This window comes from Ideonella alba (assembly GCF_018069845.1).
In the GTDB taxonomy this organism is placed as follows: Bacteria; Pseudomonadota; Gammaproteobacteria; order Burkholderiales; family Burkholderiaceae_C; genus Ideonella; species Ideonella alba.
On the sequence record NZ_JAGQDD010000002.1, the window covers coordinates 1 to 221,860 of the forward strand.

A 221,860-nucleotide genomic window follows, 5' to 3' on the forward strand; every position below is an offset into this window, starting at 1 on the left:
CCGGGGCTGGCAGCATCACATTCCGACCTGATCAGGGCATCAGCACGCCGTTCGGTGTGTTGTGCAGACCTTCCTTAATCGTCACACCACCGTCACGGAGTGGCTGCACAATGATCTCCATTGCGACAAACCCAACCGACCGCAGCAATGGGCGGAACGCCGGAACCCGTCACCGGTGTCGCAACACCCAGCCAGGGCTGAAGCCCCGGCGCGAGAGGCCACCGCAAGGTGGCCTTTTGTCCTTCCAGGGCCCCGGGCATGTCCCTACGTGGTTTCCACGGCGCTGGGCCGATCGCCTTGGCGATGATCCGGCCATGGAACACACCACCGCCTTCAACCGCCGCCACGCGCTGGCGCTGGCCGCTGCCGGCCTCCTTCCTGCCCTGTCACGGGCCCAGGCCAGCTGGCCGTCCAAGGCCGTGCGCTTCGTCGTGCCCTTTGCCCCTGGCGGCAGCTCCGAGATCGTGGCCCGTGCCAGCGCGCAGGAGCTGAGCCGGCTGCTGGGCCAGAGCGTCTTCGTCGACAACAAACCTGGTGGCGCCGGCAACGTGGCGATGGCCGAAGTGGCGCGCGCCGACGACCAGCACACCGTGATCCTGGGTCACATCGGCACGCTGGCGGTGAACCCCTTCATCTTCGACAAGCTGCCCTACGATCCGCTGAAGGACTTCAAGCCGGTCAGCCTGCTGGCCAAGGTGCCCAGCCTGTACCTGGTGCACCCCGACCTGCCGGTGAAGAACCTCAAGGAATTCATCGCGCTGGCCAGGAAGCAGCCGGGCCGGCTGAACTACGGCTCGGCCGGCAACGGCAGCGCCGGCCACCTGGCGATGGAATACCTGAAGATGGCCACCGAGACCTTCATCCTGCATGTGCCCTACCGAGGCACCGGCCCGCAGCTGACCGATCTGCTGGCCGGGCGGCTCGATGCCGCCTCGGTGGGTGCACCGGCGGTGATGCAGTTCATCAAGACCGGCAAGCTGCGCTGCATTGCCACCGGCACCACCCAGCGCCTGCCTCAGCTGCCCGATGTGCCCACCGTGGCCGAGCAGGGCTGGCCGGGCTTCGAGATGACCCAGTGGTACGGCATGCTGGCGCCCTCGTCGATGCCGCAGGCCGCGGTGGACAAGCTGGCCGCCGCCTGTGGCAAGGCGATGCGCGAGCCCGCCGCGCTGGAGCACCTGGCCAAGGACGCCGCGATCGCGGTGGGCGGCACGCCGGCCGAGTTCGCGGCCTTCATCGCCACCGAGCGCAAGCGCTGGCAGCCGGTGATCGCGCGGGCGAAGATCAAGCCCGACTGATCACGGCCTTCACTGGTCGTCGAACAGCGCCCGGTCCCAGGCCTTCACCGGCAGGCGCTGCTCGCCCAGGCCACTGATGCCCAGGCGCATCTCGTCGCCAGGCTGCAGGAAGCGCGGCAGCGGCTTCATGCCCATGCCCACGCCCGGCGGCGTGCCGGTGGCGATCAGGTCGCCCGGGTGCAGCGTGCAGTAGCGGCTGATGGTGCTGATCAAGGCGGCCACACCGAACACCATGGTGCGGGTGTTGCCGGTCTGCATGCGCTGGCCGTTGACGTCCAGCCACAGGTCCAGCGCCTGCGGGTCAGGCACCTCGTCGGCGGTCACCAGCCAGGGGCCGACCGGGCCGAAGGTGTCGCAGCCCTTGCCCTTGTCCCAGGTGCCGCCGCGCTCCAGCTGGAAGCTGCGCTCGGACACATCGTTGACCACGCAGTAGCCGGCCACATGGGCCAGCGCCTCCTCGGGCTCGATGCAGCGGGCAGTGCGGCCGATCACCACGCCCAGCTCCACCTCCCAGTCGCCCTTGGTGGCGCCCTGGGGCAGCACCACGGTGTCCTGGGCGCCCACCAGGCTGCTGAGCTGCTTGGTGAACAGGATCGGCTCGGTCGGCAGCGCCATGCCGGCTTCGGCGGCATGGTCGGCGTAGTTCAGGCCGACGCACAGGAACTTGCGGCAGCCGCGCCAGGGCAGGCCGGGGCGCAGGCCTTCGGGCAGCAGCGGCAGCGCGGCCGGATCGACGGCCCGCAGCGCGGCCAGGCCTTCGGGCGACAGGGTGCGCGGGGTGATGTCGCGCAGCAGGCCGCTCAGGTCACGGGCGTGACCCTGGGCGTCCAGCAGGGCCGGGCGTTCCTGGCCGCGGGGGCCGAGGCGAAGCAGTTTCATGGGCGCGGGTCGTTCAATGGCACGAAAGCCGATGGTACGCGGCCGCAGGATTTGAGCCAGATCGCATACCTCGTGCGGTAGAACCGCTGGCGGGGAGTGGGCTTGATCTGGCGCAACACACGGGGGTGAATGCTCGCTGACATTCGACCGCAACCCAGTGACTGCAATGCCGCGAGAGCCGCATGGACCAGCCTACCCTCAGCCCCCCCAGCCCCCCGACCGAACGCGCACCGCTGACGCGGCTGCGCGCCTCGAGCCGCGTGGCTGCCGCCCCCGCGCCGCTTGGCCCGGGCATGTCGATGCTGCCTGATGCCCGCCAGTGGGGGCAGTTGTTTGGCGGTGCCGCCTTGGGCCACGCCGAGGCCTCCGCGCTGAACGAGGCCACCCGGCCGCGCCGGGTACCGGCCGGTCTGCTGGTCTTTGCCCAGGGCGAGCGGCCCCGCGGCCTGCTGCTGGTCGTCGATGGCGATGTGGCCCTGGGCCTGCGCGGCAGCGACATGGCCTTCCGCACCGAGCGCCACCTGCACGGCCCCGCCTGGCTGGACCTGAGCGCCGGCTGGCTGGGCGAGCCCCACGCGATCGACGGCCGGGCGATGACCAGCGCCACGATCGCCGAGCTCTCGCGCGAGGCCATGGGCAGCGTGCTGGAACGCTTCCCGGTGCTGGCGCGCCGTCTGGTGACCACACTCGCGCGCGAGGTGCGCGCGCTGGCGGTCAACACCCATGACCTGATGCACAAGGATGCGCCAGCGCGCCTGGCGGCCTGGCTGAACGAGCGCTGCCAGCCCGATCCGGTGCACCCGGAGCGCGCGCTGATCCAGCTGCCCATGCGCAAGCGCGACATCGCCTCGCAGCTGGCGATCACCCCTGAGACGCTGTCACGCCTGATGCGCAGCTTCACCAGCCAGGGTGTGCTGCAGGTGGCCGGCTACACCGTCCATGTGCTGGATCCGGCCGCGCTGGCGGCCATCGCCCGCTCGCACTGAAAGACTCTCAGCCTCTGAGCGGCGGGCCCGGGCGGCTCAGGTCAGCAGCAGCTTCACCGCCACCGCGCCCAGCACCACTGCGATCGCGTAGCGGATGAAGGCCAGCGGTGCGCGGGTGCTGATCACCGAGCCGATCAGCACGCCCGGCACCGAACCGATCAGCAGGTTCAGCAGCAGCGTCCAGTTGACGTTGCCCAGCGCCAGATGGCCCAGGCCGGCGATCAGCGCCAGCGGGATGGCGTGGGCCAGGTCGGTGCCCACCAGCTTGGCGGCGTTCAGGCGCAACGGGTACAGGTAGACCAGCATCACCGTGCCCAGCGCGCCGGCGCCGATCGAGGTCAGCGTGACCATCACCCCCAGCACCACGCCACCCAGCACGGTCAGCACCGGCTGCAGGTGCTTGAACTGGTCGGCATTGCCCACGCGCAGCTTGCGGCCCAGGCCGTGCAGCCAATCCTTGGTCAGCATGCCCAGCGCGGTGATGATCAGCATCGTGGCCACCATGCTGATGATGAAGCCGTCCTTGATGCGCGAGGCCTCGGAGAAATGCATCCAGGCCAGCGTCAGCGCCGCCGCCGGCAGGCTGCCCAGCGCCAGCCGGCGCACCACCTGCCAGTCCACCGTGCCATGGCCGTGGTGCACGCCCACGCCGAACATCTTGGTGATCGACGCGTAGAGCAGGTCGGTGCCTACCGCCGTGGTGGGCGCGATGCCGAACAGCATCACCAGGATCGGTGTCATCAGCGAGCCGCCGCCCACCCCGGTGACGCCCACCATCGTGCCGACCAGCAGGCCGGCCAGTGCGGGCATGGATTCCAATTGCATGGGCAGGGGCTCCGATATGAGAAAAGCGATGAACGGTCTGGATTCTTCCATCGCGTTTTCGGCAGCGAACCCCCTAAAACAATTTCTGACTAAACTTATTCGCGGAACAAATAAGCAGTTCAGCCGGGTGCGTGCGGCCAGGCGGCCAGCAACTGCGCCACCACCGCCACCGCGATCACGCCCGGCTCCTTGCCGCTGATGCCGGGCCAGCCGATCGGGCAGTGCATGGCGGCGATGCGCTCGGCCGGGATGCCGCGCTCGGCCAGGCGGTGCTCGAAGCGGGCGCGCTTGGTGGCCGAGCCGATCAGGCCGAACCAGCCGACATCGTCGCGCCGCAGGATGGCCTGGGTCAGCGCCAGGTCCAGGTCGTGGCTGTGGGTCAGCACCAGGTAGGCGCTGCCGGGTGGGGCCAGCGCCACTTCGGCCTCGACCGGCTCGACGCAGACCCGCTGGATGTGCGGCGGCAGTGGCCCGGACGGGAATTCACTCTCGCGCTCGTCGATCCACTGCACCCGGCAGGGGATCTGCGCCAGCAGCGCGATGATCGCCCGCCCGACATGTCCGGCCCCGTAGAGCTGCAGGTGAAAGCGCGGCGCGTCCAGCGGCCAGTCGGCCAGCGTGGCCGCGTCCAGCGGCCGGAAATGCAGGGTCATCGCGCCACCGCAGCACTGGCCCAGCGACGGACCCAGGGCCACCGGCCAGTCCCAGGCCGACGGGGCGCCGGCGGCCAGCCGCTCGCGCGCCTGGGCGATGGCCTGCCACTCCAGGTGACCGCCGCCGATCGTGCCGGCCACCTCGTCCAGGGCCACCAGCATGCGGGTGCCGCGCTCGCGCGGCACCGAGCCGCGCGTCTGCCCCACCACCACCACCACCGCGGGCCTGCCGCGGCCCAGCCAATCGGCAGCGAGTGCGGCATCGGCCACCGGCAGGGCGGCAGGGGCAGGGTGGGGCGCGGTCATTGCCGCGATTGTCTCAGTCGCGCACCGCGTCAATGGCCCGCAGCAGCGCCTCGGGCGTGGCGGGGGCCAGCAGCGGCGGCTGGCAGCCGGGCGCACCGGCCGCGGCCACCGCATCGCGCAGGGCCAGCCAGACCGAGAAGGCCAGCAGCAGCGGCGGCTCGCCCACCGCCTTGCTGCGGTGGATGCTGTCGGCGACGTTGGCGTTCTCGAACAGCCGGGTGTGCAGCGCATCGGGCACGTCGTTGGCGGTCGGGATCTTGTAGGTCGACGGCGCGTGGGTCAGCAGCGCACCGGTCTGCGGGTGCCAGACCAGCTCCTCGCTGGTCAGCCAGCCCATGCCCTGGACGAAGGCACCCTCGATCTGGCCGATGTCCAGCGCCGGGTTCAGCGAGCGGCCAGCGTCATGCAGCAGGTCGGCGCACAGCAGCCGCCACTCGCCGGTCAGCGTGTCCAGCAACACCTCGGACACCGCGGCGCCATAGGCGAAGTAGTAGAAGGGCTTGCCGGACAGCGTGGCGCGGTCCCAGTGCAGGCCGGGCGTGGCGTAGAAGCCTTCGCTCCACAGCTGCACGCGGGCCACGTAGGCGCGCTGCACCAGGGCGTTGAACTCGACGCTGCGGCCATCGGGCGCGCGCAATTGGCCATCGGCGAAGACGATGTCCGACGCCGCCATCTGCCACTCGTCGGCCTGCAGCGCGGCCAGCCGCTCACGGATGCGTCGCGCCGCGTCCCGCGCGGCCTGCCCGTTCAGGTCAGCGCCGGTCGAGGCCGCCGTGGCCGAGGTGTTGGCCACCTTGCTGGTGTCGGTGGCGCTGCAGCGCACGCGGCCGATCGGCAGGCCCAGCTCATGCGCCACCACCTGCGCCACCTTGGTGTTCAGGCCCTGGCCCATCTCGGTGCCGCCATGGTTGACCAGCACCGAGCCGTCCAGGTAGACATGCACCAGCGCGCCGGCCTGGTTGTAGTGGTTGACGTTGAACGAGATGCCGAACTTCACCGGCGACAGCGCCAGGCCCTTCTTCAGCACCGGGCTGGCGGCGTTGAACAGCGCCACCTCGGCGCGGCGCCTGACGTAGTCGGCGCTGTCGCTGAGCTGGTCCACCAGCGGCGCGATCACGTTGTCCTCGACCACCTGGCCATAAGGCGTGAGGTTGCGCTCGGAGGTGCCATACCAGTTGGCCTGGTGCACCGCCAGCAGATCCAGCGCGCGGTGGCGCGCGATGTGGTCCAGGATGAGCTCGGTGATCAGCGCGCCCTGCGGGCCGCCGAAGCCGCGAAAGGCGGTGTTGCTCTGGCGGTTCGTGCGCGGCAGGTAACCGTGCAGCGCCACATTGGGCAGCCAGCAGGCGTTGTCGATGTGGCACAGCGCGCGCGTCATCACCGGCGGCGACAGGTCGGCCGAGTGGCCGGCGTCGCCCAGCAGCGTGACCTCCAGCGCCAGCACGCGGCCGGCGTCGTCAAAGCCCACCGCCCAGTCGAACTCGAAGCCATGCCGGCGGCCGGTGATCAGGAAGTCATCGTCGCGGTCCACCCGCAGCTTGACGGGTCGCTGCAGCCGCCGCGCCGCCAGCGCGGCCACGCAGGCGAACAGCGCCGACTGCGACTCCTTGCCACCGAAGCCGCCGCCCATGCGCCGGCAGCTGACCTGCACCGCGTGGCTGGGCAGCTGCAGCGCATGGCCGATCAGCGCCTGCATCTCGCTGGGGTGCTGGGTGGAGCAGTGCACCAGCAGGCCACCGTCGTCCTGCGGCAGCGCGAAGCTGATCTGGCCCTCCAGGTAGAACTGCTCCTGGCCGCCCAGCGTCCAGCGGCCGCTCAAGCGGTGAGGCGCCTCGGCCATCGCGGCGTCGACACCGCCGGGGTGCGTGGCGCGGCTGAGGTGCATCGGCGGCACCACCCAGTCGGCGGCCGCATGGGCGGCGCGCAGGTCCAGCTGCGCCGGCAGCGGCTCGATCTGCAGCACCGCCTTGGCCTGCGCGGCGGCGCGGCGCGCGGCATCGCGGCTCTCGGCCACCACCGCGAAGACCGGCTGGCCCAGGTAGCGCAGCGTGCCGTCAGCGAGGATCGGGTCGTCGTGGACGATCGGCCCGCAGTCGTTCGGGCCGGGGATGTCGGCGGCGGTGTAGACCGCCACCACACCCGGCAGCGCCTGCAGCCGCGCCAGGTCGATGCCCAGCAGCCGGCCGTGCGCCACCGGTGACAGCCCCAGCGCGGCGTGCAACGTGCCGACCGGTTCGGGGATGTCGTCGCAGTAGGCGGCACGGCCGCTGACATGGCCGCGCGCCGATTCATGGGGCAGCGGCAGACCGACGACGCCGGTGTGCAGGGACGGCTTCATGCGCAGCCCTCCCACACGCGCAGCGCGCTGGCCGGCAGCGGTGCGTCGGCCCGCGTGTCCAGCCACAGGCGGTGCAGCAGGGCACGCGCCACGCGCTGGCGGTAGGGCGCACTGGCACGCAGGTCGGTGAGCGGGGTGAAGTCGGTGTCCAGTGCGGCCTGGGCCGCCTGCAGCGTGGCCTCGGTCCAGGGGTGGCCGGTCAGCGCGGCCTCGGCGCCGGTGGCGCGTCGCACCGTGGCCGCCATGCCGCCGAAGGCCAGCCGCGCCTGGTGCACCACACCCTGCTCCACGCGCAGCACCAGCCCGGCACTGACGCCGGAGATGTCGCAGTCGAAGCGCTTGCTCTGCTTCCAGGCGCGCACCACCCACGCGGGGTCGGCGGTGGTCAGCGGCACCTCCACCGCCTCGATGAACTCGCCGGGCTGCAGCGCGTTCTTCATGTAGTCGAGGTAGAAATCCTCCAGGGCCAGGTGGCGCGTGGCCTCACCCTGGCGCAGACGCAGCCGTGCGCCCAGCGCCATCAGCACCGGCGGCGCATCGCCGATCGGCGAGCCGTTGGCCAGGTTGCCCACCAGGGTGCCGGCATGGCGCACCGGCGGTGCGGCAAAGCGGCGGTGCATCTCGGACAGCGTGGGCCAGCGCGCCACCAGCGCGCGCCAGCCGTCTTCCAGCGTCACCGCGGCGCCAATGCGCAGCGCGCCATCGGCCTCGTCGATGCGGCGCAGCTCGGCCACATCGCCCAGCCAGATCAGCTCGCCCAGCTCACGCATCTGCTTGGTGACCCACAGGCCCACGTCGGTGGCGCCGGCCAGCAGCCGCGCCTGGGGCCGGGCTGCGCGCAAGGCCGCCAATTCGGCCAGGCTGCGTGGCGCGTGCCAGCGGCCGGGCAGGCTCAGTGCCGGGGCGGCCTGCAGCCCGCGCAGCTGCTCGGCCAGGCCGTCCAGCGGCAGCCCGCGCGACAGGTCCTGGCCCATGCGCTGGCCGGCGTCCAGGATCGGCCGGTAGCCGGTGCAGCGGCACAGGTTGCCGGCGATCGCATCGGCCAGCTCGCTCCGGCTGGGAGGGGGCCCGCCGGCGCGCTGGCGCTCGTGCTCGGCGGCCAGGCTCATCGCGAAGCCCGGGGTGCAGAACCCGCACTGGTGGCCGTGGCAGTCGACCAGGGCCTGCTGGGCGGGGTGCAGCGGTGCATCGGGCGATGGGCCGGCCAGGTCCTCCACCGTCAGCAGCGCCTTGCCGTCCAGGCTGGGCAGAAAGCGGATGCAGGCATTGACCGGGCGGATCGCCAGGCCGGCGCTGCGCACCGCGGCGGTGTCGCCCAGCACCGTTTCGGCGAGTTCGGCCAGTTCAGCCACCAACACGGTGCAGGCACCGCAGTCGCCCTCGGCGCAGCCTTCCTTGGTGCCGCAGGCGCGAGCGTCCTCGCGCAGCCACTGCAGCACGCTGCGCGTGGGGGGCGCGTCGTTCACCTCCACGGTGCGGCCACGGAAGACGAAGCGCACCGGGCGGGTGGCGGCCTCGGGAGAAACCTGGGGGTGGGCGTCCATGGCGTGAACTTACCTGCGGCAGGCCGATGTTGGCATACGATATGCGACATGCAGGGAATATGCCCACGCGTATGACGAAGCCGTCCGATGCCGCCAACATCGACCTCCATCTCGTGAAGGTCCTGCACACCGTGATCACTGAACGCAGCGTTTCCCGTGCCGCGATGCGCCTGGGCAGCAGCCAGCCCCAGGTCAGCGCGCAGCTGCGCCGCCTGCGTGCGCTGACCGGTGATGCGCTGCTGGTGCGCGCCGGTGGCGGCATGGTGCCCACCGAGGCCGCGCAGGCCATGCTGGCGCCCGCCGAGAGCCTGCTGCGCGAGGCCGAAGCGCTGTTCGGCGGCGCCCGCGTGCAGCGCCGCTTCGAGCCGCAGCGCGCCGAGATGACGCTGCGCATCGCCGCCAGCGACTACCTCGACCCGCAGTTCCTGCCCGGCGTGGCTGCCGAACTGCGCCGGGCGGCGCCGGGCCTGACGCTGGAGATCCATCCGCTGTCGGCCGAGTTCGACTACCGCCGCAAGCTGGCCTCGGGCGAGGTGGACCTGGTGATCGGCAACTGGCTGCGCCCGCCCGATGAGTTGCACCTGGGCCGCCTGCTCAGCGACGAGGTGGTCTGCCTGGTGGCCGCCGACCACCCGGCGGTGAAGAACCCGCGCAGCTGGACCGAGGAGCGTTACCTGGACGCCGAGCACATCGCCCCGATGCCGCTGCATCCCGGCGCGCTGGGCGTGATCGACGAGCACCTGGCGGCCCGTGGCCTGAAGCGGCGCATCGCGGTGCGCTGCGCCCACTTCGGTCTGGCACCGCGCATGGTGGCCGACAGCCGCCTGGTGCTGACCACCGGTCGCCAGTTCTGCCAGCGCTACCTGGGCGCCCTGCCGCTGCGCATCGTGCGCTGCCCGGCCGGCTTTCCGCCGATGGCCTACTACCAGCTGTGGCACGACCGCGCCCATGCGGCGCCGGCCCAGCGCTGGCTGCGTGAGCAGGTGCGCGACGTGGCGCGTGCGCTGGCGGGGAGTGCCACATGAGCCTGCATGTGGGGCACGACCAGAAGCTGGCGCTGTTCGGCGACCTGCTCGATTTCACTGAAGCGCCGCCGCTGGCCGATCCCGGCGCCGAGCCCCGCTGGCGCCCGGCGCACTGGCTGCTGATCGAGGCCGGCCGCATCGTCGGCGTGCAGCGCCACGAGCCCGATGCCAGCTGGCCCAAGGAGCGCCACCCCGGCCGGCTGATCCTGCCCGGCTTCATCGACACCCATGTGCACAGCGCGCAGATCGATGTGCTGGGGGCCTGGGGCACCGAGCTGCTCGACTGGCTGGAGCGCCACACCTTCCCGGCCGAGGCGCGCATGGACGACCCGGAGCATGCGCGCTTCATCTCGGCGCTGTTCCTGGATGGCCTGCTGGCCACCGGCACCACCTCGGCGATGGTCTTTCCCACGGTGCACCGCGATTCGGTGGATGCACTGTTCGAGGCCGGCAGTGCGCGCGGCATGCGCCTGATCGCCGGCAAGGTGCTGATGGACCGCCACGCGCCCGAATTCCTGCGCGACGACGTGGCCCAGGCCGAGCAGGACTGCGTGGAGCTGATCGCCCGCTGGCACGGACATGGCCGCCTGGCCTACGCGGTGACGCCGCGCTTCGCACCCACCTCCACCGATGCCCAGCTGGCCATGGCCGGCGCGCTGATGGCCGCCCACCCGGGCCTGTATATGCAGACCCATGTGGCCGAGAACCGCGACGAGGTGCGCTGGGTCGGCGAGCTGTTCCCCTGGTCGCGCAGCTACCTGGACGTGTACGAGCATTTCCGCCTGCTGGGCCCGCGCAGCATGCTGGCCCACGGCATCTGGCTGGATGCCGACGACCGTGCCTGCCTGGCGGCCACCGGCGCCATGATTTCGCACTGCCCCAGCTCCAACCTGTTCCTGGGCAGCGGACTGTTCGACTGGCCGGCGGCGCGCGCCGGCGGCGCGGCGGTGACGATGGGCTGCGATGTGGGCGGCGGCACCAGCCTGTCGATGCTGCGCACGCTGGCCGATGGCTACCAGGTGCAAGCCCTGGCCGGCCGGCGCATCACCGCCTGGGCGCTGCTGCATGCGGCCACCCGTGGCGCCGCCGAGGCCCTGGGTCTGGCCCATGAAATCGGCTCGCTTGAGCCCGGTACACTGGCCGACGTGGTCGTCTGGGACACCGCCCGTTCGCCTGTCGAGCGCCGCCGCCAGTCGGTGGCCCGCGACTTGCATGATGCGATCTTTGCCTGGCTGACCCTGGCTGGCGACGACCACGTGGTGAGCACCCGCGTGGCCGGCGTCGAGCGGTACCGGCGGCCGGCCGACCACGACGAGAAGCCCACCGCATGACCTTCCTCCCCGCACGCCTCGAACTGCGCGGCATCACCAAGCAGTACCCCGCGGTCCGGGCCAACGACAGCGTGGCGCTGAGCGTGGCCCCCGGCCAGATCCATGCGGTGCTGGGCGAGAACGGTGCCGGCAAGTCCACACTGATGAAGATCATCTACGGCGCGGTCAAGCCCGACGCCGGCGAGATCCTCTGGAACGGCCAGCCGGTGCAGGTGGCCAGCCCGGCGGCGGCGCGGCAGCTGGGCATCAGCATGGTCTACCAGCACTTCTCGCTGTTCGACACCCTCACCGCCGCCGAGAACGTCTGGCTGGGCCTGGACAAGGCGATGAGCCTGGACGAGGTGACGGCCCGCATCCGCGAGGTCGCCGCCGGCTACGGCCTGGAGGTCGACCCGCTGCGCCCGGTGCACACCCTCAGCGTGGGCGAGCGCCAGCGCGTCGAGATCGTGCGCGCGCTGCTCACCAAGCCGCAGCTGCTGATCCTGGACGAGCCCACCTCGGTGCTCACCCCGCAGGCGGTGGAGAAGCTCTTCGTCACGCTGCGCCAGCTCAGCAGCGAGGGCTGCTCCATCCTCTACATCAGCCACAAGCTCGACGAGATCCGCAGCCTGTGCCACCACTGCACCGTGCTGCGCGGTGGCAAGGTGACGGGTGAGGTCGACCCCAGCCAGGAGACCAACGCCGGTCTGTCGCGCCTGATGATCGGCGCCGAGCCGCCGGCGTTGCACGCGCGCGCCGCCACGCAAGGCGCCACGGTGCTGCAGGTCCGGGGCCTGTCGCTGCCCACCACCGACCCCTTCGGCATGGCGCTCAAGGACATCGCGCTGGACGTGCGCGCCGGCGAGATCCTGGGCATCGCCGGGGTCTCGGGCAATGGCCAGCAGGAGCTGATGGCTGCGCTCTCGGGCGAGGACCCGCGGGCGCCGGCCGGCTCGGTCACGCTGTTCGGCCACGACATCGCCACCGCCTCGCCGCGCAAGCGGCGCCACCTGGGCCTGCACTTCGTGCCCGAGGAGCGCCTGGGCCGCGGCGCGGTGCCCACGCTGTCATTGGCCGCCAACACGCTGCTCACCCGCACCGAGGCCGTGGGCCGCGGCGGCTGGCTTGATCTGTCGGCCACGCGTGCGCTGGCGGCCAGCCTGATCGATCGCTTCAAGGTCAAGGCGGGCGGGCCGGATGCCGCGGCCAGGTCGCTGTCGGGCGGCAACCTGCAGAAGTTCATCGTCGGCCGCGAGATTGACGCGAATCCGAAGCTGCTGATCGTCGCCCAGCCCACCTGGGGCGTGGACGTGGGCGCGGCCGCACAGATCCGCGGCGAGCTGCTGAAGCTGCGCGACGCCGGTTGTGCACTGCTGGTGGTCAGCGAGGAACTGGACGAGCTGTTCGAGCTGAGCGACCGCCTGCAGGTGATCGCGCAAGGGCGGCTGTCGCCATCGGTGCCGGTCAAGGAGGCCACGGTGGAGATGATCGGCGAGTGGATGTCGGGCCTGTGGAACGCCGCCCCGGCCGCGCAGGGGGTGGCCGCATGATCCGCCTGATTCCGCGCCCGCAGCCCTCGAAGGCCATGTCCTTCGCCTCGCCGCTGATCGCGCTGGCGATCACCGTGCTGGTGGGTGTCGTGCTGTTCAGCGTGCTGGGCAAGGACCCGCTGAGGGCGCTGCAGGTCTTCTTCATCGAGCCGGTGAAGAACGGCTATGCGCTGTCCGAGCTGAGCGTCAAGGCGGTGCCGCTGGTGCTGATCGCGCTGGGCCTGTCGGTGTGCTACCGCTCGAATGTCTGGAACATCGGTGCCGAGGGGCAGTTCGTGCTGGGCGCGATCTTCGCCAGCGGCGTGGCCATGCAGGCCGGGCCCGACACCTCACGCTGGGTGGTGGTGCCGGTGCTGGCCGCCGGCGTGCTGGGCGGCATGGTGTGGAGCGGCATCGTCGCGCTGCTGCGCGACCGCTTCAACGCCAGCGAGATCCTGGTCAGCCTGATGATGGTCTATGTGGCCGACATGCTGCTGGCCTGGCTGGTCTACGGCCCCTGGAAGGACCCGGCCGGCTACAACTTCCCGCAGACCATCACCTTCGCCGCGGCGACCAAGATTCCGCGCCTGGTCGATGGCTGGCGCATGAACGTGGGCGTCTTCATCGCGCTGGCCGCGGTGCTGGGCCTGTGGGCCTTCCTGTTCCGCACCTACCGCGGCTTCTCGCTGCAGGTGGGCGGTCTGGCGCCCGATGCGGCGCGCTACGCCGGCTTCTCGTCGCGGCGCGCGCTGTGGATCGCGCTGCTGATCAGCGGCGGTCTGGCCGGTCTGGCCGGCGGCCTGGAAGCGGCCGGTCCGCTGGGGCAACTCACCCCATACGTGCCGGCCGGCTACGGCTTTGCCGCGATCATCGTCGCCTATGTGGGGCGGCTGCATCCGGTGGGGGCGGTGTTCTCGGCGGTGCTGATGAGCATGTTCTACATCGGCGGCGAGCTGGCGCAGTCGCGCCTGGGCCTGCCCAAGGCGCTGACCGGCGTGTTCCAGGGCCTGCTGCTGTTCGCGCTGCTGGCCTGCGACACGCTGATCCACTACAAGCCACAGTTCGGACGGAGGGGCCCGTGATGGAACAGTTCGCGCTGCTGCTGGGCGCCACCTTCAATGCCGGCACCGTGCTGGCGATCGCCGGCCTGGGCCTGCTGATCAATGAGCGTGCCGGCATCATCAACCTGGGCGCCGAGGGCATGATGCTGGTGGCGGCGATCGCCGGCTTTGCCACGGCGGCGCACACCGGCTCCGACCTGGCGGCCTTTGCCGCGGGCGCGGGCGTGGGGGCCGTGATGGCCGCCATCTTCGGCGTGCTGGTGATCTGGCTGAACACCAACCAGTACGCCACCGGGCTGGCGCTGAGCCTGTTCGGCACCGGCTTCTCGGCCTTCGTGGGCACCGCCTACACGCAGGCGCGCCTGAGCGACCGCGCCAAGTTCGACATCCCGCTGCTGGCCGACCTTCCGCTGATCGGGCCGGCGCTGTTCCGCCATCATCCGCTGGTCTATGGGGCGGTGCTGCTGGCGCTGGGCCTGGCCTGGTTCCTGTACCGCTCGCGGCCGGGCCTGGTGCTGCGCGCGGTGGGCGAGTCGCCCGAGTCGGCGCATGCGCTGGGCTACCCGGTGCGGCGCATCCGGCTGGCGGCGGTGATGACCGGTGGCGCGCTGTGCGGTCTGGCCGGCGCCTACCTGTCGGTAATCTACACGCCGCTGTGGGTGGAGGGCATGGTGGCCGGCAAGGGCTGGATCGCGCTGGCCCTGACCACCTTCGCCACCTGGCGCCCGGCGCGGGTGCTGCTGGGCGCCTACCTGTTCGGCGGCGTCACCATGCTGCAGTTCCACCTGCAGGGCGAGGGCGTGCAGATCGCCAGCCAGTGGCTCACCATGCTGCCGTATGTGGCCACCATCGTCGTGCTGGTGCTGATCTCGCGCAATCCGACCTGGATTCGTGTGAACATGCCGGCTTCGCTGGGCAAACCCTTCTTCCCGGGCGGCTGAGCCGCCCACGACCCCCGCTTTCATCCCCCCACGCACGGAGAACCCATGACCCTGCACACCAAGCGTTCGATGCTTCGCCTGTCCGGACTGGCCACGGTGGCCGCCGCTGCCGCCCTGGTCGGTTGCGGCAAGAAGGAAGAGGCCGCGCCGGCCGCTGCGTCGGCGCCGGCCTCGGCCGCCGCCCCTGCCAAGGCCGAGCCGCTGAAGGTGGCCTTCGCCTACGTCGGCCCGGTGGGCGACGGCGGCTGGACCTTCGCCCACGACAACGCCCGCAAGGCGCTGGAGAAGGAACTGGGCGACAAGATCGTCACCAGCTTCGTCGAGAAGGTGCCCGAGGCCGCCGACGCCGAGCGCGTCTTCCGCGACATGATCGGCCAGGGCAACACGCTGATCTTCGGCACCACCTTCGGCTACATGGAGCCGATGCTCAAGGTGGCCGCCGACAGCCCGAACGTCAAGTTCGAGCACGCCACCGGCTACAAGACCGCGCCCAACCTGCGCACCTATGACAGCCGCACCTACGAGGGCGCCTACATGGCGGGCGTGGTGGCGGGTGCCATGACCAAGTCGAACACGCTGGGCGTGGTCGGCTCGATCCCCATCCCCGAGGTGATCCGCAACATCAACAGCTTCACCATGGGCGCGCAGAGCGTGAACCCCAAGGTCAAGACCAAGGTGGTCTGGGTCAACGAGTGGTTCAACCCGCCCAAGGAAACCGAGGCCGCCACCGCGCTGATCAACGGCGGCGCCGACGTGCTGATGCAGAACACCGACTCGCCGGCCGTGCTCAAGACCGCGCAGGAAAAGGGCAAGCGCGCCTTCGGCTGGGACTCCGACATGACCGCCTACGGCCCCAAGGCCCACCTGGGCTCGGCCGTGATCAACTGGGGTCCGTACTACATCAAGGCCACCAAGGACGCGCTCGAAGGCAAGTGGGCCACCGGCCAGAGCTGGTGGGGCGTCAAGGAAGGCGCGATCGATTTCGTCTCGATCGCCGAGGACGTGCCGGCCGACGTGAAGGCCAAGGTCGACGCCGTCAAGGCCGGCCTGAAGGACGGCAGCTTCGCGATCTGGAAGGGCCCGATCGTCGACAACACCGGCAAGGAAGTCCTGGCCAAGGACGCCGTGGCCGATGACGCCTTCCTGGGCGGCATCAAGTTCTACGTCAAGGGCGTGGAAGGCACGGTGCCGGGCGCCAAGTAAGCACCCTCGGCCGCCAAGGGCGGCCGACTTTCGAGGGTGAGCCGCCCGCGGCGGCGCCCACCCCCACCGCAGGGCCGGTCGCCTCAGCGTCCGGCCCTGTGTCTTTGTCGGCGTCGTGGTGCCGACGCTGTGGGCAGGCCCGGGTGAGGCCGGTGGTGGCGTGGCGCGGCCCGCGCACCACCGGGGTGCGGTGGGTTGCCTCCCCGACCCGCTGCGCTGTCACCGCCGCAGTTAGGGGTGGATCCTGGTGCACCGAGGCGTCAGGATGCCCGGTCACGGCGCTGCGACGGGGCCGGCCTGAGGGGGGATGACACATGACCACGACACTGCTGGCGAGTTGCCTGCGGGTGCTGGGCCTGGCCGTGCTGCTGGTGGCCAGCGCTGGTGCCACCCCCCGGCCGCCGAACATCGTGTTCATCCTGACCGATGACATGGACGTCGAGTTGCTGCAGCACCTGCCGCGCCTGCAGTCGCTGATGGTGCAGCAGGGCATGTCGTTCAACCAGCACTTCGTCAGCCTGTCGGCCTGCTGCCCCTCCCGCTCGGCCACGCTGCGCGGACAGTTCGCGCACAACACCGGCATGTACGCCAACAAGGGCGCCAACGGCGGCTTCGACAAGTTCTTCGGCGACGGGCTGGAGCAGCAGACCCTGGCCACCTCACTGCAGGCCGCCGGCTATGTCACGGCGCTGATGGGCAAGTACCTCAACGGCTACCCGAGCCGCCATCCGGGCAACCGGTACATCCCGCCAGGGTGGTCCGAGTGGGCAGTGCCCAACCACGGCTCGCCGGCCCGGCAGTACAACTACGCGCTGAACGTCAACGGGCAGACGGTCCGCTATGACGCCTTGCCGTCCGACTACCTGGTGGACGTGCTGACCCGCCGGGCCACCCGGTTCATCCGGCAGACCACGGCGGAGCGTCCGGACGCGCCCTTCTTCCTTTACGTCTCGCCGCTGACGCCGCACTTCCCCTCGGTGCCGCCCAGGCGCTACCGCAACCTGTTTCCTGAGGCCAGGGCGCCCCGGCCGCCGTCCTTCAACGAGGCCGATGTCAGCGACAAGCCCGGCTGGCTGGCGCGCCGGGACCTGCTGCCCCGTGCGCAGGTGAACCTGATCGACGCGCTGTACCGCAAGCGCCTGCGCAGCATGATGGCGGTGGAGGACATGGTCGAGCAGGTGATGCAGACCCTCAAGGATCTGGCGATCGACGGCCGCACCTATGTCTTCTTCACCTCGGACAACGGCTACCACCTGGGCCAGCACCGACTGCCCGCCGGCAAGGGCACCGAGTTCGACGAGGACCTGAGGGTGCCCTTGCTGGTCACCGGCCCCGGCGTGCGCGCAGGTTCACAGGTGACGCAACTCACCGCCAACGTCGACTACGCGGCGACGATGGCTGAACTCGCAGGCATCGCACCGTTGCCGTTCAACGATGGCCGCTCGCTGGTCCCCCTGCTCAAGCGCCAGCCGACCGGGCCCTGGCGCGACGCATTGCTGCTGGAGCACGCCGCAGAACGAGGCGCGCCCCGCCAGACCCGGCCCTGGCTGGAGCCGCTGGACCCTGGCGACATTCCGGCACCGGCGCCGATGGTCGAGTGGCGATCGCCCTACATCGGGCTGCGTCTGGCGGACAACCGGACCTACATCGAGTACGAGAGCGGCGAGCGCGAGTACTACGACATGAACACCGACCCCCACCAGTTGACCAACGGCTACGCGCGGCTGCCGGCGGCCGAGAAGGCCCGGCTGTCGGCCTGGGCCCGGCGGCTGGCCGCGGCGGCCGGCCAGACCCTGCGCGACGCCGAGGTGGCGCCCCCGATCAGCCCCTGACCTGCCCCTGATCAGCCCGGCCCGCGCAGCCATGCCGCGGGCCGGCCTGCCTCAAAGCAGGCGCAGAGTGTGCCGGGTCTGTTCAGCCGCCGAACAGGCGCTTGAGCCAGCCCAGCAGGCCCCCGCCGCCGCTGGCGGCGGGGGCGGCAGCCACTGGTGCCGGGGCCGGGCGGACCGGCGCGGGCGCTGCTCGGGCGGCCACGGCGGGTGCCGCGGCACGGGCCGGGGCGGCTGTCGGCGCCGCGGGCTGCGACGCGCGGGCCGCCTGCGCGGCTTGCCACTGGGCGTAGTGGCGCTTGAGCACGGCGTCGGTGGGCGGCAGGCCCAGCAGGCGGTTGCGCTCGGTGATGGCATGGCGGCGCAGCACGGCGTCGGTGGGCAGGTCGTCAGATGCGGACATCAACTCGTCTCCTCGGTCGCCGGTCGGTGCCGGCTTCATGCTCACCGCGCGGCGCGCGGCCCCGTGCATCTTGCAAGTTGCAGGCCCACCGCCAACAGGGTTTTCACCACTGACCGTAGAACACGCCCGCCTTCTTGTGGTTGTCGGTGCCGCGCTCGATCTGTTCCAGGCTGACCGTGGTGCGTCGCTTGCGCGCGGCCAGCCAGGCCAGGAGCTGCCCTCGGAAGGCCTGGCGCACGCCCTCGGTCGCGGCGGATCGGCCCAGGTCGACGAACTGGTCCGGGTCGGCCTGCAGGTCGTAGAGCTGCTCGGGCGCGCTCTGCCAGTAGACATAGCGCCAGCGGGCGTTGCGCAGGCTCCAGGCCTGGCATTGGTCTGGCGCCAGGCCCAGGCGGCGGCGCGCGGCCTTGTAGGCAAAGTCCAGTTCGCTGACTGTGGTGTCGCGCCAGGACGGCAGCGTCTGGCCGCGCGTGAGCGGCAGCAGGCTGCGGCCTTCGATGCGGTGCTGGGGGATGGCCATGCCCAGCGCATCCAGGATGGTGGGCACCACATCGATGCCCTCGACGAAGCGATCATCGGTGCTGCCGCGCGTGGCGTCGGCCGCGGCACTGGGGTCGACGACGATGAAGGGCACGCGCTGCACGGTGTCGTAGAACAGCTCCTTCTCGCCCAGCCAGTGGTCGCCCAGGAAGTCGCCGTGGTCGGCGCAGAAGACGATCAGCGTGTCCTTGAAGTGGCCCTGCTGCTCCAACGCGTTGAAGAGGCGACCCAGGTGGTGGTCGAGCTGCTCGATCAGGCCCTGGTAGGCCGGACGCACGGTGCGGATGCAGTCGTCCCGGCTGAAGCTCTGGCTCTCCTCGCTCTGGCGGTAGGCGGTCAGCACCGGGTGGGCGTCGATCTTCTCGGCCTCGTTGCGCACCACCGGCAGGCACTGCTCGGGCGTGTAGCGGGCGTGGTAGGGGGCGGGTGCCATGTAGGGCCAGTGCGGCTTCACATAGCTCAGGTGCAGCACCCAGGGTTCGTCGCCCATGCGCCGGATGTAGGCCAGCGCCTGGTCGGTCATGTAGGCGGTTTCGGAATGCTCTTCGCGCACGCGGGCCGGCAGGTGCACATGGCGCATGTGCCAGCCGCTGACCACCTGGCCGTCGGCGTCGACGCCGCTGATGACGTAGTCGCTCCAGGGGTCGGCGCTGTCGTAGCCGTGCGCGCGCAGGAAGGCCGGGTAGCCGCTCTCGGCGCCGGGGGCGTGGTGGCCGTCGTAGCGGTCGATCTCCTCGAAGCCGCCGCGCGTCAGCAGCGTGTGCAGCTCGGAGCCGCCTTCAAGCTGCAGCCGCGCCAGGCCCTCGTGGTCGACCATCACATGGGTCTTGCCGGCCAGCGCCAGGTGCAGGCCCTGGCCGCGCAGGTACTCGCCCAGCGTGACCTCGCCCACCGACAGCGGCACGCGGTTCCAGGTGGCGCCGTGGCTGCTGGGCGTGCGGCCGGTGTAGTAGCTCATGCGGCTGGGGCCGCAGACACCGCTGTTGACATAGGCCTGGGTGAAGCGCACGCCGCGGCGCGCCAGCGCGTCCAGGTTGGGCGTGCGCAGATAGGGGTGGCCGGCGCAGGCCAGGTGGTCCCAGCGCAGCTGGTCGGCCATGATGAACAGCACGTTCATCGCTGTCCCCTCAATCGGCCGGCTTGTAGCCCGAGGCGCGGATCGGCGGGCCCCAGCGCTCGTAGTCGGCCTTCATGATGGCAGCCAGTTGCGCCGGGCCATGGCCGGTGGGCTCCAGGCCCATCTCGACCAGGCGCTTGTGCACGGCCGGGTCGTTGACGGCGGCCGCGGCGGCCTTGGCCAGCCGGTCGATCGCCGCCGCTGGCGTGCCGGCCGGGGCGAACAGCGCATACCAGGGCTGGGCCACCAGGTCGTAGCCCAGCTGCTTGAAGGTGGGCACCTCGGGGAAGGCCGGGTCGCGCTGCTCGCCGGCCACCGCCAGCAGGCGCGCCTTGCCGGCGGCCACCAGCGGCTTGATGTCGGCCACCACGGTGGAGGCGGCATTCACCTCGCCCGCCGCCAGCGCCTGCATCGCCGGTGCCGTGCCCTTGTAGGGCACATGGGTCATGGTGATGCCGGCCGAGCGCGCGAACATCACGCCGAAGAAGTGCGGGATGCTGCCGGCCGCGGCCGACGCGTAGAAGCCGTTCTTGTCGGGGTCGGCCCTGACCCAGGCCACATAGTCGGCCAGCGTCTTCACCGGCGCCGCCGACTGCACCGCCAGACCGACCTGGAAGTTGCTCAGGTGGGCCACCGGCACGAAGTCCTTGAACGGGTCGTAGCGCAGCTGGCCGGCATACGAGTGGGGGAAGATCGACATCGTCGCCACCGGCGTCATCAGCAGCGTCAGGCCATCGGGCGCCGCGGCCTTGACCGCCTCATTGGCGATGCGGCCGCCGGCCCCGGCCTTGTTGTCCACCACCACCGTCTGCTTGAGCGTGCGCTGCATGTGCTCGGCGACGATGCGGGTCAGCGAATCGCTGGTGGCGCCGGGCGGGTAGCCCACGATCAGCTTGATCGTGCCCTCCTGGGCGCCGGCTGGCAGCGCGCAGGCCAGCGCGGCGGCGGCCAGCCAGGTGCGGCGGGTGAAACGGTGGCTCATGGTGTCTCCTCGTGTGCGCGGTGGCGTTGGTCGCTAATCTAGGCGCGGCCGGATCAATTGTTGAAATCAACCATCACCGGGATTCACCCTGAGCCTGCGCGAGCCCACCACCCTGGACGACCTGCTGAACTACCGCCTGCTGCGCCTGTTCGCGCTGGGCGGTGCGCCGGTGGTGCGCCTGCTGGAGGGCCGCTATGGCATTGCCCGGCGCGAATGGCGGCTGCTGGCGCTGCTGGCGGCGCGCGGGCCGATGTCGCCCTCGGCGCTGGCCGAGGCCGCGCAGCTCGACCGCCCGCGCACCTCGCGCGCCGCCGGCGTGCTGGCGGCCAAGGGCCTGGTTCAGCGCCAGGCGCAATCCGGCGATGCGCGCCGCGCGGTGCTGACGCTGACCGAGTCCGGGCACCAGCTGCACGACGATCTTTTCCCGCAGATCGCCGCCATCAACGCCCGCCTGGTGGCGGTGCTCGATGATGCCCAGCTGGCCGTGCTGGACCAGGCGCTGGCGCAGCTGACCGCGCACGCGCGCCAGCTCAACACCGAGCTGGCGCAGGACGTGCGCGCCGACCGCCGCGCCGGTGGCAGCCGTCGCATCCGACCCTGAGCGCTATGCTCACCAGCCATGAATGACATGCCCTTCTCCGCCGCCCAGGCCGACATGCGCCAGGGCTATCTGGATGGTGCGCCCGGCGTGCTCGCCTCGTCCCTGGCCTGGCTGGTGGCCGCCGGCGTGGCCTGGCAGGTCTCGGCCCCGGCCGCGGTGCTGACGCTGCTGGCCGGCGGTGCGCTGATCCACCCGGTGGGCGTGCTGCTGGCCCGGGCCCTGGGCCGACGTGGCGCACACACGCCCGGCAACCCCCTGGCCAGGCTGGCGGTGGAGGGCACGCTGTGGATGCTGGCCGGCATCGCCGTGGCCTACGGCCTGCAGGTGCTGCGCATCGAGTGGTTCTTCCCGGCGATGCTGCTGGCCATCGGCGGCCGCTACCTGAGCTTCCAGACCCTGTATGGCCTGCGGGTCTACTGGGTGATGGGCGGCGTGTTGTGCGTGCTCGGTCTGGGCCTGGCCCTGGCCCGCGCGGCACCGGTGTCCGCGGCGCTGGCCGGCGGCCTGGTGGAGGCGGCCTTCGCCGCCGCCCTCCTGGCTCAGGCGCGCCGCGGCTGATCGTCCTGCGGGGCGTGGCAGGCCACGCCCAGTTTGTTGCCGTCAGGGTCGCGGAAGTAGGCGCCCCAGTAGTGCGGGTGGTAGTGCGGCCGCAGCCCCGGCGGGCCTTCGCAACGGCCGCCCAGCGCCAGCGCGGTGGCGTGGGCGCGGTTCACCTGCTCGCGGGTGGCGGCCAGCAGTGCCACCATCTGGCCGTTGCCGGGCGCGTGTTCGCCCGTGAACGGGTGGCCGATCAGCAGCAGCGGGCGCGGCCCGGGGCTGCTCTGCCAGCCGGCCCAGGGGCGGCTGCGGTCGACGAAGCGCGGTGCGATCTCCAGCACCTCGGCCAGCGCGCTGTAGAAGCCCAGCGCCCGCTCGAAATCGGTGACGCCGATGAAGACATGGGACAGCATGGCCTGGCAGTCTACGGGGTAAGCTGGGCCATGGGCCATGAACACGACTGTGCACATCCGCTGCTGCGGGTGGAGGAGCTGGGCGAGGCGCCGCAGGCGGTGCGCCTGCTGGGTGAGGACTGGGTGGTCTGGCGTGATGGCCAGGGCCAGGCCCGCGCCGCGCGCGACCAGTGCCCGCACCGCGGCGCGCGGCTGTCGCTGGGCCGCGTCTGCGCGGGGCAGCTGGAGTGCCCCTACCACGGCTGGCGTTTCGACGGCGATGGCCGCTGCGTGGCCATCCCGGCGGTGCCGGGCTTCACGCCGCCGGCCTCGCATGGCCTGGCGGTGTGGCCGCTGACGGCCTTCGCCGGCTTGTGGTGGCTGTTGCCCACCGACGCGGCGCTGCCGCCGGCCTTTGCCGCCGAGCACGAGCCACGCCTGCGCAAGCTCACCGTCGGGCCGTTTGATGTGGCCACCAGCGCGCCACGGGTGGTGGAGAACTTCCTCGACATGGCGCATTTCGGCTTTGTGCACGAGGGCTGGCTGGGCGAGCGCAGCCATGGCGAGGTGCCGCCCTACCAGGTGGACGCCACCCCCGACGGCCTGCACGCCCACGGCTGCCGCGCCTGGCAGCCGCGCAGCAACCTGCAGTCCACCGAGGGCTCCTGGGTCGACTACGAATACCGGGTGCCGGCGCCCTACACGGCGGTGCTGGAGAAGGCGCCCGATGCGCAGCAGGGCTGGCGTGAAGGCATTGCGCTGTTCATCTGCCCGCGGGACGAGGAACACAGCCGCGCCTGGTTCCGCCTGGCCGTGCCCGATTGGGATTCCAGCGACGAGCAGGTGGCGGCCTTCCAGCACACCATCTTCGCCCAGGACCAGCCGGTGCTGGAGTCGCAGCGGCCGCGCCGCCTGCCGCTGAGTGGCGAGGTGCACAGCGCCGCCGACCGGATGTCCAGCGCCTACCGGCGTTGGCTGCGCGAGCGGGGTGTGGGCTTCGGCGTCCTGCCCTGATCAGGCCAGGTCCAGCGTCGGCACGCCCTGGTAGCGGCCGTCCAGGCACTGGGCCAGCACACAGGCCAGGCCCATGTCGCCGGTCCACAGGCCGTGCCAGGGCTGGCCGTGCTGTTGCTGCAGGGCCCGCATCTGGCCGATCGCATGCATCGCGAAGGCGCGCGCCCGCTGCAGCCAGCGCGCGTCGCCCTGGCGGGCATGCAGCGCCAGCAGCGCCAGCGCGTTGCCGGCCGTGCCGTGGCAGACGCCATGGCCCTTGGCCAGCGGGCCGGCCTGCCAGATGGCTTCGCCAGCGGCCTCCAGCAGCGCCTCGAACCCGGCGTCCAGGTCCGAGGGCAGGGGGTGCATCGCGCACAGGATGCCCGGGGCGCCATGGCACCACTGCAGCAGGGCCAGCGCGCCGCCGGGGCGCGGGGTGTACAGGCCGGGCGGCCAGTTGGCCAGCGTGCCCTCGCGCCGCGCGGTGCGGCTCAGCGTGTCGATCGCCAGGGCCTGCAGCGCCGCGCGCTCGGCCTCGGGCAGCCAGGCGCTGGCCAGCAGCAGCGCATGCAGGTTGCCGGCAAAGCCGTGGCCGGCGCCCAGGTAGATCACCTCGCGGCCATGGATGGCCTGGGTCCACACCTGGCAGCCGCTGTCGTCATGGCGGTGCAGGCCTGCCAGGACGGCGCTGACATTGGCGCGCAGTTCGTCGACGGCGCGTGGGTCGTTGGCCAGGTGCGCCAGATGCCAGGCCCCGAGCATCGTGCCCGGGGCGCCCCACAGCGCCTCCTGGCTGGGGTGGTGGCGGTTGGCGGCCGCCACGGCCAGCAGGCGGCTGGCCGCGTCATCACGGCCGGTCAGCCGCCACTGCACCAGGCGCAGGCCCGCCTCGCCCAGGAACCAGGAGGGCAGGGGCTCGCCGTTGTCGGGCGCGCGCTGCCAGGCCGCGGCCAGCGCGTCAACGCGCGCGGCGGGGTCCCACCGCAGCGTGGCGTGGCCCTGGCGGCCCAGCCACCACAGCGCCCACAGCAGGCCGGCGCCGCCCAGGTAGAGGCCCTTGAAGCCGCCCTCGGGGGTGTCGCCCTCGTCGTCGCGGGGATGCACGGGCCAGGTGCCTTCGGGACGGGCTGCGGCCTCACAGCTGCTGACGATCTCCTGCACGGTGGTGCGTGCAGCGTCCGCATCCCAGGCCGGTGCGTCCAGCGGCGTGTGTCGTTCGGGGTGGAAGATCAGGCTCATCCGGGGCGCCATTCCATCAGTCGGTCGGGCGCGGCTGGCGGGCCGAAGCCAAAGGGGCGGTACAGCTCGTGGGCGTCGCGCGTGGCCAGCAGCCAGCGGCGCAGGCCCTGCAACTCGGGGTGGGTGGTGATCGCGCCCAGCAGCTGGCGGGCCAGACCGCGGCCGCGGTGCGACTCCAGCACGTAGACATCGGCCAGGTAGGCGAAGCTGCTGCGGTCAGTGACCACCCGGGCGAAGCCCACCTGGGCGCCATCGTCATAGACGCCAAAGCACATCGAGTGGGCGATGGCGCGCGCCACCTTCTCGCGGGCGATGCCGGGCGACCAGTAGGAGCGGCTGAGGAAGGCGTGCACCGCGTCCAGGTCGATGCGCGCCGGGTCGTCGCTGACCTCGATCATGGGGCGGCCACCACGCCGTCGCCGTGCGGCGCGCGCTGGAAGCTGGGCTGCTGTTCGGCCTGGGCCGACAGCGCTGCCAGCGTGGGGTAGGGCGCCGGGTCGACACCCCCCAGCGTGGCGATCAGGAAGTGCCAGACCACGGCGGTGGTGATCGCGTCCTGGGTGGGCTGCTGCCAGTCCACCGGCTGGCCCGCATGGGCAGCCTCCAGCGCCGCCAGCCCGCCATGCAGCTGCATGGTCACGCGGTCGACCCAGGGCTGGTGGCGCTTCTCCTCGGGCCGGATCGCCCGCTCGTAGACCAGCTGCACCGCCTTCTCGCAGGCCGCCAGTGCCAGGCCCAGGCGGTGCAGCGCCTGGCGGCGCTCGGGCAGCGCGCGGGGCATCAGGCTGCGTGGCGCGGCCAGGGCCTCGGCGTAGTCCAGGATCAGCGTCGAATCGGTCAGCATGGTGCCGTCGTCGCAGACCAGCGTGGGGGCCTTGACGACCGGGTTGATGCGGCGGAACTCGTCCACGTGGCGGAACACCGACAGGGGTCGGTGCTCGAAGGGCAGGCCCAGGGCCTGCAGCGAGACCGCCACGCGGCGGACATAGGGCGAATCAAGCATGCCGATGAGTTGCATCGCGGGGTTCCCGTCGTGGTGCTGTCCATAATCATCGCAAAGCACGCGGGGAGATGCATCCATGGGAGCGATGATGGGGATCAGGCAGGCACTGGCGGCCGCGTTGTTCGGGGTGCTGCAGGGCGCGATGGCGGCCACCCAGCCGGCGGTGATCGACACCCGGCCTGGCGTCGATGCGGTGCTGGAAGGCCGCGGCTGGATCGCGCTGCGCCTGGCCGCTCCGTTGGCCGAGCCGCCGCAGGCGCTGTGCGACATCTGGGGCCTGCGCTCGGCGGTGCCGGTGGAGGTGGCGCAGGGCGCCCAGCGGCTGCAACTGCTGGACGCCGCCGGCGTGCCCGCATCGCAGCGCGATGCCGGTGCGGCCAAGCCCTGGACCGTGCTGCGCTGCCAGGCCGCCTTGCCCGACGGTGCGCCGCTGTCGCTGCGCTGGCTGCGTCCGCGGCGTGACGATGCTGCGGCCGGCCTGATGCTGTGGGACAGCCAGCGCCTGGACTTCCGTGCGCGCAGCGACTGGCCGCTCAGCGTGGAGTGCTCGCGCAGCACCCAGGGCAGCGGCTGCAGTCCGCTGGAGCCGGTCAGGGTGCAGTTCCAGCAGCCGGTGCGCCTGGCCGATCTGGCCAAGGTGCGCCTGAAGGCCGCCGACGGCTCGCTGGTGGCGCCGCGCGAGCCGGTCGCCAGCGGCGACGGGATCGGCGACCAACTGGTGTTCGGACCGCTGCCGCCCAAGAGCCGCTACCAGCTGGTCTGGCCCAGCCCGCTGGCCGGGGCCGATGGCCGCGACCTGCTGGGTCGCGCGCGCACGCTGGCGCCGCTGCCGGTGCTGGTGGGCGACACGCCGCCGCTGGCCAAGTTCGGTGGCCGTTTCGGCATTGCGGAGCGGGCGATCGGCGGCGTGGTGCCGCTGACGGTGCGCCAGGTCGAAGGCAAGGGCGACACGGTGCAGGCCACGCTGCGCACGCTGCGCATCACCGACGACGCGACGATGATCCGCGCCTACCAGGAGCTGATGCGCGTCACGCAGGCTGATGACAGCCATGCCCGCCTGGGCGATGACTGGGCCGAGGGCGACCAGTCCGAACCCGACGCACCCGCTGCCGGCCAAGGGACCGCGGCCTTTCGCTACGCCTTCAAGTCCAAGCCCGATGCCGACACCCGCGCGCTGCCCTGGCTGAAGACGCTGCGCGAGGCCCGCAGCCAGGCGCTGCCGCGCCAGTTCGAGGGCCGCGCCTTCGAGGTGCTGGGCGTGCCGCTGCCGGAGCCCGGCCTGCACCTGATGGAGGTGGAAAGCCGCGCGCTGGGCCGCGGCCTGCTGGGCGGGGCGCAGACCATGTACGTGCGCGCCGGCGCGCTGGTCACCGACCTGGGCGTGCACCTGCACCTGTCCGAGCGCCAGGCCGCGGTGTGGGTGACGCGGCTGTCCAGCGGTCAGCCGGTGGCCGATGCGGCGGTCACGCTGTACGACTGCCGGGCCAAGGTGCTCGCCCGCGGGCGCGCCAACACCCAGGGCTGGCTGACCTTGGCCGCGACCCAGGGCGACGACCGCTGGTCCTGCCCGGTCTTCGCCTTCGCCCATGTGGGCGACGACACCGGCTTCGTCAGCAGCCGCTGGCAGCAGGGCATCGAGACCTGGCGTTTCGAGCAGCTGCGCGACAGCTGGGCGCCCACCTCGGACCGCATCACCCACGCGGTGCTGGCGCGCTCGCTGCTGCGCCCGGGCGAGACCCTGCATGCGCGCCTGTACTGGCGCCGCATCGGCCCGCATGGCGAGCTGCTGGCCCCCGACGCAGCGCAGCTGCCGCGCGCGATCGACCTGGTGCACCAGGGCAGTGGCGAGCGCCGCAGCCTGCCGGTGAGCTGGGACGCGCGCGGCCAGGCCGAGCTGGTCTGGCCGCTGCCCTCGGGCCTCAAGCGCGGCGCCTGGGCGCTGGCCTTTGGCGATGCCTATGGCGAGACCGTGCAGTTCCGCGTCGAGGAGTTCCGCCTGCCGCTGCTGAAGGCCGAGGTGCTGACGCCGACGGCCGCGCAGGTGCTGCCACCGATCAGCGACGGCCAGCCGGCGCGCGTGGCCGCGTCGCTGCGCCTGTCCTACCTGGCCGGTGGCGCGGCGGCGGGCGAGAGCGTCAAGCTGTCGCAGCGACTGGTGCCCCTGACGCCACGCTTCGAGCAGTTCGAGGGTTTCTGGTTCGGCTTTGATGACCGCTGGCGCAGCGAGGATGCCGGCAGCGAGGCCGCACTGGGCAGCGCGGTCGAGGGCGAGGCGGTGGGCGATGAACGCGCCCGCACGCTGGACGCCCAGGGCACGCTGAAGGCGGAGGCACTGATCCAGCGACCGCTGGACCGCCCGCGCACCCTGGTCACCGAGATGGAGTACCGCGACCCCAACGGCGAAACCTACCGCGCCCAGGGCCGCACGCCGCTGTGGCCGGCCTCACTGGCGCTGGGCATCCGCGCCGCGGCCTGGAGCAGTGAAGCGAAGCGCAGCGTCGAGCTGCTCGCGGTGGACCCCAGCGGCAAGCCGGTGCCCGACGCCGCGGTGCGGCTGGAAGGCGGCTGGGACGGCTATGTCTCGTACCGCCGCCGCTCGGTGGGCGGCTTCTACGGCTACGCGAGCGAGCGCCGCGAGTACCGGCCCGAGCCCGTCTGCGAAGGCCGCACCGACGCCCAGGGCCGGCTGCGCTGCCAGGTGGCGCCCACGATGGACGGCCTGGACGCCGGCGAGTACACACTGCGCGGCACCGCCACCGACGCCCAGGGCCGCCAGGCCCGGGTGGGCACCACGCTGTGGTTCTATGGCGGCGGCGAGCTGTGGTTCGCCCAGGGCGACCACGACCGCATCGATGTGCTGGCCGAGAAGACCCGCTTCAAGCCCGGCGAGACCGCCACGCTGCAGGTGCGCTCGCCCTTCCGCGAGGCCACTGCCTGGGTCAACGTGATGCGCGGTGGCCAGGTGGTCGACACCCTGGTGCTGCCCATCAGCGGCCAACAGCCGCAGATCAGCCTGCCGATCAAGCCCAGCTACGCGCCCAATGTGTTCGTCAACGTGCTGGTGATGCGCGGCCGCGTGGCCGAGCCGCCAGCCACCGCGCTGGTCGACCTGGCGCGCCCGGCCTTCAAGCTGGGCCTGGTGGGTCTGCAGGTGGGGGCCGACGGGCAGAAGCTGGCCGTGTCGGTGAAGACCGACAAGCCGGCCTACCAGACGCGCGAGAAGGCGCGCGTGTCCCTGCAGGTGCGCGCGGCCGACGGCGCGCTGCCGGCGCAGCGTGAGGCCACGGTCTTCGTCGTCGACGAGGCGCTGCTGGAACTGCTGCCCACCACCAGCTGGGATCTGTTCGGCGTGATGCTGGCGCGGCGCGGCTATGGCTTCGAGACCGCCAGCGCCGCGATGCAGGTGCTGGGCAAGCGCCACTACGGCCGCAAGGCGCTGCCCCCGGGCGGCGGGGGCGGGCGCAGCGCCGTGCGTGAGCTGTTCGACACCCTGCTGCTGTGGCAGGCCGCGGTGCCGCTGGATGCCGACGGCCGCGCCACGGTGGAGGTGCCGATCAACGACAGCCTGACGCGCTTCAGGGTGGTCGCGGTGGCCAACGCGGGCACCGACCGTTTCGGCACCGGCGAGGCCAGCTTCACCGTCAGCAAGGACCTGCAGCTGTTCTCCGGCCTGCCGGCCACGGTGCGCGAGGGCGACCGCTTCAGCGCCGGCTTCACGCTGCGCAACACCACCGGCGCGCCGATGAAGATCAGCGTGCAGGCCACGCTGGGCGGCCAGGCGCTGCCGGCGCGCAGCCTGAGTCTGGCCGGCGGCGAGGCGCGCGGCGTGGACTGGCCGGTCGACGTGCCGGCTGGCGCCAGCTCGCTAGAGTGGAGCGTGCAGGCGCGCGGCGAAGGGCCCGGCGGCGTGCGCGAGGACGCGCTGAAGCTGCGCCAGCCGGTGCACTCGCCACTGCAGCCGCTGCGCTACGACATCGGCCTGCTGAAGCTGCAGCCCGGCGCCGACGCGCAGACCCTGGGCGTTCAACCCCCCGCTGGCAGCCTGCCCGGCCGCGGCGAGGTGCGCGTCAGCCTGGCCCCGGCGCTGGCCGCCGATGCCTCGGGCGTGCGCGCCTACATGCGCGGCTACCCGTTTGCCTGCCTGGAGCAGCGCACCAGCAAGGCGGTGTCGCTGCGCGATCCGGCGCTGTGGCGCGTGATCAGCGAGGGCATAGACGCCTACCAGACCGCCAGCGGCCTGCTCACCTACTACCCCGGCAGCGGCAACGCCGATCAGGGCTTCGACGTGCTGACCAGCTATGTGCTGTCGGTGGCCCACGAGGCCGGCCTGAGCCTGCCCGAGGAGGCCCAGCGCCGCGCACTGGATGCGCTGGAGCAGTTCGTGCGTGGCCGGCTGACGCTGCGCTGGGACTACTGGAGCGGCGACGGCCTGGACCTGACCGAGCGCAAGCTGCTGGCGCTCGAAGCCTTGTCGCGCTGGCGCAAGCTGCCGCCCGCACTGGGTGAGAGCCTGCGCCTGGACCCGGTCAAGGACCTGCCCAGGCTGAGCCACCGGGCCGTCGTGCAATGGCTGGACCTGCTGCAGCGCACCCGCTGGCCGCGCCAGGACGAGGCCACGGCCGCGGCGCTGGCCGAGCTGGACAGGCGCCTCGTCGACGACGGCCAGGGCGGCCTGCGACTGCGCACCCGCGCCGAGGAGCGCCGCTGGTACTTCATGTACAGCGAACCCGTCAGCCAGGTCCGGCTGGCGCTGCTGGCGCTGGACCACCCGGCGCTGAAGGCCCGTGCCGACGTGCTGGCGCGCGGTGCGCTGCACCTGCAGAACCCCGGCGGCCACTGGTGGGACACCCAGGCCAATGTCTGGGGCGCGCTGATGCTGGACAAGCGCGCCCGCCAGGCCAGCGGCGAGATCACCGGCACCACCGTGCTGGGCCTGGGCACGCAGACCCGCACCCACGACTGGGCGCGACAGCCCGCCGGCGAGACCTATGTCTTCAGCGCCGAGGGCCTGGGCCCGCAGCGCCCGGGCGCGGTGGCCGCTCGCCACCTGGGCACGGGCCAGCCGGTGCTGACCGCGCAGGCCAGTGCGCTGGGCCCGCTCACCAGCGCGCAGGCCCATGGTGCCGAGCTCAGCCGCAGTGTGCGCGCCCTCAAGCAGGCCCGGCCCGGCCAATGGAGCGTGGGCGACGTGCTGGAGGTGACGCTGCGCTGGCGCCTGCAGCAGCCCGGCGGCGCGCTGGTGGTCAGCGACCCCATCCCCAGCGGTGCCACGCTGCTGGGCAGCGGCCTCAAGGGGCAGGCACCGGTGGATGCGGGCGGCGGTCGGCGCGGCTGGCGACGCGAGGACGGCAGCTGGGAGGCCTGGCCGGCCTACGTCGAGCGCGGCTTCACCCAGGTGCGCGCCTACTACGAGTACCTGTGGGGCGAGGGGCCGTTCACGATGACCTACCAGCTGCGCCTGAACAACGCCGGCCGCTTTGCGCTGCCGCCGGTGCAATTGGAGGCGATGTACGACCCCGAGGTCTGGGCCGCGCTGCCGGGCAGCACGGTGGAGGTGAAGTGAGGCGCAGGCTCGCCGCACTGCTGGTGGCCAGCGTCTGCGGCGTGGCCGCCGCGCAGACGATGCCCACCTTCGAGCAGGTGCGCGCCGCCCACCGGCCCAGCGACGCGCTGCTGCTGGACCGCCATGGCGAGCCGATCGGCGCGCGGCGCGTGGACGCCACGGTGCGGCGGCTGGCGTGGGTCAGCCTGGAGGAGGTCTCGCCCGCGCTGCCGGAAGCCCTGTTGTGGGCCGAGGACCAGCGCTTCTGGCAGCACGGCGGCGTGGACTGGGCGGCCGCCGCGGCGGCGCTGTGGCAACGCGCCGGCGGCGGCGCGGCGCGTGGCGCCAGCACGATCAGCATGCAGGTGGCGGCGATGCTCGATCCGGCGCTGGCCCGGGGTGGCGCGCCGCGCGACCTGTCGCGCAAATGGAGCCAGGCCGAGGCCGCCTGGGCGCTGGAGCGGGCCTGGAGCAAGCCGCAGATCCTGGAGGCCTACCTCAACGGCCTGGGCTTTCGCGGTGAGCTGCAAGGCCTGCGCGCCGCCAGCCAGGGCCTGTTCGGCAAGGCGCCCGATGGTCTGGACAAGCAGGACAGCGCGCTGCTGGCTGCACTGGTGCGCGCGCCCGGCGCCCCGGCCACCACCGTGGCCCGCCGCGCCTGCCAGATCCTGGCCCACACCCGGCCGGGCGAGCCCTGCGACGCGCCGGCGCTGGCCAGCCTGCTGAATGCCGCGCAGCCGCCGCAGCCGGCCGAGCCGCTGGCGCCGCATGCGGCGCGGCGCCTGCTGGCGGATGGCCAGACACGGCGCAGCAGCCTGGACGCCGCCCTGCAGCGCACCGCGCGCCAGGTGCTGGCGGCCCAGGTGGCGCAGCTGGCGCCACGCGGCGTGGAGGACGCCGCCGCGGTGCTGCTGGATCGCCGCAGCGGCGAGGTGCTGGCCTATGTGGGCTCGTCCGGCGGCTTCAGCCGCGCCGCGCAGGTGGACGCGGCCGACGCGCCGCGCCAGGCGGGCTCCACGCTCAAGCCCTTCTTCTACGCGCTGGCGCTGGAGCGCGGCCTGCTGACGCCGGCCACGCTGCTGGATGACAGCCCGCTGGCGCTGGCGGGTGAGGCCGGCGTCTACGCGCCACGCAATTACGACGGCCGCTACCAGGGGCCGGTGTCGGTGCGGCGGGCCTTGGCCTCGTCGCTGAACGTGCCGGCGGTGCGCACCGTCGGTCTGGTCGGCGTGCCGGCGGCGCATGCGCTGCTGCGCGCGCTGGCGTTGCCGCTGCTGCCCGAGCCGGCGCACTACGGCGACTCACTGGCGCTGGGCAGTGCCGACGTGACGCTGCTGTCGCTGACCAACGCCTACCGTGCGCTGGCCAACGGCGGCGTCTGGAGCCCGGTGCGCTGGAGCGCAGACGACCCCATGGCGCCGGGCCGTCGCGTGCTGGGCGCCCCGGCCGCCTGGCTGGTCGGTCACATGCTGTCGGACAACGCCGCGCGCGAGACCACCTTCGGTTTCGACAGCGTGCTGGCCACGCCGGTGTGGAGCGCCGCCAAGACCGGCACCAGCAAGGACATGCGCGACAACTGGTGCATCGGATTCACCGAACACTATGTCCTGGGCGTCTGGGTGGGCAATGCCAGCGGCGCACCGATGCGCGATGTCTCGGGCGTCAGCGGCGCCGCACCGGCCTGGGCCGAGCTGGTGCGCACCCTGCACCGCGACCTGGCCAGCCGGCCGCCGCCGCCCCCGCCTGGCCTGCGCGCCCAGGCGGTGCGCTACGAGCCGCCGGTCGAGCCGCCGCGCGACGAGTGGTTCCTGGCCGGCAGCGTGCCCGCTGGCACGGTGGTGGTGACGCTGCAGGACAGCGCCGGCCGGCCGCGCATCCTGGCGCCACAGGCGGGCGCGCTGCTGGCCTGGGACCCCGACATCCCGCCCGGCCGCCAGGCGCTGGTGGCGCGCCACTCCGACCCGCAGCGTGCGCTGCAGTGGCAGCTCGATGGCCGCGACGCCGGCCAGGGCGCCACGCTGACCGTGCCGCTGGTGCCCGGGCCGCACCGCCTGACCCTGCTGGATGCGGCCGGCAGCGTGCTCGACGAACGGCTGTTCGAGGTGCGCGGCGGCCCAGGCACGCCGCGTGCATCCCGCTGAACTATCCTCTGCCCCTGACCTGACGGAGCCCACCATGACCCCCGCGATCGCCTTCGACCGCATCCCCCGCGACCGCCTGCCGGCGCTGCTGCAGCGCATGCCCAAGGCCGAGCTGCACATCCACATCGAGGGCTCGCTCGAGCCCGAGCTGATCTTCGCGCTGGCCCAGCGCAACGGCCTGACGCTGGCCTACCCCAGCGTCGAGGCGCTGCGCGCCGCCTACGCCTTCACCGACCTGCAGAGCTTCCTGGACATCTACTACGCCGGCGCCAGCGTGCTGCTGCACGAGCAGGATTTCTTCGACATGGCCTGGGCCTACTTCCAGAAGGCGGCGGCCGATCATGTGGTGCACGCCGAGCTCTTCTTCGACCCGCAGACCCATACCGAGCGCGGCGTCGACATCGGCGTGGTGATCCGCGGCCTGCACCGCGCCTGCCAGCAGGCCCAGGCCGAGCTGGGCCTCAGCGCCACGCTGATCCTGTGCTTCCTTCGCCACCTCAGCGAGGAGGCCGCGTTCGACACGCTGGAGGCTGCGCTGCCGTACCGCGAGCACTTCATCGGCGTCGGCCTGGACAGCTCGGAGGTGGGCCACCCGCCCGAGAAATTCGCCCGCGTGTTCGCCAAGTGCCGCGCGCTGGGCCTGCACGTGGTGGCCCATGCCGGCGAGGAGGGCCCGCCAGCCTATATCCATGCGGCGCTGGACGTGCTGCAGGTGGAGCGCATCGACCACGGCGTGCGCAGCGTCGAGGACCCGGCGCTGATGCAGCGCCTGGCCGCCAGCCGCATGCCGCTGACCGTGTGCCCGCTGTCCAACGTGAAGCTGTGCGTCTACCGCACCATGGCCGAGCACCAGCTGCCGGCGCTGCTGTCGGCCGGGCTGTGCGCGATGGTCAACTCGGACGACCCGGCCTACTTCGGGGGCTACCTGAACGACAACTTCCTGGCCACCTTCGAGGCGCTGCCGCAACTGGGCGCGCGCGAGGCCTGGCAGCTGGCCGCCAACAGCTTCGAGGCCAGCTTCGTGCCGGCCGCGCAGAAGGCGGTGTGGCAGGCCGAACTGGACCGCGTCTTCGCCGACGCAGCGGCGTGATCAGACGGCGGCGGGCCGCGGCCGCGAACCGCGGATCACCGCCTGCCAGGCGGCGCCGATGGCGGCCAGCGTCAGCGCGCCCAGGGCCCACAGCGTCCACAGCAGCGGCGCCAGCCACTCGGCCAGCCACTGCAGCAGGCGCCATTCGTGCGCCGCACCCAGGCCCACGGACAGCAACAGCAGTGCATCGTCGAGCAGGTTGACCAGCGCATCGCGCGCCTGGCGCGCCCAGTCGCTCCAGCCCTCCAGCGTCGGCAGCCCATGCAGCGCCTGCTGCGCCGCCAGCACCGTGGCCTGGGGGTCGGCCAGCAGTGCGTGAAGCAGCCACAGCGCGCCGCTCCACAGCGCCAGCAGCACGCCGAGTACCATCCACATCAGAGTGATCGCCATCAGGGCTTCGACTCTACGCCACGCCCGAGTTCCCCGATGCCTTCGTCCCGCGACAGCCGCCCCGTCTACTCCACCGACACCGGCCGCCTGTGCCCCGAGTGCGCCCAGCCGGTGGCGCAGTGCCGCTGCCAGGCGCTGGCGCGCGCGGCGGCGCGGCCCGCGGGTGATGGCGTGGTGCGCGTCTCGCGTGAAGTGGCCGGCCGCGGCGGCAAGGTGGTCACCGTGGTGCGCGGCCTGCCCGGCAGCGAGACCGAGCTGGCCGCCACCGCCAAGGCGCTGAAAGCGGCCTGCGGCAGCGGCGGCACGCTGAAGGACGGCGTGCTGGAAATCCAGGGCGAGCAGCGCGACAAGGTGGTGGCCTGGCTGCAGGCCCGCGGGCTGAGCGTCAAGCGCGCTGGCGGCTGATCGACGAGAATCCGCGGCTTTCGAGGAGTCCCGCCATGCGCATCGCCGCCGATCTCGTCACCGCCCTGGTGGCTGCCCTCCATGTCTACATCCTGGTGCTGGAGATGTTCTGGTGGGACACGCCCAAGGGCCGAAAGGCCTTCGGCCTGACGCCGGAGTTCAGCGCCGCCACCAAGGTGCTGGCGGCCAACCAGGGCCTGTACAACGGCTTCCTGGCGGCCGGCCTGATCTGGGGCCTGTGGCTGGGGCCGGCGGGGGATGCCGTCAAGGTGTTCTTCCTGCTGTGCGTGGCGGTGGCGGGCCTGTACGGCGCGGCCACGGCCTCGAAGCGCATCCTGTTCGTGCAGACGGTACCGGCGGTGCTGGGGCTGGCGCTGCTGTTCCCGCTGCGGGGATGAGGCCCGGGGTCCTGACCCTCAGGGCTTGACGCGCTGCACCTTCAGCACCGTGGCATTGCGCTTGAGGGTGCGCAGCACATCGGCCAGGTGCAGGCGGTCGCGCACGCTGACCAGCAGGCGCAGCTCGGCCACCTCGCCCGGGGGTTCGTCACCCATGTCGATGTGGGTGATGTCGGCCTCGGCGGCGCTCACCGCCTGGGCCACCTGGGCCAGCACGCCCTTGCCGTTCTTCAGCAGGATCAGCACGCCGGCCTCGAAGGGCCGCACCGGCTCCTCGGCCCATTCCACCTGCATCCAGCGCTCGCGGTCGCGCTCGAACAGGCGCTTGCCGGTGGAGCACTCGGCGGTGTGGACCACCAGCCCTTCGCCGCGGCCCAGGTAGCCGACGATCGCGTCGCCCGGGATCGGCCGGCAACAGGTCGCCAGGCTGACCGAGGCGCCCTCGGTGCCGTCGATCACCACCAGGCCCTGGGTGGGGGCGGAGTCGTCGCCGCCGTAGCGGCCCAGGCTCAGCGTCAGCGCATCGGGCCGCTGGCCGGCTTCGCGCAATTGCTGCGCCATGCGCTTGGCGACGATGGTGGCAATCTTGCGGCCCAGGCCGATGTCGACCAGCAGGTCGGCCGGCGTGCGGTTGCCGCTCCAGCGCAGCACCGGCTGCCAGATCGCGGTGAGCGGCTCACCCTCGCGCGCGGGCAGCGCCAGGCCTTCGGCACGCAGTGCCTGGCCCAGCATCTTCTCGCCCAGCGCCTGCGACTCGGCGTGCTCCAGGTTCTTCAGGTAGTGACGGATCTTGGAGCGCGCACGCCCGGTGCGCACGAAGTTCAACCAGGCCGGGTTGGGTCGTGCGCCAGGCGCCGAGATGACCTCGACCACGTCGCCCGAGCGCAGCTCGGTGCGCAGCGCCGCGGCCTCGCCGTTGATCTTCACCGCCACCGTGCGGTCGCCCACGTCGGAGTGGATCGCGTAGGCGAAATCCACCGCGGTGGCGCCGCGCGGCAGCGCCAGGATCTTGCTCTTGGGCGTGAACACGTAGACCGCGTCGGGCACCAGGTCGATCTTGACGTGCTCCAGGAACTCCGACGAATCGCGCGTGTCCTGCTGGATGTCGAGCAGCGACTTCAGCCACATCGCGCCCAGGCGCTGGGCGACATCGGAGGGGCTGCCGCCGATCTTCTGGCCGGTCTTGTAGAGCCAGTGCGCGGCGATGCCGGCCTCGGCCACCGCATGCATCTCCTCGGTGCGCACCTGGAACTCCACCGCCGTGCCCAGCGGGCTGACCAGCGTGGTGTGCAGCGACTGGTAGCCGTTGGGCTTGGGGATCGCGATGTAGTCCTTGAAGCGGCCCGGCACCGGCTTGTAGAGCTGGTGCAGCACGCCCAGCGCCAGGTAGCACTCGGGCAGGGTCTGCACGACGATGCGGAAACCGAAGATGTCGTTGACCTGCGCAAAGCCGGCGTGCTTCTCGCGCATCTTGCGGTAGATCGAGAAGACGGTCTTCTCGCGGCCGGAGATCTCGGCCTTGAGCTTGTTGTGCGCGAAGGCCTTGACCACATCGTCCTGCACCTTGGAGACGATGTCGCGCCGGTAGCCGCGGGCGCGCTGCACCGCCTTCTCCAGCGCCGCATGGCGCCAGGGGTGGATGTAGCTGAAGGACAGCTCCTGCAGCTCGCGGTAGGTCTGGTTCAGGCCCAGGCGGTGGGCAATGGGCGCGTAGATGTCCAGCGTCTCGCGGGCGATGCGGGTGCGCTTGTTGGCGGCCATGGCCGCCATCGTGCGCATGTTGTGCAGGCGGTCGGCCAGCTTGACCAGGATGACGCGCACATCGCGCGACATCGCCAGCAGCATCTTGCGGAAGGACTCGGCCTGGCCCTCCTCGCGGGTGGAGAACTGCAGCTTGTCGAGCTTGGTCAGGCCGTCGACCAGCTCGGCCGTGGGCGCGCCGAAGCGCTCGATCAGCTCGGTCTTGGTGACGCCGCAGTCCTCCATGGCGTCGTGCATCAGCGCGGCCATGATGGCCTGCGCGTCCAGCCGCCAGTCGGCCACCAGGCCGGCCACCGCGATCGGGTGGGTGATGTAGGGTTCGCCGCTGGCGCGGAACTGGCCCAGGTGGGCCTCGTCGGCGAACTTGTAGGCGTCGCGCACCAGCTTCAGGTCGGCCTTGGCCAGGTAGCCCAGCTTGTCGGCCAGGCAGGCGAAGGTGGAGACCTCGGGCTCGCGCGGGGCGCCGCCGCCGGGCGCAGCCTTGGCCCGGCCGGCCAGTGCGGCGGGGATCAGCTCGGCGGCGAAGGATCGGATGCCCATCGCCCGAATCTAACCGAGAAAGCGCACCCTGAAAGTGCAACGGGCGCCAATCTGGCGCCCGTCGTCAGGGTATGCGCAGCGCGTGGGTCAGGTCGGGACCTTGCGCAGCATCTCCAGGCCCACTTCACCGGCGGCGATTTCGCGCAGCGCGGTCACGCCGGGCTTGTTCTTGGACTCGACCTTGGGCGCGTGGCCCTGGCTCAGCATGCGGGCCCGGTAGGTGGCGGCCAGCACGAGCTGGAAGCGGTTGGGGACCTTGTTCAGGCAGTCTTCAACGGTGATGCGGGCCATGGGTGTCCTTGCGGAGGTCGGCGCCCCGGGGCGCCGAGCGTTCAGGAAATGTCCAGCGCGGCAAACACCTGGGATTTGGCGCGCCGCTGGGCGGCGTACTTCAGGCGCTGGGAGTGAACCACCGTCTTCAGATCGAAGAGGGCGGTTTCGAACAAGCTGTTGATTATAACAAAGTCGAAGTGCCGGGCCTGGGCCACCTCGGTGCGGGCGTTGGCCATGCGCAGCGCGATGACGTCGGGCTGGTCCTCGCCGCGGCGCTTCAGGCGCTGCTCCAGCTCCTGCCAGCTGGGCGGCAGGATGAAGATCAGCACCGCGTGCGGGAAGATCTGCTTGATCTGCAGCGCGCCCTGCCAGTCGATCTCGAGGATCACATCCTCGCCGGCCATCAGCCGCGCCTCGATGCCCACGCGCGAGGTGCCGTAGCACCGCCCGTGCACCTCGGCCCACTCGAAGAACTCGCCGCGGTCGGCCATGGCCTGGAAGACCTCGGGCGTGACGAAGTGGTATTCCCGGCCGTCCTGCTCCTGGCCGCGTGGCGCCCGCGTGGTGTGCGAGACCGACACGCCCAGGTGCGAGTCCAGCTCCAGCAGCGCCTTGACCAGGCTGGACTTGCCGGCCCCGCTGGGGGCGGCGACGACGAACAGGTTGCCGGGGGTTTCCATGCGACGAAGCCCGGGCCGAGCGGCCCGGGTGGGGTGCGAAGCGGCCCGATTCTAGCGGCGGGCGGTCTTCGTCGTCGGGGCGGCCGGCGCCTGGCAGGACCAGTTCGCGGCCTGTTCCACATCGCCCGAGCCGTTGTAGCGCGCCACCTGCGGGAAGGGGCACAGCGGGCGGGTCCGGCTGGGCGACCAGCTGGCCGGCACGTCGGCATTGACGCCGCCCGGGTTCCCGGTGCCGCGCGCCTGGGCCACGATCGCCTGCGGCGCCTGGCCCTGCTCGACCCAGGCCACCAGCGGGCTCAGGAAGTCGGCCTGGTCGGTGGCCGGGCCGCCCGAGCAATGGCCCATGCCGGGGACGCGGTAGAGGCGGGCGAAGTCGCTGCGCTTGCCCTTCGAGTTGGCCAGCAGGTGGCGGTACCAGTCCACGGTGTCGTCGACCGAGAAGATCGGGTCGCTGACGCCGTGGTAGACCATGATCTTGCCGCCGCGGCGGTAGACGTCGCCGAAGTCGCTGTCGCCAGGCGTCATGAAGGACATGGACGACTCGGTGTAGGTGGCGTCGGTGGCATAGAGCTCGACCAGCGCCTGGTCGATGTCCAGCCCCATCGAGAACGCCGGGCCGTTGGTCAGGGCGGCCGTGCTGGGCGGTACCTTGAAGATCACGCCCACGGCGCCCGAGTCGCGGTCCAGTGGTGCTCCGAACTCCCAGGCGGCGACGCCGCTGCCGCCGACACCGCCGTCATACGGGAAGCTGTTGTAGAACGCCGCGCCCGCCGAGGTGGTGGCGCCTTTGAAGATGCCGTCCACCACGCTCTTCTGCGCGTCGGTCAGGCAGCTGCCGTCACGCGCGCCAGTGCAGGTGGGCACGTCGCGCTTGAGCTTGAAGGCCTTCTGGCAGGCCTTGGTGTCCTGCACCAGGCCATCGACCGCGCCATCCAGCGCGTCGCAGCGCGCCAGCACCGCGTTGGCGACCAGGGTGCGCTCGGCGGCGGTGTAGGCGGTTTCCAGGCCGGCCGGCGTGGCCGGGTCGCCGGTGGCGACCGTGGCGTAGCGCTGCGCGCCCCAGATGTTGGCCAGCGCGGCCAGCGGCAGGCGGTAGCCGGGGGCGCCGGCCAGGAAGCCGTCGTACTCCTGCGCGTAACGCGCGGCGGCCACCAGGGTGTGGCGGCCGCCGTTCGAGCAGCCGCCGAAGTAGGAGCGGTCCGGTGCGCGCTCGTAGGCGGCGGCGATCAGCTGCTTGGCCATTGGCGTCAGTGCGCCCACGGCGGCGTAGCCATAGTCCTTGCGCGCCTGCGGGTCCAGGCCGAAGGCCGGGCCGCCCTGGGCCAGGGTGTGGCCGGCGTCGGAGGACAGCACCGCGAAGCCCTGCTTCAGTGCCCCGGTCAGCGGGCCGCCGCCCAGCGCGCCCAGCGCGGTGACCACCGAGCCGTCGATGCCGCCGTTGCCCTGGTGGTAGAAGCGACCGTTCCAGGCCTTGGGCAGGCGCATCTCGAAGCCGATGGCGTAGGTCTTGCCGTCCACCGGGCTGACCCGCTCGTTCATCCGGCCGGTCACCCGGCAGTGCTCGGCGATCGGCTGGCCGCCCTGGCTGAGCGTGCCGGCCGGCACGGTGGTGCTGGCGGTGATCACGGTGTTGGCCAGTCCGCCCAGGCGGGCGGGCAGGTCCTCGCAGGTGCCGGCAAAGCTGCCCGGCTGGGCCGGGGGCAGCTGCGGTGGGGCGGCCAGGGCCGGGGCACTCAGGGCTGAGCAAGCCAGCGCGGCGATACTCGCGGCGCGCAGGCGCGGATGGGGATGTGACATGCGGTCTCCTCGGTGTACGACGCGGCGGACAGCCTGGGTGGACCACCTGGCGCCTGGCGTCTGATAGTTATTCTGCTTATCTAATTTATCGACTGACATCGGGCTTACACCGATGTCCATGGTGACAGTATGGTTCACCCATTGAACGAATCGAGGGCCTTCCCATGACCCGCAAGACCGCTGCAGTCGCAGCCGAGCGCACGCCGGTCGGCCGCCTGGCCGAGCCCGGTTTGCACGACATCATGGGCTACCAGCTGGCGCAGGCCAGCGTGGTCACCAACGCGATCTTCCGCCGCTGCGTGGCCGAGCCCGAAGGCATGGGCAAGGTCGAGTTCACCATCCTGGCGCTGGTGCAGGCCAACCCCGAGGTCAGCGCGCGCCAGCTGGCGCAGGCGCTGGCGGTGACGCCGCCGAACATCGCGATGTGGCTGGACAAGCTGGAGCAGCGCGGCTGGGTGGCCCGCACCCGCAGCACGCGCGATGCCCGCGTGCAGCACGTCAGCCTCACCGCCGAGGGCACCGACACGGTGAACCGCTGCGTGCAGGCCCTGCACGCCGCCGAGCACGAGGCCATGGCCACCCTCAGCGCCGCCGAGCAGGCGATGCTGGTGGAGCTGCTGCACAAGCTGGCCCGGGCGCGCAGCCGCGCGGCCTGAGGCCGGCTGCGATCAGCCGCGCCGCAGCAGCGCCAGCAGGGTGCTGAACAGCGTCGGTGGGTCGATCGGCTTGACCAGCACCTCGTCGATGCCGGCCTCGCGGCAGGCCCGGTGGTCCTCCGCCAGGGCGCTGGCCGTGAGTGCGACCAGCGGCGTCTGTCGATGCCCGGCCAGCTGGCGGATCTCGCGGGCCGATTCGATGCCATCCATCACCGGCATCTGCACGTCCAGCAGGATCAGGTCATAGGCGGTGTGGCCGGCCCGGGCCAGCGCCTGGCCGCCGTCGCCGACGATCTCCACCGCCAGCCCCACACTGCGCAGCAGTTCGCCGGCCACCAGCTGATTGACCTCGTTGTCCTCGGCCAGCAGCACACGGGCGCCGGCGTGCGCCGAGCGCAGCGCTGCCTCGGCCGACGGCAGCGTCGCCAAGGCCGGCGGCGTGGCGGTGTCCGCCGGCGACAGCTGCACGGTGAACCAGAACTCGCTGCCCTGCCCGGGCATGCTGTTCGCGCCCGCATCACCCCCCATCAAACGGGCCAGGCTGCGGGTGATCGCCAGCCCCAGGCCGGTGCCACCGTGCCGGCGCGTGGTGGAGGTGTCGGCCTGCTCGAAGGCGGCGAACAGGCGGCTCAGGGTGGCCGCGTCGATGCCGACACCGGTGTCACGCACGGCGAAGCGCAGCAGGGGCGGCGACTCGCCATCTGTCAACTGGGTCACCGTCACCGCAATCTGTCCGCGCTCGGTGAACTTGATCGCATTGACCAGCAGGTTCAGCAGCGCCTGGGACAGCCGCGTCGCGTCACCCAGCCAGGCGTCGGGCACGTCGCCGGTGTCGATGGTCACGCTCAGACCCTTGTCGCGCGCCTGCTGCGCCACCATGTCGGCACAGCGCTCGACCAGGGCGCGCAGGGACAGCGGAGCGCATTCCAGGTTCAGCTTGCCGGCCTCGACCTTGGACAGGTCCAGGATGTCGTTGATCACCTGCAGCAGGTGGCGGCCGGCCGCCTCGATGCGCTCCAGCCGCTCGGCGGCCTGGACGTCCGCCACGTCGCGCCGCAGCAGGTAGGTCAGGCCCAGAATGGCGTTCATCGGCGTGCGGATCTCGTGGCTCATGTTGGCCAGGAACTCGCTCTTGGCGCGCGTGGCCCCCACCGCCCGGTCGCGGGCAGCCGACAGTTCTGCATTCGCCTGCTGCAGTTGACGGGTGCGTTCGTCGACCAGTTCCAGCAGGTGCTGCCGGTGGGCCTGCAACTCGTCGTCGAGCAGCTTGCGGTCGGTGATGTCACGCGAGATGCCCCAGGTGCCGACGATCTCACCGCCGGCATCGCGCAGCGGGCCCTTGGTGGCCAGGTAGGTGCGCGGGCCATCGGGGGTGACGACCTGCTCCTCGAAGGTCTCGACCAGCGCTTCGTGCACGGTGCGCAGGTCGTTGCGGCGGATCTGCCGGGCCGTCTCGGGCGGGAAGATGGCGGCATCGTCGAGCCCGGGTATGTCGGCCGCGGGCCGGCCCATGGCATGGGCCGCCGCTTCGTTGCTCATCAGGTAGCGGCCCTCCAGGTCCTTGGCGAAGATGGCGTCCGACGAGCCGTCGGCGATGGCCTTGACCAGGGCCATTGAGCGCAGCCGCTGCTGCTGCTCCAGCTGGGCAATGCGCGCGTCCACCAGCGCCCGGCGCTGGCGCATCATCAGATGGACCAGCACGGCGCCAAGGGCTGACAGCAGGCCGATGGCGGCGATCCAGGTCTGGTGTTGCAGGACCTCGGCGCGGACCTCCCGCCGGTTGACCCGGGCCACCAGGTACCAGTCGGAGCCGTCCACCGGCAGCACCGCCCCCAGCACGGGCTCGCCACGCAGGTCCACGCCTTCGGCCGCCTGGCCGGGCGACAACTCGCCTCGGATCACCAGGGCCGGCAGCAGCCCCGGGGTGGACAGCGGCACCGGGCGTCGCCCGTACAGCCCGAGCAACTGATCACCGTTGCGGCGAACCAGCACCGAGGTTCCCGTGGTGCGGGCATCAGGCCACCCCTGGAGCGCGGGCAGCAGGTACTGCTCGGCGCCCTGCCGCAGCACCACGGCCATGCGGGTGCCTGCCACCGGCACCACGATGTCGTGCCACAGCGGGCCGCCCTCCTGGTCATCGTTGTGCACCTCCACCTGCTCGATGCGGCCCAGGCTGATGGCCCGGATGGTGGCGGCACGCAAGGTGCTGGCTGTCGCGACATGGCCGCCGCTGCGTGCGTCGATGCGCTGCCCGGCCTCGTCCACCAGGATGGCGTCGTTCAGATCGAAAGCCCCGGCCAACTGCCGCAACCTCGACTGCAAGGCCGCCAGCGTCGCCTGGTCCTCGGCCCCCTTCCAACGCTGGATGCCCTCGGCGAACAGCGGGCTGGTCGAGAGAAAGCGCGCCTGGGCCAGGCGCGCGCGCAGCCAGTTGCCCACCTGCGCGGCGCGACTCCGGGCGACCGCCTCGACCTGGTTGCGCTCCTGCCGCCAATGGGTCTGCGCATCCAGCCAAGCGGCCGTGCCGGTGCCCAGCGCCATCAAGGCCAGCACCAACGCCAGCCGCCAGACCGCGGCCCGGCCTGACGCCGCCTCCGGGAGCGTGGCCGGTTGGCGCTGGACATGCTGCAAGGCACGGTACAGCAGCAGGCTCGTGAGGGCAATGAACGCCCAGCCCTTGTAGGCACTGACCTGGGCCAGCGTGGGGGCATCGTTGATCAGCTGGCCCAGCAGCCAGTCCGAGCCCAGGATCCACAGCCCACCGCCAAAGGCGTAGGCCAGCACGATGATCGGCACCTGCGCACGGGGGGTGGCAGCGGCGGCGGGATCCTGATGGGGTGAAACCACGGTGGTCGAGAAGGACTATCCCGTGGCGATCTTCGCACGGCGCTCCCGCTGCCGGCCATCCGGTCGATCAGGCGAACAGGGTCACTCGATGTTCTGCACCTGCTCGCGCATCTGCTCGATCAGCACCTTCATCTCCACCGAGATGCCGGTGAGCTCCAGCGCCGCCGACTTGCTGCCCAGCGTGTTGGCCTCGCGGTGCAGCTCCTGGATCAGGAAGTCCAGGCGCTTGCCCAGCTCGCCACCGGCCTTCAGCAGGCGCTCGATCTCGTCGAGGTGGGCGCTCAGGCGCGACAGCTCCTCGGCCACGTCGATGCGGATCGCGAAGGCCGCGGCCTCACCCAGCGCGCGGTCGCGCGCTGATTCGGCGCTGACCTGGGCGCCGGCGCCGGCGTTGTCCAGCGCCTCGTTCCAGCGCTCCAGGAAGCGCTCCTGCTGCTTCTTCACCACGGCCGGGATCAGCGGCGCGGCCTGGGCGGCCAGCGCGCGCAGGGCGTCGATGCGCTCCATCAGGATGGCCACCAGGCGCTCGCCCTCGCGGGCGCGGGCCTCCTTGAGGCCTTCAATCGCCTGCCGGCCGGCCTGCATCGCCAGCTCGTCCAGGGATTCGCGCGGCGTGCTGACGCCGCTGCCGCGGCACCATTGCAGCGCCTCATGCACGCTCAGCGGTGCGGCCTTGGGCAGCCAGGCGCTGACCTGAGATTCCAGACGCGCCAGGCGCGACAGCTGCTCGCTGCTGGGCAAGGGCAGGGCGCCGTCGGCCGCGCGCTCGAGGTTGCCGCGCACCTCCACCTTGCCGCGGCGAAGTGCCGCGGTCAGGGCTTCGCGCAGCGCAGGCTCGATCTGGCGCAGCTCGTCCGGCAGGCGAAAGGCAATGTCCAGGAAACGGCTGTTGACCGAGCGCAGCTCAAGGTGGACGCCGTCGGTGGCAGCGCCACCCTCGGCCGACGGCTTCGCGCCCGCATGGGCGAAACCGGTCATGCTGTAGACTGGCATGGCGCTTTTCTTGCAGGAAGACAGAACGCGATTATGTCAAAGCCCAAACCCGCCCCGTTGCCTGCCGGCACCGTGGTCGGCGGCTACCAGATCATCAAGAAGCTGGCCGCTGGCGGGTTTGGCGTGGTCTACCTCGCCGAAGACGAACAGCGCCGCCTGGTGGCCTTGAAGGAGTACCTGCCGGCCTCGCTGGCCGAGCGCTCCGCGGGCGAACTGATTCCGCGTGTGCGTCCCGAGAAGCAGCCGCTGTACCGCCTGGGCCTGAAGAGCTTCTTCGAGGAAGGTCGCGCACTGGCCCAGATTTCCCACGCCAGCGTGGTCTCGGTGCTGAACTTCTTCCGCGAGAACGAGACCGTCTACATGGTGATGAACTACCTGCAGGGCGACACGCTGCAGGACTTCATCGTCACCGCGCGCGAACTCAAGCGCGAGAAGGTCTTCCGCGAGTCCACCATCCGCAGCCTGTTTGATGAGATCCTGCGCGGCCTGCGCATCGTCCACCAGCACAAGATGCTGCACCTGGACATCAAGCCGGCCAACATCTTCATCACCAACGACAACAAGGCGGTGCTGCTGGACTTCGGCGCGGCGCGCGAGGTGCTGTCCAAGGAAGGCAACTTCATCCGCCCGATGTACACGCCGGGCTTCGCCGCCCCCGAGATGTACCGCCGCGACGGCAGCCTGGGCCCCTGGACCGACATCTACGCGATCGGCGCCTGCATCTATGCCTGCATGCAGGGCTATCCGCCGGCCGACGCGCCGCAGCGCATCGAGAAGGACCGCCTGCCGATGTCGCTCTCGCGCATGCGCAACACCTACTCCGACAACCTGATCGAGGTGGCCGAGTGGTGCATGTCGCTGGACCCGTTGTCGCGGCCGCAAAGCGTGTTCGCCCTGCAGAAGGAACTCTCGCGTGAGACCGAGCGCCGCTACACCGCGCTGAGCTTCACCGAGCGCCTGAAGCTGCAGATCGAGAACCTGAAGTCCGGCGCCCGAACTTGAGAGGCTGAAGGTCTTTCACTCATGCCCGCCTTTCAGCTGAAAACGCCCCCGCTCGTCGTTGCAAATGCTCGCCATAGCCCGAGCTATGGCTGCGCTTTGCGCCTAGATCGGAGGCGTTTGCAGGCGCCTGTCGGGCACGATCGAAAAACTCTCAGCCTCTGAGCCGAGCCACCATGCGTTTCTCCGTCTACCAGATCAGCCGCAAGGGCGGCCGCGAGCTCAACGAAGACCGCATGGGCTACTGCTACACGCGCGACTCCGGCCTGTTCGCGCTGGCCGACGGCATGGGCGGCCACCCGGAAGGCGAGGTGGCCGCGCAGCTGGCGCTGCAGACCCTGGCCTCCACCTTCCAGCGCGAGGCCAAGCCGGTCCTGAAGAACCCCTCGAAGTTCCTGCAGGACGCGGTGCTCGCCGGCCACCACCAGCTGCTGCGCTACGCCACCGAGAAAGGCCTGGTCGACACGCCGCGCACCACCGTGGTCGCCTGCGTGATCCAGGGCAAGTCGGCCTACTGGGCGCACTGCGGCGACTCGCGCCTGTACCTGGTGCGCGGCGGCCAGCTGCACGCCCGCACCCGCGACCACAGCTATGCCGAGCTGCAGCAGACGCTGGCCCAGGTCGTGCCCATCGAGGCCAATTTCAACCGCTCGGTGCTGTTCACCTGCCTGGGCAGTCCGGGCAAGCCGGTGGTCGACACCGCCGGCCCCACGGTGCTCAAGCCCGGCGACCGCCTGGTGCTGTGCTCCGACGGCCTGTGGAGCGTGGTGCCCGACGACGAGATCGTCGACACCCTGACCCAGCGCCCCTTGTCGGACGCCGTGCCCGAGCTGGTCGAGCAGGCGCTGCGCAACGGCGGCAGCCATGCCGACAACGTCACCGTGCTGGTGGTCGAATGGGAGGCCGCCGAGGACACCGACTCCACCCAGGGCATCTCCACCCGAACGCTGGGCGAGGATGTGTTCGCGTCCACCATCCAGGCCAGTGTCGGCGACGGCCTGCTGGCCGACCTGGACGAGGCCGAGATCGAACGCTCGATCCGCGAGATCAACGAGGCCATCCAGCGCTCGGCCCGCAAGCCGACCTGAGCCACTGCATCCCACCCCGGCGGCCGGCGTCATGCCGGCCGCGCCACTTCGAGAGACTGTCATGAGCTACCAACGCAGCGCCGAACGCGCCGCCAACGCCCTGCGCCCGCTGCGCATCACCCGTGGCTATACCCGCCATGCCGAAGGCTCGGTGCTGATCGAGTTCGGCCAGACCCGGGTGCTGTGCACCGCGTCGGTGGAGGAACGCGTGCCGCCGCACCAGAAGGGCAGCGGCGAAGGCTGGGTCACCGCCGAGTACGGCATGCTGCCGCGCGCCACCCACACCCGCGGCGCCCGCGAGGCCGCCAAGGGCAAGCAGAGCGGCCGCACGCAGGAGATCCAGCGCCTGATCGGCCGCTCGCTGCGCGCGGTGTTCGACCTGAAGGCGCTGGGCGAGCGCACCATCACGCTGGACTGCGACGTGCTGCAGGCCGACGGCGGCACCCGCACCGCGGCCATCACCGGCGCCTTCGTCGCCGCGCGGGACGCGGTCAACGGCCTGCTGGCCAGTGGCGCGCTGAAGACCGATCCGATCCGCGACCAGGTGGCTGCAATCAGCGTGGGCATCGTCCAGGGCACACCGCTGCTGGACCTGGAGTACACCGAGGACTCGGCCTGCGACACCGACATGAACGTGGTGATGACCGGCTCCGGCGGCTTCGTCGAGGTCCAGGGCACGGCCGAAGGCGTGCCCTTCAGCCGCGCCGAGATGGACGCGCTGCTGCAACTGGCCGCTGACGGCATCGCCACCCTGGTGCAGGCCCAGCAGGCCGCGCTGGCGCAGCCCCTGGTGAAGGACTGAGTCGGTGAAGCTGGTCCTGGCCTCCAACAACGCGAAGAAGCTGAAGGAGCTCTCGGCGCTGTTCGGCGCGCTGCCGATCGAGCTGGTCACGCAGGGCAGCCTGGGGGTGGCCGAGGCCGAGGAGCCGCACATCACCTTCGTCGAGAACGCGCTGGCCAAGGCCCGCCATGCCGCGCAGGCCACCGGCCTGCCGGCGATCGCCGATGACAGCGGCCTGTGCGTGGACGCGCTGGGCGGCCACCCCGGTGTGCAGAGCGCCGTCTACGCGCCACTGCAGGCGCCCGAGGGCCTGGAGCGCGAGGCCCGCCGGGCGCTGCAGGACGAGGCCAACAACGCACTGCTGCTGCAGCGGCTGCAGGACCAGGCCGACCGCCGCGCCAGCTTCGTCTGCGCGCTGGTGGCGCTGCGCAGCGCCGACGACCCCGAGCCGCTGATCGCCTTCGGCCGCTGGGGCGGCGAGATCCTCACCGCGCGCCAGGGCCAGGGCGGTTTCGGCTACGACCCGCTGATGTTCATCCCGGCCTTCGGCCAGACCGTGGCCGAGCTGGCCGCCGAGGTCAAGAACGCCCACAGCCACCGCGCGCTGGCCGCGGCGCAGATGGTGGCGCTGATGCGCTCGGCCTGGGGCCTCTGAGCGGCGCATGGACGAGCTGCAATCGCGCTATCTGCGCCCCGGCACACTGCAGCTGGGCGCGCCGCCGCCGCTGTCGGTCTATGTGCACCTGCCCTGGTGCCTGCAGAAGTGCCCGTACTGCGACTTCAACTCGCACGCCGCACCGGCCGACGGCCTGCCCGAGGTGCGCTACCTGGACGCGCTGCGCGCCGACCTCGAGCAGAGCCTGCCGCTGGTCTGGGGCCGCAGCGTGCACAGCGTGTTCATCGGCGGCGGCACGCCCAGCCTGTTCTCGCCCGAGGGCATCGAGCGCCTGCTGGCCGACCTGCGCAGCCTGCTGCCGCTGCAGCCCGGCTGCGAGGTCACGCTGGAGGCCAACCCCGGCACCTTCGAGCAGGGGCGCTTCCGGGCCTTCCGCGCGGCCGGGGTGACCCGGCTGTCGATCGGCGTGCAGAGCTTTGACGACGCTGCGCTCAAGGCGCTGGGCCGGGTGCATGACCGGGGCCAGGCCATCGCTGCGGCCACGCTGGCCGCCGAGGTCTTCGACACCTTCAACCTCGACCTGATGTACGCGCTGCCGGGCCAGGACCTGGCGGCACTGGACCGTGACCTGGACCAGGCGCTGGCCTTTGCGCCGCCACACCTGTCGCTCTACCACCTGACGCTGGAGCCCAACACGCTGTTCGCGCGGCAGCCGCCGGTGCTGCCCGACGAGGACACCGCGGCGCTGATGCTGGACCGCCTGGCCGAGCGCACCGCGGCCGCCGGCCTGCAGCGCTACGAGGTCTCGGCCTACGCCCGGCCCGGCCACCGCTGCGCCCACAACCTGAACTACTGGCAGTTCGGCGACTACCTCGGCCTGGGCGCCGGGGCGCATGGCAAGCTGAGCTTTCCGCACCGCGTGCTGCGCACCGTCAAGTGGCGCGAGCCGGCGGCCTATCTGCGCGAGGCGCTGGCGGGACGCGCCACCTCGAACGAGGAGGAGGTGGGCCGCAAGGCGCTGCCCTTCGAGTTCATGCTCAATGCGCTGCGGCTGCGCGAGGGCTTCGAGGAAGCGCTGTTCGGCGAGCGCACCGGCCTGCCGCCGTCAGCCCTGAACGCGGGGGTGGACCAGGCGGTGCAGCGTGGCCTGCTGGAGCGGCTGGACACGCCGCAGGGCCGCTGGCTGCGGCCCACGCCCCAGGGTTTCGATTTCCTCAGCGACCTGCAGGAGATCTTCCTGTAGGCCGCTGCGGCCCGGGGTCACACCCGGTGCAGCATCGCGCCGTGGGTGGCGCGCAGGCGCTCGATCAGCTTGGGCGCGATCTGGGTGAGCGGCAGCACCTCGTTGGCGGCGCCGTGGTTGATGGCTTCGCGCGGCATGCCGAAGACCACGCAGCTGGCCTCGTCCTGGCAGTAGTTGTAGGCGCCGGCATCGCGCATCGCCTTCATGGCCTTGGCGCCATCGCCGCCCATGCCGGTCAGCATGATGCCGAAGGCATTCGGGCCGACCACGCGCGCCGCGGATTCGAACAGCACCTCGACCGAGGGCTTGTGGCGGTTCACCGGCTCGCCGTCGCGCACGCGGGCGATGTAGTTGGCGCCGGAGCGCTCCACGCTGAGATGCAGGCCGCCCGGCGCGATGTAGGCGTGGCCGGGCAGGATGCGTTCGCCGTCCACCGCTTCCTTCACCCGGATCTTGCACAGCCCGTCCAGCCGCGCCGCGTAGCTGCGCGTGAAACCGGGCGGCATGTGCTGGGTGATCACCACCGCGGGCGAGTCGGGGGGCAGGTTGACCAGCACTTCCTTGGTGGCCTCGGTGCCGCCGGTGGAGGCGCCGATGAAGATCAGCTTCTCGGTCGACACCCGGCCCAGGCTGGGCAGGGGCGCGCTGGGCGCGGCGGCGGCCGGCGCCGCGCCGGCCTGGGCCACGGTGGACGGCGGCAGGCGACGGATGTGGGCGCGGCTGGCGATGCGGATCTTGTCGGTGATCTCCTCGGCCAGTTGCTTCAGGCCATCGGAGATGCCGACCTTGGGCTTGGCGACGAAGTCCACCGCGCCCAGCTCCAGCGCCTTGAGCGTGACCTCGGCGCCGCGCTCGGTCAGCGTGGAGACCATCACCACCGGCATCGGCCGCAGGCGCATCAGGCGGGCCAGGAAATCGATGCCGTCCATGCGTGGCATCTCCACGTCCAGCGTGATGACGTCGGGGTTGATGTTGCGGATCATCTCGCGCGCCGCAAAGGGATCGGCGGCAGTGCCCACGCACTGCATGTCCGGTTGCCGGTTGATGATCTCGGCCAGCAGGTTGCGCACCAGCGCCGAGTCGTCGACCACCACGACACGTGTCTTGGCCATGTTGTTTTCCTTGGGTTCGTGGTCCTCAGAACAGATCGATCGAGCCGCCGCCGGTGCTGGCCGGCACCACCTTCTGGGCCGCGGCGCGTTCCTGCGCCACCAGGGCCTCGGCATTGGTGGGCGCCAGGCGCTTGACCATGGCCTTGCCGCTGGCCGGCAGGAAGCAGACCTTGCGCGGGTAGACGTCCATCACGTCCTTGGAGACGATGGGAATGCGCTCGGTGGCCAGGAAGTGGGTGACGAACTCGGTGTTGCGCTCGCCCACGTTGATCGAGTTCATGCCGCTGATCACCGCGCCGCCCCCGAAGATCTTGGCCTCCATCGTCAGGCGCGAGGCGCCGCGCTTCATCATCTCGTTGATCAGCAGTTCCATCGCGTAGCTGCCGTAGCGGCCGCTGTCGCCGCTGCCTTCGGGCAGCATGAAGTGGTTCATGCCGCCGATGCGCTTTTCGCGGTCCCACAGGCAGGCGGCGATGCACGAGCCCAGCGTGGTCATCACCAGCAGATCCTCGTTGTCGACGTAGTACTCGCCGGGCAGCACCTTGACCGCCTCGTTCTTGAAGTGCGCGTCGTAGAAGAAGAAGGAGGCCTCGCCGGGCTTGCGCGATGCGGCCTTGAGCCGCTCCAGGCGCGAACCGGCCGGGCTCTGGCCCGTCATCAGGCCGCTCAGGCGCGGAGGCGGCATCGCAGGCCGGGGCGAGGAGGTCGAGGGGGTCAGGGCCATGGGGTGTCCTGTGGAGCGGGTGGGTTCGGGGTCAGCTGCGCTGGTAGATGGTCTTGCCGCGCAGCTGGAACAGGTCGCGCGAATCGGTGAAGTTCTCCGAGTGGCCGACGAACAGCAGGCCGCCCGGTCGCATCACGCCGTGGATGCGCTCCAGGACCTTTCGCTGGGTGGCATGGTCGAAATAGATCATCACGTTGCGGCAGAACACCATGTCGAAGGGTTCGCCCAGCGACCAGCTGGTGGACATCAGGTTGAACTGGCGGAACTCCACCAGCCGCGCCAGCTCGGGCTTGACGCGGATGAAGCCGGCGTTCGGCCCGGTGCCGCGCATGAAGTGGCGGCGCAGCCGCTCGGGCGACAGGCCGCGCGCGTCGGCTGGGTACACCCCGCGCTGCGCGGTGGCCAGCACCTTGGTGTCGATGTCGCTGCACATCAGCTTCCAGCCGGCACCGTTGCCCAGCACCTCGGACAGCACCATGGCCAGCGAGTAGGGCTCCTCGCCGGTGGAGGCGGCGTTGCACCACAGGCGCACCGGCTTGCCGGTGGGATGGGCGCGCAGCGCTTCGGTCAGCGCGTGGAAATGGTGCTCCTCGCGGAAGAAGGAGGTCAGGTTGGTGGTCAGGCAGTTGATGAACTCCTGCCACTCCGATTCGCCGGCACCGTTCTCCAGCCAGCGCAGGTATTCGGCAAAGCTGCGGTGGCCGGTCTCGCGCAGCCGGCGCGACAGCCGGCTGTAGACCATGGCGCGCTTGCCGTCATGCAGGCTGATGCCGGCGCGCTGGTAGATCAGCTGGCGGGTGCGCTCGAAATCGGCGGTGTCGAAGGCGAACTCCTGCTCGCTCTCGTCGCCCGGGCGTTGGATTTCGGCTAGCTGGTTCATCGTGGCGCACGCGGTGGTCGTGATCGGTGGTGACAGGCCGCGCCCGGGGCGCAGACCTGCGTCATGCCCCACAGTCTTGCGGCTGGCGGCCGGCTGTGGCGGGTGGAGTTGCACCCGCTTTGGGGGCCTTTTCCGGGCCCTGGCCGGGTGGGGCCCGCTGCTAGACTGATCCGCACCACCGGGACCCTGCCCAGGCAGGCCGGACAACCGCCTTTTCGTGCCGTGACGCCACCCCTTGCCACCCGTCTGTCGGACACCACCGCGCTGCGGCTGGACTCGGCGCTGCAACTGCTGCAGCAGTCGGGCCACGCCGCGTTGCCGGGTGCGCCGGGCAGCGTGGCCTGGCTGCAGGGGGTGATCGACGCGCTGTGCGACCTCTCCAGCCGTGACGCGCTGACCGGTCTGGCCAACCGCCGCGCCTTCGAGGCGGCGCTGGGCCGCGAGATCGACCGCGTCGCCCGCTCCGGCGAGCCGGCCCTGCTGCTGCTGCTGGACATCGACCATTTCAAGCGGGTCAACGACACCTACGGCCACCAGGCCGGCGACGTCGTCATCCAGGCGGTGGCCGACATCCTGCGCGATTGCGTGCGGCCGATGGACCTGCCGGCCCGCATCGGCGGCGAGGAGTTCGCCATCGTGCTGCCCAACTGCCCGCCTGCTTTCGGCCAGACCGTGGCCGAGCGCCTGCGCGCCCGGCTCGAGAGCCAGACCATCGCGCTGGGTCCGCAGCAGCACCTGGGTGTGACGGTCAGCGTCGGTGGTGCCTATGCCCCGCAGTGGGTGCGCTCCTCGTCCACGCTGTGGATCGAGCGGGCCGACCTGCAGCTCTACCGCGCGAAGGCCGAGGGCCGCAACCGCACCTGTCTGGAACCGACTCCCGTGTCGCTGGTGAGCGCCGAGGAGAAGGGCATGCTCTTTGGCGGCCCGAGCTGGGATCAATCATGACGACCGCCTCCGCCCCCACCGACCGCCGCGCCCAGATCACCGCCATCACCAGCGGCAAGGGTGGCGTGGGCAAGACCTTTGTCTCGGCCAACCTGGCCGCCGCGCTGGCCCGCCAGGGCGAGCGGGTGCTGGTGCTGGACGCCGACCTGGGCCTGGCCAACCTGGACGTGGTGCTGAACCTCTTCCCCAAGGTCACGCTGCACGACGTCTTCACCGGCAAGAACTCGCTCGAGGACGCGATCCTGCCGGCCCCCGGCGGCTTCTCGGTGCTGCTGGCCGGCTCGGGCATGGTCGAGTACTCGCGCCTGACGCCCGAGGTGCGTGACCAGCTGACCGAGGTGATCCAGCGCGTGCGCCCGCGCTTCGACCGCATCCTGCTCGACACCGGCGCCGGCATCTCCGATGTGGTGCTCTACACCGTCTCACTGGCCGACGAGGTGCTGGTGGTGGCCACGCCCGAGCCCACCTCGCTGACCGACGCCTATGCCACCATCAAGGTCCTGGCCACCACCCAGGGCCGGCGTGACCTGCAGCTGCTGGTCAACCAGGTCGGCCGCAGCGGCGAGGGCCGCACCATCCGCGGCCAGCTGCAGCAGGTGGTCGATCGCTACGTCACGCCCGGCCTGTCCGAGCCGGTGAAGCTGGCCTTTGTGGGCGAGCTGCCGGTGGACCCCAACGTGCGCGAGGCCGTGAAGCGGCGACAATTGCTGCTCGAATGCTTCCCCGGGAGCCCCGCCGCCCAGGCCGTGGTGGCCGTGGCCACCCGCCTGGCCACGTGAGCTCTGCAGACCACCCCGACGACGCCCCCCCGCCCGGCCCCACGCCCTTTGACCGCCTCGGCGGCGAGAGCGGCGTGCGCGCCCTGGTCGACCGCTTCTACGACCTGATGGACCTGGAGCCGGCCTACGCCCGGCTGCGCGCCGTGCACGGCAGCACACTGGCCGACGCCCGCGACAAGCTGTTCTGGTTCCTGTGCGGCTGGCTGGGCGGCCCGGACCATTACATCCAGCGTTTCGGCCACCCGCGGCTGCGCGCGCGCCACCTGCCCTTCAGGATCGGCAGCGTCGAGCGCGACCAGTGGCTGGCCTGCATGTTCCAGGCGATGCAGGAACTGAACGTGGAGCGCAGCCTGGCCGAGCGGCTCGAGAAGAGCCTGTTCGACACGGCCGACTGGATGCGCAACACGCCGGGCTGACCGGATCCAGCTGGCGCCGCGACGGCGGCGTTTCGCGCCGCGCGCCGTCATTTCATCGCACGCCCCATGCGGCGCGGCGTCCCGGCCGCGACAGTCTCCCCATCGATTGATTCACCGGAGACCGCCATGACCGCCACCATCCCCACCTGGGTTCCCGTCCTGTTCGTCGCGCTGGCCTGGCTGGGCTACCGCCTGTCGCTGCCGCGCACGGTCCGCCCCGGCAAGCTGCTGCTGGTGGCGCTGGGCATGTTTGCCTTCTCGCTCTACGGCCTGGTCGGCACCCTCGGGCTGGCGCCGCTGGCGCTGGGGCTGTGGCTGCTGGGCTATGCCTTGTCGATGACCCTGGGCGCCCGGCACTTCACGGCGCGCGGCCTGACAGCCGTGGGTGAGCTGGTCCGCATGCCTGGCAGCTGGGTGCCGCTGGCGCTCCTGATGGGGATCTTCATGGCCAAGTTCGTGCTGGGCGCGGCCATGGCGGTGCGCTCGCCGATGCTGCACGACCTGGCCTTCATCGCGGGCATGAGCGGGGTGCTGGGTGTCCTGAGCGGTGGCTTCGGAGCCCGTGCGCTGGCGGCGCTGCGTTGCGTGGCCCAGACCCCGGCGGCCTGAGGCCTCCCAACCAGCGCCCGGTTCAGGACGCCGGATCGAACATGATCTCCCGCACGTCCTGGGCACAGCGGCAGGCACGGGCGATCTTCGCCGCCCAGGCCAGCGCCTCGTCGCGCGTGGCCACCTCGATCACCGAGAAGCCGCCGACCACCGCCTTGCGCTCGGGCACCGGACCGGGGGTGACGGTGCCGTCCGGCGCCACGACGGTGGCCTGCTGACGCTGCAGGCCGCCGCCAAAGATCCAGACGCCGGCGGCCTTGGCCTCACTCAGCACGGCGTGCGCGGCCTCGCCGACGGCGGGCCAGTCGGCGTCGGGGATGTGGTCCATCGCGCCGTCGTCGAAGGAAATCAGGTAGCGGGGCATGGCCGGGTTCCTTGTATCGTGGTCGGTGTCGAATTCCCGGGCGCTCAGGCGTCGTGCAGGATCCACCCCTCGTCATCGAAAGGCACCCGACCATGAGCACTGGCACCGTCCGACTGCACCGCATCCTCAAGGCGCCGCCCGAGCGTGTCTACCGGGCTTTCCTCGAGCCCGACGCGCTGGCGCGCTGGCTGCCGCCCTATGGCTTCACGTGCATCGTCCACCACCTGGACGCCCGCGTGGGCGGCACGCACCGCCTGTCCTTCCGCAACTTCGGCAGCGGGCACGCCCACTCCTTTGGCGGCGAGTACCTGGAGCTGGTGCCGAACGAGCGCCTGCGCTACACCGACCGCTTCGACGACGCGAACCTGCCGGGCGAGATGACGGTCACCGTGCAGCTGCGGGCCGTGGTTTGCGGCACCGAGCTGAGCGTGGTGCAAGAGGGCATTCCGGCCGTGATCCCCACCGAGATGTGCTATCTGGGATGGCAGGAATCGCTGGAGCAGCTGGCCCGCCTGGTCGAGCCCGAGATCCCGGGCTGAGCGGCGGGCGGCTCAGCGCTGCCGGCTGGCCAGCAGCACGATCAGTGCGCCGGCGCCGCCCTGCGGCCCGCTGGCCTGGGCGAAGGCGATGACTTCCTGGCGCTGCGCCAGCCAGCGCTGCACCTTGGCCTTGAGCACCGGCTGCTTGCCGGGCGAGCCATGGCCCTTGCCGTGGATCACGCGCACGCAGCGGTGGCTTTGCTGGTGGGCCTGGCGGATGAAGTCGGCCAGGCTCTCGCGGGCCTCGTCGCGGCGCAGGCCGTGCAGGTCCAGCTGGCGCTGGATCGCCCAGTGGCCCTTGCGCAGCTTGGCCAGCACATCGGGTGCGATGGCGGGGCGGCGAAAGCCCAGGCCGTCGTCGGTCAGCAGCAGCGACTCGACATCGACCTCGTCGGACAGCGCCTCGGCCAGCGCGGCCTGTTCGTCCAGCTCGCGCTGGCGCGGCTCGGGCGGCGGCGGCTGGTGGGCGTGCAGCACCCGCTGCGGTCCCTTGACCGGCTGCACCGGGCCCACGGCCAGCGCGAAGGCCTGCTGCTCACGCCACCGGCGCGCCTGCTCAGCGGCCTGGCGCTGGCGCTCGGCCTCGGCGGCCGCCTCGGCGCGACGCAGCTCGTCGCGCAGGGCGCCGAGATCACGCAGGTCGCGGACAGCTCGCTTGGTCATGGCCCAAGGCTAACCGATCGCAGAGCAAGCCCGGGCGGACCAGCCGCAAACCCCCTCGTCACACTGACTGGAGCCCCCCTCTCGGAGGGAGGCTGGAGGGAGCCAAACGCCGAACTGGAGCCCCCTTCTCGGAGGGGGGCTCGGGGGAGCTCAACGCAATAGCCTCAGGCTAGGAGCCCTGTGGGCTCCTAGCCTTCCCGGCGCAGCGCCGGGAACAGGATGACGTCGCGGATGCTGGGCGAGTTGGTCAGCAGCATCATCAGGCGGTCGATGCCGATGCCGCAGCCGCCGGTGGGGGGCATGCCGTACTCCAGCGCGCGGATGAAGTCGGCGTCGTAGAACATCGCCTCGTCGTCGCCGGCTTCCTTGTTGGCCACCTGGGCGTGGAAGCGCTGGGCCTGGTCCTCGGCGTCGTTCAGCTCGGAGAAGCCGTTGCCGAACTCGCGGCCGGTGATGAACAGCTCGAAGCGCTCGGTGATGGTCGGGTTGCTGTCGCTGGCGCGGGCCAGCGGCGAGACCTCCACCGGGTAGTCGATGATGAAGGTGGGCTGCCACAGCTGCTCCTCCACCACCGCCTCGAACAGACCGAACTGCAACTGCGCCAGGCCCCAGTGCTTGGGCGGCTCCTCGCCCAACTCCTTCAGCCGGGCGTGGATGGCGGCGGCATCGTCGGCCTGGGCGGCGGTCAGGCCGGCGTGGGCCACCAGCGAGTCGCGCACCGACAGGCGGGCGAAGGGCTCGTCCAGGCGCACTTCCTTGTCACCGTAGACCAGGCGGGCGGTGCCGGTGGCCGCGCGCGCGGCATGGCGCAGCAGGGCCTCGGTGAAGTCCATCAGGTCGTGGTGGTTCCAGTAGGCCGCATAGAACTCCATCATCGTGAATTCCGGGTTGTGCCGGACGCTGATGCCTTCGTTGCGGAAGTTGCGGTTGATCTCGAACACCCGCTCGAAGCCGCCCACCACCAGGCGCTTGAGGTAGAGCTCGGGCGCGATGCGCAGGAACATCTCCTGGTCCAGCGCGTTGTGGTGGGTGGTGAAGGGGCGCGCATTGGCGCCGCCCGGGATCGGGTGCAGCATCGGCGTCTCAACCTCGAGGAAGCCGTGCTCGACCATGAAGTTGCGGATCGAGGCCACGCCCTTGCTGCGGGCGATGAAACGGGTGCGCGCCTCCTCGTCGGTCATCAGGTCGACGTAGCGCTGGCGGTACTTCTGCTCCTGGTCGGTCATGCCGTGGAACTTGTCCGGCAGCGGGCGCAGGCTCTTGGTCAGCAGGCGGATGCGGCTGGCCTTGACCGAGAGTTCACCGGTCTTGGTCTTGAACAGCGTGCCCTCGCAGCCCAGGATGTCGCCCAGGTCCCAGTGCTTGAACGCGGCCAGCGCCTCGGGGCCGACCATGTCCTGGGTGATGTAGAGCTGGATGCGGCCGGTGGCGTCCTGCAGCGTGGCGAAGCAGGCCTTGCCCATCACGCGCTTGAGCATCATGCGGCCGGCCACGCTGACCTGCACCGGGGCGCCTTCGAGCGCCTCGTTGTCCTTCTCGCCATGCGCCTGGTGCAGCGCGGCGGCGCGATGGCCGGGCTTGAAGTCGTTGGGGAACACCGCCGTGCCGGCCGCCTTGGCGGCCTCGCGCAGGCCGGCCAGTTTCTCGCGGCGCTCGGCGATCAGCTGGTTGTCGTCGTCGGGCGTTAGGGGAACAGGCGTGTCGTGGCTCATGGCGGAAGACAAGAAGGGGTGAGGCCCGGAAGCTGCGGGCAAACCCCCGATTGTAGGTGGCCGGCTGAACCGGACATGACGGGCTCGGGCGGCTTCTAGAATGCGCGCAGCATGAACGCCGCCCTGCGCGCTGCGCTGGACCAGGGCTATTTCCTGGTGCTGCAGCTGATCAACGTCCTCCACGGCCTGCTGCCCTTTGCGCTGCGGCCGCTGCTGTACCGGGCCTGCGGCTACCGGGTGCACCGCAGCGCCACGCTGCAGGGCGGGGTGCGCTTCTTCCACGTGGGGCGGCTGGAGGTGGGCGAGGGCTCGCTGGTCAACCGCGGCGTGCTGCTGGACAACCGCGGCGGCATCCGCATCGGCCGGCAGGTCTCGATCGCCCACGATGCGCGCATCTACACCATGGGCCACGACCCGCATGATCCGGATTTCGTCACCAAGTCGGCGCCGGTGCAGATCGACGACCACGCGGTGGTGTTCGCCGCCGCGATGATCATGCCCGGCGTGCACCTGGGCGAGGGCTGCGTGGTGATGGCCGGCTCGGTCGTCACGCAGGACGTGCCGCCCGGCCGGATGGTCGGCGGCAACCCGGCGCGTGACCTGGGCGAGCGTCGCTGCACGCCGCGCTACCGCCTCAAGCGCCGCTTCTGGTTCGCGCATTGAGCACGGCGGCACCGCGGCGCATCGCCCTGGTCGACCCGGGCGCCTATGTGTTGCCCTACCTGTACCAGCTGGTGCGGGCGCTGGCCGCGCGCGGCGATGCGGTGAGCGTGTGGCTGTCGAGCACCCGCTACAACGCCGAGTTCGGCCAGGCCTTGCGCGCGCTGCCGGGCGTGGTGCTGCACGAGCGGGCGATCTCGTCCTCGGTGGCGCCGCGCTGGCGCGGGGCGCTGGCCTACCTGGCGCAGCTGGCCAGCGTGCTGCGCCATGCACGGCGTCAGGACCTGGTGAACCTGCAGTGGGTGGGCGCCGGGCCGTGGTGGCTGGAGGGCCTGGTGTTCGGCGTGCTGCTGCCGTGTCTGGGGGTGCCGCTGGCGCTGACCGTGCACAACGCGGTGCCGCATGGCTTTGCGGGCCGACAGCACCGGCCCACGCGCTGGCTGGCGACGCGTGCGGCGCGGCTGATCTTCGCCAGCCAGGCCTCGCTGGACGACTTCCTGGCCCGCTACGGGGAGTCCTTCCGCTCGCGCAGCACGCTGCTGCCGCACGGCCTGCTGCCACTCACCCCCGAGGCGCCCGCCCAGCCCTGCGAGCCGCTGCCGCGACCCGAGGCCCTGGTGTTCTGGGGCCGCGTCCAGCCCTACAAGGGCATCGAGCTGTTCGCCGACCTGGCGCGCCACCCTGGCTGGCGCGCGCGCGGCCTGCCGCTGGAAGTGCACGGCGCCTGGGCTGCCGAACTGCACCCGCTGCGCGACGAGCTGCGGGGGCTGGGCGTGACCGTGGTCGATGCCTACCTGGACGAGGCCGCGCTGCGGGCCCTGATGCAGCGCCCGGTGCTGTTCCTGCTGCCCTACCAGCGCGCCACGCAGTCGGGGGCGATGTATGCGCTGCTGCACCATGGCCGCTGCTTCGCCTGCAGCGACAGCGGCGACCTGGGGCAGTTCATGCGCGGCCATGGTCTGCAGGACCTGCTGCTGGGCGAGCGCAGCGCCGAGGCGGTGCTGGCGCTGCTGGACCGCCTGGCCGCGCGCGCCGAACCCCTGGCGGCGGCCTTCGCCCAGGCCCAGCAGGCGCTGGGCTGGGACCGGCTGCTGGCGGCCCACCCCGAGGCCTACGCAGCCTGGCGCTGAGCCCGTTCCCCCGGTGCGACAATGCCGGGTTCCATGAAAAGCATCGTCAAAGCCGCGCTGGCCGGGGCCGGCTGGGAACTCTCCCGCCCCGCCGAGCGTGAAGACCAGGCCCTGGCCGACCTCAGCGAGGCCGACCGCGCCATCGTCCGCCGCGTGGCCCCGTTCACGATGACCGGGCTGGAGCGCCGCGCCAGCCTGCTGGGCGCGGTCGACCATGTGGTGCGCCACCGCATCCCGGGCGACATCGTCGAGTGCGGTGTCTGGCGCGGCGGCAGCATGATGGCGATCGCGCTGGCGCTGATGGCGCGCGGTGATACCTCGCGCCACCTGTACCTCTACGACACCTTCGAGGGCATGAGCGCGCCCACCGAGCACGACCGCGCGCTCAGCGGTGAGGCCGCCGCCGACCAGCTGGCCCGCACCGGCCGCGACCACCCGCTGTGGGCCGTGGCCAGCCTGGAGGACGTGCAGGCCAACCTGGCCAGCACCGGCTACCCGGCCGAGCGCATCCATTTCGTGCGCGGCAAGGTGGAAGACACCATCCCCGCCACGCTGCCCGGCGCGGTGGCCTTGCTGCGCCTGGACACCGACTGGTACGAGAGCACCCGGCATGAGCTGCAGCACCTCTACCCGCTGCTGGCCCGCCACGGCCTGCTGATCATCGACGACTACGGCCACTGGCAGGGCGCGCGGCGGGCGGTGGACGAGTACTTCGCCGCCCAGCCCGAGCCGGTCTTCCTGCACCGCGTGGACTACACCGCGCGGCTGGTGGTCAAGCACGGCTGACGATGGCCTCGCCGCGGCTGCTGCATGCGCTGCCTGCCGTCTACGCGGCGGCGGCGGTGCGCCTGCTGCAGCCACTGCTGGTGCTGCCGCTGATGGCCCAGCGCCTGGGCCCCGAGGCCTTCGGCCGGGTCAGCTTCGTGCTGGTCTGGAGCGCGCTGCTGGCGATGCTGGTGGAGGGCGGCTTCCTGGCGGCGGCCACGCGTCTGGCGGTGAATGCCGACGCGCCGCAGCGCTGGCGTCTGGCCCAGCAGGTGGCCAGCGCGCGCAGCCTGCTGTGCCTGCCCACGCTGCTGCTGGCCGGCCTGGTGGTGGCGCTGCTGGGCGCGCCCGGCAGCGGCCTGGCCGAGACGCTGACCATCGCCGCGCTGGCCTGCGCACTGGGCTGGCCGGCCACCTGGTACCTGCAGGCCAGCCAGCAGCTGGCCGGCTGGGCGCGCACCGAGCTGGTGGTCTATGCCGCGCTGATCGCGGCCACCGTGTGGCTGGCGCATGACGCCGCCACCTTCCTGGCGCTGCAGCTGGCGGCCAGCACCGCGCTGGCGCTGCTGGGCTGGCGCTGGCTGCAGCGCGACCTCGCCCCTGCGGCTGAGGGCAGCGGTCTGTTGCAGCGCGACGCGCTGGCGCCGGGCCTGCGCCTGGGCTGGACGATGCTGCCGGTGTCGGTGGCGGGCGCCGCCTACAGCGCCGCGCTGCCGGCCGCGGCCTCGGTGCAGATGGGGCCACAGGCGCTGGGCACCTACTTCCTGGGCGACCGGCTGCTGCGGGCGGTGCTGAACGCCGCCGAGCCGGTGTTCGCACTCGTGTACCCGCGCATCGTGGCGCGCCAGGCCCAGGGGCTGCGCGCCTCGCTGGTCTACGCCGGCCGCTGGGCGGTGGGCGGCGGCCTGGCCGGCCTGGCGCTGCTGGGCGGTCTGACCCTGGCCTGGCAGATGCTGGAGCCGCTGGTGGCGCAGCGCGCCGGCCAGGTCGACCTGCCGGCGCTGCGCGAAGTGCTGGCGCGCCTGGGCTGGCTGCTGCCACTGCTGCTGGGCTGGAAGTTCATCGGCTACTGGATGCTGGGCAGCGGCCGCTTCGATGGCGCCTACCGCACCTGCGTGGTGGTGGGCGGCGTGGCCGGCACGCTGGGCGCGGCCACCTGGGCCACAGCGGCGACGCCGCCGGGCCTGGCGCTGCTGGCCGTGGGGGTGGAACTGCTGGTGATCGCGGTGGCGGTGGCCGGCATGGCGCTGACGCGCCGCTGAGCGACAAGAAAGAACGAGCGACCGTGGGCATCGACATCCACAACCTGAACCTGCTGGCCCACGCGCAGGACCTGGGCGTGTCCTACACGCGCACGCTGGCCATCGGCCGCCAGGCCTTGTTCATCGAGGCCTACGAGCTGGAGGACCACCGACGCCTGCGCGGCCTGCCGCCGCTGGTCGAGCCGCCCCGGCCGGCGGGCGCGCCGCGCTACTTCGAGCCGCTGCTGACCCAGTGGCTGGGCGCCCGGTCGGCCGAGTCGGTCGATGCCTCGGCCTACGAGCAGGCCAGCCACCTGCACGACATGAACCGCCCCTGGCCCGCCGACAGCCCGCTGCCCGGCCAGTTCGACGCGGTGCTGGACTTCGGCTGCCTGGAGCATGTCTTCGACTTTCCGGTGGCCTGGCGTAATGTCACGGCGGCCTGCCGCGTGGGCGGGCATGTGCTGCATGCGCTGCCGGCCAACAACCTGTCGGGCCATGGCTTCTACCAGTTCTCGCCCGAGCTGTTCTTCAACCTCTACCGGCCCGAGCGCGGCTTCGAGCTGCTCGGCCTGTGGTTTGCCGTGAAGGGCGACCGCCGCCACTGGTGGCAGGTGGCCAATCCGCGCGAACTGCGACGGCGCGTCAACCTGTGCAATGCGCACGAGGTCTACATGATGGTGCTGGCGCGCAAGCTGCACGAACCGGGCGAGCTGCCGCCGCCACAGCAGAGCGACTACGCCGACGACGAGTGGCTCAAGACCCCCGCCGCCGCTGCGCCAGCCAGCGCCCCGGGCCTGCGCCAGCGCCTGCACGGCGCGCTGGGCCGACAGGGCCTGATCGACCCGCTGCGTGCGCTGCGCGACCGCCTGCGCGCGATCGGCGCCAGCGGCTGGGCACTGCCCGCCCCCGACTACACGCGCGTGGATGTGCACGCGCTGATCCGCAAGTGAGCACGCCACCCAGCGCGCTGCTGCTGTGCGAGCGGCTGGACATTGCCGGCGGCGTCGAGCGCTTCGCCTGCGAACTGGCCAATCACCTGGCCGGCCAGGGCTGGGCTGTGGCGCTGGGCAGCCTGGACACGCCGCGCGAGGCTGTGCGCTATCCGCTCGACCCCGGGGTGCGCGTGCTCTGCGGGCCGCCGGAACGGGCCGCGGCCGCCGCCAGCTCCCGCCTGGGCCGGCTGTGGACCATGGCCCGTCACCAGCTTCGCCTGGGCCGCGTGCTCGCCGCGCAGATCCGCGGCTCGCAGGCCGATGTGGTGCTGCTCAACGGTCTGACCACCGCGGCCTCGGTGCTGCCCCGCTTGCGCCGCGACGAGGCCGCCCGCGTGGTCTGCTGCGACCACAACCACTTCTTCGCCCGTTCGCGCTTCTGGCAATGGCTGCGCACGCGCCAGTACCCCCGGGTGGCCGCGCTGGTCAGCCTGACCCAGGCCGACGCGCCGCGCTTTGCCCGCCTGCACCCGGTGACCCGCGTGATCGCCAATGCGTCGGCGCTGCAGGTCGCGCAGGTCGGGGCGGTCGAGGCGCCGGTGGTGCTGGCGGTGGGACGCCATGTGGCGCAGAAGGGTTTCGACCGCCTGCTGCAGGCCTGGGCCCGGGTGCGGCCCGGCCGGCCCGCGGCCGAGCTGCGCCTGATCGGTGACGGGCCGCTGCTGGCCGCCCACCAGGCGCTGGCGCAGCAGCTGGGTGTGGCCGACAGCGTGCGTTTCCTGCCGCCCACGCCGGCAATGGCCCAGGCCTACCGCGACAGCGCCGTCTTCGTGCTGCCCTCGCGCTACGAGGGCATGCCGCTGGTGCTGCTGGAAGCCCAGGCCATGGGCCTGCCGGCCGTGGCCTTCGATTGCCCGACCGGCCCGGCCGACGTGATCGCGCCCGAGACCGGCGTGCTGGTGCCCGACGGCGACATCGATGGCCTGGCCCGGGCACTGGGCGAGCTGCTGGACGACCCGGCGCGCCGCCAGCGCCTGGGCGCCGCGGCGATCGAGCGCAGCCAGCGCCTCTTCAGCCCGCAGCGCCACACCCAGGCCTGGACCACGCTGCTGCAGGCGGTGGCGCGCCGGACGCCGGTGCCGGAGGTGCTGGCATGACCGCGCTGCATTGGCCGCCCGCCGAGCCGGGCTGGGTGTCGGTGATCGTGCCCTGCCGCAACGAGGCCCGCTACATCGACACCTTCTGCACCAGCGCGCTGGCCCAGCAGCTGCCCGCCGGCTGGCAGCTGGAGCTGCTGGTGGCCGACGGTCAGAGCGACGATGGCACCCGCGAGCGCCTGCAGTCGCTGGCCGCCGCCGACGCCCGGCTGCGCTGGGTGGACAACCCGGGGCGCATCGTCTCCTGCGGCCTGAACGCGGCGCTGCAGCAGTCGCGCGGCGAGGTGATCGTGCGCATGGACGTGCACACCGAGTACGCGCCCGATTACATCGCCCAGTGCCTGGCGGTGCTGGCCGAGACCGGTGCCGACAACGTCGGTGGCCCCTGGCATGCGGTGCCCGAACCCGGCGCCGGGCCGATGCAGCAGGCGGTGGCCGCGGCCTTCCAGTCGCGCTGGGTGGCCGGCGGCGCGCGCTCGCGCGATCTGGGCTTCGACGGCTGGGTCGACACCGTCTACCTGGGCTGCTGGCCGCGGCGCGTGCTGGCCCAGCATGGCGGCTTTGACGAATCGCTGGTGCGCAACCAGGACGACGAGCACAACCTGCGCCTGACACGCGCCGGCGCGCGGGTGTGGCAGTCCAGCCGCATCCGCAGCACCTACCGGCCGCGGGCGCGGCTGGCTCAGGTGTTCCGTCAGTACCAGCAGTACGGCTACTGGAAGCCCTTCGTGATGCGCAAGCACGGGCAGGCGGCGGCGCTGCGCCAGCTGGTGCCGGGTCTGTTCGTGGCCGCACTGGGGCTGGCCTTGCTGGCCTGGCCGCTGGCGGGCTCCGGCCTGCTGCTGGGCTTGCTGACGCTCTACGCCGCGGCCGTGGCCGCGATGACCGGCGCAGTGGCCGCGTCGTCCGACCTGGACCGCGCCGCCGTGGCGCGCGTGCCCGCGGTGATCGCCGCCTACCACCTGGGCTACGGCCTGGGCTCGCTGCAGGGCTGGTGGGCCGTGCTGCGCGGCCGGGGGCCGCGGGACCGCTTCGCGAGACTGACCCGATGAGCACTTCCCCCGACGACGCCGAGGCCCGCGCGCTGCGCGAACGCTACGCCCGCCGCGCGCCGCAGGACCCGCGCTATGCGCTGACCAACCCGGCCGCGCTGTGGCCGCAGCAGGAGCGCCAGCGCGCGCTGGTGGCGCTGCTGCGCCGCCACGGCTGGGCCGATCCGTCGGCCTGCCGGCTGCATGAGGTGGGCTGCGGCCACGGCGGCAACCTGCTCGAGGCGCTGCAGCTGGGCTTCCAGCCTGCGCTGCTCAGCGGCACCGAGCTGCTGGCCGAGCGTTTCGCCACGGCCCGCGAGCGGCTGCCGAGCGCGCTGACGCTGTGGCGGGGCGACGCCCGCCACCTCGGCCCGGCGCCCGCCAGCGTGGACGTGGTGATGCAATCCACCGTGTTCTCCTCGCTGCTGGACGACACGGTGCACCAGCAGCTGGCCCAGGCGATGTGGGCGCAGCTGCGCCCGGGCGGCGCGGTGCTGTGGTACGACTTCACCGTCAACAACCCGCGCAACCCCGATGTGCGCGGCGTGCCGCTGGCGCGCATGCGCGCACTGTTCCCGCAGGGTCGCATCGACGCCCACCGGGTGACGCTGGCGCCACCGATCGCCCGCGCGGCGGCCCGCTGGCATCCGTCGCTCTACACTGTCTTCAACGCTCTGCCGCCGCTGCGCACGCACCTGCTGGCCTGGATCGCCAAACCCGCATGACCGACACCAAGCCCCCCTTCCTGGCCTTCGCCCTGCCCGACATCGGTGAGGAGGAGATCGCCGAGGTGGTCGACACGCTGCGCAGCGGCTGGGTCACCACCGGCCCCAAGGCGCGGCGCTTCGAGGACGACTTCGCGCGCTACCTGGGCGAGCCGGGGCTGCAGGCGATCGCCGTCAACTCGGCCACCGCCGGTCTGCACCTGGCGCTGGAAGCCCTGGGCATCGGCCCCGGTGACGAGGTCATCGTGCCCACCCACACCTTCACCGCCACCGCCGAGGTGGTGCGCTACCTGGGCGCCGACGTGCGCCTGGTGGACGTGGACCCGGTGACGCTGAACATCGACCCGGCGCTGGTCGAGGCGGCGATCACGCCGCGCACCAAGGCCATCGTCCCGGTGCACTACGCCGGCCTGGCGGCCGACATGCCGGCGCTGCTGGACATCGCCCGCCGCCACGACCTGAAGGTGGTGGAAGACGCCGCCCATGCGCTGCCCAGCACCAGCGGCGGCCGGCTGGTCGGCACGCTGGACAGCCACGCCACGGTGTTCAGCTTCTACGCCAACAAGACCATCACCACCGGCGAGGGCGGCATGCTGGTCACGCGCGATCCGGCGCTGGCGGCGCGCGCGCGGGTGATGCGCCTGCACGGCATCAGCCGCGACGCCTTCGACCGCTTCACCGCCACCGTGCCCAGCTGGTACTACGAGATCGTGGCGCCGGGCTTCAAGTACAACCTGACCGACATCGCCGCCGCGCTGGGCCTGCACCAGCTGCGCAAGGCCGATGCCTTCGCGGCCCGCCGTGCCGCGCTGGTGGCGCGCTACGACGCCGCGCTGGCCGACCTGCCCGTGCTGCGGCCGGCCCATGCGCCGGCCGGCGAGCGCCACGCCTGGCACCTGTATGTGCTGCGCCTGGCGGACACGGCGCGCCTGGGCCGCGACCCGGTGATCGAGGCGCTGTTCGCCGCCGGCATCGGCTGCAGCGTGCACTACATCCCGCTGCACCTGCAGCCCTACTGGCGCGACCGCTACGGCCTGCGGCCCGAGCAGTTCCCGCACAGCCAGCGCGCCTACGAGCGCATGCTGAGCCTGCCGCTGCACACCCGCATGAGCGATGCCGACGTCGACCGCGTGGCCGCGGCGCTGCGCACGGCGCTGGCCTGAGCCGTCCATGGCCAAGCGCGTGATGGACCTGCTCGTCTCGGCCCTGGCGCTGACGCTGCTGGCGCCGCTGCTGCTGCTGATCGCGCTGGCGGTGAAGCTGGATTCGGCCGGCCCGGTGTTCTTTCGCCAGGAACGGGTGGGGCAGGGCGGACGGGTCTTTCGCATCCACAAGTTCCGCACCATGCGCACCGACGCCGAGCGCCTGGGCCCGCAGGTCACCGTGGGCCGCGACCCGCGCATCACGCGGGTCGGCCACTGGCTGCGTGACCGCCGCCTGGACGAGCTGCCGCAGCTGATCGACGTGCTGCGCGGCGAGATGAGCCTGGTCGGCCCGCGCCCCGAGGTGCCGCGCTATGTGGCCCACTACCCGGCGGCGCTGAAGGCCGAGGTGCTGGCCGTGCGCCCGGGCCTGACCGACCCCGCCACGCTGGCCCACCTGGACGAGGCCGCGCTGCTGGCCGCCGCGCCCGACCCCGAGCGCGCCTACATCGACGAGGTGCTGCCGCGCAAGCTGGCGCTGCAGGCCGACTACGCCCGCCGCGCCACGCTGCGCGGCGACCTGTCCCTGCTGTGGCGCACGCTGTGCGCGCTGGTGCGCCGATGAGCAGCACCCCCGGCTTCTGGCACCGGCTGGACCGCTTCCTGGCGCGGCTGCGGCCGCACCGCGAACCCTTGTCGATGCTGATCGACGGCGCGCTGGTGGCCCTGGCCTGGAACGTCACCTACCTGTTCCGCCTGGGCTTCGAGCGCTGGCTCAGCGCCCGCCCGGGCTACGACGGCTGGGTGCTGCTGGGCATCGTTGCGGTGTACATGGTGGCCTTCCGGGCGCTGCGCGTGCCGCAGGGCATGTGGCGCTTCTCCGGCTTCGGCGAGGTGCGCCGCATCGCGCTGGCCTGCATGGCCGCCGGCCTCGTCAGCGCCGTGGGCGTGCTGATGCTGCAGCTGGTGCAGGTGCCGCGCGCGGTGCTGGCGCTGCACCCCTTTGTCGCGCTGATGGCGCTGGCGCTGGTGCGCATGGGCTACCGCACGCTCTATGAACACGCCCGCGCGCAGATCACCGGCAGCGAGCGCGAGGTGCGCCGCGCGCTGGTGCTGGGTGCCGGCGACGCCGCGCGGCGCCTGCTGGCCGGCATCCACCAGCAGGGCTGGATCGTGCTGGGCCTGCTCGATGACGACCCTGACAAGCAGGGCGCACGCATCGCCGGCATCCCGGTGCTGGGGCCGCTGACCGCGGTGACCGACAAGGCCCTGCTGCGCGGCGTCACCCACCTGGTGATCGCGCTGCCCGGCGCCACCGCGGCGCAGCGCCGCCGCGCGGTGGCACTGGCCGGTGGCACCGGCCTGCCCGTGCTGACGGTGCCGTCGGCCGACGAGCTGCGCAGCGGCCAGGCCGAGCGGGTGCGCGACATCGAACCCGAGGACCTGCTGGGCCGTGAGCCGGTGCAGCTGGACGAGGCCGGCATCGCCGAGACCGTGCATGGCCGCACCGTGCTGGTCACCGGCGGCGGTGGAAGCATCGGCAGCGAGCTCTGCCGCCAGCTGGCGCGTTTCGCGCCGGCCCGGCTGGTGCTGGTGGAGCTGTCCGAATACAACCTGTATGCGATCGAGCAGGAGCTGGCGCGCCACTTTCCCGGCCTGCCGCTGGTGCCGCTGATCGCCGACGTCAAGGACCTGCCGGCGCTGCGCGCCCTGATGTTGCGCTGGCGGCCGGAGCTGGTCTTCCATGCCGCGGCCTACAAGCATGTGCCGCTGATGGAGGTCGATAACGCCTGGGCGGCGCTGCGCAACAACACCCTGGGCACCTGGCATGCCGCGCTGGCGGCGGCCGAGGCGGGTGCCGAGCGCTTCGTGCTGATCAGCACCGACAAGGCCGTCAATCCGACGAATGTGATGGGGGCCACCAAGCGGGCGGCCGAGCTGGTGGTCTCGGCCATGGCGGCGGCGCACCCGGGCACGCGCTTCATGGCGGTGCGCTTCGGCAATGTGCTGGGCAGCAGCGGCAGCGTGATCCCGAAGTTCAAGGAACAGATCGCCCGCGGCGGCCCGCTCACCGTGACGCATCCGGACATCATCCGCTACTTCATGACCATCCCCGAAGCCGCCCGGCTGGTGCTGCAGGCCGCAGCGATCGGCGAGACCGCGCAGGTGCTGGTGCTGGACATGGGCGAGCCGGTGCGCATCGTCGAGCTGGCCCGCACCCTGATCCGCCTGGCGGGCAAGACCGAGACCGAGGTGGGCATCGTCTTCACCGGCCTGCGGCCCGGTGAGAAGCTGTACGAGGAGCTGCTGGCCGACGCCGACACCACGCTGCCCACCCGCTTTGCCCGCCTGCGCCTGGCCCGGCTGCCGCCGCCAGGCGACGACACGGCGGTCTTCGACTGGCTGGCCGAGATCGGGTCCGGCCCCTGCGAGGACGCGGCCGTGCGCGCCCGCCTGCAGGCCCTGGTGCCCGAGTTTTCCCCGGGTCCGGTGACCTAGAATCGCAGGGTTTTGGCCGCCCGACAGGCGGCCCGCGCCCAGGCGGCGTCCACCGCGGCGCCGTCGAACCTGCGAGCCTGCATGACCGAACCCCAGATCTCCCCCGAAGCCCTGAGCGCCGCCGATCGCGAGTGGAGCGCACTGGACCTGGCCCTGGTGCTGTCACGCCGTCTGCGCCTGCTGGTGCTGGCGCCGCTGACCGTGGCGGTGATCGCCTTCGGCGCCACCTACCTGATGCCGCTGACCTTCACCGCGCATGCGCAGATCCTGCCGCCGCAGCAGCAGGGCAGCGCGGCCTCGGCCCTGCTGGGCTCGCTGGGCGGTCTGGCGGGCATGCTGGGCGGTGGCGGCGGCGGCGGTCTGGGCGGCCTGAAGAACCCTGCCGACCAGTGGATCGGCTTCATGAAGAGCCGCACCATCGCCGACGCGCTGATCGAGCGTTTCGACCTGATGAAGGTCTACGAGGCCGATCTGCACTTCCTGGCCCGCGACGAACTGGAGAAGCGCACCCGCATCTCCTCGGGCAAGGACGGCCTGATCGACATCGAGGTCGACGACCGCGACCCGAAGCGCGCCGCCGACATCGCCAATGCCTACATCGACGAGCTGCAGAAGCTCTCGCGCACGATGGCGCTGACCGAAGCCTCGCAGCGCCGCCGCTTCTTCGAGCGCCAGCTGCAGGAGGCCAAGGACAACCTGACCCGCGCCGAACAGGCGCTGAAGGCTGGCGGCGTCTCGGCCAGCGTGCTCAAGACCAGCCCGGAGGCGGCCGTGGCAGAGCTGGCACAGATCAAGGCCCAGGTGGCGGTGTCCGAGACCCGGCTGGCGGTGCTGCGCGGCACGCTGACCGACGGTGCCCCCGAGGTGCAGCAGGCGCTGCGCGAGCTGGCCTCGCTGCGCGGCCTGATGGCGCGCACCGAGGCCCGTGATCCGGACAACGGCAAGGGCGACGGTGCGGCCTATGTGGCGCGCTTTCGCGACTTCAAGTACTACGAAACCCTGTTCGAGCTGATGGCCCGGCAGTACGAGATGGCCCGTGTGGACGAGGCCCGCCAGGGCAGCGAGCTGCAGGTGCTGGATGCGGCGGTGGTCCCCGAATGGAAGTCCGGCCCGAAGCGCGGCCTGATCGCAGTGCTGGCCCTGGTGGGCAGTTTCCTGCTGCTGGCGGGCTGGACCGTCTGGCGGGCCTGGCTGGACGGCCAGTCGCGCGAGGCCAGCAGCGCCGAGACGCTGAGCGAGATCCGGGTCGCGCTGCGCCGTGCCTTTGGCCGCCGCGCCTGACGAGACGCCGGCATGCACAAGATCGCGCTGGGCACGGTCCAGTTCGGCCTGAACTACGGCGCCTTCAACACCGCCGGGCAGGTGCCGACCGACGAGGTGGCGCGGCTGCTGGCCCGTGCCGCCGAGGGTGGCGTGGGCCTGCTCGACACCGCCCACGCCTACGGCCGCAGTGAAGAGGTGCTGGGCGAGGTGGGCGCCGCCGCGCGCTTTCGCCTCGTCACCAAGGTGCCGGCGCTCAACGAGCAGGCCTCGGCCGAGGCGGTGCACCGCTTCGTGGCCGAGAGCCTGCAGCGCTTGCGCACCGACCGGGTCGATGGGCTGCTGCTGCACCGCGCTGCCGACCTGCTGGGGCCACAGGGCCCGGCCGTCTGGTCGGCGATGCAGGCGCTGCGCGACGAGGGCCGGGTGGGGCGCATCGGCGTCTCCGGTTACGGTGCTGACGAGGTGCTGCAGGTGCTGGACCGCTACCCGGTGGGTCTGGTGCAGCTGCCGATCAATGTCTTCGACCGCCGCCATCAGCAGGCCGGCGTGCTGGCACGCTGCCAGGCCCAGGGCGTGGAAGTCCATGCCCGGTCGGCCTTCCTGCAGGGCTTTGCGCTGGCCGACACCGCCGCGCTGACGCCGCACCTGGCGGCCTACGCCGAGGTCCTGGCCGCCTTTGATGCGCGCTGCCGCGCGCTGGGTCTGTCGCGCCTGGCCGGCGCGCTGCATGCGGTGGCCGACCTGCCCGAGGTGGCCCAGGTGGTGGTGGGGGTCGATCGCCTGTCGCAGCTCGACGAGATCCTGGCCGCGGCCACCACCCCGGCGCCCGCGGCGGGCGCCTGGGACGGCCTGGGCTGCGATGCGCTGGAGCTGATCGAACCCGGGAGATGGCGATGACTGAAGACAATCTGTTCGTGCGGCGCCTGGGCCCCGGTCTGGACCAGGGCGGTCCGATCCGCCTGCGGCCGCTGCTGCCCGACGACCTGGGTGAGCGCTACGAGGCCTGGTTCCGCGACGAGCAGGTCACGCGCTACCTGGAGGCGCGCGGCATCAGTGCCTTCGACGCGCTGCGCCACCTGATGGACGGCTTCCAGTCCGAGGCCTGGTTCATGTACGCGATCGAGCAGAAGGCGCCGCAGCCCTGCCACGTGGGCAACCTGAAGATCGGCCCGATCAACCGCCGCCATGCCACGGCCGAGATCTCGATCGTCATCGGCGAGCGCGACTGCTGGGGCCGTGGCGTGGCCACCGAGGCGGTGCGCCTGGGCACCGATCTGGCCTTCGGCCGCTTCGGCCTGCGCAAGCTCTACGCCGGCATGGTCGAGGGCAACGAGGGCTCGGTGCGGGCCTTCGAGAAGGCCGGCTGGCGGGTCGAATCGCGCCTGCCCGGTGCCTTCATCCACGAGGGAACCATCAAGGGCAAGGTGGTGGTGACGATTGACAACCCGGGATTCCATGTCGGCAGCTGAGCACGGGCGCGTGCGCACCGTCCTGTTCCTGGAGAACCGCGAGAAGACGGCCCTGTGGGCCCAGGTGGCGCGCCGCTTGCGGGCGCAGCACCACCGCGTGGTCTGGCTGGTGCAGAACCCGGCCTTTGTGCCGCGCGCCGAGGGTTGTGCCGACGAGCTGCGCTGCATGCCCTGGCCCGCCATCGGGGCCCGTGTGGACGAGGCCGCCGCCCTGCAGCGTCACCCTGTGCTCGTGCGTGAGCGGGGCCGCCTGCATTTCGACGCGGGCTGCGCCCACTACGACCACTACGCCGCCGAGATCGCCCGCGCGCTGGACGACTGGCGCCCCGACCTGGTGGTGGGCGAGTGCACCTTGTTCCACGAACTGCTGGCCATCGAGGCCTGCCGCGCCCGTGGCATCGCCTTTGTCCACCCCTGTGCCAACCGCTATCCGGCCGGCCGCTTCGCGCTGTTCCAGGGCGACACCCAGCTGCCGGCGGCCGGCAGCGGCGAACGCTGGCCCGCCGATCAGCTGGCTGACCTGGCCGAGCGCATCGCCAGCAACCGGGAGCTGCCCTTCTACATGCGCCGCCCCGGGACGGCCGAGCGTGCCTGGCGCCGCGTCCAATGGGCAGCCACCCGGGGCCGCGTCTGGTGGGCCCGGCTGCAGGGCGAGCGCTACAACACGCCATCCCTGGCCCTCAAGTGGCGCCTGTCGCGGGGGGTGAAGGGGCTGCTGCTGCGCTGGCAGGCGCTGGCCCGTCGGCCGTCCGATCCGTCGACCACGCTGCTGTATCCGCTGCAATTGCAGCCCGAGGCCAACATCGATGTCTGGGGTCGCCCCTACTCGGACCAGCTGGCGCTGGTGCAGCGCCTGTTGGCGGCCCTGCCGGCCACGCACACGCTGGCGCTGAAGGCCAACCCGAAATCGAAGTACGAGCTGAGCGATGCGCTGCTGGCGCTGGCCGCGCGCGAGCCGCGCCTGTGCCTGCTGCCGCTGGACCTGCCGATGCCCGAGGCGCACCGGATGAGCCTGGGCGCGGTCACCGTCAGTGGCACCGTGGGCCTGGAGGCGGTGTTCGGCAAGGGCCGCTGCCTGTCGCTGCGCCACCCGGTGATCGAACAGCTGTTCCCGCATTGCCATGCCGAGTCGCCTGAACAGGCGGTCGAGCGCCTGCTGGCCGACCCGGCGGCGGGTCTGGGCCGCCCCGGTGACGGCCCGCGCCTGCTGGCCGAGCTGATCGCCCACTCCTTCCCCGGCCTGGTCAGTGACCCGCTGTCGCACCCGGCCTGTCTGGAGGAGGACAATATCGACCGCGTTGCCCAGGGCCTGCTGGCCTGGCTGCGCACCCACGAGCCCGCGCCGTCGCCCGACGGCCCCACGCCATGACCACAGTCGCCATCATCCAGGCCCGCATGTCCAGCAGCCGGCTGCCCGGCAAGGTGCTCAAGCCCCTGCTGGGCCTGCCGTCCATCGTCTTCATGGCGCAGCGCGTGCGCCAGGCGCGCTGCGTCGACCGGCTGATCGTCGCCACCAGCGTCGACGCCAGCGACGATCCGCTGGCCGAGGTGCTGGCGGCGCACGGCATCGAATGCTTCCGCGGTCCGTTGGCCGATGTGCTGGCGCGCTTCCATCAGGCGGCGAGCCATGCCGGCGCCGACGTGGTGCTGCGCCTGACCGGCGACTGCCCGCTGATCGACCCCGAACTGATCGACCGCGTGGCTGCGCTGGTCATCGAGGGCAGCGCCGCCTACGCCACCAATGCGGTGCCGGCCAGCTTCCCCGACGGCCTGGATGTCGAGGCGATGCGCATCGAGGCCCTGGCCGCCGCCGCCGCCGAGGCCACGCTGCCCTCCGACCGCGAGCACGTCACCCCCTTCATCCGCCGCGAGGTGCAGCGCTTTCCGGCACGGTCGATCAGCGCCTTTGCCGACCTGTCGTCGATGCGCTGGACCGTCGACCACCCGGACGACCTGGCGCATGTCGAGGCGCTGCTGGCCGCGGTGGGCGCCACCTCGCCCACCGGCTTCGACCGCTTCGATCTGTACCGCGCGATCGAACGCCACGGCGTGCAGCGCGGCCAGGACCACCAACGCAACGAGGGCTACCTCAAGAGCCTGCGCGACGACGCCGCCGCCTGACCGGCTGCTCCGCCCGCCCCCTTTCCTCCGGACCCCGAGAGACCGCCATGAAATCCTTCCAGCGCTCCGAAGCCTTTCTTGAACGCGCCCAGCGCACCATCCCCCTGGGCAGCCAGACCTTCAGCAAGAGCCGCACCCAGTACCCGCACGGCGTGTCGCCCTATTTCATCACCCGCGGCCAGGGCTCGCGGGTGTGGGATCTGGACGGCAACGAGTACATCGACTTCGTCAGCAGCCTGTGCTCGGTGACCCTGGGCTACCAGGACCCGGACGTGACGAATGCGGTGCGCACCCAGCTCGACGAATCCGGCGTGATCTTCTCGCTGCCGCACCCGCTGGAAGCCGAGGTGGCCGAGCTGATCTGCGAGATGGTGCCCTGCGCCGAGATGGTCCGCTTCGGCAAGAACGGCTCCGACGCCACCTCCGGCGCGATCCGCCTGGCCCGCGCCTGGACCGAGCGCGACCGCGTGGCGGTCAGCGGCTACCACGGCTGGCAGGACTGGTACATCGGCTCGACCGCGCGCAACCGCGGCGTGCCCCAGGCCACGCGCGAGCTGACCCACACCTTCACCTACAACAACCTCGAGTCGCTCGAGACCCTGCTCAAGGCGCACCCGGGCGAGTTCGCCGCGGTCATCCTCGAGCCGATGAACGTGGCCGAGCCGCAGCCCGGCTTCCTCGAGGGCGTCAAGGCGCTGGCCCATGCGCATGGCGCGCTGCTGGTGTTCGACGAGACGATCACCGGTTTCCGCTATGCCAACGGCGGCGCGCAGCAGTTGTTCGGCGTCACCCCCGACCTGGCCACCTTCGGCAAGGGCCTGGCCAACGGCTACCCGGTGTCGGCCGTGGCCGGCCGGGCCGACGTGATGAAGCTGATGGAGGAGATCTTCTTCTCCTTCACCTTCGGCGGCGAGGCGCTGTCGCTGGCGGCGGCCAAGGCCACGCTGACCAAGCTGAAGAACGAGCCGGTGGTGCAGACCATCGAGGCGCGCGGCCGGGCAGTGATCGACGGCACCCGCCAGGTGATCGAGTCGGCCGGTCTGGGCGACATCTTCTCGATGGCCGGCCACCCCAGCTGGAGCTTCCTGATGCTCAAGGACGCCCGCGGCGCCACCAGCTTCGAGATCAAGACCCTGCTGATGCAGGAGCTGCACCAGCGCGGTTTCCTGTCGGTGGGCACGCACAACATCAGCTACGCCCACAGCGAGGCCGATGTGCAGGCCCTGCTGGCCGCCTATGGCGACATCCTGCCGATGATCGGGCGCACGCTCGATGCCGGCACGCTGCGCCAGAGCCTGCGCTGCGAGCCGCTGGTGCCGCTGTTCAAGGTGCGCTGAGCGCACGGGAGACCCACGCATGAGCCAGCAGGACATCCGCATCGGCGAGCGCCTGGTCGGCGCCGGACACCGGCCCTACCTGATCGCCGAGATGTCGGGCAACCACAACCAGTCGCTGGAGCGGGCGCTGGAGATCGTCGATGCCGCCGCCCAGGCCGGCGCCGACGCGATCAAGCTGCAGACCTACACCGCGCAGACGATGACGCTGGACTGCCGCAAGCCCGGCTTCGTCATCGAGGACCCGAAGAGCCTGTGGGCCGGCCGCCAGCTCTACGAGCTCTACGACGAGGCCCACACGCCCTGGGAGTGGCACGCGCCCATCATGGCCCGCGCGGCCAGCCACGGCCTGCACTGCTTCAGCAGCCCGTTTGATGAGACCGCGGTCGATTTCCTGGAAACGCTGGGCGTGCCGGCCTACAAGATCGCCTCCTTCGAGATGACCGATCTGCCGCTGATCGCCCGCGTGGCGCGAACCGGCAAGCCGATGATCATCTCCACCGGCATGGCCAGCGTGGCCGAGATCGATGACGCGGTGCGCTGCGCGCGCGAGGCCGGCGCCACCCAGATCGTGCTGCTCAAGTGCACCAGCACCTACCCGGCCACGCCGGAGAACACCAACATCCTGACCATCCCGCACATGCGGCAGACCTTTGGCTGCCCCGTCGGCCTGTCCGACCACACGATGGGCTGCGGCGTGTCGGTGGCCTCGGTGGCGCTGGGGGCGGTGCTGATCGAAAAGCACTTCACGCTGCGCCGCGCCGACGGCGGCGTCGATTCGGCCTTCTCGATGGAGCCCGAGGAATTCCGGCTGCTGCGCACCGAGTCCGAGCGGGCCTGGCTGTCGGTCGGTGAGGTGCGCTACGGCGGCACCCAGGCCGAAGAGAAATCACGCGCCTTCCGCCGCTCGCTGTACGTGGCCGAGGACATGTTGGCCGGTGAGGTCTTCACGCCGCGCAACCTGCGCGCCGTGCGGCCCGGCTTCGGCCTGCCGCCCAAGTTCCTGGCCTCGCTGATGGGGCAGCGCATCGCGCGCGATGCCGAGCGCGGCACGCCCTGCACCTGGGACCTGCTGGTTCCGCGCGAGGACTGAGGCCGCGCCGGACGGGCACCGATGCTGTTCCACCCCGAGCGCGTCGCACTGGCCGGCCTGCTGGTCTGGCTGCTGCTGTGGCTGATCGCGCCGCTGGACCAGGTGTTCCCGCTGGCCTGGCAGCCGATGGCCTACATGGCCGCCGGCTACGCCGGTTTCTGGCTGGGCTGTCTGGCGCTGAGCGGCCGGCTCAAGCGCGTCATCGCGCCGCAGCGTCGGCGCCAGTTCGGTGCGCGCGCGTTCTGGCTGGTGCTGCTGATCGGCGTGGCCGGCATGGCGCTGCGCCTGTACGACAAGTTCTTCATCCGCGGCATCGACCTGACCGTCGACGCCATGGAGTCGCGCGAGCTGCTCGCCGATGCCGAGGCCGGCCCGCTGGCGGCGGTGGGCGGCGTGCTGTACCCGTTCTGCTACGTGCCGCTGATGCTGTGGTGGGCGCGGCACCGCGACAGCGGCCTGCCCGGCTGGGCGCGCCCGCTGGCGATCGCCGCCTTCGTGCTGCCGGCGGTGGACGCGCTGATCCTGCTGTCGCGCTCGCAGATGCTGGTGGCGCTGAGCATGATGTACCTGTCGGCCGCCTGCGTGCTGTACCAGGGCCAGCCGCTGCACGCGCGGCTGGTGCGGCCGCTGCTGATCGGCTTCACGGCCCTGCTGGGCATCTCGGTGGCCGCCTTCATGTCGCGTCTGGGCCAGATGGACATGGACATCATCTTCAGCATCCTGAACTCCGCCTACGGCTATGTGCTGACGCCCAACAAGACCGCCTTGCTGCTGATCGGCGAGAACGGTCTGGCCGGCCGCTCGCTGGCTGCGCTGCTGCCGCTGAGCCAGTACTACCTGCACGGCGTCTACGAGTTCAGCCTGCTGTGGACCCGGCCCGATGCCCAGGTGTTCACGCTGGGCACGCAGCACTTTGCGCCCTACATCAAGGCGGCCAGCATCTTCAAGCTGATCACCTACCCGGACTTCGGCACCAACGACATCTACTACCGCACGGGGGTGTTCACCACCTTCTTCGGGCCGCTGTGGGCCGATTTCGCCTGGGGCGGGCCGCTGTTCACGATGCTGCTGGGCATGCTGGCCAAGCGCTGCGGGCAGTGGGCGCGCGAGGGCCGCATCGCGGTGATGCCGCTGTACGCCTACCTGTGCGTGGTGGTCTTCTTCATGCCGGTGGTGAACCTGCTGGTCAGCGCCCAGGGCATGTACATCGTCAACGCCTTCGTGCTGGTGGCGCTGTTGTTCGGGCGCCATCGCCGAAGCGCGGCGCCACTGCCGTCTGCCGTGGCGCAAGGAAGCGCCTGAGGGCGTCGGGAACAATCGCGGGATGAAGGCGCTGCTGCTGCAACTCGAACGTGCCCTGTGGGGCCGCGCGCCCTTGCGCTGGCTGGTGCTGGGCCTGGACCGGCTGGCGCGGCGCGGGCTGTGGCTGTGGGGGCGGATGCGCTTCGCGGCGCTGGTGCCGCAACGCGGCCAGGGCTGTGTGTGCCACTGGAACGCCGACCTGAAATACCCCGAACGCCTGACGCTGGGGGATGGCGTGGTGATCGGCACCAATGTGTCGATCGGCGCGCACAGCCCGGTGACGATCGGCCACCGCGTGCGCCTGTCGCGCGAGGTGATGATCGAGACCGCCGGCCTGGACTTCAGCGCGCTGCAGCCGCCCTACACCCACCGCTCGGCACCCATCGTCATCGAGGAGGGCGTCTGGATCGGCGCCCGAGCCCTGGTGCTGGGTGGCGTGACCATCGGGGCCCATTCGGTGATCGCCGCCGGCGCCGTGGTCACACGCAGCTGCCCGCCGCGCTCGGTGCTCGGGGGCGTGCCGGCCCGGGTGCTGTCCACGATCGACGAACTCTCTGCAAAGGAATCCCGCGCATGATCGCCCGCAAGCTCAAGCGCCTGAAGATGGTGCTGTCCGATTCCCGCTGGTGGGGCTTCTATGTCCAGCGACGCTTCATGTCGCCGCGCACCCGCAACTGGCTGGCCGACCGCATGGCGCGCCGCCGCCCGGCCGGCACCGCCACCGATGCCGCCGCCGCAGCGGCAGCGCAGGCGCTGCGCCAGGACGGCATCTTCATGCTGGGTGAGCTGTTCACGCCCGCGCAGTGCCAGGAACTGCGCAGCTACTTCGAGGGCCTGGACGCCCACGACCCCTACCGCCCGGGCAGCCCGCGCTTCAAGCCGCTGGGCGAGGGCCGGCACCCCGAGGCCCACATCGCGCACCACGACGCCGAGGACATCCTCAACGCGCCCTACCTGCTGCAGTTGGCCAATGACCCGCGCATCATCGCCGCGGTGACCGCCTTCCTGGGCTGCAAGCCCAGCATCGGCTACCTGGCCGCCTGGTGGAGCTACCACACCGCGCTGGGCGCGCAGCAGGCCGAGTTCTTCCACCGCGACGTGGACGACTGGCGCTTCGTCAAGCTCTTCGTCTACCTCACCGATGTCGGCGCCGACAGCGGCCCGCACGTGTATGTGCGCGCTTCGTCGAACGACGAGCGTCTGGCCGAGATCCGCCGCTTCCCCGATGAAGAGGTGGCCCAGGTCTTCGGCGAACAGGCCATCATGACGATGACCGCCCAGGCCGGCCAGGGCTTCCTGGAGGACACCTTCGGCATCCACAAGGGTCAGCCGGTGGCCCAGGGCACCCGACTGATCTTCCAGGCGGTCTATGGCCTGTCGCCGCTGCCCTATGGCCCGCGCGAGCCGGTGCCGTCGTCGCGCGTGCGCCTGCCGCCGGGGCTGGACCGCTGGACCAACCGCTTCTACGTGGCTTGAGCCGCTCGCGGATGGTTTCGGTCCTCAGAGCGCTGCTGGCGCTGTGCCTGCCCACCTCGCTGGTGCGTCCGCTGCTGAACCTGCTGGGCTGGCGCCTGGCGGCGGGCGCCCGCATCGGCCTGGCCTGGGTGCAGGCCGAGCGCCTGCACATGGCGCCGGGGGCCCGCATCGGCCACCTGAACCTGGTGCGTCTGCGCCGCGTGGCGATGCGCGAGGGCGCCTACCTGGGCCGCGGCAACCTGCTGAGCGGGCCGCTGAGCCTGCGCATGGCCGAACAGGCCGGCATCGGCAACCGCAACCGCGTGCTGCGCGCCGCGCGCGGGGTGGTCAGCGGCCCCTCGGTGCTGCGCATGGGGCGGCTGTCCAAGATCACCGCCGACCACCGGCTGGACTGCACCTGCTCGGTGGCCCTGGGCCACTACAGCACGATGGCCGGCGCCCAGACGCAGCTGTGGACCCATGGCTATGTGCACGGTGAGCAGGGCCACGACCGCTACCGCATCGACGGCCAGGTGATCATCGAGGACAACGTCTACATCGGGTCGGCCTGCCTGATCTCGATGGGCGTGCGCATCGGACGCGGCGTCATCGTGGGCGGCGGCACCGCGGTCTCCAAGAGCCTGCCCGGGCCCGGCATGTACGTGTCCTCACCGGTGCGCGCCCTGGCGCGCCCGGCCGACCCCGACACCCGGCCCGACCTGGAACGCCTGGCCGACCCCGGCCTGGTCGAGGCGGTCTACCGCAAGCGGCGGCCCTGAGTGCCCGGGCGGCTGGATCGGCTGTGGCGGCTGGCGCGCTACCTGGGGGCCTTCGGGCTGGCCCGGGGCGGGCTGTTCATCGCCCCGCTGCTGATCGCCAACGCCTTGCCGGCCGCTGACTATGGCCGGCTGGAGTTCGCCCAGGCGGCCGGCTCGCTGGCGGCCAGCGTGCTGGGTCTGGGCACCGCGGCCGCCGTGCCGCTGGCGCTGATCCAGCAGCACGCCCAGGTCCGCTGGTCGGCGCTGCTGCTGCACCAGTTGCATCTGGCGCTGTGGCTGCTGCTGGCGCTGGCCGTGGCCTGGTGGTGGGTCGGGCCGGTCAGCGCGGGCGCGATGGCGGTGCTGTTCGCGCTGTCGCTGGCGCTGCAGGGCCTGTGGAGCACGCGCCTGAAGTCGGCCGGGCGGGCCGAGGCCTCGCTGGTCATGGACACCGGCCAGTGGCTGGTGCTGGCCCTGGCCACGCTGGGTGCCGCTGCGCTGGCGGTGCCGGCCGGCGATCGCCTGCCCTGGGCGGTGGCGGTGATGATGGCCTATGGCGCCGCGCTGCTGCTGTTCACCGGGGCGCGCTGGCGCCGGGCCCAGCCGCCGGCCGACCGGCAGAGCTACCGTGATGCGCTGCGCCACAGCGTGCCGCTGATGCTGGCCGGTGTGCTGGCGCTGGTGGTCACCACCTCGGGGCGGCTGGGCATGGGCCTGCTCGGCGGCGCCGAGCTGACCGGTGCCTACGCCGCGCTGGCGCGTGCGGCGGCCCTGCCCATCGTGGCCCACCAGGTGGTGATGGTGGCGCGCTTTCGCGCGCTGTTCGAACTGCCGCAGGCGGCGCTGGAGCGCGCGCTGCGCAGCGTGGTCTGGGCGGTGGTCGCGGCGGTGCTGGTGTTCGGCGTGGCCAGCGGGCCGCTGGGCCACTGGCTGGGCCCGGCCTTCTCGACCCAGTTCGCCGCCCACCGCGTGGCGGGTCTGACCATCCTGGCGCAGAGCGTGCTGTGGTCGGCGATCGCGCTGAACGATCTGGTCAATGCCCGCCACGGGTCGGCTGCGGCCACCAACCGCTGGACGGCTGCCTGCCTGCTGCTGGCGCTGCCGCTGGCGGCCGCCTGGCTGCTGGACCGCGGCGTGACGCTGGAGCGCTATGCGCTGGTCCATTCCGGCGTGATGCTGGCCTACTACCTGTGCCAGGCCGCCGGCATGTGGCGCGCCGGGGTGCGCCTGCCGGCCGTCTGGTGGCCGGCGGCGCTGGCCTTTCTCTGCCTGAGCCTGCTTGCCCATGTCGTCTGAGTCCCTGTCCCCCCGTCCCGGCCGCGTGGTCCACTGGGCCAAGTTCTACCCGCCCGAGATGGGCGGCATGGAAAGCGTGGCCGTCAGCCTGGCGCGCGGTGCGGCGCAGGCGGGCTGGCAGGTCGAGGTGGTCTGCTTTGCCAAGGTCCATCTGCCCAGCGGTCCGGACGGCCAGGGCGTTCAGGTCTGGCGGGCGCCGGTGCGCTGGGCGCCGGCTTCGCAGCCGCTGTCGCTGCGCTACCTGTGGCTGGCCTGGCGCCGCGGGCGGCAGGCGGATGTGGTCCACCTGCACGTGCCCAACATGCTGGCGGCGCTGGCGGCGCTGGCCTTGCCGCGGCGCACCCGCGTGCTGGTGCACTGGCACAGCGACGTGGTGGGCAAGGGTCTGCTGGGCCGGGTGCTGGCGCCGCTGGAGCGCGCCTTGCTGCGGCGCGCCGACCGTGTCGTGGCCACCTCGCAGGCCTATGCCGACGGCTCACCCAGCCTGCGTGGCATTGGCCAGCGGCTGCGGGTGGTGCCGATCGGCGTGCCGGAGCCGGCGGTCCAGGCGGGCGCGCTGGACCCGGCCGTGCAGGCCTGGCTGGGCCCGCGGCGGCTGGTGCTGGCCGTGGGCCGGCTGGTGCCCTACAAGGGCTTTGCCACGCTGGTGGACGCGGCGGCCGCGTTGCCGTCCGACGCCGCGGTGGTGATCGTCGGCGGCGGGCCGCTGCACGAGGAACTGAGCCAGCGCATCGCCGCTGCCGGCCTGGGCCAGCGCGTGCTGCTGGCCGGCCGCCAGGGCGACGCCGAACTGGCTGCGCTGCTGCGCCGCGCCGCGCTGTTCTGCCTGCCCTCGGTGGAGCGCTCCGAGGCCTTCGGCGTGGTGCTGGTCGAGGCGATGACGCATGGCCTGCCGATCGTCGCGACGCGGATCCCGGGCTCGGGCGTGCCCTGGGTCAATGCGGACGGTGAGTCCGGCCTGAACGTGCCGCCCGGCGACGCCGCCGCGCTGGCCAAGGCCTGCACCCGGCTGCTGTCCGACGAGCCGCTGCGCGCCGCGCTGGCACAAGGGGCCCGCCGGCGCTACGAGGCGGTCTTCACCGAGGCGGCCTCGGTCCAGGCGATGCTGGCGGTCTACGCCGACGCGCTGGGGCGTTGAGCGCTCAGCGCGCGCCGCGCGAGGCGTCGCCGTCGCGATCGCGGATCTCGTAGCCCATGCGTTGCGCGGCGGCCTCAAAGCCCCGGTAGCGCTGCAAGGCCAGCTTGCCGCCGCTGTTGTCGGCGAAGATGCTGTTGCTGACCTCGACGTCGCGCACATTGGCCGTGTTGGCCCAGTCGAAGCCCACGGCCTGGCCGCCCTGGTCGAAGCGGAAGAAGCTCTGGCGGAACTCGACGCTGCGCACGGCGGCGCGGGCGTCGCCGTGGCCCAGCGTGACCCCCGCCGCCGGACACAGCCGGCCCAGGCGGTAGCGGTCGTTGAAGATGAAGCGGTTGTTGGTGAAGCTGCTGCTCGACAGGAAGCGCGCGCCGATGTGGGCGCTGAGGTTGTTGTCGAACTCGCAGCCCTCGACCCACTGCCGGCTGGTGGCCGTCAAGGCGCCCGCGAAGTACAGCCCGAAGGCCTGGTCCGCCGGCGCGGCGTTCTCGTGCTGCCAGCCGCAGGCCGAGAACGAGCACTTGGTGTAGGAGTGCGAGGAGCTCTGGACGAACGCGCCCCCCTGCTTGCACAGCACGAAGACACAGCGGTCCCAGCTCCAGGCCGGGCTGACCTGCACGCCGCCGTCGTCGATGAAGCCCCAGCCGCCGCAGCGCTCGATCCAGGTGCTGCGCACGAACATCGTCGAGGCGGAGAAATCGGGGTTGCGGTTGATCGCCAGGTCGGACACGGCGCGGATGCCGTGGCGTCCGAAGCCCATCATCCGGCACTGCTCGATCTCGCCGTACCACCAGCCCATCAGCTCCAGCGCGTCGCATTCGGGACCGGCACCACTGCCGTCCAGCGTCAGCGCGCGCAGGCCGCCGCCCCAGAAGAAGGTGGTGCTCACCGGCCCCTGGGCCGGCAGACCGCGCACCCGCAGCAAGGGCCCGCTGCGCCCCACGTAGCGCAGCACCGTGCTGTGCATGCCCTCGCCCTGGAAGCTGATGCCCGAGGTGCGGCCGGTGCCCGGCAGGGTCCAGCTCAGGCTGCGCTCCAGCCGGTAGGTGCCGGCCGGGATGCGCAGCACGCCGCCGCCCTCGGCGAGCTGGTCGATCGCCTGCTGGAAGGCGGCCGAGGCATCGCGCTGGCCGCTGCGGTCGGCGCCCAGGTCGGTCACGTCCACGCTGCGCACCGCGGAGGCCGCGCGCCCGGCCAGCGGCCAGGCCGCGGCCAGGGCCAGGGTGAGCAGGCGGCGGCGCAGCGGCGATGTCATCGGAACCTCGCTCAATTGGTGGCGGACCGCAGACCGGCCAGGCCCAGGCCCAGCTGGTACAGGATCTGGGTCCAGTCCTTGGCGTCCTGCAGGCGCGTGGTCTTGTTCATTTCCTCGGGCACGAACAGCGTGTCACCGGGCAGGGCGGTCATGCCGGCCAGCGGGCCGCTGCTGAACCAGCCCGCGCCCTGCAGGTTGCTGACCACGCTGCCATTGGCGCGCAGCACGAAGACGGCGTCCTTGTCAGCGCCCCGGGTGGGGCCGCCGGCCATCTGCAGGTAGTCGCCCAGGTTGCGGCTGCCGTCGTAGACGAAGTTGCCCGTGTTGAAGACGCTGCCGAACACCCCCACCGAGGTCGGGCGGGCCGGCACGTACAGGCGGTCGCCGTCTTCCAGCTGCATCGGCGGCAGCGCGGCGCTGTCGGGCGCCATCTGCAGCACCAGGCGGCCGTCGGGCTGCAGGTTGCGCATCTTCTCGACCAGGCGCGCCGCAGCGTCGGCCCGGGCTTCCTGGGCCTTGACCTCGTCGCTGCTGGCGATGCGCTGGGTGGAGCTGGCGCGGGTGATGTCGACCTCGAGGTCGCGCAGCACGCGCTCGTAGTTGATCATCTGCGCCTGGCGCACGGTTTCGCGGGTGAACTGCGCGCCGAACACATAGGCGTTGCCGGTGAAGCCGCCGGCCAGCTTGATGAGGTCGTCCAGGCTGCTGGCGGCCGGCAGCACATACACGCCGGGACGCAGCACCTCGCCCTCGATCACGACGCGCTTGTTCTGCCGCACCGTGGGCTGGCGCGGATCCACCGCGCTGTGCACCGTGACGATGTCGCCGCGGCCCAGCGGGCGACGCGCGGCCTCGGACAGCGGCACCTCGAAGACGCGGGCGCCGTTGCGGTCGTCCAGCGGCTCGATCGACAGGCGGTTGGCGTCCGCCACCGAGGACAGGCCACCGACCATCTTCAGCGCGTTGTCCAGCGTCTCGCCGGGCTTGAGCTCGACCACCGCCGGCAGGTTCACACTGCCCAGCAGCGCCACCTGGGGGCCGACCGGCAGCACATGCACCACATCGTCCGGCTGCAGCACCTGGTCGGCGCGGCGGTCGCCGCTGACCAGCAGGTCATACAGGTCGAAGGGCATCGGTGCCTGGCCCTTGCGGCGCAGCTCGATGCGGCGGAAGCTGCCGGCCGCGGTGGGGCCGCCCGCCTGGATCAGTGCCGACGAGACCGTGGACAGGCCACTGACCACATAGCTGCCGGGGCGGGCCACGAAGCCGGTCAGGTAGACCCGCATGCCGCGCAGCTGGCCCAGCGACACATTGAGGTTGAAGTTGCGGAAGACCTTGGCCAGCTGGCGGTTCAGCAGTGCCGGCAGTTCGCTGTAGCGGGTGCCGGCAACCATCACGCTGCCGGCGCGCGGCAGCGTGATGCGGCCTGAGCGGTCCACCTGCACGCGGGTATCGACATCGACCGACCCCCAGACGGTGATCGCCAGCTCGTCGCCCGGCACCACCACATAGTCGGCCGGCACCACCGGCGAGGGATCGGTGGCGCCCAGGTCGGGCTGCATCAGCTCGGCGCCCAGGCGGCGCACCATCACCGGCATCGCCAGGCGCTGCACGTACTGTTCGAACTCGCCGGGCACGTAAGGCACCGCCTCCGGCTGCCAGATCTGGCCGGGCAGGCCCTGCAGCCGCTGCTGCTGGCCTGGGTTCTGCAGGGTGCGCAGACCGCCGGGACGGCCTTGCAGGCGCGGGTCGAGCGGCTGCATGCTGGAGGGCGGGACCTGCATCTGAGGCATGCCCATCGTGTTGCCCTGGCCGTAGCCGCCGACCGTGCCGGTCTGGTTGCCGTAGACGCCGGTGGTCGAGCCCGTGGTGTTGTTGCCGTTGTTGCCCAGCACCTGGCCGGCGTAGCCCCCGGTGTTGCCGGTGACCACCGGCAGCCCCAGGTTGTTGTTCAGCGAATTGTTGGACTGGGCCTGCAACACCGGCGAAGCCAGTCCCAGCAGAGCCGAGAGGATCAGCGGCAGCGCACGCTGGACGACGGGGGCGAGGTGAGAGGGCAGGCGCATCGTCTTCTGAAAGTGGTCACGTCCAGGACCGCGTCGCCAGGGCGCCGCAGCACCCAGGCGGTCCGCACGGTTCGCGCTGGCGCGCGGCCCGCGCCGACGGGTCGAGCCGGCCATTGTAGGGGGCGACCCTCAGGGGCGGCGGTAAGATGGCGGGATGGAGATCCTGTTGACATCTTTCACGGTGGCCTGGGTCCTGACCCTTATCGCGGTGAGATCGTCACGGCATTTTGCGCACCTGTCGCACGACAACGACCTGTCGGGCCCGCAGAAGATCCACGCTGAACCGGTGCCCCGCATCGGCGGGCTGGGCATCTTCGGTGGCGTGCTGGCAGCGGTGGTGCTGCTCGACTGGCGCGGGGGCCCGGGATGGTCGTTCGGCGCCTTGCTGATGATGGCTGCGGTGCCGGCCTTTGCCGCCGGTTTCATCGAAGACCTGCTCAAGTCGGTCAGCCCCTTGCGTCGGCTGCTGGCCACTGCCGCGTCGGCGGCACTCGCGGCCGTGCTGGTCGATGCGCTGGTGCGGCGCACCGACATCCCTGGCCTGGACTGGGTGGCCGCGTCCACCGTGGGCGCCGCCGTGCTGACCATCCCGGCCGTGGCGGGCATTGCCAACGCGGTCAACATCATCGACGGCTTCAATGGACTGGCCTCGATGTGCTCGATGCTGATGCTGGCCGCCATCGCCTACGTGGCCTTCCAGGTGGGCGACCAGGAACTGGTCTACCTGGCCGTGGCGGGCATTGGCGCCGTGCTGGGCTTCTTCCTGTGGAACTACCCGGCCGGCCAGATCTTCCTGGGCGACGGCGGCGCCTACTTCCTGGGCTTCTTCGTGGCCGAGCTGGGCGTGCTGCTGATCGTGCGCAACCAGCAGGTCTCGCCGCTGTTCCCGCTGGTGGTGTGCATCTACCCGGTCTTCGAGACCCTGTTCTCGATCTACCGCCGGGTGGTGGTGCGTGGCCACCATGCCAGCCACCCGGATGGCGTGCACCTGCACTCCCTGGTCTTCAAGCGCCTGATGCGCTGGGCGGTGGGCAGCCAGGACCCGCGCCAGCGCACCCGCCGCAATTCCCTGACTTCGCCCTATCTGTGGGTGCTGTGCTCGCTGCCCCTGGCGCCGGCGGTGCTGAGCTGGCACAGCTCGGCCATCCAGGCGGCGCTGCTGGTCACCTTTGCCCTGATCTACGTGGCGCTGTATTCGCGCATCGTGACCTTCCGCACGCCGCGCTGGCTGATCTTCCGCCGCTGATCCTCGCCCCGGCCGCCCGAGGCGGCAGCGAGATAATCCCCTCTTCAGTCCCCGTCAACACCATGCTCAGCAACCAGACCATTCTCGTCACCGGCGGTACCGGCTCCTTCGGCAACACCTTCGTGCCGATGACCCTGGCCAAGTACAACCCGAAGAAGATCATCATCTACTCGCGCGACGAGATGAAGCAATGGGACATGGCCAAGAAGTTCCAGGGCGATCCGCGCGTGCGCTTCTTCATCGGTGATGTGCGTGACCGCGAGCGCCTGTACCGCGCGCTCGACGGCGTGGACCTGGTCGTGCACGCCGCCGCCACCAAGATCGTCCCCACCGCCGAGTACAACCCCTTCGAGTGCGTCAAGACCAATGTGCTGGGCGCGATGCACCTGATCGACGCCTGCATCGACCGCGGTGTGCGCCGCGTGGTGGCGCTGTCCACCGACAAGGCCTCCAGCCCGGTCAACCTGTATGGCGCCACCAAGCTGGCCTCGGACAAGCTGTTCGTCGCCGGCAACTCCTACGCCGGCGGCCACGACACCCGCTTTGCGGTCGTGCGCTACGGCAACGTGATGGGCTCGCGCGGCTCGGTGATCCCCTTCTTCCTGTCGATCCGCGACAAGGGCGAGCTGCCGATCACCGACGACCGCATGACCCGCTTCATGATCTCGCTGGAGCAGGGCGTGGAGCTGGTCTGGCACGCCTTCGAGGACATGGTGGGCGGCGAGATCTACGTCAAGAAGATCCCCTCGATGAAGGTCACCGACCTGGCCACCGCGGTGGCGCCCGAAGCCACGCAAAAGGTGGTCGGCATCCGCCCGGGCGAGAAGCTGCACGAGCAGATGATCAGCCCCGAGGACTCGTTCTACACCTACGAGTACCCGGAGCACTTCAAGATCCTGCCCGCCATCCACAACTGGGACACCACCAGCGAGCGCATCAAGGACGGTGTCAAGGTGCCCGAGGGCTTCGAGTACGCCAGCGACAACAACAGCGAGTGGATGAGCATCGAGCAGCTGCGCGAATGGGTGGCTGCCAACGCCCACAAGATCGGCAACATCTGATGATCCCCTACGGCCGCCAGAACATCACCGACGCCGACGTTGCCGCCGTCGTCGAGGCGCTGCGCTCCGACTGGATCACCCAGGGCCCGGCGATTCCCCGCTTCGAGCAGGCGCTGGCCGAGCGCGTGGGCGCGCGCCATGGCGTGGCGATGTGCAACGCCACCGCCGCGCTGCATGTGGCCTGCATGGCGCTGGGTCTGGGCCCGGGCGACCGGCTCTGGACCAGCCCGATCACCTTCGTCGCCTCGGCCAACTGCGGCCTGTACTGCGGCGCGACGGTCGATTTCGTCGACATCGACCCCCGCAGCTACAACATGGACGTGGTCGCGCTGGAGGCCAAGCTGCGGGCCGCACAGGCCAGCGGCACGCTGCCCAAGGTGGTGGTGCCGGTGCACTTTGCCGGTCAGAGCTGCGACATGGCGGCCATCCGCGCGCTGGGCCAGCGCTACGGCTTTCGCATCATCGAGGATGCCTCGCACGCGGTGGGCGGCAGCTACCTCGGTCAGCCGGTGGGCAACTGCCGCTACAGCGACATCACCGTCTTCAGCTTCCACCCGGTCAAGATCATCACCACCGCCGAGGGCGGCATGGCGATGACCCATGATCCGGCGCTGGCACAGGCCATGGAGCGGCTGCGCAGCCACGGCATCACCCGCGACCCGGCGCAGATGGACGGCGCCCCGGAAGGCGGCTGGGACTACCAGCAGATCGACCTGGGCTACAACTACCGTCTGACCGACCTGCAGGCGGCGCTGGGCCACTCGCAGCTGAGCCAATTGGAGGGCTCGGTGGCGCGCCGCCACGCCATTGCGCAGCGCTACGACGCCGAACTGGCCAGCCTGCCGCTGATCACCCCCTGGCAGTCGCCCGACGCCCACTCGGCGCTGCACCTCTACCCCATCCAGGTCGATCCGTCGCGCACCGCCGTCAGCCGCCGTGCGCTGTTCGACGGACTGCGCGCCGCGGGCATCGGCGTCAACGTGCACTACATCCCGGTGCACACCCAGCCGCACTACCGCCGCCTGGGCTTTGCCCGCGGCGATTTCCCGGTGGCCGAGGCCTACTACGCCAACGCGGTGTCGCTGCCGATGTTCCCCACCCTCACCGAGGCCGAGCAGGGCACGGTCATCGCCGCGCTGCGCCGCCTGCTGGGCTGATGGACGCGCGCGGCCGACGCCTGCTGGTCCGGGCCGATGCCTCGACCACGCTGGGCGCCGGCCATGTGATGCGCACGCTGACGCTGGCCAACGCCTGGCGCGAGCGCGGCGGCGAAGCGCTGTTCGTCTGCCGTGAAGCGCCCGGCCACCTGGGGGATCTCGTCGTCGCGCGGGGCCACGGCCTGCGCCTGCTGCCGCCCGAAGCGGCCGCGCCAGCGCAGGATGCGCTGCAGACCTTGCAGGCCAGCGCCGACTGGCGTGGTGCGACACCGCTGGACTGGGCGTTGGTGGACCACTACGGCCTGGCGGCCGACTGGGAGCGCCCCTGGCGCGGGCCGGCCGCGCGGGTGGCGGTGATCGACGACCTGGCCGATCGGGTGCACGACGTGGACCTGCTGCTGGACCAGAACCTGGGTCGGCAGGCCACCGATTACGACGCTCTGGTGCCTGCCCAGGCGCGCCGCCTGATCGGGCCAGCCCATGCGCTGCTGCGGCCCGAGTTTGCAGTGCGGCGGACAGACAGCCTGGCGCGCAGGGCGAACGGCGAGCTGCGCCACCTGGTGATCAGCATGGGCGGCTCCGACCCGGGCGGTGCCACCGCACGCTGCCTGGCCGCGCTGGCAGCGGCACCGGCGCTGCCGCTGGCGCGCGTCACCGTGGTGCTGGGGCCGCAGGCCCAGACACTGGCGCAGGTGCGCCAGGCACTGGCCGCGTTGCCGCTTCCCACCGAGCTGCGCCTGAACGAACCCGACATGGCCAGCCTGCTGGCCAGCGCCGACCTGGCGCTGGGCGCAGCCGGCGGCAGCGCCTGGGAGCGCTGCTGCCTGGGTCTGCCCACGCTGCTGCTGGTGCTGGCCGACAACCAGGTGCCGGGCGCCCGGGCCCTGGCGGCCCAGGGCGCGGCACTGTCGCTGGGCGGGCCTGAAGAGCTGCCGCAGACGCTGGTGCCGGCGCTGCAGGCGCTGTCCGAGCCGTTGCGCCTGCAGGCCCTGTCGCGGGCGGCGGCGGCGCTGTGCGATGGCCTGGGGGCCGCGCGCGTGGTGCAGGCCCTGCTGGACGAAGGGCCCCGCCGTGAGCACTGAGCGCTTGCGGCCGCTGCGGGCCGAGGACCTGCCGCTGGTGCGCGCCTGGCGCAACCACCCCGCGGTGCGCCAGCACATGTTCACCACCCACGAGATCACGGCCGACGAGCATGCGCAGTGGTTCCAGCGCCAGCAGGCCGACGCCACCCGGCGCCTCTACCTGTTCGAGCGCGACGGCGTGCCCCAGGGCTTCATGCACCTCAGCGGGGTGCAGCCGGGCGGGGTGTGCGAATGGGGCTTCTACGCCGCGCCGGATGCGCCGCGCGGCACCGGCCGGGCGATGGGCGCGGCCACGCTGGCCGAACTCTTCGAGGTCGAGCAGGTGCACAAGATCCGCGGCCAGGTGCTGCAGGGCAACCAGGCGTCGCTGCGCTTTCATGAGGCGCTGGGCTTCCAGCCCGAGGGCGTGCTGCCGCAGCCGTACGTCGGCGCTGACGGCCAGCGACAGGACGTGCACTGCTACGGCCTGCAGGCCGAGGCCTGGCGCGCCACGCGCGCCGGCTGATCAGGGCAGCTCGGCCAGCATCCGGTCCACCCCGGCCTGCCAGTGCGGCAGCACCAGGCCGAAGGCCTGCTGCAGGCGGCGCGTGCCCAGCCGCGAGTTCAGCGGCCGCTGTGCCGGCGTGGGGTACTGGCTGGTGGGGATGGGGCGGATCGCCTCGGGCGCCACCTTCACCGGTCGGCCCTGGGCGCGGGCCCACGCGATCACATGCTGCGCGTAGCCGTGCCAGCTGACCTCGCCGCCGGCCACGCAGTGGTACAGACCCGCCAGCTCGGGCCGCTGCCGCAGCGCGCGCAGCGCGTGCGCGCTGACGTCGGCCAGCAGCTCGGCCCCGGTGGGCGCGCCGATCTGGTCGTCGATCACGTTCAGCGCGTCGCGCTCGGCGGCCAGGCGCAGCATGGTCCTGGCGAAGTTGCCGCCGCGCGCCGCGTAGACCCAGCTGGTGCGCAGGATCAGGTGGCGGCAGCCGCTGGCCTGGATCTGCTGTTCGCCGCCCAGCTTGCTGCGGCCGTAGACGCTCAAGGGGGCGGTGGCGGCGTCCTCATCGCGCGGCGCGTGGCCGCTGCCGTCAAAGACGTAGTCGGTGCTGTAGTGCAGCAGCGTGGCGCCCAGCGCGGCGGCTTCACGGGCCAGCACGCCGGGGGCGTCGGCATTGATCGCCTGAGCCAGTGCGGGCTCGCTCTCGGCTTTGTCGACCGCAGTGTGGGCGGCGGCATTGACGATCACGTCGGGGCGCACGGTGCGCAACGTGGCGGCCAGGGCCTCGGGCTGGCTGAGGTCACCATGCAGTGTGGCGTGGCCGCGCCCGGGGGCGATGAGCTCGCCCAGCGGCGCCAGCGCGCGCTGCAGCTCCCAGCCGACCTGGCCGTTCGGTCCCAGCAGGAGGATCTTCATCGCGCGCTGTAGTGGGTGCCGATCCAGTCCTGGTAGGCACCGCTTTGCACATCGGCCACCCAGGCCGCGTTGTCCAGGTACCACTGCACCGTCTTGCGGATGCCGGTGGCGAAGGTCTCGGCCGGGCGCCAGCCCAGTTCGCGCTCGATCTTGCGCGCATCGATCGCGTAGCGGCGGTCGTGGCCGGGGCGGTCGGTCACATGGGTGATCAGCCGGGCGTAGGCGCCGGCCGGGTCCGGGCGCAACTCATCGAGCAGCGCGCACACCGTGTGGACGATGTCGATGTTGGCCATCTCGTTCCAGCCGCCGATGTTGTAGGTCTCGCCCACGCGGCCGCCGGCCAGCACCGCGCGGATGCCGCTGCAGTGGTCCTTCACGTACAGCCAGTCGCGGATCTGCCGGCCGTCACCGTACACCGGCAGCGGCTTGCCGGCCAGCGCGTTGACGATCATCAGCGGGATCAGCTTCTCGGGGAAGTGGTAGGGCCCGTAGTTGTTGCTGCAGTTGGTGGTCAGCACCGGCAGGCCGTAGGTGTGGTGCCAGGCCCGCACCAGGTGGTCGCTGGCGGCCTTGCTGGCGCTGTAGGGGCTGTTGGGCTCGTAGGCGTTCGTCTCGGCAAACGGCGGGTCGGTGGGCTTCAAGGAGCCATAGACCTCGTCGGTGCTGACGTGGTGGAAGCGGAAGGCGGCCTTCTCGGCAGCATCCAGCGTGTTCCAGAAACCCCGCGCGGCCTCGAGCAGGGTGAAGGTGCCCTCGACATTGGTCTTCACGAAGGCGCCGGGGCCATGGATGCTGCGGTCCACATGGCTCTCGGCCGCGAAGTGGACGATGGCCCGCGGGCGGTGCGTGGCCAGCAGGCCATCGACCAGCGCGCGATCGCCGATGTCGCCGTGCACGAAGACGTGGCGCGCATCGCCGTCCAGCGAGGCCAGGTTGGCGCGGTTGCCGGCGTAGGTGAGGGCGTCGAGGTTGACGACCGGCTCATCGCTCTGCGCGAGCCAGTCCAGGACGAAGTTGCTGCCGATGAAGCCGGCGCCGCCAGTGACGAGGATCATGGGGATGGGCTGGGGCGTCAGTAGACGCGTTCCTTGATGATCTGCTGCAGGTATTGTCCGTAGCCGCTCTTGGCCAGCGGGGCGGCCAGCGCTTCCAGCTGGGCGTCGCTGATCCAGCCCTGGCGCCAGCAGATCTCCTCGGGGCAGCAGACCTTCAGGCCCTGGCGCTTCTCCAGCGTCTGCACGAAGGCGCTGGCCTCCAGCAGGCTGTCGTGGGTGCCGGTGTCCAGCCAGGCGTCGCCACGGCCGAAGCGCTGCACATCCAGCTCGCCCGCCTCCAGGTAGACGCGGTTGAGGTCGGTGATCTCCAGCTCGCCGCGGGCGCTGGGCCGCAGCGCCTTGGCGCGCTCGACCACCTGGGTGTCATAGAAGTACAGGCCGGTCACGGCGAATCGGCTGCGCGGCTGGCGCGGCTTTTCCTCCAGGCTCACGGCGCGGCCGTCGCGGTCGAACTCGACCACGCCGTAGCGTTCGGGGTCGGTCACCGGGTAGGCGAAGACTGTGGCGCCGCGTTCCTGGCGCGCTGCGGCCTCGACCCGGCGACCCAGGTCGTGGCCGAAGAAGATGTTGTCGCCCAGCACCAGTGCGCTGCGGGCATCGCCCAGGAAGTGTTCGCCGATCAGGAAAGCCTGGGCCAGGCCGTCCGGGCTGGGCTGCACCGCGTACTGCAGCGACAGGCCCCAGGCGCTGCCGTCGCCCAGCAGCTGCTGGAAGCGCGGCGTGTCCTGTGGCGTGCTGATCAGAAGGATCTCGCGGATGCCGGCCAGCAGCAGCGCGGACAGCGGGTAATACACCATCGGTTTGTCGTACACCGGGATCAGTTGCTTGCTGATCGCCAGCGTGGCCGGGTGCAGCCGGGTGCCGGAGCCGCCGGCCAGGATGATGCCCTTGCGAGGGGTAGACACGTCGACAACTCCCGTCTGGATGCGGTGGCTGGGCGCCCGGGAAGTGGGGCGTCAAGCCAGTGTAAACACGCACGATCCGGCCAAGCGGCGATAATTGGGGGACATGAACCCTGAATCTCAGGCCGACCAGGCCAGCCCCGCGACCCCGACCGAGTCCGCGCCCCCCGCCCGTTTCGACACCCTGCCGCTGGACGCCAAGCTGCTGCGCGCCGTCGACGACCAGGGCTACGCGACGATGACGCCGATCCAGGCCAAGGCCATCCCCATCGTGCTGTCCGGCCGCGACGTGATGGGCGCCGCCCAGACCGGCACCGGCAAGACCGCGGCCTTCTCGATCCCGCTGCTGCAGAAGATGATGCGGCACGAGAACACCAGCGCCTCGCCCGCCCGGCATCCGGTGCGCGCGCTGGTGCTGGCGCCCACCCGCGAGCTGGCCGACCAGGTGGCCAACAACGTCAAGGCCTACTGCAAGCACACCGGCCTGCGCGCCGCGGTGGTCTTTGGCGGCGTCGACATGAAGCCGCAGACGGCCGAACTGAAGCGCGGCGTCGAGATCCTGATCGCCACCCCGGGCCGGCTGCTTGACCACATCGAGGCCAAGAACTGCGTGCTCAACCAGGTCGAGTACGTGGTGCTCGACGAGGCCGACCGCATGCTCGACATCGGCTTCCTGCCCGATCTGCAGCGCATCCTCAGCTATCTGCCCAAGGGCAACCGCCAGACCCTGCTGTTCTCGGCCACCTTCAGCCCCGAGATCAAGAAGCTGGCCAACAGCTACCTGCATGACCCGGTGCTGGTCGAGGTGGCGCGGCCCAATGCCACCGCCTCCACCGTGGAGCAGCGCTTCTACAGCGTCTCGGATGACGACAAGCGCGCGGTGGTGCGCCAGCAACTGCGTCAGCGCGACCTGAAGCAGGCCATCGTCTTCGTCAATTCCAAGCTGGGCGCAGCCCGGCTGGCCCGCTCCTTCGAGCGTGACGGCCTGCGCACCGCCGCGCTGCACGGCGACAAGAGCCAGGATGAGCGCCTGAAGTCGCTGGCCGCCTTCAAGGCCGGCGAGGTCGACCTGCTGGTGGCCACCGACGTGGCGGCCCGTGGCCTGGATATCGCCGACCTGCCCGCGGTCTTCAACTTCGACGTGCCCTTCAACGCCGAGGACTACGTGCACCGCATCGGCCGCACCGGCCGTGCCGGCGCCTCGGGCGTGGCGATCACGCTGGTCACGCGCGACGACAGCCGGCTGGTGTCGGACATCGAGAAGCTGATCAAGAAGAAGATCGACCTGGAAGCCATCGAGCTGGAGGACGAGCGTCCGCGCCGCCCGCCGCGCCGCCGCGAGGACGAGGACGCCCCGGCCGAGCGCCGCAGCGCCGAGCCGGCGCCGCGCCGCCCGGCGCCCAGCGCGTCGCGCGACCCCTTCTTCGACAAGCCCTACGAGGCCTCCGACCGCGCCGAACCGGCCGCCTGGGAAAAGGAAAAGGCCGCGGCCCCGACCCCGGCGGCGGCGGCCCGCGTGTCGCCCAACATCCGCGCCAAGCGCAAGGTGGCCTCGCTGCTGGGCGGCGGCAAAGCCTGATCGGCGTGCGGCGCACCGGCACCTGGCGTGCGCTGTTCGCCAGCGCGCTGCTCGTCATCCTGTGGCTGGCGCTGCGCCCCAACCCGGGCGGCCCGGACTGGTTTGACCATGCCGACAAGCTGCGCCATGCCGCGGCGTTTGCCGCGCTCTGGCTGGTGGGCTACCGCGCCGGCGGCCGTGGCTGGCGCCTGGCGCTCGGCCTGCTGGTCTTTGGCGGGCTGATCGAGGTCCTGCAGTCGCTGACCCCGGACCGCGAGCCGTCGCTGGCCGATGTGGCGGCCGACGCGGTGGGACTGGCGCTGGGCGCGGTCTGGACCCGTTGGCGCTGATCAGGCCAGCCAGAGAAACACGGCCGGCAGCGTGTCGGGCAGCACCGGTGGCTGGCGCCGCCAGTCGGCCACCGTGCGGGTGGCGCAGAAGCCCCCCGGCGAGGTGAGCCCGCAGGCCAGCGACAGCCGCGTGCCGGGCTGCAGCGTGGCCAGCAGCGCGTCGGCCAGCGCCTGGTTGCGGTAGGGCGTTTCGATCACCAGCTGGGTCTGGCCTTCCTGGCGCGAGCGCTGCTCCAGCGCCTTCACGCGGCGCGCACGCTCGCCGGCGTCCTGCGGCAGGTAGCCTTCGAAGGCGAAGCGCTGGCCATTGAGGCCGCTGGCCGCCAGCGCCAGCGTCAGCGAGGACGCGCCGGCCAGCACCTCCACCGCCACGCCGCGCGCATGGGCCGCGGCCACCAGGCGCGCGCCCGGGTCGGCCACGGCCGGCAGACCGGCATCCGACAGCAGGCCCAGGGCCTGGCCAGCCAGCGCTGGCGCCAGCAGCTGTTCCCAGGCGCGGGCGTCGGTGTCGTCGGCGGGCGCGCCCTTGCGCGGGCGGGGCAGCTCGGTGATGGCCAGGCTCTGCAGCGGCTGCGCCAGCGGCACCACCTCGCCCACCCGCTTCAGGAAGCTGCGCGCCGCCTTGGCGTTCTCGACCACCCAGTGGCCGATGCCGGCCGCCCGGGCGATCGCGCCCTGGCTCAGGACCTCGGTGATCGGGGTGGGGGTGGCGCCCAGGTCCAGCGTGCTGGGCACCAGCACCAGGCGGCCGGCCCCGCTCATCGGGCCTGGCGCACCGGGTCGAGCCCGGCGGCGCGCAGCAGGGCGCTGGTGCGGATCAGCGGCAGGCCGACCAGGGCGGTCGGGTCGTCGGACTCGATCGCCGACAGCAGCGCGATGCCCAGCGTCTCGCACTTGGCGCTGCCGGCGCAGTCGTAGGGCTGCTCCAGGCGCAGGTAGCGCTCGATCTCGTCATCGTCCAGGTCGCGAAAGCGCACGGTGACGGGCACGCGCTCGACCTGCTCGAAGCCGGTATCGGGTCGGACCACCGCCACCGCGGTCTGGAAGACCACCGCGCGGCCGCTCATGCGGCGCAGCTGGGCCACGGCGCGCTCGTGCGTGCCGGGCTTGCCGATCGCCTCGCCATCGACATCGGCCACCTGGTCGGAGCCGATCACCAGCGCCCCCGGATGGCGCGACGCCACCTCGCGGGCCTTGGCCAGCGCCAGCCGGGTGGCCAGCGCGGCCGGGGCCTCGCCGGGCAGCGGGGTTTCGTCGACGCGCGGGGCATCGGCCGTGAAGGGCAGGCGCAGGCGCTCAAGCAGCTCGCGCCGGTAGCGCGAGGTCGAGCCCAGGATCAGCGGGGGCAGGGCGGTCATCGCGGAATTCTCCCATCGGCCCGTACACTGGCGGCATGAAACCGAAGTCGAGGTCACACGACCCCCTGAAGCTGGACATGGCCGCCTTTGCCGGCGACCACGGCGAGCTGGCTGGCGACTGGCCGCTTCAGACGCTGCCGCGCCTGGCCGAGTCGGCGATGCCCGAGGCCTCGGCCGACGCCGTCGTGCACTGGCAGGCCCGGGGCGAGCTGCGTCCGCTGCCCGACGGCACGGCCGAGGTCTGGCTGCAGCTCAAGGCCGACGTGCGCCTGGCGCTGTGCTGCCAGCGCTGCCTGGGGCCGGTGGAAGAGACCGTGGCGCTGGACCGGGCGCTGCGCTTTGTCGCCGACGAGCATCAGGCGGCGGCGCTCGATGCCGAGCTGGAAGACGACGTGCTGTCGCTGGAGCGCGCGCTGGACCTGCGGGAACTGGTCGAGGACGAACTGCTGCTGGCCCTGCCGCTGGTCCCGCGCCACGCCGACTGCCCGCAGCCGCTGCCGCTGGCCGGCGACGACGAACCCGAGGAAGAACGTCCCAACCCGTTCGCGGTGCTGGCGGCGCTGAAGGGCCAGGGCGGGCGCGGCACTGGCTAGCGGCCGGCCCGCATGCTATACTTTCGGGCTTTCCCGACTCAGGGGTGCTGCTGTGGTATGGCCGCAGCAGGGCCGATGGGGTCCGGAAGACCACCCTTTTTCCAACATTCACGGCGGCCGGCCGGGGCAACCCGGTGTCTTGAGCCGCATTGAGCCGCACGCGCGAGTCCTGCCAGTGCGCCGCAACCCGGCGCCGGTGGGTCCAGGCGCACCCAGGAGAGTTCCATGGCCGTCCAGCAGAACAAGAAGTCGCCCTCGAAGCGCGGCATGCACCGCTCGCACAACGCGCTGACCAACCCGGGCACCGCGATCGAGCCGACCACCGGTGAAGTGCATCTGCGCCACCACATCAGCCCGACCGGCTTCTACCGCGGCCGCAAGGTCCTGAAGGGCAAGGCCGAGGCCTGATCCTGAGCATGCTGCCGGGTCGGCATCCCATGCCGAGCCTCGCCGCCCTGAACCCGGACCGGCTGGCGCGTTCGTCGCCCCGGTCCTGCCCTCATCGCCCGCTGCATTGCGCCTGTGCCGCCACGGCCTGGGCGCGTTCGCGCGCGCACTGACGGCTCCGCTCCGCCCGTGACCCATCGCCTGAACTTCCAGCCGCTTGAGCGCGTGCGCCTCGCCGTCGACTGCATGGGCGGTGATCACGGCCCGTCGGTCACGCTGCCGGCCTGCCGCGCCTTCCTCGACTCGCACCCCCACGCCGAGCTGCTGCTTGTCGGCCAGGCCGACGCCCTGCAGGAAGCCGCCAGCTGGAGCCGCTGCACGCTGGTCGAAGCCACCGAGGTGGTGGCGATGGACGACCCGGTCGAGGTGGCGCTGCGCCGCAAGCGCGACTCGTCGATGCGCGTGGCGATCTCCCAGCTCAAGGCCGACGAGGCCGGCGTGGTGCGTGCCGATGCCTGCGTGTCGGCCGGCAACACCGGCGCGCTGATGGCGCTGGCGCGCTACCTGCTGAAGACCCTGGACGGCATCGACCGCCCGGCCATCGCCTCGGTGCTGCCCAATGAGAAGGGCGCCTTCACCACGATGCTGGACCTGGGCGCCAACGTCGATTGCACGCCCGAGCACCTGCTGCAGTTTGCCGTCATGGGCAGCGCCCTGGTGGCCGCGATCGACGGCAAGCCCGATCCCACCGTGGGCCTGCTCAACATCGGCGCCGAGGTCATCAAGGGCTCCGAGGTCATCAAGCGCGCTGGTGAGCTGCTGCGCGCCGCCGGCGCCGACGGCCACATCCACTACATCGGCAACGTTGAAGGCAACGACATCTTCACCGGCACGGTGGACTTGGTCGTCTGCGACGGCTTCGTCGGCAACGTCGCGCTCAAGACCTCCGAAGGTCTGGCCCACGCGCTGGCGCAGTTCATCAAGGAAGAGTTCACCCGCACCTGGTGGACCAAGCTGATCGCGCTGGCCGCGCTGCCGGTGCTGGGCCGCTTCAAGAAGCGCGTCGATCCGCGCGGCTACAACGGCGCGGCGCTGCTGGGTCTGCGCGGCCTGGTCTTCAAGAGCCACGGCTCGGCCGACGCGATGGCCTTCGGCAACGCGCTGGCGCGCGCTTATGATGCGGCTCGCAACCGTTTGCTCGACCAGGTGCACGACCGCATCGTCGAAACCCTCGAGGCGATGCCGGCCACGCCGGCCGACGCCGCCGCCTGACCCCCTTTGCGACAACACCGCGTGGACACGCAACGCTACGCCCGCATCACCGGCACCGGCAGCTGCCTGCCGACCCGCCGCGTCACCAATGCCGAACTGGCCGCCGAGCTGGCCACGCGTGGTCTGGAGACCTCCGACGACTGGATCGTCGAGCGCACCGGCATCCGGGCGCGCCACTTCGCCGCCGCTGATCAGTCGTCCAGCGACCTGGGCGTGACCGCGGCCCGGCACGCGCTGGAGGCCGCCGGCCGGCTGCCGGAAGACGTGGACCTGATCATCGTCGCCACGTCCACCCCGGACATGGTTTTTCCGTCCACCGCCACCATCGTCCAGCACAAGCTGGGCATCGCCGGCTGCCCGGCCTTCGACGTGCAGGCGGTGTGCTCGGGCTTCGTCTATGCGTTGACGGTGGCCGACGCAATGATCCGCACCGGCGCCGCCAACTGCGCGCTGGTGATCGGTGCCGAGGTCTTCTCGCGCATCCTGGATTTCAACGACCGCACCACCTGCGTGCTGTTCGGCGATGGCGCCGGCGCGGTGGTGCTGGAGTCCTCCAGCGAGACCGGACTGCTGGCCTGCAAGCTGCACGCCGACGGCAAGCACCGCGAGATCCTGCAGGTGCCCGGCACCGTCAGCGGCGGCCAGGTGCTGGGTGATCCGCTGCTGAAGATGGACGGTCAGGCGGTGTTCAAGCTGGCCGTGGGCGTGCTCGACGAGGTCGCCCGCGAGGCCCTGGAGGCAGCCGGCCGCACGCCCGCCGACATCGACTGGCTGGTGCCCCACCAGGCCAACATCCGCATCATGCAGGGCACCGCCCGCAAGCTGAAGCTGCCGGCCGAGCGCGTGGTGGTGACCGTGCACGAGCACGGCAACACCTCGGCCGCCTCGATCCCGCTGGCCTTGGACCACGGTGTGCGCAGCGGCCAGGTCAAGAAGGGCCAGACCGTGCTGCTTGAAGGCGTGGGCGGCGGCTTCACCTGGGGTGCCGTGCTGCTTGAGCTCTGAGCGGCCCGCTGCCCGCTCGCCCGAAAGACCCCTCCAAGAGATCCGCCATGAGCACCGCATTCGCATTCGTCTTCCCCGGCCAGGGCTCGCAGACCGTGGGCATGCTCGACGCCTGGGGTGACCACCCGGCCGTGGCCGCCACGCTGGCCGAGGCCTCGGCCGCGCTGAACGAGGACATCGGCGCCCTGATCAAGAACGGCCCGAAGGAGCAGCTGGACCTGACTGCCAACACCCAGCCGGTGATGCTGACCGCTGGCATCGCCTGCTACCGGGCCTGGCTGGCCGAGACCGGCCTGCCGCCGGCGGCGGTGGCTGGCCATTCGCTGGGCGAGTACAGCGCGCTGGTGGCCGCGGGCGTGCTGACGCTGTCTGACGCGCTGCCGCTGGTGCGCCTGCGCGCCCAGGCCATGCAGGAGGCCGTGCCGGTGGGCGTGGGCGCGATGGCCGCGATCCTGGGCCTGGACGCCCAGGCGGTGCGCGAGGGCTGCGCCGAGGCGGCTTCCGCCAGCGGCGAGGTGGTCGAGGCCGCCAACTTCAACGACCCCAAGCAGACCGTGATCGCCGGCACCAAGGCCGGTGTCGACAAGGCCTGCGAGGTGCTGAAGGCCAAGGGTGCCAAGCGTGCGCTGCCGCTGGCGGTGTCGGCGCCGTTCCACTCCAGCCTGATGAAGCCGGCCGCCGAGCGCCTGAAGACCCATCTGGCCGCGGTCACGCTGGCCGCGCCGCAGATCCCGGTGGTCAACAACATCGACGTTGCCGTGGTGTCCGACCCCGACGCCATCCGCGATGCGCTGTACCGCCAGGCCTTCGGCCCGGTGCGCTGGGTCGAGGTGGTGCAGGCGCTGCGTGCGCGCGGCGTGGGCGCCATCCTCGAATGCGGCCCGGGCAAGGTGCTGGCCGGCATGGTCAAGCGCATTGATGCCGAGGCCGCCAGCGCCACCGTCCTCGATCCGGCCTCGCTGGCCGAGGCCCGCGCGCTGCTGGGCTGAACTGCAGGAGCTTCCCCGAACATGAGCGACACCACTTCGCGCCAGGTGGCCCTGGTCACCGGCGCTTCGCGCGGCATCGGCCGCTCGATCGCCGCCACGCTGGCTGCCAAGGGCTTCACCGTCATCGGCACCGCCACCACGGAGTCCGGCGCCGCCGGCATCACCGAGGCGCTGGCCGCCCAGGGCGGCCGCGGCGTCAAGCTCGACGTCAACGATGCGGCCGCTTCCGAAGCCCTGGTCGACGCCATCGTCAAGGAACACGGCGCGCTGCAGGTGCTGGTCAACAACGCCGGCATCACCCGCGACACGCTGGCGATGCGCATGAAGGACGAGGACTGGGACGCCGTCCTGGACACCAACCTGAAGGCGGTGTTCCGGCTCGCCCGCGCCGTGGTGCGCCCGATGATGAAGCAGCGCTATGGCCGCATCATCAGCATCACCTCGGTGGTGGGCGCCTCGGGCAACCCGGGCCAGGCCAATTACGCCGCCGCCAAGGCCGGCGTGGCCGGCATGACCCGCGCGCTGGCGCGCGAACTGGGCAGCCGGGGCATCACCGTCAATTGCGTCGCGCCGGGCTTCATCGCCACCGACATGACCGGCGAACTGCCCGAGGCCCAGAAGGCCGCGCTGCTGGCACAGATCCCGCTACAGCGGCTGGGCCAACCCGAAGAGATCGCCCACGCCGTGGCCTTCCTGGCCTCGCCCGAGGCCGGCTACATCACCGGCACTGAAATGCACGTCAACGGCGGCATGTTCATGGGCTGAAACCCGCAGGCGGGTCCCACCATCACCCCGGGTAGAATCCGGGCCGTTTTGCACCAACCTCCTGGAGGAGTCATGAGCGATATCGAAGCACGCGTCAAGAAGATCATTGCCGAACAACTGGGCGTTCCCGAAACCGACGTCAGCAACGAGAAGGCCTTCGTCGCCGATCTCGGCGCCGACTCGCTGGACACCGTCGAGCTGGTGATGGCCCTCGAAGACGAGTTCGGCATCGAGATCCCGGACGAAGAAGCCGAGAAGATCACCACCGTGCAGCTGGCGATCGACTACGCCAAGAACCACGCCAAGGCCTGAGCGGCCTGCGTCGCTCGGGCGCGCCCTGACCCGAGCGCCCGAACTGACAACGAAGTGAAGAACGCATGACTCGTCGTCGCGTCGTCGTGACCGGTCTCGGGCTGATCAGCCCGGTCGGCAACACCGTCACCGAAGGCTGGGCGAACCTGATCGCCGGCCGCCCGGGCATCGCCCCCATCACCAAGTTCGACGCATCCGGCATCTCGTGCCAGTTCGCGGGCGAGGTCAAGGGCTTCAAGGTCGAGGACTACATCCCCGGCAAGGAAGCCAAGGCGATGGACAGCTTCATCCACTACGGCATGGCTGCGGCCATCCAGGCCGTGCAGGATGCGGGCCTGCCCACCAATGACGCCCTCACCGAGGAGACGGCCGAGCGCATCGGCTGCATGATCGGTTCGGGCATCGGCGGCCTGCCCGAGATCGAGGCCACCACGCGCACCGTGGTGGAGCGCGGTCCGCGCCGGATCTCGCCGTTCTTCGTGCCCGCCTCGATCATCAACATGATCAGCGGCCACGTCTCGATCCGCTTCGGTTTCACCGGCCCCAACCTGGCCGTGGTCACCGCCTGCACCACCGGTCTGCACTGCATCGGTGAGGCCGGCCGCATGATCGAGTACGGCGACGTCGACGTGATGATTGCCGGCGGCTCGGAGGCCACCGTGTCGATGCTGGGCGTCGGCGGCTTTGCCGCGGCACGCGCGCTGTCCACCCGCAACGAATCGCCCGAGACCGCCTCCCGCCCCTGGGACAAGGACCGCGACGGCTTCGTGCTGGGCGAGGGCGCCGGCGTGGTCGTGCTGGAAGAGTACGAACACGCGAAGAAGCGCGGCGCCAAGATCTACGCCGAGCTGCGCGGTTTCGGCATGGGCGCGGACGCGTACCACATGACCGCACCCAACGTGGATGGTCCCAAGCGCTCGATGAAGGCGGCGCTGCGCAATGCCGGCATCAACGCCGACCAGGTGCAGTACCTCAACGCGCACGGCACCTCCACCCCGCTGGGCGACCTCAACGAGACCAACGCGATCAAGCTGGCCTTCGGCGACCACGCGAAGAAGCTGGTCGTCAACTCCACCAAGTCGATGACCGGCCACCTGCTGGGCGGCGCGGGCGGCGTGGAGTCGGTCTTCACGATCCTGGCGCTGCACCACCAGATCTCGCCACCGACGATCAACATCTTCAACCAGGACCCGGAGTGCGACCTGGACTACTGCGCCAACACCGCGCGCGAGATGAAGATCGACCTGGCGGTGAAGAACAACTTCGGCTTCGGCGGCACCAACGGCACGTTGGTCTTCGGCCGGATCTGAGACCGCCACGCACCGGGGCCCACCACTGACGATGCGCGCTGCCCCCACGATCGAGATCCAGGCCGACCTGCGGGGCGGCTGGTGGATCGCGGCGTGGCTGCTGTGGGGCCTGGCCGCACTGGCCTGGGCCGGCACGCTGGCCTGGCACATCGACGCCGAGGGCCTGCCCGGCCTGGACGGTCCGCTCAGCACCTGGCTGCTGGTCGGCCTGGGGGGGCTGGGGGTGCTGACGGCGGCTGTCACGGCGCTGTGGCATGCCCGCCACCACCCGGCTCAGCTGCGCTGGACAGGTACCGAATGGCGCTGCACCCTGCCGGGCCAATGGCAGGTGCGCGCCTCCGATGAGGGTGAACCCGGACAGGTTGATACCGTGATCGACGTCGGCGATGCCATGCTGCTGCGCTGGGAGTCCGAGCCCGCCGACGGCCGACGCCGGCGCCGCGTCTGGTTGCCGGTGGCCCGCTCCAGCCAGGGCAGCGCCTGGCACCCGCTGCGGGTGGCCCTGCGCCAGACCGCCGCCCCGGCGGAGGGACCGCTGGCGTGAGCGCCGAACAGGCGGACGCCGACGCCGCCCTGGTCGACCGGGTCAAACGAGGGGATACCCGGGCTTTCGAGATGCTGGTCGTCAAGTACCAGCGCCGGATCGAGCGTCTGATCGCCCGGATGGTGCGCGACACCGACCTGGTCGAGGACATTGCCCAGGAGACCTTCATCCGTGCCTACCGGGCGCTGCCGCAGTTCCGCGGCGAGAGCGCCTTCTACACCTGGCTCTACCGGATCGCGGTCAACACGGCCAAGAAAACCCTGCTGGAGCTCAAACGCGACCCGATCGTGACCGAATCGGCGTTGGCACCGGTCGACGAGGAGGAAACTTCCGGCCGCCAGGTGGAACCAACCGACATGGCCACGCCCGATGCCCTGCTGGCCAGCAAGGAGATTGCCGCCACGGTGAACGCGGCGATCGAATCGCTGTCTGAGGACCTGCGCCAGGCGATCACGCTGCGCGAGATCGAAGGTTTGAGCTACGAAGAGATATCCGAAGTGATGAACTGTCCGATCGGCACCGTCCGCTCGCGCATCTTCCGTGCGCGCGAGGCCATCGCCGAACGCCTGCGGCCGCTGCTCGACACGCGCGACGGCGAACGCTGGTGACCGGACTGCTAGAAGTGGAAGGTGGAAGTCGATGAAGCCGCAAGTCCAGACCGATGCCGGTGACTCCCTGCCGCAGCGCCTCTCCGCGCTGTGCGACGGGGAAGCCCGGGGGCCCGAACTCGACGCCGCCCTGCAGGCCTGGCGCGACGACGCACCCCAGGCCCGGCAGCGCTGGCATGCCTACACCCTGATCGGTGATGTGCTGCGATCCGACGACCTGTGTCCACGCAGCGCAGGCCATGACGCCGCCTTCCTGGCGCGCTTCCAGCAGCGTCTGGCCCAGGAGCCGGTGGTGCTGGCGCCGAAGCCCGACGCCCGGGCCGTGGTGTCGCGCTCGGCGGTGCGCACCTGGCGACGCCTGAGTGCCCCGATGGCCATGGCCGCTGGCGTGATGACCGTGGTTGGCGTGGCGGTCATGATGCGGCCCGGCGCGCCGGAGTCGATGGCGCCCGCCCAGATGGCCCAGGTGGACCAGGGCGTTCAGCCCGTCTCGACCACCGCTGCGCCGCGCAACGTCGCTGCGGTTGCCCCGGCGGGCAGCGATGTGCTGCTGCGCGATCCGCTGCTGGACCGCTACCTGGAAGAACACCGGCTGCGCTCGCGCGGCGCCACGGTGGCACTGAGCCCGGAGGACGGTGTCCGCCAGGTCGTGGTGCCGGCCCGCTGAGCACGCGCTGCCGATGTCACCGAAGCGTCCCCGCCGTCAGCTCTGTCTGGCCGTCCTTGGCCCGTGCCTGACGTCCGGCCTCGCCTGGGCCCAGCCGGCCTGGCCGCCCGCCCCTGAGGCGCCGCATGATGCGCGGGCCTGGGTGGGCCGCAGCCAGGAGGCCGCGGCCCACCGCAACTACCAGGGCACGCTGGTGGTCAGCGTCAATGGCCTGTCCAGCGCCTCGCGGCTGGTGCATTACAGCGACGGGAACCAGCAGGCCGAACGCATCGAGTGGCTGGACGGTGAGAGCCGCCTGATGATCCGCGTCAACGAGGTCCAGCACACGCTGTGGCCGCGCTCTCGCCTGGCCGTGGTCGAAGCGCGCGACGCCCGCAGCGCCTTTCCGGCGGTCTTTGCCGCCGGCGTGCGGCAGGTGCTGGAGTCCTACGAATGGCGACGCATCGGCCGCGACCGCGTCGCCGGGCTGGACGCCGAGGTCGTGCTGATGCGCGCCCGCGATCCGCTGCGCTACAGCCAGCGCCTGTGGTCCGAGCTGAACAGCGGTCTGCTGCTGCGCGCCGAGATCCTGGCCCCCGGCGGCCAGGTGCTGGAGTCGGTCGGATTCACCGAGGTGGCGCTGGGCGTGCGGCCGCAGATCGATGCGCTGCAGGCACCGCTGCGCCAGCTCGACAACTACCGCGTCGCCAAGGCCACCGCGCTGCCGGTGCGCCTGGAGGCCGAAGGCTGGCAACTGGGTGCGCTGCCGGCCGGCTTTCGCGAACTGCATTGCGTGCGCCGCGTGCTGGGGCCCGCCAATGAGCCGAACGCACCGGTCGTGCTGCAGGCCATCTACGGTGACGGCCTGACCCATGTGTCGGTGTTCATTGAACCTCTTCAGCCCGAGCGACACCAACCCCGGGCCAGCGCTCCGGTCGGTGCCACCAGCACCCTGACCCTGCGCCGTGACACCTACTGGATCACTCTGGTCGGCGACGTGCCGGCCGAGACGCTCCAGCGCTTCGGCGAGGCCCTGGTCCGGCGACGGCCCTGACCTTGGCCGCCCGACCGCCTTGCCGACCTTCCCTGGTCTGCCCACTGTGATGTTCAAGGAGTTCTGATGTCGACGATGTCCCTCGCCTCGCCCCTGCCGCGCGTGCGCCGTACGCTGTCGGCCGCGGCGCTGCTGTGCGCCGCCACGCTGGCGGTGTACGCACCCGAGGTGCCTGCCCAGGTGCGCCCGGGGCCCGATTTCACCGAGCTGGTCGAGCAGACCAGTCCGTCGGTGGTCAACATCCGCACCAGCGAGAAAGCCAAGATCGGCAACCGCGGCTCGCAGCAGCTCGATCCCGGCATGGAGGAGTTCCTGCGCCGCTTCGGCATCCCGGTGCCCAACGGCCGCTCGCCGCGGGGCAACGAGGACGACGCGCCGCAGCGCCGCGGCGTGGGCTCGGGCTTCATCCTGACGGCCGACGGCCTGATCATGACCAACGCCCATGTGGTGGACGGCGCCGACGAACTGATCGTCACGCTCACCGACAAGCGCGAGTTCAAGGCCAAGCTGATCGGCGCTGACGCGCGCACCGACGTGGCCGTGGTCAAGATCGAGGCCAACGGCCTGCCCGCGGTGAAGATCGGCGACGTCAGCCGGCTGAAGGTGGGCGAGTGGGTGATGGCGATCGGCTCGCCCTTCAACCTGGAGAACACCGTGACCGCCGGCATCGTCAGCGCCAAGCAGCGCGACACCGGCGACTACCTGCCCTTCATCCAGACCGACGTGGCGATCAACCCCGGCAACTCCGGCGGTCCGCTGCTGAACATGCGCGGCGAGGTGGTGGGCATCAACTCCCAGATCTACAGCCCCTCGGGCGGCTACGCCGGCATCTCGTTCGCCATTCCCATCGACGAGGCGATGCGCGTGGCCGACCAGCTGCGCAGCAATGGCCGCGTGGTGCGGGGCCGCATCGGCGTGCGCATTGCGCCGGTGAGCAAGGACGTGGCCGAGTCGCTGGGCCTGGGCAAGAACCAGGGCGCGCTGGTGCAGGGTGTCGAGCCCGGCACGCCGGCCGAGAAGGCGGGCGTCGAGGCGGGCGACATCATCACCAAGGTCGACGGCAAGCCGGTCGAGCGCTCGGTTGATCTGCCGCGCATCATCGGCGGCACCAAGCCGGGCACCAAGCTGCCGATCACCGTGTTCCGCCGCGGCACGGCCAAGGACCTGGTGGTCACCGTGGCCGAGCTGGAGCCCGACAACAAGACCAGCAAGGCCCCGGCCGAGCCGGCCTCGTCGCCGGTGAAGTCGGCCCTGGGCCTGACGGTCAGCGACCTGGGCGAGGCCGCGCGCAAGGAGCTGAAGATCAAGGGCGGCGTCAAGGTCGAGTCGGTCGACGGCGCGGCAGCGCGGGCCGGTCTGCGCGAGGGTGATGTGCTGCTGCAGATCGACAACGCGGACATCACCGACGCCAAGCAGTTCACCGCCCTGGTGGCCAAGCTGGACAAGAACAAGGCGGTCTCGGTGCTGGCCCGCCGTGGCGACTGGGTCAGCTACTACGTGATCCGGCCCACCAAGTGATCGGTGCGCGGGCCGCCGCCGCGGCCCGCGAAGCCGGCGGTCATCACCCAAGTGGAAGCCTGGGTCTTTTCACTTGGCGGGATGCCCGCCCTGCGAGTCCGGTCATGGGTGTCAATAGTGAGTATTCGCTGACTTTTGAAGCTCCCGGCATTGACGCTGCCGAGCGCTACAATAGGGCCCGTTTCGACGCTATTTAGGCGCTTGTTTCGCAATAGCCCACGGTCCGTCACGCTGCGATCGCCCGGCATCCGGGCAATGTGCATAAGCTGTGGATAAATACGCTGTTGGCGACCTGCAACGACGCCTGGGCGAACAAATTCGCGGCTTGCGGCGGGGGCCTTTTGGCTACAATGAAGGCCCAACAAGCAGTTGCCATACGTTTTGTTGGAAGGCGCGTCTCACCTTGGACGTGCCTTTTTTTTAGCTCCTACCGGACGCCCGCCAGACGGGGCGTCCGACGCCTCCGACGGACCCGCGTCACCACCCCGGCGGTGACCGCTCCAGGCGCCCAGATCTCCCCATGGACCACATCCGCAATTTCTCGATCATTGCCCACATCGACCACGGCAAGAGCACGCTGGCCGACCGCATCATCCAGCGCTGCGGCGGGCTGTCCGATCGCGAGATGGAGGCCCAGGTGCTCGACTCGATGGACATCGAGCGCGAGCGCGGCATCACGATCAAGGCGCAGACCGCTGCGCTGCACTACACCGCGCGCGACGGTCAGGTCTACAACCTCAACCTGATCGACACCCCGGGCCACGTCGACTTCTCGTACGAGGTGAGCCGCTCGCTGTCGGCCTGCGAGGGCGCGCTGCTGGTGGTCGACGCCTCGCAGGGCGTGGAAGCGCAGACCGTGGCCAACTGCTACACCGCGCTCGATCTGGGCGTCGAGGTGGTGCCGGTGCTCAACAAGATGGACCTGCCCTCGGCCGACCCCGAGAACGCCAAGTCCGAGATCGAGGACGTCATCGGCATCGATGCCACCGACGCCATTCCCTGCTCGGCCAAGACCGGCATGGGCATCGACGAGATCCTCGAGGCGGTGATCGCCCGCATGCCGGCGCCGCGCGGCAACCCCGACGGCGCACCACGGGCGATGATCATCGACGCCTGGTTCGACAACTACGTCGGCGTGGTGATGCTGGTGCGGGTGGTCGACGGCCAACTGGCGCGTGGCGAGCGCATCCGGCTGATGGCGACCAATTCGGTCTACGGCATCGAGCACCTGGGCGTCTTCACGCCCAAGAGCGAGAACCGCGAGCTGCTGAAGGCCGGCGAGGTGGGCTTCCTCATCTGCGGCATCAAGGAACTGGCGGCGGCCAAGGTGGGTGACACTGTCACCATCGAGAAGAAGCTGCCCAACAACGCCGGTCCCGCCAGCGAGGCGCTGCCCGGCTTCAAGGAAATCCAGCCGCAGGTCTTTGCCGGCCTCTACCCCACCGAGGCCTCCGAGTACGATCAGCTGCGCGACGCGCTGGAAAAGCTCAAGCTCAACGACAGCTCGCTGCGCTTCGAGCCCGAGGTCTCGCAGGCGCTGGGCTTTGGCTTCCGCTGCGGCTTCCTGGGCCTGCTGCACATGGAGATCGTGCAGGAACGCCTGGAGCGCGAGTTCGACCAGGATCTGGTCACCACCGCGCCCAGCGTGGTCTACGAGGTCGAGCTGAACGACGGCACCGTGCTGCAGGTCGAGAACCCCAGCAAGATGCCCGACCAGGGCCGCATCCGCGAGATCCGCGAGCCCATCGTCACCGTCCACCTGTACATGCCGCAGGACTACGTGGGCGTGGTGATGACGCTGTGCAACCAGAAGCGTGGCGTGCAGCTCAACATGGCCTACCACGGCAAGCAGGTCATGCTGACCTATGAGCTGCCGCTGGCCGAGATCGTGCTGGACTTCTTCGACAAGCTCAAGTCGGCCAGCCGCGGCTACGCCAGCATGGACTACGAGTTCAAGGAGTACCGCTCGGCCGACGTGGTCAAGGTGGACATCCTGATCAACGGCGACAAGGTCGACCCGCTGGCCATGATCGTCCACCGCAGCCAGAGCCAGTACCGCGGCCGCGCGGTGGCGGCCAAGATGCGCGAGCAGATCCCGCGCCAGATGTACGACGTGGCCATCCAGGCCGCCATCGGCGCCAACATCATCGCCCGCGAGAACATCAAGGCCCTGCGCAAGAACGTGCTGGCAAAATGCTACGGCGGTGACATCACCCGCAAGCGCAAGCTCCTCGAGAAGCAGAAGGCCGGCAAGAAGCGGATGAAGCAGATCGGCTCGGTCGAGGTGCCCCAGGAAGCCTTTCTCGCGATCCTCCAGGTGGACGACTGACCACCCCGACACTGCCCTTCATGAGCCAACTCACCGCTGCGCTGTTCGCCCTGCTGGCCGCCTACCTGGCGGGCTGGTACCTCGATGCCTGGCACGGCAACTTCGCCCTGCTGCTGTTCGTGCTGACCGCGGTCACCTTCGTCTACTGGCTGGCCGAGCGGCTGCGCTTCAAGCCGGCGCGTGAAGCCGCGGTGCAGCAACTCGAGAGCCAGGACAGCGCCCGCCGGGCCGAGCTGGCCCGGCTGGGCATCGACAAGGTCGACGGCAACCTCGACGAGGCCCGCGCCAAGCTGCTGGCCCAGCCCTGGTGGCTGGACTGGACCGCCGGGCTGTTCCCGGTGATCCTGGTGGTCTTCGTGCTGCGCTCGTTCCTCTTCGAGCCCTTCAAGATCCCCTCGGGCTCGATGATTCCCACGCTGGTGGTGGGCGACCTGATCCTGGTGAACAAGTTCCACTACGGCGTGCGCCTGCCGGTGATCAACAAGAAGATCATCGCCAACCACGAGCCGCAGCGCGGCGACGTGATGGTGTTCCGCTACCCGGTGGACACGCGCATCGACTTCATCAAGCGCGTGGTGGGCGTTCCGGGCGACGAGGTCTCCTACCTGAACGCCGAGCTGCGGATCAACGGCCAGCCGGTGCCCAGCGCCGCGCAGCCCGACGCCTACGACGACGAATCGATGCGCTACATGGCGCGCTTCAGCGAAAAGCTGGGCGACGTCGAGCACCGCATCCAGCGCTTCAAGCAGGTGCTGCCCTTCAACCCGATGCAGGTGCGCGACTTCCCAGGCAAGGACCAGTGCCGCTACAGTCCCGAGGGCTTCGTCTGCAAGGTGCCGCCGGGCCACTACTTCATGATGGGCGACAACCGGGACAACTCCGAGGATTCGCGCTACTGGGGCTTCGTGCCCGACGAGAACATCGTCGGCCGTGCCTTCTTCGTCTGGATGAACTTCTCCAGCCTGGGGCGCATCGGCGCCTTCCGCTGAGCTCACTGCAGGAGCACGACACGATGCGACATTCCCGCCGTTGCGGACAACTTGGCATGGGCCTGTTCGGGATGCTGTTCCTGGCAATCCTGATCGCCTTCATCGGCCTGGTGGCGGTGCGCGTGCTGCCGACGATCAACGAATACCTGACGATCGAAAAGGCGGTCAAGAAGGTGCTCGACGAGAACCCGGGCTCGGTGCCGGCGATCCGCACCGCCTTTGATCGCCAGAAGGACATCGAGTACTCGATCTCCTCGATCTCGGGCTCTGACCTCGAGGTCAGCCAGCAGGGCGACAAGACCAACGTCAGCTACGCCTATGAGCGCGAGGTGCCGGTGATCGAGCCGGTCTTCCTGCTGATCAAGTACAAGGGCAGCCACACGAAGTGAGCGGCCCCACCCGCCCGCGCGAACCCGGCATGGACACGCCCCTCGAGCTGCTGCAGCAACGGCTGGACTACCGGTTCCGGGACCCGGCGCTGCTGCAGCGTGCACTGACCCACCGCAGCTTCGGCAGTGGCCACAACGAGCGCCTGGAGTTCCTGGGCGACGCGGTGCTGAACCTCACCGTCTCGCACCTGCTGTTCGAGCGCTTCGGTGAATCGGCCGAGGGCGACCTCACCCGCGTGCGTGCCCACCTGGTGCGCGAGGACAGCCTGCACCGCGCCGCGCTGCAGCTGGGCCTGCCACAGGTGCTGCGCCTGTCCGAGGGCGAGGCTCGCGGCGGCGGCGCCCAGCGACCGTCGATCCTGGCCGACGCCGCCGAAGCGGTGATCGGTGCGGTCTACCTGGATGGCGGCTTCGACGCCGCCCGCGCCCTGGTGGCCGCGCTGTTCGGCGAGCTGATCCTGGGCACCAGCGTCGACGCCTGGCGCAAGGACGCCAAGACCGAACTGCAGGAATGGCTGCAGGCCCGCCGCCACCCCGTGCCCGAATACCACATCACCGCCACCCGCGGCCAGGCCCATGCCCAGATCTTCGAGGTCGAGTGCCGGGTGCCGGCGCTGGGCCGGCATGCGGTGGGCGAGGGCCGCTCGCGCCGCGCTGCCGAGCAGGAAGCGGCGCGCCAGATGCTCGAGCTGCTGCTCGCCCAAGGCTGAAGCCCATGTCCGACCACCCCGATCCCGCGCAGCGCTGCGGTCTGATCGCCATCATCGGCCGGCCCAATGTGGGCAAGTCCACGCTGATGAATGCGCTGGTCGGCCAGAAGATCAGCATCACCTCCAAGAAGGCGCAGACAACCCGCCACCGCATCACCGGTGTGCGCACCGTGGGCGCGGCGCAGTTCGTCTTCGTCGACACGCCCGGCTTCCAGATGAAGCACGCCACGGCGCTGAACCGCACCCTCAACCGCACGGTGCAGTCGACGCTGGCCGATGTGGACGTGGTGCTGTTCCTGGTCGAGGCCGGCCGCTTCGGCATGGACGACGCCAAGGTGCTGTCGCTGGTGCCCGAGGGCAAGCCCTGCGTGCTGCTGGCCAACAAGCTCGACGAGGTCAAGCGCCGTGCCGACCTGCTGCCCTGGCTCAAGAGCATGCAGGAGCGCCATGCGTTTGCCGAGTTCGTGCCGATGTCGGCGCAGAAGAAGGCCGATGTCGACCGCCTCTTCGGCATCCTCGAGCCCTACCTGCCCGAGCAGGACTGGTACTACGACGAGGACATGCTGACCGACCGCAGCGAGAAGTTCCTCGCCAGCGAGATCATCCGCGAGAAGCTCTTCCGCCTGACCGGCGACGAGCTGCCCTACACCTCCACCGTGGTCATCGACCAGTGGCTGGAGGAAGAGGGCGGAGCCAAGCGCCGCATCGGCGCCAGCATCATCGTCGAGCGCGACGCCCACAAGGGCATGATCATTGGCGCCGGAGGGGAACGCCTAAAGCGCATCGGCTCGGAGGCGCGCCAGGAGATGGAGCACCTGATGGAGGCGCATGTCTTCCTGGAGCTGTGGGTCAAGGTGCGCTCTGGCTGGGCCGACAGCGAGGAACACCTGCGCTCCTACGGCTACGAATGAAGCCGCGCTCGGCGCCCACGCCGGCCTTCGTGCTGCACCGCTACGACTGGAGCGAAACCAGCCTGATCCTGGACCTGTTCACGCGCGAGCGTGGACGCGTCACGGTGGCCGCCAAGGGCGCCAAGCGACCGTATTCGCAGCTGCGGCCGGTGCTGCTGCCCTTCCAGCGCCTGATGGCGCTGCTGAGCCAGCCCAAGGGCGACGAGCCGGTGGACATCTTCACGCTGCGCAGCGCCGAGTGGGCCGGTGGCGCGCCGATGCTGCAGGGCGCGGCCCTGTTCAGCGGCTTCTACCTCAATGAGCTGCTGATCAAGCTGCTGCCGCGGGGCGACGCCCACCCGGTGCTCTTCGACGCCTATGCCCACACCTTGCCCGCGCTGTCGCTGGCCGACCCCACGCTGACCCCGGCCGCGCTGCGCGCCTTCGAGGTGGTGCTGCTGCGCGAGCTGGGCCTGCTGCCGCAGCTCGACCGCACCGGCACCCGCGACCAGCGGCTCGACGAGGCAGCGCTGTACATGCTGCGGCCCGAGCTGGGCGTGCTGCCCTACGCCCATGGCGACGCGCCGATCCGCGGCGCCACGCTGCTGGCGATGCAGCAGGCGCTGGACCAGGGCGACTTGCCCGCGCTGCAGGCCGCGGCGGCCGAGGCCTTGCCGGCCCTCAAGCTGACCCTGCGCCAGTGGCTGCACTACCATCTGGGCTCGGCCCGGCTGCGCACCCGCGAGGTGATGCTGGCCTCCCAACAACTCGTGGAGCGGCCCGACGCACCGGCCGACGCCCCCGAAGACTCCGTGCCATGAACCCTCTTGTCGCCCCGGATGCCGGCACCGCGCTGTCGGTCAACCTGAACAAGGTCGCGCTGCTGCGCAACACCCGCCACCTGGGCATTCCCAGTGTGTTGCGCGCGGCCGAGCAGGTCCTGCAGGCCGGTGCCGACGGCATCACTGTCCACCCGCGGCCCGACGAGCGTCACATCCGCGGCAGCGACGTGCACGAGCTGGCTGCGCTGCTGCGCCGCGACTGGCCGCACATCGAGTACAACATCGAGGGCAACCCGCTGCACAACCTGATGGATTTCATCCGCAGCGTGCGCCCGCACCAGGCCACTTTCGTGCCCGACAGCGTCGGCCAGTTCACCTCCGACCACGGCTGGAACCTGCCGGCCGATGCCGACACCCTGCGCCCGCTGATCGACGAGTGCCATGCGCTGGGGGTGCGCGTCAGCCTGTTCATGGACCCGCTGCCCGAGGCCATGGCCCATGCCCGCGCGGTGGGTGCCGACCGGGTGGAGCTCTACACCGAGAGCTACGCCAGCGCCTGCGGCACGCCGCAGGAGGCCGCCGTGCGCGCGCAGTTCGCGGCCGCCGCGCAGGCGGCTCTGGCCGCCGGCCTGGGGGTCAACGCCGGCCACGACCTCAACCGCGACAACCTGGGCGCCTTCCTGCGCGACGTGCCTGGCGTGCAGGAGGTCTCGATCGGCCATGCGCTGATCGCCGACGCGCTGGAGCTGGGCTATGGCGCCACCATCCGCGACTACCAGCGGGTGATCCGCGAGGCCCACGCACCAGGGGCCCACGGGCGCTGAGGGGGCCATGGCGGTCTACGGCATCGGCACCGACATCTGCGACCTGCGCCGCATCGCCCGCGTGCTGGAACGCAAGGGCGACCGCTTCGCCCAGAAGACGCTGGGCCCCACCGAGTGGCTGGTGTTCCAGCACCGCCGCGCGCGCGAGGCCTCGCGCGGGCTGGCCTACCTGGGCAGCCGCTTCTCGGCCAAGGAGTCCTTCTCCAAGGCGATCGGCCTGGGCATGCGCATGCCGATGACCTGGCGCGCCTGCGAGATCCTCAATCACCCCAGCGGCCAGCCCTTCGTTCGCCTGCACGGCGAGCTGGCCCACTGGTTCGCCGAGCGCCAGCTGCAGGCGCATGTCACCCTCAGCGACGAGAGCGACTACACGGTCAGCTTCGTCGTCGTCGACACCCTTGCCGTCACGCCATGAGCCTCCACGCCCCTGTCATCCTCGACATCGCCGGCCCCGAGCTGAGCGCCGCCGATCGCCGTCGCCTGGCCCACCCGATGACCGGCGGCATGATCCTGTTCGGCCGCCACTGGACGAACCGCGCCCAGCTGACGCGGCTGGTGGCCGAGTGCAAGGCCATCCGGCCCGACCTGCTGGTGTGCGTAGACCATGAAGGTGGCCGCGTGCAGCGCTTTCGCACCGACGGCTTCACCCACCTGCCGCCGATGCGCCACTTTGGCCAATGGTGGATGCGCGACCCGATGGCCGCCACCGATGCGGCCACCGCCGCCGGCTATGTGCTGGCCAGCGAGCTGCGCGCCTGCGGTGTGGATTTCAGCTTCACGCCGGTGCTGGACCTGGACCATGGCGAGAGCAGCGTGATCGGCGACCGCGCCTTCCACCGCGACGCGCGGGTGGTCACGATGCTGGCCAAGAGCCTGGCGCTGGGCCTGGCCCAGGCCGGCATGGCGCACTGCGGCAAGCACTTTCCCGGCCACGGTTTCGTGGCCGCCGACAGCCATCTGGCAGTGCCGGTGGACAAGCGCTCGCGCAAGGCCATCCTCACGGACGACGCCCAGCCCTACGCCTGGATGAGCAGCTCGCTCACCGCGGTGATGCCGGCGCATGTGGTCTATCCCCGGGTGGACAAGCGGCCCGCCGGTTTCTCCAGCGTCTGGCTGCAGGACATCCTGCGCGGCCAGCTGGGTTTCACCGGCGCCGTCTTCAGTGACGACCTCAGCATGGAGGGCGCTCGCTTCATCGAGGGCCGGGCGGTCAGCGCCACCGACGCCGCGCTGGCGGCGCTGGAGGCCGGTTGCGACCTGGTGCTGCTGTGCAACCAGTCGGCGGTGGACGGCGGTCGGCCGCTGGACGAACTGCTCGACGGCCTGGGCGAAGCCCTGGCGCGCGGCCGCTGGGCCGCCAACCCGCACAGCGAGCGCCGACGCGTGGCCCTGCTGCCGCAGACCGATCCGCTGCCCTGGGACGAGCTGATGCACCACGCGCCCTACCTGCGCGCGCTGGAGCGCCTGGGCAGCTGAGGCGCTGCTCGGCACGGCCCGCAAGCACAAGGGCCACCCGAGGGTGGCCCTTGTTCATGGCGGCGCTGCCGGCCGTCAGGCGGTGGTCTGCGCCTCGCGGTCGAAGGGCAGGGACACCTGCGACAGGTCCTTGCGGGTCTCGACCAGGATCAGCGGGCCCTCGTCGACCACCACCAGCGGCGGCCGCTCGCGCGGCACGTGCACCGGGCGCGGCTCGGCGGCGATGGCCGCCTGCACCGCGGCGACCTTGTCGGCGTCGGAGTTCACCCAGGCCAGGCCGGCGGCCTCGGCCACGCGCTGCAGCTCGTCCATCGCCAGCACATAGGGCTCGACACGGGCGGGCTGGACCACGCTGGGCGCGGCCGGCGGGGTGGCGTCGGCCAGCGGGGCCGGGGTCGGCAGCTCGCGGCTGTCGGCCGACACCGGCTCGGCGCTGGGGGCGTCGGCGGACTCGGTGGCGTCAGCGTCACGGCGTTCGCCACCGCGGCTGCCACGGCGACGGCGGCTGCCGTCACGGCTGTCGCCCGCTTCGGCACTGCGGTCGGCCGGGGTCTCGGTGGCGACGGTCTCGGCGGCGTCAGCGGCCGTCTCGGCCGGAGCATCACCGGCGTCGGTCTCCGACGTGGCCTCGTTGCCCTCGTCGCGGGCGTCGTCACGGCTGCCGTCCTCGCGGCCACGGCCACCACGGCGGCGGCGGCGGCGGCGACCTTCACCGCTGTCGCCGGCGCCGGCGTCGGCCGGCGCATCGCCGATGGCGGCCGTCGCCTCCGTGCCCACCAGCGCCTGGGCCTCGGTGGCCTCGGTCGGGGCGGTCACCTCACGCGGCGGACGCGGTGTGCGGCGCGGGCTGCCGGTCTCGGCCAGCGGCTGGGTGCTTTCGAACTCCTCGGTGCGGGCCGGGGCCGGCGTGCGGCGGCCGCTGTCGCGGCTGCCTTCACGGCCGCCATCGCGGCCAGCGTCGCGTTGGCCATCACGTGGGCCGTCCCGTTGGCCATCCCGTTGAGCATCCCGCGGACCACGGTCACCGCGCGGTGCGTTGTCCTTGCCACCGCTGCTGCTGCGCTGGCTGTCACGGCCACCGCGCGGCGCGTCCTTGCCGCCACGGCCGCTGTCGCGCGAGCCACGGCTGCCACGGCTGCTGCTGCCGCGCTCACCCGAGCGTTCGCCGCTGCGGGCCGTCGCATCGGCAGCCGGTGCCGGCGCGGGTGCTGCCGGGGCAGCCGCGGGCGCGGGGGCATCGCCACCAAAGAGCTTCTTGAGCCAGCCGAAGAAGCCACCGCTGGCCGGCGCGGGCGCGGGGGCCGGCGCCGGGGCGGCCACCGGCGGGGCCACGGCGGCCACCGGTTCGGGGGTGGGGGCGGGCGGCGGCGCGATCGGGGCCGGCTGGTCGGGCAGCACGCCCTTGATCACCGGCTCCTGCTTGGCCTTGGCCTTCTCGCGGCGGGAGATCGCGACCTCCTCGTCCGGCTCCTCGATCATCGTGTAGCTGGCCTGCAGGTTCTCCAGGCGCGGGTCGTCGTGGCGCAGGCGCTCGAGCTTGTAGTTCGGCGTCTCGAGGTGCTTGTTGGGCACCAGCAGCACGGTGGTGCGCTGCTTCAGCTCGATCTTGGTGATCTCGGTGCGCTTCTCGTTGAGCAGGAAGGACGTGACCTCCACCGGCACCTGCACGTGCACGGCGGCGGTGTTCTCCTTCATCGCCTCTTCCTGGATGATGCGCAGGATCTGCAGCGCGGACGACTCGGTGTCGCGGATGTGGCCGGTGCCGTTGCAGCGCGGGCAGGTGATGTGGCTGCCTTCGCTCAAGGCCGGGCGCAGGCGCTGGCGGCTGAGTTCGAGCAGGCCGAACTTGGAAATCGAGCTGAACTGCACGCGGGCGCGGTCCTGGCGCAGCGCGTCGCGCAGGCGCTGTTCCACGTCACGACGGTTCTTGCTCTCCTCCATGTCGATGAAGTCGACGACGATCAGGCCGCCCAGGTCGCGCAGGCGGCACTGGCGGGCGATTTCATCGGCCGCTTCCAGGTTGGTGCGGGTGGCGGTTTCCTCGATGTCGCCGCCCCGGGTGGCGCGCGCAGAGTTGACGTCCACGGCCACCAGGGCCTCGGTGTGGTCGATGACGATGGCGCCGCCCGAGGGCAGGTTCACCGTGCGGCTGAAGGCCGTCTCGATCTGGTGCTCGATCTGGAAGCGGCTGAACAGCGGGGCGTCGTCGCGGTAGCGCTTCACGCGATGCGCCGACTCCGGCATCACGTGGTTCATGAACTGCTGGGCCTGATCGTAGATGTCGTCGGTGTCGATCAGGATCTCGCCGATGTCGGCCGAGAAGTAGTCGCGGATCGCGCGGATGACCAGCGAGCTCTCCTGGTAGATCAGGAAGGCGCCCTTGCCCGCCTTGGAGGCGCCGTCGATGGCGTCCCAGAGCTTGAGCATGTAGTTCAGGTCCCACTGCAGCTCGGCGGCCGAGCGGCCGATGCCGGCGGTGCGGGCGATCAGGCTCATGCCCTTGGGGTAGTCGAGCTGGTCGAGGTTCTCCTTCAGCTCCTCGCGCTGCTCGCCCTCGATGCGGCGGCTGACGCCACCGCCGCGCGGGTTGTTGGGCATCAGCACCAGGTAGCGGCCGGCCAGGCTGACGAAGGTGGTCAGCGCCGCGCCCTTGTTGCCGCGCTCTTCCTTCTCGACCTGGACCAGCAGTTCCTGGCCATTGGAGATGACGTCCTGGATGCGCGCGTCGCGGACGCTGGCGCCTTCCTTGAAGTACTGCTTGGAGATTTCCTTGAACGGCAGGAAGCCGTGGCGGTCTTCGCCGTAGTCGACAAAGCAGGCTTCCAGGCTGGGCTCGACGCGGGTGACGACGGCCTTGTAGATGTTGCCCTTGCGCTGCTCGCGCCCTTCGATCTCGGTTTCAAAGTCGAGCAGCTTCTGGCCGTCGACGATCGCCAGGCGCCGCTCTTCCGGCTGCGTGGCGTTGATCAGCATGCGTTTCATGTGCACTCCTTCCCGCGCCACCGGCCCGATTCAACGGGCATCAGCGGCGCGCACTGCGCGCGAGGCCGCACCGGGTGCCGCTGGCGGCGCCCGGTCAAGCCTCCATCGATGCACGAGGAACGCCGACGCGCCGTGGGAAGGAATCGCCCTGGACCGTGGTGGGTGCCGTGCCGCCGGGTAGGCGGCCGGCCGTCACGGCGTTGGCGCGTGCAAGTGTGTCTGACGCCGCCGCCGGTGCAGCCGCGCCGATCCGGCCACCGCGCCGCCGGGCCGCGCCGGCAATGTGCCGGGGCCGTGGATCAGCGTTGCGAGGGAGGTGTCTGGCGACATGCGTTGGGGGGCGCCGGAGCGCGCTTGCCGGGTCCGTGATCCCTGAGGCGTGAACGCCGCAGGGGCCGCGTGCCCGTGAAAACCTTGTTGGACTTCCCTGCCGTCTTCAGGAGGGCAGGGCGGCACGTCCGATGTTTCTCTGCCGCCTGATTGGCACCGGCCGAGGGTCGCTTCGGGACGCTCATTCCGGCACGCGCTCAGGCGTTGCATCACCTGTTGGGCACACCCCAAGGATGTGCCCCACCACGATAAGCCCGCTCATGCCCGGGTAAACTCTGATAAATCAAGCACTTACGGCTCAATCGTGGTTCCGACCATTATAAAGGGGAAAACCCCGGCTGCGGCCACGTCCGATCCGGCCCCGGCGGTGCGCCTGGTGACCGTCGATGACGGCTCCGACGGCCAGCGCCTGGACAACTTCCTGCTGCGCGAACTCAAGGGTGTGCCCAAGACGCACGTCTACCGCATCATCCGCGCCGGCGAGGTGCGGGTGAACAAGGGCCGCGCCGCCGCCGACACCCGGCTGCAGTTGGGCGACGTGGTGCGCGTGCCCCCGGTGCGCCTGCCGGCGCGCAGCGCCGAGCCGGACGCTGCCCCGCCGCGCGAATTCCCGCTGCTGTTCGAGGACGACGCGCTGCTGGTGGTCGACAAGCCCGCCGGCACCGCGGTGCATGGCGGCAGCGGCGTCAGCTTCGGGGTCATCGAGCAGTTGCGCCGCGCGCGGCCGCAGGCGAAGTTCCTGGAACTGGTGCACCGGCTGGACCGCGAGACCTCGGGCGCGCTGCTGCTGGCCAAGAAGCGCAGTGCGCTGACCGCGCTGCAGGACCAGTTCCGCCAGCGCGAGACCGGCAAGACCTACGCCGCGCTGGTGGTGGGCGCCTGGCCGGCCAGCAAGAAGGTCATCGACGTCGCGCTGCACAAGTTCCTGACCCCCGAGGGCGAGCGCCGCGTGCGCCCGGTGCCGGCCGACCACCCCGAGGCGATGCGCTCGATCTCGCTGGTCAAGGTGGTGCGCGCCTTCCGCGGCTTCACGCTGCTGGACGTGACGATCAAGACCGGCCGCACGCACCAGATCCGGGTGCACCTGGCCAGCCAGGGCCACCCGATCGTCGGCGACGACAAGTACGGCGACTTTGCGCTGAACAAGGCGCTGGCCGCCGGCCGCCAGGTGCCGGGCCTGAAGTTCGAGCGCATGTTCCTGCACGCCCGCCGCCTGTCCTTCGACCACCCGGCCAGCGGCCAGCGCATCACCCTGGAGGCACCGCTGCCACCTGAATGCGCGACACTGCTGGACGCACTGCCCCCGCCCGCCGAATGACCGACAGACCCCGCCAATTTGACCTGATCGCCTTCGACTGGGACGGCACGCTGTTCGATTCCACCGCGCTGATCGTGCGGGCGATCCAGCAGGCCTGCCGCGACATCGGCGTGGCCGTGCCCGACGACGAGCGCGCCTCCTACGTGATCGGCCTGGGCCTGCGCGATGCGCTGATGCACGCCGTGCCCGGCCTGCCCGAGGCCCGCTACCCTGAACTGGGCCAGCGCTACCGCCACCACTACTTCGCGGCCCAGCACCAGATTAGCCTGTTCGCCGGCACGCTGGAGATGCTGCATGCGCTGCGCCAGCGCCACCACTGGCTGGCGGTGGCCACCGGCAAGACCCGCCAGGGCCTGAACGAGGCGCTGGCTCACACCGAACTGAAGGGCCTGTTCGACGCCAGCCGCACCGCCGACGAGACCCACTCCAAGCCCCACCCGCGCATGCTCGAAGAGCTGATGGCCGAGTTCGGCGTGGCGCCCGAGCGCACGCTGATGATCGGCGACACCACCCACGATCTGCAGATGGCGGCCAATGCCGGCACGGCCTCGGTGGGCGTGAGCTTCGGCGCCCACGACCACGCCGCCTTCGAGCCCCTGGGCCCGCGTTTCGTCGCGCACAGCACGCGCGAACTGCACGATTGGCTGCTGGCCCACGCATGAACAGCCCGGAGCGCATCGCCCTGTGCCCGGCCGACGCGCTGGTCGAGCGCGGCCGCGGCCATGTCTTCGACGTGCGCCTGTGGGGCCAGCCGGCGCGCGCCTTCGCGCTGCGCTTCGATGGCCGCATCGTGGCCTACGTCAACCGCTGTGCCCATGTGCCGGCGGAGCTGGACTGGCAACCGGGCGAGTTCCTGGACCTGGAGCGGCGCTGGATCGTCTGCTCCATCCATGGCGCGGTCTATGAACCGTCCAGCGGCCACTGCGTGGCCGGGCCCTGTGTCGGCAAACGCCTGATTCCGCTGCGCGTCGACGAGGTCGAGGCGCAGGTGTATTGGTATCCTTCCCGCGACGTCGAGCCCGTGACGCTTGACGTGCCCACGCCCTCCACCGCGCCCCCGCCATGAACCCCTCCGACGATCTCAACCCCTTCTCGTCCGCCCCGCCGCCGCCCCCTGCGCCGAGCGAGCCTGCGCCCGCCAGCGGGCCGACGAGCGTGCCGGTGCAGCCGCTGGCGCTGGAGCCGCTGCTGCGCGAATTCAAGGACGACCTGCTGCGCGAGCGCCGCTCGGCCCGCCGCTGGAACGTGGGGCTGCGCCTGGGCTGGCTGGCGCTGATCGTGTTCCTGGTGTGGAGCGTCTTCAGCGCCCAGCCGGGCGCCAAGAGCCACCCCAACGCCGGACCGCACACCGCGCTGGTGGAGGTGCGTGGCGAGATCGCGGTGGGCGCCGAGGCCAATGCCGAAAACCTGGTCGGCGCGATCAAGTCGGCGATGGAGGACAGCGGCTCCGAGGCGGTGGTGCTGCGCATCAACTCGCCCGGCGGCAGCCCGGTGCAGGCCGGCATCGTCAACGACGAGATCCGTCGCCTCAAGGCCCTGCACAAGAAGAAGGTCTACGCGGTGGTCGAGGAGATGTGCGCCTCGGGCGCCTACTACATCGCCGCGGCGGCCGACGAGATCTACGTCGACAAGGCCAGCCTGGTGGGCTCGATCGGCGTGCTGATGGACGGCTTCGGCTTCACCGGCCTGATGGACAAGCTGGGCGTCGAGCGCCGGCTGCTGACCGCTGGCGAGAACAAGGGCATGCTCGACCCGTTCTCGCCCCAGAACGACAAGCAGACCGCCTACGCCAAGGCCATGATCGGCCAGATCCACGAGCAGTTCATCCAGGTGGTGCGCGAAGGCCGCGGCGACCGGCTGAAGGAAACGCCCGAGACCTTCTCGGGCCTGTTCTGGAACGGCGAGGAGGCGGTCAAGCTGGGCCTGGCCGACGCCTACGGCAACCTCGACTTCGTGGCCCGCGAGGTGGTCAAGGCCGAACACGTGATCGACTACACCCCGCAGGAGAACGTGGCCGAGCGCCTGGCCAAGCAGTTCGGCGCCTCGATCGGCCAGGGCGCCGTGAAGGCGCTGCGCCAGCTGGCGCCGATCCGCTGACGCCGGCGGCTCAGCGCGCGGAGGCCAGCAGGTGGTCCAGCGCCGCGCCGACTTCCTCGTCGGTCAGCTTGGGGTTGCCGGCCTTGGGCGGCATCGCGCCCTTGCCCTTCAGGGCCGAGTTCAGCAGGGCCTCGCGCCCGGCCTCCAGGCGCGGCGCCCAGGCGGCCTTGTCGCCGAACTTGGGCGCGTTCGCCAGACCGGGCACGTGGCACATCGCGCAGTTCTGGTTGTAGACCGTGGCACCGTCGGCGGCCGCGGCCAGCAGCGGTGCGCACAGCGCCAGGGTCAGCAGGGTCTTCGTCATCGGGGTCTCCTCGGTGGGTGTCAAATGCGGTGCCGCTTGGCGCAAGCCGTGTGCCAGGCGTGAGCCTGACCGCGTAACCGTTTCCGCGTGCGCCAACCGGCACCGGCCACAGGGTTCACCCGGGGATCTGACCCGCGGGGCGTGCCAGTGCGGCGCGGCCGCGCCAGATCGGGACAGCGTCCCCGCGGCCGCGCCGCGGCCCCTGATCGGTTCCAATAGGGGCATGAGCCGACCCCGCAGCTGGCTGCGCCGCTTCCAGGCGGCCCGTCTGGCCACCTACCTGATCGCCCTGTGGAAACTGGCGCGCCACCAGCGCACGCCGCGCCTGGCCCGCTGGGTGGCGCTGGCCGTGCTGGCCTACGCCGTCAGCCCGATCGATCTGATTCCCGACTTCATCCCGGTGCTGGGCCAGCTGGACGATCTGGTGCTGATCCCGGCCGGCGTGGCCCTGGTCGTGCGGCTGACGCCCAGCGAGGTCTGGCAGGACTGCCTGCGCGCCGCCGAGACCCAGGCCGAGGTCCTGCCCAGGCTGCGCGGCGGCATCTTCCTGATCGTCGCGGTGTGGCTGCTGCTGCTGATGCTCTTCGTCTGGTGGCTGGGCAGCACCGTCTGGACGGGCGCCTGAGCCGCCTCAGGCGCGCATCAGCGTGCTCTTGCCGAACAGGCTCTCGATCAGGTCCACCGCCAGCTCGGCGGTCTTGTTGCGCAGGTCCAGCGCCGGGTTCAGCTCGACCACGTCCAGGCTGCCCAGGCGACCGGTGTCGGCGATCATCTCCATGCACAGCTGCGCTTCCCGGTAGGTGGGGCCGCCGGGCACGGTGGTGCCCACACCGGGCGCGATCTCGGGGTCGAGGAAGTCGACGTCGAAGCTGACGTGCAGGTGGGTGTTGGCGTCCAGCGTGGCCAGCGCCAGCTCCATCGTGTGGCGCATGCCCATCTCGTCGATGTAGCGCATGTCGAACACCTCCAGGCCCGCCTGGTGCACGAACTTCTTCTCCCCCGGGTCGACGCTGCGGATGCCGATCTGGCGGATCCACTTCGGGTTGATCGCCGGCACCTGGCCGCCGATCTCGATCAGCTCGCGCGGGCCGTGGCCGCACAGGCAGGCCACCGGCATGCCGTGGATGTTGCCGCTGGGTGTGAGCTCGTTGGTGTTGAAGTCGGCATGGGCGTCCAGCCACAGCACGCGCAGCTTTTTGCCGGCCTCCCGGCAGTGCCGCGCCACCGCGCTGATCGAACCCAGGCCCAGGCAATGGTCACCGCCCAGCAGAATGGGCAGACGGCCCAGCGCCAGCTCGGCATGCACCGCCTCGTGCACCAGGCGGTTCCAGGCCACCACCTCGGGCAGATGGCGGTAGCCATCGACCGGCGGCTGCCAGGGGTTGGCCGGCCCGGACAGGTTGCCGCGGTCGACCACGTTCACGCCATGGCTTTCCAGGATGGCGCCGATGTTGGCCACCCGCAGGGCCTCGGGGCCCATGCTGGCGCCACGCGCGCCGGCACCGATGTCGGTCGGTGCGCCGATCAGGGAGACAAGAGGGTGCATGGGGCCGCATTGTGCGCGCGCCCGCGCCGCCGATCCTTCGGTCGTTCCCCCGGCTGACCGAACATTCCTTCGGCTACCATGGCCCGGTCGACACCAAGACGGAGGCGCGCGATGCCCGTGATCGCCGTGGCCAACCCCAAGGGCGGGGTGGGCAAGAGCACCTTGGCCACCAACCTGGCCGGCTGGCTGGCCCGTCAGGGCCATGCCGTGATGCTGGGCGACCTGGACCGGCAGCAGTCGTCCTGCCAGTGGCGCGCGCTGCGCCCGCCGCAGCTGCCTCCGATCGCCGGCTGGGAGCTGCGCGAGGGCGGCCTGGTGCGCCCGCCCAAGGGCACCACGCATGCGGTCATCGACACCCCGGCGGGGCTGCATGGCAAGAAGCTCGACGCGCTGCTGCGCATCGTGGACCGCCTGCTGGTGCCGCTGCAGCCCAGCCTGTTCGACATCCAGGCCACGCACGCCTTCATGCAGTCACTGCGTGAGCACCCGCGCGCCGAGCGCATCGACGTGGCGCTGGTGGGCATGCGCGTCAAGGACCACACGATCGCCCGCGAACGGCTGGAGGAATTCGCTGCCACGCTGCAGGCGCCGATGGTGGCGATGCTGCGCGACACCCAGAACTACGTGCACCTGGCCGCCCACGGCCTGACGCTGTGGGATGTGGCGCCGGGCCGGGTCGAGCGCGACCTCGCGCAGTGGGCGCCGCTGACCGACTGGCTGTCCCGTCAATAGGGGGCCGCACGTCAGGGCCAGGTGGGTTGCTGCGGCTAGCATCGGGTCATGGTCCACGCTGCTCGCCTCGCCAAAGTTCTTCTGGTCGACGACCATCCGCTGATCCTGTCCGCGCTGAAGGCCATGATCGAGCAGATGCAGCCCGGCGTCCAGGTCACCGCCCTGCCCAGTGCCGCCGCGCTGCGCGAAGCCTTGCAGACCGACAGCGAGCAGGACCTGGTGCTGCTGGACCTGCAACTGGGTGACGCCCAGGGCTTTGACCTGCTCAGCACGCTGCGCAGCGGCTACCCGCAGCTGCCAGTGGTGGTGATCTCGGCCTCGGACCGCGCGGTCGATGTGCTGGCCGCGATCGACCTGGGGGCGATGGGCTACCTGCCCAAGCGCATGAGCACCGAGGCGCTGGCCGATGCGCTCAAGCTGGTCATGGAGGGCGGCATCTTCGTGCCGCCGCTGCCGCTGGCCGACCTGATGGCGGTGTCCGGGCCGGGTTCGGTGTCGGCGCCCGATGCGGTCTATGCCGGCAAGCTGTCGGTCGACGACCTGGGCATCACGCCGCGCCAGACCGACGTGCTGCACCTGCTGCTGCAGGGCCTGCCCAACAAGGACATCGCGCGCCGCCTGGGCCTGTCGGTCGAGACGGTCAAGGACCATGTGCAGGCGGTGCTGCGCTCGCTGGGCGTGTCCTCGCGCACCCAGGCGGTGCTGGCGGTCTCGCGCATGGGGGCCTCGAAGCGCCGGCTGCGCATCGGCGAGCCGCCGCCGGGCGAGGGCGAAGCGGCCGAGTGAGGCCGGCCCCGTCGCGCGCTCGGTGTGGATCAGTGCGGCGTGTAGCTCAGCCGCACATAGATCGGCGCGAAGGCCTCGGCCTGGGTCAGCTCCAGCAGGCGCTCGCGCGCCAGCTCGAGCATGGCGATGAAGGTGACCACCATCACCGCCGGTCCGCGGGTCACGTCGAACAGGTCGCGGAATTCCACGAAGCGCTCGCCCTGCAGGCGGCGCAGCACCACGCTCATGTACTCGCGCACGCTGAGCTGCTCGCGGGTGATCTTGTGGTGCTGGTGCAGCTTGGCGCGCTTCATGATGTCGGCCCAGGCGGCGCGGATGTCGTCGGCGTCCACCTCGGGAAAGCGCGGCGTGATCGCCTGCTCGATCGTCACCTGGGCGCGCAGCACATCGCGGCCCAGCTGGGGCAGGGCGTCCAGGCGGGCCGCGGCGAGCTTCATCTGCTCGTACTCCAGCAGCCGGCGCACCAGCTCGGCGCGCGGGTCTTCCACCTCCTGGCCGTCCTCGCTCTTCTTGGGCGGCAGCAGCATGCGCGACTTGATCTCGATGAGCATCGCCGCCATCAGCAGGTAGTCGGCCGCCAGCTCCAGGTTGTGGCGGCGGATCTGCTCGACGTAGGCCAGGTACTGGCGCGTGACATCCGCCATCGGGATGTCGAGGATGTTGAAGTTCTGCTTGCGGATCAGGTAGAGCAGCAGATCCAGCGGGCCCTCGAAGGCCTCGAGGAAGACCTCCAACGCATCGGGCGGGATGTAGAGGTCGGTGGGCAGCGCGAACAGCGGCTCGCCGTACAGGCGCGCCACGGCGATGCCGTCCACCACCTGCGGGGTGTCGGCCTCGGGCGCGGGCGGCGCGGGGGGCAGGACGTCGTCGTTCACGCGCAGCGGGGCCGGGCCGGTGTCAGCCCGGCGGGGCTCACTTCTTCTGCGCGAAGTAGACGTAGGCGGTCTGCGGCACCTTGGCGGCGCGGTAGGCCGCGGCAGCGTCGGCGTCCTGCGGGCGGTCCCACAGCAGCGAGCGGCCGGCCTGCTGCTCGGATTCGAGCGTCGGCTTCTTCGCCTTCAGCTCATTGATGAACTGGGTGGCGTCGGACTGGTAGGGCTTCCAGAAGAGCGGCATGGCGTGGGGGGTGGTTCGGCGAAACCCCTGATTTTAGGCCAGGGGCTGACACCGGGCCTTCAGGCCGTCCGCCGCACGCGGACAATCGCCCGATGACCGAGACCGAGCTGAAGTTCCAGATCCCCGTCGCCGCGCTGCCGGCCCTGCGCGAGGAACTGCTGGCCCGCGGCGCCACGCCGCAGCCGCTGCGCGCGCTCTACCTGGACACGCCCGACGGCCGGCTGTCGGCCGCCCGGGCCGCGCTGCGCCTGCGCCTGGAGGGCGACAGCGGCTGGGTGCAGACCGCCAAGGCCCTGGGCGCCGATGTCATGACCCGCCTGGAGCACGACGCCCCCATCGGACCGGCGCCGCAGCCGCCGGCCGTGGACCTGGCGCGCCACGCCGGCACGCCGGTGGCCGCAGCGCTGCAGGCCGCGCTGCAGGACGCCGTCGCCCCGCTGGCCGTGGTCTTCGAGACTGACGTGCAACGCCTGCAGCTGGACTGGCCGACCCCCTCGGGCGCCTGGGTCGAACTGGCGCTGGATGAGGGAACGGTGCGGGCCTCGGGCCGCTCGCAGCCACTGGCCGAGATCGAGTTCGAGCTGCGCAGCGGCGAGCCGGCGGCGCTGCTGCACCTGGCGGCCGAGGCGGTGGGCCGCCACGGGCTGTGGCTGGACACCCGCAGCAAGGCCGAGCGCGGCCACCTGCTGGCGCGCGGCCTGCCCGCCACGCCGCCGCGCGCCGTGCCGCGCCCGGCAGTCAGCGTACCGGCCCGCGCCGCCGTGGCCCGGCTGCTGGAGGGTGTGCTGGCCAGCGCCAGCGTGCTGGCCGACCCGGACATGACCGCCGAGGCCGCCGCCCCGCACCTGAGCGCCTGGCTGCGCGGCCTGGCGGACCTGCTGCAGGTGCTGGGCCGTGCGGCGGCCGATGAAGCCCCACCCGACCCGGCCTGGGCCGAGACCCTGGTGGCCCTGCTGGCGCCGCTGGATGCCCAGCCGATGGTGGGCGCCGCCGCCCGGGTGGCCCGCGGCGAGCGCTGCAACCGGCTGATGCTGGCGCTGCTGGGCTGGTCGCAGCCGCTCTGACCCCCCCAGCCTCCACCCTGGCCTAGGGGGATGGTCGGCCGCAGCCGACCCGCGGGAATCCGTTTGTACGAGGGACGGGCCGGCAGTGGCCGGACCGCACAGACCTCAACCGTTCGGAGCCCCCATGCACATCCACCTCAAGCCCTTCGTCCTGGCCGCCCTGGTCAGCCTGTCCGCCCTGGCCGCGTCGACCCAGGCCGCGGGCCATGCCAACGCCGATCACCCTGCGGTGGCCCAGCAGCGCCTGGCCGCCCAGGCCGGCATCGACACCAACCATTTCCGGGTGCAGCCGCCGGCCACCGTGACCTGGGCGGTGCGGACGGACACCCCGGTGCGCCATGCCAACGCCGGCCACCCGGCCGTGGCGCAGCAGCGGCTGGCGGCACAGACGGGCGTCGACGCCAACCACTTCCTGGTGCAGCCGCCTGCGTCGGTGACCTGGATCGACCTGCCCACCCCCACCCGGCTGGCTGCCGCGGCGCGCTGAGTCAGAGGGCCTCGACGCCCGGGATGATGGCCTCGGCGCCCAGCTCGGCGGCAAAGCCCGAGCGCTGGATCAGCCCCAGCGGCTGCGGGTTCACACTGGCCAGCACCAGCGCGATCCCGCGCCCTTTCAGCGCGGTGTGCAGTTGCTCCAGCGCGTCCAGGCCCGAGGTGTCCATCGACACCAGGCGGTGCATCTCCAGCACCACGGTGCGGGTGCCCTCGGGCACCTGCTCGGGCAGCGCCTCGATCTTGCCAACGGCGCCGAAGAACAGCGAGCCGAACAGCTCGAACACCTCGTTGCCCGGCGGCAGGCCCTCGCGCGGCACATGGGTCACGCTGAACAGCGTGCCCATGCGGTAGATGAAGAAGCCACAGGCGGCCAGCAGGCCCATCTCCACCGCCACCGTCAGGTCGAACACCACGGTCAGCACGAAGGTGCCCACCAGCACCGTGCGGTAGGGCAGCAGGAACTGGCGCAGCCGCGCGAACTCGCGCCATTCGCCCATGTTCCAGGCCACGAACAGCAGAATGCCGGCCAGCGCCGCCAGCGGTACGTGCTGGGCCAGCGGCGCCGCCACCAGCACGATCACCAGCAGCGTCAGCGCATGCAGCATGCCTGCCACCGGCGTGCGGCCGCCGGCACGCACATTGGTGACCGTGCGGGCGATCGTGCCGGTGGCCGGGATGCCGCCGAAGAAGGGCGTGACGAAGTTCGCCACGCCCTGGGCCATCAGCTCCTGGTTGGGGTCGTGGCGCGGGATCTCGGCCATGTTGTCGGCCACGCGCGCACACAGCAGCGACTCGATCGCGCCCAGCAGCGCGATGGTGATGGTCGGGATCACCAGCTGCTTGGCCGTGGCCCAGGTGAACTCGGGCAGCTCGAAGGCGGGCAGCGACTGCGGGATGCCGCCGAACTTGCTGCCGATGGTCTCCACCGGCAGCGACAGCAGTTGCGCCACCGCCGTGGCGCCGGCCAGCGCGATCACCGTGCCCGGCACCTGGGCGGCATGGCGGCGGAACTTGTCGCGCCAGGTGAGCGGTCCGACCGGCATGGTGTAGCTCTTGGGCCAGACCACCACCAGCACCAGGCAGGCCAGGCCGATCGCCACGGCCCAGGGGTTGACGCTGTCCAGGTGGCGCGCCAGCGTGGCGATCTGCGAGAAGAAGTCCCCCGGCATCTTCGCCACCTGCAGGCCCAGCAGGTCCTTCAGCTGGCTCAGCCCGATCAGCACCGCGATGCCGTTGGTGAAGCCGATGACGATGGACACCGGGATGTAGCGCACCAGCGCGCCCAGCTTCAGCCAGCCCATCAGGAACAGCAGCAGGCCGGCCAGCGAGGTGGCGATCAGCAGATTGGCCAGCCCGTAGCGCTCGACGATGCCGTAGACGATGACGATGAAGGCGCCGGCCGGGCCGCCGATCTGCACGTTCGAGCCGCCCAGCGCCGAGATCAGGAAGCCGGCGATGATGGCGGTGAACAGGCCGGCTTCAGGCTTGACACCGGAGGCAATGGCGAAAGCCATGGCCAGCGGCAGGGCGACGATGCCAACCGTCAGGCCGGCGCCGAGATCGGCCAGGAAACGCCCGCGGTCGTAGCCCTGCAGGGCACTCAGCAGGCGGGGGCGGAACGGCTGCAGCCGGTCACGCGAGAGGAAAGACAGCATGGGGACTCCGGTGGATGAGGGGCAGGTGGCTGAGCTGCCCGCGCCGGAGGCCCGCAGTGGTGCACCCGGGCGATGAAGCGGCGCCGGCGCGTCGGCCAGCCGACGCGCGGTGCTTCACAGATGACCACGGGTTTCATGGGGGGATTGTCGCGCGTCGCGGCCCTGGCCGGCAATGCGGGCCGACGGCGGGGTGATGGCGCCGCGTTTGCGGGGTTTCGGCCCGCCTGTTAAGGCGACTGCCCTGACACCGGCCCGGGTATGGTCAGCGGACCGTGCGGCCCGCCTCGTCGCGGCCGCTTCCTTGATCTGGAGACACGCTTGAGAACCTTCTCTTCGCTGGGTGTGATCGCCCGCCTGACGCTGGCCTTTGGTGTGCTGCTGGCGGTGCTCGCTGCCAATGCCGGCCTGAACCTGTGGCAGCAGTCGCAGACCACCGCGATGATGGCCGAACTGGCCGCGCAGTCCGACAAGCTGCGCCTGGTCGACCGCTGGGCCGCCCTGTCCGAGTCCACCTCGGTGCGCATCATGGCGGTCAACAAATCGGGCGATGAGGCCATCTCGGCCCTGTTCGGTCCGGAGATCGGCCCCAAGGTGAAGGAGGTCGGTGAGCTGTTCCGCCAGATCAAGGGCCTGGCGACCCGGCCGGAGGAGCTGGTCTGGTTCGAGCAGATGACGCCCAAGCGCGAGGCGCTGCTGCAATCGCTGAAGGACATGGCCGAGTACCGGAAGGTCGGCGACATGCCCGCCGCCAGCACCATGTTCGACACCGCCTTCATGCCGGCGCAGAAGGCCTACAACGAACACATCCAGGGCTTTGTGCGGATGCAGCGCGACTACCTGGAGCGCGAAGCCGCCGAGACCGCCGCCCGCGGCCGCCAGCAGGCCCTGCTGGCGCTGGGCGTGGTGTCGGTGCTGGCGCTGGGCGGTGTGGTGGTGGCGCTTGGCGCACTGGGGCACATCCGCCGCTCGCTGGGCGAGGCGGTGGCGGTCGCGCAATCGGTGGCCGCCGGGGACCTCAGCCGCCCGGTGCAGGTGCGTGGACAGGACGAATTCGCCACGCTGATGCGGGCGATGGCCGAGATGACCGACTCGCTCAAGCGCATTGTCCACCAGGTGCGTCAGGGCACCGACGGCATCGCCACCGCGTCGGCGGAGATGGCGCAGGGGAACAACGACCTCTCGCAGCGCACCGAGCAGCAGGCCGGCAATGTGCAGGCGGCGGCCTCGGCGATGGACCAGATCACCGTGTCGGTGCGGCAGAACGCCGAGCATGCGCGCCAGGCCAACGCCCTGGCCCAGGCCGCCAGCGAGGTGGCCCAGCGCGGCGGCGAGGCCGTGGCCCGGGTGGTCGACACCATGGGCCAGATCAACACCGCCTCGCGCCGGATCGAGGAGATCATCGGCGTGATCGACGGCATCTCGTTCCAGACCAACATCCTGGCGCTCAATGCCGCGGTCGAGGCGGCGCGCGCCGGCGAGCAGGGCCGCGGCTTCGCGGTGGTGGCGGGCGAGGTGCGCAGCCTGGCGCAGCGTTCGGCCGGCGCGGCCAAGGAGATCAAGGACCTGATCGCCGACTCCACCGACAAGGTGCGTGTGGGCAGCGAGCAGGTCGAGGGCGCGGGACGCACGATGGACGAGATCGTCGCCTCGGTGCAGCGGGTCAGCACGCTGGTGTCAGAGATCACCCACGCCACCGCCGAGCAGGGCAGCGGCATCGCCAGCGTCGGCCAGTCGGTCAGCGAGATCGACCGGATGACCCAGCAGAACGCCGCGCTGGTGGAGCAGGCCGCTGCGGCGGCGGAATCCATGCGCCGCCAGGCCCAGGACCTGGAGCAGGCGGTGGCGGTGTTCCGCGTCGGCCGCTGACGGGCCGCGCGGCATGAAGAAGGGCGCCCCAGGGGCGCCCTTGTCGTTGGCGGCGGCGCCCCTTCAGCGCACCCGCATGCCCGGCTGCGCGCCGGGGAACGGTTCGAGCACGAAGATGCCTGGGTTGGCCTTCTCGTCGGCATGGCTGGCGGCCAGCACCATGCCTTCGCTCACGCCGAACTTCATCTTGCGCGGCGCCAGGTTGGCCACCATCACGGTGAGCTTGCCCACCAGGTCCTCGGGCCGGTAGGCGCTCTTGATGCCGCTGAACACGTTGCGGGTGCGCCCCTCGCCCACGTCCAGCGTCAGACGCAGCAGCTTGTCGCTGCCGTCCACAGGCTCGGCGTTGACGATCCTGGCGATGCGCAGATCGACCTTGGTGAAGTCGTCTATTCTGATCTCGGGCGCCAATTCCTCGCCGCCCGGCACCACCTTCGGCGCCGGCGGCGGCGCCAGCAACTCGTCGAGCAGCTTGGCGTCCACGCGTTGCATCAGGTGCTTGTACTCGCCGATCACGTGGCCGCCCAGTGCGCGCGCGGCATCGGCGAACGCGAAGGGCTCGACCTTCAGGAAGGCCTCGACCTGCGCCACCAGGGCCGGCAGCACCGGCTTGAGGTAGATGCTCAGCAGGCGGAAGGCCTCGATGCAGGTGCTGCAGACATCGTGCAGCGCGGCGTCGGCGCCGTCCTTCTTGGCCAGCTCCCAGGGCTTGTGGGTGTCAACGTACTCGTTGACCTTGTCGGCCAGCGCCATGATCTCGCGCAGCGCCTTGCCGAACTCGCGCTCCTCGTACAGGGCCTCCACCGCGCTGCGGTGCGCGCGCAGGGTATCCAGCAGGGTGCGACCTTCGACGCCCAGGTCGGCGCTCAGGCGACCGCCGAAGCGCTTGCTGAGGAAACCCGCGGCGCGACTGGCGATGTTGATGTACTTGCCCACCAGGTCGGAATTGACGCGGGCGATGAAGTCATCGGGGTTGAAGTCGATGTCCTCGACCCGGGCGTTGAGCTTGGCGGCGATGTAGTAGCGCAGCCACTCGGGGTGCATGCCCAGTTCCAGGTACTTCAGCGGGCTGATGCCGGTGCCGCGGCTCTTGCTCATCTTCTCGCCGCCGTTGACGGTGATGAAGCCGTGCACATTGACCTTGTCGGGCGTCTTGCGGCCGCTGAAGTGCAGCATCGCCGGCCAGAACAGGGTGTGGAAGTAGGTGATGTCCTTGCCGATGAAATGCACCTGCTCCACCGCCGGGTCGCGGAAGAAGGCGTCGTAGTCCAGGCCCTTCTTGCCGAAGTAGTTCTTCAGCGAGGCCAGGTAGCCGATCGGCGCGTCCAGCCAGACATAGAAGTACTTGCCCGGCGCATCCGGGATCTCGATGCCGAAGTAGGGCGCGTCGCGGCTGATGTCCCAGTCGCCCAGGCCGCCCTGGCCCTGCTCGTCCTTGGCGAACCACTCCTTGATCTTGTTGAGCACCTCGGGCTGCAGGCGGCCCGGCTCGTGCGTCCACTGCTCCAGAAAGCCCACGCAGCGCGGGTCGGACAGGCGGAAGAAGTAGTGGTCCGAGGTCTTGAGCACCGGCGTCGCGCCCGACAGTGCCGAATACGGGTTCTTCAGCTCGGTGGGCGCGTAGACCGCGCCGCAGACCTCGCAGCTGTCGCCGTATTGGTCCTTGGCGCCGCACTTGGGGCACTCGCCCTTGATGAAGCGGTCGGGCAGGAACATGCCCTTGTCGGGATCGAAGAACTGCTCGATCGTCTTCACGTCGATCAGGCCGTTGTCGCGCAGGCCGCGGTAGATGTCCTGCGCCAGCTGGTGGTTCTCGGGCCCGTCGGTCGAGTGCCAGTTGTCGAAGCTGATGTGAAAGCCGTTCAGGTACTGCGGGCGGCCGGCGGCCACCTCGGCGACGAACTGCTGCGGCGTCTTGCCGGCCTTCTCGGCGGCGATCATGATCGGCGCGCCATGGGCATCGTCGGCGCCGACGAAGTGCACTTCGTGGCCCTTCATGCGCTGCGCCCGCACCCAGATGTCGGCCTGGATGTACTCCATCATGTGCCCGATGTGGAACGGGGCGTTGGCGTAGGGCAGGGCGGTGGTGACGAAGAGCTTGCGGGTCATGGTGCGGCCAGGGGCACCGGGCTCCACGCGGGCCGGCGGCCCGCCTGCAGGGCCCGGCGCCGCAGGAAACCGCTGATTTTACGGCGCGCAGGGGATGGACAGGGTCATCACCGCGCGGCACCCTGGAGGCCAGGAAGGACCACCGCCATGAGCACCCGCCGAACCAGCCTGCGCGCCGCCGCCGGCCTGTTGTCCGCCGCCGCCCTGTCCCCGGCCGAGGCCCAGACTGCGCCGCCCGCGCGCGACCAGCGCTGGGTGGTCGTGCACCGCCCGGGGCCGGCCTGGCAGCCCGGGGTCAGCCTGTTCGAGCAACCGGGCCTGGACACCCACATTGCCCACTACCGCCGCTGGCAACAGGAGGGCAAGCTGGCCCTGGGCGGCCCGTTCATGGACGGGTCGGCCGGCGGCATGATGATCGCGGCGGCCGGCGTGCCCGAGGCCGAGGTGCGCGCGCACGCCCAGTCTGACCCGGCGGTGCAGTCGGGGCTGCTGACGGCCGAGCTGCGACCCTGGCTGATCGGCATGCGCGGCACGGCTTGAGCCGCGGCAAGCCGCGGGGCGGGCCGGTCGGGCACGATCACCGGCGATGCACCTGCTGATCGACACCCTGGCCCTGTGCCTGCTGCTGGCCTCGGCCGAGACCCTGCACGGCATCGCCCGCACGCTGTGGGTGGCGCCGCGCCTGGGCAAGCAGCGCGCCCAGCGCTGGAGCGTCCTGAGTGGGTCGCTGCTGGCCTTCGCACTGTGCTGGTGTCGGGTGCCTGGTTTCGGTCTGCAGGGTGCGGCGCCGCACCTGGTGCTGGGCGCGGTGCTGGCGCTGTTCATGGCCGCCTTCGACCTGGCCTTGCTGCGCTGGGTGATGCGCCGGTCCTGGCGCGTGGCGCTGCAGGATCTGGATCCGCGCCACGGCAACCTGCTGCTGCTGGGCCTGGGCGCGCTGTTCACAACGCCGTGGCTGACCTCGGTCCTGCGGGGCGGGGCCTGATTCAGCCGCCCTCGAAGCCCTGCAGCACGCTCACCACGTTGTCGCCGATCTCGGCCACCGCGTAACCGCCTTCCAGCACGAACACCGTGGGCAGGCCCAGCGCGGCCAGGCGCGTGCCCAGGCGGGTGAACTCGGGGCCGCGCAGGTGGAAACGCGAGATCGGGTCGCCCTCGAAGGTGTCCACGCCCAGTGAGACCACCAGCGCCTCGGCGCCATGGGCGGTGATGCGGCGGCAGGCCGCTTCCAGCGCCTCGAACCAGCGCGTGTTGTCGCTGCCGGCGGGCAGCGGGTAGTTGGCGTTGAAGCCCAGCCCGGCGCCCGCGCCGGTCTCGTCGGCGTGGCCCAGGTAGAACGGGTACTCGGTGCGCGGGTCGCCGTGGATGCTCTGGAACAGCACGTCCGACCGGTCGTAGAAGATCTGCTGCGTGCCGTTGCCATGGTGGTAGTCCACGTCCAGCAGCGCCACCCGGGCGGCGCCGCCATCGACAAAGGCCTGCGCCGCGATGGCGGCATGGTTCAGGAAGCAGTAGCCACCGTAGAAGTCGGTGCCGGCATGGTGGCCGGGCGGCCGGGCCAGCGAGAACGCAGCGCGGGCGCCCTGCGCCACCGCGGCCTGGGCCGTCAGCGCGCAGTGGGCACCGGCCAGCGCCGCCGTCCAGGTGCCGGCGGTGATCGGGCTGCCGCTGTCGAAGGAGTACAGGCCCAGCTGGGCCACCAGGTTGTCAGGCTCGATGTCGTCGCGAAAGCCGCGCGTCGGCCACACGGCCGGCAGCAGGTCGCGCGTGCCGCCCTGCGCGGCCCAGGCGTCCCACACCCGTGCCAGGAAGGCCAGGTAGCGCGGCGCGTGGATGCGCTCGATCGGCGCCAGGCCGTGGTCGTCGGGCGCACGCACCTCGCCCAGCCCGGCGCGCTGGAAGGCCTGCAGCACGAAATCGGCGCGCTCGGGCTTTTCAAAGCAGGGCACCAGCTCGCCACGGTAGATTTCGTGGGTGCCGGCATGGCCACGGTGCAGGGGGGAGTGGACGCAGAGCATGCCGTGGATTCTGCCCTCGCGCCGACCATGAGCCCGCCGGGGTGGCCGGCTGTGCGGCCGATCGGGTTCAGTCCAAAGGCGCCACCAGCGCCGCCTGCAGCTCCAACTCCACCGTCGCGTTCTTCGGCAGCGAGGCGACCCCGATGGTCGTGCGGGCGTGACGGCCGGCCTGGCCCAGCACCGCCACCAGCAGCTCCGAGGCGGCGTCGGCCACCTCTGAGTGCTGGCTGAAGCCTGGCCCGGCCTGCACGTAGACGCCCACCCGCAGCAGCTGCGCCACAGCGTCGAGGCTGCCCAGCTGCTGGCGCAGCAGCGCCAGCGCGCGCAGTGCGCCGATGCAGGCGGCGCGGCGGGCCTCGTCCAGCCCGACTGCCTCTGCCGGACCGGTGACCACCACCTGCTGGCCGATGCGCGGCACCTGGCCGCTCACGTGGGCGATGCCGGCATGCAGCAGCAGGGGCTGGTAGTTGCCGCCCACCAGCAGGGGGGCATCGGGGTCCAGACCCAGGGCGCGGGCCCGGTCCAGCAGACGTTGGTCGCGGTCGGAGGGCATTGCCCGATTCTCGCCGTGGCTGGGGCGAGAATGTCCGGCACTTCACCATGAACGGCCCTCGATTCATCCGTTTCGCCGAGCTGCCCGCCGGCCTGGCCGCCCTGACTGCCACGGCACGCGGCATGGAGGAGGGCCGCTTCAGCCGTGCCTCGGCCGAGGCTTTTGGCGAGCTGGCCCGCGCGACCCGGCTGGCTGGCCGGATCCAGGAGGTGCGCAGCTGCATCAGCATCAGCCCCGATGTGCCCAGCGGGCCAGACGATGCCGATTGCCGCTTCGTGGCGGGCTACCTCTTCGGCCATGACCTGCGCACCGGGCAGGGCGCCGGCGAGCGCCCGGCGGTGACGATGCACGGCTCGCTGGCTTGGTGGCCGCTGGCCAGCGGCCGATACGCGGTGTTCGGCCACGAGGGGCCGCAAGACACGCTGGCCCAGGCCTGGCGCGAGGTCTTCGACACGGCCTTGCCCGCCATGGGCCTGCAGGCCAGGGCGGCGCCGCTGGACCTGATGGTCGATGACCGCCGTGACACGCCGGCCCAGGCGCTGCGCACCGAGATCTGGGTGCCGGTCTGAAACGACGCGGGCCGCCCGAAGGCGGCCCGTGGCAGGGTGACGAAGGCCTCAGGCGGCCGCGTCGCTGATCAGACCCATGTCGGCCGAGGACATCAGGGCCTGGATGTCCATCAGGATCAGCATGCGCTCGCCGACGTTGGCGATGCCGGTGATGTAGGACATGTCGACCTGGGCATTCATCATCGGCGCCGGCTTGATGGCGTCGCCGCCCAGCTCCAGCACGTCCGACACCGCATCCACCACCGCCCCCACCACGCGGCCGCGGATGTTCAGCACGATCACCACGGTGAAGGCATTGAACTCGGCGCTGGGGCAGTTGAGCTTCACCCGCAGGTCGATGATCGGCACGATCACGCCGCGCAGGTTGACCACGCCCTTGATGAACTCGGGCGCATTGGCGATGCGGGTGGGCTGCTCGTAGCTGCGGATTTCCTGCACCCGCAGGATGTCGATGCCGTACTCCTCGCCGCCCAGGCGGAAGGTCAGGAACTCGCCGTGGGCAGTGGCGGCGGCGGTGGCGCCGCGGGCGTCGGCCTGGCCGCTGCGGGCGGCTTCGTGGCGGGCCACGTGGCGGGCTTCGGTGATCATGTCCATGGCGAGGTCCTTGGAGGGCGGTTCAGGGGTTCAGAAGGGTTCATCGGCCGTTGGCGGGCACACTTGAGCGGCGGTGTCAGAAGGTTTCCCAGTCGCCGTCGCCGCTGGCGCCGGCCAGGGCGGGGACGGGCATCGCCGACGGGCGGGCGGCCGCCATCGGGGTGGCCGGGGCGGGCGCCGCCTTCGGCGCCGGCCGCGGCACGGGCCGTGACGGCGCCTGCGCCGGCGCGCTGGCGGCCAAGGTGAGCGGCGTGGCCACATGCCCCGGCAGGCGGAAGCTGCCCACCAGGTTGGCCAGGCCATTGGCCTGGGTGCGCATGCTGTCGGCAGCGGCCGCGCTTTGCTCCACCAGCGCCGCGTTCTGCTGGGTCATCTGGTCGAGCTGGCCGACGGCCAGGCTGATCTGGCCGATGCCGTCGCGCTGCTCGCCGCTGTGGGCGGTGATCTCGGCAATGATGTCGGTGACGCGCTGCGAGGAGCCGACGATCTCGGTCATCGTGGTGCCGGCCTCCTGGACCAGGCGCGAGCCGCTCTCGACCTTCTCCACCGAGGCCGCGATCAGCGCCTTGATCTCGCGCGCGGCGTCGGCCGAGCGGCCGGCCAGGCTGCGCACCTCGCCGGCCACCACCGCAAAGCCACGGCCCTGCTCACCGGCACGCGCGGCTTCCACCGCGGCGTTGAGCGCCAGGATGTTGGTCTGGAAGGCGATGCCGTCGATCACGCCGATGATGTCGGCGATCTTGCGCGAGGCCTGGTGGATCTCGTCCATCGTGCTGACCACCTGGGCCACCACCTCGCCACCGCGCTGGGCCACCGAGCTGGCCGAGCTGGCGAGCTGGTTGGCCTGGGCGGCGGCGTCGGTGCCCTGGCGCACCGACTCGGTGAGCTGGGTCATCGACGACGCGGTCTGCTGCAGCTGGCTGGCGGCGGTTTCCGTGCGCTGCGACAGGTCCTGGTTGCCGGTGGCGATCTCGCTGCTGACGCTGGCGATGCTGTCGGCCGCCTGGCGCACCTGCTGCATCGACGACTGCAGGCGCTCGACCATGCGCGCCAGGCTGCGCTGCAGTGCGCCGATCTCGTCCTGGCGGTCGGTGTCCACGCGCACCGTCAGGTCGCCTTCGGCGACCGACTCGGCGGCGTGCGAGGCGCGCGACAACGCGCGGGCCACGCTGACCAGCAGCCGGGCGCCCACGCCCACGGCCGCACCGGTCAGCAGCAGCGTGGCCACCAGCAGGGCGATGGTGATGCGGTCGTTGGCGGCCAGGTCTGCCGCCTGCTCGGTCCGGCTGGTGGCCAGGATGGCCTTCTGCATCTCGACCAGCTGCGCCGCCAGCTCCTTGTAGGCCGCGTCGGCGCCTTGCATGGCCGCGATGCCGGTGTTGGGGTCGACCGAGGCCAGGTCCAGGGCCTGCGTGGCCTGCTTGGCATAGGTGGCCAGGGCCGTCTGCACCTTGGGCACGGTGACCGGGGAGTCGCCCAGGTCGGACGGGTCAATCGTCTGCGACAGGCTGTCGTCGATCGCCTTGCTGCCGTTGGCAATGCCCTCCATCAGGGACTTGAGCCCGGCCTCGTCGATCGAGCCGATGATGCTGATGCCGCGGTACGCCGAGGAATGCAGCTGGCCCAGACGGGCCTGGGCATCGGCCAGCGCGCGGACTTCGCCCAGGCTGGTTTCATGGTTGCGGGCGGCCTTGGCCGCCTGCAGGTGGCTGCCCACGCCCACCGCGGCGGCGCCAGCCAGGGCCACCAGGGCGGTGACCAGGGCGGGGGCCAGCAGCTTGGTGCCGAGTTTCATCGCGTTCTCCAGAGTCGAATCAGGCGGACCGTGTCAGCCCACGGGCCCCGGGCCGGCATCACTTGTAGATGCCGCCGCAGACGATGGTCTCGTCCAGCCGTTCGCAGTACATGGCCTTGGGTTCGATCTTCTTGGTCTCGGGGTTGGTGAACTTGTAGTCCTGCCAGAAGCTGGGCTTGGCCTTGGCCAGCTCGACGCGCTCGCGCACGAAAGCCTTGCCGTCCACGTCCTTCAGGTCGATCAGGTTCTTGCCCACCATCTTCTCGTTGGCGCCGTGGGCATGGACCATGCCGTCCATGCCGTAGACCACCAGGTAGAGGTCCTGGTGGCGGAACTGGCCGGTCTTGCTGGTGATCTCGGCGTAGCCCTTGTCCTTGCCGTTGGCCTTGATGAAGGCCAGGCCCTTCTTGACCATGGCGGTGGCATCGGCCTCGGTGGCGCCGCCTTCGGCGGCATGGGCGCCGATCAGCGCGATCGGCAGGAGCAGGGTGGCGGCGAGGAAGCGCTTCATGGCGTGTCTCCAGGGGGATGCGGACAGGGCCGCGGGGTCAGAAGGATTCCCAGTCATCACTCGGCCCGGCGCCGGGCGCGTTGGATGGGCGGGCGGGGGCGGGTAGGGGTGCCGGCGGCACAGACTGCGCACGGCTTTGCGCCTGTGCGATCACCTCGCGCGCGGCGCGGGCGTGCGATGCCTCGGTGGCGGCAGCGGGCGCCAGGCGGGGACGATCGTCCAGGTGGAAGGAATTGGCCGCCTGGTTCAGGCGGGCGGCCTGCTGCTGCAGGCTGTCGGCGGCAGCCGCGCTCTGCTCGACCAGCGCGGCGTTCTGCTGGGTCATCTGGTCGAGTTCCTGCACGGAGGCATGCAGCTCGAGGATGCCGCTGCTCTGCTGTTCGGCATCGACAGTGATCTCGCGCACGCGCTGCGACACATGGGTCACCGCGGCCGCCAGCTCGCCGATGCGCTCGCCGGTCTCGCGCACCTGCTGGGTGCCGCTGTCGACTTTCTCGCCGGAGCTGAGGATCAGGCTGCGGATCTCGCGCGCCGCCTCGGCCGATCGTCCGGCCAGGGTGCGCACCTCGGAGGCCACGACCGCGAAGCCGCGGCCCTGCTCGCCGGCGCGTGCGGCTTCCACCGCGGCGTTCAGCGCCAGGATGTTGGTCTGGAAGGCGATGCCGTCGATCACGCCGATGATGTCGCTGATGCGCCGGCTCGACTGGTTGATCTCTTCCATCGTCGACATCAGCTGCTGCATCGACGCACCGCCGCGTTCGGCGGCGTCCGAGGCGTCGCGGGCCAGGCGGTCGGCGTCGCTGGCGGCAGCGCTGCTGTGGTGCATGGTCTCGCTCAGGCGCTGCATGCCCGACGCGGTGCGCTGCAGGTAGCCGGCGGCGCGCTCGGTGCGCTGCGACAGGTCGAGGTTGCCGCTGGCGACCTCGCGGCTGGCGGTGTGGATGCTTTCCGCGCTGTCCTGCATCTGGCCGACGGTGCGGCGCAGGCCGTCGCGCATGGCGACCACCGAGCGCATCACGTCGCCGATCTCGTCGGGGCGGGTGGTGTCGAGCTGCACGCGCAGGTCCCCCTCGCCGATCTGGCGGGCGGCCCGGGCCAGTTCGGCCAGCGGACGGCAGATGGCGCGCACCAGCAGCGTCGAGGCCACGGCCAGCGCGGCGGCCACCAGCACCGAGACACCGGCCACCAGCCAGACGGTGCGCATGCGTTCCTGGCTGGTGCGCACGTGCAGGGCCTCGGCCAGCTGTTCTTCCAGGGTCACCAGGTCGGTCAGCGCCGCGCGGTAGGGCGTCAGGCCGGCCAGGTCCGCGGGCAGTGTGGCCAGACGGGCCAGGGTACGGCGTTCGTCCTCACTGGTGGCCAGCGGGCTCAGGCGCTGGCGCAGGGCTTCGATGCGGGCGGGCTGTTCCGCGGCCGGCGCACCGGCCGACAGACGGGCCTCCAGGGCCGAGACCTCGCCCTGCCATTGGTGGGCCAGGGTCAGGCGGGTCTGCTGGTCGCGCGAGGCTTGTCCGGCAGCCTCGATCAGGCTGCGGGTGCGCACGGCGGCGATGACACTCATCACCACAAGCATCACGATCAACACCAGGGTCGGCGTCCACAGCCGGGTCGAGAGTTTGAGCGTCATGGGTCGGCGGCGTTCAGAACGTGGTCCAGTCGTCGTCACCGGCGGTGGCGGTGGCGACGGGGACGGGGGCGGTCGGTGCCGGGGCCACGGCGGGCGACGGGCGCCGGACGACCGCGGGAGTGACCGCGACGGCCGCGGCGGGCTTCGGGGCCGGCGGCGCTGCGTCCACGGGGGCGGCGTGGCGCGGGGCTGGCGCCGCATCGCCCAGGCGGAAGGTGGCCACCAGCGTGTTCAGGCTCTCGGCCTGCTGGCGCAGGCTGGCCGCGGCGGCGGCACCCTGCTCGACCAGCGCGGCGTTCTGCTGCGTCATCAGGTCCAGACTGCCGATGGCCTCGCTGACGTGGCCGATGCCGCTGCTCTGCTCCTGGCTGCTGGCGGCGATCTCCTGCACGATCTGGGTGACGCGCTGGACCGAGCCGACGATCTCGTCGATGGTCTGGCCGGTCTCGCGCACCAGGGACGAACCGCTCTCGACACGCTCGGTCGAGCGGCCGATCAGCTGCTTGATCTGGCGCGCCGCGTCGGCACTGCGCTGGGCCAGCGTGCGCACTTCGCCGGCCACCACCGCGAAGCCGCGGCCCTGCTCGCCGGCCCGTGCTGCCTCGACGGCGGCATTGAGCGCCAGGATGTTGGTCTGGAAGGCGATGCCGTCGATCACGCTGGTGATGTCGGCGATCTGCCGGCTGGCCTGGGCGATCTCATCCATGGTCTGCACCACCCGCCCCATGGCCTCACCGCCACGGCGGGCCACCTCGCTGGCCGAGCTGGCCAGTTCGCTGGCCTGGCGGGCCGACTCGCTGCCCGACTGCACGATGTGGGTGAGTTGCTGCATGTGCGAAGCGGTCTGTTGCAGATCGCCCGCCGCCCGCTCGGTGCGCTGGGACAGGTCGAGGTTGCCGCTGGCCACTTCGGCGCTGGCGACGCGGATGTTGTCGGCGCTGTCGCGCACCTGGGAGACGATGGCGCGCAGCGCCTCCTGCATCGATGACAGGGTCCGCATGAAGCGAGTGACCTCGTCCGACCCCTGGCTGTCCAGGCGCCGGGTCAGATCGCCATCGGACACTGCGGCAGCGGCGGCGGTGGCGTGGCCGAGCGGATCGGTGATCGACCGGGTGGTGGCCCACATCAGGCCGATGAAGCCGGCCAGCAGCAGCAGCACGGCGACCAGGCGCAGCATCGACAGGCGTTGCGCGGTGGCCATGGCCTCGGCCTCCTGGGCCTCCAGCGCGGTCTTCTCCGCCTGCGACCAGGCTTGCACCGCCTGCCGGGCCTGCTCCAGCGACTGGGCGGCCCGCTGCGCATAGGCGTAGCCGGCCGCCGAATCCATCTTGGCATCCACCACCTGCTGCAGCACGTCGCGGACTTCCTTGGTGTAGCCCTCCAACCCTTCGCGGGCCGGTGCCAGCAGCGCCGCCCGTTCGCCCTGTGCCAGCCTGGCCAGCGCGGCGCGTGCGGTCTCGACGGCCTTGGCCCAGGCTGCCTGGGTCTCGCCAGCCTCGACGGCGTTGTTGCCGGCCAGCAGGACACCCTGCTCCAGCCGCTGGATATGCTCCAGCGCCAGGCGGATGCCGGCGTCGCCGGCGGTGAATTCGGCCTGGCGCTGCAGCAGGGCTGCGCCATGGTCCTGCTGCTGTCGCAGCGACCAGGCGGCCCACAGGCCCAGCACGATGATGGCCACGGCCAGCAGCACGATGCTGCCCAGCAGACGCTGGCGAATGCTCAGGCGACGCAGCAACTCCTGCATGTCAGTCCTTTCAGGCGGGCAGACGGAAGGAGCCCACCACCTCGGCCAGCGTGCTGGCCTGACCCCGCAGGTGTTCGGCGGCGGCGGTGCTCTGCTCAACCAGGGCGGCGTTCTGCTGGGTCACGCGGTCCAGGTCGGTGACGGCGGCGTTGACCTGGCCGATGCCACGGCTCTGCTCGGCGGCTGCGTGGGAGATCTCGCCGATGATGTCGTTGACGCGCTGGACCGAGGCGACGATGTCCTGCATCGTGGTGCCGGCCTCGCCCACCAGGCGCGTGCCGTTCTCGACCTGTTCGACGCTGGCGCCGATCAGGCGCTTGATCTCGCGCGCCGCGTCGGCGCTGCGCTGCGCCAGGCTGCGCACCTCACCGGCCACGACCGCGAAGCCGCGGCCCGATTCACCGGCGCGGGCGGCTTCCACCGCGGCGTTGAGCGCCAGGATGTTGGTCTGGAAGGCAATGCCGTCGATCACGCCGATGATGTCGGCGATGCGGTGCGAGGCGGCATTGATCTCGTTCATCGTCTGCACCACCTGGGCGACGACCTCGCCGCCGTGGCTGGCCACGCCGGTGGCAGCCTGTGCCAGGCCGCTGGCCTGCTGGGCGTTGTCGGCGCTGTGGCGCACGCTGCCGGTCAGCTCTTCCATCGAGCTGGCGGTCTGCTGCAGGCTGCTCGCCGCCTGTTCGGCGCGCTGGTTCAGATCGGCGTTGCCCGAGGCCACCTCGCCCGAGCCCATGCGGATGCTCTCGCTGGCTTCGCGGACGCGGCCGACGATGCGGCCCAGGCCGCCCTGCATCTGGTCCAGGGCGCGCAGCAGGTCGGCCAGTTCGTCGTGGCCGCGGGCGTCGATGCGGCGGGTCAGATCGCCGTCGGCGATGGCCAGGGCCACCTCGCGGGCCTGCACCATCGGCCGGGTGATCGAGGCCGAGTTGGCCAGCGTCAGCGGCACCACGACGAACACCGCCATCGCCAGCACGGCCAGGAAGGCGAGCGTGGTGCGCTGCATCTGCGCGTCGAAGGCGGCGCGGGTCTCCTCGACCTCGGACTGCAGGATCGCATCGATCTTGGTCAGATCGGCATCGACCGATTCGATGTGCTGCTTGCCACGGGCGAACATCTTGTCAGCGGCACGGGCGTTGTCGTAGGCACCGTCCTGGATGCGCACCAGCAGCGACTCACCGAACTTGACGTAGGCATCCAGTTCCGCCAGCGCATGACGGGCCAGCGGGTTGTCCTCGTCTTCCTCGCCTTCGAGCATGGCATTGAGGAACTGGCGCAGCGAGGCCGCTTCCTTCTGCCACTTCTCGCGGTGCGCCAGAACGGCCACACCGTCCTCGTAGTCGATCAGCATGTTGCGCTCATGCAGCCGCATCTCGCCCAGGTGGGTGTGCATCGCCGAGGCGTTGTTGATCTCGGCGACCGAGTGGTGCATGAACTCCTCGCTCAGCGAGGACAGGTGCCGGCCGCCCACCAGCGCGGCCACGCCGACCAGGGCGAACAGACCGAGGACGACACCGATCGCGCCAAGCATTCGCAGGCGGATGGAGAATCGCCGCATCAGGGGCATCAGGGCGTTGAACAAGACAGACTCCAGGTAATGCGTGAGGAGCGCGGGAGGAAGCGGCGGGCGGTGCTCAGTGGCGCGAGCGGCGCACCAGGGCGCCGACGTCCAGGATCAGCGCCACGCGGCCGTCGCCCATGATGGTGGCGCCCGACACGTCGTTGACCTTGCGGTAGTTGGCTTCCAGGTTCTTGACCACCACCTGCTGCTGGCCGAGCAGTTCGTCCACCAGCAGGGCGACGCGGCCGCCTTCGGCCTCGACCACCACCATGATGTTGGAGACGTTGTCGAACTCGAAGCGCGGCACATCGAAGACCCGCTCCAGGTCGATCACCGGCATGAACTCGTCGCGCACTTCGACCACGCGGCCGGTGCCGCCGATGGTCTTGATCATCGACTTGTCGACCTGGAAGGACTCGACCACCGAGGACAGCGGCAGGATGTAGACCTCCTCGCCGACACCGATGCTCATGCCGTCCATGATGGCCAGCGTCAGCGGCAGGCGCACCCGCACGCTCATGCCGTAGCCCTCGGCCGAGTCGATCTCGACCGAGCCGCCCAGCGCGGTGATGTTCTTCTTCACCACGTCCATGCCGACACCGCGGCCGGAGACGTCGGTGACCACCTCGGCGGTGGAGAAGCCCGGCGCGAAGATCAGGCCGTAGACCTCCTGGTCGCTCAGGCTGTCGGGCGCGTCGATGCCGCGCTCGCGGGCCTTGGCCAGCAGCTTGGCGCGCGACAGGCCCTTGCCGTCGTCACGCACCTCGATGACGATCGAGCCGCCCTGGTGCGAGGCGACCAGGGTGACGGTGCCGTGTTCGGGCTTGCCCTTGGCCAGGCGTTCGGCCGGCAGCTCGATGCCGTGGTCGCAGCTGTTGCGCACCAGGTGGGTCAGCGGGTCGGTGATCTTCTCGACCAGGCCCTTGTCCAGCTCGGTGGCTTCGCCCTGGGTGACCAGCTCGACCTTCTTGCCCAGCTTGCTGGCCAGGTCGCGCAGCATGCGCGGGAAGCGGTTGAAGACCATCGACATCGGAATCATCCGGATCGACATCACCGCTTCCTGCAGGTCGCGGGTGTTGCGCTCCAGGTCGGTCAGGCCCGACAGCAGCTGCTGGCTGAGCTGCTGGTCGCTGTCGCGGCTGTTCTGGGCCAGCATGGCCTGGGTGATGACCAGCTCACCCACCAGGTTGATCAGCTGGTCGACCTTCTCCACCGACACGCGCAGCGTCGACGAGTCCAGACCCTGGCCGGCGTTCTTGGCCTCGGCCTTCGGGGCGGCGGGCTTCGGTGCGACCGGCGCGGGCGCGGCAGCGGCCGGCGCGGCCGGGCTGGGCGTGGCGGCGGCAGGTGCCGGGGCGCTGGCGCCCGGCGAGCCCGGTGCATCATCGAAGAAACCATAGCCCGGATCGACGGCCGGTGGGGCGACCTCGGCGGGCGCGCCGGGGTTGCCGTCGTGGAAGCCGTAGCCGGGACCCAGTGGCTGCAGCTGCATGCGCTCGCGCGCCACATGGAAGGTGAACAGGTCGAGCAGGTCGTCGTCGCTGCTCGCCGTGGTGATCTTGAAGCGGCGCATGCCGTCGGCGTCGCGGCCGGCGTCCAGCGGCTCGATGCTGCCCAGGTCGGTGATCTCCTTGAACAGCTCGGCCAGGTTGTCGGCCTGTGCGGGATCGTCCAGCGGGCCGACGGTCAGCTCCAGCGTGCGCACCGCGCTGCCCGACGCAGCGGCTGGCGCCGCCGGGGCCGCCGGGGCCGCAACCGGGGCCACTGCCACCGGCGCGGGCGCGGCGGCGGCAGCAGGCGCGCCGCCATCGGCCAGCGCGCGGATGTGGGCGACCAGGTCGCGGGTGTCCAGGGCCTCGCCGGCGCCACCGGCCTGGTGGCGGGCGAGCAGGCTCTTGAGCGCGTCGCCGGCCTGCAGCAGCACGTCGACCATGGCCGTGGTGGGGGTCAGCTCGTGGCGGCGCAGCTTGTCCAGCAGCGTCTCCATCTGGTGGGTCAGCTCGGCCACGTCGTTGAAGCCGAAGGTGGCGGCGCCGCCCTTGACCGAGTGCGCGCAGCGGAAGATCGCGTTGAGTTCCTCGTCGTCGGCGGCGGTGACGTCGAGCTCGAGCAGCTTCTGCTCCATCAGCTCGAGGTTCTCGCCGGCTTCCTCGAAGAAGACCTGGTAGAACTGGCTCAGGTCGATGCCGGCGCCGGTCTGTCCGGATTCGTGGTGCATGGTGTCGGCCATGGGAGGCTCCTGGTCGTTGTCGTGGCGGGCCGTGCAGGTCCGTTGGCGCAGGTCAGCGGATGACCTTACCGATCACCTCGATCAGCTTCGCGGGGTCGAAGGGCTTGACCAGCCAGCCGGTGGCGCCCGCGGCGCGGCCAGCCTGCTTCATCTGGTCGCTGGACTCGGTGGTCAGGATGAGGATCGGCGTGCCCTTGAACTTCGGGTTCTCGCGCAGCTTCTTCACCAGGCTGATGCCGTCCATGCGGGGCATGTTCTGGTCGGTCAGCACCAGGTTGAAGTCGCGCTGGTTGGCCTTTTCCCAGGCGTCCTGGCCGTCCACCGCCTCAACGACGTTGAAACCGGCGTTCTTCAGCGTGAACGACACCATCTGGCGCATCGAGGGAGAGTCGTCAACGGCAAGGATCGAGTGCATGGCAGTTCTCCAGAAATCTTTCGGTGCAGGCGGGATGGGTGGGTCAGAAGAGTTCGATGGACCCGGCGTCCATCTCGTCCTGGGTCACGGGATTCGGTCGGCCTGGGCCTTCCTCGACGATGGTTTCCCCTTCGGGGTCCTCGCCCATCGCCTCGGCGGCGATGCGGTCCGCGCAGTTGCGCAGACGTCGGTGGGTGTGGGCAATCAGCTGCGTGGCCATGTCGTGGAACTGCAGCGCGGTGATCGCCCCGGCGAGTTCGGTCATGGCCTGGTTCAGCGCGCCGTCGTCGTCGCCACCCTCGGCCAGGATGGCCAGGTCGCGCAGCACGTGCTTGATGCGGTCGGTGGCACCGTAGAAGTGCCCCGACAGCGTCTCGCTGGCGTCGTCGAGCAGACGTTGCAGGCGCTCCAGATCGTTGCTGGCCACCATCAGGTGGTCCTGCAGGTCCGCGGCCATCAGCAGCGGAAGGGCAGCGCCGGGGTCCGGTGGCGGAGTCTCGTTGAGTTGCATCGGCGTTCCACGCGAGTCGTGCATGGGTGGGAGGCCCCCGAGGTGGCGGTCGCCATCCGGGGAGTTGTCATGGATTCTTCGGCAGCACCCGGACCGGCGTTGCGTCGATGACCCCGGCATTCCGGCCGCATTTCGCGCGACAGGGGGGCTCAACCCGGCGGCCCAGGCTGGGCCATACTTGCGGTATGCAGGCCCTAGCCGTTCGAACACCCCTGCGCGTGCTGCACCTGGAGGATTCCGACCTGGACCATGCGCTGGCCATGGCCCAGCTGCAGCGTGCCGGGCTGACGGTGCTGGCCACCCGGGTGGAGGACGAAGCCGCCTTTCGCGCTGCCCTGTCCGAATCCTGGGACATCGTGCTGTCCGACTACAACCTGCCGGGTTTCAGCGGCATCCGCGCGCTCGAGATCGTCCGCGAGATGGCCGAGCCGCCGCCCTTCATCCTGGTGTCTGGCGAGATCGGCGAGGACGTCGCGGTGGCGGCCATGCGCAACGGCGCCAGCGACTACCTGCTCAAGCAGAACCTGGCCCGCCTGGCGCCGGCGGTGGAGCACGCGATCGACGCCCACGCCAGCGAGCGCGCCCGGCGCGCTGCCGACCAGGCGCTGGCGGCCTCGCGCGAGCGGGTGTCCGAGCTGGCCCAGCACCTGCAGACCACGGTCGAGCAGGAGCGCGCGGCGATCGCCCGGGAAATCCATGACGACGTCGGTGGTTCCTTGACCGCCCTCAAGTTCGATCTGGCCTGGCTGGGCCGCCACATCGGCGAGAACACGCCCGAGGTGCGCCAGCGCCTGGAGACCGCCACCGAGACGCTGACCCACGCGCTGGAGGCCAGCAAGCGCATCATGCACAACCTGCGCCCGGCCATCCTGGAGCAGGGCCTGGTGGCCGCGCTGCAATGGATGGCCACGCGCTTCGAGCGCCGCACCGGCATCGCGTGCAGCTTCCGCGCCAGCCAGGACCTGCCGCCGCTGCCGGCCGGCGTGCCGCTGGTCGCCTACCGCACCGCCCAGGAGGCGCTGACCAACATCAGCAAGCATGCCCAGGCCACGCGGGTGGCGATCGACCTGACTCTGGCCGGCGGCGTGCTGTCGCTGGAGGTGGCCGACAACGGCCGCGGCCTGTCGCCCGAGGACCTGGCCAAGACGCGCAGCTTCGGCATCCGCGGCCTGCGCGAGCGCTCGGGCACGGTGGGCGGCTGGGTCGATCTGTCCAGCGGCGCCGGCGGCACCACACTGATCCTGTCGATCCCGCTCGACGGCCAGGCCACGGCCGACGAGGAACCGGGGGCGCCGGATCCGGGACTGTTCGGCGAGGTGGGACACGACCCGTCCGCCTGGGGGGAGCCATGACCCGCGTCATCATCTGTGACGACCACGCGCTGATCCGCCGCGGCATCCGCGACACCCTGTCGGATGCGCCCGACATCGAGGTCATCGGCGAGGCCGGCGACTACGGCGAGCTGCGTGCGCTGATGCGCCAGGAACGCTGCGACGTGCTGGTGCTGGACATCAACATGCCCGGCCGCAGCGGCCTGGACGTGCTGCACGTGCTGAAGGACGAGGGCTCGCCGATCAAGGTGCTGGTGGTCAGCATGTACCCCGAGGACCAGTACGCGATCCGGGCGCTCAAGGCCGGCGCCTTCGGCTATGTCAACAAGGGTGGCGATCCGGCGCAGCTGGTGCAGGCGGTGCGCACCGTGGCGCAGGGCCGCAAGTACGTGACGCCCGAGATCGCCCAGATGCTGGTCGAGAGCCTGACCGCCCCCGAGGTGGCCAATGCCCACGAGAAGCTCTCCGACCGCGAGCTGCAGACGCTGGTGATGATCGCCAGCGGCAAGCGCCTGGCCGACATCGCCAACGAGCTGATGCTCAGCCCCAAGACCGTCAGCGTCTACCGCGCCCGGGTGCTGGAGAAGCTGGGCCTGTCGAACAACTCCGAGCTGACCGTCTACGCGATCCGCAACGGCCTGGTCGGTGAATGAGGACACCCGGCGCGGGGGTACCCGCGCCACCCTCCGAGAGGGTGCGCGGCCGCTTGGGGCGAGCCAGGACGCCAGGGCGTCCTGCGGACGGCCTGGCGCCTGCCGAGCCGTCCGAGCTCTGCGAGGCCGTGGGGAGGGCCCGGCGCTGGCCGCGCGGGCCGGCCCGATCCTCAATGGAAAGGCGCGCGGTAGACCCACACCGGCTTGCCCGGCACGGTCTCCAGGCGCGCCGCGGGCGTCCAGCCCACCGCCTCGAACTCCAGGCTGACCAGCCAGGCGCCGGGGCGCAGTTCGGCCTGGGCCTTGGCCATCGCCCGCGGCATGCTTTCGGGCCGCTGGAACAGGTAGACCATGTCCAGACCCGACCAGTCGGCGCGCCAGATGTCGCCGCGCCGCACCCGGGCGAAGCGGCAGCGCAGCCGGCACAGCACGGCCAGCGGCCAGCTCCATTCCAGGCCTTCCAGCCGGGCACCGGGGTATTCGGCGCGCAGCGCCAGCAGGCCGTCGCCCAGGCCGCAGCCGGCGTCCATCACCCGGGCACCCGGGGGCAGGGGTGCCGCGGCCGCCAGGCCGCGCAGGGCCGCGGTGGGCGTGGGAAACAGCGGCGCATCACGCCAGGCGTTCACCGGGTAGAGCAGGGCCAGCAGGGCCAGCGGCAGCAGCCAGGCCAGCGGCGGGATGGCCACCTGGCCGGCGACCAGCACCGACAGCGGAAAGCCGGCAAACAGGATCAGCCGGCGCATGCCGGTGGCGCCGCGCCAGGCCAGCAGGGCCGACAGCCCCAGCGCCAGACCGAAGCCGACGACCGGCAGACCCGCGGCACCCAGGGCGAGGAACAGCGCCCAGGCCGCAGCCCAGGTCAGCAGCGCAGGAAGGGGCCAGACGAGTGACATCGGGCCGATTGTGACGACGCCCGCACAGGGCGGGCGCCGGGAAAAGCGGGCGAGGCCGGGCTCAGAAGCCCAGCGAGGCCAGCAGGTCGTCGACGTCGTCCTGCTGCAGCGCGCGGTCGGGCACCTGCACGCCGGCCAGATCCTCGGTGGCGCCGCTCATCGCGCTGACCGGGTCCGGCAGGTCGCCGTCGGCCAGCACATGCTTGAGTTCGTCCTCGACGCGGAACAGGATCCGCATCACCTTGCCGATCACCTGGCCCGACAGGTCCTGGAAATCCTGCGCCAGCATCACGTCGGTCAGCACCCGGTTCTGGTCGTCGGCGAAGGCGGCAGCGCTGGCGGCGTAGTCGGCGCACAGCTTCATCATCACGCGCGAGCGGGCGGTGTCGATCTCGGGCGACTCGGCCAGGCGGCGCATCGCCTCGGCGATCTCCAGGCCGCGGCGGCGGACCTCGTCGCAGGCGGGCTTGGCCTCGTCGATCAGGGCCAGCACGCGGTTGGCCGCCTGCTCGGTCATCTTGCCCACGTACTCCAGGCGCTCGCAGGCGTCGGGCACCTCGCGGACGGCCTGGCGCAGCTCGGGCTTGACCCAGGTACCCGGGGCGGTGTGATGGGAGGGATCGGGCAGCATGGGAGTGCCTTCTCGGTGGTGTTGTGTCGGGGGCGGTGGCGGTTCGGCGGGCTCAGTCCGGGCGCAGGAAAGGCATCGGCGACTGTCGCCGTGCGCCGTTCTTGCGGCTGCGGTGCACGGCTTCCAGACCGTCTCGACCGCCGTTGAGCAGGCCGTTGACCAGACCCTGCACGTCATCGACGCCCAGGCCGGCCACCGCCGGGTGGTAGCGCTGGATCGCGGCGGCCAGGCTGGCCCGCGGCACACCCTGGTGGGTCGCGCAGATCAGCAGCACCGCCTCGAACAGGTCGGGCACCTCCTGGCAGATCCATTGGATCCTTCGCAGGCACTCGACGGGTCTTCCGGCCTGGCGGGGCAGCAACCAGTGCGGCGCCTCGTCGGCGGGCAGCGCGGTCTCGTCGGCGGCGTGCGCCTCGGTGATCACGGCAGCCTCAGAAGCCCAGGCTGGCCAGCAGGTCGTCGACCTCGCCCTGGTTGGCCACCACGTCGGCGCGGCCTTCCGGCGCCACGACCGGGCCCTGCAGCACGGCCGGGTCGACCTTGTCGCGCTGCTCGGGCGGCACCACCTGCAGCAGCAGCTTGACGAGGCTGTCTTCCAGGTCGTTGGCCAGGGTCACGACCTTGGCCACCACCTGGCCGGTGAGGTCATGGAAGTCCTGGGCCAGCATGATGTCGGTCAGGTGGCCGTCGATGCGGCTGGTGCTGTCCTCGACATCCTTGACGAAGTTCATCACCCGGCCCGAGGCGACCGCGCGCACCGGGTCCCTGACCAGCGCCTCGGCCAGCTCGCGCGTGGCCTGGCTGATGTGGTGGTGGTCGGCCTTGGCCTGGTCCACCGAATTCAGCACCTTGTTGGCCGCGTCGGCGGTCTTGTTGGCGATGTAGTTCAGGCGGCTGCGCGCATCGGGCAGGCCATCGGCGGCGACCTGCAGCTTGGGCATCACGCCCAGCTGCTGCATCGTGTCGTGCAGCAGCCGGGTGATCGAGCCCAGCTGCTGGAACACCTCGGGCGATACCGTCAGTGGCTCGGTGGGGGCCAGCGTGGTCAGATCTTCCATCTTCATGGGACGCTCCCGGGCGTGGAGGAAGGGGTCAGGCCGGCGTGGCCAGCTTCTGCAGGATCTTCTGGACCTTCTCTTCCAGCGTCGCCTTGGTGAAGGGCTTGACGATGTAGCCGGCCGCGCCGCTTTGCGCCGCCAGGACGATGTCCTCCTTGCGCGCCTCGGCGGTGACCATCAGCACCGGCAGCTGCTTCAGGCTGTCGTCGGCCTTGATGGCCTTGAGCAGCTCGAAGCCGTTCATGTTGGGCATGTTGATGTCGCTGACGACGAAGTCGAAGCGGGCGTTCTTCAGCATGTTGAGCGCCACCTGGCCGTCCTCGGCCTCCTCGACGTTGTTGCAGCCCATCTCCTTGAGCAGGCCGCGCACGATGCGGCGCATCGTCGAGAAGTCGTCGACGACAAGGAACTTCAGATCACTGGGATGGCTCATGGCGGTCCTCGGTACGGGGGGAATGAGGCGTTTATCGGTCGCTGGCGGCCGGGCTTGAGCCCGGGGTGTCCTCGGCGGGCGGGGGATCGGCCTGGACCTCGGGCTTGAAGACCCGGTCCTCGGCCTCGCGGTTCATGACGATGATGCTGATGCGCCGGTTGGTGGGCGCATTGGGGTTGTCCTTGTCGAACAGCTGACTGCTGGCCAGGCCCTGGACGCGCAGCACGCGCCGCTCCTCCAGACCGCCCAGGATCAGCTCGCGCCGGCTGGCGTTGGCCCGGTCGGCGGACAGCTCCCAGTTGCTGTAGCCGCGCTCGCCGCCTGAAAAGGGCTGGGCGTCGGTGTGGCCTTCCAGGGTCAGCAGGTTGGGCACCTCGCCCAGCAGCTCGCCGATGGCGCGCAGCAGTTCACGCATGTAGGGCTTGACCACCGCCGAGCCGGAATCGAACATTGGCCGGTTCTGGTCGTCGACGATCTGGATGCGCAGGCCGTCGCGGGTCATGTCCAGCCGCACCTGCGAGGAAATGGCCTTGAACTTCTCGCTGCCGGCCATGCGCTGCTCGATGGTGTTCTTCAGCTCCTCCAGGCGCTGGGCCTCGGCGCGGATCTGCTCGGCCTTCAGCGCCTGCAGGTTGAAGGTGCGCTTGGGCGCCTCCACCGCGCCGCGCTTGACCTGACCGCCGCTGCGGGTGATGTCCTCGCCGCCGCCCTTGATCACGCTGGATGAATCGCCCGAGCCGCTGCCGCCGCCCAGGGCCACCTTCAGCGGCGACTGGAAGTAGTCCTGCAGACCCTTCTTGTCGCCCTCGGTGGTCGAGCCCAGCAGCCACATCAGCAGGAAGAAGGCCATCATCGCCGTCACGAAGTCGGCATAGGCGATCTTCCAGGCGCCACCGTGGGCACCGTGGCCGCCCTTCTTGACCTTCTTGACGATGATCGGTTGAAGCTTCTTCGCGTCGCCAGCCATGGCGAACCCCTTACTTTTTCTTCACGTGGCCTTCGAGCTCGGAGAAGCTCGGGCGCTCGGTGGAGTAGAGGACCTTGCGGCCGAATTCGATCGCCACCTGCGGCGCATAGCCCTGCATCGAGGCCAGCAGCGTGGTCTTGATGCACTGCAGCTCCTTGCCGTCCTCGTCGATCTTCTGCTCGAGCAGGCCGGCCAGCGGCTCGGCAAAGCCGTAGGCCAGCAGGATGCCCAGGAAGGTGCCGACCAGCGCCGAGCCGATCATGCCGCCCAGCACCGCCGGCGGCTGGCCGACCGAGCCCATGGTGTTGACCACGCCCAGCACCGCGGCGACGATACCGAAGGCGGGCAGCGCGCCGGCCAGGCGGGCGATCGCCGCGGCGGCGGCGTGCGCCTCGTGGTGGTGGGTCTCGAGCTCGGTGTCCATCAGGCTCTCGATCTCATGGGCGTTGAGGTTGCCCGAGACCATCATCCGCAGGTAGTCGGTGATGAACTCCACCGCATGGTGGTCGTTGCCCACCACCGGGTACTTCTGGAACAGCGCCGAGCTGTGCGGGTCTTCCACATCCTTCTCGATCGACATCAGGCCCTCCTTGCGGGCCTTCTGCAGGATGTCGTAGAGCAGCGCCAGCAGCTCCATCGCGCGGGCCTTGGAGTACTTGCTGCCCTTGAAGCAGGCGCCCAGGCCCTTGGCCGTGGCCTTCAGCACCTTGGGCTGGTTGTTGGCCACGAAGGCGCCCAGCGCGCCGCCGAAGATGGTGAGCATCTCGAAGGGCAGCGCATGCAGGATCACGCCGATGTTGCCCCCGTGCGCGATGTACACGCCGAAGATGCAACCGATGGCGACCAGCCAACCGACGATGACAAACATGGTGATTCCGTTCCCGCAGGCGACGTGCTGGCCACACCGGACATCGGGCGGCCTCTGGGGCTCATATCGGTGTGATCTTGGCGGGCCTTGAGCCAGGCAAGGGGCCGATAAGCCCCGCGGTGGCGGGCCTGTTCATGCTGGACAAGAAAAAAGGCGGGCGCCTGTGGGGCGGCCCGCCTGAAAAGCACAGGGGTTGTGCTAGGAGGAGACAAGCATGAACGGAAAACGGTTCAGTGATGAGAGCGTTGTCGGCGCCACAAGTTCCGGCCTTGAGCGGCGGCTTGTGCGCTTTGACACGGTCCCGGCACCTTCAAGGGGTCATTCGCAGGTGGCCGCCTGGCGCGCCACGGCGCTGGGCAGTTGCAGCGAGCCGGCCTGGCGGCCCTTGCCGGCACGGGCGGGCGGGTTGCACAGGCCGCACACATAGTGCTTGGCGATCTCGTGCGGGTGGGTCACGTAGTGGCCGCCGCACTTGGTGCACTTGGTCATCGTCAGCATGCCGTTGTCGACGAACTTGACCAGGCGCCAGGCGCGGGTGATGGTCAGCTGGGGCTCCAGTCCCTGGGACTGGGTCTGCTCCAGGTAGAGCTGGTAGGCCTTGATGATCGTGTCGATCTCTTCCAGCTCCGAGGTCTTGTTCAGGTACTCGTGGATGTTCAGGAAGAGGCTGGCGTGGATGTTGGGCTGCCAGGTCATGAACCAGTCGGTGGAGAAGGGCAGCTGGCCCTTGGAGGGGCTGCGGCCCGAGACTTCCTTGTACAGGCGCAGCAGTCGCTCGTAGGACAGGTCGGTCTCGGACTCCAGCACCTGCAGGCGCGCGCCCAGGTTGATCAGCGTCACCGCGCGTTCGATCTGGCGGGCTTCGGTGAGGATGCTCTTGGTGCGGGCCATGGTGCTTCTCCGTCCTGGGGTGTCTGGTTCAGTGAGTGTTCAAGGTCGGCCGGGCCAGCGCCGGGCCCGGCGACTCAGTTCATGCAGCTTCCTGGTGGCGGCCGGCCATCAGGATCGAGGCGTGCAGGCGCTGGACGCTGTCGTTGGCGGCCGACTTGCCGTGGCTGGTCAGCAGGCTCCAGACCAGGTCGTCGTCCATGCGGAAGCGGCACAGCAGGGTGTTGCCGGTGGCGATCTTCATCATCTGGGCCGGGGTCAGCGTGACCAGCAGGTTGGCGGTGTCTTCGGAGATGCCCAGGCGGAACAGGGCCTGCTCGCGGTCGGCGCGGATCAGGCTCTGGGCCAGCATCAGGTACGACAGGTTGGCTTCGCGGATCTCGGCGAGGATTTGCTGGGTGTCCATGGTGTTGCTCCTGTGTGCGGTGGAAGGGATTCGTGTCGGCGTGGAATGAACTGTAAGGACCGAAACAGGCTGGAAACATCGGTTCACTTCCAGCCCTTGAGTCCGGGTTTTTCTGTCAGCCGTGTCAGGCAAATTCCTACAAGCCGTGTCATCCATCCGCGGATCGGCCCGGCGGCGGGCGATCCGAGAGCGGCCCGGGGGTGGCGTGGCGCGTGGCGTGCGAGCCGGTCACCGGCCCAGAAACGGCCGCTCGGCGCCCTGTTGTTCGGCCGATCTGCCCGGCGTGGGCGCGCCACCATGGGCGTCTCGGGCCGTCCGGTCCGCATTCGTCAGGAGACGCCGCGTTGAAAGTCGCCGTCATCACCCCGTACTACAAGGAATCTCGGGCCTGGCTGACCCGCTGCCTCGACAGCGTGGCGGCGCAGACCCATGCCTGCACCCACATCGTCGTCGCCGACGGGCACCCGCAGGACTGGATCGACCAGCGAGAGGTGCGCCACCTGCGCCTGGACCGCGCCCATGCCGACTATGGCGACACCCCGCGCGCGCTGGGCGGCCTGATGGCGGCCAACGAGGGCTTCGATGCGGTGTGCTTCCTGGATGCCGACAACTGGTACGGCCCGCGCCATGTCGAGTCCTGCATCGCGCTGGCGCAGCGCGGCGACTTCGACTACCTGACCACCAAGCGCCACATGGTGCGTGACGACGGCAGCATCCTGCCGCTGCGCATCCGTGAGGACTGTGACGGCTCGCACGTCGACACCAACTGCTACTTCCTGATGCGCGGCGCCTTCCACACCCTGGCGCGCTGGACGCTGATGCCGCAGCCGATGCATGTCTTCGGCGACCGTGTCTACCTGGCGTCGCTGCTCGACGAGGGCCTGCGCACCGCCTGCACCGAGCAGCGCACCGTGCACTACCTGTGCACCTGGGCGCACCTGTTCCGCGCGGTGGGCGAAACCCCGCCCGACTACGCCAAGGAGCCGCGTCCGGTGGAGGACCTGCCGCGCTGGTACGCGGCCCTGTCGCCGCGCGAGCGCCAGCTGACCCAGCGCCTGTCCGGCATGCCGCCGCCGGGCCCGCGCGCCGTTCCCCAAGCCTCACCGGAGAAGGCCCATGTCCAAGCGTAACCTCGTGATCGTGCGTGCCGGCGACAAGTCGCTGCATGGGGACTGGCTGCGGCCCCTGGGGGCCGAGCGCTCCTGGGACCTGGTGGTGAGCTACTTCGGCGACGATCCCCAGATGCACCGGCGCCCCGACGTGGTCCGCATCGACGGCAAGGGGCCGAAGTGGAAGGGCCTGCACCAGGTGCTGGTCTCCGGCGCGCTGGACTGGTCGGCCTACGATCGCATCTGGCTGCCCGACGATGATCTGGCCTGCACGCCGCAGGCCATCGACCGGCTCTTCCTGCTGGCCGAGTATTTCGAGCTGCAGCTGGCCCAGCCTTCGCTGTCGCACGACAGCTACATCAGCCATGCGGGCACGGTGCACAACCCGCGCTTCCTGATGCGGCGCACCAACTTCGTCGAGGTGATGGCGCCGGTGCTGACGCGTGAGCTGCTGCAGCGCGTGCTGCCCACGCTGATCGAGAACGAGAGCGGCTGGGGCCTGGACTACCTGTGGGCGATGTATGTGGACCGCCCCCGCGAGGACATCGGCGTCATCGACGCGATCCAGATCCGCCACACCCGGCCGGTGGGCGGGCCCAACTACGAGCGCCTGCGCGCCGAGGGCAAGTCGCCGCACCAGGAACTGGCGCGCCTGCGCAAGAAGTACGAGCTGACCGACATCGCCCATGTCTGCTGGTCGGCGATCGCCGCCGACGGCACCGAGATGAGCATGGACGAGGTCGACCAGGCGCTGCCGCTGCTGCAGGCGGTGCTGGCTGGCCAGCGGCCGTGGCTGAAGGCCGAGTTGCAGGAGGAGGGCGGCGTCATCGCCGGTCACCTGCGGCACTGCCCGGCGCTGCGCCTGGCGGCCGAGAGCAGCCGGCAGATGGCGGCCTGAGATCGGCGCGCCGGCCCCACGGCATCAGGGCCATCCTCGGATGGCCCTGCGTCTTTATTGGTGAGGGGGGCGTGCGGGCCGATCAGGCCGCGGCGCGGACCGGCTGCGGCGGCGCCTTGTTCAGCGACAGGTCGCGGTACTGGCCGGTGGTGTCGGTGAACGAAAAGCCGCGCTGCGGCGCGATCTGGATCATGTACTGGTTCATCGGCAGCGCCACGAAGGGCAGACCGATCGCCTCGGCAAAGTAGATCGCGAACGGGCAGACCAGCGTGGGCTCGAAGCGCAGGTCGTGCTGCCACGGGTTGTTGCACAGATCATCGCCGCCGATCACGCCGCCCGCCTTCATCTTGGGCAGCAGGCGCAGCAGGTCGATCGTGATGCCGCGCAGCGTGTGGTCGCCGTCCACATAGGCGAAGTCCAGCGACTGGTCGGGGATCTGGTCGATCACCTCCAGCGTGCGTCCGCGCAGCACGGTGATCCGCTCGCGCGCGAAGGCCGTCTTGGCCATGGCCTCGGCGTAGACCGCCTCGAAGGCCTCGGGCGCCACGTTGAACGGCTTGTTCCAGTCCGGCAGGCGGGCCCAGGGGTCGACCATGTAGTAGCGCGCGATGTCGGGGCGCTGGGCCAGGATCTGCGCGGCGAAGTCGCCCTTCCACACGCCGATCTCGGCCATCTGGCCGGCGGGCATGGTCTGCATGGCGCGCAGCCACAGGCCGGTGCGGCTGGGTTCCTGGACCAGGGGCCGCAGGAAGTCGGGGGCGGTGATGTCCATCGTGGTGTTCTCCTCGGTGTCAGCCGACGCAGGCGGGCGCCGGCGACGCCGCGGCGCGGCCGTGGAAGGCCACCGTCCGGTCCGGCCAGCGAGCCAGGTATTGGTCGATCAGGGCGCAGGCCTGGGCGCGCTGGCCGGCAAAGCTCAGCTCGGCCAGCGCATCCAGCAGCTGGTGCAGGGCCTGGTTCTCGCTGTCCACGACCAGCTCGGCCTGGGTGCGGTTGAGCTGGCGCTCGGCGAAGTCGCGCCGCAGCCGGGCGCCCACCCGGGACTCCAGCTGCTGCAGGCGCTGCTCGTCGAACAGGTCGTCATAGCGCAGGAACAGCACGTCGACGCCCGCGCGGTAGGCCTGCACCATGCGCCGGTAGGACTGGCGCCACACGGCCAGCGCGTCGTGCAGGCTGATGCGGAAATCCAGCAGGTAGGTGGCCACCTGGCATTCGCGCAGGATGCTGGCCGCGCTGACCGCCGGCGGGCGGTGGATCGACAGCACCAGCGCATCCGGCAGCTGTTCCAGCCAGGCCGGCAGCGTGATCGACATGCGAGGATCCTTCAGGCACAGCGGGCGGTCGCGCACGGCGTCGGCGATCTGGCGGCGGTGCTGGTCGTTCCAGGTGGCCGGCATGCCATCGTCGAAGCGGGCCAGCCACAGCTGGTGCGGCTCGAAGCCCTGCAGCAGGTGGCGGGTGGCGTCGGCGCCGTGCCGGGCCATGGCCGAGTGGACCTGGATGGACTCGTTGAGGTCGTTGATGTGCGCCGCCTCGAAGAAGCCCTTGGGGTTCGATACCTGCGGCTTGTACAGGTCGCGCGCATGGTGGTGGGTCTCGGGGCTGAACATGCCGGCCAGGCAGCTGGTGCCGCTGCGGCCGGAGCCGACGATCAGCACCGATCGCACCGGCGGCGGGGCCGCGGGCGCTGCCGCCGCTGCGGCCGGGGCTTCGGTCTGTGCCGGCGCCGGCAGCTGCACGCCCAGGGCCTGCAGCGGATGCCACAGCAGGGCGGCCGGCGGATCGGTCCAATCCGTGTCCTGCGCGTCCATGGCCAGCAGGGCGTCCCGGATCGCGGCGTCGCGCTCGGCCCGCGCCGGGTCGGCCGGCGACAGCACCAGGGCGGCGCGGCGGATGTCGCGGTAGCTGGCCAGCGCGCGCAGGCTCAGCGTGCGCAGCAGGTTCGGTCGCCAGCCGGCGGCTGCCCAGGTGTCCAGCTCGCGGGCCAGCGCGCCGGCGGCGCGCGGCGTGGCCGGCCAGTAGGCGATGCCCCCAACCAGGCCGGGCGCCGCCGCGGCGGCGATCTCGTCGGTGAAGCCGCTGTCGGTCTCGGGCGCCAGCAGCAGGTCCACGGCCTCGTCGGCCTGGTCGGGCTGCGGCACATGCTGGTGCAGGTCGGGACAGGCCAGGGCCAGGCCGTCGCGCCAGAGCGGCGGGCCGATGACGATGGCCCGGCGGGCGTCGGTGGCGCCGACCAGGTCGCGCAAGGGGGCCAGGTCCAGGCGCTGGCCCTCGGCCTCGGTCCGGGTGGGAGCCGGGGGATCGGGCCAGCCCAGCCCGGCGCTCAGGCGCGCCACGGCGTCCGAGCGCAGGCAGCGGGCGTGGCGGATCAGCGGCGGGTCGCCGGGCAGCGGGTCGGCCTGGCAGGGCGCGTCGGCGCCTTCGCCGGCGGTGGCCAGCGCGATCACGTCGGCGGTCTCCAGCGCCTGCCCGGTGACCAGGCGGTCCAGCCAGCGGCGCCAGCCGAACTGCGCCCGCGGCAGCGCATGGGCGCCACTGCGCGCCCGATGGACCTGCCAGGCATGCAGGATGCTGGCCGCCACCTGGCCGCGATGGCGCGCCGGATAGCAGGCCAGCGTGGCCGAGGTGCACTGGTACAGCGGCAGCGGCTGCTCGTCGAGCACCGGCGTCTGGCCGGGGCCGCCCAGCCCCAGGCGGGCGTCGTCTTCGCTGCGGCGGCGCAGCACGGCCGGTGCCGGTGGCGACAGGGGCTGGCTGAGCCGCATCGGCAGCTCGGCCGGGTGGCTCGGGCCGCCGTCCCGGGCGGCGCGCGCGGCGTCGGGCACATGGCCGTGGCGCTCCAGCACCGCACCGGCGCCGGGGGGCAGTGCGGCCAGCTCGGCCTCCATCGACGCGCGGTCGGTGCAGCGGATGAACTGGTCCAGCGTCAGCAGGAAGACCAGCTCCGGATTGAAGGTGGGCGCCACCATCCGGTAGGTGCGCGTGCACTGCTCGGCGTCGGACTGGCCCAGCGCCGGTGCGTCCACGATCAGCAGGGGCAGGCCCTCGGCGCGCAGCGCCTCGAGGACCTCGCGGGTCCCGTCGAACGAGCCCTGGTCGATGACGACCAGCAGGTCGGTCAGCGGGGCGTGGTGGCGGACCCAGGCCTCGGCGATGTCGGCATCGTTGCGGGCAATGGCAAGCAGGGCGGTGTTCATCATGGGGTGCAGGTCAGGGTCACACCGCCGACGGGGCGCGGCGGTGGTCGATGATGGGCGAGCGGCGCAGCGTGGGTGCGCTGCCGCGCTGGTCCGGGGCGCGCAGGTCCAGCGCGGCCGGCGGCGGCGCCAGGCTGCGCGTGAAGTGCTGCAGGAAGACCTCGCCGATCGGCAGCGGCTCGGCCACGGCGCAGGCATAGCCGGCAGCCAGCAGGCCCAGGAAGGTCTCGCGGCTGTCGTCGAACAGGGCGACGCGCTGGCCGCGCAGGCCCAGGCCGCCCCAGCTCAGCGCTGCCTCGTGCTGCGGGCCGTCCTCAGCCAGGACGGCGGGCCAGTCGGGCTCGGCGAATTCCTCGTCGGCCGGGGCGCTGGTGCGCAGGGCCTGGACCGCGTCCAGCACCGCGGCACCGGCCTGCGGCACATCCTGGCAGGCCGGCAGCAGCCGCGCCAGCGCGTTGCGCGAGGGCATGGCCTGCATCAGCGGCAGCAGGCGGCGCAGCGCCGCCGTGCCGAAGGCCAGCACCGCGCTGTCGAGGCGGCTGGTGTGGCGGTAGACGAAGCAGGGGTTGTGCAGCGTGGTGGCGTCGGCGAAGTGGCTGTTCCAGGCCAGGCCGGGCTGGCACAGCGACAGGCCGTGCTGGCGCATCAGCCGCAGGCATTCGGCCACGGCCACGGCCTGGATCTCGATGTCATCGTCCCAGGCCATGACCTGGGGCGCGTCCTGCCACAGCGCCGCATGGGCCGTCAGGAAGGCGACGCGCTCGGCCCAGGGCCGGTCGGCGGACAGCGGCCGGTCCATGCGCACGATGCGCCAGGCGGGCGCACCGGCGGGGGCGTCGCCGATCGGTTCGCGCCCTTGCGGGCCCAGCAGGATGACGGCAGGCGCTGTGCTTGAGGTGCTCACTGGACTACCCTCCGCACTGCGTGCTCCGGGATTCGCGCTTGGGAGCGGCCCGGCGCGCTCATGCGACCTCCTGAGGCTGGTTGAAGCGCACGCGGCTGGCGGCGAGGCGGTCGACGATCTGCCGGTCGCGCTCGTCCAGCGCGTGCCACCAGCGCGTGGTGTCGGCCAGGTCGATCGTGGACTTGGCGTAGTCGGGCACCGGCTCGCCCACCGCGCGGAACACGAAGGCCCAGGTGCACAGATAGTTCACCGTCACCCGCGGGTTGCGGGCGCTGCGCAGGCCCTGGGCGCGCAGGCTGCCGGCGTAGATGCGGTCGCCCACCACCGACAGCGGCTTGGGCATCACGCCCCACTGCCCGAGCGTGTGGAAGCTGCCGGGCAGCAGGAAGAAGCAGTTGGTGTCGATGTGGCTGCCGTCGCGGTCGTCCTGGGTCAGGAAGGGCAGCACGCTGCCGTCGTCGCGTGTCAGGCGGCGGCTGGCCACCACATAGTCCAGCTCCTGCGGCGACTGCGCGGCCACGGCCAGGCAGCTCGACACATGGTCGGGCTCCAGCCAGTTGTCGGCGTCGACAAAGGCAATCGCGTCAAAGCCCTCGCTGGCGGCCAGGATGCCGCCGATCGATCGCGGCGTGTTGCCGAAGTCGCCATGGGCACATCCCAGGCGCAGGTGGCGCACCGGCTGAGCGTCGATCCAGTCCTGCGGGTGGCCGTCGGAGACGACGAAGTGCGTGACCGGCAGGTCCTGCGCGGCGACCGAGCGCAGACAGCGCTCGAGCATGGTCCTCGGCTCCTTGTAGTACGGAGTCACGATGGCGGTCTTCATCCGGTTCTCCTCGCGGCGCAATGCCGCCATGGTGCAGGCGGACCGGGCGGCACGAAGCCCGGAAGTAGCGCCGGATCCCGGCGTCTTTCCGGGGTGGGGCTCAGACCGCCGGCTGCGCTGCCAGCGGCGCCGGGGGCAGCCCGGCCTGGGCGCGCTCGGCCATGCGTTCCAGCAGCGCTTCCCAGTCGCGCACGAAACGGTCGGTGTCGAACAGCGGCAGCGACAGGCGGCGCGTTTCCAGGTGCTGTTTCAGCGCGGCCAGCTCGGCGGGCGACTGCGCCAGCGCCGTGGCCTGGTGGACATAGGCGTCTTCGTCGGCGCAGGCCAGTTGCGGCAGCGCGCAGGCATGGACCAGGCTGGCGGCCACGCGCGAGGCGAAGGTGGGCCCCGGCACGGTCAGCACCGGCACGCCGGCCCACAAGGCTTCGCTGGCGGTGGTGTGGGCGTTGCAGGGCCAGGTGTCCAGGAACAGATCGGCGGCGCGCAGCCGGGCGATGTGCTCGGCCAGGCCCAGCTTGGGCGCCCAGAACACCCGCTCGGCGGGCACGCCGCGCTGGCCCAGCTCGCGCGTCAGCACCTCGCGCGCATGCGGATCCCAGGCCAGCATCCACAGCACCGCGCGCGGCGCGCCGTGCAGGATGCGGGCCCACAGGTCCAGCATGTGCGGCGACATCTTGTAGGTCTGGTTGAAGCAGCACAGCACGGCCGCGTCCTCGGGCAGCCCCAGCGCGGCGCGCGAGGGCGCTGGCGGCAGCGCACGCTGGCGGTCGTTGGGCTGGTAGCTGTGCGGCAGCTGGGCGATCTGCTCGCTGTACTGCGGGGCATGGTCCAGCGGCGTGACCACCGGGTCGCCCACCATGTAGTCGATGAAGTCGGCGCCGGTGGTGGCCGGGTAGCCCAGCCAGGCCAGCTGCACCGGCGCCGGCCGGTAGGCCAGCAGCTCGAAGCGGCTGCCGCGGGTGTGGCCCTTGAGGTCGACCAGCAGGTCGATGCCGTCGTCGCGAATGCGCTGGGCGATCGCCTTGTGGCCCAGCAGCGAGACATCGACGAAGTGCTCGCAGGCGCTGCGCACCCGCTGCTCCAGGGCGGTGCCGTCGCTCTGGCTGTGGGAATACAGCGTGACCTCGAAGCGCTCGCGGTCGCGGCGCTCCAGCACCTCGGCCATCAGCGCGGCGGTGGCGTGCTGGTGGAAGTCACTGGACAGGTAGCCCAGGCGCAGCGGGCCGGGCCGGCGCGGGCCGGGCGGCGGCAGCGGGCGGATGTGCTCGGTCAGGCCGCGGGCGCGCAGGGCCCCCATGCGGCGCTGCTGCGCCGGGGTGGCTTCCACCGCCAGCAGGGCGAAGGGCGAGAGCAGCTGGCCCAGCGCCAGGTCGGCGCCGTCCATGGCCTGCAGCAGGGCCGCGGTGTCGGTGTCCAGCGTGGCCCAGTCGCAGGTCTGGCGCTGTTCGTGCACCAGCAGCGACAGCGCCAGCGCGCGCACCGTGGGGTCGTCCAGCGCGATCGCGGTGCGGAAGCACTGCACGCCTTCGTGGCGCAGGCCCAGGTGCATGAAACTCAGTCCCAGGCGGTAATGCGCCAGCGGGGCGTCGATCTTCAGGGCCAGCGCCTGGAAGAAGGCCTGGACCGCGTCGGCATGGCGGCCGGCCAGCAGCAGCGCGTTGCCATGGGCGTTGTGCCAGTCGTGGTCGCGCGGGCTGTCGGGCGGCAGGGCATCGAAGACCTCGGCCGCCTCGGCCGGGCGGTGCGCCTGCACCAGGGCGTCGGCCAGCAGGCGGCGGGCCAGCGGCTGGGCGGGGTCGGCGGCCACGGCTTCCCGGCCGGCGGCGATCGCGGCGTCCAGCTGGCGCAGACCCAGGCGGGCGCGGGTCAGGTTCATCCACAGCAACGCATCGGCCGGGGCCAGGCGGGTGCCGCGTTCGAACTCGGCGGCGGCCTGGGACCAGGCCTGGGCGCGCATGGCGGCCAGGCCGGCGCGACGGTGCGCCTCGGCGCGGTGGGCGGAATGCTTCATGCCACCGCACTGTAGGCAGCGCGGACCGGGGTGTGGCCCGGATGAGACGGCCAAAACGGCCGCGTTTTCAGCCCAGCAGCTCGTGCAGCAGGCGCAGGTTGCGCTCCGCCAGGTGGCTGCCGCGGCCGGCCACCGCGCCTTCCAGGTCGGGGCGCTCGCCGATGGCCAGGCAGCGCTGCCAGGCGGCCTCGATCAATGGCACCAGCTCGCCGGAGCGCGCCGGTTCCTGGGCGGCCCAGTCGAGCAGCAGGTCGCCCAGTGCGAAGAAGAAATCAGGCGAATCGGCCCAGCGCGCCAGTTCGGCCTCGGCCAGCTGCATGGCCTGGCCGTGCCGGCCCAGGCATTTCATCGCATGCAGGCGGCGCACCGCCAGGTCATGCCGCCAGGCCTGATCACCGGGCCGGCGCGCGGCCTGGTCGAAGTCGGCCACCGCCTCGGCCCAGCGGCCGTAGACGTCATGGTCCTTGCCCCGCTGGTACCAGAGGTAGGCATCGTCGGGGTCGGCGGCCAGCGCCTGGTCCAGCAGCCGGGCGTTGCGGCCGGCCTTGCGGGCCAGGGCCTCGCCCTGGTAGCCGTCGTGGCCCAGCTGCAGTGCCAGCCGGCGCACCGGCAGGGCGTGTTGCGGCTGTTCATGCACCCGGCCGACATAGCGCACCGGGCCGGGCAGCACCCGGCTGATCCAACTGGGCACGCTGCCGGCGTCGCCGTCCTGCTGGCTGTCCACACGCACCTGGCCCACAAAGTCCGGCCGCTGCCGGCGCAGCGCGGCCAGGGCCTCGGCGCCGCTGATCAGCCACTCGTCGGCATCGACCACCAGGTGCCAGTCCGCCGCGGCCAGGTCCAGCGCGGCGTTGCGGGCGGCCGAGAAGTCGTCCACCCAGGCGAAGTGCGCCACCCGCGCACCGGCGGCGCGGGCGATGGCGGGGGTGGCGTCGTCGGAGCCGGTGTCCAGCACCAGGCAGTCGTCGACATGCGGGCGCAGGCTGTCGATCGCGCGGCGCAGGCAGCGGGCTTCGTTGCGCGCAATCATCACCAGCGCGATGCGCGCGTGCGTATCGGTCGTCATCCGGCGGACCTTAGGCCTCCAGTGGGGCGGCCGATGCGCCGAAAAGAAGGGCTCGGGGAGGGCAGATCGCCGCCTGGCAGAACTTGAGGCCCGGCGGTCGATTGAAAAAAGATGTGAATCCGCCTCAAGTCCGGCGATCGACCCTCCGAAATGCATCTCACGGCCCCAATCACTGTCCTGCGGGGGCGAATCCAAGGGTCCCAAGGGCCCGTATCTCGAACCCGTTGAAGGAGTCTCATCATGTCTGCAACGATCAACACCAACATCGCTTCGCTCAATGCCCAGCGCAATCTGAATGGCTCGCAAAGCTCGCTGGCCACCTCGATGCAGCGCCTGTCTTCCGGCCTGCGCATCAATTCGGCCAAAGACGACGCCGCCGGCCTGGCGATCGCCGAACGCATGAACGCCCAGGTGCGTGGCATGAACGTGGCCATCCGCAACGCCAACGACGGCATCTCGATGTCGCAGACGGCCGAAGGCGCGCTGTCCAAGGTCGGCGACGCACTGCAGCGCATGCGTGAACTGGCGGTGCAGGCCCGCAACGCCACCAACTCCAGCTCGGACAAGAACTCGCTGGACAAGGAGTTCAAGCAGCTGCAGTCGGAAATCACCCGCGTGCTGGGTGGCACCAGCTTCAACGGCACCAAGATGCTGGGCGCCAACGCCACCGCCATGACCTTCCAGGTCGGCGCCAACACCAGCACCGACGATTCGGTCACGATCACCACCACCGACCTGACGGGCGACACCTCGATCACCGCGGTCACCGGCGGCACGGCGACGATCGACTCGACCGCCACGGCCGGTGCCATCGCCACGGTGATCGACGACCTGGACGCCGCGATCGACACGATCAACGACCAGCGCGCCACCTTCGGTGCCTCGCAGAGCCGCTTCGAGGCGATCATCTCCAGCCTGCAGCAGGGCGTGGAGGCCCAGAGCGCCGCCCGCAGCCGCATCATGGATGCCGACTACGCCCAGGAAACGGCCAACATGAGCCGGGCCCAGATCCTGCAGCAGGCCGGTACCGCGATGGTCGCGCAGGCCAACCAGCTGCCCAGCACCGTCCTGTCGCTGCTTCGATGACGCTGGCCTGGCATCCCTGAACCGGGTGCCAGGCGGCGGGGCAAACGTCCCGGGTTAGCCCCGGCGACCGACGGCTCCCACCAGGAAGGCTCCCGCAAGGGGCCTTCCACAGCTTTTTGTAAAGACACCCTCAAGTTCCGAGAAGACGGCACCGATACCCAGTCCAACGGGATCTGATTCAACAGGTTCCGCGGTCCGGTGAGATGGCCAAGGGTCAGGCAAAGCCGCAAGGCAGCGCCCGATCGGAGGAGCACCTGGCGCTGGGCGTATCGACTGACGCGCCGGTGCTTTACCGGAGACTTCTGGAACCCCTTGTAGGAGTGTCATCATGGCTCAATCCATCAACACCAACGTCGCTTCGCTGAATGCTCAACGCAACCTGAACGGCTCGCAGAGCTCGTTGGCCACCTCGATGCAGCGCCTGTCTTCGGGCATGCGCATCAACTCGGCCAAGGACGACGCCGCCGGCCTGGCGATCGCCGAACGCATGAACGCCCAGGTGCGTGGCATGAACGTGGCCATCCGCAACGCCAACGACGGCATCTCGATGTCGCAGACGGCCGAAGGCGCGCTGTCCAAGGTCGGCGACGCACTGCAGCGCATGCGTGAACTGGCGGTGCAGGCCCGCAACGCCACCAACTCCAGCTCGGACAAGAACTCGCTGGACAAGGAGTTCAAGCAGCTGCAGTCGGAAATCACCCGCGTGCTGGGCGGCACCAGCTTCAACGGCTCGCACATGCTGGGCGGCAACGCCACGGCCATGACCTTCCAGATCGGTGCCAACACCAGCGCCGATGACGTCATCACCGTGACGACCACCGACATGACCGCCGACTCGACGATCTCGGCCGTGACGGGCACCGCCACGATCGACTCGAGCGCCACGGCCGGCGCCATCGCCACCGTGATCGACGACCTGGACGCCGCGATCGACACGATCAACGACCAGCGCGCCGACTTCGGTGCCACGCAGAGCCGCTTCGAGGCCATCATCTCGAACCTGCAGCAAGGCGTGGAATCGCAGAGCGCCGCCCGCAGCCGCATCATGGACGCCGACTACGCGACGGAAACCGCCAACATGAGCCGCGCGCAGATCCTGCAACAGGCCGGCACGGCGATGGTCGCCCAGGCCAACCAGATGCCGCAGCAGGTCCTGCGTCTGCTGCAGTGAACCCGGCCGGGCCTGGCGCCCGGTTCTGATCGTCCCCTCAGCGCCCCGACCGGCACCCGCCGGCCGGGGCGCCCGTGTTTCAGGGGACCGAAGTACCCGTCCAAGTGCCTGCATTTCGCGGCTTTGGCCGGGGGGCAGCCTGTTCAGAATCACTCCAACGCCTCATCCAGCCGGAAGGGGCGTGGTCCGACAAGCACTGCGACGACTGACGCAAGGCACCGAGGGGTGCCGCGGTGGTCCCAACGGTGACGTTGTGCCGGGCTCGTTGGTTCAGGCCATCTCCGGATGGCCGGGGCCGCAAGGCCGGCACTGAGCGCCGGGCGTGGTCGACTTTGAAGAGGTACTCACATGCCACAGACCATCAATACCAATCTCGCTTCGATGAATGCGCAGCGAAACCTGAACATGTCGCAGTCCTCGCTGCAGATCTCGATGCAGCGGCTGTCTTCCGGTCTGCGCGTGAACTCGGCCAAGGACGACGCGGCCGGCCTGGCCATCGCCGAGCGCATGAACGCGCAGGTGCGCGGCATGAACGTGGCGATCCGCAATGCCAACGACGGCATCTCGCTGGCGCAGACCGCCGAAGGCGCGCTGTCCAAGGTGGGCGATGCGCTGCAGCGCATGCGTGAGCTGGCGGTGCAGAGCCGCAACGCCACCAACTCCAGCTCGGACAAGGACTCGCTGAACAAGGAGTTCCTGGAGCTGCAGTCGGAAATCTCCCGCGTGCTGGGCGGCACCACCTTCAACGGCAAGCACATCCTGGGCGCCGATGCGACGATGCTGACCTTCCAGATCGGCGCCAACACGACGACCGACGACGTGATCACCGTGACCACGACCGACATGAAGTCGGCCTCGCAGATCACGCTGGTCACCGGCGCCAGCGCCGCCATCGATGCGGCGGCCACCGCGGGCGACATCGCCACGGTGATCGACAACATCGACGCCGCGCTGGACACGATCAACGACACCCGTGCCACCTTCGGTGCCACGCAGAGCCGCTTCGACGCCATCGTCTCGAACCTGCAGCAGTCGGTGGAGAACCAGGCCGCCGCCCGCAGCCGGATCATGGATGCCGACTATGCGGCGGAAACCGCCAGCATGAGCCGGGCGCAGATCCTGCAACAGGCCGGCACCGCGATGGTGGCGCAGGCGAATGCGCTGCCGCAGCAGGTGCTCAAGCTGCTGGGCTGAAGCCCCTCGCGCCGTGACATGCGCCGCGCAAACGGGCAGGGGCTCGTTGCGCGGCGTTGCACTTGGGGCTCCAGAACAGCCCGACCTCGGCCGATAACCCGACACGAACACCGACAGGATCGACCATGAGCACCATCTCCTCGCTGGGCGTGGGCAGCGGCCTGGATGCCGAGACCATCATCGCCAAGCTGATGTCGATCGAGCATCGCCAGGTCGATCTGCTGCAGACCAAGCAGACCGAGATGAAGTCGCAGCTGTCGACCGTGGGCACGCTCAAGAGCCTGCTGTCGACGATGCAGGACAAGGCCCAGGCGCTGACCTCCACCAGCCTGTGGGGCCAGACCACGGTCAGCAGCAGCGACGCCACGGTCGCCACCGGCACCACCGCCACCGGCACCGCCACCGGCAGCTACCAGGTCACGGTCCAGGCGCTGGCGGCGTCGCAGACGGTCACCTCGACCGCCCTGGCCAGCTCGTCGACCGAGCTCAACGAGGGCAGCCTGACGATCCAGCTGGGCAGCTGGAGCGGCAGCAGCTTCACCGCCAAGACGGGCAGCGCTCCGGTGTCGATCACCATCGGCGCGGGCGACACCAGTCTCAGCGCGATCCGCGACAAGATCAATGCGGCGGGTGCCGGCGTGACGGCGACCATCGTCAATGACGTGAACGGTGCGCGCTTGTCCTTGCGCTCCACCGACAGCGGTGCCGTCAACGGCTTCAAGATCACCGCCGCCGAGACCACTGATGACGGCGACGACGCCACCGGCCTGTCGATGCTGGGCTACGACCCCTCCGTCGGCACGCCACCGATGAGCCTGAACCAGGCCGGCAGCAATGCGCGCGCGCTGATCAACGGCATCCAGGTGGAATCGGCCAGCAACACGCTGAGCAACGTCTCGGACGGCCTGAGCCTGACGCTGAACAAGGTCAGCGCCACGCCGGTGCAGTTGACGGTGGCCACCGACACCTCGGCCATCAAGACCGCGGTCAATGACTTCATCACCGCCTTCAATGCGCTGGCCAGCAACCTGCAGACCAACCTGAAGTACGACAGTGGCACCAAGAAGGCCGGTGCGCTGCAGGGCGACCGCATGGCCGTGAACCTGCAATGGGGTCTGCGCGGCGTGATCAACCAGCCCAGCTCGGCCTCGTCGGTGTTCTCCACGCTGTCGTCGATCGGCATCACGATGCAGCAGGACGGCAAGCTCAAGCTCGCCAGCTCGGACTTCGATGACGCGCTGTCGAACCAGACCGAGCTGAAGAAGATGCTCACCGCCAACACCGGCGTGGCGGGCACCACCGGCTTCATGACCCGCTTCGACGACCTGGCCGCTGCGCTGCTGGACACCGAGGGCTCGGTCACGATGCGCGAGGACGGCCTGCAAAAGGCGATCGATCGCAACCAGAAGCAACAGGACGCGATGGAAGACCGCCTGACGCTGACCGAGAAGCGGCTGCGCGCCCAGTACGAGACGCTGGACACCAAGATGGCCACGCTGAGCACCCTGGCCAGCTACGTCACACGGCAGTTCTCGTCCTGACCCGGCACCGCGACCGGTCGACAGGGGCGCCTCAGGGCGCCCCTGCTGCTTTGGAGCGTCTGTCAAGGGAGCGAAAGCCCGGAAATGGGGCCCACGCGCCGACAGCGGCGGCTTAAGCGCCCCGGAGCCAGGGCCGATAACTGGACAACACCGCCATAGACCGCGCGCCCCGCGGACCCACCACGATGTACCCCGCTGCCATGACCTCTCCCTTCGGCCGCACTGGTGCCCTGGCCCAGGCCTACCGCCGCATCGGCGCCGAAACCAGTGTCGTCGATGCCGATCCGCATCGACTGATCGAGCTGCTGTTCGACGCCTACGTCGACAGCCTGGTGCAGGCGCGCGGCGCGATCCAGGCCGGTCAGACCGAGGCCAAGGGCAAGGCGATCAGCCGCGCCGCCCGCATCGTCGACGAAGGACTCAAGGCGGGCCTGAACCTGGACAAGGGCGGACGCCTGGCGGCCGACCTGCGTGACCTCTACGAATATGTGTCGCTGCGTCTGGTGCTGGCCAATGTGCGCAATGACCTGGCGATCCTGGACGAGTGCAGCCGACTGATCGAGCCGCTGCGCCAGGCCTGGAAGGACATCCGTCCGACCGCCCTCCGTGCCGTGAACTGATGCGCAATTCCTGGCCGGCCAGGGCCGGCGCAGTGGGTGGCCCGAGTGCCGTCCAAGGACCCGAGATCATGAATACCTCCCTGCTCACCTATTACGAGGCCATCGAGAAGGCCAGTGCCGACATGCTGGAGGCCGCCCGCCTGGGCGACTGGGACCAGGTGGTTCAGCTCGAGGGCGCCTGCGCCGTGTTGATCGCCCGCCTCAAGCAGGCCGCGCAGACCGAATCACTGCAGGCCGACGAGGCCCGCACCAAGTCGCGCATCATGCAGCGCATCCTGCTCAACGACGCCGAGATCCGCCACCTGGCCGAGCCCTGGATGGAGGACCTGGACCTGATGATGCGCGGCAAGTCCCGCACCCTGCACTGACGCGCCGGAGGCCAGGCCATGTACGAGGACACCCGACCCGCCGACCTGGGTGATGGCGGCCCCGACGATCCGATGGCGGAGTTCAGGGTCACCTCGCCGCCCGAGGTCCGCAGCCTGCTCAAGGCCCTGATGGACCGCGGCGTCATCGTCAACCTCAACGCCTCGGACGGCAGCGTCTACGGCAGCACGCTGTGGTCGGTCGACGCCGAGCAGCGCCGCATGGCCTTCACCGCCGATCTGGGCTCACCGATGGTGCAGCGCATGGTCGAGGCGGACGAGGTGGCCGCGGTGGCCTACCTGGACAAGGTGAAGCTGCAGTTTGAGGTGTCCGGGCGCCTGCTGGTGCATGGCCGCCAGGCCTGTGTGCTGCAGGCCGACTGGCCCCGTGCACTCTACCGATTCCAGCGCCGCAACGCCTACCGCGTGCGCACGATCGAGCGCATGGCGCCGCACGTGGAGTTCCGCCATCCGGCACTGCCCGAGATGACGCTCAGCCTGCGCGTGCTGGACCTGAGTGTCAACGGCTGCGCGCTGTTCCTGCCCGACAACGTGCCGCCGCTGCAGCCCGGCGTGACGATCCATGCAGCGCAGCTGCAGCTCGAGCCTGGCGAGGGCCTGGCCCTGCGGCTGCATGTCCACCACGTGACCGCCATCCAGCCGGATGCCCGCGGCGTGCGCCTGGGCTGCGAATTCGTCGCCCTGCCGGGCGACGGCGACCGGGTGCTGCAGCGCTACATCGATGCCATCCAGAAGCGCCGCCGCATGATGTCGTTGGATTGAGTCCCCCCGGGCGGGCGCGACGCGCGCGACCTGCCCCTTGACGCGTGAGATCAAGCACCAGGGGCATGGCGGCACCCGCGCCGGCCAGCGCCGGGCCGGTCCACGGCCTCGCGGCGCTCGGCCGGTTCGGCAGGCGAGCCGGGGTCCTCAGGACCCCGTCACGTCCGGCCTCACCCAAGCGTCCGGCCGGCGCAGCCCCCTCGGGGGGGCGAGTCCGGACGTATCGTGTCCGGCGGACGCGATGCGCCTGACGAGCGGGTCGGCCGCAAGGCCGGCCGCGGCCTGCAAGGCACGGGCGGTACCCCGCCCGTGGGGGCCAACACAGTTACACCTGCATGTTCATGACGTCGGTGTAGGCCTGGACCATGCGGTTTCGGACTGACAGCACGGCCTGGAAGCCGAGCTGCGACTTCTGCATGGCCACCATGGTCTGCTCCAGGCTGACCGTGGGGTTGTCCAGCTGCAGTTCGCGCTGCAGGCGACCGGTCTCGTTCTGGGCGTCGCTGACCTGGCGCAGCGCCTGGGCCATCGCATTCTGGAAGCCGCCCTTGTCGACCGCGGTGGTGCTGCCCACGGCCGCCGGTGCGCTGACCGCACGGGCGCGGGCCAGCGGCTGGCCGTCCGGGCCCATGCCGGCCTTGGCCAGGGCCTGGTTGAAGTCGAAGGGTTTGAGTTTCAGGTCCATGCGAGCAGCCTCCTCGGCGAGGTGACATGGCTGGCATCGTAGGTCGGGCGGCCGGTCGGTGTAGGGGGGAACTGCCGGGCCTTAGGCGCGCTTCTCGCACCATGGCGGGGCCCTCGGCTGCCCAACAATCGCTGGCAACTGGTCACTAGCCCGCTTGGCGGGCCCGGATTGCCCGACACCATGGACGCCGTCGTCGAATCTCCCACCCCGCTGGTTCCCGCGCAGCCGCCCGGCCTGATGGCCCGGTTGGCCGGCCTGCCCCAGGCGACCAAGATCAAGCTGGGCGTCGGGCTCGCCGGCCTGCTGGCCACCGTGGTAGCCATGGCCCTGTGGGCCAGCCAGGGCGACTGGAAGGTGCTGTACGCCAACCTGCCCGACAAGGAAGCCGGCGCGATCATCGCCCAGCTCTCGCAGATGAAGGTGCCCTACCGGCACACCGAAGGCGGCGCGGCCATCATGGTGCCCGCCGATCGGGTCTACGACCTGAAGATGACGCTGGCCGCCGCCGGCCTGCCCAAGGCCTCGGTGCCCGGCAACGAGCTGCTCGACAACGCCCGCTTCGGCCAGACCGACCGCCAGGAGCGCATGAACATGCAGCGCGCGCTGGAAGGCGAACTGGTGCGCACCATCACCCGCCTGGATGGCGTGCAGGAGGCCCGCGTGCACCTGGCCCTGCCCAACCAGAACGGCTTCTTCCGCGAGCAGCAGAAAGCCAGTGCCAGCGTCATGCTGACCCTGCACCCGGGCCGCAGCCTGGACCGGGCGCAGGCCGCGGCCATCGTCCACCTGGTGTCGTCCAGCGTGCCCGAGCTGAACCCCAAGGCGGTCAGCGTGCTCGACCAGACCGGCACACTGCTGTCCGGCCCCGATGAGGCGGCCCGCAACCTCAACGAGCAGGAACTGCAGTACCAGCGTCAGATCGAGACCACCTATCTGAAGCGCGTGCAGGAGATCCTGGAGCCGGTGCTCGGCCGCGACAACATGCGCGCCACCGTCACCGCCGAGATCGACTTCACCCAGACCGAGGCCACCCAGGAGCAGTACCGCCCCAACCAGGGCGACCAGCCGGCGGCGGTGCGCAGCCAGCAGACCCTGGAGTCCACCCAGCCCGGCACGCCGGTGCCCACCGGCGTCCCCGGTGCCGCGACCAACCAGCCGCCGACCCCCGCCACCGCACCGGTGAACGGCGCCTCGGCACCGCTGCAGGCCAACCAGAGTGGCCAGGCCGGTGGCGGCTCGCGCCGCGAGGCGGTCACCAACTACGAGGTCGACAAGACCACCCGCGTGACCCGCGCCCCGGTGGGCAGCGTCAAGCGCCTGAATGCCGCGGTGGTGGTGAACTACCGCCTGCCCACGCCCGACCCCAAGGCCAAGAGCAAGACCGAACCCAAGCCCGAGGCGCTGCCGCAGGACGAGATCGACAAGATCACCGCCCTGGTGCAGGAAGCGGTGGGTTACAGCAAGGACCGCGGCGACTCGATCAAGGTGATCAGCGCCCCCTTCCGCGCCGACGACACGCCCAAGCCCGACGAGCTGCCGCTGTGGAAGCAGCCCTGGGTGCTGGACCTGCTGCGCGCCGGTGCCGTGCCCGCCGCGCTCGCCATCGTCGCGCTGGGCCTGATCTTCGGCGCGATCCGCCCGGCCATCCAGGCGGCCCGACCGCCGGTGCCCGACGAGGCCCAGGCCACCGAAGCCACCGCCGTGGCGCAGCTCGACGCGGTGGTCGACGACGGCCTGGCGCTGCCCGGCGCGGCCGAAGGGGCGCTGCCGGCGCTGGAGTCGCCGCAGGAAAACGCCAAGCTCGAGGCGGCACGCCGCCTGGCCCGCGAGAACCCGCAGGCCGTGGCCAACATCATGCGCGAGTGGGTCACCGGCGAGGCCGTGGCCTGAATCTGAGAGACCATCACCATGGCCAGCGAAGACGAAAGCATCGAGAACGCAGCGATCCTGCTGATGTCGCTCGGTGAGGAAGAGGCCGCCCAGGTCTTCAAGCACCTGGGCCCCAAGGAAGTGCAGAAGCTGGGCGAGACCATCGCCCGCATGAAGGTCATTCCGCGCGAGCGGGTCGAGCAGGTGCTGGACCGCTTCACCGACGAGGCCGAGAAGCAGCACATGCTGGTGCCCGACACCGACGAGTACGTCAAGAGCGTGCTGCGCAAGGCCCTGGGTGACGACAAGGCCAACCTGCTGATCGACCGCATCATCCAGGGCAGCGACATCACCGGCATCGAGAGCCTGAAGTGGATGGACGCCGCCTCGGTGGCCGAGCTGCTGCGCAACGAACACCCGCAGATCATCGCCGCCATCCTGGTGCACCTGGACCAGGACCAGTCCTCCACCGTGCTCAAGAGCCTGCCCGAGCGGCAGCGCAACGAGGTGCTGATCCGCATCGCCACGCTCGACGGCATCCAGCCCACCGCGCTGAAGGACCTCAACGAGGTGCTCTCCAAGGTGCTGGCCGGCGGCGATCGCCTGAGGAAGGCCTCGCTGGGCGGCGTCAAGGCGGCGGCCGAGATCATCAACCTGATGGGCTCGTCGGTCGAGACCTCGGCGCTGGACTACATCCGCGAGGCCGATGGCGACCTGGCCCAGAAGATCATGGACAACATGTTCACCTTCGAGGACCTGAACAAGCTCGACGACAAGGGCTTCCAGTCGGTGCTCAAGGAAGTGCAGGGCGAGTCCCTGGTCATTGCGCTCAAGGGCGCGACGCCGGAGTTGCGCGAAAAGGTGTTCAAGAACATGTCCAGCCGCGCTGCCGAGACGCTGCGCGAAGACCTGGAAAGCCGTGGCCCGGTGCGGGTCAGCGAGGTCGAGGCCGAGCAGAAGGAAATGCTGAAGATCGTCCGCCGACTCGTCGACGAGGGCCAGATCGTGCTGGCCTCGGGAGGCGCGGATGACTTCCTCTGACCGGCGCGGCCCGCGCCAGGTGCCGCCGCCCCAGGGCAGCACCACCCGGCCGGCTGGCCACTACACCCGCTTCATCCCGCGCGAGGAGCTGTCGGCCTTCTCGAACTGGACCCCGGATGCCTTCGTCGGCCTGGCCGACGAGACCGAGCCGGTGCCCGTCGGCCTGCGCCGGGCGCCCACTGTGCCGGTCGAACCGCCGCCCGCGCCCGAGCCGCCACCCCTGGCCGGCCCCAGCGAAGAAGACTGGCTGCAGCGTGTCCAGGAGGCGCGCCAGCAGGGCTACCAGGACGGCTACCGCGATGGCCTGCAGGCGCTGGACGCCGCCCGGCGCCAGCACCTGCAGCAGGTCACCGCGCAGTTCGCCGGCCTGGCCAGTGCCTTCGAGGACCAGATGATGGCGCTGGAGCAGCGCATGGCCGAGGCCGTCACCGCCACCGCGCTGGCGCTGGCGCGCCAGGTGGTGCGCAGCGAACTCAGCCAACGGCCCGAGCTGGTGCGTCAGGTGGCCCAGGAGGCGATCGGTGCCGTGGTGCTGTCGGCCCGCCACCTGCGCCTGCGGTTGCACCCCGAGGACCTGAGCCTGGTGGCTGCCGATGACGGCGAACTGCTGCGTTCGCGCGAGGTTCAGCTGCAGCCCGACCCGGGCCTGCAGCGTGGCGGCTGCGTGGTCGAGTCCGACCTGGGCCGCGTCGATGCCCGCATCGGTCAGCGCTGGGCGCAGGCCGTGGCGGTGTTCGGCGCCGACCTGCCGCTCGACGGTGACACCGCACCGGGTGGAGACGCGCCATGACCGCGTCCGACCGCGCCCTGCGCTGGGAGCGCTACCTGGCCGACCTGGGCCGCTATGCGGCACTGCGCCAGCCGCTGGAGATGGAAGGCTCGCTGGTGCGCGTCACCGGCCTGGTGCTGGAAGCCACCGGCGTGCGGGCCCCGGTGGGCGCCGTCTGCGCCGTGGGCATGCCGGGCGACACGCCGGTCACCGCCGAGGTCGTGGGCTTCGATGGCGACCGTGCCTACCTGATGCCCACCGGCGAACTGCACGGCCTGGCCAGCGGGGCCCGCGTGGCGCCGCTGCCGGTGCCCCAGCTGCCACCGCGCCTGGGCGCCGAGAACCACCCCTGGCGCCGCACCGAAGACCGCGGTCTGCACCTGCCGATCGGCGACGGCCTGCTGGGCCGCGTCATCGATGCCCATGGCCAGCCGATGGACCGCGCGGGCCCGCTGCAGGAGGTGCAGAACGAACCGATGCTGCGCCGCCCGATCAATGCGATGGACCGTGACCCGGTGCGCACCCCGCTGGACACCGGCGTGCGGGCGATCAATGCGCTGCTCACCGTGGGGCGCGGCCAGCGCCTGGGCCTGTTCGCCGGCACCGGCGTGGGCAAGTCGGTGCTGCTGGGCATGATGGCGCGCTACACCGAGGCCGATGTCATCGTTGTCGGCCTGATCGGCGAGCGCGGCCGCGAAGTCAAGGAGTTCATCGAGGACATCCTGGGCGAGGAGGGCCTGCGCCGCGCCGTGGTGGTGGCCGCGCCCGCCGATGCGCCGCCGCTGGTGCGCATGCAGGGCGCCAGCTACGCCACCGCGATCGCCGAGCACTTCCGCGACAAGGGCCAGCACGTGCTGCTGCTGATGGACTCGCTGACCCGCTACGCGATGGCCCAGCGCGAGATCGCCCTGGCCATCGGCGAGCCCCCCGCCACCAAGGGCTACCCGCCCAGCTGCTTCGCCAAGCTGCCGCAGCTGGTCGAGCGCAGCGGCAACGGCCTGGCCGGCGGCGGCTCGATCACCGCCTTCTACACCGTGCTGACCGAAGGCGACGACCCGCAGGACCCGATCGCCGATGCCGCCCGCGGCATCCTGGACGGCCACATCGTGCTCTCGCGCGAGCTGGCCGAGAGCGGCCACTTTCCGGCGATCGATGTGGAACGCTCGATCTCGCGCGTGATGAACGCGGTGGCCGGTCGGCCGCACCTGGAGGCGGCGCGCCGCGCCCGGCAGTGGCTGGCGAAGTTCAACAAGGCGCGCGACCTGATCCAGCTGGGCGCCTACACGCCGGGCGCCGATCCCGAGCTCGACGCCGCCGTTCGCGTGCATCCGCAGTTGATCGCGCTGCTGCAGCAGGACATGCATGAGCCGGCGCCGCTGGGCACCAGCAGTGCGCAGCTGCAGCAGCTCACCCCCTGACCCCTGACCGAAAGCCCCCCGAACCATGGACCGGATGCAGTTGCTGGCCACCCTGCTCGAGCGCGAGGAGCGCCGCCGCGACGAAGCCCTGGCGCACTGGCGCGGCTGCCAGCAGCGTGCCGAGGCCGCCCGCGGCCAGCACCAGGCGCTGCTGGGCTACCGCGACGAGTACCGCCAGCGCTGGGCCGGCCAGTTCCGCCAGGGCTGCGGCATCGACCTGCTGCGCTGCTACCAGGGCTTCGTCAGCCGCCTGGACCAGGCCATCGAGATGCAGAGCCAGCAGGCCGATCACAGCCAGAACGTGCTGGACGCGGCGCTGCGCGCGCTGCGCCAGCGCGAGACCCGGGTGGCGATGGTGCGCAAGCTGATCGAGCGCCGCCAGGCCGCCGCCCAGCTGGCGCAGTCGCGCCGGGATCAGAAGACCAGCGACGAAGCCGCCCAGCGCATGGGCCGCCGCGGCCCGCGCGCGCTGCAGCCGGCCTGAGCGTTCCCCTTCCAGAGTGCCCCCGATGAGCCAGAGCGTCCACAGCACCCCCAGCCACCCGCGCACGCCGAGCGCCCACGCCGCGCGCGGTCACGCCACGCCAGCGGGCCAGGCCGCCACCGGGACCGCCCCGGCCGGGCTGTTCGCGCTGCTGCTGCGCGGGCAGCAGGACGAGGCGCAGGAGGCCACGCCGACGACCCCGGCCCCCGAGACCGACACCGAGGACGCGTCCGCCGAGCCCCGCGCCGAGACGCCCGAGACTCCGACCGAGCGGCCCCCGCAGCCCCCCGAGGCGCCGACGCCGCCCGCCGCCTGGACGCCTACCGTGCGCGGCGCCCCCGTGGCCGAGCCCGCGCCGCCCGAGGGCAGCGCCACCGACCCGCTGCAGCGCCTGGGCGCGGCCAGCCGCGCCCGTGGCCCCCATGGCGCCGACGGCCTGGAGCGTCAGCGCCCCGTGGCCGACGACGCCGCCAGCACCGACAACCCGACACAGCGCGCCGTCCCGCACGAGGCCGCCGCCGCCCCTGACACCGCCAACGACCCGTCGCTGGCGCGCGCGGTCAGCGAGCCGGTGCCGGAGCCCGCAGCCGCGCCTGCCGCCCCCGGCACGCTGCCCAGCCTGGGCCACGTGGCCGAGACCGCCGCCCCTGCGCCCAGCCCAGCGCCCGCCGACGCCGCCACCACCGCCCGCGCCCACCTGCCGCAGCCGCCCACCAGCCCGGCTTTCGCGCCGGCGCTGGGTCTGCAACTGAGCACCTGGTTGCGCGAGGGGGTGCAGCACGCGGCGCTGGAGCTGAACCCGGCCGAACTGGGCCCGATCGACGTGCGCATCGCGCTGCGCGATGGCCAGGCCCAGGTGGCCCTGACCGCCGACGTGCCCTTCACCCGCCAGGCCCTGGCCGACGCGCTGCCGCAACTGGCCGAGGCGCTGGGCGAGGTGGGCGTGCAGCTGTCGGGCGGCGATGTTTCCGACCAGGCGGGCCGCCGCGCCCGTGAGCAGGCCGCGTCCGGCCCGCGCACGGCCGGCCTGCCCGGCAGCGGCGGCGCCGTTGGCGGCGAGACCGCCACCCCGGCGCCGGCCAGCGCCCGCCGCCGCGGCCTGCTCGACCTCTACGCCTGAGCGCGGCGGCATCGGGCAAGGCGGTTTCCCCCCGCTTTTCCGGCCTTCGCGCCGGCGCCGGCTCCGAATAATCGGTTGGTATCCAGGAAGGTGGCGCGGCCCGTCGGGCCCGGCCTTCCTGTCAGCACCGTCACCGAGGAGCCGCCATGTCTGCCGCCGCTGCCGCCCCAGATGCCGCCGAGGCCGCGCCCAAGAAGGGCAAGAAAAAGCTGATCATCATCATCGCCGCCGTGGCCGTGCTGCTGCTGGGCGGTGGTGGGGCCGCGTTCTACGTGATGAAGAAGAACGCCGCCGCGGCCGAAGAGGCGGCCGCCGAGGGCGAGGACGGCGAACACGGGTCGCACGCCGAGAAGAAGCCCAAGGAAAAGAAGGAGAAGAAGAAGGACGACAAGCACGCCTTGCCGGTCTTCGTGCCTCTGGATCCGTTCACGGTCAACCTGGCCGACCGCGACAGCGACCGCTTTGCCCAGATCGGCATCACGCTGCAGGTCGAGGACGCCCACGCCGGCGACGAGATCAAGGCCTACCTGCCGGCCATCCGCAACAACATCCTGCTGCTGCTGTCACGCAAGTCCGCCCAGGACCTGGCCGGCGCCGAAGGCAAGGAACTGCTGGCCGAGGAAATCCTGCATGTGGCGGTGCAGCCGATGGGCATCGAGCTGCCCCCGCCCGGCGAAGAGGAAGCGCCCGCCAAGGGCAAGAAGAAGAAGCGCTACGACTCGATCGAGGATTCACCGATCAAGCACGTGCAGTTCTCCTCCTTCATCATTCAATGAGCTGAGCGGTTCTCCATGAACCAGCAGATCCTCTCCCAAGACGAAGTCGACGCACTCCTGCAGGGCATCACCGGCGAGAGCCAGAAGCTCGAGCAGGAGGAAGTCCAGACCGGCGGCATCCGTGACTACGACCTGGCCAGCCAGGAGCGCATCGTCCGCGGCCGCATGCCGACGATGGAGATCATCTGCGAGCGCTTCGCCCGCAACATCCGCGTCGGCCTGTTCAACCTGATCCGGCGCAGCCCCGAGGTGTCGATCGGTGGCATCAAGGTGCAGAAGTACAGCGCCTTCCTGCGCGAGATCGTCGTGCCCACCAACTTCAACATCATGCAGGTGCGTCCGCTGCGCGGCTCGGGCCTGGTGGTGTGTGACCCGAGCATCGTCTTCTCGGTGATCGACGCCTTGTTCGGCGGCGCCGGCAAGTTCCACACCCGCATCGAGGGGCGCGACTTCTCGGCCACCGAGCAGCGCGTGATCGAGCGCCTGGTCGAGGTGGTCACGGCCGAATACAAGCGCGCCTGGAAAGGCATCTATCCGCTCGAGCTGGAGTACCAGCGCAGCGAGATGCAGCCGCAGTTCGCCAACATCGCCACGCCCAGCGAGATCGTGGTCGCCACCAGCTTCACGCTGGAGATCGGCGAGACCTCGGGCCAGATCCATTTCTGCATTCCCTACTCGACGCTGGAGCCGATCCGCGACGTGCTGTATTCGTCGATGCAGGGCGACTCCGTCGAGCCGGACCACCGCTGGGTGAACCTGCTCAAGCAGCAGATCCAGAGCGCCGAGGTCGACCTGGTGGTCGAGCTGGGCACCGCACCGGCCACGGTGGAGCAGCTGCTGGCGCTCAAGCCCGGCGACTTCATCGAGCTGGACCTCGAGCCGCTGGCGCAGGCCAAGGTGGACGGCGTGCCGGTGTTCGACTGCCACTACGGCACCTCGGACGGCCACTACGCCGTGAAGATCGAACGTACGTTGACCGGCCCGCAGCAGGGCTGGTTGGGAGAACACCATGTCAGCTGAAGAAGCCAACACCCAGGACGACATGGCCGACGCGTGGGCGGCGGCACTCGCCGAGTCCGGCGCGGGCGGCGGCAACGCCGTGGCCAGCGAGGTGGCGGCCCCGGCCGAGCAGGTCGCGCCTGCGGCCTTCGCCAATTTCTCGCCCGCGGGCGCAGCGGCCGGCGCGCCCAACGACATCAACATGATCCTGGACATCCCGGTCCAGCTGACGGTTGAGCTGGGCCGTACCCGGATCCCGATCAAGAACATCCTGCAGCTGGCGCAGGGCTCGGTGGTCGAGCTCGACGCGCTGGCCGGTGAGCCGATGGACGTGCTGGTCAACGGCTTCCTGATCGCCCAGGGCGAGGTGGTCGTGGTGAACGACAAGTTCGGCATCCGCCTGACCGACATCGTCACCCCCAGCGAGCGCATGCGCCGCCTGAGCAAGCTGTGAACGGTGCTGCCACGATGAACGCCTCTTCCGCCCTGTGGCCGGTGCTGGCCTTCGTGCTGGTGCTGGTGGCGATCCCGCTGGCGCTGTGGCTGATGCGCCGCGCCGGTGTCGGCTCCGCCGGGCCGGGCAACCTGCTGCGCGCTGTGGCCGGCCTGCCGCTGTCGCCCACCCAGAAGGTGGTGGTGGTCGAACTGGGCACCGGCGGCCAGGCGCGCTGGCTGGTGCTGGGTGTGGGCCAGGACCATGTGACGCCGCTGCTGACGCTGGACGCCCCGCCCGGCAGCGCCGCGCTGCTGGGCAGCCCCCAGGGCCCGGCCGTGCAGCAGCTGCTTGACCGCTTCCGCCAGGGTGGCCAGGGGACCGCGCTGTGACCCTGACGCATCTGTCGCGGCGTGCGCTGCCGCTGGCGCTGCTGGCGCTGCCCGTGCTGGGCTGGGCGCAGAGCGGCCCGAACCTGCCCTTGCTGGTGGGGCAGGGCAGCGGTGGCACCAGCTACTCGGTGCCGATGCAGACGCTGCTGTTCTTCACCGCGCTGAGCTTCCTGCCGGCCGTGCTGCTGCTGATGACAGGCTTCACCCGCATCGTCATCGTGCTGTCGCTGCTGCGCCAGGCGCTGGGCACCCAGGCCGCGCCGCCCAACCAGGTGGTCATCGGCCTGAGCCTGTTCCTCACCTTCTTCGTGATGTCGCCGACGATCGACAAGGTCTATGCCGATGCCTGGCAGCCCTACCAGGCCAGCCAGATCGGCTTCGAGGAAGCGCTCAAGCGCGCCGAGGTGCCGATGCGCGGCTTCATGCTCAAGCAGACCCGCCAGTCCGACGTGCAGCTCTTCGCCCGCCTGGCCAAGCTCGACCCGGCGGTCAAAGGCGAGGACGTGCCCTTCAAGGTGCTGGTACCGGCCTTCGTCACCAGCGAACTCAAGAGCGCCTTCCAGATCGGCTTCCTGATCTTCATCCCCTTCCTGGTGATCGACATGGTGGTGGCCAGCGTGCTGATGTCGCTGGGCATGATGATGCTCTCGCCGGTGCTGGTGGCGCTGCCCTTCAAGCTGATGCTCTTCGTGCTGGCCGATGGCTGGAACCTGTTGCTGGGCTCACTCGCCGCCAGTTTTGCCACCTGACCCGCCCCGCTGTCCATGGATGCCTCTCATGTTTTCACGATCGGCCAGCAGGGCCTGATGATCCTGCTGATGGTGTCGGCACCGATGCTGGCGGCGGTGCTGCTGGTCGGGGTGCTGGTCAGCATCTTCCAGGCCGCCACCCAGATCAACGAGGCCACGCTGAGCTTCGTGCCCAAGCTGATCGCCGCGGTGGCGGTGATGGCCGTGGCCGGTCCGTGGATGATGACCACGCTGGTCGACTACCTGCGCTCGATGCTGATGTCGATCGCCACGGCGGCCACCTGATCGCGGCTGCAGTCGCCGGCGATGATCTCCTTCAGCGAAGCCCAGATCCTGGCCTGGATCACGCCGATCCTGTGGCCCTTCGTGCGGGTGCTGGCGCTGCTGCAGGTGCTGCCGGTGATCGGCCAGCGCCTGGTGCCGCTGCGGGTGCGCGTCGGCCTGGCGTTCCTGGTGGCGCTGGCCGCGCAGCCGATGCTGCCGCCGATCGAGCCGGTGCCGCTGGATTCGGCGCTGGCCGTGGGCCTGGTGGCGCAGCAGCTGATGGTGGGCCTGACGCTGGGCTTCGCGGTGCGACTGGTGGTGGCCGCGGTGGAGCTGGCCGGTGAGATCGCCGGTCTGCAGATGGGCCTGAACTTCGCCGGTTTCTTCGACCCGGTCTCGGCCACCCAGGCCACCGCGAGCAGCCGCTTCTTCGGCACGCTGGTGGCCTTCCTGTTCATCGTCATCAACGGTCACCTGGCGGTGATCGAGGCGGTGGTGCGCAGCCTGGAGGTGTTCCCGGTCGGGCCGCAGCCCTTCGCCTTCCTGGCCGCCACCCGGCCTCACGAGTGGGGCGCCGAGGTGTTCCGCATGGGCCTGTGGATGGCGATGCCGCTGATCGCGATGCTGATGCTGGTGAACCTGGTGCTGGGCGTGGTCTCGCGCGTGGCGCCGCAGGTGCACATCTTCTCGCTGGGCTTTCCGGTCACCGTGGCCGTGGGCCTGATCGGCCTGATGGCGATGCTGCCGATGCTCCAGACGCCCTTCGTGGCCACGCTGGAGCGGATGCTGGCGCCGTTCAGGTAGCCGGCTCGACGCGGTCGCGGCCGCCCGACTTCGCCCGGTACAGGCCGGTGTCGGCCTCGGCGATCGCCGCATCGATCGACTGCGGGGGCGACCAGATCGCCCAGCCGATCGACGCCGTTGGCCGCAGCCCCGGCGCCGACGGCAGCCGGGTCGCCGCCACGGCCGCGCGCATCCGTTGCGCCGCCTGCAGCGCGGTCGCGCGGTCGGCCCCGGGCAGCACGGCCAGGAACTCCTCGCCACCCCAGCGCGCCATCAGGTCTTCCTGGCGCAGCGCGGTCAGCATCTGCCGCGCGCACTGGCGCAGCACCTCGTCACCCACGGCGTGGCCGTGGGCGTCGTTGACCAGCTTGAAGTGGTCCAGATCCAGCAGCAGCACCGCGGCGGACTGCGCCTGGCGGGCCAGACGAGCGCCTTCGGCGTCAATGCGCTCCACCATCGCCCGCCGGTTCAGCAAGCCGGTCAGCGGGTCGCGGGTCGCCAGGTTCATCGCGTGCTGCAAGGCGGCCTCAAGCCGGGCATTGGCACGTTGCAGGTCCTCACTGAGACGGCGGCTGAGCAGCTCCGCCGCGACACCCTCGCAGCTCTGCCGGTGCAGCTGGCGACCGTAGATGGTGACCACCGCCAGCAGCACGGCGATGCCGGCGAACAGGGGCCAGGCGGTGGTCCAGGACTCCTGCGCCAGTCGCGCACCGATCGTCAGCCACATCGGCGCGATGAAGACCACCATCGACTGGCCCCAGTAGGCGGCCGTGATCAGCATCAGCACCGTCGCCACCAGGGGCAGCACGACCATCACCAGGTCCCGGCCGTCGAAGGGGAAGTCGGCGACCATCCAGACCGGCAGGCCCCAGCTGACGCCGGCAAAGGACACCCCTGCCAGCAGCCGCAGCGGCAAGCGGCCGGCCTGGTGCAGCGTCTGGACGCGCAGCAGGCGCCTGGCCAGCCAGTGGTTGTGCAGCAGCGAGGCGAAACGCAGCGCCACGAAGGCGGCCAGCAGGGCGGCGGGCGCGCGCGTCCACTGCAGCGCGACGATCAGGCCCACGCCCAGCACGCTGCTGTAGATGGCGGCCAGCTCCCGGTGGGCCGAGCGGCGCAGCAACTCCAGACGGAGCTCGTCCGGGTCCTGGGGTTGGCCGGGGAGGTACTGCATGGCTCGTCGGTGGGGCCGTGGCGGGCCCTGCGACCCATCGCCAGCGCCGACTCTACACCGCCGCATCCCGCAGTGACCGGGGAAGTGCCGGGCGAAAACCGGGCTCCAGTCGGCACCGCCGTCCCGCCGGGCGGGCAGCATCCGCATCCATGTCCGACTCCGCCCAGGACCGCAACCTCCCCGCGTCAGAACGCAAGAAGCGCCGTGCCCGTGAAGACGGCCAGGTGCCGCGTTCGCGCGACCTGGGCCATGTGGCCGCGCTGGGCGGCGGCGGTGCGGTGCTGATGGCGGTGGCGGGCCCGCTGGCCGCCTGGTTGCGCGACCTGCTGGCGGGTGCGCTGCGCTTTGGCGCCAACGACGTGCACAACCCTGCCGCGATGGGCGAACACCTGCAGCGCCTGGGAGGCCAGGCGCTGATGGTGGTGCTGCCACTGGGCGTGCTGGTGGCGCTGGCGGCGATGCTGGCGGCCAAGCTCTCGGGCGGCTGGAACGTCAGCTTCAAGGCGCTGCGCCCCGACTTCTCGCGCTTCAACCCGCTGGCGGGGCTGGGGCGCATGGTGTCGAAGGATCACCTGCTCAATGTCTTGATGTCGATCACGCTGGCGGTGGTGGTGGGGGTGGTGGGCACGCTCTACATCCGGCACCGCTTCTTCGAGCTGGCCGGCCTGCTGGCCGTGCCGCTGCCACAGGCGATCAGCGAGATCGGCGGCGTGCTGGCCGCCTGCCTGGGCCTGATGCTGCTGGCCCTGGCCGGCTGGGCGGCCATGGACGTGCCGCTGCAACGCCACCTGTGGCTGAACCGCCTGAAGATGACGCGCGAGGAAGCCAAGCAGGAAATGAAGGACGCCGAGGGCAACCTGGAGGTCAAGGGCCGGATCAAGGCGCGCATGCGCGAGATCAGCCGCAAGCGCATGCTGGCCGCGGTGCCCGAGGCCGACCTGGTGGTCATGAACCCGACCCACTACGCCGTGGCGCTGAAGTACGACGAGCAGCGCATGGGTGCGCCGCGGGTGGTGGCCAAGGGCGCCGATCTGCTGGCGCTGAAGATCCGCGACCTGGCGCGCGACGCCCAGGTGCCGGTGCTGCAGGCACCGCCTCTGGCGCGGGCGCTCTACGCGCACTGCGAGCTGGACCAGGAGGTGCCGGCCGCGCTGTTCGCCGCGGTGGCCCAGGTGCTGGCCTGGGTCTACCAGCTGCGCCGCAGTCCCGAACTGGCCACGGCGCCGCCGCAGGTGCAGGTGCCGCAGGGCCTGGACCCGCACGAGGCACGCGCCTGATGCCCCACAGGCCCCGGGCTGGTGCGCCGGCGTACCGCCTGCGCCACGGCCTGTCTGGACAAGCGGGCCGGTTGCGCTGATCATGCCGCGGGCGCCATCCGGCGCTGCCAGGTTGGGCCAGGGAGGTTCGGGTGGTACGGTGCGGAAGCCTGCGTGAGCGGTGGCGATGGCTGGTGCTGTGCCTGCTGTGGGTGGTTCAGCCGCTGCTGGCCGCCCCGGCCTCGGCGCCCGCCGCCGCGGTCCTGCCGGCGCCGGCCACCACGCTGGTGCTCAGCGCTGCGGAGCGGCAGTGGCTCGACAGCCACCCCACGCTGCATGTCGGCCTGACCCGCGATTTCCCGCCGTTCTATGTGCGCGAGCCCAACAGCGACCGCGCCCATGGCTTCGTGCTGGAACTGCTTGCCCGCTGGACGCAGCGCCTGGGCGTGTCGACCACACTGCACCATTACGACAGCTTCGACGAGCTGCGTGCCGCGCTGCAGCGCGGCGAGATCGACCTGACGCCCTTCGCCGCGCTGGACCGCGCCCGTGCCGCCGGGCTGCCGGTGGGGGCGCCGGTGATGTCGGTGCCGCTGGTGGTGGCGGCGCGGCGCGACGTGCCCGACATCTCGCCCACGGCCGACTTCGCCGGCCGCCGGGTGGCGATCGAGCTGGGCTCCAGCGTCGACCAGGCGCTGGCCACGCGCTTCCCGCAGCTGCGGCTGGAACGCCACGCCACCGCGCGCGAAGCGCTGCAGGCCGTAGCCACCGGCGGCGCCGACATCTTCATCGGCTTCCAGCAGGCGGCGGTCTACCACATCGAGCATGAACTGCTGGCCAACGTGCAGCTGCGCGCCAACCTGGGGCCGGTGCCGATGGGGCCGGTGCTGGCGCCGGGTCGCGGCGTGCTGGCGGCGCTGCTGGACAAGGCGGCCGCCGAGGGCGGCCAGGCCGAGCGTGATCGCCTGGCGCGGCGCTGGCTGCCCGCGGGCTCCACTCGTTTGCCGCTGCCCGCGGCCAGCGCCCAGCTCAGCGAGCCGGAACAGCGCTGGGTGGCCGACCATGGCCAGCTGCGCGTGGGCTACGACCCCAGCTTCGCCCCGGTCAGCCTGCGTGGCCCGCTGGGCGACTTCACCGGCTTCGGCCCCGACCTGATGCGCCTGCTGGCCGACAAGGCCGGCCTGGCGGTGGCGCAGGAGGTGGGGCTGCCGTTTGCCGAGCTGTACGAGCGTGGCCGCCAGGGCCAGATCGAGGTGCTGGTGGGCATGGCCCGCACCGTCGCCCGGCGCGACGACTACGACTTTGTCGGGCCCTTCCTGAGCACCCCCACCGTGCTGTTCACCCGATCGGGCGAGCAGAGCCAGGTGGTGGACACCGCCGACATCGGCGTGCGCCGGCTGGCCCTGCTGAAGGGCCACTTCCTGCTGCCCGAGCTGCGCCTGCGCCACCCGCGCCTTTCGGTGGTGGAGCTGGATCGGCAAGACCAGGTGCTGTCGGCTGTGGCCGAGGGCGCCGCCGAAGTCGGGCTGGGCAACCTCTATGTGGTCAATGAATTGCTGGAGCGCCGCTTCGCCGGCCGGGTGGCGCTGTCCGGCGTGGTCAGTGGCGGTGACAGCGAGCTCTACCTGGGCGTGCCGCGCGGCCGCCCCGAGCTGACCCGGGTGCTGGCGCGCGCCATGGAATCGGTCAACGACAGCGAGTGGGCCACCTTGCGCGCCCGCTGGCTGGCCCGCGAGGTGCCCACCGGACCCGACTGGCGCGAGCTGCTGCAGGTGGCCGGTCCGCTGGTGGCGGTGCCGGTGCTGGTGGCGCTGCTGCTGTGGATCGGCCAGCGCCGGCTGCGCCGCGCCCACGAGGCCGAGCAACTGGCGCGCCGCCAGGCCGAGGACAGCATCGCCGCCCGCGGCCGCTTCCTGGCCTACCTGGCGCACGAGCTGCGCGGGGCGCTGGGCGCGGTCAGCTCCGGCGCCCAGCTGCTGCGCACCCAGGACGACCCGGTGCGCCGAGACCGCCTGCTGCAGGCCATCGGCCATTCGGCCAGCAGCCTGCTGCAGCTGCTGGAGACCACGCTGGGTTACGAGCAGTCGCTGCAAGGCCAGCTCAAGCTGCAGCCCACCGCGGTGGCCCTGGGCCCCTGGTGGCGCGAAACGCTGGACCCGGCACGCCTGGCCACGCAGGCCAAGGGCCTGGGCTTCGTCGAGGAGAGCCGCGGCCTGGACGAGGTGTCCGCACACCTGGACGGCGTGCGCCTGCGCCAGGTGGTGCAGAACCTGCTGAACAACGCGCTGAAGTTCACCGCCGAGGGCGAGGTGCGCGCCGGGGCCTGGGTGGTCGACGGCAGCGACCCGCCGCGCCTGCGCATCGAGGTGCAGGACAGCGGCCCCGGCCTGAGCGCCACCGACCGCGAGCAGCTGTTCCAGGCCTACGCCCAGGGCGAGCAAGGCCGCCGCGCCCACCAGGGCGCCGGCCTGGGCCTGGCCATCAGCGCCCAGATCGTGCGCGCCATGGGCGGCGAAATCGCCTGCCTGGCGTCCGAGCGCGGCGCGCATTTCGCGGTCGAGGTGCCGCTGGGCCACGGCGCCGGCTGGGCGGACGCAAGGGACGTTGGTCCCGCGTGATCGGCTGGGTTCGTGTGGGGCCCGTGCTCTGCGCTGTCCCGAGGGGCGCAGTGCGAGGGTGGCGGGTTGAACCGGGTGGGCTGATGCATTTGGCAATGCGTTGGGGAGCAGCATCGTAGAGACGATGCGCGACTCAACGCTCCCAGAGGCAATCAAGGGCATGTCGCCCGAAGCCCGGCAGTTTGCTCATGCAGCCATCGCTCGCGGAATGAGCCCGGACAACCCGGAGCAAATGGCTGCACTGCAAAACACACTGGAGGCGCAGTTCCAGGGCCGGAACCTTTCGGACGCAGAGCGGTACAGCAACACGGAAGTGTTCTTGCGTGCCATCGTTCCTGACCCTCAGCAACGCCAACTCGCCATGGAGTCGTTGCTCGAAGGCGGTGTACTAGTCGAGCCACCTGCACCACAAGCACCTGACAACCCAGATGCACAGCGCGTAGTGGTCACGGGGGAGAACCCCGACCAGGCGGGCACCGCTCTGGGTGCCAAGCCCATTGACAGGCTGGCACGAAGGACAGGCGCCTTCGTGAAGGAGGTCGAGGCCACCATCGCGGACAAGCCCTGGCTTGGTTACGCGCTGGAGGCAGTCAGCTTTGCGGCGGCACCGCTCGCATTTGTCGGTCAGAAGCTCATCGCAGAGACTCCTGTAGGCGACGCTATAGACGCCGTCAAACGACGGCTTAGCGGCATTGCGTCCGACCGCTTCGCAAGCGTCGGCTATGACGAGGATGCGGCCGAGAATGGCGGTACTGGCGTCATGGCAGCTAGTGCCCTAGCGTTGGGCGTCATGCCTAAGCAGGTACTGGGCGTCGTGGCCGATCTCAAAGGGCTGCGCCCTGGTCACTCGTTCAAGCTGCCGGACGTACAGGCCAAGTATCCGAGGGTCGTCTTCACGAAGGAGATTGAAGATGCTATGGGGCCAGCACCTGCCGGCATGCAGAACGCCCATCGCCACCACATCTTGGACGCCAACGGTCAGCCTGGGCCGCAGCGTGCACTGGTGCGCGAAGGGCAAGACATCTTGCGGGAGTACGACATTGACCCACTGCATGGCACCGAAAATCTGGTCTGGGCGCCGAACAAGGGACATTCACTGGCAAACACTGAGAGCCTGGTGGAACAGCTGCGGGCGGCTAAGATTGGCGGTTTGACGCGCGAGGACATAGTCACGATTCCTAGACAGGCTGGCAAGGAAGCAGGTGAGCGATGAGTGCGGAAAACGCGAAACCCCTGATGCGGCAAGTGCTTGACGCAATCAAACAGGGTGACCTGCGCACCCTCGAGGAGCTAGTGCGGATGAATCCAGACCAGCTGCACTTCAAGACGCCGTTTGGATTTCAAACTTGGCTTGGATATGCCGCAGGAAATGCTCGTTTGGAAGTGGTTCAGGCATTGCTGTCGCTAGGGTTTGACGCGAACGAAGGCACTCCTTCTGATGGCATAAAGCCGTTGAGCAAGGCATGCGAAGAAGGCCGTCTCGACAACGCCAACCTGTTGCTTGATGCGGGAACCGTACTTGAGACCGCCACTTCCGTTCAGAACCCCTTGTTCGCCGCCATCGTTGGCCGCTCGCCCGAAGTAGTGAAATTGCTGCTTGAGCGCGGCATCGACGCTACCGTGCGCTACAACTCCAAGACTATGAAGAACATGGATGCTGTGGCCTTCGCCTTGATGCGTGGCGAGGCCGAATGCGCTCGAGTTGTTGCGTTGTGGAATGCCAAGGGCGATGAAATTGCAGCGAAGCAAGCGCTAGAAGAGGGCTCGCATATTGCAAAGGAGAACGCATACCGCGACCGATGAGTTTGGCAATGCGCTAGGTGGCAGCTTGGTCGATGCGATGCAGCCGACCCAAGGCGAAGAGCCGTGGTCCTCGGCGGACTACCGCAACGGGTCCGACATCGAGAGCGACAACTACGCCGCACCGACCAGCACGTACTCGGGTGGGCAGGCCTGGGCTGCGGACGTGGCAGCACGCCGAGCGGGCGCGAGCGGGCGGCAGCTCGATGAGTTGCTGGCCGGCGTGGGCGCCGATGGCATCAGCGTCGACACTCGGCCGGGCAGCGTCTACGTGCAGGCTGGCGACAGCCTGAGCAAGATTGCGGCTCGCTTCCCCGAGTACGGAAGCACCAACGACCTGAAGAACCAGCTCATTGCGGCGAACCCGCAACTGAGCGACCCGAACGCGCTGACCGAAGGAATGGAGTTGAACTTCCCGGGCGCGGGCACGGTGGTCGATAGGGCCGCGATGGCGCGCGCCGTGGGCGCGGACGGGCGGTATCAGACAGCGCTGGCTGCGCGTGCTCAGCCGTCTGGCAATGGGCTGTCCTTCGATGGCTTGAGCTTCGCTGACTTGGCCCTGGGTGAAGGCTCACCGTCGCTGGGTAGTTCCACGTCGCTGAGCGGTTGGCAGCGCACTCAGGCGCATGCGCTAGGCGTCTATGACGCAGGTGCGGGCGCTGTCGAAAGCGCCGGCTACAGCTTCGGCGTAGTCGGTACGCCGGAAAGCCGCGCGGCCTGGGCAGTGAAGACTGCCGAGGCAACGGTGAAAGGCATCAGGCGCTTCGCCAACGACCCGGGCGGCACTGTGTCGGGCTGGTGGGACAACCTGACGGGCGATGACCCGGCGGCCATCCGGCAAGCCACGGCACAGGGTACGGGGATAGCGCTTGGCGTAGCTGGCGGCGTGGCGATGGGCAGGCTCGGCGGCGTGCGTCCAACTGGCCTCAGCTATGACATCGCTAGATGGGGCGAGTACGGTCTGCCGAGCGACGGTTACTTCGCCAGAACCCTCACACGAGAGCAATACCTTGACCTGCAAGCTGGACGGTCGTTCAGCTTTGGTGGAAAGCCGGCTGAGGGTTACCCAAGTGGCATGGGCTTCATCGGCTCGGCAGAGGAAGTGCGAGGCCTGACCACCGTGCAGGGCTATCGTGAAGGCTTGAAGCTCAGCTACGACCCGAAGTACGTGCTCGAATTCCAGTTGTCTGACCCGGCTAGCCTGCAAAACGTCATTCGGGCGCCCTATCAAGAGTTCGTTCCTGGCGGCAAGACGGGAGCCGGGTTCAGTGAATGGAACTACCCTGGCATTAGTTCGAGCGACATCGTCAATGGGAAAGTGAGGGTGCTCAAGTGATGCAGGACGAGTACAAGACATTGGACGGCTCGACCGTCGCCTTCGACCTTGACGATGTGGTGCAGGTGGTAAAGGGGCACAGCCAAATCAAGCAGGGTTGGCAATCGTTCATCGTCTACAACGTTCCGACACGCTCATTCATTGAGCTTCGGAGCTCGCCGCCGGACTACAAGGGCAACTCCGCGGACGAAGCGGAAGAGGTGACGGAGCAGTATGTGTGCGCTACGTTCCAGCTTGAGCCGGCACAAGTGAGCACGCTACGTGCGTCGCCACGCAAGTGGCAGTTGGTGAATCGACGCGGTTGATTGCTACAAGGGGCATGCATCCATGCCCCTTGCTCTCCTGGTACCTCTACACCGCTGACGCCACCTCGGTGCGCCTGCTGACCGACGACGGCACGCCGTCGCCTGAGCTGAGCACCGAGCCGGCGCGCACGCTGGTCGAGCTGACCGCGGCCGTCCATGCTGCGGCGTGCCGCCTGGGCGAGCACGAGCTGCGGCACCTCGAACAGGCCATCGCGCTGCAGCGCTGGCGCAGTTGAGCCTGCGGCGGGCTGCCGGGTCAAGGCTGGCCGTGAGGCCACCCGTCAGGGCACGTCTGGCCAAGCTGGTGCCGGTGCGCGGCTGGCTGCTCTGGCTGCTGCGAGAGGGCGAACTGTCCAGCGATCCGGTGGCGGCGATGGAGCTGCCGCGCGCCGACCGCGTGCTGCCGCGCCACTTGCTGGGCCCCATTGAGTTGCAGCGCCTGCTGGCCGAACCCGACACCGGCCGTCCGATCGGCCTGCGTGACCGCGCGATGCTGGAGTTGCTGTACTCCAGCGGCCTGCGCCGCATGGAACTGGCCAGCCTGCAGATGAAGGACCTGGACCTGCCCCGCCGGCTGCTGTGGGTGCGCCTGGGCAAGGGCCGAAAGGACCGTGTGCTGCCGATCACCGCCGTCGCGGTGCATTGGCTGCAGCGCTACCTGCAGGAGGTCCGACCGCGTTTGGTGCGGCCATCGACTGACCCCGGCCACGTGTTCCTGGGCGCCTATGGTCGGCCCTTGAGCCTGGCCTGGCTATCGCAGATCGTCTCGCAGCATCTGCGTCATGCGCTGCCCGGCCACGTCGGCAGCTGCCACCTGCTGCGCCACGCCATGGCCACGCACATGCTGGAGGGCGGCGCCGACATCCGCTACATCCAGGCCATGCTGGGCCACGCGCAGCTGGGCAGCACGCAGATCTACACCCATGTGGCGATCGGCCGGCTGCAGGATGTGCATGCCAGGACACATCCACGGGCCAGCGCCGAAGACACGCAGAGCTGAGGCGTTGCCAGCCCGGACAAGCGGAGTCTGTCCGGCGACTGTCGCCAGCGCGCCGCAGACCACTTGAGCTTGGCCGGTGCGGGGTGGCCACTGCGACACCGCGCGCCGACAATGCCAACTCCACAACCCACAACATCAGGGACATGTTGAACTCGACCATCCGTCGCGCCATCGGGCGCAGCTTCGCTCTTCTGTCGTTCTCGCTGCTGGCCGCCTGTGGCGGCGGCGGTGGTGGCGGCGACCCCAGCTACGCCGTGGACCTGTCGCCCAAGCCGCTGACGGCCCGCTGGACCGATGCCATGGTGGTGCTCGAGCCGGTCAGCGTGACCGCCGTCTTCGACAAGGCGCCCACCGGCACGGTGTACCCGGTGGTGGTGATGGATGCGCCCAACTTCGTCTCGGAGACCGTGGCCGTGCGACAGATCTCGGGCGCGACCTACGAGGTGGACCTGACGCCCAAGTCCTCGCTGTCGGTGGGCGTGCACACCGGCACCCTCACCCTCAAGCTGTGCAAGGACCCGCAGTGCAATGCGGTGTACGCCCTGACCGGCGGCAGCCTGCCCTATGAGCTGACGGTGTCGGCGGCGATGGCCGTGTCGCTGACGATCAACGGCGTGCCTGTGCCCGATGGACGCGGCGGCCAGTTGACTGCCCGTGAAGACGACGTGCTGACCGTAGACATCAGCAGCGGCGACACGATCGAGCTCAGCTCGCACGCCGAGGTCGACTGGGTGGCCAGCACGAACAACCAGGTCAACAACTCGATCACCGTGCTGTCCTCCACGCCCACCAGTTGGCGCGCCGTGATCTCGGGGCCGCCCAATGCCAAGGACCTGTCGGTGCTGGCGATTCCCAAGGACACCAATCAGCGGTCGGCGCAGTACTCGTTCTTCATTCAGTGAGGGGAACGGCGCTGTAGGCCTAGCCCCTTGCTACTTCTGATTGGTACGGAGGGTGGGGGGCAGGTCACAAGGGCCGCGATCAGCGGCCCTTGTTCATTTCTAGTCGCCGACTAGCACGATCTCGCCTAGTTCAACTTTCAGGTCAGTGACCCCTGTGTACTTGGGCTCTGGCCGCCAAGGCGTCTGTTCGTGCTCGTAGATGAAGTCAATCGCGCTCTGAGTGAATTCCTTCCTCAGGCTGGCCTCATCTCGTACCTCATTCCGCGAGCGCCGAATAGATGTCGATCCTTCCTCGCGGAAGAAGCCTTTGTTCGTGCTGTTCCCAGTAACGACCCATTTGCATTCATAGCAAGGCGTCATGCTCTACTCCAACTTCATTGGGGAGGGCGGCGGAAGATCACGCGCGGACCATCCGAGGTGATGTCCACCTTGACGGGGATGAATCCATAGCTTGCGGCCCGTTGCCCCGTCCAAGTCTGAGCCGCAGCTTCAAACTTGTCACCGGTTCTCGCGAAGTTCGCTTCGAAGCTGTCGAGATTGCTTGTCAAGCCCGAGCTCCTCGACCATGTGCCGTTGATCTGCTGCACGTTCTCCGGTCCGAACTTCGCCATCATGCCTTCAAACATTTCGGTACCTGTACCCATGTTGAAGCGAGTAGTCGGACTCGGAGATGCTTGCACCTCTAACCGAAGGACGCCATCGGGTGACAGATAGCCGTCGATGCCATGCCCTTGGTTGAGCGATCCGTAGGTGTAGCGCTGCGCACCGTCTGCCTGCACGGAGAAGCGGTATCCAGGCCGAGACTGGGCACGCAGGTCATCCCTTAGCTTCTCGAACTGCGCAGCATTGTGCTCAGGGCCCATGCCCTCTTCTTCGTATGCCCGGAATGCTGACCTATTCGTTGGACCGGAATAGCGTGGCGCCCGTGAGATGCCAGGCGGCACAGACCCATTCGATCCGCCGAAGGCACCAGCGTCGATCGCTGTATCCCAGGCGCCAGGGCCGCCAACAACTTGCTCCGGTGTGAGCTGACCCGTTCGTCCTCCAACTTCGGCAATGCTCCGCAATGCCCCGAGGATGTTGAGCCGTTCCTTCTGATCAGTTGTTCGCTGCAGAGCTTGAGCAAGACCTTTTTGCGTCGCCAACAAGTCGCCAGTGGCGAGGTCTTTCTGCCATGGCATGCTGTTCGCTTTGTCGATCAGATCGCGCGTGGTTGTTTAGGCTGCGGGATCGTTGATCGTCGACCTGCCTGCGAACGGCAAGGGCGCAGGCCCTGCACGGCGAGCCAGGATCGCATCGTCTTGGCTTGCCCACTGCCGATCACGCGCGGCAGCGGCTCTGCGATTCGCTGCGAGGGCCTCCTTCTGCTTCCCCAAGAGAACGGCGTCTTCGCGTTGCTTCTCTGCGGCGTCGCTCAGCGTCGCTTCGTTGCGCAGGAGGCGGGCGCCCTCGGCTTCGGTTTCATCCGGCCAGTAAGCGTAGCGATCACCACTGCGCTCCAGTCGAGCAGTTTCGGCGCCGGTCTCGTCGGGCCAGTAGGCATACGGATTCCCCGCGCGCCCGAGCCTTGCAGACTCGGCCGCGCTTTCATCGGGCGCCTCGCTCCAGTCGACGCCGCCTTGCATGGAGTCCGCGATGGAGCTCCCCAACGCATTGCCAAATGCATCAGCACCATGACGATCGCCGATGCACACGGCATCGGCGTCCGCCCCCTTGATGCCTCCGGCGTGCCATCGAACGAGCCTTGCCGGATTGCCTGGGTGGCGTCACACCCACTGCTGGCGCGCCCAAGCAGTGGGGCGATGCGGTGTCGTAGGCAGCATCGCACGCCGTGAAGCGCAGGCTGTCCGTGGCCGTGCGTGCGCGGGCACACCTGCGGCGGCCTGGAGCCTCATCGGTGCCTGTTCGAGGAAGCGGCTGGTCCGTTCCCGGACTACGCCGTGGCGGCGCGACGAGCGGCGATGGCTTTCTCAATGGCGCGCAGCTGCGGCTCGTGCGCTGGTGCCGCAGCCCGGATCTCGTCGGTGGGTACGGCGTCAAGTACTTCAATGCCATGCTGACTGAGGATCTGCCGGCCGCCACGACTGAGCGCCAGCCTGTGCACCTGGTGGATCATGGACCCCAGTCGCTCGTTCTCGCTGGGTTGGCGCAGCACGCGGCGGATCGCTTCCCGAGCAACGTCCACCGCCCAGATCGCCTGGGTGACGACGTGCGGGCCTTTGGATTCCAGCAGACCCACAGCGTTCTGCACTCGGGAGTCCAGAACATGCAGAGGGTGCATGACCCGGATGCGATGGCCTGGCGTCCACTCGATCTCGACGCTGTCGCGCCAGACGGCCTGGGTGAACTCGCGAGACTGTCGCAGGCCGCTGACCGTGAACAGCAGGTGCAAGATGTCGATGTTGCGCACCTTGCCCGCCGATCCGGTGCGAATGCGGATTTGTGCCACCAGCGACGTGAGGGCGTCGCTGTCCGGGGTCAGCAGCGATGCTCGCAGGCTGGTGGCAATGTGCTGGGCGCGCTCCAGACTGCCCAGCGCATCGCCGTCGTTGGAGATGGCTGCCGCATTGGGCGCCACGCCATAGCGGTCCATCCAGAAGGCCAGGGCTTGACCGCCGACAAGCACCATGTCGGTGCCCATGTCCTGAAGAAAGGCATTGAGCGTGGCCGCGTCCAGCGGCACTTCGTCATCCGCGAGTATGGGCTCGGTGTCCCGTGCCTGTGGACGCGGCGGCTGCGTGCCCATGGCTGTGCCTGCCCGGGTCCCGCAGGCTAGAGCGCCGAGTTGATCGCCTTGGCTTGCCGTGCGCGGCCGCCCGAGAACCAGCTCATCGACTCCTGTCCGGCCCGGCCCGATTCGATGGCCGCGATGTCGCGCGCCTGCTGGGCACGTTTGGCCGCCCACAGCGTGCTCTCGGGCAAGCTGCCGCTTGACCGTTCGCCCCGCAGCAACTCGACCAGTTCGCCCACCGACAGGCCGCTTTGCTCCAGCGCCGCACCCAGCCGAGCCCAGTGCTCAATCTGCTGCGCAGCCGAGCGCGACAGGATCTCGCCCCGGCGATACGCCTGTTCAAACAGCTCGGAGGAGATGCGGACTGAGTTGCTGCTCATGATGTTGTGGCAGATTACCACAGTCGCGCTGTCGGCGGACCATCATCGTTTCGGCCTGCGGCGGGACTCGCGCCGGCTGGGCAACGCGCAGGCCTGTGTCGATGTCGCCGCTGTCCCTGCAGCGGCAATTTGCCGCATTCGCCGCCAGTCGGCGGGATGACAGCCGGTTTCCTGCCCTTTTTCAGGCTCAAGTCCCGGGTCGGCCTTGGGCACCATGGGGTCCAGCGGGTGAAGTTGTGCCCGAACCGACCGCCATGAACGCCTTCCTGCCCCGACTCCAAGCCCTGCTGGGCGACAACGCCAACCTCATCAAGGCGCTGATGGCGCCGATCTTCATCGTCATGGTGCTGGCGATGATGGTGCTGCCGCTGCCGCCCTTCGCGCTGGATCTGTTCTTCACCTTCAACATCGCGATGTCGCTGATGGTGATGCTGGTGGCGGCGCAGATGATCAAGCCGCTGGACTTTGCGGCCTTCCCCACGGTGCTGCTGGTCACCACGCTGCTGCGCCTGTCGCTGAACGTGGCCTCCAGCCGCGTGGTGCTGATGGAAGGCCACACCGGCACCGGCGCCGCCGGCAAGGTGATCGAGGCCTTCGGCCATTTCCTGATCGGCGGCAACTTCGCCGTCGGCCTGATCGTCTTCGCGATCCTGGTGGTGATCAACTTCATCGTCGTCACCAAGGGCGCCGAGCGCATCGCCGAGGTCGGCGCGCGCTTCACCCTGGACGCGATGCCCGGCAAACAGATGGCGATCGACGCCGACCTGAACGCCGGCCTGATCGACGAGGACACCGCCAAGAAGCGGCGCGCCGAGGTGGGCGAGGAAGCCGACTTCTTCGGCTCGATGGACGGTGCCAGCAAGTTCGTGCGCGGCGACGCGGTGGCCGGCATGCTGATCCTGGCGATCAACATCATCGGCGGCTTCATCATCGGTGTGGCCCAGCACGGCCTGGGCGTGGGCGAGGCGGCCTCCAGCTACATCCTGCTGGCGGTGGGCGATGCGCTGGTGGCGCAGATCCCGGCGCTGCTGATCTCGGTGGCGGCGGCGATGGTGGTCTCGCGCGTGGGCTCCGAACACGACGTGGGCAGCCAGATCCGCAACCAGATGTTCAGCTCGCCGCGCGCGCTGGGCATCACCGCCGCGATCATCGGTCTGCTGGGCCTGATCCCGGGCATGCCCAACCTGGTCTTCCTGCTGATGTCGGGCACGATCGGCTACTACGCCTGGTGGCTGGCCAAGCGCGCCCGCCAGGCGGCCGAGCAGCCGGTGGCCAGCAAGGATGACCCGGCGCCGCAGGCCAATGCCGAGGCCAGCTGGGACGACCTGCAGCCGGTGGACACGCTGGGCCTGGAGGTGGGCTACCGCCTGATCACGCTGGTCGACAAGGCCCGCGGCGGCGACCTGCTGGCGCGCATCAAGGGCGTACGCAAGAAGTTCGCGCAGGAGGTGGGCTTCCTGCCGCCGTCGGTGCACATCCGCGACAACCTGGAGCTCAAGCCCAGCGTCTACCGCGTGTCGCTGCGCGGCGCGGTGATCGGCGAGGGCGAGGCCTTCCCCGGCATGCTGCTGGCCATCAACCCCGGCGGCAGCGTGCCCCAGCTGCCCGGCACCAAGACCACCGACCCGGCTTTCGGGCTGCCCGCGGTGTGGGTGGAAGAGCGGCTGCGCGAGCAGGCCCAAATGAGTGGCTATACGGTGGTTGATTGCTCGACCGTCGTGGCCACCCACCTCTCACACTTGATGCAGGTGAATGCCGCCAGGCTGCTGGGTCGCCAGGAGACCCAGGCCCTGGTGGATCACGTGACCAAGCTGGCCCCCAAACTGATCGAAGACGTGGTACCCAAGATGGTTGGCATCGCGACCCTGCAGAAGGTTCTGCAGCTGCTGCTGGACGAAGGCGTGCATGTGCGCGACTACCGCTCGATCATCGAGTGCCTGGCCGAACATGCCGCCAGCGTGGCCGACCCGTCGGAGCTGGCCCGCCGCATCCGCATCCAGCTGGCCCCGGCCATCGTGCAGCAGATCTACGGCCCGGCCAAGGAGCTGGACGTGATTGCGCTGGACCCTGAACTCGAGCGCCTGGTCGGCCAGGCGCTGAATTCCCCGCATGGCCCCGCGCTCGACCCGGGCGTGGCCGACACCCTGACCCGCCAGGCCGCCGACACCGCGCGCCACCAGGAGGACCTGGGCCACCCGGCCTGCCTGCTGGTGCCCGATGTGCTGCGCGCCCCCCTGGCCCGCCTGCTCAAGCGCGCCGCGCCCCGCCTGAAGGTGCTGGCGCACAGCGAGATCCCCGAGACCCACTCGATCCGCATCGGCTCGATCATCGGAGCAGGCGCATGACCCCTTGTGATTTCACCTGTCCGCGCCGCGCGCGGACCCCCGCCGGAGCAATGGGCTCCCAGCGCAGCCGGCAGGAGGCCGTATGAACGTCAAGCGATTCACCGCCCGCACCTCGCGTGAGGCCTTTGTCCTGGTTCGCCAGGCCTTTGGCGAAGACGCCGTGGTGCTGTCCACCAAGCCCTGCAGCGAGGGCGTCGAGGTCCTGGCCATGGCCCCCGATGCGGTCGACCAGATCGAGCGCGTCAGCGGCGCCGCGGCCCGCAAGCCCGCACCGGCGCGCGATGGCCTGGCCGCTCGCGCCGAGCGCCAGACCGCCCAGCGCGGCCTGCCGGGCCAGCGCCTGGTCGAGCGCCAGCCGGGCGCGGCGATCACCCAGAACGAGGTGGACCAGGACGTCGAGCAGCTGCAGATGAGCACGCTGTCGTTCCAGGACTATGTGCGCGAGCGCATGCTGCGCCGCCGCCAGGCCGCGATCGACGGCACCCCGGCCGACGAGGCGATCGAGCCGATGCCGGCGCCCGCGCCCGCCCAGCGCGCACCGAGCGCCTCGATCGCCGCCCGCGCCAGCAGCCCGACCCGCACCGAGACCGCCGCGCCGATCGTCGTGCCGCAGCTGTCCGAGGCGCTGCCCGAGCGCCGCGACCAGGTGGACATGGTGCATGAGCTGCGGGCGATGAAGGGCCTGATCGAGGAGCGCTTCGGCGCCCTGGCCTTCATGGAGAAGCTGCAGCGTCATCCGCAGCAGGCCACGCTGGCCCAGACCCTGCTGGACTGCGGCTGGTCCCCGGGCCTGATCCGCAAGCTGGTCGAGGCGCTGCCGGCGCAGACCGGCGACGCCACCGACTGGGCGGCCCGCGTGCTGGAGCGCAACCTGGCCACCAGCGAGGCCGAGCCGGCGCTGGAGGAGCAGGGCGGCATCTTCGCGCTGATCGGCTCCACCGGCGTGGGCAAGACCACCTCGACCGCCAAGCTGGCAGCGGCCTTCGCCACCCGCTACGGCGCGTCCAACCTGGGCCTGATCACGCTGGACGCCTACCGCGTCGGCGCCCAGGAACAGCTGCGCACCTACGGTCGCATCCTCGGCGTGCCGGTGCACACCGCCCATGACCGCGCCTCGCTGGAGGACCTGCTGGAGCTGCTGGCCGGCAAGCGCATGGTGCTGATCGACACCGCTGGCATCGCCCAGCGCGACAGCCGCACCAAGGAACTGCTGGAGATGCTGTCGCACCCCAGCATCCAGCGCCTGCTGGTGGTCGATGCCTCGTCGCAGGGCGAGACCATCGACGAGGTCATCACCGCCTGGCGCGCCGCGCGCTGCAAGGGCGTGGTGCTGTCCAAGATCGACGAGGCCGTCAAGCTGGCGCCGGCGCTGGACGCCGTGATCCGCCACCGCCTGAAGGTGCTGGCCGTGGCCAATGGCCAGCGCGTGCCGGAGGACTGGCACCGCCTGTCCTCGAACGCCCTGGTGCAGCGCGCCATGAAGGCCACCGGCGCCGCCAGCTGGCGCCTGGAGCTGCCCGAGGTGCAACTGGTCTTTGCCACCGCACCGCGCGTGGCACCGACCCCGAGCCCGCTGTGAGGAACCCGGCCATGGGACGCAGCTTGAACGCCGGACGCCTGCACCGCCACGACCAGGCCGCCGGTCTGCGGGCGCTGTTCGGCCCCAGCGAGGCCCGCCTGGTGCCGCTGGTGGCCAACCCGCACCTGCGCAGCCACCCGATCCTGCTCGAGCGCCTGTGCTCGGCACTGTCCGAGCACGGCGCGCGCCTGCTGGTGATCGACGCCGCCGACACCTCGCCCGAGCCGCACGAGCTGTGCGAGGTCGACCTGGGCGCCTGCATCGAACGCCTGGGCCCGCGCGTGCATTACCTGGCCGCGCGCGGCCTGCCGCGCCGCCATGTGGATACCCGCGGCTCGGCCCAGGGCTGGCTGGCTGCGGTGGAAGCCGCCGCGGCGCCGGTGGACCTGGTGCTGCTGCACGCCACGGCGCGCGACATGACCCGACTGATCGGCGCCCGCGACGCCCGGCCGGTGCTGATGTGCGGCGTCGACCACGCCAGCCTGACCGACGCCTATGCCTCGATCAAGCTGCTCGCGCAGCGCCTGGCGCTGCGCAGCTTCGACCTGCTGGTCAGCGAGGACGGCCGCCCGCAGCGCGCCGCCGCGGCCGCCACCCGCCTGGCCGACACCGCCGACGTCTTCCTCGGCGCGGTGCAGCGCTCGCACGCCGCTGTCGACTGTCGCCAGCCCGCCCAGGCCAGCTTGCCGCAGGCCCTGCGCCAGCTGGCCCACGACCAACGCACGCGTGCCCCGCACGCGACCGACCCGGCCCCGGGGCCGCTGGTCCAGGCCGCCCTGTCGGGCGCCGACCAGCCCCCCCGGATCCCTTTCTGACAAGCGCCCACGGAGAGCGTCATGTACACCGCCAACGGCCGACTCGATACCAACACCCTGCTCAAGCAGCACAGCGGCCTGGTGCGCCGCCTGGCCCACCAGATGATCGCCAAGCTGCCCGCCAACGTCGAGATCGACGACCTGATCCAGGTCGGCATGATCGGTCTGCACGACGCGCTGGGCCGCTTCGACGCCGGCCAGGGCGTGCAGTTCGAGACCTTCGCCACCCAGCGCATCCGCGGCGCCATGCTCGACGAGCTGCGCGGCAGCGACTGGATGAGCCGCGGCAACCGCAAGCAGCAGCGCGACATCGAGGCCGCCGTCCACCGCCTGGAGCAGAAGCTGGGCCGGGCGCCGCAGGAAAGCGAGATCGCCGCCGAGATGGGCATCACGCTGGGCCAGTACCAGGACATCCTGACCAAGGTGCGCGGCACGCAGCTGGTCTACCTTGAGGACATGAGCGGCGACGAGGGCGGCGACGAGTTCCTCGACCGCCACGTGGCCAACGAGGACGCCAACCCGCTGGCCATGCTGCAGGACCACCGCATGCGCGAGGCCCTGGTCGAGGCGATCAAGCACCTGCCCGAGCGCGAGCAGTACGTGATGAGCATGTACTACGAGCACGACATGAACCTCAAGGAGATCGCCGCGGTGCTGGGCGTCACCGAGTCGCGGGTGTGCCAGCTGCACAGCCAGTCGATCGCACGCCTGAGGGTGAAACTGCGCGAGTGGTGAACGCTGGCCGGCCAGGCCAGACACCGCAGGTGATGTACAGGGGCGCTACGGGCGCCCCTCTTGCATTTGATGGCACCATCGGCGCGTTGCCACCGCGGAGACCCTGCATGCACCCCCTGGCCAACCTGGACGAGGTCGCGTTCGATGACATCGAGGACAACGGCCTCTACACCTCGCGCCGCGCCTGCTTCAGCGCCGCCATCGGCGCGCGCCAGCTGGGCTACAACCTGACCCTGCTGCCGCCGGGCAAGGCGCAGTGTCCCTTCCACAACCACCATGGCGAGGAAGAGATGTTCCTGATCCTGGAGGGCACGGGCGAGCTGCGCTTTGGCCCCCAGCGCCTGCCGCTGAAGCCCATGGACGTGGTGGCCTGTCCCACCGGCGGACCGGAGGTGGCGCACCAGATCATCAACACTGGCTCCGTGCCGATGCGCTACCTGGCGGTGTCCAACCGGGTGCCGCTGGAGCTGTGCGAGTACCCCGACTCGGGCAAGATCCTGGTCGCCTCCGACGGGCCGGATGGTCAGACCCGGCTGCGCAAGGTGATGCGCGCCGAGATGACGGTGGACTACTACGACCGCGAGCGCACCGACGCGCCCGGCGGCGCCCCGTGAGCGACCCGTGAGCGACCCCGGATTTCCGACCCTCCACACCGAGCGCCTGGTGCTGCGCGAGATCCTGCTGGCCGACGCGCCGGCCCTGCTGGCGGTGCATGGCGATGCGCAGGCGATGCGCTGGTTCGGCAGCGAGCCGCTGGCCGACCTGGCGGCGGCCGAGGGCCTGGTGGCGCTGTTCGCCGGCTGGCGCCGCCAGCCCAACCCCGGCACCCGCTGGGGACTGGCGCGGCGCAGCGATCCGCATCGCCTGCTGGGCAGTTGCGGGCTGTTCGGCTGGAATCGCCAGTGGCGCAAGTGCACGCTGGGCTACGAGCTGCACCCCTCGGCCCGCGGCCAGGGCCTGATGGACGAGGCGCTGCGCACGGTGCTGGACTGGGGCTTCGCGCAGATGCAGCTCAACCGCATCGAGGCCCAGGTGCACCCGGACAATGCCGCCTCACGGCGTTCGCTGCAGCGCCTGGGTTTCCAGGCCGAGGGCCTGATGCGCGAAGCCGGCCACTGGCATGGGTGCTACCACGACCTGATCGGCATGGGACTGCTGGCGCGCGACTGGCGCGCCGCAGGGGCGGCTCAGGCCTCGGCGTAGCCGCTGGAGCCGCGGCGGGCGGCCTGGCCGCTGGCGCCGTACAGGTCGATCGGCTGCAGCGGGGTGGGCAGCAGCACGTCGATTGCGCGGTCCAGGGCCGAGCTGGCCCGGTGAACGGCCTCGCGCTGGGCGGCGACACGGCCGCCGGCCATCGCCAGGCGGCGGCGCAGCGGCAGTGGCACGCCCTGCGGGCTGGCCTGGTGGCCAAAACGCTCCACCGCGCGTTGCAGGGCGCGGTGCAGGGCATTGGCGGCGGTCTCGGTGGCGGCGGGGTCGTGCGCCTGCAGCGCCTGGCCCAGGGCGGCCAGTTCCAGTTCCACCGCGCCCAGCGCGGTCTCGAGTTCGCCCAGGTTGCGAACGGCGTCGTGTTCCGAAGGGGTGCTCAGCATGGCGTGATCCAGCCTCCGCCGGCCCGGGCCGACGGATCAATGAAACCTGGGAAGTCAGGGCGCCGCGAGGGCGCCCGGATCGCAGCGACCGCTCAGTGGTCGCTGTAGCGCTTGAGCAGGTCCTGCGCGTTGGCGATCAGCTTGTCGGCGATCTTCTCGGGGTTGACCTGGAACTTGCCGTCGCGGATGGCCTGCGCGATGCGCTCGACCTTGGCGGCGTCGAAGCTCGGGTCCGCGCCGGCCTGGGCGATGGCGCTGCCGGTGGCCGACAGGCTCACCTGCGCGCTGTCGGTGGCCTCGGTGGCGTCCGACTTGTCGCTCTTGGCGCCCCGGGTGCGCGTGTCCGCCAGCGGGTTGGTGGCGCTCTTGGGGTCAAAGGATCCGATCTTCATGGTGTGCTCCAGTGGGTTCCTGGCCTGGCCGAAAACCCGAATGTCTTGCATCGGTTGTCGGAGCCCGCTGCCGGAACTTTAGGACTTTTGGCAGCGGCGGGGAATCGAGAAAAGCTCACAGCATCACCTCCAGTTCCCGATCGGCGACCGGCCGGCCCTGGACCAGGCGGCCGCTGTCGGTGCGCACGCGGGCGGTCTGGCCCTCGATGCCGGGGGTGATGGCCTGGCCTTCGCTGGCGATGCGCCAGCCGGGACCGACGGCGACGATGCGCACGTTGTCGCCGGCGGCGAACCACTGGCGGGCCTTCAGGTCGCTGGCACGCACTGGGCTGCCGGCGGCCAGCGGCCGGGCCAGCACGCGGCCCACCAGCGCCTCCGGGCGCAGCAGCGGCATGCTGCTGCCGCTGGCCAGGTCGACCTCGGCCTCGGTCAGCTGGGGCGCCGCCAGCGTCTGGCCGGCCGAACCGGCCGAGGACAGCACCAGGGCGCGGATGAAGACATGCACCGTCACGGGCAGGGTGACATTCCAGCGCTTTTCGCCTTCGACGCAGCGCATGCCCACGCGGGTGCGGCCCCAGGCCGGCAGGCCGGGGGGCAGGTAGGACTCGATGCGGCGGCAGGGCGCCAGCTTCAGACGCGGGTCGAGCGTGCCGACTTCCACCTCCACCCGGGCCGTGGGCGAGGTCGCCTGGCGGGCGGAATCGCGCGCCAGCTGGTCTATGCGTTGCAGCAGGTCGCCGGCTTCTGAGGTGGCCTGGGCCCAGGCCGGCGCCGCCGCGCACAGCGCGGCGACCAACCCACCGGCAAGGCGGGATCGGGCGGTCGGGGCGGGCTGGGGCATGGCGGGGGCAGGGTCGGTGGATGGAACGTGATCTTGAGACTTGTTGTCGGCGCCCACCGGCCTGAAATGAAGGGCGCCGGGCGGGCTGTTTGCGCCTTTGCCGTGCTTCAGTGCTGCCCACAATCGGCCGACGGGCTGTCCTGCCGCCATCGCGACGGGGCCCGCCCCCGAAGGACACGCCGATGCTCAACCGCCTGACCAACACGCTGGACTTCCAGAGCCAGGCGCTCACGCTGCGCGCCGAGCGCCAGCGCCTGATCTCCAGCAACATCGCCAACGCCGACACGCCGGGCTATGTGGCCCGCGACATGGATTTCGCCAGCGCGCTGCGCCAGGCCACCGGGCAGACGGCCGTGCCGGGACAGATGACCGCCACCCGGGCCGGCCACATCCAGCCCGCGGCGGGTGCGTTGGCGCCGTCGGGCCTGCGCTATGCCACCGCGGCGCAGACCAACCTGGACCGCAACAGCGTCGACATGGACCGCGAGCGCGCCAGCTTCGCCGAGAACTCGGTCAAGTACGAGGCCACGCTGCGCTTCCTCAACGGCCAGATCCGCTCGCTGGGCGACGCGATGAAGAGCCCTTCCCAGGGTTGATGAGGGGCTGACATGACAACGCCTGTTGAACAACGCACCAGCGGCCCGAGCGCCGGGCCGCTCCCAAGCCGGGCCGTATCCCCTTGGGGGATCGGCTGGCGTACCCGCCAGACGAGGGGCTGACATGAGCATGTTCAAGGTCTTCGATATTTCGGGCTCGGCGGTCAGTGCGCAGAGCCAGCGGCTCAACGTGGTGGCCTCCAACCTGGCCAACGTCGACACCGTGGCCGGACCCGATGGCTCGGCCTACAAGGCGCGCCAGGTGGTCTTCCAGACCGTGATGATGGACGCCCAGGGCCGCGCCGCCAGCGGCGAAATGGGCGACCCCACCGGTGCCAGCGCCGGTGTCAAGGTCTCCACCGTGTCCGAGGACAACACCCCCGGCCGCAAGGTGCGCGACCCCAGCCACCCGGCGGCCGACGCCGACGGCTATGTCACCTACAGCAACGTCAACGCGGTGGAGGAGATGGTCAACATGATCTCGGCCTCGCGTTCGTACCAGAACAACATCGAGGTCATGAACACCGCCAAGAGCCTGCTGCTGAAGACGCTGCAGATGGGCCAGGGCTGAACCGCAGGGACTTGACGCATGAGCACCACCGTCTCCTCCACGACCCAGGCCTCGAGCACGCTGAGCAGCCAGGTCACCAGTGCCACCGAGCAATCCGACCGCTTCCTCAAGCTGCTGGTGGCGCAGATGAAGAACCAGGATCCGCTGAACCCGCTGGACAACGCCCAGCTGACCACCCAGATGGCGCAGATCAGCACCGTCTCGGGCCTGGAGAAGCTCAACACCACCACCGCCTCGCTGGGCGGCCTGTTCACGCAGATGCAGGCCATGCAGGGCGCGTCGCTGGTGGGCCACGACGTGGCGGTCGAGGGCAACGCGCTGCGCGTGCAGGGCGAGCAGGCCGATGGCGGCTTCGAGCTGGCCGCGGCCGCCGACACCGTCAAGGTCGAGATCCAGGGCGCCGGTGGCCTGACCATCGACACCATCGAGCTCAAGGGCCAGGCCGCCGGCCGCCACACCTTCGACTGGACCGTGCCCGAGAGCGCCAAGGGCCAGGCGCTGACCTTCAAGGTCACGGCCACCTCGGGTGACAACAAGGTCAGCTCGATGACGCTGCAGCACGAGCGCATCAGCGCCGTGTCCACCTTCAACAACACGCTGGCCCTCGAGTTGGCCAACGGCGACCGGGTGGCGTACGACGCCGTCTGGGCCTTCCTCTGACCTCCCTCTTCCGCACCAGGAGCATCCCATGAGCTTCCAGCAAGGCCTGTCCGGTCTGAATGTCTCGTCGAAGAACCTCGACGTCATCGGCAACAACATCGCCAACGCCAACACCTACGGCTCCAAGGGCTCGCGCGCCGAGTTCGCCGATGTCTACGCGGCGGCGCTGGGTGGCACCGGCATCTCGCAGGTGGGCATCGGCGTGCGCCTGGCCACGGTGGCGCAGCAGTTCACCCAGGGCAACATCACCACCACCGACAACTCGATGGACCTGGCGATCAACGGCGGCGGCTTCTTCCAGCTGACCGACGGCCGCAACCCGGTCACCTATTCGCGCAACGGCCAGTTCAAGGTGGACTCCGAAGGCTTCATCGTCAACAACGGCGGTCTGAAGCTGCTGGGCTATGCGGCCGATGCCGGCGGCACGATCCAGCCCGGCCAGGCCGTGCCGCTGCAGCTGCCCACTGGCGGCATCGAGCCGCATGCCTCGACCGAGATCTCGATGGAGTTCAACCTCGACTCGCGCCTGGCCACCACCGACACCGGCAGCACACCGCGTGTGGACTTCTCGAACGCCAAGACCTACAACAACGCCACCTCGGTGACGGTCTACGACGCCAAGGGCCAGCCGGTCGCGCTGACCTACTACTTCCAGAAGGCCGCCGACGACCAGTGGAACGTCTACATCACCGCCAATGGCGCCTCGATCGGCGGCACCGCGGATGATCCGCAGCCGGTGCAGACCATGACCTTCACCGCCGATGGCGCCACGCCGACGCCCGACTCGATCACGCTGGACGTGCCGGCCTCGACCAACTCGCAGGGCGCGATCACGCTGCCGATCCCGGGCATCGCGATCGATATCTCGGGCGCCACCCAGTACGGCTCCTCGTTCTCGGTGACCAACCTGGCGCAGGACGGCTACTCGGCCGGATCGCTGTCCAGCATCGCCTTCGACGCCAGCGGCGTGATCACCGCGCGCTACTCCAACGGCCAGTCCAAGTCGGCCGGCCAGCTGGAGCTGGCCACCTTCCGCAACAACCAGGGCCTGCAGCCGGTGGGCGGAAACGGCTGGCAGCGCACCTACGCCTCGGGTGACCCGGTGGTGGGTACGCCGGCGCAAGGCAACATGGGCGCGATCCAGGCCGGCGCACTGGAAGAGTCGAACGTGGACCTGACCGGCGAGCTGGTCAACATGATCACCGCCCAGCGCAACTACCAGGCCAACGCGCAGACCATCAAGACCATGGACCAGGTGATGCAGACCCTGGTCAACCTCCGCTGATGTCGGCCCCCAAGACGTCTGCGACGTCGCCCCCCCAAGGGGGAGCGTCCGGCTTGGGGCGGCCCGGCGCCGGACGGCCTTCGGCCCGCCGCTTCAGGCCGCACTAGGAGTACCCGATGGACCGCATGATCTACCTGTCGATGGCCGGCGCCAAGGCGGCGATGAACCGCCAGGAGGTGCTGTCGCACAACCTGGCCAACGTCAACACCACCGGCTTTCGCGAGGAAATGGCGGCGATGCGCGCCGTGCCAGTGCGCGGCGACGGCGCCTCCACGCGTGTCTACTCGCTGGAAACCACCGTGGGCTACAAGCCCGACGCCGGCCCGGTCACCCAGACCAACCGCAACCTCGACGTGGCGATGAAGGGCAACGCCTGGATGGCGGTGCAGTCGCTCGAAGGCACCGAGGCCTACACCCGCGCCGGTGCACTGGAGGTGAACGCCGAGGGCCTGCTGGTCACGGTGGGCGGCCTGCAGGTCAATGGCGATGCCGGACCGATCAACATCCCGGCCAATGCCAGCGTGACGATCGCGCCGGATGGCACGGTCAGCGCGCTGGCCCCGGGCCAGCCGCCGCAGGCGGTGGGCCGCATCAAGATGGTCACGCCCGAGCAGGCGCTGACGCGTGGCAACGACGGCCTGTTCCGCACCCGGGACAACAACGACCTGGACGCCGACCCCAACGCCCGCCTGCAGGACGGGGCCTTGGAAGGCTCGAACGTCAGCCCGGTCGAGACCATGGTGGCGATGATCACCGCCGCCCGTCAGTTCGAGCAGCAGATGAAGATGATCACCACCTCCGAGCGCCAGGAACAGACGGCCTCGAAGCTGCTGTCGCCCAACGGCTGAGCGCGGCGGCGCTCAGTGCAGCGCCACCGCGTCCGCCGCCAGCACCTGGCCGAGGATCGCCAGGCCCTGGTCGATCTCCTGCGCCGTGCTGTTCAGCCGCGGCATGAAGCGCAGGCAGTGCGGCCGTGCCGCGTTCACCAGCAGGCCCGCCTCGCGCGCGGCCTGCACCAGCGCCGGCGCCCGGTCCTGGCCCAGCTCCAGCGCCCACAGCAGTCCGGCGCCACGCACCTCGCCCAGACCGCTGCGCGCAGACAGCGCCTGCAGACCCTGCTGCAGCTGCGCGCCGCGCTCGCGCACGTTGGCCAGGAAAGCGGGCTGCGCAATCACCTCCAGCACCGCCAGGCTGGCGGCTGCCATCAGCGGGTTGCCGCTGTAGGTGCCGCCCTGGTCGCCTGGCTCGAAGACCGCGGCGTGCTCGGCTGCCAGCACCGCCGAGATCGGCACGCCGCCGCCCAGGCCCTTGCCCAGCGTGACGATGTCCGGGCGCACACCCACCTGCTGGAAGGCGAACAGCTCGCCCAGCCGGCCGCAGCCGGTCTGCACCTCGTCGAAGATCAGCAGCAGGTCGCGCTCGTCGCACAGCGCCCGCAGCTGCTGCAGGAAGGCGGGCGTGGCCGGGCGCACGCCGGCCTCGCCCTGCACCGGCTCGAGCATCACGGCCACCGTGTCGGCGTCGACCAGTGCCTCCACCGAGGCCAGGTCGTTGAGCCGCGCCTTGGCGAAGCCCGGCATCTGCGGCGGGAACAGCTGGTCCCAGCCGGGCTTGCCGCTGGCCGCCATGGTCGCCAGATTGCGGCCATGGAAGCCGTTTTCGAAGCTGATGATCTTCCAGGCCCCGGCCCGTCGGGCTCGTGATGCGCGCCGTCCCCACTTGCGCGCCAGCTTGATCGCCCCCTCGTTGGCCTCCGCCCCGGTGCTGCCGAACCAGGCCTGGTGCAGGCCGCTGAGCGCACACAGGCGCTGCGCCAGCTGCAGCGAAGGCAGGTTGTGCAGCGCCGGGCTGGGTGTGAGCAGCAGGCCGGCCTGGGCCTGCAGCGCCTGCGCCAGCACCGGTGGGCAGTGGCCCAGGGCGTTCACCGCCCAGCCCTGCAGCCAGTCCAGGTAGCGCCGGCCGGCGGCGTCCCACAGCCAGGCGCCCTCGCCGCGCACGAAGATGTCGGCGGGGCGCTCGGTGATGGGCATCAGATGGCGGGGCGAGGGGTGGACCTGGGGGTGCATGGGCGGTTCCTTTCGGCAAAGGGCAGGGACAAAGAAAAAGGCCACGGGGGGAACCGTGGCCTTTGGGGGGGAAGCGGGGGTGGGGGTGTCAGCTCCTCATCACGCGTTTCTCACCAGCAGGGCACGGCGCGAGCGATCGGGCTCGTGCAGCTCGTGCGGCGCGTGCAGCGGCGGTGGCGCGGAAGGCGAAGGACATGCAAACCATCATACGGCATGCGCATCGGCGGCGCGCTGCTGCTCGGCGCGGGCGCGGTAGTCGCGTGGCGACAGGCCGGTCTGGCGCTTGAAGAAGCGGCAGAAATAGGCCGGGTCCTCGAAGCCCAGTTCGAAGGCCAGCCGGGACACCGGCGCGGCCACATGCACCAGGCGGCGCGTGGCCTCACGCGCCAGACGCTGGTGCAGCAGGGCCTGGGCGTTCAGACCGGTCTCGGCACGCACCAGGCGATTCAGGCGTTCGGTGGACAGGCCCAGGCGCTCGGCGTAACGGGTGACCGGCCAGTGGTCCCTGAAATGGGCCTCCATCAGCACCACCCAGCGGGTGTAGAGCTCGGGGTGGGCGGCTGCGCCGCGGCGCTGGGCCTGCGCCACCTCGCGCCGCGCCAGTTCGGCCGCGCGCCACAGCAGCGCGCGCGCCAGCCAGATCGGCACCTGGCCGGCACTGGCGCCGGCGTCGTCGGCGCGCAGCTCGGCATGCAGGGTGGCGAACAGCGCCTGCAGGCGCGCCACTTCGGGCGCGTCGGCGTCCAGCGCCAGGCCACGGGGCGCGGCGAACAGTGTGGTCAGCGCCTCGCCCACGGCCGCGTCGCCCTCGGCCAGCAAGGCGGCATTGACGGTCAGCACATGGCCCTGGGTGCCCGGCATGAAGCGGAACGCATGGGCCACGCCCGGCGGGATGGCCAGGAGCAGCGGCGCGGCGGCGTTCACGCGAGATTCGTCCAACATCGCCTCCACCCGGCCCTGCGCCACCCAGAGTACCTGGTGCAAACCCTGATGGGTGTGGGCGTCGATCTCCCAGTCGTACAGGCGGCTGCGCGAGTCGATCGATTCGATGTGCAGCAGCGGCGCTGCGGGGCCGCCGGCCTCGCCGTACAGGGCAAAGGCGGGCAGCGCGGCGCGGGCGCGGGTGGCGCCGCGGCGGGCGGGGGCAGGGCGGCCGGGCATGTCAGCCAGGATACGTCAAAAGTGCAAGTCTTGGCGGTCCTCCGTCCATCCCGGTCGTGCCGTGTCCTGCCCAGAATCACGGCCCAGAAGGAGACACCTGCGATGAGCTTCCACTTCGATCCCTACAGCCCCGCGGTCGACGCCGATCCGTTCCCGTACTACCAGACGCTGCGCGACGAGCACCCCTGCTTCTGGAGCGAGGAGGCGCAGATGTGGATCCTCTCGCGCTATGCCGACATCGTCAGCGCCGGCCAGGACTGGCCCACCTACTCGTCGGCCAGCGGCAACCTGATGACCGAGCTCCCGGGCCGCGCCGGCGCCACGCTGGGCAGCTCGGATCCCCCCAAGCACGACCGCCTGCGCGGCCTGATCCAGCACGCCTTCATGAAGCGCAACCTGCTGGCGCTGGAGGAGCCGATCCGCGCGGTGGCGCAGGAGGTCTTCGGCCAGCTCAAGGGCGTGGGCCGCTTCGACTTCAAGGACGTGTCCTCGCAATTCACCGTCAAGGTGCTGATGGCCGCGCTGGGCCTGCCGATGGGCGACGAGGCCCTGGTGCCCGAGCAGGAGGTGCGCGAGAACGCGGTGCTGATGGTGCAGAGCGACGCCCGCACCCGCGCCAAGGGCCCTGAGCACATCGCCGCCTACAACTGGATGCAGGACTACGCCGGCAAGGTCATCGCGATGCGCCGCGCCGAACCGCGCAACGACCTGATCAGCCACTTCGCGCTGGCCGAGGTCGACGGCGACCGCCTGGACGACCGCGAGGTGCTGCTGACCACCACCACGCTGATCATGGCCGGCGTGGAAAGCCTGGGCGGCTTCATGATGATGTTCGCCTACAACCTGGCCACCTTCGACGCCGCTCGCCGCGCGGTGGTGGCCGACCCGGCCCTGCTGCCCGACGCGATCGAGGAGAGCCTGCGCTTCAACACCTCGGCCCAGCGCTTCCGCCGCCGGCTGATGAAGGATGTGACCCTGCATGGTCAGACCATGCGCGAGGGCGACTTCGTCTGCCTGGCCTACGGCAGCGGCAACCGCGACGAACGCCAATACCCCAACCCGGATGTCTACGACATCACCCGCAAGCCGCGCGGCCACCTGGGCTTCGGCGGCGGCGTGCACGCCTGCCTGGGCACGGCCATCGCGCGGCTGGCGGTGAAGATCGCCTTCGAGGAATTCCACCGGGTGGTGCCCGACTACCGCCGCGTGGCCGACCAGCTGCCCTGGATGCCTTCCTCGACCTTCCGCAGCCCGCTGGTCCTGATGCTGCAGGCCCAGTAAGCTTGCTGGTGTCGCCTTTCACGATCCTCCCATGCCCCAGATCACCTACCTCGAAGCCAACGGCACCGCCACCACCGTCGATGTCCCCGAAGGCTGGAGCCTGATGCAGGCCGCCACCGCCAACGGCATCGACGGCATCCTGGGCGAATGCGGCGGCTCCTGCGCCTGCGCCACCTGCCACTGCTATGTGGACGATCTGCTGGCCAGCGTGCTGCCCGCGCCCAGCGCGGGCGAGCTCGACATGCTGGCCAATGTGGCCGCCGAGCGCCGGCCCAACAGTCGCCTGTCCTGCCAGATCAAGGCCAGCGCCGCGATGAACGGCGGCACGCTGACGCTGCCCGAGTGCCAGGAATGATCGAGTCCGACGGCGCGGTGCTGATCGTCGGCGCCGGCCAGGCCGGCACGATGACCGCCGAGGCGCTGCGAAGCAGCGGCTTCGCCGGCCCGATCACGCTGCTGGGCGACGAGCCGCATGGCCCCTACCACCGCCCGCCGCTGTCCAAGGCCTGGCTGGCCGGCGAGGTGGGCGATGCGCAGCTGATGCTGCGTGCACCCGAGATGCTGGCGCGCAAGACCATCACGCTGCGCACCGGCGTGCGCGTGGCCGCGATCGACCGCGAGGCGCGGCAGCTGCAGCTGGTAGATGGCGAGCGGCTGCCCTATGCCGGCCTGGTGCTGGCCACCGGCGCCACGCCGCGCCGGCTGCCGCTGGCGGGCGGCGACGCGTCCAACGTGCTGCCGCTGCGCAGCAAGGACGATGCCTCGGCGATCGCCGCGCTGCTGGCCCGCTGCGCCGGGCAGGACCTGCCGCTGGTGGTGATCGGCGGTGGCTTCATCGGCCTGGAAGTGGCGGCCACCGCGCGCAAGAAGGGCCTGGCGGTCACCGTGCTGGAAGCCGCGCCGCGGCTGCTGGGGCGGGTGCTGTCGCCCGAGCTGTCGGCCTGGTATGCGGCGCTGCACCGCAGCCACGGCGTGCAACTGGTGCTGGACGCCCGCATCGAGCGACTGGACACCGCCGACGGTCTGGCCTGCGCGGTGGTGATGGCCGATGGCACGCGCCACGCGTGTGGCGGCGTGGTGCTGGGCGTGGGCGTGTCGGCCAACGACGGCCTGGCCGCGGCGGCCGGCCTGGCCTGCGATCGCGGCATTGTGGTGGACGCCTGCGGCCGCACGGCCGATCCCCGCATCGTGGCGGCCGGCGACTGCACCGCGCGCCGGCTGGACGACGGCAGCCTGCTGCGCCTGGAATCGGTGCAGAACGCCACCGAGCAGGCCAAGTCGGCCGCGGCCGCCTTGCTGGGGCAGGACCGGCCGTTCACGGCCACTCCCTGGTTCTGGTCCGACCAGTACGACCGCAAGCTGCAGATGGCCGGTCTGTCGGCCGGCGCCGATGCCTGGGCGGTGCGTGGCGACATGGCCGGCGGCGGCAGCTTTTCGGTCTACCACTACCGCGCCGGGCGGCTGATCGCGGTGGACTCGGTCAATGCCGCCAAGGACCATCTGCAGGCGCGCAAGCTGCTGGACGCGGGCGTGACGCCCACGCCTGCGCAGGCGGCGGACACGGCGTTCGACCTGGGCAGCCTGCTGGCCTGAGCCCCGCGGCAACGCCGGGTGTCCCTGGGCACCCCAAGGCGTCCGCCGCGTCGTATGCTTGCGGCCGATGCGCACCGCACGTCCCACGCGATCCGCCGCCACGGCTTTGCTGGCCTGCTTGCCGGCACTGACCCTGGCCCAGTCCCTGCCTTCCCAGTTGCCGCCCGTGGCGCCGCGCCAGGGGCCTGAACCCCCGAGTGGGCCACTGCAACTTCCCGCCCCGGTGCCTCAGGCGCTGCCGGCGCAGGCCGACCAGCTGAGTTTTCGCCCCGGCCCGCTGCGGGTGGAGGGCGAGCTGGCCCAGCTGGTGCCCGAGCGCGAGGCCCTGGCCGCCCGCTGGCTGACGCCGGTCACCCGCGTGTCGGCGCTGTTTGCGCTGGCGCAGTCGCTGGAAGAGGCCTACAGCCGCGCCGGCTATGTGCTGGCCCGGGTCAGCGTGCCCGCCCAGTCGCTGCGTGACGGCGAGCCGGTGCGCCTGGTCGTGACCGACGGCCGCATCGAGGCGGTCGATGTCGACGAGGTGCCGCAGGGCCTGCGCCAGCCGGTGCAGGCCCTGCTGCAGCCGCTGGTCAACCAGCCCTGGCTGACCCTGTCGCGGATCGAGCAGGCGCTGGCGCTGGCCGACGAGCTGCCCGGGCTGCGCCTGCGCAGCGCGCTGGCGGCCGGATCAGCGCCCGGCACCACCCGGCTGTTGCTCAGCGGCGTGCACGCCCGCACCGAACTGCTGACCAGTGTGGACAACCGCCTGTCGGAGTCGCTGGGCCGCTGGCAGTGGAGCGCCCGGCTGGGCCTGAACAGCTGGGCGGGCCTGGGCGAGCAGGCCTGGGCCGCGCTGCGCCTGGGGCGCACCCGGGCCGGACAGTCGCACCCTGACCTGCAGGCCGCCAGCCTGGGCCTGAACGGGCCGCCGACGGCCGACGGCCAGCGCTGGCGCCTGGAATGGACCGACTCGCGGCTGCAGGGGCAGGTCTCGCCGGGGGCGCTGGAGAGCGTGGGCCGGATGCGCCGCTGGAGTCTGGGCGGCGATGTGGCGCGCTCTGCGCCGGGTGACTTGCCATGGCGGCTGGGCCTGAGCCTGGACAGCGTGACCCAGCGCAGCACGGCGCGCCTGTTTGGCGTGGACCTGAGCCTGGACGAGTACACGGCCGCGCGCTGGGACCTGGACGCCTGGGGTGCGCTGCCATTCGGGGCGCGCTGGCAGGTGCATGGCCAGCCGTCGCTGGGCCTGGGCGGCCGTGATCGCGGCGATGCGCGCCGCAGCGGTGTGCCCTTGTCGCGTCAGGGGGCGGGCCCCGACTTCATCAAGCTGCAGGCCCAGGTCGATCTGGGCGGGCCGCTGGGCAGCGAGCGCTGGCGCTGGCGGCTGATGGGCGCCGCCCAGTCCTCGCTCGGCCAGCCGCTGCTGCAGCCCGAGCAGCTGTCGCTGGACGGCGAGCAGGGGGTGGCCGGTCTGCCGCCGGGCAGCCTGGCGGTGGACCAGGGGGGCGTGTTGCGCGCCGAACTGGGCTGGCAGGGCGGTGTCTCGTGGGCGGACCTGGTGTGGCGCCTGCAGCCCTACCTGCATGCGGCGCGCGGCCAGGGGCGGTACATGCAGCCCACGGCCCTGGAAGCCGCACGACGGCACGGCAGTTCGGCCGGCCTGGGCGTGCAGCTCGATGGTCTGGGCGGCGCGCCGCTGGCGCTGCAGGCCGAGTGGACGCCCTGGGCGCGTGCCACCGCGGTCACCGATGACCAGCGCCAGCGCTGGTCGGTCCGGCTGTCCGGTCGGTTCTGAGCGCGCCAGGGCCGGGCCCGGTGGAGACGGCTCAGTGGGCCGCGCCGCCGCCCAGGGTGCAGCCGCCGGCGCGGCGCTCGCCCGCGCGTGACCAGGCGTCGCAGCCGCCGCCCGCCAGCGCCGGGCTGATCGTGGTCGACGCCGGGTCGGCCTGGACCTCCAGCACCGTGGCCGGTGTCACCAGCCGGTAGTCCTGCAGCGGGATCCCCGACACGCCCACGGCACTGAGCGCATAGCGGCCCGCCGCGCTGGCCGGACCAGCGCCGGGCGACTGCCAGTCGATCGAGGCGATCTGGTCGAAGCTGGCCAGGCCGCTGACCACCGGCTGGATCTGCGCCGGGTCCAGGGCGGTGCCGCGCGGCTTCAGCACCGGGGCGGCGCTGATCGTCAGCGTGCGCGGCGTCACTTGCAGCGCACTGCCCTCGAACTGCAGCGAGTAGTTTGCCGAGGCGGTGAGGCTGCCCTGTTCGATCGCATAGGTGCCGACATGGCTGCGCAGATCGGCGGTCGTCGTCAGGCTGCCGGTGAGCGCGTCGCCACCGACCAGACCCAGCCCGCCAATGCTGTAGCCCAGGGTCGGGTTGGCCTCACCGTAGGTGCGGCTCTGCGCCGCGGCGCTGACGATGATCGTGCGCGGCGTCACCGCCAGCTGGCTGCCGCTGAAGCTCAGCGCGTAGTTGGGCGAGGCCGCCAGCGAGCCCTGGGTGATCGCATAGCTGCCCACGTCCGAGCCGCTGGTGGCCGCGGTGGCCAAGGCGCCGGTGAGGCCATCGCCGTTGACCAGGCCCAGGCCACCGACGGTGTAGCCCAGCGCCGGGTTGGCGTTGCCGTAGATGCGGCTCGCCGACTGGGCGCTGATGGTGATCGGACGCGGGGTGACGGCCAGCGTGCCCGGCACGTAGACGAAGCCATAGCCCTGGGCACTGGCCAGCGAGCCGGCGCTGGCGGTGATCGTGTAGTCGCCCACGCCGGACAGGGCGCTGGCCGAGGTGCCCAGCGCGGCACTGCCGCTGTAGGCCGCGGCCGCGCTGTCGCCATTGACCAGCCCGGTGAGGCTGGCCGACAGCAGGGGATTGGCGTCGCCATAGACCCGCGAGGCGTCCTGGGCGGTGACGGTCAGGATCGGCTGGCGGCTGTAGACAAGCTGAGAGCCGCTCTGGGTGATGGTGCCCGGCCCGTGGCTGGCATAGCTGCGGTGGTACAGATGCCCGGCGCTGAGGCCGCCCACGGTGTCGGCCTCCCAGTCGTTGGAGTAGACCAGGAAGCGCCCGCCCGCGCCGGTGGTGATGGCGCTGGCGCCGGCCTGGTTGATGAAGCGGCCGCCCGCCGACAGCACCACCGCGTCGCCGCTGGCATCCGAATGCAGGGCCTGGGTCAGCGTCAGGTCGGCATGGCCGCCGGAGGTGCTCACGGTGATCGGGCCGGTGCTGGTGATCGCGCCCACCGCCAGGCTGGCCGCGTTGTTCAGGCTGAGCGTGCCCACCGTGCCGCTGGTGCCCAGTTGGTGGATGGCATTGCTGCCGCTGAGGTGGACGCTGCCCGCGCCGCTGACTTGCAGCGTGCTGGCGCTCAGCGTGCCCGCACCGCTGAGCGTGGCGCCCGCGGCCACCGCCACCGTGGCCGTGGCGCCGCTGCGGTCCCAGCTGCCGCTGAGCGCCAGCGTGCCGCCATCCACCGTGGTGGCGCCGCTGTAGCTGTGGGCGCCGCTGAGCGTGAGCGTGCCGCTGCCGGTCTTGGTCAGCGCCACGCTGCCGGCCCCGTCCTGGATCACGCCGGAGAAGGTGGTGGACGCGCCACCGTCGCCTGCCGTCAGTGTGGCGGCGCTGGCGCCGCTGTTGGTGACCGTGCCGCTTCCGGCGAGCGAGGCGATGCTCGGCGCCTGGCCGTTCAGGTCCAGCGTGCCGTCCACCGTCACCGCGCTGCTCGAGGCCAGTGCGCCGGCATGACCCAGCTTCAGCGTGCCGGCACTCACTGTCGTCGCGCCGGTGAAGCTGTTGGCGCTCTGCAGCAGCAGCGTGCCGCCGCCCAGCAGCCGCAGCGATGCGCCACCGCCGTTGGTCACGTGATCGATCGAGCCGCTGACCGTCAGCGTGGCCCCGGGCGACACCACCACATCCACGCCAGAGCCGCTGTTCAGCGCCATATTGACCGCCGACGCAGTCGAGCTGGCGGTCACGGTCACCGCCTTGTCGAAGGTGTAGCTGCCGTAGGTGGTGAAGGTGCTGTTGGTCGGCCCGCTGGCCAGCGTGCCGCCGTTGAAGGTGATGCCGTTGGTCAGGTGGATCGTGGTGCCCGGGTTGTAGAGCGTGCCGCCCGGGTTCAGCGTGACCACGGTGGTGGCCGTGCTGTCGCCCAGGTAACCCAGGAAGCTGTTGTCGCCGCCGGCCAGCGTCACGTAGCCGCCGATGTTCACCGCCGAGGCATAGCCCAGGCCGGCCTTGGCCAGGTTGGCGGCGCCGCTGATCACGGTCGGCCCGTTCAGGTTGTAGATCCCCGTGAAGCTGGGTGTGCCCGACAAGGTCAGCGTGCCGGCGCCGCTGTGGGTCAGCGTGCCGGCGCCGCTGATCGACGACAGCGTCTGCGCTGCGCTGGAGGCGTACTCGAAGAGAGCGCCGCTGGCCACCGACAGGCTGCTGTAGCTGCCAGCGCCCAACTGGCCTGAGCCGGTGAGCCGCAGGGTGCCCTGCGTGACGGTGGTGGCGCCGGTGAAGCTGTTGGCGCTTTGCAGCAGCAGCGTGCCGCCGCCCAGCAGCCGCAGGTCCGCACCGCCGCCAAAGGTCGGGCGGTCGATCGTGCCGCTGACTGTCAGCGTGGCGCCGGGTGAGACCACGACATCCACGCCGCTGCCGCCGGCGTTCAGCGCCAGGTTCAGCGCCGACGCGGTCGAGTTGGCGGTCACGGTCACCGCCTTGTCGAAGGTGTAGCTGCCGTAGGTGGTGAAGGTGCTGTTGGTCGGCCCGCTG

219 protein-coding genes (1 of these 219 cut by a window edge) are annotated in these 221,860 nt (G+C 70.8%); 142 read left to right on the plus strand and 77 right to left on the minus strand.

Going from position 1 to position 221,860, the window contains the following annotated elements; genetic code table 11:
- The first annotated feature begins 314 nt into the window (after positions 1 to 314).
- Positions 315 to 1,298, plus strand: a complete 984-nt coding sequence (locus KAK03_RS03630) for a Bug family tripartite tricarboxylate transporter substrate binding protein (protein WP_210851828.1) — start codon at positions 315 to 317, stop codon at positions 1,296 to 1,298.
- A gap of 9 nt (positions 1,299 to 1,307) precedes the next feature.
- On the opposite strand, the gene KAK03_RS03635 is transcribed toward KAK03_RS03630, so the two are convergent.
- Positions 1,308 to 2,177, minus strand: a complete 870-nt coding sequence (locus KAK03_RS03635) for a fumarylacetoacetate hydrolase family protein (protein ID WP_210851829.1) — start codon at positions 2,175 to 2,177, stop codon at positions 1,308 to 1,310.
- Positions 2,178 to 2,470: 293 nt separating this feature from the next.
- Between KAK03_RS03635 and KAK03_RS03640 the strand changes: the two genes are divergently transcribed.
- On the plus strand, positions 2,471 to 3,163 hold the full coding sequence (locus tag KAK03_RS03640) for a Crp/Fnr family transcriptional regulator (protein ID WP_210851830.1): 693 nt from the start codon (positions 2,471 to 2,473) through the stop codon (positions 3,161 to 3,163).
- Between the two features lie 36 nt (positions 3,164 to 3,199).
- Here the strand turns inward: KAK03_RS03640 and KAK03_RS03645 are convergent, their stop codons facing one another.
- The 4 genes from KAK03_RS03645 to xdhA form a co-directional block, all read right to left on the minus strand.
- Complete coding sequence (locus KAK03_RS03645; protein WP_247660924.1) at positions 3,200 to 3,988, minus strand: sulfite exporter TauE/SafE family protein; 789 nt, start codon at positions 3,986 to 3,988, stop codon at positions 3,200 to 3,202.
- Positions 3,989 to 4,107: 119 nt separating this feature from the next.
- Positions 4,108 to 4,947 (minus strand): xanthine dehydrogenase accessory protein XdhC, encoded by an 840-nt coding sequence (gene xdhC / locus KAK03_RS03650; RefSeq protein ID WP_210851831.1) that lies wholly within the window; start codon positions 4,945 to 4,947, stop codon positions 4,108 to 4,110.
- Between the two features lie 13 nt (positions 4,948 to 4,960).
- Positions 4,961 to 7,285, minus strand: a complete 2,325-nt coding sequence (gene xdhB, locus KAK03_RS03655) for a xanthine dehydrogenase molybdopterin binding subunit (protein ID WP_210851832.1) — start codon at positions 7,283 to 7,285, stop codon at positions 4,961 to 4,963.
- Positions 7,282 to 8,829: a xanthine dehydrogenase small subunit gene (gene xdhA / locus KAK03_RS03660; protein ID WP_210851833.1), complete on the minus strand. Its 1,548-nt coding sequence runs from the start codon at positions 8,827 to 8,829 to the stop codon at positions 7,282 to 7,284. Before xdhA ends, xdhB begins: the two co-directional genes overlap by 4 nt.
- A 71-nt stretch (positions 8,830 to 8,900) precedes the next feature.
- On the opposite strand from xdhA, the gene KAK03_RS03665 reads away from it, so the two are divergent.
- From KAK03_RS03665 to KAK03_RS03695, 7 genes are all read left to right on the plus strand, one after another.
- A complete protein-coding gene (locus KAK03_RS03665; RefSeq protein WP_210851834.1) occupies positions 8,901 to 9,854 on the plus strand; it encodes a LysR family transcriptional regulator in 954 nt (317 codons plus the stop codon).
- Entirely contained in the window at positions 9,851 to 11,185 is a 1,335-nt protein-coding gene (guaD, locus tag KAK03_RS03670) for a guanine deaminase (protein ID WP_210851835.1), read from the plus strand. Before KAK03_RS03665 ends, guaD begins: the two co-directional genes overlap by 4 nt.
- Positions 11,182 to 12,714, plus strand: a complete 1,533-nt coding sequence (locus tag KAK03_RS03675; protein WP_210851836.1) for an ABC transporter ATP-binding protein — start codon at positions 11,182 to 11,184, stop codon at positions 12,712 to 12,714. The genes guaD and KAK03_RS03675 overlap by 4 nt, the downstream gene beginning before the upstream one ends.
- Positions 12,711 to 13,775 (plus strand): ABC transporter permease, encoded by a 1,065-nt coding sequence (locus KAK03_RS03680; RefSeq protein ID WP_210851837.1) that lies wholly within the window; start codon positions 12,711 to 12,713, stop codon positions 13,773 to 13,775. The genes KAK03_RS03675 and KAK03_RS03680 overlap by 4 nt, the downstream gene beginning before the upstream one ends.
- Positions 13,775 to 14,695 (plus strand): ABC transporter permease, encoded by a 921-nt coding sequence (locus tag KAK03_RS03685; RefSeq protein WP_210851838.1) that lies wholly within the window; start codon positions 13,775 to 13,777, stop codon positions 14,693 to 14,695. Before KAK03_RS03680 ends, KAK03_RS03685 begins: the two co-directional genes overlap by 1 nt.
- Positions 14,696 to 14,740: 45 nt before the next feature.
- Complete coding sequence (locus KAK03_RS03690) at positions 14,741 to 15,898, plus strand: BMP family ABC transporter substrate-binding protein (protein WP_210851839.1); 1,158 nt, start codon at positions 14,741 to 14,743, stop codon at positions 15,896 to 15,898.
- A gap of 314 nt (positions 15,899 to 16,212) precedes the next feature.
- Entirely contained in the window at positions 16,213 to 17,730 is a 1,518-nt protein-coding gene (locus KAK03_RS03695) for a sulfatase family protein (RefSeq protein WP_210851840.1), read from the plus strand.
- 82 nt (positions 17,731 to 17,812) lie between these two features.
- Here KAK03_RS03695 and KAK03_RS03700 read toward each other — a convergent pair whose 3' ends face one another.
- From KAK03_RS03700 to KAK03_RS03710, 3 genes are all read right to left on the minus strand, one after another.
- Entirely contained in the window at positions 17,813 to 18,130 is a 318-nt protein-coding gene (locus tag KAK03_RS03700; RefSeq protein WP_210852285.1) for a hypothetical protein, read from the minus strand.
- Between the two features lie 103 nt (positions 18,131 to 18,233).
- On the minus strand, positions 18,234 to 19,787 hold the full coding sequence (locus tag KAK03_RS03705; protein WP_210851841.1) for a sulfatase-like hydrolase/transferase: 1,554 nt from the start codon (positions 19,785 to 19,787) through the stop codon (positions 18,234 to 18,236).
- Positions 19,788 to 19,797: 10 nt separating this feature from the next.
- The gene (locus tag KAK03_RS03710; RefSeq protein ID WP_210851842.1) at positions 19,798 to 20,769 is read right to left on the minus strand and encodes a tripartite tricarboxylate transporter substrate-binding protein; all 972 of its coding nucleotides are present in this window, start codon (positions 20,767 to 20,769) and stop codon (positions 19,798 to 19,800) included.
- Positions 20,770 to 20,938: 169 nt separating this feature from the next.
- On the opposite strand from KAK03_RS03710, the gene KAK03_RS03715 reads away from it, so the two are divergent.
- Entirely contained in the window at positions 20,939 to 21,370 is a 432-nt protein-coding gene (locus tag KAK03_RS03715; protein ID WP_310738459.1) for a MarR family winged helix-turn-helix transcriptional regulator, read from the plus strand.
- Positions 21,371 to 21,388: 18 nt separating this feature from the next.
- Positions 21,389 to 21,928 (plus strand): DUF7010 family protein, encoded by a 540-nt coding sequence (locus KAK03_RS03720; protein WP_210851843.1) that lies wholly within the window; start codon positions 21,389 to 21,391, stop codon positions 21,926 to 21,928.
- Here KAK03_RS03720 and KAK03_RS03725 read toward each other — a convergent pair.
- On the minus strand, positions 21,910 to 22,320 hold the full coding sequence (locus KAK03_RS03725) for a VOC family protein (RefSeq protein ID WP_210851844.1): 411 nt from the start codon (positions 22,318 to 22,320) through the stop codon (positions 21,910 to 21,912). The genes KAK03_RS03720 and KAK03_RS03725 overlap by 19 nt on opposite strands.
- 30 nt (positions 22,321 to 22,350) lie before the next feature.
- Between KAK03_RS03725 and KAK03_RS03730 the strand changes: the two genes are divergently transcribed.
- The gene (locus tag KAK03_RS03730; protein ID WP_210851845.1) at positions 22,351 to 23,313 is read left to right on the plus strand and encodes a Rieske 2Fe-2S domain-containing protein; all 963 of its coding nucleotides are present in this window, start codon (positions 22,351 to 22,353) and stop codon (positions 23,311 to 23,313) included.
- Here KAK03_RS03730 and KAK03_RS03735 read toward each other — a convergent pair whose 3' ends face one another.
- The 3 genes from KAK03_RS03735 to KAK03_RS03745 are packed head-to-tail and all read right to left on the minus strand — an operon-like array spanning position 23,314 to position 25,549.
- A complete protein-coding gene (locus KAK03_RS03735; protein ID WP_210851846.1) occupies positions 23,314 to 24,531 on the minus strand; it encodes a lanthionine synthetase C family protein in 1,218 nt (405 codons plus the stop codon).
- Positions 24,528 to 24,929 (minus strand): GNAT family N-acetyltransferase, encoded by a 402-nt coding sequence (locus tag KAK03_RS03740; protein WP_210851847.1) that lies wholly within the window; start codon positions 24,927 to 24,929, stop codon positions 24,528 to 24,530. The genes KAK03_RS03735 and KAK03_RS03740 overlap by 4 nt, the downstream gene beginning before the upstream one ends.
- Complete coding sequence (locus KAK03_RS03745) at positions 24,926 to 25,549, minus strand: glutathione S-transferase family protein (RefSeq protein ID WP_210851848.1); 624 nt, start codon at positions 25,547 to 25,549, stop codon at positions 24,926 to 24,928. Before KAK03_RS03745 ends, KAK03_RS03740 begins: the two co-directional genes overlap by 4 nt.
- A gap of 61 nt (positions 25,550 to 25,610) precedes the next feature.
- Between KAK03_RS03745 and KAK03_RS03750 the strand changes: the two genes are divergently transcribed.
- The 3 genes from KAK03_RS03750 to KAK03_RS03760 are packed head-to-tail and all read left to right on the plus strand — an operon-like array spanning position 25,611 to position 34,307.
- Complete coding sequence (locus tag KAK03_RS03750) at positions 25,611 to 31,097, plus strand: alpha-2-macroglobulin family protein (protein ID WP_210851849.1); 5,487 nt, start codon at positions 25,611 to 25,613, stop codon at positions 31,095 to 31,097.
- Positions 31,094 to 33,217 (plus strand): penicillin-binding protein 1C, encoded by a 2,124-nt coding sequence (gene pbpC / locus KAK03_RS03755; RefSeq protein ID WP_310738460.1) that lies wholly within the window; start codon positions 31,094 to 31,096, stop codon positions 33,215 to 33,217. The genes KAK03_RS03750 and pbpC overlap by 4 nt, the downstream gene beginning before the upstream one ends.
- Positions 33,218 to 33,251: 34 nt before the next feature.
- Positions 33,252 to 34,307 carry an adenosine deaminase gene (locus KAK03_RS03760; RefSeq protein WP_210851850.1) on the plus strand — a complete coding sequence of 352 codons (1,056 nt, stop codon included), beginning with the start codon at positions 33,252 to 33,254 and terminating at the stop codon, positions 34,305 to 34,307.
- Here KAK03_RS03760 and KAK03_RS03765 read toward each other — a convergent pair whose 3' ends face one another.
- Positions 34,308 to 34,697, minus strand: coding sequence for a hypothetical protein (locus KAK03_RS03765; protein ID WP_210851851.1), 390 nt, complete (start codon positions 34,695 to 34,697; stop codon positions 34,308 to 34,310).
- Positions 34,698 to 34,733: 36 nt separating this feature from the next.
- Between KAK03_RS03765 and KAK03_RS03770 the strand changes: the two genes are divergently transcribed.
- Together KAK03_RS03770 and KAK03_RS03775 are read left to right on the plus strand one after the other, a co-directional pair.
- Positions 34,734 to 35,102, plus strand: coding sequence for a translation initiation factor Sui1 (locus tag KAK03_RS03770; protein ID WP_210851852.1), 369 nt, complete (start codon positions 34,734 to 34,736; stop codon positions 35,100 to 35,102).
- Positions 35,103 to 35,137: 35 nt separating this feature from the next.
- On the plus strand, positions 35,138 to 35,500 hold the full coding sequence (locus tag KAK03_RS03775) for a DUF1304 domain-containing protein (RefSeq protein WP_210851853.1): 363 nt from the start codon (positions 35,138 to 35,140) through the stop codon (positions 35,498 to 35,500).
- Between the two features lie 18 nt (positions 35,501 to 35,518).
- Here the strand turns inward: KAK03_RS03775 and KAK03_RS03780 are convergent, their stop codons facing one another.
- The 4 genes from KAK03_RS03780 to KAK03_RS03795 all read right to left on the minus strand — a co-directional run bounded on the left by KAK03_RS03780 (position 35,519) and on the right by KAK03_RS03795 (position 40,551).
- Positions 35,519 to 37,801, minus strand: a complete 2,283-nt coding sequence (locus KAK03_RS03780) for a RelA/SpoT family protein (RefSeq protein ID WP_210851854.1) — start codon at positions 37,799 to 37,801, stop codon at positions 35,519 to 35,521.
- Positions 37,802 to 37,888: 87 nt separating this feature from the next.
- Positions 37,889 to 38,092, minus strand: coding sequence for a DNA-directed RNA polymerase subunit omega (gene rpoZ, locus KAK03_RS03785; RefSeq protein ID WP_210800813.1), 204 nt, complete (start codon positions 38,090 to 38,092; stop codon positions 37,889 to 37,891).
- Between the two features lie 41 nt (positions 38,093 to 38,133).
- Positions 38,134 to 38,754 (minus strand): guanylate kinase, encoded by a 621-nt coding sequence (gene gmk / locus KAK03_RS03790; protein WP_210851855.1) that lies wholly within the window; start codon positions 38,752 to 38,754, stop codon positions 38,134 to 38,136.
- A gap of 51 nt (positions 38,755 to 38,805) precedes the next feature.
- Positions 38,806 to 40,551, minus strand: coding sequence for a tannase/feruloyl esterase family alpha/beta hydrolase (locus KAK03_RS03795; protein ID WP_210851856.1), 1,746 nt, complete (start codon positions 40,549 to 40,551; stop codon positions 38,806 to 38,808).
- Positions 40,552 to 40,715: 164 nt separating this feature from the next.
- Between KAK03_RS03795 and KAK03_RS03800 the strand changes: the two genes are divergently transcribed.
- The gene (locus KAK03_RS03800) at positions 40,716 to 41,207 is read left to right on the plus strand and encodes a MarR family winged helix-turn-helix transcriptional regulator (protein ID WP_210851857.1); all 492 of its coding nucleotides are present in this window, start codon (positions 40,716 to 40,718) and stop codon (positions 41,205 to 41,207) included.
- Between the two features lie 12 nt (positions 41,208 to 41,219).
- On the opposite strand, the gene KAK03_RS25335 is transcribed toward KAK03_RS03800, so the two are convergent.
- Both KAK03_RS25335 and KAK03_RS03810 read right to left on the minus strand, forming a co-directional pair.
- Complete coding sequence (locus tag KAK03_RS25335; RefSeq protein ID WP_210851858.1) at positions 41,220 to 44,054, minus strand: ATP-binding protein; 2,835 nt, start codon at positions 44,052 to 44,054, stop codon at positions 41,220 to 41,222.
- An 81-nt stretch (positions 44,055 to 44,135) separates the two neighbouring features.
- Positions 44,136 to 45,047: a YicC/YloC family endoribonuclease gene (locus tag KAK03_RS03810; protein WP_210851859.1), complete on the minus strand. Its 912-nt coding sequence runs from the start codon at positions 45,045 to 45,047 to the stop codon at positions 44,136 to 44,138.
- A 33-nt stretch (positions 45,048 to 45,080) separates the two neighbouring features.
- Here KAK03_RS03810 and KAK03_RS03815 point away from each other — a divergent pair, with 33 nt between their 5' ends.
- The 5 genes from KAK03_RS03815 to hemW all read left to right on the plus strand — a co-directional run bounded on the left by KAK03_RS03815 (position 45,081) and on the right by hemW (position 49,774).
- Positions 45,081 to 46,049, plus strand: coding sequence for a serine/threonine protein kinase (locus tag KAK03_RS03815; protein WP_210800820.1), 969 nt, complete (start codon positions 45,081 to 45,083; stop codon positions 46,047 to 46,049).
- 173 nt (positions 46,050 to 46,222) lie between these two features.
- A complete protein-coding gene (locus tag KAK03_RS03820; protein WP_210851860.1) occupies positions 46,223 to 47,134 on the plus strand; it encodes a PP2C family protein-serine/threonine phosphatase in 912 nt (303 codons plus the stop codon).
- Between the two features lie 61 nt (positions 47,135 to 47,195).
- A complete protein-coding gene (rph, locus tag KAK03_RS03825) occupies positions 47,196 to 47,936 on the plus strand; it encodes a ribonuclease PH (protein WP_210851861.1) in 741 nt (246 codons plus the stop codon).
- Positions 47,937 to 47,940: 4 nt separating this feature from the next.
- Positions 47,941 to 48,570 carry a non-canonical purine NTP pyrophosphatase gene (locus KAK03_RS03830; protein ID WP_210851862.1) on the plus strand — a complete coding sequence of 210 codons (630 nt, stop codon included), beginning with the start codon at positions 47,941 to 47,943 and terminating at the stop codon, positions 48,568 to 48,570.
- A gap of 7 nt (positions 48,571 to 48,577) precedes the next feature.
- Positions 48,578 to 49,774, plus strand: a complete 1,197-nt coding sequence (hemW, locus tag KAK03_RS03835; RefSeq protein WP_210851863.1) for a radical SAM family heme chaperone HemW — start codon at positions 48,578 to 48,580, stop codon at positions 49,772 to 49,774.
- Between the two features lie 17 nt (positions 49,775 to 49,791).
- Here hemW and KAK03_RS03840 read toward each other — a convergent pair whose 3' ends face one another.
- The 3 genes from KAK03_RS03840 to KAK03_RS03850 are packed head-to-tail and all read right to left on the minus strand — an operon-like array spanning position 49,792 to position 52,490.
- Entirely contained in the window at positions 49,792 to 50,886 is a 1,095-nt protein-coding gene (locus tag KAK03_RS03840; protein ID WP_210851864.1) for a protein-glutamate methylesterase/protein-glutamine glutaminase, read from the minus strand.
- 25 nt (positions 50,887 to 50,911) lie between these two features.
- The gene (gene cheD / locus KAK03_RS03845; protein ID WP_210851865.1) at positions 50,912 to 51,610 is read right to left on the minus strand and encodes a chemoreceptor glutamine deamidase CheD; all 699 of its coding nucleotides are present in this window, start codon (positions 51,608 to 51,610) and stop codon (positions 50,912 to 50,914) included.
- 31 nt (positions 51,611 to 51,641) lie between these two features.
- Positions 51,642 to 52,490 carry a CheR family methyltransferase gene (locus KAK03_RS03850; RefSeq protein ID WP_210851866.1) on the minus strand — a complete coding sequence of 283 codons (849 nt, stop codon included), beginning with the start codon at positions 52,488 to 52,490 and terminating at the stop codon, positions 51,642 to 51,644.
- Positions 52,491 to 52,712: 222 nt separating this feature from the next.
- Here KAK03_RS03850 and KAK03_RS03855 point away from each other — a divergent pair, with 222 nt between their 5' ends.
- The 4 genes from KAK03_RS03855 to KAK03_RS03870 all read left to right on the plus strand — a co-directional run bounded on the left by KAK03_RS03855 (position 52,713) and on the right by KAK03_RS03870 (position 55,239).
- Complete coding sequence (locus KAK03_RS03855) at positions 52,713 to 53,435, plus strand: GGDEF domain-containing protein (RefSeq protein WP_310738461.1); 723 nt, start codon at positions 52,713 to 52,715, stop codon at positions 53,433 to 53,435.
- Positions 53,432 to 54,214: a MinD/ParA family protein gene (locus tag KAK03_RS03860; RefSeq protein ID WP_210851868.1), complete on the plus strand. Its 783-nt coding sequence runs from the start codon at positions 53,432 to 53,434 to the stop codon at positions 54,212 to 54,214. The genes KAK03_RS03855 and KAK03_RS03860 overlap by 4 nt, the downstream gene beginning before the upstream one ends.
- A complete protein-coding gene (locus KAK03_RS03865) occupies positions 54,211 to 54,630 on the plus strand; it encodes a group II truncated hemoglobin (protein ID WP_310738463.1) in 420 nt (139 codons plus the stop codon). The genes KAK03_RS03860 and KAK03_RS03865 overlap by 4 nt, the downstream gene beginning before the upstream one ends.
- Positions 54,631 to 54,756: 126 nt before the next feature.
- Positions 54,757 to 55,239 (plus strand): DUF6622 family protein, encoded by a 483-nt coding sequence (locus KAK03_RS03870; protein WP_210851870.1) that lies wholly within the window; start codon positions 54,757 to 54,759, stop codon positions 55,237 to 55,239.
- A 22-nt stretch (positions 55,240 to 55,261) separates the two neighbouring features.
- On the opposite strand, the gene KAK03_RS03875 is transcribed toward KAK03_RS03870, so the two are convergent.
- Positions 55,262 to 55,603 (minus strand): YciI family protein, encoded by a 342-nt coding sequence (locus KAK03_RS03875; RefSeq protein ID WP_210851871.1) that lies wholly within the window; start codon positions 55,601 to 55,603, stop codon positions 55,262 to 55,264.
- A gap of 92 nt (positions 55,604 to 55,695) precedes the next feature.
- Between KAK03_RS03875 and KAK03_RS03880 the strand changes: the two genes are divergently transcribed.
- The gene (locus KAK03_RS03880) at positions 55,696 to 56,142 is read left to right on the plus strand and encodes an SRPBCC family protein (RefSeq protein WP_210851872.1); all 447 of its coding nucleotides are present in this window, start codon (positions 55,696 to 55,698) and stop codon (positions 56,140 to 56,142) included.
- Positions 56,143 to 56,154: 12 nt separating this feature from the next.
- Here the strand turns inward: KAK03_RS03880 and KAK03_RS03885 are convergent, their stop codons facing one another.
- Together KAK03_RS03885 and lysS are read right to left on the minus strand one after the other, a co-directional pair.
- Positions 56,155 to 56,805: a Smr/MutS family protein gene (locus tag KAK03_RS03885; RefSeq protein WP_210851873.1), complete on the minus strand. Its 651-nt coding sequence runs from the start codon at positions 56,803 to 56,805 to the stop codon at positions 56,155 to 56,157.
- Between the two features lie 188 nt (positions 56,806 to 56,993).
- Positions 56,994 to 58,517, minus strand: coding sequence for a lysine--tRNA ligase (gene lysS, locus KAK03_RS03890; protein ID WP_210851874.1), 1,524 nt, complete (start codon positions 58,515 to 58,517; stop codon positions 56,994 to 56,996).
- Positions 58,518 to 58,628: 111 nt separating this feature from the next.
- Between lysS and KAK03_RS25340 the strand changes: the two genes are divergently transcribed.
- From KAK03_RS25340 to KAK03_RS04010, 24 genes are all read left to right on the plus strand, one after another.
- Positions 58,629 to 59,180, plus strand: a complete 552-nt coding sequence (locus KAK03_RS25340; protein WP_210851875.1) for an acyltransferase — start codon at positions 58,629 to 58,631, stop codon at positions 59,178 to 59,180.
- Complete coding sequence (locus KAK03_RS03900) at positions 59,177 to 60,307, plus strand: glycosyltransferase (RefSeq protein ID WP_210851876.1); 1,131 nt, start codon at positions 59,177 to 59,179, stop codon at positions 60,305 to 60,307. The genes KAK03_RS25340 and KAK03_RS03900 overlap by 4 nt, the downstream gene beginning before the upstream one ends.
- A gap of 33 nt (positions 60,308 to 60,340) precedes the next feature.
- Positions 60,341 to 61,093, plus strand: a complete 753-nt coding sequence (locus tag KAK03_RS03905; protein ID WP_210851877.1) for a TylF/MycF/NovP-related O-methyltransferase — start codon at positions 60,341 to 60,343, stop codon at positions 61,091 to 61,093.
- A gap of 2 nt (positions 61,094 to 61,095) precedes the next feature.
- A complete protein-coding gene (locus KAK03_RS03910) occupies positions 61,096 to 62,334 on the plus strand; it encodes an oligosaccharide flippase family protein (protein ID WP_210851878.1) in 1,239 nt (412 codons plus the stop codon).
- Positions 62,335 to 62,357: 23 nt separating this feature from the next.
- Positions 62,358 to 63,266 carry a class I SAM-dependent methyltransferase gene (locus KAK03_RS03915; RefSeq protein WP_210851879.1) on the plus strand — a complete coding sequence of 303 codons (909 nt, stop codon included), beginning with the start codon at positions 62,358 to 62,360 and terminating at the stop codon, positions 63,264 to 63,266.
- On the plus strand, positions 63,263 to 64,405 hold the full coding sequence (locus tag KAK03_RS03920) for a glycosyltransferase family 4 protein (RefSeq protein WP_210851880.1): 1,143 nt from the start codon (positions 63,263 to 63,265) through the stop codon (positions 64,403 to 64,405). Before KAK03_RS03915 ends, KAK03_RS03920 begins: the two co-directional genes overlap by 4 nt.
- The gene (locus tag KAK03_RS03925) at positions 64,402 to 65,457 is read left to right on the plus strand and encodes a glycosyltransferase family 2 protein (RefSeq protein ID WP_210851881.1); all 1,056 of its coding nucleotides are present in this window, start codon (positions 64,402 to 64,404) and stop codon (positions 65,455 to 65,457) included. The genes KAK03_RS03920 and KAK03_RS03925 overlap by 4 nt, the downstream gene beginning before the upstream one ends.
- Complete coding sequence (locus KAK03_RS03930) at positions 65,454 to 66,161, plus strand: class I SAM-dependent methyltransferase (protein ID WP_210851882.1); 708 nt, start codon at positions 65,454 to 65,456, stop codon at positions 66,159 to 66,161. The genes KAK03_RS03925 and KAK03_RS03930 overlap by 4 nt, the downstream gene beginning before the upstream one ends.
- Positions 66,158 to 67,324 (plus strand): DegT/DnrJ/EryC1/StrS family aminotransferase, encoded by a 1,167-nt coding sequence (locus KAK03_RS03935; RefSeq protein ID WP_210851883.1) that lies wholly within the window; start codon positions 66,158 to 66,160, stop codon positions 67,322 to 67,324. Before KAK03_RS03930 ends, KAK03_RS03935 begins: the two co-directional genes overlap by 4 nt.
- Positions 67,325 to 67,331: 7 nt before the next feature.
- Entirely contained in the window at positions 67,332 to 67,928 is a 597-nt protein-coding gene (locus KAK03_RS03940) for a sugar transferase (RefSeq protein WP_210851884.1), read from the plus strand.
- Positions 67,925 to 69,802, plus strand: coding sequence for a polysaccharide biosynthesis protein (locus KAK03_RS03945; RefSeq protein WP_210851885.1), 1,878 nt, complete (start codon positions 67,925 to 67,927; stop codon positions 69,800 to 69,802). The genes KAK03_RS03940 and KAK03_RS03945 overlap by 4 nt, the downstream gene beginning before the upstream one ends.
- Positions 69,803 to 69,883: 81 nt before the next feature.
- Positions 69,884 to 71,083: a Wzz/FepE/Etk N-terminal domain-containing protein gene (locus KAK03_RS03950; protein ID WP_210851886.1), complete on the plus strand. Its 1,200-nt coding sequence runs from the start codon at positions 69,884 to 69,886 to the stop codon at positions 71,081 to 71,083.
- Between the two features lie 12 nt (positions 71,084 to 71,095).
- Positions 71,096 to 71,962, plus strand: a complete 867-nt coding sequence (locus KAK03_RS03955; protein WP_210851887.1) for an aldo/keto reductase — start codon at positions 71,096 to 71,098, stop codon at positions 71,960 to 71,962.
- Complete coding sequence (locus tag KAK03_RS03960) at positions 71,959 to 72,534, plus strand: GNAT family N-acetyltransferase (protein ID WP_210851888.1); 576 nt, start codon at positions 71,959 to 71,961, stop codon at positions 72,532 to 72,534. The genes KAK03_RS03955 and KAK03_RS03960 overlap by 4 nt, the downstream gene beginning before the upstream one ends.
- 10 nt (positions 72,535 to 72,544) lie before the next feature.
- A complete protein-coding gene (locus KAK03_RS03965; protein WP_210851889.1) occupies positions 72,545 to 73,903 on the plus strand; it encodes a glycosyltransferase family protein in 1,359 nt (452 codons plus the stop codon).
- A complete protein-coding gene (locus KAK03_RS03970) occupies positions 73,900 to 74,655 on the plus strand; it encodes a cytidylyltransferase domain-containing protein (protein ID WP_210851890.1) in 756 nt (251 codons plus the stop codon). Before KAK03_RS03965 ends, KAK03_RS03970 begins: the two co-directional genes overlap by 4 nt.
- Before the next feature lie 47 nt (positions 74,656 to 74,702).
- On the plus strand, positions 74,703 to 75,992 hold the full coding sequence (locus KAK03_RS03975; RefSeq protein WP_210851891.1) for an aminotransferase class III-fold pyridoxal phosphate-dependent enzyme: 1,290 nt from the start codon (positions 74,703 to 74,705) through the stop codon (positions 75,990 to 75,992).
- A 19-nt stretch (positions 75,993 to 76,011) separates the two neighbouring features.
- A complete protein-coding gene (gene pseI, locus KAK03_RS03980) occupies positions 76,012 to 77,082 on the plus strand; it encodes a pseudaminic acid synthase (protein ID WP_210851892.1) in 1,071 nt (356 codons plus the stop codon).
- A gap of 21 nt (positions 77,083 to 77,103) precedes the next feature.
- Entirely contained in the window at positions 77,104 to 78,384 is a 1,281-nt protein-coding gene (locus KAK03_RS03985; protein ID WP_210851893.1) for a hypothetical protein, read from the plus strand.
- A 22-nt stretch (positions 78,385 to 78,406) separates the two neighbouring features.
- Positions 78,407 to 78,961 (plus strand): acyltransferase, encoded by a 555-nt coding sequence (locus tag KAK03_RS03990; protein WP_210851894.1) that lies wholly within the window; start codon positions 78,407 to 78,409, stop codon positions 78,959 to 78,961.
- Positions 78,958 to 79,860, plus strand: coding sequence for a hypothetical protein (locus tag KAK03_RS03995; RefSeq protein ID WP_210851895.1), 903 nt, complete (start codon positions 78,958 to 78,960; stop codon positions 79,858 to 79,860). Before KAK03_RS03990 ends, KAK03_RS03995 begins: the two co-directional genes overlap by 4 nt.
- Before the next feature lie 11 nt (positions 79,861 to 79,871).
- A complete protein-coding gene (locus KAK03_RS04000; protein ID WP_210851896.1) occupies positions 79,872 to 80,618 on the plus strand; it encodes a DapH/DapD/GlmU-related protein in 747 nt (248 codons plus the stop codon).
- Positions 80,619 to 81,893 carry a hypothetical protein gene (locus KAK03_RS04005; RefSeq protein ID WP_210851897.1) on the plus strand — a complete coding sequence of 425 codons (1,275 nt, stop codon included), beginning with the start codon at positions 80,619 to 80,621 and terminating at the stop codon, positions 81,891 to 81,893. It abuts the gene before it with no gap.
- The gene (locus tag KAK03_RS04010) at positions 81,883 to 83,031 is read left to right on the plus strand and encodes a glycosyltransferase (protein ID WP_210851898.1); all 1,149 of its coding nucleotides are present in this window, start codon (positions 81,883 to 81,885) and stop codon (positions 83,029 to 83,031) included. Before KAK03_RS04005 ends, KAK03_RS04010 begins: the two co-directional genes overlap by 11 nt.
- Positions 83,032 to 83,035: 4 nt before the next feature.
- Here KAK03_RS04010 and KAK03_RS04015 read toward each other — a convergent pair whose 3' ends face one another.
- Together KAK03_RS04015 and KAK03_RS04020 are read right to left on the minus strand one after the other, a co-directional pair.
- Entirely contained in the window at positions 83,036 to 84,283 is a 1,248-nt protein-coding gene (locus KAK03_RS04015; RefSeq protein ID WP_210851899.1) for a glycosyl hydrolase family 28-related protein, read from the minus strand.
- 11 nt (positions 84,284 to 84,294) lie between these two features.
- The gene (locus KAK03_RS04020) at positions 84,295 to 86,349 is read right to left on the minus strand and encodes an SLBB domain-containing protein (RefSeq protein ID WP_210851900.1); all 2,055 of its coding nucleotides are present in this window, start codon (positions 86,347 to 86,349) and stop codon (positions 84,295 to 84,297) included.
- Positions 86,350 to 86,503: 154 nt separating this feature from the next.
- On the opposite strand from KAK03_RS04020, the gene KAK03_RS04025 reads away from it, so the two are divergent.
- From KAK03_RS04025 to pseH, 5 genes are all read left to right on the plus strand, one after another.
- A complete protein-coding gene (locus KAK03_RS04025) occupies positions 86,504 to 87,595 on the plus strand; it encodes an MraY family glycosyltransferase (RefSeq protein ID WP_210851901.1) in 1,092 nt (363 codons plus the stop codon).
- Between the two features lie 62 nt (positions 87,596 to 87,657).
- A complete protein-coding gene (pseB, locus tag KAK03_RS04030; RefSeq protein WP_210851902.1) occupies positions 87,658 to 88,656 on the plus strand; it encodes a UDP-N-acetylglucosamine 4,6-dehydratase (inverting) in 999 nt (332 codons plus the stop codon).
- On the plus strand, positions 88,656 to 89,813 hold the full coding sequence (gene pseC / locus KAK03_RS04035) for a UDP-4-amino-4,6-dideoxy-N-acetyl-beta-L-altrosamine transaminase (protein WP_210851903.1): 1,158 nt from the start codon (positions 88,656 to 88,658) through the stop codon (positions 89,811 to 89,813). The genes pseB and pseC overlap by 1 nt, the downstream gene beginning before the upstream one ends.
- Entirely contained in the window at positions 89,813 to 90,895 is a 1,083-nt protein-coding gene (gene pseG / locus KAK03_RS04040; protein ID WP_210851904.1) for a UDP-2,4-diacetamido-2,4,6-trideoxy-beta-L-altropyranose hydrolase, read from the plus strand. Before pseC ends, pseG begins: the two co-directional genes overlap by 1 nt.
- Positions 90,885 to 91,400, plus strand: coding sequence for a UDP-4-amino-4,6-dideoxy-N-acetyl-beta-L-altrosamine N-acetyltransferase (gene pseH / locus KAK03_RS04045; protein WP_210851905.1), 516 nt, complete (start codon positions 90,885 to 90,887; stop codon positions 91,398 to 91,400). The genes pseG and pseH overlap by 11 nt, the downstream gene beginning before the upstream one ends.
- Here the strand turns inward: pseH and rfbD are convergent, their stop codons facing one another.
- From rfbD to rfbA, 3 genes are read right to left on the minus strand one after another with little or no spacing between them, the layout of a single operon-like run.
- The gene (gene rfbD, locus KAK03_RS04050) at positions 91,401 to 92,291 is read right to left on the minus strand and encodes a dTDP-4-dehydrorhamnose reductase (RefSeq protein ID WP_210851906.1); all 891 of its coding nucleotides are present in this window, start codon (positions 92,289 to 92,291) and stop codon (positions 91,401 to 91,403) included.
- A complete protein-coding gene (gene rfbB, locus KAK03_RS04055; RefSeq protein WP_210851907.1) occupies positions 92,288 to 93,346 on the minus strand; it encodes a dTDP-glucose 4,6-dehydratase in 1,059 nt (352 codons plus the stop codon). The genes rfbD and rfbB overlap by 4 nt, the downstream gene beginning before the upstream one ends.
- A 17-nt stretch (positions 93,347 to 93,363) precedes the next feature.
- On the minus strand, positions 93,364 to 94,251 hold the full coding sequence (rfbA, locus tag KAK03_RS04060; RefSeq protein ID WP_210851908.1) for a glucose-1-phosphate thymidylyltransferase RfbA: 888 nt from the start codon (positions 94,249 to 94,251) through the stop codon (positions 93,364 to 93,366).
- A gap of 103 nt (positions 94,252 to 94,354) precedes the next feature.
- Between rfbA and KAK03_RS04065 the strand changes: the two genes are divergently transcribed.
- Positions 94,355 to 95,827 (plus strand): DEAD/DEAH box helicase, encoded by a 1,473-nt coding sequence (locus KAK03_RS04065; protein ID WP_210851909.1) that lies wholly within the window; start codon positions 94,355 to 94,357, stop codon positions 95,825 to 95,827.
- A 5-nt stretch (positions 95,828 to 95,832) separates the two neighbouring features.
- On the plus strand, positions 95,833 to 96,156 hold the full coding sequence (locus KAK03_RS04070) for a VanZ family protein (RefSeq protein WP_210851910.1): 324 nt from the start codon (positions 95,833 to 95,835) through the stop codon (positions 96,154 to 96,156).
- On the opposite strand, the gene KAK03_RS04075 is transcribed toward KAK03_RS04070, so the two are convergent.
- The gene (locus KAK03_RS04075; RefSeq protein WP_210851911.1) at positions 96,157 to 96,918 is read right to left on the minus strand and encodes an SAM-dependent methyltransferase; all 762 of its coding nucleotides are present in this window, start codon (positions 96,916 to 96,918) and stop codon (positions 96,157 to 96,159) included. It lies immediately after the preceding gene.
- Positions 96,915 to 97,514, minus strand: a complete 600-nt coding sequence (locus KAK03_RS04080; RefSeq protein WP_310738467.1) for a Maf family nucleotide pyrophosphatase — start codon at positions 97,512 to 97,514, stop codon at positions 96,915 to 96,917. The genes KAK03_RS04075 and KAK03_RS04080 overlap by 4 nt, the downstream gene beginning before the upstream one ends.
- Positions 97,515 to 97,549: 35 nt before the next feature.
- Between KAK03_RS04080 and KAK03_RS04085 the strand changes: the two genes are divergently transcribed.
- From KAK03_RS04085 to nagZ, 22 genes are all read left to right on the plus strand, one after another.
- Complete coding sequence (locus tag KAK03_RS04085; protein ID WP_210851912.1) at positions 97,550 to 98,107, plus strand: YceD family protein; 558 nt, start codon at positions 97,550 to 97,552, stop codon at positions 98,105 to 98,107.
- Between the two features lie 225 nt (positions 98,108 to 98,332).
- Entirely contained in the window at positions 98,333 to 98,515 is a 183-nt protein-coding gene (gene rpmF / locus KAK03_RS04090) for a 50S ribosomal protein L32 (RefSeq protein ID WP_210800878.1), read from the plus strand.
- 225 nt (positions 98,516 to 98,740) lie between these two features.
- On the plus strand, positions 98,741 to 99,766 hold the full coding sequence (plsX, locus tag KAK03_RS04095; RefSeq protein ID WP_247660944.1) for a phosphate acyltransferase PlsX: 1,026 nt from the start codon (positions 98,741 to 98,743) through the stop codon (positions 99,764 to 99,766).
- 21 nt (positions 99,767 to 99,787) lie between these two features.
- Entirely contained in the window at positions 99,788 to 100,771 is a 984-nt protein-coding gene (locus KAK03_RS04100) for a beta-ketoacyl-ACP synthase III (RefSeq protein ID WP_210851913.1), read from the plus strand.
- A 47-nt stretch (positions 100,772 to 100,818) separates the two neighbouring features.
- Positions 100,819 to 101,760 carry an ACP S-malonyltransferase gene (gene fabD / locus KAK03_RS04105; protein ID WP_210851914.1) on the plus strand — a complete coding sequence of 314 codons (942 nt, stop codon included), beginning with the start codon at positions 100,819 to 100,821 and terminating at the stop codon, positions 101,758 to 101,760.
- Between the two features lie 21 nt (positions 101,761 to 101,781).
- The gene (gene fabG, locus KAK03_RS04110; RefSeq protein WP_210851915.1) at positions 101,782 to 102,525 is read left to right on the plus strand and encodes a 3-oxoacyl-ACP reductase FabG; all 744 of its coding nucleotides are present in this window, start codon (positions 101,782 to 101,784) and stop codon (positions 102,523 to 102,525) included.
- 72 nt (positions 102,526 to 102,597) lie between these two features.
- The gene (acpP, locus tag KAK03_RS04115; protein ID WP_210800882.1) at positions 102,598 to 102,837 is read left to right on the plus strand and encodes an acyl carrier protein; all 240 of its coding nucleotides are present in this window, start codon (positions 102,598 to 102,600) and stop codon (positions 102,835 to 102,837) included.
- Positions 102,838 to 102,902: 65 nt separating this feature from the next.
- Positions 102,903 to 104,147 carry a beta-ketoacyl-ACP synthase II gene (fabF, locus tag KAK03_RS04120; RefSeq protein ID WP_210851916.1) on the plus strand — a complete coding sequence of 415 codons (1,245 nt, stop codon included), beginning with the start codon at positions 102,903 to 102,905 and terminating at the stop codon, positions 104,145 to 104,147.
- Between the two features lie 31 nt (positions 104,148 to 104,178).
- The gene (locus tag KAK03_RS04125; protein ID WP_210851917.1) at positions 104,179 to 104,691 is read left to right on the plus strand and encodes a hypothetical protein; all 513 of its coding nucleotides are present in this window, start codon (positions 104,179 to 104,181) and stop codon (positions 104,689 to 104,691) included.
- Entirely contained in the window at positions 104,688 to 105,299 is a 612-nt protein-coding gene (gene rpoE, locus KAK03_RS04130) for an RNA polymerase sigma factor RpoE (protein WP_210851918.1), read from the plus strand. The genes KAK03_RS04125 and rpoE overlap by 4 nt, the downstream gene beginning before the upstream one ends.
- A gap of 31 nt (positions 105,300 to 105,330) precedes the next feature.
- Entirely contained in the window at positions 105,331 to 105,966 is a 636-nt protein-coding gene (locus KAK03_RS04135; RefSeq protein ID WP_210851919.1) for a sigma-E factor negative regulatory protein, read from the plus strand.
- A 13-nt stretch (positions 105,967 to 105,979) separates the two neighbouring features.
- Complete coding sequence (locus tag KAK03_RS04140) at positions 105,980 to 106,999, plus strand: MucB/RseB family sigma factor regulatory protein (RefSeq protein WP_247660926.1); 1,020 nt, start codon at positions 105,980 to 105,982, stop codon at positions 106,997 to 106,999.
- A 66-nt stretch (positions 107,000 to 107,065) separates the two neighbouring features.
- Entirely contained in the window at positions 107,066 to 108,517 is a 1,452-nt protein-coding gene (locus KAK03_RS04145) for a DegQ family serine endoprotease (protein WP_310738469.1), read from the plus strand.
- Positions 108,518 to 109,037: 520 nt separating this feature from the next.
- Positions 109,038 to 110,846, plus strand: coding sequence for a translation elongation factor 4 (gene lepA / locus KAK03_RS04150; RefSeq protein WP_210851921.1), 1,809 nt, complete (start codon positions 109,038 to 109,040; stop codon positions 110,844 to 110,846).
- A gap of 20 nt (positions 110,847 to 110,866) precedes the next feature.
- A complete protein-coding gene (gene lepB / locus KAK03_RS04155; RefSeq protein ID WP_210851922.1) occupies positions 110,867 to 111,835 on the plus strand; it encodes a signal peptidase I in 969 nt (322 codons plus the stop codon).
- A 23-nt stretch (positions 111,836 to 111,858) separates the two neighbouring features.
- Entirely contained in the window at positions 111,859 to 112,224 is a 366-nt protein-coding gene (locus KAK03_RS04160) for a DUF4845 domain-containing protein (RefSeq protein ID WP_210851923.1), read from the plus strand.
- Positions 112,225 to 112,253: 29 nt separating this feature from the next.
- Complete coding sequence (gene rnc / locus KAK03_RS04165; protein WP_210851924.1) at positions 112,254 to 112,934, plus strand: ribonuclease III; 681 nt, start codon at positions 112,254 to 112,256, stop codon at positions 112,932 to 112,934.
- Positions 112,935 to 112,939: 5 nt separating this feature from the next.
- Positions 112,940 to 113,845: a GTPase Era gene (era, locus tag KAK03_RS04170; protein WP_210851925.1), complete on the plus strand. Its 906-nt coding sequence runs from the start codon at positions 112,940 to 112,942 to the stop codon at positions 113,843 to 113,845.
- Entirely contained in the window at positions 113,842 to 114,645 is an 804-nt protein-coding gene (gene recO, locus KAK03_RS04175) for a DNA repair protein RecO (protein WP_210851926.1), read from the plus strand. Before era ends, recO begins: the two co-directional genes overlap by 4 nt.
- Positions 114,642 to 115,430 carry a pyridoxine 5'-phosphate synthase gene (locus KAK03_RS04180; RefSeq protein ID WP_210851927.1) on the plus strand — a complete coding sequence of 263 codons (789 nt, stop codon included), beginning with the start codon at positions 114,642 to 114,644 and terminating at the stop codon, positions 115,428 to 115,430. The genes recO and KAK03_RS04180 overlap by 4 nt, the downstream gene beginning before the upstream one ends.
- 7 nt (positions 115,431 to 115,437) lie before the next feature.
- Positions 115,438 to 115,845: a holo-ACP synthase gene (acpS, locus tag KAK03_RS04185; protein ID WP_210851928.1), complete on the plus strand. Its 408-nt coding sequence runs from the start codon at positions 115,438 to 115,440 to the stop codon at positions 115,843 to 115,845.
- Positions 115,842 to 116,906, plus strand: coding sequence for a beta-N-acetylhexosaminidase (nagZ, locus tag KAK03_RS04190; RefSeq protein ID WP_210851929.1), 1,065 nt, complete (start codon positions 115,842 to 115,844; stop codon positions 116,904 to 116,906). Before acpS ends, nagZ begins: the two co-directional genes overlap by 4 nt.
- 75 nt (positions 116,907 to 116,981) lie before the next feature.
- Here nagZ and KAK03_RS04195 read toward each other — a convergent pair whose 3' ends face one another.
- A complete protein-coding gene (locus KAK03_RS04195) occupies positions 116,982 to 119,888 on the minus strand; it encodes an Rne/Rng family ribonuclease (RefSeq protein WP_210851930.1) in 2,907 nt (968 codons plus the stop codon).
- A gap of 697 nt (positions 119,889 to 120,585) precedes the next feature.
- Here KAK03_RS04195 and KAK03_RS04200 point away from each other — a divergent pair.
- Genes KAK03_RS04200 through KAK03_RS04215 form a run of 4 tightly spaced genes read left to right on the plus strand, consistent with a single transcriptional unit; the run spans position 120,586 to position 123,633 of the window.
- On the plus strand, positions 120,586 to 121,536 hold the full coding sequence (locus tag KAK03_RS04200) for an RluA family pseudouridine synthase (protein ID WP_210851931.1): 951 nt from the start codon (positions 120,586 to 120,588) through the stop codon (positions 121,534 to 121,536).
- Positions 121,533 to 122,198 (plus strand): HAD family hydrolase, encoded by a 666-nt coding sequence (locus KAK03_RS04205; RefSeq protein WP_210851932.1) that lies wholly within the window; start codon positions 121,533 to 121,535, stop codon positions 122,196 to 122,198. The genes KAK03_RS04200 and KAK03_RS04205 overlap by 4 nt, the downstream gene beginning before the upstream one ends.
- A complete protein-coding gene (locus KAK03_RS04210) occupies positions 122,195 to 122,602 on the plus strand; it encodes a Rieske (2Fe-2S) protein (protein WP_210851933.1) in 408 nt (135 codons plus the stop codon). The genes KAK03_RS04205 and KAK03_RS04210 overlap by 4 nt, the downstream gene beginning before the upstream one ends.
- Positions 122,599 to 123,633, plus strand: a complete 1,035-nt coding sequence (locus KAK03_RS04215) for a S49 family peptidase (RefSeq protein ID WP_210851934.1) — start codon at positions 122,599 to 122,601, stop codon at positions 123,631 to 123,633. Before KAK03_RS04210 ends, KAK03_RS04215 begins: the two co-directional genes overlap by 4 nt.
- 10 nt (positions 123,634 to 123,643) lie before the next feature.
- Here KAK03_RS04215 and KAK03_RS04220 read toward each other — a convergent pair whose 3' ends face one another.
- The gene (locus KAK03_RS04220; RefSeq protein WP_210851935.1) at positions 123,644 to 123,937 is read right to left on the minus strand and encodes a c-type cytochrome; all 294 of its coding nucleotides are present in this window, start codon (positions 123,935 to 123,937) and stop codon (positions 123,644 to 123,646) included.
- A gap of 223 nt (positions 123,938 to 124,160) precedes the next feature.
- On the opposite strand from KAK03_RS04220, the gene KAK03_RS04225 reads away from it, so the two are divergent.
- On the plus strand, positions 124,161 to 124,562 hold the full coding sequence (locus tag KAK03_RS04225; protein ID WP_210851936.1) for a YkvA family protein: 402 nt from the start codon (positions 124,161 to 124,163) through the stop codon (positions 124,560 to 124,562).
- 6 nt (positions 124,563 to 124,568) lie between these two features.
- On the opposite strand, the gene rocF is transcribed toward KAK03_RS04225, so the two are convergent.
- Positions 124,569 to 125,483, minus strand: coding sequence for an arginase (gene rocF / locus KAK03_RS04230; RefSeq protein WP_210851937.1), 915 nt, complete (start codon positions 125,481 to 125,483; stop codon positions 124,569 to 124,571).
- Positions 125,484 to 125,594: 111 nt separating this feature from the next.
- Here rocF and KAK03_RS04235 point away from each other — a divergent pair, with 111 nt between their 5' ends.
- Together KAK03_RS04235 and KAK03_RS04240 are read left to right on the plus strand one after the other, a co-directional pair.
- Positions 125,595 to 126,215, plus strand: a complete 621-nt coding sequence (locus KAK03_RS04235) for a nucleotide-binding protein (RefSeq protein WP_210851938.1) — start codon at positions 125,595 to 125,597, stop codon at positions 126,213 to 126,215.
- Between the two features lie 48 nt (positions 126,216 to 126,263).
- Positions 126,264 to 127,001 carry a response regulator gene (locus tag KAK03_RS04240; RefSeq protein WP_210851939.1) on the plus strand — a complete coding sequence of 246 codons (738 nt, stop codon included), beginning with the start codon at positions 126,264 to 126,266 and terminating at the stop codon, positions 126,999 to 127,001.
- A 29-nt stretch (positions 127,002 to 127,030) separates the two neighbouring features.
- Here KAK03_RS04240 and KAK03_RS04245 read toward each other — a convergent pair whose 3' ends face one another.
- Entirely contained in the window at positions 127,031 to 127,882 is an 852-nt protein-coding gene (locus KAK03_RS04245; RefSeq protein ID WP_210852238.1) for a segregation and condensation protein A, read from the minus strand.
- A 31-nt stretch (positions 127,883 to 127,913) separates the two neighbouring features.
- The gene (locus KAK03_RS04250) at positions 127,914 to 128,117 is read right to left on the minus strand and encodes a DUF3460 family protein (RefSeq protein ID WP_210851940.1); all 204 of its coding nucleotides are present in this window, start codon (positions 128,115 to 128,117) and stop codon (positions 127,914 to 127,916) included.
- A 92-nt stretch (positions 128,118 to 128,209) separates the two neighbouring features.
- On the opposite strand from KAK03_RS04250, the gene KAK03_RS04255 reads away from it, so the two are divergent.
- Together KAK03_RS04255 and KAK03_RS04260 are read left to right on the plus strand one after the other, a co-directional pair.
- Positions 128,210 to 129,181 carry a CYTH domain-containing protein gene (locus KAK03_RS04255; RefSeq protein ID WP_210851941.1) on the plus strand — a complete coding sequence of 324 codons (972 nt, stop codon included), beginning with the start codon at positions 128,210 to 128,212 and terminating at the stop codon, positions 129,179 to 129,181.
- Positions 129,182 to 129,305: 124 nt separating this feature from the next.
- Positions 129,306 to 129,668 (plus strand): hypothetical protein, encoded by a 363-nt coding sequence (locus KAK03_RS04260; RefSeq protein WP_210851942.1) that lies wholly within the window; start codon positions 129,306 to 129,308, stop codon positions 129,666 to 129,668.
- 1 nt (position 129,669) lies between these two features.
- On the opposite strand, the gene KAK03_RS04265 is transcribed toward KAK03_RS04260, so the two are convergent.
- On the minus strand, positions 129,670 to 131,331 hold the full coding sequence (locus KAK03_RS04265; RefSeq protein WP_210851943.1) for a SulP family inorganic anion transporter: 1,662 nt from the start codon (positions 131,329 to 131,331) through the stop codon (positions 129,670 to 129,672).
- A 318-nt stretch (positions 131,332 to 131,649) separates the two neighbouring features.
- Between KAK03_RS04265 and KAK03_RS25345 the strand changes: the two genes are divergently transcribed.
- Positions 131,650 to 133,197, plus strand: a complete 1,548-nt coding sequence (locus tag KAK03_RS25345; protein ID WP_310738471.1) for a methyl-accepting chemotaxis protein — start codon at positions 131,650 to 131,652, stop codon at positions 133,195 to 133,197.
- Positions 133,198 to 133,260: 63 nt separating this feature from the next.
- On the opposite strand, the gene metG is transcribed toward KAK03_RS25345, so the two are convergent.
- Positions 133,261 to 135,306: a methionine--tRNA ligase gene (gene metG, locus KAK03_RS04275; RefSeq protein WP_210851945.1), complete on the minus strand. Its 2,046-nt coding sequence runs from the start codon at positions 135,304 to 135,306 to the stop codon at positions 133,261 to 133,263.
- 147 nt (positions 135,307 to 135,453) lie between these two features.
- On the opposite strand from metG, the gene KAK03_RS04280 reads away from it, so the two are divergent.
- Together KAK03_RS04280 and KAK03_RS04285 are read left to right on the plus strand one after the other, a co-directional pair.
- Complete coding sequence (locus tag KAK03_RS04280; protein WP_210851946.1) at positions 135,454 to 135,846, plus strand: YciI family protein; 393 nt, start codon at positions 135,454 to 135,456, stop codon at positions 135,844 to 135,846.
- A 46-nt stretch (positions 135,847 to 135,892) separates the two neighbouring features.
- The gene (locus KAK03_RS04285; protein ID WP_210851947.1) at positions 135,893 to 136,291 is read left to right on the plus strand and encodes a hypothetical protein; all 399 of its coding nucleotides are present in this window, start codon (positions 135,893 to 135,895) and stop codon (positions 136,289 to 136,291) included.
- A 1-nt stretch (position 136,292) separates the two neighbouring features.
- Here the strand turns inward: KAK03_RS04285 and KAK03_RS04290 are convergent, their stop codons facing one another.
- Complete coding sequence (locus tag KAK03_RS04290; RefSeq protein ID WP_210851948.1) at positions 136,293 to 137,324, minus strand: histone deacetylase family protein; 1,032 nt, start codon at positions 137,322 to 137,324, stop codon at positions 136,293 to 136,295.
- Between the two features lie 67 nt (positions 137,325 to 137,391).
- Positions 137,392 to 137,877 carry a RidA family protein gene (locus KAK03_RS04295; protein ID WP_210851949.1) on the minus strand — a complete coding sequence of 162 codons (486 nt, stop codon included), beginning with the start codon at positions 137,875 to 137,877 and terminating at the stop codon, positions 137,392 to 137,394.
- A 47-nt stretch (positions 137,878 to 137,924) separates the two neighbouring features.
- On the opposite strand from KAK03_RS04295, the gene KAK03_RS04300 reads away from it, so the two are divergent.
- On the plus strand, positions 137,925 to 138,446 hold the full coding sequence (locus tag KAK03_RS04300) for a GyrI-like domain-containing protein (protein ID WP_210851950.1): 522 nt from the start codon (positions 137,925 to 137,927) through the stop codon (positions 138,444 to 138,446).
- 48 nt (positions 138,447 to 138,494) lie between these two features.
- Here KAK03_RS04300 and KAK03_RS04305 read toward each other — a convergent pair whose 3' ends face one another.
- From KAK03_RS04305 to KAK03_RS04345, 9 genes are all read right to left on the minus strand, one after another.
- Positions 138,495 to 139,040, minus strand: a complete 546-nt coding sequence (locus KAK03_RS04305) for a chemotaxis protein CheW (protein WP_210851951.1) — start codon at positions 139,038 to 139,040, stop codon at positions 138,495 to 138,497.
- 76 nt (positions 139,041 to 139,116) lie between these two features.
- Positions 139,117 to 140,835, minus strand: a complete 1,719-nt coding sequence (locus KAK03_RS25350) for a methyl-accepting chemotaxis protein (protein WP_210851952.1) — start codon at positions 140,833 to 140,835, stop codon at positions 139,117 to 139,119.
- A 58-nt stretch (positions 140,836 to 140,893) separates the two neighbouring features.
- A complete protein-coding gene (locus tag KAK03_RS04315) occupies positions 140,894 to 141,346 on the minus strand; it encodes a cache domain-containing protein (RefSeq protein WP_210851953.1) in 453 nt (150 codons plus the stop codon).
- Positions 141,347 to 141,383: 37 nt separating this feature from the next.
- Entirely contained in the window at positions 141,384 to 142,973 is a 1,590-nt protein-coding gene (locus KAK03_RS04320; RefSeq protein ID WP_210851954.1) for a methyl-accepting chemotaxis protein, read from the minus strand.
- 13 nt (positions 142,974 to 142,986) lie between these two features.
- The gene (locus KAK03_RS04325; protein WP_210851955.1) at positions 142,987 to 144,717 is read right to left on the minus strand and encodes a methyl-accepting chemotaxis protein; all 1,731 of its coding nucleotides are present in this window, start codon (positions 144,715 to 144,717) and stop codon (positions 142,987 to 142,989) included.
- A 10-nt stretch (positions 144,718 to 144,727) separates the two neighbouring features.
- Positions 144,728 to 146,299, minus strand: coding sequence for a methyl-accepting chemotaxis protein (locus tag KAK03_RS25355; protein WP_310738472.1), 1,572 nt, complete (start codon positions 146,297 to 146,299; stop codon positions 144,728 to 144,730).
- A gap of 52 nt (positions 146,300 to 146,351) precedes the next feature.
- Positions 146,352 to 148,508: a chemotaxis protein CheA gene (locus KAK03_RS04335; RefSeq protein WP_210851956.1), complete on the minus strand. Its 2,157-nt coding sequence runs from the start codon at positions 148,506 to 148,508 to the stop codon at positions 146,352 to 146,354.
- A 52-nt stretch (positions 148,509 to 148,560) separates the two neighbouring features.
- Positions 148,561 to 148,923 (minus strand): response regulator, encoded by a 363-nt coding sequence (locus KAK03_RS04340; RefSeq protein WP_210800928.1) that lies wholly within the window; start codon positions 148,921 to 148,923, stop codon positions 148,561 to 148,563.
- A gap of 43 nt (positions 148,924 to 148,966) precedes the next feature.
- Positions 148,967 to 149,434, minus strand: coding sequence for a hypothetical protein (locus KAK03_RS04345; protein WP_210851957.1), 468 nt, complete (start codon positions 149,432 to 149,434; stop codon positions 148,967 to 148,969).
- A gap of 185 nt (positions 149,435 to 149,619) precedes the next feature.
- Between KAK03_RS04345 and KAK03_RS04350 the strand changes: the two genes are divergently transcribed.
- Together KAK03_RS04350 and KAK03_RS04355 are read left to right on the plus strand one after the other, a co-directional pair.
- Complete coding sequence (locus tag KAK03_RS04350) at positions 149,620 to 150,786, plus strand: hybrid sensor histidine kinase/response regulator (protein ID WP_210851958.1); 1,167 nt, start codon at positions 149,620 to 149,622, stop codon at positions 150,784 to 150,786.
- A complete protein-coding gene (locus KAK03_RS04355; RefSeq protein WP_210851959.1) occupies positions 150,783 to 151,418 on the plus strand; it encodes a response regulator in 636 nt (211 codons plus the stop codon). The genes KAK03_RS04350 and KAK03_RS04355 overlap by 4 nt, the downstream gene beginning before the upstream one ends.
- Before the next feature lie 170 nt (positions 151,419 to 151,588).
- Here the strand turns inward: KAK03_RS04355 and KAK03_RS04360 are convergent, their stop codons facing one another.
- From KAK03_RS04360 to flhD, 9 genes are all read right to left on the minus strand, one after another.
- Positions 151,589 to 152,311 carry a class I SAM-dependent methyltransferase gene (locus KAK03_RS04360; protein ID WP_210851960.1) on the minus strand — a complete coding sequence of 241 codons (723 nt, stop codon included), beginning with the start codon at positions 152,309 to 152,311 and terminating at the stop codon, positions 151,589 to 151,591.
- Positions 152,312 to 152,372: 61 nt separating this feature from the next.
- The gene (locus KAK03_RS04365; RefSeq protein WP_210851961.1) at positions 152,373 to 152,942 is read right to left on the minus strand and encodes a protein phosphatase CheZ; all 570 of its coding nucleotides are present in this window, start codon (positions 152,940 to 152,942) and stop codon (positions 152,373 to 152,375) included.
- A gap of 52 nt (positions 152,943 to 152,994) precedes the next feature.
- Entirely contained in the window at positions 152,995 to 153,366 is a 372-nt protein-coding gene (locus KAK03_RS04370) for a hypothetical protein (protein WP_210851962.1), read from the minus strand.
- A gap of 7 nt (positions 153,367 to 153,373) precedes the next feature.
- Complete coding sequence (locus KAK03_RS04375) at positions 153,374 to 154,006, minus strand: protein phosphatase CheZ (protein ID WP_210851963.1); 633 nt, start codon at positions 154,004 to 154,006, stop codon at positions 153,374 to 153,376.
- Positions 154,007 to 154,034: 28 nt separating this feature from the next.
- Positions 154,035 to 154,433 (minus strand): chemotaxis response regulator CheY, encoded by a 399-nt coding sequence (gene cheY, locus KAK03_RS04380; protein ID WP_210851964.1) that lies wholly within the window; start codon positions 154,431 to 154,433, stop codon positions 154,035 to 154,037.
- Positions 154,434 to 154,464: 31 nt separating this feature from the next.
- On the minus strand, positions 154,465 to 155,400 hold the full coding sequence (gene motB, locus KAK03_RS04385; RefSeq protein ID WP_210851965.1) for a flagellar motor protein MotB: 936 nt from the start codon (positions 155,398 to 155,400) through the stop codon (positions 154,465 to 154,467).
- A gap of 10 nt (positions 155,401 to 155,410) precedes the next feature.
- The gene (gene motA, locus KAK03_RS04390; protein ID WP_210851966.1) at positions 155,411 to 156,268 is read right to left on the minus strand and encodes a flagellar motor stator protein MotA; all 858 of its coding nucleotides are present in this window, start codon (positions 156,266 to 156,268) and stop codon (positions 155,411 to 155,413) included.
- A 318-nt stretch (positions 156,269 to 156,586) separates the two neighbouring features.
- Positions 156,587 to 157,159 (minus strand): flagellar transcriptional regulator FlhC, encoded by a 573-nt coding sequence (flhC, locus tag KAK03_RS04395; RefSeq protein WP_210851967.1) that lies wholly within the window; start codon positions 157,157 to 157,159, stop codon positions 156,587 to 156,589.
- 79 nt (positions 157,160 to 157,238) lie between these two features.
- Complete coding sequence (flhD, locus tag KAK03_RS04400) at positions 157,239 to 157,562, minus strand: flagellar transcriptional regulator FlhD (RefSeq protein ID WP_210851968.1); 324 nt, start codon at positions 157,560 to 157,562, stop codon at positions 157,239 to 157,241.
- A 344-nt stretch (positions 157,563 to 157,906) separates the two neighbouring features.
- Between flhD and KAK03_RS04405 the strand changes: the two genes are divergently transcribed.
- Together KAK03_RS04405 and KAK03_RS04410 are read left to right on the plus strand one after the other, a co-directional pair.
- On the plus strand, positions 157,907 to 158,692 hold the full coding sequence (locus KAK03_RS04405; protein ID WP_210851969.1) for a glycosyltransferase family 2 protein: 786 nt from the start codon (positions 157,907 to 157,909) through the stop codon (positions 158,690 to 158,692).
- A complete protein-coding gene (locus tag KAK03_RS04410; protein WP_210851970.1) occupies positions 158,679 to 159,569 on the plus strand; it encodes a DUF707 domain-containing protein in 891 nt (296 codons plus the stop codon). Before KAK03_RS04405 ends, KAK03_RS04410 begins: the two co-directional genes overlap by 14 nt.
- 82 nt (positions 159,570 to 159,651) lie before the next feature.
- Here the strand turns inward: KAK03_RS04410 and KAK03_RS04415 are convergent, their stop codons facing one another.
- The 6 genes from KAK03_RS04415 to KAK03_RS04440 all read right to left on the minus strand — a co-directional run bounded on the left by KAK03_RS04415 (position 159,652) and on the right by KAK03_RS04440 (position 167,570).
- The gene (locus KAK03_RS04415; protein ID WP_210851971.1) at positions 159,652 to 160,341 is read right to left on the minus strand and encodes a class I SAM-dependent methyltransferase; all 690 of its coding nucleotides are present in this window, start codon (positions 160,339 to 160,341) and stop codon (positions 159,652 to 159,654) included.
- Positions 160,342 to 160,360: 19 nt separating this feature from the next.
- Positions 160,361 to 162,769 carry a sulfotransferase gene (locus tag KAK03_RS04420; protein ID WP_210851972.1) on the minus strand — a complete coding sequence of 803 codons (2,409 nt, stop codon included), beginning with the start codon at positions 162,767 to 162,769 and terminating at the stop codon, positions 160,361 to 160,363.
- Between the two features lie 16 nt (positions 162,770 to 162,785).
- A complete protein-coding gene (locus tag KAK03_RS04425; protein ID WP_210851973.1) occupies positions 162,786 to 163,670 on the minus strand; it encodes a hypothetical protein in 885 nt (294 codons plus the stop codon).
- A gap of 58 nt (positions 163,671 to 163,728) precedes the next feature.
- Positions 163,729 to 164,493 carry a glycosyltransferase gene (locus tag KAK03_RS04430; RefSeq protein ID WP_210851974.1) on the minus strand — a complete coding sequence of 255 codons (765 nt, stop codon included), beginning with the start codon at positions 164,491 to 164,493 and terminating at the stop codon, positions 163,729 to 163,731.
- A 100-nt stretch (positions 164,494 to 164,593) separates the two neighbouring features.
- The gene (locus KAK03_RS04435) at positions 164,594 to 166,504 is read right to left on the minus strand and encodes an O-linked N-acetylglucosamine transferase, SPINDLY family protein (protein ID WP_210851975.1); all 1,911 of its coding nucleotides are present in this window, start codon (positions 166,502 to 166,504) and stop codon (positions 164,594 to 164,596) included.
- A gap of 67 nt (positions 166,505 to 166,571) precedes the next feature.
- Positions 166,572 to 167,570 carry a glycosyltransferase gene (locus KAK03_RS04440; RefSeq protein ID WP_210851976.1) on the minus strand — a complete coding sequence of 333 codons (999 nt, stop codon included), beginning with the start codon at positions 167,568 to 167,570 and terminating at the stop codon, positions 166,572 to 166,574.
- Between the two features lie 240 nt (positions 167,571 to 167,810).
- On the opposite strand from KAK03_RS04440, the gene KAK03_RS04445 reads away from it, so the two are divergent.
- The 7 genes from KAK03_RS04445 (at position 167,811) to KAK03_RS04475 (ending at position 174,330) form a co-directional block, all read left to right on the plus strand.
- On the plus strand, positions 167,811 to 168,656 hold the full coding sequence (locus KAK03_RS04445) for a flagellin N-terminal helical domain-containing protein (protein WP_210851977.1): 846 nt from the start codon (positions 167,811 to 167,813) through the stop codon (positions 168,654 to 168,656).
- Between the two features lie 328 nt (positions 168,657 to 168,984).
- On the plus strand, positions 168,985 to 169,827 hold the full coding sequence (locus KAK03_RS04450; RefSeq protein ID WP_210851978.1) for a flagellin domain-containing protein: 843 nt from the start codon (positions 168,985 to 168,987) through the stop codon (positions 169,825 to 169,827).
- A 348-nt stretch (positions 169,828 to 170,175) separates the two neighbouring features.
- Positions 170,176 to 171,021, plus strand: coding sequence for a flagellin N-terminal helical domain-containing protein (locus KAK03_RS04455; protein WP_210851979.1), 846 nt, complete (start codon positions 170,176 to 170,178; stop codon positions 171,019 to 171,021).
- Positions 171,022 to 171,146: 125 nt separating this feature from the next.
- Positions 171,147 to 172,562 carry a flagellar filament capping protein FliD gene (fliD, locus tag KAK03_RS04460; protein ID WP_210851980.1) on the plus strand — a complete coding sequence of 472 codons (1,416 nt, stop codon included), beginning with the start codon at positions 171,147 to 171,149 and terminating at the stop codon, positions 172,560 to 172,562.
- Positions 172,563 to 172,762: 200 nt separating this feature from the next.
- Positions 172,763 to 173,182, plus strand: a complete 420-nt coding sequence (gene fliS / locus KAK03_RS04465) for a flagellar export chaperone FliS (protein ID WP_247660927.1) — start codon at positions 172,763 to 172,765, stop codon at positions 173,180 to 173,182.
- Positions 173,183 to 173,250: 68 nt separating this feature from the next.
- Positions 173,251 to 173,550 (plus strand): flagellar protein FliT, encoded by a 300-nt coding sequence (locus KAK03_RS04470; protein WP_210851982.1) that lies wholly within the window; start codon positions 173,251 to 173,253, stop codon positions 173,548 to 173,550.
- An 18-nt stretch (positions 173,551 to 173,568) separates the two neighbouring features.
- Positions 173,569 to 174,330, plus strand: a complete 762-nt coding sequence (locus tag KAK03_RS04475; RefSeq protein WP_210851983.1) for a flagellar brake protein — start codon at positions 173,569 to 173,571, stop codon at positions 174,328 to 174,330.
- 325 nt (positions 174,331 to 174,655) lie between these two features.
- Here KAK03_RS04475 and fliE read toward each other — a convergent pair whose 3' ends face one another.
- A complete protein-coding gene (fliE, locus tag KAK03_RS04480) occupies positions 174,656 to 175,015 on the minus strand; it encodes a flagellar hook-basal body complex protein FliE (protein ID WP_210851984.1) in 360 nt (119 codons plus the stop codon).
- Positions 175,016 to 175,195: 180 nt separating this feature from the next.
- Here fliE and fliF point away from each other — a divergent pair, with 180 nt between their 5' ends.
- The 13 genes from fliF (at position 175,196) to fliR (ending at position 186,133) form a co-directional block, all read left to right on the plus strand.
- The gene (gene fliF, locus KAK03_RS04485) at positions 175,196 to 176,905 is read left to right on the plus strand and encodes a flagellar basal-body MS-ring/collar protein FliF (protein WP_210851985.1); all 1,710 of its coding nucleotides are present in this window, start codon (positions 175,196 to 175,198) and stop codon (positions 176,903 to 176,905) included.
- Between the two features lie 18 nt (positions 176,906 to 176,923).
- Positions 176,924 to 177,925, plus strand: coding sequence for a flagellar motor switch protein FliG (fliG, locus tag KAK03_RS04490; protein ID WP_210851986.1), 1,002 nt, complete (start codon positions 176,924 to 176,926; stop codon positions 177,923 to 177,925).
- Complete coding sequence (locus KAK03_RS04495; RefSeq protein ID WP_210851987.1) at positions 177,912 to 178,715, plus strand: FliH/SctL family protein; 804 nt, start codon at positions 177,912 to 177,914, stop codon at positions 178,713 to 178,715. The genes fliG and KAK03_RS04495 overlap by 14 nt, the downstream gene beginning before the upstream one ends.
- Positions 178,712 to 180,112, plus strand: a complete 1,401-nt coding sequence (gene fliI, locus KAK03_RS04500; protein ID WP_210851988.1) for a flagellar protein export ATPase FliI — start codon at positions 178,712 to 178,714, stop codon at positions 180,110 to 180,112. Before KAK03_RS04495 ends, fliI begins: the two co-directional genes overlap by 4 nt.
- Before the next feature lie 34 nt (positions 180,113 to 180,146).
- Positions 180,147 to 180,596 carry a flagellar export protein FliJ gene (fliJ, locus tag KAK03_RS04505; RefSeq protein ID WP_210851989.1) on the plus strand — a complete coding sequence of 150 codons (450 nt, stop codon included), beginning with the start codon at positions 180,147 to 180,149 and terminating at the stop codon, positions 180,594 to 180,596.
- A 25-nt stretch (positions 180,597 to 180,621) separates the two neighbouring features.
- Complete coding sequence (locus KAK03_RS04510; protein WP_210851990.1) at positions 180,622 to 181,716, plus strand: flagellar hook-length control protein FliK; 1,095 nt, start codon at positions 180,622 to 180,624, stop codon at positions 181,714 to 181,716.
- A 146-nt stretch (positions 181,717 to 181,862) separates the two neighbouring features.
- Complete coding sequence (locus tag KAK03_RS04515) at positions 181,863 to 182,492, plus strand: flagellar basal body-associated FliL family protein (RefSeq protein WP_210851991.1); 630 nt, start codon at positions 181,863 to 181,865, stop codon at positions 182,490 to 182,492.
- Between the two features lie 15 nt (positions 182,493 to 182,507).
- Positions 182,508 to 183,512 (plus strand): flagellar motor switch protein FliM, encoded by a 1,005-nt coding sequence (gene fliM, locus KAK03_RS04520; protein WP_210851992.1) that lies wholly within the window; start codon positions 182,508 to 182,510, stop codon positions 183,510 to 183,512.
- A complete protein-coding gene (gene fliN / locus KAK03_RS04525; RefSeq protein ID WP_210851993.1) occupies positions 183,502 to 183,945 on the plus strand; it encodes a flagellar motor switch protein FliN in 444 nt (147 codons plus the stop codon). Before fliM ends, fliN begins: the two co-directional genes overlap by 11 nt.
- 14 nt (positions 183,946 to 183,959) lie before the next feature.
- Positions 183,960 to 184,316, plus strand: a complete 357-nt coding sequence (locus KAK03_RS04530) for a FliO/MopB family protein (protein ID WP_210851994.1) — start codon at positions 183,960 to 183,962, stop codon at positions 184,314 to 184,316.
- A 2-nt stretch (positions 184,317 to 184,318) separates the two neighbouring features.
- On the plus strand, positions 184,319 to 185,065 hold the full coding sequence (fliP, locus tag KAK03_RS04535; protein ID WP_375140967.1) for a flagellar type III secretion system pore protein FliP: 747 nt from the start codon (positions 184,319 to 184,321) through the stop codon (positions 185,063 to 185,065).
- A 15-nt stretch (positions 185,066 to 185,080) separates the two neighbouring features.
- Positions 185,081 to 185,350 carry a flagellar biosynthesis protein FliQ gene (gene fliQ / locus KAK03_RS04540; RefSeq protein ID WP_210851995.1) on the plus strand — a complete coding sequence of 90 codons (270 nt, stop codon included), beginning with the start codon at positions 185,081 to 185,083 and terminating at the stop codon, positions 185,348 to 185,350.
- A gap of 21 nt (positions 185,351 to 185,371) precedes the next feature.
- A complete protein-coding gene (gene fliR, locus KAK03_RS04545) occupies positions 185,372 to 186,133 on the plus strand; it encodes a flagellar biosynthetic protein FliR (protein WP_210851996.1) in 762 nt (253 codons plus the stop codon).
- On the opposite strand, the gene KAK03_RS04550 is transcribed toward fliR, so the two are convergent.
- Positions 186,126 to 187,283, minus strand: a complete 1,158-nt coding sequence (locus KAK03_RS04550) for a GGDEF domain-containing protein (protein ID WP_210851997.1) — start codon at positions 187,281 to 187,283, stop codon at positions 186,126 to 186,128. The two genes, fliR and KAK03_RS04550, sit on opposite strands and share 8 nt — an antisense overlap.
- Before the next feature lie 149 nt (positions 187,284 to 187,432).
- Between KAK03_RS04550 and KAK03_RS04555 the strand changes: the two genes are divergently transcribed.
- The 9 genes from KAK03_RS04555 (at position 187,433) to KAK03_RS04595 (ending at position 196,500) form a co-directional block, all read left to right on the plus strand.
- The gene (locus tag KAK03_RS04555) at positions 187,433 to 188,560 is read left to right on the plus strand and encodes an EscU/YscU/HrcU family type III secretion system export apparatus switch protein (RefSeq protein ID WP_210851998.1); all 1,128 of its coding nucleotides are present in this window, start codon (positions 187,433 to 187,435) and stop codon (positions 188,558 to 188,560) included.
- Between the two features lie 173 nt (positions 188,561 to 188,733).
- The gene (locus KAK03_RS04560) at positions 188,734 to 191,157 is read left to right on the plus strand and encodes a transporter substrate-binding domain-containing protein (protein WP_210851999.1); all 2,424 of its coding nucleotides are present in this window, start codon (positions 188,734 to 188,736) and stop codon (positions 191,155 to 191,157) included.
- Between the two features lie 160 nt (positions 191,158 to 191,317).
- Positions 191,318 to 192,370, plus strand: a complete 1,053-nt coding sequence (locus KAK03_RS04565) for a hypothetical protein (protein ID WP_210852000.1) — start codon at positions 191,318 to 191,320, stop codon at positions 192,368 to 192,370.
- Positions 192,367 to 192,960 (plus strand): ankyrin repeat domain-containing protein, encoded by a 594-nt coding sequence (locus tag KAK03_RS04570; protein ID WP_210852001.1) that lies wholly within the window; start codon positions 192,367 to 192,369, stop codon positions 192,958 to 192,960. Before KAK03_RS04565 ends, KAK03_RS04570 begins: the two co-directional genes overlap by 4 nt.
- A 25-nt stretch (positions 192,961 to 192,985) precedes the next feature.
- Positions 192,986 to 194,293 carry a LysM peptidoglycan-binding domain-containing protein gene (locus KAK03_RS04575; RefSeq protein WP_210852002.1) on the plus strand — a complete coding sequence of 436 codons (1,308 nt, stop codon included), beginning with the start codon at positions 192,986 to 192,988 and terminating at the stop codon, positions 194,291 to 194,293.
- Positions 194,293 to 194,598, plus strand: a complete 306-nt coding sequence (locus KAK03_RS04580; RefSeq protein WP_210852003.1) for a hypothetical protein — start codon at positions 194,293 to 194,295, stop codon at positions 194,596 to 194,598. The genes KAK03_RS04575 and KAK03_RS04580 overlap by 1 nt, the downstream gene beginning before the upstream one ends.
- 14 nt (positions 194,599 to 194,612) lie before the next feature.
- Positions 194,613 to 194,834, plus strand: a complete 222-nt coding sequence (locus KAK03_RS04585) for a hypothetical protein (RefSeq protein ID WP_210852004.1) — start codon at positions 194,613 to 194,615, stop codon at positions 194,832 to 194,834.
- Between the two features lie 32 nt (positions 194,835 to 194,866).
- Positions 194,867 to 195,598, plus strand: coding sequence for a tyrosine-type recombinase/integrase (locus KAK03_RS04590; protein WP_210852005.1), 732 nt, complete (start codon positions 194,867 to 194,869; stop codon positions 195,596 to 195,598).
- Positions 195,599 to 195,741: 143 nt separating this feature from the next.
- The gene (locus KAK03_RS04595; RefSeq protein ID WP_210852006.1) at positions 195,742 to 196,500 is read left to right on the plus strand and encodes a hypothetical protein; all 759 of its coding nucleotides are present in this window, start codon (positions 195,742 to 195,744) and stop codon (positions 196,498 to 196,500) included.
- A gap of 374 nt (positions 196,501 to 196,874) precedes the next feature.
- Here KAK03_RS04595 and KAK03_RS04600 read toward each other — a convergent pair whose 3' ends face one another.
- The 4 genes from KAK03_RS04600 to KAK03_RS04615 form a co-directional block, all read right to left on the minus strand.
- Positions 196,875 to 197,681, minus strand: a complete 807-nt coding sequence (locus tag KAK03_RS04600; protein ID WP_210852007.1) for a hypothetical protein — start codon at positions 197,679 to 197,681, stop codon at positions 196,875 to 196,877.
- A gap of 36 nt (positions 197,682 to 197,717) precedes the next feature.
- The gene (locus tag KAK03_RS04605; protein WP_210852008.1) at positions 197,718 to 198,125 is read right to left on the minus strand and encodes a hypothetical protein; all 408 of its coding nucleotides are present in this window, start codon (positions 198,123 to 198,125) and stop codon (positions 197,718 to 197,720) included.
- Between the two features lie 308 nt (positions 198,126 to 198,433).
- Complete coding sequence (locus KAK03_RS04610; RefSeq protein ID WP_210852009.1) at positions 198,434 to 199,246, minus strand: hypothetical protein; 813 nt, start codon at positions 199,244 to 199,246, stop codon at positions 198,434 to 198,436.
- A gap of 26 nt (positions 199,247 to 199,272) precedes the next feature.
- Positions 199,273 to 199,611 carry a TA system antitoxin ParD family protein gene (locus KAK03_RS04615; protein WP_210852010.1) on the minus strand — a complete coding sequence of 113 codons (339 nt, stop codon included), beginning with the start codon at positions 199,609 to 199,611 and terminating at the stop codon, positions 199,273 to 199,275.
- Positions 199,612 to 199,865: 254 nt separating this feature from the next.
- Between KAK03_RS04615 and flhA the strand changes: the two genes are divergently transcribed.
- The 6 genes from flhA to KAK03_RS04645 all read left to right on the plus strand — a co-directional run bounded on the left by flhA (position 199,866) and on the right by KAK03_RS04645 (position 206,288).
- Positions 199,866 to 201,956, plus strand: a complete 2,091-nt coding sequence (gene flhA, locus KAK03_RS04620) for a flagellar biosynthesis protein FlhA (RefSeq protein ID WP_210852011.1) — start codon at positions 199,866 to 199,868, stop codon at positions 201,954 to 201,956.
- A gap of 82 nt (positions 201,957 to 202,038) precedes the next feature.
- Positions 202,039 to 203,535, plus strand: a complete 1,497-nt coding sequence (gene flhF / locus KAK03_RS04625) for a flagellar biosynthesis GTPase FlhF (protein ID WP_210852012.1) — start codon at positions 202,039 to 202,041, stop codon at positions 203,533 to 203,535.
- A gap of 11 nt (positions 203,536 to 203,546) precedes the next feature.
- Positions 203,547 to 204,350 (plus strand): flagellar biosynthesis protein, encoded by an 804-nt coding sequence (locus tag KAK03_RS04630; RefSeq protein WP_210852013.1) that lies wholly within the window; start codon positions 203,547 to 203,549, stop codon positions 204,348 to 204,350.
- A 21-nt stretch (positions 204,351 to 204,371) separates the two neighbouring features.
- Entirely contained in the window at positions 204,372 to 205,085 is a 714-nt protein-coding gene (locus KAK03_RS04635) for an RNA polymerase sigma factor FliA (RefSeq protein WP_210852014.1), read from the plus strand.
- 107 nt (positions 205,086 to 205,192) lie between these two features.
- On the plus strand, positions 205,193 to 205,699 hold the full coding sequence (locus KAK03_RS04640) for a cupin domain-containing protein (protein ID WP_210852015.1): 507 nt from the start codon (positions 205,193 to 205,195) through the stop codon (positions 205,697 to 205,699).
- 7 nt (positions 205,700 to 205,706) lie between these two features.
- Positions 205,707 to 206,288 (plus strand): GNAT family N-acetyltransferase, encoded by a 582-nt coding sequence (locus tag KAK03_RS04645; protein ID WP_210852016.1) that lies wholly within the window; start codon positions 205,707 to 205,709, stop codon positions 206,286 to 206,288.
- On the opposite strand, the gene KAK03_RS04650 is transcribed toward KAK03_RS04645, so the two are convergent.
- The 3 genes from KAK03_RS04650 to flgA all read right to left on the minus strand — a co-directional run bounded on the left by KAK03_RS04650 (position 206,273) and on the right by flgA (position 207,910).
- Positions 206,273 to 206,677 carry a hypothetical protein gene (locus KAK03_RS04650; RefSeq protein ID WP_210852017.1) on the minus strand — a complete coding sequence of 135 codons (405 nt, stop codon included), beginning with the start codon at positions 206,675 to 206,677 and terminating at the stop codon, positions 206,273 to 206,275. The genes KAK03_RS04645 and KAK03_RS04650 overlap by 16 nt on opposite strands.
- Positions 206,678 to 206,769: 92 nt before the next feature.
- Positions 206,770 to 207,069 carry a flagellar biosynthesis anti-sigma factor FlgM gene (flgM, locus tag KAK03_RS04655; protein ID WP_210852018.1) on the minus strand — a complete coding sequence of 100 codons (300 nt, stop codon included), beginning with the start codon at positions 207,067 to 207,069 and terminating at the stop codon, positions 206,770 to 206,772.
- A 115-nt stretch (positions 207,070 to 207,184) separates the two neighbouring features.
- The gene (gene flgA / locus KAK03_RS04660) at positions 207,185 to 207,910 is read right to left on the minus strand and encodes a flagellar basal body P-ring formation chaperone FlgA (protein WP_210852019.1); all 726 of its coding nucleotides are present in this window, start codon (positions 207,908 to 207,910) and stop codon (positions 207,185 to 207,187) included.
- Between the two features lie 182 nt (positions 207,911 to 208,092).
- On the opposite strand from flgA, the gene flgB reads away from it, so the two are divergent.
- From flgB to flgF, 5 genes are all read left to right on the plus strand, one after another.
- The gene (gene flgB / locus KAK03_RS04665) at positions 208,093 to 208,506 is read left to right on the plus strand and encodes a flagellar basal body rod protein FlgB (RefSeq protein WP_210852020.1); all 414 of its coding nucleotides are present in this window, start codon (positions 208,093 to 208,095) and stop codon (positions 208,504 to 208,506) included.
- A 124-nt stretch (positions 208,507 to 208,630) separates the two neighbouring features.
- The gene (flgC, locus tag KAK03_RS04670) at positions 208,631 to 209,077 is read left to right on the plus strand and encodes a flagellar basal body rod protein FlgC (protein WP_210852021.1); all 447 of its coding nucleotides are present in this window, start codon (positions 208,631 to 208,633) and stop codon (positions 209,075 to 209,077) included.
- Positions 209,078 to 209,095: 18 nt separating this feature from the next.
- Positions 209,096 to 209,737 carry a flagellar hook assembly protein FlgD gene (locus tag KAK03_RS04675; RefSeq protein ID WP_210852022.1) on the plus strand — a complete coding sequence of 214 codons (642 nt, stop codon included), beginning with the start codon at positions 209,096 to 209,098 and terminating at the stop codon, positions 209,735 to 209,737.
- Between the two features lie 28 nt (positions 209,738 to 209,765).
- Complete coding sequence (flgE, locus tag KAK03_RS04680; RefSeq protein WP_210852023.1) at positions 209,766 to 211,022, plus strand: flagellar hook protein FlgE; 1,257 nt, start codon at positions 209,766 to 209,768, stop codon at positions 211,020 to 211,022.
- 116 nt (positions 211,023 to 211,138) lie between these two features.
- Entirely contained in the window at positions 211,139 to 211,870 is a 732-nt protein-coding gene (gene flgF / locus KAK03_RS04685) for a flagellar basal-body rod protein FlgF (RefSeq protein WP_210852024.1), read from the plus strand.
- Positions 211,871 to 211,882: 12 nt separating this feature from the next.
- Here flgF and KAK03_RS04690 read toward each other — a convergent pair whose 3' ends face one another.
- The gene (locus tag KAK03_RS04690; RefSeq protein ID WP_210852025.1) at positions 211,883 to 213,088 is read right to left on the minus strand and encodes an acetylornithine transaminase; all 1,206 of its coding nucleotides are present in this window, start codon (positions 213,086 to 213,088) and stop codon (positions 211,883 to 211,885) included.
- A gap of 204 nt (positions 213,089 to 213,292) precedes the next feature.
- Positions 213,293 to 214,249 carry a helix-turn-helix domain-containing protein gene (locus KAK03_RS04695; RefSeq protein WP_210852026.1) on the minus strand — a complete coding sequence of 319 codons (957 nt, stop codon included), beginning with the start codon at positions 214,247 to 214,249 and terminating at the stop codon, positions 213,293 to 213,295.
- A gap of 102 nt (positions 214,250 to 214,351) precedes the next feature.
- Between KAK03_RS04695 and KAK03_RS04700 the strand changes: the two genes are divergently transcribed.
- From KAK03_RS04700 to KAK03_RS04715, 4 genes are all read left to right on the plus strand, one after another.
- Complete coding sequence (locus KAK03_RS04700; RefSeq protein ID WP_210852027.1) at positions 214,352 to 215,530, plus strand: cytochrome P450; 1,179 nt, start codon at positions 214,352 to 214,354, stop codon at positions 215,528 to 215,530.
- Between the two features lie 31 nt (positions 215,531 to 215,561).
- The gene (locus tag KAK03_RS04705; RefSeq protein WP_210852028.1) at positions 215,562 to 215,885 is read left to right on the plus strand and encodes a 2Fe-2S iron-sulfur cluster-binding protein; all 324 of its coding nucleotides are present in this window, start codon (positions 215,562 to 215,564) and stop codon (positions 215,883 to 215,885) included.
- A complete protein-coding gene (locus KAK03_RS04710) occupies positions 215,882 to 217,123 on the plus strand; it encodes an NAD(P)/FAD-dependent oxidoreductase (protein WP_210852029.1) in 1,242 nt (413 codons plus the stop codon). Before KAK03_RS04705 ends, KAK03_RS04710 begins: the two co-directional genes overlap by 4 nt.
- A 223-nt stretch (positions 217,124 to 217,346) precedes the next feature.
- Positions 217,347 to 218,897: a ShlB/FhaC/HecB family hemolysin secretion/activation protein gene (locus KAK03_RS04715; RefSeq protein WP_210852030.1), complete on the plus strand. Its 1,551-nt coding sequence runs from the start codon at positions 217,347 to 217,349 to the stop codon at positions 218,895 to 218,897.
- Positions 218,898 to 218,928: 31 nt separating this feature from the next.
- On the opposite strand, the gene KAK03_RS04720 is transcribed toward KAK03_RS04715, so the two are convergent.
- A protein-coding gene (locus KAK03_RS04720; protein ID WP_210852031.1) for an autotransporter-associated beta strand repeat-containing protein crosses the window boundary here: on the minus strand, positions 218,929 to 221,860 show its end. Its footprint extends 4,112 nt past the window's final position; only the last 2,932 of its 7,044 coding nucleotides appear in the window; its start codon lies beyond the right edge, outside the window; the stop codon is at positions 218,929 to 218,931.

Coding starts and splice junctions, on each gene's coding strand:
- KAK03_RS03630 (WP_210851828.1), top strand. CDS start 315: ATGGAACACACCACCGCCTTCAACCGCCGCCACGCGCTGGCGCTGGCC.
- KAK03_RS03635 (WP_210851829.1), bottom strand. CDS start 2,177: ATGAAACTGCTTCGCCTCGGCCCCCGCGGCCAGGAACGCCCGGCCCTG.
- KAK03_RS03640 (WP_210851830.1), top strand. CDS start 2,471: ATGTCGATGCTGCCTGATGCCCGCCAGTGGGGGCAGTTGTTTGGCGGT.
- KAK03_RS03645 (WP_247660924.1), bottom strand. CDS start 3,988: ATGCAATTGGAATCCATGCCCGCACTGGCCGGCCTGCTGGTCGGCACG.
- xdhC (WP_210851831.1), bottom strand. CDS start 4,947: ATGACCGCGCCCCACCCTGCCCCTGCCGCCCTGCCGGTGGCCGATGCC.
- xdhB (WP_210851832.1), bottom strand. CDS start 7,285: ATGAAGCCGTCCCTGCACACCGGCGTCGTCGGTCTGCCGCTGCCCCAT.
- xdhA (WP_210851833.1), bottom strand. CDS start 8,829: ATGGACGCCCACCCCCAGGTTTCTCCCGAGGCCGCCACCCGCCCGGTG.
- KAK03_RS03665 (WP_210851834.1), top strand. CDS start 8,901: ATGACGAAGCCGTCCGATGCCGCCAACATCGACCTCCATCTCGTGAAG.
- guaD (WP_210851835.1), top strand. CDS start 9,851: ATGAGCCTGCATGTGGGGCACGACCAGAAGCTGGCGCTGTTCGGCGAC.
- KAK03_RS03675 (WP_210851836.1), top strand. CDS start 11,182: ATGACCTTCCTCCCCGCACGCCTCGAACTGCGCGGCATCACCAAGCAG.
- KAK03_RS03680 (WP_210851837.1), top strand. CDS start 12,711: ATGATCCGCCTGATTCCGCGCCCGCAGCCCTCGAAGGCCATGTCCTTC.
- KAK03_RS03685 (WP_210851838.1), top strand. CDS start 13,775: ATGGAACAGTTCGCGCTGCTGCTGGGCGCCACCTTCAATGCCGGCACC.
- KAK03_RS03690 (WP_210851839.1), top strand. CDS start 14,741: ATGACCCTGCACACCAAGCGTTCGATGCTTCGCCTGTCCGGACTGGCC.
- KAK03_RS03695 (WP_210851840.1), top strand. CDS start 16,213: ATGACCACGACACTGCTGGCGAGTTGCCTGCGGGTGCTGGGCCTGGCC.
- KAK03_RS03700 (WP_210852285.1), bottom strand. CDS start 18,130: ATGTCCGCATCTGACGACCTGCCCACCGACGCCGTGCTGCGCCGCCAT.
- KAK03_RS03705 (WP_210851841.1), bottom strand. CDS start 19,787: ATGAACGTGCTGTTCATCATGGCCGACCAGCTGCGCTGGGACCACCTG.
- KAK03_RS03710 (WP_210851842.1), bottom strand. CDS start 20,769: ATGAGCCACCGTTTCACCCGCCGCACCTGGCTGGCCGCCGCCGCGCTG.
- KAK03_RS03720 (WP_210851843.1), top strand. CDS start 21,389: ATGAATGACATGCCCTTCTCCGCCGCCCAGGCCGACATGCGCCAGGGC.
- KAK03_RS03725 (WP_210851844.1), bottom strand. CDS start 22,320: ATGCTGTCCCATGTCTTCATCGGCGTCACCGATTTCGAGCGGGCGCTG.
- KAK03_RS03730 (WP_210851845.1), top strand. CDS start 22,351: ATGGGCCATGAACACGACTGTGCACATCCGCTGCTGCGGGTGGAGGAG.
- KAK03_RS03735 (WP_210851846.1), bottom strand. CDS start 24,531: ATGAGCCTGATCTTCCACCCCGAACGACACACGCCGCTGGACGCACCG.
- KAK03_RS03740 (WP_210851847.1), bottom strand. CDS start 24,929: ATGATCGAGGTCAGCGACGACCCGGCGCGCATCGACCTGGACGCGGTG.
- KAK03_RS03745 (WP_210851848.1), bottom strand. CDS start 25,549: ATGCAACTCATCGGCATGCTTGATTCGCCCTATGTCCGCCGCGTGGCG.
- KAK03_RS03750 (WP_210851849.1), top strand. CDS start 25,611: ATGGGAGCGATGATGGGGATCAGGCAGGCACTGGCGGCCGCGTTGTTC.
- KAK03_RS03760 (WP_210851850.1), top strand. CDS start 33,252: ATGACCCCCGCGATCGCCTTCGACCGCATCCCCCGCGACCGCCTGCCG.
- KAK03_RS03765 (WP_210851851.1), bottom strand. CDS start 34,697: ATGGCGATCACTCTGATGTGGATGGTACTCGGCGTGCTGCTGGCGCTG.
- KAK03_RS03770 (WP_210851852.1), top strand. CDS start 34,734: ATGCCTTCGTCCCGCGACAGCCGCCCCGTCTACTCCACCGACACCGGC.
- KAK03_RS03775 (WP_210851853.1), top strand. CDS start 35,138: ATGCGCATCGCCGCCGATCTCGTCACCGCCCTGGTGGCTGCCCTCCAT.
- KAK03_RS03780 (WP_210851854.1), bottom strand. CDS start 37,801: ATGGGCATCCGATCCTTCGCCGCCGAGCTGATCCCCGCCGCACTGGCC.
- rpoZ (WP_210800813.1), bottom strand. CDS start 38,092: ATGGCCCGCATCACCGTTGAAGACTGCCTGAACAAGGTCCCCAACCGC.
- gmk (WP_210851855.1), bottom strand. CDS start 38,754: ATGGAAACCCCCGGCAACCTGTTCGTCGTCGCCGCCCCCAGCGGGGCC.
- KAK03_RS03795 (WP_210851856.1), bottom strand. CDS start 40,551: ATGTCACATCCCCATCCGCGCCTGCGCGCCGCGAGTATCGCCGCGCTG.
- KAK03_RS03800 (WP_210851857.1), top strand. CDS start 40,716: ATGACCCGCAAGACCGCTGCAGTCGCAGCCGAGCGCACGCCGGTCGGC.
- KAK03_RS03810 (WP_210851859.1), bottom strand. CDS start 45,047: ATGCCAGTCTACAGCATGACCGGTTTCGCCCATGCGGGCGCGAAGCCG.
- KAK03_RS03815 (WP_210800820.1), top strand. CDS start 45,081: ATGTCAAAGCCCAAACCCGCCCCGTTGCCTGCCGGCACCGTGGTCGGC.
- KAK03_RS03820 (WP_210851860.1), top strand. CDS start 46,223: ATGCGTTTCTCCGTCTACCAGATCAGCCGCAAGGGCGGCCGCGAGCTC.
- rph (WP_210851861.1), top strand. CDS start 47,196: ATGAGCTACCAACGCAGCGCCGAACGCGCCGCCAACGCCCTGCGCCCG.
- hemW (WP_210851863.1), top strand. CDS start 48,578: ATGGACGAGCTGCAATCGCGCTATCTGCGCCCCGGCACACTGCAGCTG.
- KAK03_RS03840 (WP_210851864.1), bottom strand. CDS start 50,886: ATGGCCAAGACACGTGTCGTGGTGGTCGACGACTCGGCGCTGGTGCGC.
- cheD (WP_210851865.1), bottom strand. CDS start 51,610: ATGGCCCTGACCCCCTCGACCTCCTCGCCCCGGCCTGCGATGCCGCCT.
- KAK03_RS03850 (WP_210851866.1), bottom strand. CDS start 52,490: ATGAACCAGCTAGCCGAAATCCAACGCCCGGGCGACGAGAGCGAGCAG.
- KAK03_RS03860 (WP_210851868.1), top strand. CDS start 53,432: ATGACGACCGCCTCCGCCCCCACCGACCGCCGCGCCCAGATCACCGCC.
- KAK03_RS03870 (WP_210851870.1), top strand. CDS start 54,757: ATGACCGCCACCATCCCCACCTGGGTTCCCGTCCTGTTCGTCGCGCTG.
- KAK03_RS03875 (WP_210851871.1), bottom strand. CDS start 55,603: ATGCCCCGCTACCTGATTTCCTTCGACGACGGCGCGATGGACCACATC.
- KAK03_RS03880 (WP_210851872.1), top strand. CDS start 55,696: ATGAGCACTGGCACCGTCCGACTGCACCGCATCCTCAAGGCGCCGCCC.
- KAK03_RS03885 (WP_210851873.1), bottom strand. CDS start 56,805: ATGACCAAGCGAGCTGTCCGCGACCTGCGTGATCTCGGCGCCCTGCGC.
- lysS (WP_210851874.1), bottom strand. CDS start 58,517: ATGAGCCACGACACGCCTGTTCCCCTAACGCCCGACGACGACAACCAG.
- KAK03_RS25340 (WP_210851875.1), top strand. CDS start 58,629: ATGAACGCCGCCCTGCGCGCTGCGCTGGACCAGGGCTATTTCCTGGTG.
- KAK03_RS03905 (WP_210851877.1), top strand. CDS start 60,341: ATGAAAAGCATCGTCAAAGCCGCGCTGGCCGGGGCCGGCTGGGAACTC.
- KAK03_RS03910 (WP_210851878.1), top strand. CDS start 61,096: ATGGCCTCGCCGCGGCTGCTGCATGCGCTGCCTGCCGTCTACGCGGCG.
- KAK03_RS03925 (WP_210851881.1), top strand. CDS start 64,402: ATGACCGCGCTGCATTGGCCGCCCGCCGAGCCGGGCTGGGTGTCGGTG.
- KAK03_RS03930 (WP_210851882.1), top strand. CDS start 65,454: ATGAGCACTTCCCCCGACGACGCCGAGGCCCGCGCGCTGCGCGAACGC.
- KAK03_RS03935 (WP_210851883.1), top strand. CDS start 66,158: ATGACCGACACCAAGCCCCCCTTCCTGGCCTTCGCCCTGCCCGACATC.
- KAK03_RS03940 (WP_210851884.1), top strand. CDS start 67,332: ATGGCCAAGCGCGTGATGGACCTGCTCGTCTCGGCCCTGGCGCTGACG.
- KAK03_RS03945 (WP_210851885.1), top strand. CDS start 67,925: ATGAGCAGCACCCCCGGCTTCTGGCACCGGCTGGACCGCTTCCTGGCG.
- KAK03_RS03950 (WP_210851886.1), top strand. CDS start 69,884: ATGACCGAACCCCAGATCTCCCCCGAAGCCCTGAGCGCCGCCGATCGC.
- KAK03_RS03955 (WP_210851887.1), top strand. CDS start 71,096: ATGCACAAGATCGCGCTGGGCACGGTCCAGTTCGGCCTGAACTACGGC.
- KAK03_RS03960 (WP_210851888.1), top strand. CDS start 71,959: ATGACTGAAGACAATCTGTTCGTGCGGCGCCTGGGCCCCGGTCTGGAC.
- KAK03_RS03970 (WP_210851890.1), top strand. CDS start 73,900: ATGACCACAGTCGCCATCATCCAGGCCCGCATGTCCAGCAGCCGGCTG.
- KAK03_RS03975 (WP_210851891.1), top strand. CDS start 74,703: ATGAAATCCTTCCAGCGCTCCGAAGCCTTTCTTGAACGCGCCCAGCGC.
- pseI (WP_210851892.1), top strand. CDS start 76,012: ATGAGCCAGCAGGACATCCGCATCGGCGAGCGCCTGGTCGGCGCCGGA.
- KAK03_RS03985 (WP_210851893.1), top strand. CDS start 77,104: ATGCTGTTCCACCCCGAGCGCGTCGCACTGGCCGGCCTGCTGGTCTGG.
- KAK03_RS03990 (WP_210851894.1), top strand. CDS start 78,407: ATGAAGGCGCTGCTGCTGCAACTCGAACGTGCCCTGTGGGGCCGCGCG.
- KAK03_RS03995 (WP_210851895.1), top strand. CDS start 78,958: ATGATCGCCCGCAAGCTCAAGCGCCTGAAGATGGTGCTGTCCGATTCC.
- KAK03_RS04000 (WP_210851896.1), top strand. CDS start 79,872: ATGGTTTCGGTCCTCAGAGCGCTGCTGGCGCTGTGCCTGCCCACCTCG.
- KAK03_RS04010 (WP_210851898.1), top strand. CDS start 81,883: ATGTCGTCTGAGTCCCTGTCCCCCCGTCCCGGCCGCGTGGTCCACTGG.
- KAK03_RS04015 (WP_210851899.1), bottom strand. CDS start 84,283: ATGACATCGCCGCTGCGCCGCCGCCTGCTCACCCTGGCCCTGGCCGCG.
- KAK03_RS04020 (WP_210851900.1), bottom strand. CDS start 86,349: ATGCGCCTGCCCTCTCACCTCGCCCCCGTCGTCCAGCGTGCGCTGCCG.
- KAK03_RS04025 (WP_210851901.1), top strand. CDS start 86,504: ATGGAGATCCTGTTGACATCTTTCACGGTGGCCTGGGTCCTGACCCTT.
- pseB (WP_210851902.1), top strand. CDS start 87,658: ATGCTCAGCAACCAGACCATTCTCGTCACCGGCGGTACCGGCTCCTTC.
- pseC (WP_210851903.1), top strand. CDS start 88,656: ATGATCCCCTACGGCCGCCAGAACATCACCGACGCCGACGTTGCCGCC.
- pseG (WP_210851904.1), top strand. CDS start 89,813: ATGGACGCGCGCGGCCGACGCCTGCTGGTCCGGGCCGATGCCTCGACC.
- rfbD (WP_210851906.1), bottom strand. CDS start 92,291: ATGAAGATCCTCCTGCTGGGACCGAACGGCCAGGTCGGCTGGGAGCTG.
- rfbB (WP_210851907.1), bottom strand. CDS start 93,346: ATGATCCTCGTCACTGGCGGCGCCGGCTTCATCGGCAGCAACTTCGTC.
- KAK03_RS04065 (WP_210851909.1), top strand. CDS start 94,355: ATGAACCCTGAATCTCAGGCCGACCAGGCCAGCCCCGCGACCCCGACC.
- KAK03_RS04075 (WP_210851911.1), bottom strand. CDS start 96,918: ATGAGCGGGGCCGGCCGCCTGGTGCTGGTGCCCAGCACGCTGGACCTG.
- KAK03_RS04080 (WP_310738467.1), bottom strand. CDS start 97,514: ATGACCGCCCTGCCCCCGCTGATCCTGGGCTCGACCTCGCGCTACCGG.
- KAK03_RS04085 (WP_210851912.1), top strand. CDS start 97,550: ATGAAACCGAAGTCGAGGTCACACGACCCCCTGAAGCTGGACATGGCC.
- rpmF (WP_210800878.1), top strand. CDS start 98,333: ATGGCCGTCCAGCAGAACAAGAAGTCGCCCTCGAAGCGCGGCATGCAC.
- plsX (WP_247660944.1), top strand. CDS start 98,741: ATGGGCGGTGATCACGGCCCGTCGGTCACGCTGCCGGCCTGCCGCGCC.
- fabD (WP_210851914.1), top strand. CDS start 100,819: ATGAGCACCGCATTCGCATTCGTCTTCCCCGGCCAGGGCTCGCAGACC.
- fabG (WP_210851915.1), top strand. CDS start 101,782: ATGAGCGACACCACTTCGCGCCAGGTGGCCCTGGTCACCGGCGCTTCG.
- acpP (WP_210800882.1), top strand. CDS start 102,598: ATGAGCGATATCGAAGCACGCGTCAAGAAGATCATTGCCGAACAACTG.
- fabF (WP_210851916.1), top strand. CDS start 102,903: ATGACTCGTCGTCGCGTCGTCGTGACCGGTCTCGGGCTGATCAGCCCG.
- KAK03_RS04125 (WP_210851917.1), top strand. CDS start 104,179: ATGCGCGCTGCCCCCACGATCGAGATCCAGGCCGACCTGCGGGGCGGC.
- KAK03_RS04135 (WP_210851919.1), top strand. CDS start 105,331: ATGAAGCCGCAAGTCCAGACCGATGCCGGTGACTCCCTGCCGCAGCGC.
- KAK03_RS04140 (WP_247660926.1), top strand. CDS start 105,980: ATGTCACCGAAGCGTCCCCGCCGTCAGCTCTGTCTGGCCGTCCTTGGC.
- KAK03_RS04145 (WP_310738469.1), top strand. CDS start 107,066: ATGTCGACGATGTCCCTCGCCTCGCCCCTGCCGCGCGTGCGCCGTACG.
- lepA (WP_210851921.1), top strand. CDS start 109,038: ATGGACCACATCCGCAATTTCTCGATCATTGCCCACATCGACCACGGC.
- lepB (WP_210851922.1), top strand. CDS start 110,867: ATGAGCCAACTCACCGCTGCGCTGTTCGCCCTGCTGGCCGCCTACCTG.
- KAK03_RS04160 (WP_210851923.1), top strand. CDS start 111,859: ATGCGACATTCCCGCCGTTGCGGACAACTTGGCATGGGCCTGTTCGGG.
- rnc (WP_210851924.1), top strand. CDS start 112,254: ATGGACACGCCCCTCGAGCTGCTGCAGCAACGGCTGGACTACCGGTTC.
- era (WP_210851925.1), top strand. CDS start 112,940: ATGTCCGACCACCCCGATCCCGCGCAGCGCTGCGGTCTGATCGCCATC.
- recO (WP_210851926.1), top strand. CDS start 113,842: ATGAAGCCGCGCTCGGCGCCCACGCCGGCCTTCGTGCTGCACCGCTAC.
- KAK03_RS04180 (WP_210851927.1), top strand. CDS start 114,642: ATGAACCCTCTTGTCGCCCCGGATGCCGGCACCGCGCTGTCGGTCAAC.
- acpS (WP_210851928.1), top strand. CDS start 115,438: ATGGCGGTCTACGGCATCGGCACCGACATCTGCGACCTGCGCCGCATC.
- nagZ (WP_210851929.1), top strand. CDS start 115,842: ATGAGCCTCCACGCCCCTGTCATCCTCGACATCGCCGGCCCCGAGCTG.
- KAK03_RS04195 (WP_210851930.1), bottom strand. CDS start 119,888: ATGAAACGCATGCTGATCAACGCCACGCAGCCGGAAGAGCGGCGCCTG.
- KAK03_RS04205 (WP_210851932.1), top strand. CDS start 121,533: ATGACCGACAGACCCCGCCAATTTGACCTGATCGCCTTCGACTGGGAC.
- KAK03_RS04210 (WP_210851933.1), top strand. CDS start 122,195: ATGAACAGCCCGGAGCGCATCGCCCTGTGCCCGGCCGACGCGCTGGTC.
- KAK03_RS04215 (WP_210851934.1), top strand. CDS start 122,599: ATGAACCCCTCCGACGATCTCAACCCCTTCTCGTCCGCCCCGCCGCCG.
- KAK03_RS04220 (WP_210851935.1), bottom strand. CDS start 123,937: ATGACGAAGACCCTGCTGACCCTGGCGCTGTGCGCACCGCTGCTGGCC.
- KAK03_RS04225 (WP_210851936.1), top strand. CDS start 124,161: ATGAGCCGACCCCGCAGCTGGCTGCGCCGCTTCCAGGCGGCCCGTCTG.
- rocF (WP_210851937.1), bottom strand. CDS start 125,483: ATGCACCCTCTTGTCTCCCTGATCGGCGCACCGACCGACATCGGTGCC.
- KAK03_RS04235 (WP_210851938.1), top strand. CDS start 125,595: ATGCCCGTGATCGCCGTGGCCAACCCCAAGGGCGGGGTGGGCAAGAGC.
- KAK03_RS04240 (WP_210851939.1), top strand. CDS start 126,264: ATGGTCCACGCTGCTCGCCTCGCCAAAGTTCTTCTGGTCGACGACCAT.
- KAK03_RS04250 (WP_210851940.1), bottom strand. CDS start 128,117: ATGCCGCTCTTCTGGAAGCCCTACCAGTCCGACGCCACCCAGTTCATC.
- KAK03_RS04255 (WP_210851941.1), top strand. CDS start 128,210: ATGACCGAGACCGAGCTGAAGTTCCAGATCCCCGTCGCCGCGCTGCCG.
- KAK03_RS04260 (WP_210851942.1), top strand. CDS start 129,306: ATGCACATCCACCTCAAGCCCTTCGTCCTGGCCGCCCTGGTCAGCCTG.
- KAK03_RS04265 (WP_210851943.1), bottom strand. CDS start 131,331: ATGCTGTCTTTCCTCTCGCGTGACCGGCTGCAGCCGTTCCGCCCCCGC.
- metG (WP_210851945.1), bottom strand. CDS start 135,306: ATGACCCGCAAGCTCTTCGTCACCACCGCCCTGCCCTACGCCAACGCC.
- KAK03_RS04280 (WP_210851946.1), top strand. CDS start 135,454: ATGAGCACCCGCCGAACCAGCCTGCGCGCCGCCGCCGGCCTGTTGTCC.
- KAK03_RS04285 (WP_210851947.1), top strand. CDS start 135,893: ATGCACCTGCTGATCGACACCCTGGCCCTGTGCCTGCTGCTGGCCTCG.
- KAK03_RS04290 (WP_210851948.1), bottom strand. CDS start 137,324: ATGCTCTGCGTCCACTCCCCCCTGCACCGTGGCCATGCCGGCACCCAC.
- KAK03_RS04295 (WP_210851949.1), bottom strand. CDS start 137,877: ATGCCCTCCGACCGCGACCAACGTCTGCTGGACCGGGCCCGCGCCCTG.
- KAK03_RS04300 (WP_210851950.1), top strand. CDS start 137,925: ATGAACGGCCCTCGATTCATCCGTTTCGCCGAGCTGCCCGCCGGCCTG.
- KAK03_RS04305 (WP_210851951.1), bottom strand. CDS start 139,040: ATGGACATGATCACCGAAGCCCGCCACGTGGCCCGCCACGAAGCCGCC.
- KAK03_RS25350 (WP_210851952.1), bottom strand. CDS start 140,835: ATGAAACTCGGCACCAAGCTGCTGGCCCCCGCCCTGGTCACCGCCCTG.
- KAK03_RS04315 (WP_210851953.1), bottom strand. CDS start 141,346: ATGAAGCGCTTCCTCGCCGCCACCCTGCTCCTGCCGATCGCGCTGATC.
- KAK03_RS04320 (WP_210851954.1), bottom strand. CDS start 142,973: ATGACGCTCAAACTCTCGACCCGGCTGTGGACGCCGACCCTGGTGTTG.
- KAK03_RS04325 (WP_210851955.1), bottom strand. CDS start 144,717: ATGCAGGAGTTGCTGCGTCGCCTGAGCATTCGCCAGCGTCTGCTGGGC.
- KAK03_RS04335 (WP_210851956.1), bottom strand. CDS start 148,508: ATGGCCGACACCATGCACCACGAATCCGGACAGACCGGCGCCGGCATC.
- KAK03_RS04340 (WP_210800928.1), bottom strand. CDS start 148,923: ATGCACTCGATCCTTGCCGTTGACGACTCTCCCTCGATGCGCCAGATG.
- KAK03_RS04345 (WP_210851957.1), bottom strand. CDS start 149,434: ATGCAACTCAACGAGACTCCGCCACCGGACCCCGGCGCTGCCCTTCCG.
- KAK03_RS04350 (WP_210851958.1), top strand. CDS start 149,620: ATGCAGGCCCTAGCCGTTCGAACACCCCTGCGCGTGCTGCACCTGGAG.
- KAK03_RS04355 (WP_210851959.1), top strand. CDS start 150,783: ATGACCCGCGTCATCATCTGTGACGACCACGCGCTGATCCGCCGCGGC.
- KAK03_RS04360 (WP_210851960.1), bottom strand. CDS start 152,311: ATGTCACTCGTCTGGCCCCTTCCTGCGCTGCTGACCTGGGCTGCGGCC.
- KAK03_RS04365 (WP_210851961.1), bottom strand. CDS start 152,942: ATGCTGCCCGATCCCTCCCATCACACCGCCCCGGGTACCTGGGTCAAG.
- KAK03_RS04375 (WP_210851963.1), bottom strand. CDS start 154,006: ATGAAGATGGAAGATCTGACCACGCTGGCCCCCACCGAGCCACTGACG.
- cheY (WP_210851964.1), bottom strand. CDS start 154,433: ATGAGCCATCCCAGTGATCTGAAGTTCCTTGTCGTCGACGACTTCTCG.
- motB (WP_210851965.1), bottom strand. CDS start 155,400: ATGGCTGGCGACGCGAAGAAGCTTCAACCGATCATCGTCAAGAAGGTC.
- motA (WP_210851966.1), bottom strand. CDS start 156,268: ATGTTTGTCATCGTCGGTTGGCTGGTCGCCATCGGTTGCATCTTCGGC.
- flhC (WP_210851967.1), bottom strand. CDS start 157,159: ATGGCCCGCACCAAGAGCATCCTCACCGAAGCCCGCCAGATCGAACGC.
- flhD (WP_210851968.1), bottom strand. CDS start 157,562: ATGGACACCCAGCAAATCCTCGCCGAGATCCGCGAAGCCAACCTGTCG.
- KAK03_RS04410 (WP_210851970.1), top strand. CDS start 158,679: ATGTCCAAGCGTAACCTCGTGATCGTGCGTGCCGGCGACAAGTCGCTG.
- KAK03_RS04415 (WP_210851971.1), bottom strand. CDS start 160,341: ATGGACATCACCGCCCCCGACTTCCTGCGGCCCCTGGTCCAGGAACCC.
- KAK03_RS04420 (WP_210851972.1), bottom strand. CDS start 162,769: ATGATGAACACCGCCCTGCTTGCCATTGCCCGCAACGATGCCGACATC.
- KAK03_RS04430 (WP_210851974.1), bottom strand. CDS start 164,493: ATGAAGACCGCCATCGTGACTCCGTACTACAAGGAGCCGAGGACCATG.
- KAK03_RS04435 (WP_210851975.1), bottom strand. CDS start 166,504: ATGAAGCATTCCGCCCACCGCGCCGAGGCGCACCGTCGCGCCGGCCTG.
- KAK03_RS04440 (WP_210851976.1), bottom strand. CDS start 167,570: ATGACGACCGATACGCACGCGCGCATCGCGCTGGTGATGATTGCGCGC.
- KAK03_RS04445 (WP_210851977.1), top strand. CDS start 167,811: ATGTCTGCAACGATCAACACCAACATCGCTTCGCTCAATGCCCAGCGC.
- KAK03_RS04450 (WP_210851978.1), top strand. CDS start 168,985: ATGGCTCAATCCATCAACACCAACGTCGCTTCGCTGAATGCTCAACGC.
- KAK03_RS04455 (WP_210851979.1), top strand. CDS start 170,176: ATGCCACAGACCATCAATACCAATCTCGCTTCGATGAATGCGCAGCGA.
- fliD (WP_210851980.1), top strand. CDS start 171,147: ATGAGCACCATCTCCTCGCTGGGCGTGGGCAGCGGCCTGGATGCCGAG.
- fliS (WP_247660927.1), top strand. CDS start 172,763: ATGACCTCTCCCTTCGGCCGCACTGGTGCCCTGGCCCAGGCCTACCGC.
- KAK03_RS04470 (WP_210851982.1), top strand. CDS start 173,251: ATGAATACCTCCCTGCTCACCTATTACGAGGCCATCGAGAAGGCCAGT.
- KAK03_RS04475 (WP_210851983.1), top strand. CDS start 173,569: ATGTACGAGGACACCCGACCCGCCGACCTGGGTGATGGCGGCCCCGAC.
- fliE (WP_210851984.1), bottom strand. CDS start 175,015: ATGGACCTGAAACTCAAACCCTTCGACTTCAACCAGGCCCTGGCCAAG.
- fliF (WP_210851985.1), top strand. CDS start 175,196: ATGGACGCCGTCGTCGAATCTCCCACCCCGCTGGTTCCCGCGCAGCCG.
- fliG (WP_210851986.1), top strand. CDS start 176,924: ATGGCCAGCGAAGACGAAAGCATCGAGAACGCAGCGATCCTGCTGATG.
- KAK03_RS04495 (WP_210851987.1), top strand. CDS start 177,912: ATGACTTCCTCTGACCGGCGCGGCCCGCGCCAGGTGCCGCCGCCCCAG.
- fliI (WP_210851988.1), top strand. CDS start 178,712: ATGACCGCGTCCGACCGCGCCCTGCGCTGGGAGCGCTACCTGGCCGAC.
- fliJ (WP_210851989.1), top strand. CDS start 180,147: ATGCAGTTGCTGGCCACCCTGCTCGAGCGCGAGGAGCGCCGCCGCGAC.
- KAK03_RS04510 (WP_210851990.1), top strand. CDS start 180,622: ATGAGCCAGAGCGTCCACAGCACCCCCAGCCACCCGCGCACGCCGAGC.
- KAK03_RS04515 (WP_210851991.1), top strand. CDS start 181,863: ATGTCTGCCGCCGCTGCCGCCCCAGATGCCGCCGAGGCCGCGCCCAAG.
- fliM (WP_210851992.1), top strand. CDS start 182,508: ATGAACCAGCAGATCCTCTCCCAAGACGAAGTCGACGCACTCCTGCAG.
- fliN (WP_210851993.1), top strand. CDS start 183,502: ATGTCAGCTGAAGAAGCCAACACCCAGGACGACATGGCCGACGCGTGG.
- KAK03_RS04530 (WP_210851994.1), top strand. CDS start 183,960: ATGAACGCCTCTTCCGCCCTGTGGCCGGTGCTGGCCTTCGTGCTGGTG.
- fliQ (WP_210851995.1), top strand. CDS start 185,081: ATGGATGCCTCTCATGTTTTCACGATCGGCCAGCAGGGCCTGATGATC.
- fliR (WP_210851996.1), top strand. CDS start 185,372: ATGATCTCCTTCAGCGAAGCCCAGATCCTGGCCTGGATCACGCCGATC.
- KAK03_RS04550 (WP_210851997.1), bottom strand. CDS start 187,283: ATGCAGTACCTCCCCGGCCAACCCCAGGACCCGGACGAGCTCCGTCTG.
- KAK03_RS04555 (WP_210851998.1), top strand. CDS start 187,433: ATGTCCGACTCCGCCCAGGACCGCAACCTCCCCGCGTCAGAACGCAAG.
- KAK03_RS04565 (WP_210852000.1), top strand. CDS start 191,318: ATGTCGCCCGAAGCCCGGCAGTTTGCTCATGCAGCCATCGCTCGCGGA.
- KAK03_RS04570 (WP_210852001.1), top strand. CDS start 192,367: ATGAGTGCGGAAAACGCGAAACCCCTGATGCGGCAAGTGCTTGACGCA.
- KAK03_RS04580 (WP_210852003.1), top strand. CDS start 194,293: ATGCAGGACGAGTACAAGACATTGGACGGCTCGACCGTCGCCTTCGAC.
- KAK03_RS04585 (WP_210852004.1), top strand. CDS start 194,613: ATGCATCCATGCCCCTTGCTCTCCTGGTACCTCTACACCGCTGACGCC.
- KAK03_RS04595 (WP_210852006.1), top strand. CDS start 195,742: ATGTTGAACTCGACCATCCGTCGCGCCATCGGGCGCAGCTTCGCTCTT.
- KAK03_RS04600 (WP_210852007.1), bottom strand. CDS start 197,681: ATGCCATGGCAGAAAGACCTCGCCACTGGCGACTTGTTGGCGACGCAA.
- KAK03_RS04605 (WP_210852008.1), bottom strand. CDS start 198,125: ATGCAAGGCGGCGTCGACTGGAGCGAGGCGCCCGATGAAAGCGCGGCC.
- KAK03_RS04610 (WP_210852009.1), bottom strand. CDS start 199,246: ATGGGCACGCAGCCGCCGCGTCCACAGGCACGGGACACCGAGCCCATA.
- KAK03_RS04615 (WP_210852010.1), bottom strand. CDS start 199,611: ATGAGCAGCAACTCAGTCCGCATCTCCTCCGAGCTGTTTGAACAGGCG.
- flhA (WP_210852011.1), top strand. CDS start 199,866: ATGAACGCCTTCCTGCCCCGACTCCAAGCCCTGCTGGGCGACAACGCC.
- flhF (WP_210852012.1), top strand. CDS start 202,039: ATGAACGTCAAGCGATTCACCGCCCGCACCTCGCGTGAGGCCTTTGTC.
- KAK03_RS04630 (WP_210852013.1), top strand. CDS start 203,547: ATGGGACGCAGCTTGAACGCCGGACGCCTGCACCGCCACGACCAGGCC.
- KAK03_RS04635 (WP_210852014.1), top strand. CDS start 204,372: ATGTACACCGCCAACGGCCGACTCGATACCAACACCCTGCTCAAGCAG.
- KAK03_RS04640 (WP_210852015.1), top strand. CDS start 205,193: ATGCACCCCCTGGCCAACCTGGACGAGGTCGCGTTCGATGACATCGAG.
- KAK03_RS04650 (WP_210852017.1), bottom strand. CDS start 206,677: ATGCTGAGCACCCCTTCGGAACACGACGCCGTTCGCAACCTGGGCGAA.
- flgM (WP_210852018.1), bottom strand. CDS start 207,069: ATGAAGATCGGATCCTTTGACCCCAAGAGCGCCACCAACCCGCTGGCG.
- flgA (WP_210852019.1), bottom strand. CDS start 207,910: ATGCCCCAGCCCGCCCCGACCGCCCGATCCCGCCTTGCCGGTGGGTTG.
- flgB (WP_210852020.1), top strand. CDS start 208,093: ATGCTCAACCGCCTGACCAACACGCTGGACTTCCAGAGCCAGGCGCTC.
- flgC (WP_210852021.1), top strand. CDS start 208,631: ATGAGCATGTTCAAGGTCTTCGATATTTCGGGCTCGGCGGTCAGTGCG.
- KAK03_RS04675 (WP_210852022.1), top strand. CDS start 209,096: ATGAGCACCACCGTCTCCTCCACGACCCAGGCCTCGAGCACGCTGAGC.
- flgE (WP_210852023.1), top strand. CDS start 209,766: ATGAGCTTCCAGCAAGGCCTGTCCGGTCTGAATGTCTCGTCGAAGAAC.
- flgF (WP_210852024.1), top strand. CDS start 211,139: ATGGACCGCATGATCTACCTGTCGATGGCCGGCGCCAAGGCGGCGATG.
- KAK03_RS04690 (WP_210852025.1), bottom strand. CDS start 213,088: ATGCACCCCCAGGTCCACCCCTCGCCCCGCCATCTGATGCCCATCACC.
- KAK03_RS04695 (WP_210852026.1), bottom strand. CDS start 214,249: ATGCCCGGCCGCCCTGCCCCCGCCCGCCGCGGCGCCACCCGCGCCCGC.
- KAK03_RS04700 (WP_210852027.1), top strand. CDS start 214,352: ATGAGCTTCCACTTCGATCCCTACAGCCCCGCGGTCGACGCCGATCCG.
- KAK03_RS04705 (WP_210852028.1), top strand. CDS start 215,562: ATGCCCCAGATCACCTACCTCGAAGCCAACGGCACCGCCACCACCGTC.
- KAK03_RS04710 (WP_210852029.1), top strand. CDS start 215,882: ATGATCGAGTCCGACGGCGCGGTGCTGATCGTCGGCGCCGGCCAGGCC.